The following is a 230,686-nucleotide window of genomic DNA, read 5'->3' as shown; positions in this document are numbered from 1 at the left end:
ACGTACACGACAGGGTTTGGAGAAGTTCCGAAAACAACTGAGATGTTTCTTGAAAAAAACGCCCATCTCTTACTCGGGGTTGCGGCGAGCGGAAACAGAAATTGGGGAGATAATTTTGCGAGGAGCGCAGAAAAAATATCGAGACAGTATCAAGTTCCGATTCTCCACAAATTTGAACTCAGCGGGACGGCCAAAGACGTTGAACTGTTTACTCAGGAGGTAGAAAGAGTTGTCAGAAAATCAAGTGCCAAAATGGATCCAGTTAAACAATGAGATCATGATTCAAAAAGACGGGAAATTCCAATTTGATAAAGATAAAGAAGCGGTACATAGCTATTTTGTTGATTATATCAACCAAAATACGGTGTTTTTCCATGATCTGAAAGAAAAAATCGACTACTTAATCAAAAATGATTATTATGAAGAAGAATTTTTAAGCCAGTACACATTTGAAGAAATCAAAGAAGTGTTCAAAGAGGCATACGCAAAAAAATTCAGATTCCCGTCATTTATGAGCGCTTTTAAGTTTTACAACGATTATGCGCTGAAAACGAACGATAAGAAAAAAATTCTGGAGCGCTATGAAGACCGGATTTCCATTGTCGCCTTATTCTTCGCAAACGGCGATAAGGAGAAAGCGAAAGAGTTCGTCAGAATGATGATCAATCAGGAATATCAGCCGAGCACGCCGACGTTCTTAAATGCCGGCCGCAAACGCCGCGGCGAGCTTGTCAGCTGTTTCCTCCTTGAAGTCAACGATTCGTTAAACGACATTTCCAGAGCCGTGGATATTTCGATGCAGCTTTCCAAGCTTGGCGGAGGCGTGTCCCTCAACCTTTCAAAATTGCGTGCGAAAGGCGAAGCCATCAAAGACGTCGAAAATGCGACAAAAGGGGTTGTCGGCGTGATGAAGCTGCTCGACAACGCGTTCCGCTATGCAGATCAAATGGGACAGAGACAAGGTTCAGGAGCGGCATACTTAAACATTTTCCACCGCGATATCAACGATTTCCTTGATACGAAGAAAATTTCGGCAGACGAGGATGTCAGGGTGAAAACATTATCCATCGGCGTCGTCATTCCCGATAAATTCATCGAGCTGGCGAGAGAGGATAAAGCAGCTTACGTCTTCTATCCGCACACCGTCTATAAAGCGTACGGCGAGCATTTGGACGAAATGGACATGAACGAGATGTACGACCGTTTAGTGGAAGACCCGAGGGTCAAAAAGGAAAAAATAAACCCGCGCAAAATGCTGGAAAAGCTGGCGATTTTAAGATCGGAATCCGGGTATCCGTACATCATGTTCCAGGATAACGTCAACAAAGTTCACGCGAATAACCATCTGTCAAAGGTTAAATTCTCCAACCTTTGTTCGGAAGTGCTTCAGGCTTCCCAAGTTTCGTCTTACACCGATTACGGCCAAGAAGACGAAATTGGTCTGGATATCTCCTGCAACCTGGGATCGTTAAACATCCTGAATGTCATGAAAAACAAATCGCTTGAACAAACGGTCAAGCTTGCGACCGATTCATTGACGCACGTCTCAGAAACGACGAATATCACGAATGCTCCGGCTGTCCGCAAAGCGAACAAAGCGATGAAATCCATCGGCCTCGGTGCGATGAACCTTCACGGATATTTGGCGCAGAACGGCATCGCCTATGAGAGCGAAGAAGCGAGAGATTTTGCGAACACCTTCTTTATGATGATGAACTTCTACTCTATTGAACGTTCGGCAGAGATCGCCAAGCAAAAAGGGGAGACGTTCCATCAATATGAAGGTTCCGCATACGCGACGGGAGAATACTTCGAGAAGTATATCACGCAGGACTTCACGCCTAGATTCGAGAAAATTGCCAAGCTGTTTGAAGGCATGCACATCCCGACGAAAGAAGACTGGAAACGGCTGAAGGAATTTGTTGCAGAGCACGGCTTGTACCACAGCTACAGACTGTGCATCGCGCCGACCGGCTCCATTTCATACGTGCAGTCAAGCACAGCGTCCGTGATGCCGATTATGGAGCGGATTGAAGAAAGGACGTACGGCAATTCGAAAACATACTATCCAATGCCTGGACTTGCGCCGAACAACTGGTTCTACTACAAAGAAGCGTACGATATGGATATGTTTAAGGTTGTGGACATGATTGCGACGATCCAGCAACACGTGGACCAAGGCATAAGCTTTACATTGTTCCTGAAAGATACCATGACGACACGCGATCTGAACCGGATCGATCTTTATGCCCATCACAAAGGCATCAAAACACTTTACTATGCAAGAACGAAGGATACAGGGCAAGAAAGCTGCCTTTCTTGTGTCGTTTGATTAAAGGAGAGTATGAGAAAGTGACGAAAATATATGACGCAGCAAACTGGTCGAAGCATGAAGACGATTTTACCCAGATGTTTTACAACCAAAATGTAAAACAGTTCTGGCTTCCGGAGGAAATCGCCCTAAACGGCGATCTCCTCACATGGAAGTACTTGGGCCAAAACGAGCAGGATACATACATGAAAGTGCTCGCGGGGCTGACGCTTCTGGATACGGAGCAGGGAAACACGGGAATGCCGCTTGTCGCAGAGCATGTCGAAGGACACCAGCGCAAAGCGGTGCTGAACTTCATGGCCATGATGGAAAACGCGGTTCACGCCAAATCCTATTCGAACATTTTCATGACCCTTGCACCGACGGAGACAATCAATGAAGTCTTTGAATGGGTCAAACAAAATAAATACTTGCAGAAAAAAGCGCAGATCATCGTCGGGCTGTACGAAAAAATCAGACAAGGCGACAAAATATCGCTGTTTAAAGCGATGGTTGCCTCCGTCTATCTGGAAAGCTTCCTGTTTTACAGCGGCTTTTACTACCCGCTTTATTTTTACGGACAAGGCAAGCTTATGCAAAGCGGCGAAATCATCAACCTGATCTTGCGCGATGAAGCGATCCACGGCGTCTATGTCGGTTTGCTCGCCCAGGAAATTTACAATCAGCAGACGCCTGAAAAGCAAAAAGAATTATATGAGTTTTCGATCGACCTATTAAACGAGCTTTATGAAAACGAGCTTGAGTATACCGAAGATTTGTACGATCAAGTCGGCCTTTCGCACGACGTGAAAAAATTCATCCGCTACAATGCAAACAAAGCGCTGATGAACCTCGGTTTTGATGCTTATTTTGAAGAGGAAGAGATCAACCCGATCGTATTGAACGGATTAAATACGAAAACAAAATCACACGACTTCTTCTCAATGAAAGGAAACGGGTACAAAAAAGCAACCGTTGAACCTTTGAAGGACGACGATTTTTATTTTGACGAATAGTAAACTTAGTCTGGGCTGCAAGCGCCTAAGACGCCGGCTCCCCGCAGGAAGGGCCGGCACGTAAATGAAGAGCAGAACTTGTTCTGCTCTTTTATCTTGATTGGAGGAACACGGTTACGATGGGAAAAATGGATGAAATGATTCTCGTGGCACCGCGGGAAGACGTATTTGCAAATGAAACGCTGACATTCCAAGGCGTGAATAGCGACAAGGAATCAATCCGGCAAATCATGGCGCATATCGAACGGAACTTCAGCGAAATGAGAAGGGGAGACGCGGAAGAAAACCCTTCTTATAAACAGCCGATTCCGTATGTCGTTATCAAAAGGGAAGATGAAATTTTCGTATATGATCGGCTTGAAGGAGGCGGCGAAGCCCGGCTTCACAACAGGCTTTCGCTCGGTTTCGGCGGCCATATGAACGCTGCGGAAGGCCTCGGCTTTGCGGATGTTTTAAAATTAAACACAGACAGGGTGCTTGATGAAGAACTGTTGATCGATGAATCCGATAAAGGGAACGTGATAACGCTCGGACTGATTAATGATGATGAAAACAGCGTCGGCAAAGTCCATATCGGCATTCTCTCCGCACTTGAGCTGAAACCCGGCGCCCGCGTTGAAGTAAAAGAAAAAGACCAGATTGCAGGACGGTGGATGAAAGCCGCCGATCTGAAAGAAAAAAGCGTGTACGATCGGCTTGAAACATGGTCACAGTTTGTCGTCGACATTTTAGTATAAATGAGAAAGAGGTTCGGCCTTATGAGCCGAATCTTTTTTTGTTTGATCATAAAACCAAAATGCGATATATTGGTTTTATGATGAAGCATAACATTAAACCGCTTAAACGAATGTCGTTTCGTGAAGAAGTATACCAAACGCTAAAGCGTGCAATCGTCCAACTTGAGCTGAAGCCGGGGGAACGCCTTCATGATCAAGAGCTTGCAGCGCAATTCGGAATCAGCCGCACGCCTGTCAGAGAAGCGCTTAAACGGCTTGAAGACGAAGGGCTTGTGGAAGCCGTTCCGGGATCGGCGACAAGAGTCGCGCCGCTAAAAGCCGAGGAAGCAAGGCATGCCTTTACCGTGACGGCCGCTCTGCACGCTTTGGCTGTCAAGCTTTCGGTCCCTTCCTTAACAGAGGCCGCTCTGCAGGAATTGGAGGATTGCAACAAAAGTCTGCAGCATGCGATCGAAAAAGAGGACATCGTTGCAGCCATTGAAGCAGACGACTCTTTTCACCGGGTGTTTTTACATGCGTCGGAAAACCCTGAAATTACCCGTGCACTCGAAAAAATCGTCTCAAAAATTTACCGGCTTGAAATGTCACAGTTTTCTTCAGTCAGCAGTATGAAATCGATAGAACAGCACAAGCGGATTATCGAGGCTTGCAGGCGGAAAGACACCGATGCAGCCGTCAGGCTTGCAGAAGAAAACTGGCTGAGCCTTGGAGAAAGACTGGCCGGACATCCGGAGGGAGAGTAGGAATTTGAAACCGATCGTGCTCGGCATTTTTGCCGCTTTCTTTTTTGCCTTTACGTTTGTTCTCAACAGGGCGATGGAAATGGAAGGAGGGAGCTGGGTATGGAGCGCTTCCCTCCGTTTCATCATGATGGCGCCGCTTCTTTTTGTCATTGTTTGGGCAAGGGGAAATATCAGTGGCGTTTTTCGAGAAATCAAAAAAGCGCCGTTCGTCTGGCTTATATGGAGCACTGTCGGATTTGGCTTATTTTATGCGCCGCTGTGCGTTGCCGCAGCTTACGGTCCGGGCTGGCTGATCGCCGGAACATGGCAGATCACGATCATTTCGGGGTCCTTGATGGCGCCGCTTTTTTACGAAATCGTACAGACGCAGTCAGGGCCTGTAAAGATCAGAGGAAAAATCCCCTATAAGGGGCTGTCGATGTCGCTTATTATTTTGGCCGGAGTTGCGCTCATGCAGCTGGAACATGCTGCACAGCTTTCGCTTCAAGAAATGCTTTTTTGCGTCGTTCCCGTCCTTTTGGCTTCCTTTGCATATCCGCTGGGAAACCGAAAAATGATGGAGGTTTGCGCCGGCCGTTTGGATGCCTATCAGCGTGTATTGGGCATGACGCTCGCAAGCCTTCCGTTTTGGCTCGTCCTTCTAATGTACGGCTTGGCAGCAGACGGACCGCCGGAGAGAGGTCAGGTCATTCAATCGGGCCTTGTGGCCGTTTTTTCCGGAATATGCGCGACCGTCCTTTTCTTCGCTGCAACCGATATGGTGAAGGGGGATATGAGAAAATTAGCGACTGTTGAAGCGACGCAGTCATTCGAAGTCGTCTTTGCCGCCGCAGGAGAAGTCTGGATTCTCTCAAGCCCGCTGCCGGGAGCCGTTTCAAGTGCAGGCATCGCTCTTGTCATTGTCGGAATGGTGCTGAACAGCTATGTTTCAAACAAAAAGAAGCGATCAAAAACGAAGCCGCAAACGCATGAAAAAGCCTGCCGTTTCCTGTGAAGGAAGGCAGGCTTTTTCTTTATTCCTGATAAAAAAAGGCCTCAAATCCGGCACTTTTCGCTTTCTGAACAAGCGCTTCAGCGTTTTCCTTTGACGAAAAAGCGCCGATTTGAACTTTATAAAGGCTTTCCCTGTAAATCACGATGGCGTCAAACCCATTCGCTTCTGCTTGAGAGGCTAGGGTATCCGCATTTGCTTTTTCCTTAAAGGCCCCAATTTGGACTTTATAAAGAGCTTCAGCCTTTTTGGTAAGGTTAAACGCTCTTGCCAGTCCATTCGCATGCCCTCTGACAATCGATTGAATAAAAGCTGATGATTTTAACTTATCGGCGTCATCGGCATTGTCGACAAACCCGTTTTCCGTCAACAATGCCGGCATCACCGTTTCTCTTAAAACGTGGAAATCGGCCGTCTTTTTTCCGCGATCCCTGAAATCGACGGCTTTTATTATCTCTTCATGAATCCTATCCCTGTAAGTGGTCGTAGGTGCGCCGACGCCCGGATAAATATACGATTCAAAACCAGTGCCCCCGCCGGCATTAATATGGATCGACAGATAAAAATCCGCGCCCCAATTGTTTGCGGCGTTCGTCCGCTGCGTCAGGCTGACAGTCTGGTCGCTTGTCCTGCTTAACTGAACAGAAACATTTTGATATTCATCAAGCAAAAGGTTTCTTAACGCAAGGGCGATTTGCAATGTTATATTTTTCTCGATCAAGCCATTTCCGCTCGCGCCTGCATCAGAACCGCCGTGTCCCGGGTCGATGAAAATTTTAACCATATGACATCACCTCATCCATAGTGTATGAAAAACTTGTACAGAAGGGTTGTACAGCCGTCATATATTAACTGAATTTTGGTAATATTCAGCTTATTTGCATCTTTTTCCTTCTCGAAGACAACGGTTGATTTTGATGTGCAAATATCATATAATACAAATACGCTGCATTGTACGTAATGATAATTAAGTTTTAACCTTTAAGCTGTAATAGGGAGTTTTATATCGAACCTGGAATGCCAAGCCTTCTTTGAAAGGACGGCAGGAAAGTTTCTGCAGACACCCACTTTGAGGAGTGTGGTTTAAAACTTTCTTACTTGCATACGGCAATTGCAGCACCCTAAGTCATTTTGAATAAAATGGCTTTTTTATTTGTCTTCAAACAATTTATTATAAAAATGTTATGTCAACTAAAATAGCGTCCGTCTAAATGACGGGGAGAAAAAGGGCAGATCCTTTTATTTTTTCAGCAAATTTTTTGGCCCTGAGACGAATTTGCGGTTTTAACCCAAATCGGCGGGCAGAGCGCGGAAGACCCTGTCTGAACAGTCGCCTGTCAGTATCCCTGTCTTTTCCTTTTATAAAAACCTTCTTGGCGCTGCTTCATCCATTTTCTTCGAAAAATCTTTTCACATCTACGGTTTTATTTAGTCTCCACTCCTTTTTAATTTTCCGGCTATACAAATTGGCATCAAAAATGCTGAATGATCATAATTCCCGCGATCATGAGTACAATTCCAAGAATGCGCTGTACATTCAAGCGGTGTTTAGCGATCCCGAACCATCCAAAATGATCGATGATAAGGGCGATGATCATTTGGCCGCTTAAAGCCAAAACAACAGTAAGGGATGCTCCGACAATCGGCAGAAGCAAAATATTGGACGTGATGAAGATGACCCCAAGTATTCCGCCTGTCCAAAGCCACCAAGGGTTGCCTGTGATAAAGTTTTTTGCTGTTTCTAAATGGTTTGAATGAAATAACCGGCGATGTTCGATGAGTGATGTAAGAAAAAGAAGAACGATCAATCCCACCAAAAAAGAAACAAGGGAGGCGATAAATGGCGAATGGAGTGCAATCCTCAGCTCTGAATTGATGGATGTTTGAATCGGCGATGCCATTCCGGCGAAGAGGCCAAGCAGCATGTAAAGAAATATGTATATGGATTTGTTTTTCATTGATGATGAACTCCCTTGTTATTTAATATTTTTTGATGATGAAAACCCCGAATATAATGAATAAAATGCCGATCATTCTAGGGAGGTTTAATTCATGAACGGGAACATGAAACCATCCGAAGTGATCGATGGCGATCGCCATTATCATCTGCCCGAGAAGGGTGACGACAACTGTCAGCGCTGATCCAAGGCGCGGAAGCAATAGAATATTTGATGTTAAATAAAATACACCTAAGCACCCGCCTCCGATGACTATCCACCATGGAAGGGAAGGGAGAAGCCCAAAAATAGATAAAAAACGGTGCTCTGTCAGCAAGGCAGCAATGAGCAGGATCAACGTCCCGACAAAAAAAGAAATAGCTGCTGCCCCGTAAGGAGACCCGATTTTCATGCCCAGTCGTGAATTAATGGAGGTTTGAACAGGAATGGCCATTCCAGACAAAATACCGGCCAGCATTAAAATCATCATCATTTTGTAAAACTCCTTTTTAGACGGTTATTGGAACGATTATTCGGGATAATGTTTCTTGCAGCATAAATACAAACGGCTGAAATCTTGCCGCCGGGCGGGGACACCTTATATTTTGGCGAAAAGGAACTGTTGATGCAAGTGCTGATTTATTAAAAGAAACGAACATTTGCGGCTTTGTGAGAACACTTTATTTAATGCTTTTTTTCTGTGCACATATCGAATCCCAGAACCAATATACAATCCCGGAAACCGTGCCATACCAATAAATTTCTGGTCTGGTATATAAAGGTGGATGGAATGGCTCACTCATTAAATAAAAAATCAAAAAGTTTGATGCTAATGACATGAGCAAATAGACAAGAAAATAAACCGGCGAGAATTTTTTTGGTTTTTTATTCAGAACGTACTGTAAAGGTATCGCAAATATCAAAAGAGGGACGAAAAAATAAACGGCAAATGCAATAATCAAAAATATCATTGAAAAAAGCCCGACACTATAATACTGAATAAAACCCAAGGTTAGACTTGAGAAAAAAATCGTCTTAGCTAAGTATGTTTTCTTCATGAACATCCTTTCCTTTTGGAGGATTTGCACTGAGAAAGATTATTTATTTTGATATAATTGAGATGGAAGAACATAAAGAGCAGGGTTGTCCCGAAAAAACGACAATAAAGAATAAGTGTTAAATGAGGACTCTGGTTGAGTCCTCTTTGTTTTTTCCGGATGTTTCGTATCACCAGTCCGGCTCCTCATGTTCAAAGCCGTAAAAACCTTTAATTTTTACATCTTTACAGCCATCAGACACCTTAGTGATGTCCAGGTAATGATTCCTGAACGGCGTTCCCGCCACTTTGTCCGCGGCGCTAAAATCAAAATGATTTCCAGTAAACTCTTTCTCGCTTAAGGTATAATAATCATTCCCTAATGTAATCCTTTGCAGCTTAATGTTGAGAGTACAACCTTCGGCATTAAATATTGTAAACCTGTAATAAAGCCAAGTTGGATAATAATTTGGATTAGTATCATCGGACATAAAAAAACCCGCATTATCCTCAGTCATTGCAAAACTTATTTTTCTTTGATCCTTTGTAATCTTTGCCATTGAATCCTGCACATTGAAATTCAAAACCAATAATAATGTTAACAACGTACAAGCCAATAATTTTTTCATGATCATCCCTCCCCATTTTCCCACATTATAAACAGATTTCAATAAAAAGGAAATACAGGATATAGAGATGATGAGGAAGCTTTGGATCATATCCGGTCGCCCCAATGGAATCGGCAAATAAAGCAGGGTGAAAGAGAGGTGCTTTCAATCAACGAGGCTGAAACAAAACGCATGCGGACTTCCCGGATTTCATAAATAAAAGCTGATCTAAAAGGGAGTTTGCCAGTGCTGTATTTCTTCTATTATATAAAGCTTAGCTTTTTACGGTATGGAAAAAAGAGGATAATCCAATTTAGGAGAGAATGTAAACATAACCGGTTTTTCTTTTTGACCGGCGGGTACATAGAAGATAAGTACGTGAAGGAGGGTAAACATGAAAAACAGAAAACAGTTTTGGGGGCCTTTCCTGTTCGGCGTCGGCATCATCGCCATGATCGACGGCATCATTTTTCATCAACTGCTTCAATGGCACAGCGTGTACCCGCCCTCACCAAATCATGAGCGACGGACTGTTCCACCTGTTTTCTTTGATCATCCTCTTCATCGGGGGGATTATGCTGTGGAACAGGGGAGAGCTGAACGGCCGCCGTCCGCAGCATATATTTTGGGGCGCGTTTCTGCTGGGGGCGGGCTGGTTTAATTTTGTGGAGGGCATCGTCAACCATCACCTTCTCCAGATTCACCACGTCAACCCGGCAAGCCCGAACCGTCTCTTCTTTGACTTGGCCTATGATGCCTCAGGGCTATTGATTATTGCAATCGGATGGCTGATCTACCGAAAAGGCAAAAAAATGTGAGGGGAAAATGGGTTTGTCCCCACGCCTTGCCTGAAGACAATAAGAAATAAAATATTTCTCGGGAAAGCGCAGATTTCAACAAAGCCGGATGTGAACGTGTCAAAATCCATCAGATTGTGTAAGTAAAAGCCTGGGCGGCTGTTACTAACAAAACAAATCCTGTTTACAGATGAAGCTATTCCCTTGCAAGAGGGGGAGAGAAGGATTTTGGCAAGGAAGCGATCGACACATTAGTAAAGAACATGGTTTTAGTTTCTATGTCACGTTTGAAGTAGATATTCCCAAGCCGAAACGCAGCCATAAATACGCATGGAAAGAGTATGAAGGCAGCTTTGACGAAATCAAAAAGATGCATTTTAAAGACTTGATGACTGTTGGACAATAAACATCTCAGATTGGATCATAAGCTAAAAAAGTGGACAAGCTTAACTACCCTGAATTGTGTCGGAGACGAAGAGCGCGTGATTTTGATAAGCTGTATGATATGACAAGATATATATGAAAATACGGCTACTTAACCCTTCAAAACGAAAGGGTTTTTTTATAAATTTCGATAAAATCCTCATTTTATTTAAACCTAAAAACAGCTTGAATACATCTTAAATATAAAGTATCATTGTGAATTTAATTTTTCTTTAATATTTTTGCATTTCAGTCAAAAACTTCTTGTGGTATGTTAAAATTTTACTGAATCCATAGTCAAAAGGGGAATGTGATGATGTTAGGAATTAAAGTTGAAAAATCAAATGAAAACTTAATTATCAGTTGGCAGTTATCCAAAATTGAAATTTCAATAAACGAAATAAATGATGTGTTTTTTACCCGAACTATGGGGGAGAGGAGAAAAGCGCAGTAAGGATTGGGTTTCCTTTTGGATCTACGGATAGAGTAGTGATAAAAACAGCAAATAACACTTATATTTTGTTACCACTAATGCTACTTCAATTATGAATAAGATCGTGTCTTAATAAAAAGCTGGCGCCCATTTAAAATTTCGCTATTAAATGTCTGTGTGGAAAAACTTAATGAGATCCTTTGCGAAGGAGGAGCTTTATGGAAGAAGGAAAGTTAGTTCACATGACTCTAAATGGTATTAAGAAAGCAGTTTCTAAATATGGTACATTCCCTATGTTCCATCATGGGGGGTATGTCATGGAAGATGCTACTTTTCATTTCGAAGATCCGGCAAGTCCTCAAGAAATTAGCGATTTAGAAAAGAAGTTAGGTGTTACTTTCCCTAATGATTATAAAGAGTTTTTGTTACAACACAATGGGATGGAAATGTTTGACGGCGTTGAAATACTTAGCTTAGAAGGAATCATTGAATATAATGAAGTTCAAGATTTCCCAGAGGGATACGTTTTAATTGGATATCATTATGATGGAAGATATGTTATAGACACAAACAAATCAAGAAACGGATTAGGCTATATGTTATATCTAGATTCAATTGATGATATTGAAGATGCTGTCGACTTAGATTCTAATTTTGAAATATGGTTTGATATGTTAGTGTCTTCTAACGGGACGAAATATTGGGAAGTGAGTCCGAATATTCAAGAGTATTATAAACTGGTTTCAGAATAAAAAGCCCGTTCTTTATCCATAGGCTAAGGATAGTCCACACTAAACAAGTAATGGGAGTCTGCAGACGCACAAATGAAAGTTGTTTCAAAAAATAAGAGGGAAGACAGAGATCCTAAGAAAAAATTCGAAAAGTTGTATAAATACGGAGAACCAAAATGGAACTGGGATAATTACGAAGTTCATCATGTTATTCCTCTATAATATGGGGGAGTAATGATATGATCAACTTGTTTCTGTAACACCTTGGTGGAGCGGCTATTAACCAACAATTGAGGTGATGCACTTGACTACTTTTATAGACAAAACTGTGAATGGGTTGAAGAGTCTTTTAGATCACAGGGGAACAATTAAACTATTTGGTTCGGAAGGGGATATTACCGAATCTCAAGTTACCTTTCCTATCTACGGAGCATCAGCCGATGAAATTCAAAGTTTTGAATCGAAATACAGCATATCCTTCCCTGAAGATTACAGAAAATTTTTAGAACAACATAATGGCGCCAGAATTTTTGACATTATTTCTGATGGCGAGAACATAGGTGGTGGGCTGCACTTATTCAGCCTTGAAGAAATTGAAGAAGAACTGGGATATGTGGAATTGTTTGAAGGCGTAAACGGCATTCCAATAGGGCACCTCTTGGAAGAATGTCATCTAATGATTGACAAGGATAGACTTGATCGGAGTGATCCCAACTATCTCTATTTATTTGAGGATGGTTTAGAATACACTCCGTTAAACTTAAATTTTGAGATATTTCTAGATCGCTATATTATATGTCAAGGAGAAGCATTTTGGGAATTGAACTATCGGACAGCGGAGAATTACTATAGATAAGATGTGAAGACAGTCAGTAAAGGCTGTTTTTCGCTTTTATATTGATTCATTTTCATGGATGGACAGGATTTACCCCAATCCATTTCCGTGAAATGTTAAAATAACAACTGATTATGGAGGTTTGATCAATGGAGCTCTATGATGTTTTTAATGAACATACAAGGTTTTTCATGTGAAACAGACTAATTTCAATATAAAGAAACACCGCTGCCAGGAGGACATAAAGTGTTTTTTTCAAAAACCATAGATCGTTTAGCCTTATATGATTTACACAGAAAAAGAAGCAAGGATAAACATTTTTCTGCTTTTTCATTGGATGCAATGGCTGAAAATGAATTCTACAAATCAAGTATAGCTGACGTCTCAATTATTCTGAAAGAATCCAGAAAAAAATATATGGTTGGAACTTTCAGCTATGAATCCTTAATTCCTTCCGGGGATCTTGTCAATGATACTTTAACAGGAGAGGTCTTTTTAAATGAAAATGATATAGATAAACCCAATGTTATCTTTGTACACGGCTGGCGAATGAATTCATACGATCGAATCAAAAAAATCTTTCATCATCGCATAATGAAAGATGTAGGATGGAACATGTACTACTATTCTCTTCCCTATCATTTAGAAAGAGAGCCGGAAAATTCACTTTATAGTGGGGAATTGATGATCAGTGCGGATATTGATCGTACAGTTGAATCAACGAGACAAGCCATTGTCGATTTACGAGCATTAATCCACTGGATAAAAGCAAATAAAAAAGGCCCTGTCATCATAGTGGGTGTAAGTTTAGGGGGATGGATTACCAATCTAATGGCTACCCTTGAACCTCAAATAGATGCAGTGGTCTCGATATTTTATGCCAATCGCCTTTCTTATTCGATATGGAATACGATTCCGGGTAAATTCATAAGAGAAGAACTGGAACAACATGGTGTGACTTACGAAGATTTAATAAAATATTGGGAAATCACAGATCCTAGCCAAGCCGTGCCGAAAGTCAACAAAGATAACATTCTCTTGATTTCTGCTAAACATGATCAGTATATTCACTTGGAAGATGCTGATTATTTGTGGGAAAGGTGGGGGAAACCCGAAAGATATCTGTACAATTGCGGCCATGCCGGGATTGTTCTTTGTCGCAAAAAACTAGCCTCAGATACACTTTCTTTCATCCGAAAAAAATTAAAAAGGTGAGATAAGAGAGTTGAAAACACTTCTGAAAAATTTTCGGAATCATTATCAAAAACCGATGCTGAAAAAGTCCAAAATCGGAATGTGCTTGAATCCACCGGAAAACGTTTTGCTGCAATTGAAAATGTGCCGGGAACTGTTGAGGTGAGCATCTGAACAAAAAGGGATTCAATTAAACGCAGAGTTTGAAATAAGCTGCAAACCGTAAATCTGAAAATAAAAGCTTTATCTGATGCGATGGATAAAAATCTTCATTTCGATTCTTGATGATGCTGACGCTATACGCGCCCTTTATGAGGAATCCCACACTCCGTTCCTCCAGTTTTACGAAGCATTTATCGATGATTATCAGTCAGCACTAAAAAAATCAATTCGTTGTTCGATCGGCCTAGTTTAACCCTTGTTTCAGCTCGCGTTCAAGGAATGACCGTAAAAGATTGTTTCGAAGGGAATCGGTGTATTATTTTGATTTTCCAGCTTTTATTGGGCCTTGCATATGGATGCATCAGACTTTTGATGATTGTGATCTGATAGCCGATCTATCGCAGATGCAAATAAAAAGGATGAAAAAAATTGGTTTGTCCCCACGCCTTGCCTGAATACAATAAGAAATAAAGTATTTCTCGGGAAAGCGCAGATTTCAACAAAGCAGGCCCTATACGTGTCAAAATCCACCGGATTGTGTAAACACCTGGGCGGCTGTCACGGTGCAGCGCTTCATGAATAGGATATAAAGAGAGAATGGGTGAGGTGAGTGTGTTGGAGAGGGCTGTTACTTACAAAAACAACGGACAGATCAATATCATACTGAACGGTCAGAAGCAGGTTTTGGCCAATTCAGAGGCAGAAGCCGAATATCAGGCCGCACTGCAGAAAAACGAAACGAAACACAGCATCTTGAAAGAGATTGAAAAGGAAATGAACACGCTTGTCGGCATGGAAGAAATGAAGCGCAATATAAAGGAAATCTACGCCTGGATCTTTGTTAACAAAAAACGGGAAGAACAAGGGCTCAAAGCCGGGAAACAAGCGCTCCACATGATGTTTAAAGGAAATCCCGGAACGGGGAAAACGACCGTTGCCAGGCTCATCGGCAGGCTTTTTCACGAAATGAACGTGCTCTCCAAAGGCCATTTAATCGAAGCGGAGCGGGCCGATCTCGTCGGGGAATACATCGGGCACACGGCGCAGAAGACGAGGGATTTAATCAAAAAAGCCATGGGCGGCATCCTGTTTATCGATGAAGCGTACTCCCTTGCAAGAGGCGGAGAGAAGGATTTTGGCAAGGAAGCGATCGACACATTAGTAAAACATATGGAGGATAAACGCAATGAATTTATATTAATCCTTGCCGGCTATTCGAGGGAAATGGATCATTTTCTCTCTTTGAACCCGGGCCTTCAGTCAAGATTTCCGATCAGCATCGACTTTCCCGATTATTCGGTATCCCAGCTGATGGATATCGCCAAACGCATGATGGCTGAAAGGGAATATCAGTTCAGCCCTGAAGCGGAATGGAAGCTGAAGGACCATTTGATGGCGGTCAAAAGCACGGTCAGTCCGGCGAAATTCAGCAACGGCCGCTATGTCCGCAACTTAATCGAAAAATCGATCCGTTCCCAGGCGATGCGGCTTTTGATGGGAGACTGCTATTTGAAGAACGAATTGATGACCATTAAAAGCCAGGATCTGGATGTGAAAGAAGACGCGGCGCACGCATGACCCGCGCTTCTTTTTTTATTTTCAAGGAGTTCTGGCAACCTCTCCCTACGTTTGTTATGATAGTACTGTTTATTGACTATGTTTTAGAAAGGAACATGATCATTTGAATGGACAGGATGTCATAAAAGAAAAGGCCATATTAGTCGGATGCCAGCTTCCGCACGTCTCTGACGAGCGCTTCGCCTATTCGATGGAAGAGCTCGCCGCGTTGACGAAAACGGCTGACGGGACGGTCGTCTCCACCGTTACGCAAAAGCGGAACCGAGCGGACGCTGCTACATATATCGGAAAAGGAAAAGTAGATGAACTGGAGGCGCTCTGTGAAGAACTGTCGCCAGACGTTGTGATTTTTAATGATGAATTGTCGCCGAGCCAGCTCAAAGCGCTTGCCACGAGTCTCGACGTGAAAATCATCGACCGGACGCAATTAATTCTCGACATTTTTGCGAAACGGGCCAGAACGAGGGAAGGGAAGCTGCAAATCGAGCTGGCCCAGCTTCAGTATGCGCTCCCGCGGTTAAGCGGACAGGGGATCAGCCTGTCAAGGCAGGGGGGCGGTATCGGCACGAGAGGCCCGGGGGAAACAAAGCTTGAAACCGATCGGCGCCACATCAGAAACCGTATTCACGAAATCGATGTTCAGCTCTCAACCGTTATCCGCCATAGAAGCAGATACAGAGAGAGAAGAAAGAAAAACGGCGTCTTGCAGATCGCCCTCGTCGGCTATACAAATGCGGGAAAATCGACGTGGTTCAACCTTTTGACGGACGCTGACAGCTACGAAGAAAACCTGCTGTTTGCGACGCTTGATCCGATGACGAGAAAAATGACGCTGCCGAGCGGCTACAGTGTGCTGTTATCGGATACGGTCGGATTTATTCAGGATCTGCCGACAACGTTAATCGCTGCATTCCGGTCAACATTGGAAGAAGTGAAAGAAGCCGATTTGATTCTTCATATGATCGATTCTTCACACGAAGATTATGAAGGACACGAAGCTACGGTCAAGCGTCTTCTCAAAGAGCTTGAAGCAGATGATATCCCTGTGCTCACGATCTACAACAAAAGGGATCAAAAACGGCCGGACTTCATCCCATCATCCGGAAAGGGCCATATCATGCTAAGCGCCAAGATCAGAGGGGACTTGCCGCTGTTTAAACAGGCGGTAGAGTCCTATATCAAAAAAGAGCTGCTCATTCCGTATACGGTGCACATTCCCGCCTCAGAAGGCAGGCTCCTATCAAAGGTGAAATCGGAAACATTGGTGCAAAACACCGCCTTTCAGGAAGAACGGGAAGTATACGATGTGGAAGGCTTTATCCTTCCCGAACAGAACATATTGGGAGAGCTTAAGAAGTTTATGTAAGAAAGGACACTTGCAAAACATGTTTGAGACATTAAAACACGGAGATTTATTGAAAAAAACAGCAATCGAAACCGAAAAAGACATCGCGGCCGTCCACAAAAAAATCGACGAAACAAGCGAACGGAACGAATGGAGGGTGCTGGAAAGCTACCGAAAGCATAGAGTGTCAGACACCCATTTTACGCCTTCGACAGGCTACGGCTATGACGATATCGGCCGCGATACGCTTGAAGCCGTCTACGCCGATGTATTCGGCGGTGAAGCGGGGCTTGTAAGGCCGCAGATCATCTCGGGGACCCATGCGATATCGATCGCTTTATTCGGCGTTCTCCGCCCTGGAGACGAACTCCTTTATATCACAGGAAAACCGTACGATACGCTCGAGGAAATCGTCGGCGTGAGAGGCGAAGAACATTCGGGTTCGCTGAAGGATTTCAACATCGGCTACAGCCACATCGAATTGACAGAGCAGGGAACCGTCGATTTTAACCGGGTTGCATCTGCGATTACGCCCCGGACAAAGGCAGTCGGGATACAGCGTTCAAAGGGCTATGCCAACCGGCCTTCTTTTACGATTGACGAGATTGAAGAAATGATTCGGTTTGTAAAAGGCATAAATGAAGACATCATCGTCTTTGTCGACAACTGCTACGGCGAGTTTGTCGAAGACCGAGAGCCTTGCCACGTCGGAGCCGATCTGATGGCCGGCTCGCTTATTAAAAATCCCGGAGGCGGACTGGCCAAAACGGGAGGGTATATCGTCGGAAAAGAACAATGGGTGAAAGCGTGCTCATACAGAATGACATCCCCGGGAATCGGCAGGGAAGCCGGAGCATCGCTTTATTCGCTGCAAGAGATGTACCAGGGCTTCTTCCTTGCGCCGCACGTTGTCTCCCAGGCGTTAAAAGGAGCAGTGTTTACCGCCCGCTTCCTTGAAAAGCTCGGCTTTCGTTCAAACCCTTCATGGGATGCGAAACGCACCGACTTGATCCAGTCCGTCGAATTTTCCGGATCTGAACAAATGATCGCCTTCTGTCAGGCGATTCAGTACGCTTCACCCGTCAATGCCCATGTGACGCCATATCCGAGCTATATGCCCGGATATGAAGACGACGTCATTATGGCTGCCGGCACGTTTATACAAGGGGCAAGCATTGAATTATCAGCTGATGGCCCTATACGGCCGCCATATATCGCCTACGTGCAAGGCGGCTTAACCTATGCCCACGTCAAAAATGCGATTTGCAGCGCCGTCGATGCCTTAATGGAAAAGCAATTAATCTGAAAAAAATGAGCAACAAAATTGATGTAAAGAATCCTAACATCGTGTTGACACATTTTATAACATCACATATAATGAATTTATATAAGAAAAGGAGGAAATTGAGATGAGTGATAAAATTCGCCGCTCAATGCCCTTATTTCCCATTGGAATCGTGATGCAGCTCACCGAATTATCGGCAAGACAAATTCGGTATTATGAGGAAAATGGACTGGTATCTCCCGCGAGAAGCGAAGGGAACAGACGCCTATTTTCATTTCAGGATGTAGATAAGCTGCTCGAGATTAAAGATTTGATCGATCAAGGTGTAAACATGGCGGGAATCAAGAAAATTTTCGCCAAAACGGAAAACGAACAAAAACATGAGAAACAAGACAAACCGAAAAAAGCCGAAAAGCACGATTTGTCAGATGAAGAATTGAGACAGCTGCTGAAAAACGAACTCATTCAAGCAGGCCGTTTCCAAAGAGGGACGACATTCCGCCAGGGAGACATGTCCAGGTTTTTTCATTAATTCGTTAGCAACTGCATTGCTATATACATTTACCTTTTAGAGGAGGAGTTTTACGAATGGCAAAGTATACAAGAGACGACATTGTTAAACTAGTAAACGAGGAGAACGTCAAATATATTCGCCTTCAGTTTACCGACATTCTTGGAACGATCAAAAACGTTGAAATTCCTGTGAGCCAGCTGGAAAAAGCACTTGATAATAAAGTCATGTTCGACGGCTCTTCAATCGAAGGATTCGTACGCATCGAAGAATCAGATATGTACTTATACCCTGACCTGGACACTTTTGTCATTTTCCCTTGGACAGCCGAAAAAGGTAAAGTAGCCCGCTTCATTTGCGACATCTACAATCCGGACGGCACACCGTTCGAAGGTGATCCGCGCAACAACCTGAAACGCATTTTGAAAGAAATGGAAGACATGGGCTTCTCAGATTTCAACCTTGGACCAGAACCGGAATTCTTCCTGTTCAAGCTTGACGAAAAAGGCGAGCCTACGCTCGAACTGAACGACAAAGGCGGATACTTTGACCTTGCTCCGACTGACCTCGGCGAAAACTGCCGCCGCGACATCGTCCTTGAGCTCGAAGAAATGGGCTTTGAAATCGAAGCGTCCCACCATGAAGTCGCTCCTGGGCAGCACGAAATCGACTTCAAATACGCCGGCGCCGTTCGCGCTTGTGACGACATCCAAACATTCAAGCTTGTCGTCAAAACGATCGCTCGCAAACACGGCCTGCATGCGACATTTATGCCAAAACCATTATTCGGCGTTAACGGATCAGGCATGCACTGCAATCTATCACTCTTCCGAAACGGCGTCAACGCCTTCTTTGACAAAGACGCTGACCTTCAGCTGAGTGAGACTGCAAGACAATTTATCGCCGGCATCGTGAAGCACGCAACAAGCTTTACAGCCGTAACAAACCCGACGGTCAACTCATACAAACGCCTTGTTCCAGGCTATGAAGCACCTTGCTATGTAGCATGGAGCGCCCAAAACAGAAGCCCGTTAATCCGCATCCCGGCTTCCCGCGGCATCAGCACCCGCGTAGAAGTAAGAAGCGTAGACCCTTCTGCAAACCCGTACCTTGCCTTGAGCGTACTGCTTGCAGCAGGCCTTGACGGCATCAAAAACAAACTGGAAGCACCGGCTCCGATCGACCGCAACATCTATGTCATGAGCAAAGAAGAGCGCCTCGAAAACGGAATCGTCGACCTTCCGGCAACTCTTGCAGACGCTCTGGAAGAATTCAAATCAAACGAAGTCATGGTCAAAGCCCTCGGCGACCATCTATTCGAACACTTCGTCGAAGCAAAAGAAATCGAATGGGATATGTTTAGAACTCAAGTCCATCCTTGGGAGCGCGAGCAGTATATGTCTCAGTATTAAGAAGAAAAACATTGATTTAATGGGGTTTTAGAAAAATAATTTGGTGGTCAAATGGAATGGGGAGACCTTGGTTAATAGGTTTGACCACTTTTTGACCACCAAAATTCATAAAAAAATTTAACTCATGATCGAGTTTATATAACTTTCATAACTGTCCACTGATGTGTTTTCAAGTTTCTCTGATATATGAGAATAAACATCAGATGTGATGGTTATATTTTTATGTCCAAGTCTTTCCTGAATAAACTTCATGCTTGCACCTGATTCTAATAAAAGAACAGCATGTGTATGTCTTAAACCGTGAATAGGTATTCTTTCCAAACCCGCCTTACTAAAATTCTATTCAAGGCATTGAATAGGGTTGATTTAGGCAAAGGCTCTCCCTTTTCTCTACAGAAAACCAAGTCAAGATCACGTTCGTAAATCTCATTAAAAATTATTTTATTATCATTAATCCATTTCATATGCGATGACAATTCTTTAGCAAAACTTTCGGTTATTTTGATTATTCGTTCTGAATGATAGGTTTTTGTATTTCCGAACAATTCCTCATCAGGTTCTCTTTGAAAATCAAGTGTCTTATTAATGTTTATTGTTCTATTTTTAAGATCAATGTCTTTTCTTTGTAGTGCTGCAGCTTCACCTCATAGACGGATTAAATGAGAACAAGGTTATGCAGGAACAGGGAAATTTCAAATGGTTGGCACTTGTGACAGGCAGGGCATTCCTAACCATGAAAAAGCCGACAGCCTATCGGTCGGGGTGGCATCGCCTCATCTTCAACTGCCGTTCTTCCGTATACGGACATGAACGCCTGGTGTTTCTATTGATTGGTTAGGGGAGCAAATTCAGAATGTTTTGCGGCTTGTTCATGACTGGTGGATTTTATTTGCACTGATCGGTCGTAAAAAGTCAAAAAAGGTGTGCAGTAGAAAGGGATGCACACCTTTTTTGACAACTTAAGGTTTATAAAATGTAACATGTTTATCATTTCTGTCAAACCAGCCTCTGAAAGCCCAGTTATCCCAACCACCGTCTCCTTTGTTGGTAAATTCTCCGCTTTCAAACACCCAGATGCCATACACCACTCCGTTAAGAACGGCGGATCCATAGAATTTGACTCCATTGAAGTGATCTTCGTAATCTTGGCTTAAATTAAATACCATGACATTATAGCGCTGTCCCGCAGAGTAAAAGGTAGATTCCATCATGTTTTTGACAAAACCCTTTCGATTTGCGTTCTGCACAACAGCATCTCGAATTGAATTTGCAATTCCGAGGACATCGAGATTCACGTTGAAATTAACACCAGGGGAAACGGCGCTAGTATTAAGCTGTTTGTGAATTATTGTTTCTTTAACTGCAGGTGCTGATGACACAGTGCTGTCAGCATTTTTTTCTTTAGCGTGAGCGAAAACTGGAAGGCAAGAAGAAGCAATCATCATTGCGGTAACAGGTGCAATTATCTTATTTTTCAATTCATTTCCTCCTCTAGATTTTTTGAAAGAGTGTTTGATCAATGGGCCAAACAACAGACAGCTTAGTTATCGTTTTCTGCTTCATCCCCCCTTTCCTTGAGCAAAGTATACAAAGTTTTCAATTTAAAATAATGATGCAAAACGAGTATTTTCTGATGAGATAGAAATCATCAAAATGAAATGTAGAGTAAATATGAGTTGAGACAAATCAGATAGATCATATATATCAAATGGGTCTTGTTTGATAGAATGAGTATTTTTTTTGGAAGGTGAGATCACAGTTGAGGATAATAACAAAAGATATAGTGTCGGCATAGTTGCCGCCAGTGTCGTGACTGATAAAATAAGACCTTTCCTGAGTCGCCAAACTACCTGATTGCACTGCTATCCACTTGTTAAATTTAAAAATAATTCATAGTTTTGGTTATTAGAGGTGAATGGCTTTTTAAGAATCCTGTTATTTTATTGAGAATATAAAACTATTGTTTGTAAATAAATGTTTAAAAATGAGGAAAAAGCGTTGTCGGGATTTGAGGATAATGATACTGTAATGGAAGCTTCTACAGATGCAAACATGAAAGTTGTTCCAAAAGATAAGAGGGAAGATAGAGATCCTAACTTAAGAAAAAAATTTAAAAAGTGGTATATTATAAAATACGGAGAACCAAAATGGAACTGGGATAATTACGAAGTTCATCATGTTACTCCTCTAAAATATGAGGGAGTAATGATGCGAGCAACTTGTTTCCTCTTGAAAAAAGTTTCATCAAAAGACTGTAACAACCTTGGTGGAGAGTGCATATTAATCTATATGTGAGGCGATGTATTTGACTAATTTTGTTCACAACACTGTGAATGGCCTAAAGAGTCTTTTAGACTTAAACGGGGTTATTAAACTATTTGGTTCCGAAGGAGAAGTTACTGAAACACTTGTTACTTTCCCTGACTATGGTGCTTCTTATGAGGAGATTCAAAACTTTGAATCCAAACATCAACTATCCCTCCCAAAAGATTACACAAAATTTCTGACGCAGCACAATGGCGCTAGAATTTTTGATATTATTTCTGATGGCGAGAACATAGGTGGTGGACTCCATTTATTCAGCCTTGAAGAAATTGAAGAAGAACTGGGATATGTGGAATTGTTTGAAGGCGTAAACGGCATTCCAATAGGGCACCTCTTGGAGGAATGTCATCTAATGATTGACAAGGATAGAATTGATCAGGGTGATCCAAATTATCTCTATTTATTTGAAGATGGTCTTGAGTACACACCGTTAAACTTAAATTTTGAGATATTTCTAGATCGCTATATCATGTGCCAAGGGCAGCCATTTTGGGATTGGCGTTATCGAACAGCAAAAAATTATTATAGATAATGAGCATAAGACAGTCAGACATGGCTGTCTTTTTGTGTCTAAAACAAACAGGAATGATGAACTAGTCTATTCGATTCATTTTCATGGATAAGCAGGATTTATTCGCCAATACCCTTCCATAAAGTGGTAAAATATATACTGATTGTAACTTTTGTATTAGAGGAGAATGTCATGAAAAATTTAGACGTTCAGGCGTTGCACAAAGCAATTGACCATACGCTGGAACAGTTAAAAAAGCAATCAGATGAAATGGCTAAAATCAAAAAAAGCGTTGAAGCCATCACATCCCTTGACGATGCTTTAAAAGGAAAAGGGGGAGACGCGATTCGTGCTTTCTACGAAGAATGCCACACTCCGTTTCTTCAGTTCTACGAAACTTTCATTGACGAATATGAATCAGCACTGAAAAAAATTAAAAATGCATTGAATTCCTTGGAGCCAAATCACAACGGATATATTTCGCAATCATTTCTCGATCATGAATTGGAACAAGGTTTGAACGCGGCTGATCGAACAACGAAACATTTGGTGTCCAAAGCCAATGCCGCGATTTCAAAAGTCAGCCATATTGTCGATCTGCCAGATTTAAATGACAACGAATTTCATGAGCAGAATAGAAAAGCATTGACTAACATCAATCAGACGGTTGAAAAGCTGTATACGTTTGACCGTGAACAGACAAGCACGCTCAAAACGGCCGAATCAGATCTTGAGACGATGCAACAATACATAAAAAGACTTGAAAAAATGTATACGGGGCCTAAAATTGAAATTGCCACCTATCAAAAAGGATCGATTTTAAAACCGGATGAGATGGATGCTTTGGGTGGGAATCAAGAGACAGCGATGGCAGTCATGTTGGATAAGCTTGATAAGAGATCAAAGCTTGAAAAAGAGGTTAGTGAAGTTACCGAACATGATGTTAAAATGTACAAGTTAAAGAAAAAGCTCGAAAATGCATCCAATTCAGAGGAATACATAAAGATTGCTAAAGAGATTGGGTATGAAAATCTAGATTCAGATCAGAAGCTATATTTATGGCTGCTGGAGAAAAAGAAGTACGTAGAGACCGATCCGATTGGATTTGTTGACGGAGTAAAAGATAATCTCGTCGATACGGGCGTTGGTTTATGGGACGCTGTAACCCACCCTATGGAAACACTTGAGGGCATCGGCAATGCGATTATTCACCCCGTAGATACCTTTAACATTATAAAAAAGGATATTGAAGAATCCTTTGAACGAGATGTGATCAATGGTGATTCCTACAGTAGAAGCCACTGGTTCGGCTATGCCCTTACAACGGTGGGAACATCGATAGTAGGCACAAAAGGAACAGACAAATTAAGCAAAGTATCGAAAGCCGGGAAAATCGGAAAAGCTGGATCTAAAGTAAAGGCAGCATCTAAAAAAGCAGTGAGCAGAACGATTAAAGCATCGAAAGAAGCTGTGGAAAAAAGCGTAGCGTCTTTCAAAAAATCGATGCAAAGGGTCGCTTCCAAAATAAAAGGGATTCAAATACATAATCCTTTTGTGCCTCAAGTTCAGTTGGCTGGTGGGGGGAAAGTACCTTATAATGCTATTGATGGTGAAAACTTTAAAAAGACGTTTATTCAACGTATAAAGGAAATCACTACAGTTAGTGGCACAAAGGGTATAGGTGATGCAAGGATAATTCCTGGTAAAACAGGAGTTGTAACAGGCGGAAACTCAAATAAATTAGGAAAAAATATGATGGAGAAAATGGGACTTAAACGTTCAACAAAATGGAGTGGCTATCAAGCTCAGCATATTATTCCATCTGAAATGAGAAATAATCCTGTTATTAAAAAAATAGGGATGAATTTAGATGATGCATCAAATGGAATTTTTCTAAGAGTACCTGATAATGATACAAGTGCTATGTCAAGACACAGAGGATATCATTCTGTTTATAATGAAGTAGTTGAAAGAGCATTAAACAAAATGGATATTAATCAAAGCATTTATAGTTTGCAAAAACAAGTATTAGAATTACAGAATAATCTAAGAAAATTACAAGAAAAAGGGTTGCCTTTATATCCAAGTCAAGGCGCTACAGTGGAACTTTGGGAAAGAAAGCTTAAACAATTGGTAGACTAATTTTTAGAGTATTTGCTAGGGGGGTAATAAAGTAATGGATAAGAAAAATATTAATTTCCTCGAAGAGTTGCTTTATAATACAGAAAAAGACAGCACAATAAGTCGGGTAAGAAACATAGATGATCCTTTGTTGCTCCATGTTTTTGCAGCTAATTATAATTGGAATAGCGGCTTTGATGTCCCAAAAGCAATTCTTGAAAATGAGAATTGTGATTTTGGAACGGGATTATTAATGTTCCATTATGCAGATGGTTATCGTATGCTGGAAAATCCAGATGATGTTTCAACATCTACTTTAGAAGAATGGAAGGATTTTTTAGTCCAAACTTATAATAAGCTTATAAATTTACAGTTTAAATCTGAGAACATTTCATTTGATCCCGAATTAACAAAGATTCAAAAGTTTAAGTTGAAAAAAAGCAACCCGAATATTCCAGATATTTTACTTGATAAGTCACCAGGACATGTGGTTGATGTTCCAAAAATTTAATTCATTTCAAAAAAAACCTTGAAAGGCAGTTGCTAATCAAGGTTTTTATTATTCAAACTAAAAAAGGTATTCAAATACACAATCCTTATTTCGGAGAAGACAGGAGAGCCAGTTAGAAAAAAAGGTGATAAGTATGATGCACATCATATAATTGAGAATAGCTTTCGCGGAGAACATGAGTGGTGGAATATACCCCCTGCTAAATTTCCAAATGAATATCAATCTGGTATCCATGGTACAGGATCACCTACGAATAAATTATTTAAAGGGGATAAATAAAATGAAATACGATTTTATTAAAAATTATCAAGAAAATCAATTTTATCCCGTAAGTGAGGATGAAATACAAGAGGTAGAAGAAACATTGGGGTTAAAGATGCCTTTTGAATTACGGAAGTTTCTATTGGAAGTAGGATATGGTTTTCTAAAAAGATCAGAATATAACATCAATCGGATTATGGGGCCATCCTCAATACGAGACGCTAGATTGAAAACTAATGATTTTGAATTTTATCCTGACATTGAAGTTTACGAGGATCTTGAAGAAGATAAATTAATATTTTTTGAGGCGAATGAAAGTGCGTTATTATTAATTGAATTAAGTGAAGAGCAAAATAATCCAATTTATTATGATGATATAAAGATAGCAGATTCATTGGAAGAATTTCTAATTAAAATTATGGATGACGACAAATATTATATTGATTTAGCCTAACGAAAAAAGGGAATGACACCGGGGATGAAATTTCCCCTAGCAGAGGATATGAAAAAATGGATTATTCTAAGGTGGAAAAGTTCATAAAAGAAAATGCTGATGCCGACGACTTTACAGGTGGTATAAGTGAAGGGATCATTTCTGAACTGGAAGAGAAACTTCAATTGAATTTTCCGACGAGTTATAAATGGTTCTTGAAAAATTATGGTTCAGGAGGGATGTATGGCATAGAAGTTCTTGGCTTCGTTAATGGCAAAGCAACTGTCGTTGATCAGACAAAAGATTATAGAAGATACTTTAATTTACCGAAGGGTCCAGCAATGCCAAGGCCGTTCGCCTGGTGGAAAACGGCCATTAACCATTACTAACGATATTAATAATCATTTACCATACGAGAGGGGTATATTGGAATTTCAACTGAAAGACCGTCGCCTCTTAGTAACTCACAATAACAATGATTATAAAATTTCTCAAGGAACGATCAGCAGACCGTTAGCTACCCCTGATTAATGACAATCTGTTACCACACTGTTACGTTAGAACTTCCACTACTTTGATATCCCTCTGTCGCTAAGACTTGGTAAGACCAAATACTCCCCAGGTTCATTCCATGACTCTTCCATGCTTTAACATGATTGCTGAAAGTGATTTTAGCGTTGCTTCCAGTTGGTCTCTTCGACTGGCGAACACTCCAGTACTGCGTAAAAGTAGTTTTTGGGCCCTCAATGGAAGGTGCGTTATAACGTGTAGTTGTATATATGTCATATGTACCCCCATCACTTTTTACAGTACCTTTATACGTTCCAGTAGGTCTATAAGTACCCCATGAATCCACTACATAGTATTCTATGAGAGGTGATCTCGTCCAACCATATAAAGTCAAATATCCATTGCCATTCGGCGCCCAAACTCCGGCATTATAGTTTATTGTCCTAGATGGCGAACCTGTAGTCCAACCTTTACCAACAACGAAATTTCCCGTATTAGACCAATTAACACTGTAATTCCCGCCAGACCCATTTACAGCGTTTACCATTCCGCCCCCATCAGTCCAATTTTGCCAGTAGTCTGTGCTAGCTGCAGAGGCGGTTGCCGAAAACAAGCTAATGCTCATTAAAGCTGCCGTTAATCCAACTAAGAAATTCTTTTTAAACTTAAACATATGTTACCTCCTATAATATTTTTTCTGACTTTGACATGAGGTAGGATCGTCCCCTGCAATATAATACCACGAATTCATGAGTGAATATTAAGAGTATCTGTAATTTAATTACAAATAACTAAAAAATTGCATTATAAGTTGTCTTGTTCCTACCATAGCCTTATCCTTCTTTCGTAGAATCACAATTCTTGTTTCTAAATCTGATGGAGTAATATCTGTAATTAATCCCCATTCGAACCATTTCATATAAAGGAGATATACATTAGAGATTGTGAAGTCATTGTAGCTGCCTCAGGTGGTGCTCCTGACTTTGAAGCTGTAATGGAACGTTTCATGTCCAAAAAGTCAGCTCATAAGATTGTCTACTGTGTCTTCGATGTATCTACAAAGACGGTCAGTCAATTGCCTCTAAGCCGCTCACTGTGGGTAAGACAGTAGAAGCTGCTTTTAATAAAAAAAGAGTTGAATGAATTTCTAAGAAGAGAAAACATAAAGATTCAAGAAGTTGTCATATTGATGACATGTTTGTGGACTATCCTTATTATAAGGACTGAAAAAGAGGGTAAAAGGAGGGGCTGCGTGGTATTGGGAAGCTGCACAGAGAAAACTAGAAAAGCTGTAAAGATGCACTGATTTATCACAATATATTTCTTTTGAAATTTTCTAACAAATCATTACCGTTAGATTCCTTTCTTGTGCTATAATCCATAATATCTGGAAAAAATGGTGGAAGGGGTTTGAAAGTTGTCGAATGAAAGTGTAATTCCTTATGATTGGGTAGCAACCAAAATGAATCATTGGTATGCTGCTATGAAAAATAATCGCCCTGATGTCGCTGAGGAAATGAAAGAGGAAGTTAAGCGTGAAATCGCAATGATGGAAGAGAATCAGGATGTGCTTGTTTATTTTTCTCTGTTGGAATTTCGACATGAACTTATGCTCGACTATCTCTATCCTGATGTTGAGAGGAATATAAATAAGCGATGCGAAGAATTGAAGGCAGCCTTAGGAAACAGTAATTTAAATGGGATGCTAGAATATTATTATCACTTTTTTATGGGGATGTTCTATTTTCGACAAAAAGAGTATACACACAGTTTAATGTTCTATAAAAGAGCCGAGCAAGAAATCGAATCGCTTGAAAGCGAAGAAACTGAAATTGAAAAGGCAGATTTTTATTTTAAAATGGCTGAACTTCACTACCACATGAAACAAACCTACATGTCGATGCACTATGCCAGCCTTGCTTATCGAATTTTCCGCAACTACCCTACATATGGTGTCCAAAGAGTCCATTGTCAATTTGTTATCTCAGGTAACTGGTTAGACAATATGCGAAGTGAAGATGCTTTGAAAAACGCCTTTCAGGCACTTGAGGAAGCTAAAGAATTAAATATCAACTATTTAATTGGATCGTCGCATTTCAATATTGGAATATGTTATAATCAACTTGAAGAACTTAACGAGGCAGATAAACATTTCCAAGAATCAGTTCGCTTTTATAAACAGGAAAGCCACAGCTATGAACCGAAAGCTCTGTTCAATTTATCTCTTATTAAAGCAAGAAAAAACGAATTAGAAACAGCCATCCATTTGTATAAAGAGGGGAAGAGCTTGGCAGAACACCATCAAAACTTAGAAATTATCAAAAAATTAAAAATGGTTAAAGGTCTCTATCTGTCTTATAATTTGAGCCTCGTGAAAGAAACATTTGAGTTCTTCGAGGAAAAGAAACTGTACCCTGACATGGAATGGTACGGTGTATTGGTGGCGGAATATCTTGCTGCCAGAAAAGCATATGCTGAAGCAAACGAGTTTTACCGCAATGCCATTCATGCGCGAAGACAAATCCAAAGAGGGGGGCTATTGAATGAAATCTAAATTGTTAATTTGTGCAGTTTTAGTTTTAAGTGTTTCAGGTCTAGCCAGTGCTCCTTATTTAACTCAGCAGAACACAAGTATTCAAATAGCTGAAAGAATGGCAACTTAAAATTGAAAAATTCATTAGTCGAAACCATCCCCTTTACATAAATAAAGGAGATGGTTTCTTTTCGTATTAATTAAATAAAATGTAAAATCCCAAATATAATATATTGTGGAAATACAGTTGTTTACAACCATTAACCTATAGGCTAAAATAATTATGTGTATTACAATAATAAAGGAGTGTGACAAAAGAATTTAAGATAATAAAAAAGTTCTGAAAAGGAAGTCTAATGAAGAGTCTGAAAATTGCATTTTTATTGGTTGCTTGTTTGATTTTGATTTATGTAGTTTGCATTTTTTTTATTGGCTCTGAGGAAGTTTCCACAGAAAACAGTACTCAACCTAAAATGTATGAAAAAAAAGATACAGTATGGGGATATGAATTTATTGGCCAAGAAAATCGTAATAATCATCAAAGGCCTGTTAAAATAGCTATTCTTGATAGTGGCATTAATAAGTCGCATAAAGAATTCGAAAATTTAACTTTCTATGAATTCAATGCTACTAATCCTGATAAGCCTGTCAAAGATGAGTACGGTCATGGTACAGCAATTGCTGGAATAATTGCTGCACGCGGTGAAGAAATAAAAGGTATTTCCCAGAATGCTATTATATATGATGTCAAAGTACTAGACGCTAATGGTAAAGGTAAGGTAGAGGATGTCGTTAAGGGGATCAAATGGTGTATCAAACAAAAAGTCAACATAATTAATATAAGCTTTGGCTTCGAAAAAGATTATGAAGCTTTGTATGAAGCAATTAACAAAGCTTTACATAATCACATTATTATTACTGCTGCTTCTGGGAACACCTTTGGGCTTGCTGTGGAATATCCGGCCAAATATAATGGAGTCTTATCGATTGCTTCTTTTGACAAAGAATTCGAAATTGATCCCATGTCTGCCAAAGGAAAAATTGATTTTTCTGCTCCAGGAGTGAATATAAAGTCAACAGATAAAGACGGGGGCTATAGTATAGTCAGAGGGACATCTTTTTCAACTGCGTTTACAACTGGAGCAATTGGATGTTTAATCTCAAATAATAAAATATCTAAAGGAGATTATTATCAGATGCTCCAAAAGAATGCTGTAGATTTTGGCAAGTCAAGATATGACAAAGAGTTTGGTCACGGAGTAATTATTTGTAACAAAAAAGGAGAGACATAGTGTGAAAAAGGCATTAATAAAAATTCTTGTGTTTACTTTAGTTTTGTCTGGAGTATTGCCTGGAATTGCAAGTGCTGAATCAAATGATATTAGAATTGGAAGCGATAACAAAATTACAGGCGTAGAAGAAAACACTAAGGCGTATAAAGTAGATATTGAGAAGGAATTGGAAATAGACTTAGAAAAAGATATTGAAATGGTAGTTGAAGAAAACCATGACCAAAATGAAGTGAATGTTACAACAAAACTAGAAACTGATAACGGCGATATTCAAACCGACATGAATGTTAACGAAGAATCTGGAGAAATCACTGTTACTGGTATTACAAATCAAAAAAATGGTGAAAAAGAAGTCGAAAATTACAATGTATTGATTGAGGAAATTGAAGGAACTGATTTTAAGGCAACGTTTATTGATCAGGAAACAGGGGAAAATTATAAAATTAGTACAATTGAAGCTCAAGCATCAATCGTCCCTGCAATAATAGTTGGTGTTGTTTCTAAATTTGGTATAAAGTGGGCTATCAAGAAATATGGAAAAAAACTTATAATAAAAACTTTTAAGAAAACAGCAATTAAACAAGCCATAAAAAAGGTTTCTAAATTTTCTGTGAGCAACAAGCACCTCAGTAATGCTGGAGGAAGATACAGAAAATTTAATACTACAAGTAAAAGCAAAGTGAATAAATGGATTAAGGAAGCTTTACAATCCAAGAATATTTCCTTTAGCTTAAATAATAACAAAAAATTATCCTTTGTCATCACAGCCAATCTAAAAAAGAAAATCGGAACAAAAGGTGAAACAAAAATAAAAATAGTAATAGGGTGGGACGGTAAGATATGGACGGCGTATCCAATCAAGTAGAATTTAATTATAAGTTCACATCCGAAGAGGCAGATATCCCAAAGAAAATGAAAAAAGACCCTTCAGTAGCGATGAGAGTTGAGGGAGAACTTGAAATCAGAATAAATGGAAACACATATTTCAAAGAGAATATAGCCCTATTAGAATTTTATGCTTCTTTGAATGAGTGGATTAAAAAAGTCAAGAAAAAAAACAAAGTTACAGAGTATAGATATTACACAATGGAGTATGAAGAGGATGAACCCATTATTTCATTGATACCATTTGATCATAAGGCTCGACTGATGACCATTTGGGAAACTCAACAATTATATAATGTATTCGACCTTCATTACATCATTAAACAAATGGAAATGTTGCATGAAAAACTTGGACGGGACATTGAACTCCATTATAAGATTTCATTGAAAAACTTTATTGGAAAAATCCCACTGAGAAAATATTGAGTATAGATAAGAATCTCTAGTTTTTTCTAGGGGTTCTTTTTAATTAATAGTTGAGAGGATCATTATACACTTTATTTAAATAAAAAAACGAATTTTTGTTTTTGAATATAGACGGAGAAACTGAAGAATTTGATATCTGTAACTTTGAGTATGAATCAAAAAAAGTCTTTCATAATCGCATAATGAAAGATTTAGGATGGAACATGTACTCCTATTCACTTTCCTTATCATTTAGAAGGAGAGCTGGAAAATTCAACGGATAGTGGGGAATTGATGGATCATTGCGAATATTATATCGTACAGTTGAATCGGTGAGACAAGCTATTGTCGATTTACGAGCATTCATTCACTGGATAAAAGCCAATAAAACAAGGTGTTGAACAGTTGCCATCTAGTGTTAAAAAACAAGGCCCAGAAAAAGTGGCTAGTTGGTTAACGGAAAAAAGGATAGAAGTTATTGCAGACGCTTTCCATACTCAATGACCTTGCTTGTTAAATGTTCCATTCGTTCATTGAAAATTTCTTTGTTAAATTTGTTGATTCGGATATCAATCTCTGTCCCAAAATGCAAGTCACTAAAAAAAGCAAGTCATGTTTTTCAGTTGCGACAGGTGATGGGGAATGAAAATTAAGAGGTCTCTTTGATTCCGGCTGATCGCGAATTCAACTATAACCTTATATAGAAATAACAAAAGACGCCTTTATAAGACGTCTTCAAGAACTCCTTCTACGTGGCAAGTGAGCTAAAAGTGAAGCAACAGAGAACAGAGGTAAAGTTACTTTATCAAAATATGATCACATTAAATGTCTAACGTCCGTCAAATTGTAAATCACGTAAATCGTAAGCTGTTAAACGTTATCCGTTTCCCATTTCCCATCTACAAATAAATGTTGTAATTTTATCGGTATTACAGTTCAGATACGCTCTAAACCAAAGCGGCTCTCTACTTCTCTGATGCTCCGTGCTGATGATTTTACATCAGCTATCAAGGTGAAATCAGTTTCACCCTCATAGCTAAGGCAAAAGCCCAGCATTTATAGATACTTGTCAGCGGCCTCAAACTCAATTTCATAGTTATGATTTGCTTTTTCAATTGCATTTGATAAGCGATTCGCCATTCTTTCAAGTTTTAATCCTTTAGATTGCATTTTCTCAGGATCAAACATTGCTTTACGATAGCTAATAACATCAGAGTAGGATGATAGTCGTTCAGTTTCTTTAGAACGGCCGTAGCTTTTAAGTCTATTAGCTTCACCTCTAAGTTGCTGAGCTAACTCAAGAGCTTCAGTAATAGACAATTCTTTTTCATCCCATACAACTTTAGCTTTAAGATTTAGCTTCGGACATTAATACTACCAGATCTCGATAATCTTTTCTAGCCTCTTCCAGCTCAGATGTGATTTGATCTACACTTTTTGCAGGTTTGATGTATTCTTCGCCTTTATCATACTCAACATATGCAACACTGTCACGTTCTTGCAAGAGTTCTTGAATACGTTTAGAAATAGTATTTCTTAAAGGAAGAGCCTCGAATAGTGCGATTCTTGACATTTACTATCGACTCCTTTATAGGATTATAGACTTGATTTTAATATAATTTTGATAAATTGCCAACTATTACACATTATTCTGGTAGATTATTTTTTAGAAGGGGACAAGACGGATCCAATTCCCTTAAGAGAAAACCGAAGTTGTACACCGCAGTTAGTAATTTATATTTCGATATACTGCAAAAACATAACAGGTGTCGAAAACCTTTATCTAAAGCCTTAAATTAAATGATGAACCTGTTTTTGTCGATTTTATTCTATTTTCTCGATGAGAAAGCTGATGGTTAGGATCCTTTCCAAGTCCAATTAGCCAGCTTTTTTAGATTCATTGCAGCGTAAACAAACATCATCTGCATGGGCCAAATTTGAGAAACCACGCGCTCACTATCTTTATAACTTATGAAATCAACTTATTCTTCCTTCAATCTGTACCATGGATGCCCAGACACAACTGTTTTAACATCAAATATTTAATGCCTCTGACGGGATTCGAACCCGCACTCCTTTCGTAAGCATAGGCTAGGGGAGAACACGCTTCCCTACGGAATTTCACCAACAGGAATTTCACCTGTCTCAGCTTATTTGCTTTTCGGTGCTTCTGAAACCCTTGCCTTGCGACCCGTTTCTACAATTGTTTTACGGCGCTCTTCCCTTCTAGAGCTACAGAGGCAGAATTTATTTATATTATACAGAGGTAATTGAATTATGGAAACTTAAGTCGCAGGACCTATCCTGAGCTGCAGAATAGACCGGGCTTGAGGGATCGGCACCCGCTTAGTAGAGGGGATAACGAAAAAATGCATATGTATTTTTATTTACATTAAATTCCATCATGTTATGCAATGGTAGAATGAAAGGAATGATTGAATGAAAAAACGAACAACGATTTTTTATTGTAATGTTGCTCTACTATTGCTCGTTCTGTCGATTACAGGGTGTAGAGGCGGGACGAGGGAATCTTCAAAAACAGCCTCTTCAGATCCCTTTATGGACACGGATTCATCTTCTTCCTCGCTTGTTTTTATGCTACGATAGTTCTGCTGATATAGATAAAAACTTAATGAAAGAATACACAGAAGGTATTATTAAAAATACAAAGGTAGTTCGCATTGACATCAGCGATAGTGAAAAAATAAAAGAGTTCATTGATATAATGAATATTCATTAATCAGAAATCGCTTTATTTTTATATAAAACACCAAGATCTCCCCGAAAATAAGGGGGTTCAAAAAAATATTGAACCGCCTATAGCCTCAACTGACTCGTATCACATAATCCTTCATATTATTTGAAAGCCCCGAAATTCCAGCACTAGTCCATGGAATAATTAGCAGCAACTCCATCAATACCTTGACTTATAACTTTGAAATCACCAATTGCTTTGGAAAATCGTGTGTAGTTATGATAACCTTCTCCGTTGAACTGTGGCCCATCTTCTGGTTGAGTATTGCCTAAATCTGTGCTTCCCTCGTATGCCGCATCAGATGCTGCTTTCTCCATCGACTCAGCTGCCCATTCATGACCAAATGACAAAGTCCAGATTTTATAAATTTTTCTTAAACTATTCCTGTCCTTCATTGCTCGAAAACCAAAAATAGGATATGCTTAAAAAACAGCAGATGTAAAAAAGAGGGATTTTGCAAGGGGGATTTAAGAAAAATGGATAGCGCCAATACCGTATGGCAAAAAAACTTCACCTTTCTTTTTTGTTCCAAAATGGTGAAAATAACTGCAGACAGTTTAGCATTCAATACGATTCTATGGTTTTTAATCTTGGATGGGAAAGGGGCTATAGGGACTGCGTTTTTAATCGCTGTAAGTTTTCTTCCCCAGGCAATTTTAGGGCCGATCATTACTCCACTAATGAAAACAAACACATTGAAGTTCTGGATGTTCTTTGCGGACTTAACCAGAGCGTCATTGATGTTCATTATTCCAATATGCTACTTCAATGGTTTTTCTCCTTTATGGTTTATCATATTGCTGATGCTGGTTCATTCTGCCACAGGAGCTTCGTATGATCCTGCTTCTGTTTCTTTAATTCCGAAAATTGTGAAAGAGGATCTCATTCAAAAGGCAAATGCGATAATACAATCTGCGGGGCAAGCAGTTAAGCTGGGAGCGGTTACACTTTGCGGTGTATTGATTGTATTGATTGGTGCAGCTCATACGATGCTCATTATATTGCCGCTCTATATAATATCAGCTATGTTGGTGCTGTTCATTAAATATAACGTTAGTAAGAATCGAGTGAATGCCCAGGCAGCACAATCACATGAGCCATATATAAACAAGCTTAAGAGAGGCTTTATGCTTGTACGGCGCCATCATATTTTATTTCCTTTGGCCATTTTTTGCGTATTTTTGAATTTAGGATCTGCACCGTGGGAAGCATTGGCAGCTGTCTACATAGCGGAAGATTTAAACCAAGGGGCAATTATTCACTCTATAGTGAGAGTTTTGACTACCAGTGGTGCGTTTGTGATGGGATTTATCTTAACTAGGGTCAGAGTGAATCGTTATGGTCTGCTTTTTGTTACGGCTGGTATTGTAGAGGGAACGGCGTTTTTTATAACTGGTATGAATTCTCTATTGTTATTAGTGTTCGTTGCGGCTTTTGTGTTAGGAGCGACGATTAGTGCAATAAATGTCCCTGAACATACGATTATTCAAATATCAGTAGACGATGAGGATCAACCTCAAGTCTATGCTGTTATACGTATGATTTCATATGTGATGATTCCTATAGGTGCTTTATTAGCTGGGTATGCTGCAACTGTTTTTGGAGCAGGCAAAGTAATCGCTTTTGGAGGATTGGTTGAAATCATAGCCGGGATCGGCATATTGATTTTCACAAAACTTTGCAAAACTCAACGATCAGACTTGTCGCAGGCTAAAGAAGACAGTTTGAAATTATAATTATATAAGTTTTGGATTCTTAATTTTCAGTCGATTGGATACAGTGGAACATATAGTGTCATTTGTGGGAAATATTTGTGTTCAAAAAGATCGATTAGTTTACCTTAAAGAAAGGGAAAGAGAAGCATTTAAGTATTTCGAAGAGAAAAAGCTGTATCCTGATATGGAGGGGTACGGAATTTGTATAGGTGATGTTTTATCTGAAAAACAAGGTGACATTTTAGGTGCAAATGAATTTTATCGTAAAGCTATTGCATCACGAAAAAAATTCGAAGGGGAGGTTTTCTAAATGAAATCTAAATTATTGATTTTTGCAGTTTTATATTGTGTTTCATAGGAGTAGAGTTAAAACTTGATTTTTAAACATCCTTGTTATTACAACAAAGCTTTCAATGAGCATATAATTAAACGATAGACCGACCTTTTAAATTGCACAAGGGGAGGTCTTTTTTTGCTGGAAATTGAATTTGCAAATTTGATTGCGACCATTTCAACAAATTTTGCGATCCTCATTTGCAACATCTAATATTGAGCTCAAATGATAAAAGGAGTACAACCAGGTTCTTTTTGCATGCAATTTAGTACATGTTCCTGAATCCTTCTGCAATTACTCACTAAATCAATATATTTTTATGAAATCCTGCGAATAATCGCGCATTCATGAGAATATCGCATTAAACGGAGGGAGTCAAAAGCTTTTTAAACAAGTGTCGGCTAATCACATAATATTTGGCATTTGAAATGTTATAAAACAATACTATAATGGTATTGGGTTACATGGATTAAGAAGGTTTATAAAACAATATATGGAATTTTGATCTGAGAAAATGATTCGGAATGATTTCATCATCTTTTTTTCATATATAAATATTATTTGGGAAGGGGCAATCGGGAACGAGTTACCGTTTCTTTCAAAAATAGTTTCATCGCTCGACCCTTCTCAGCCGCTCAAACGTCCTGAAATGTATAATGATGGAAGGGAAGCGGAATCGATATCAATCTTTAGAACATCCCTAATCAACTATTGTTTTCAGAGGAGGAAAATGAAATGAATATTCGAGAAAGCGAACTTCCGGGAATCGGATATAAGTTTGAGATCATTACAAAAAATCAGGATAAGTTGGTTATTGTAATCCATGATGACGGCCGGAGAGAAATTTATCATTTTGATGCTGACGATCATGAAGAGGTTCTGGTTAGTGCTACATTTAACGATTCTGAAGCCAGAAAAATTGCAAGTATATTAGGCGGCATGGCGTATAAACCCCAAGCTTTGGAAACCGTAGACTTTGCTTTTGACGATACAATCATTGAATGGTATCAAGTAGAACCCAATGCACCCGCTGTAAATAAAACCATTGGTGAAATTGATATCAGAAATAACTTTGGAGTTACTGTCATCGCGATTAAGAAAAAGAACATCAAAAAGTCGCTTAATCCGGGGTCGGATACAGTTATTGAAGCTGGTGATACATTAGTTGTTTCAGGGGAAAGACAGCAGATCAAAGAATTAATCAAAAAGCTGTTATCAACCTAAGGAGTGGAGATTATAGATGGATCACTTAGTATTTGAAGTTGGTACGGCACTTGTTATAGTTGCGATTGGCGCTGTTGTTGCAAACAGACTAAAGTTTTCAATCATCCCCTTTCTAATTGTTCTCGGGATGATTGTAGGCCCACACGCTCCAACGATTGGGATCATTGATTTAACATTTATCGAAAGCAATGAAATTATTCAATTTCTAGGCCGAATAGGTGTACTTTTTTTACTTTTCTACTTAGGGCTTGAATTCTCTGTCGGCAAGCTGGTCAAATCAGGGCAAAACATCGTAGTGGGCGGAAGTATCTATGTGGCCGTTAACTTCATCTTAGGCCTTCTGTATGGACTTGTCACAGGCATGCCTTGGATGGAGACGCTCATTATTGCCGGACTGCTTAGTGTATCTTCCAGTGCGATTGTAGCCAAAGTGCTTGTCGATTTAAAAAGAACTGCTAATCCCGAAACAGAGCTCATCCTGGGGATTATTTTATTTGACGATATCTTTCTCGCTTTATTTTTAACAACAGTGTCGGGCATCTTGCTTGCCGGTTCTACATCTTTCCTCGGTATTTTCACCTCTGTTCTTATTTCCGTTGGTTATATGTTACTGTTCTTTATTATCGCACGAAAAGGTGCTCTGTTATTAAATAAATGGTTAAACATAAAATCAGATGAAATTTTTATCATTGTGATATTTGCGATTTTATTTTTTGTTGCGGGATTTTCAGAAACGCTTCACGTGGCAGAAGCGATTGGTGCCTTATTGTTAGGCTTGGTTTTTTCTGAGACTGAGCACCGAGATCGCATCGAACATCTTGTCGTTCCGTTTAGGGACTTCTTTGGGGCGATTTTCTTTTTCAGCTTTGGATTAAGTATTGATCCATCAACATTAGCTGATGCAATTTGGCTGGCATTAGGCGCAGCTGTACTTACGATTATAAGCAACTTTGCAGCCGGAATGATCTCTGGAAGGAAAGCGGGTTTATCCCATAAAGCCTCTACCAATATCGGATTAACCATCATGGCCCGAGGAGAATTTTCTATCATCGTAGCTAATTTAGGGGTTACAGCAGGATTAAATCCTATTTTAACGCCTTTTACCGCGCTCTATGTTCTCATTTTGGCAGTTGCGGGATCACTTATGGCAAAAGAAAGCAAGAGCTTTTATAAGCATTTAAACAAAATTTTCAAGTGGAGCAAACCTGCGGAAAAGAGAAAAATGAAAGTACCCGATTAATCTATAAGCCTATCTTCCCTAATTGTCTACAGTTACTACACTATATATTTTTTTCTTGTGCGGCAGATTTCATCTGCATCCCGGTTTTTCCTTACTGGTTTGCCTTATACATTTTTGAATTGGACGTAAATCTTAATGAATCCAACAGTTGTGAAATTGTGAATAATTATGAAAAACGATTGTTAAACATAAAAAAGTCCTATACACTATAAGTAAATAATGGTTTTTAGGAGATGGCGAACGTGTTCAATGAAAGAGAGGCGCTCCGTTTAAGACTTGAGCAGCTTAACGATGCTGAGATCAATGTCATGCGCGAACTCCGGGAGGAACGGAATGAAATTTATTCTAAGCTGCGCGAATTAGACAATAGCGAGCCTAACATGATCCACAAAAAACCGCTTTTAGAGTTAGCCAATGCAACTGCAAAACCTTTTGAAAAAAATAAACCAGAGAAATCAGCACCCATTGATTCATCTTCAATCCCCAGAAGAAAACCCAAACCTGGAACGAAAGCTTACAAACATCGTGAGGCAGCTTTAAAGATTTTAAAGCGCCACAAAGGTGAAATAAAAAGCCGTGAGCTTCAAAAAGAAATTGAAAAAGAAACGGGGATGTCAATTCCTAATATGACGACATTTATGCAGGGATTAATAAAATTTCACCCTGAAGTCGAAAAGACATACCGGGGCCAATATGTTCTCAGAAAAGAAAAAGGAAATGCCGTTGATGAAAGTCCTTCTTAAATAAAGCTTTTGTTAGCATTGTTCCAAAAACAAAAGGGGAAGCAATGTGCCGAATGGCGGGGAGCAGATGAAACCTAATTGCAATCCAACAAGGTGAACATGTTCAAGTTATGAAAGTAAAGGTTAGGCCAATCCTTTGACTTTTCCACAATCTCAGACGATTGTAAATTAACTTGTGAATACGTATAAACTAAATTTATTAATGAAGAAAAATAGCTGTAAAGAGGCGGAAGGATGGATCGTACTTATGGATCTTTTATGGTTAGGAATCGGCTTAGCTTTGATGGGCTATTTCATAGGGGATGGATTAAAAAACTTTAAAAGTCCAAAAGCAAGCTCTCCCGGGTACACATCCTTAATAAAAGAAAAGGATCTGCACTTTTATTTAGGATTAAATAAGGAAGAGACTAAGGAATTACTAAGCAAATTTCCTAATGCACCTAAAGTTGAAATAAAGGGAACAACTTATTACCCGTATAAGCAATTTTTAGAATGGATGTCATCAAACGATATTTATAAAAATGAAGGTGAAAGCGTTAATCCGCTTTTATAAACCCTAGACGTAAGACTAAAACGCACTGTCTTTTATCAGTCAGTGCGTTATTTTATAGTAAGAGTGAAAGGGGGGGTAAATCGTGCGAGTTAGAAGGTATCTCTATACGCTGATTCTTTCATCTCTGGCAGCAACATGTGTATATATGATTAACTTAGGATACTTTCATTATATCCCATTGGTTGCTGTGACTATCATTCTTATAATCTGCTATGCAATATTTGCTATACCGGTTCAAGTGTTCTTAAATCGTAATCCGAAGAAATTTAATTTCAAATATTTATTAATCTACAGCTTTGCATCCTTTTTAGTCTGGTACATCTTTGCTATCACAAATAACGCGGACGATGTATTCAGCGTTTTTGAAAATGCTGCGATTTATTTTTACAGTATTACTTTTGCTGCGATCTTTTGGTTTTGGGATTCAGTTTTCCTGCAGATCAAGAGTAATAAAGAGAAAGTGTAAAGGATTCAATAGGAAACACTATACTGCAAGTTTTTCATTAGCAACAGCGCGCAATATTTATTTGGGAGGTTATAATATGTACTTTATATCAGGAGTTATTTCGTTTTTGCTTGGCTTATTCATGCTATTTTCGTTACAGTTGTTTTCTATTGCTTTTCCTAACACTGTGATTGATGGAAATGGCAATAGTGAAGCTTCAGCCTATTTTCAATCATCTGTATTGTTTTATCCTATATTATTCATTATATTGGGTTTGATATTGACTTTTGTCCACTTACGAACAAAAAAGTAAGAAAAGCAAATATAAAACTGACTGGAAGAGCCTAACCATTGCAGAGACAATGTTGAACGAGAGGACTGCATAGCATCAACATTTTGAACGGCTAGATCATAAACTGCACTTTTTTGTCTAACGCTTTAATGAAAAGTTTAATTTCATAGCTTACTCTCTATTCGATTTATCAAAGATCAGGTATTTGGATGAAAAAAGCCTGAAGAGTGAGGGGGCAGCATCCGACACATCCCGCTCAATAAAATGAAGCCCAGCATTGGTTTTATACGAGAGGCCTTAACTGCTATACTTATAATCAAAGTTGAAATAAAAAAGGAGTTAACACATATGCCATTGCAAATCAAAATCAAATATGCAGACGAAACACAAACGCGCATTTCAAAAATCGAACAGGGTGATTGGATTGATCTGAGAGCTGCGGAAGATGTATCTATTCCAAAGGATGAGTTTAAACTGATTCCTCTCGGAGTGGCGATGGAATTGCCTGAAGGGTATGAAGCCCATGTCGTTCCTCGTTCAAGTACATATAAAAATTTCGGTATCATTCAGACAAATTCAATGGGCGTGATTGATGAGTCATACAAAGGGGACAGTGATTTCTGGTTTTTCCCGGCTTATGCGCTGCGAGATACTGAAATTAAAAAAGGAGATCGGATTTGCCAATTCAGAATCATGAAGAAGATGACTGCAGTTGAATTGGTCGAGGTCGATCATTTAGGCAACGAAAACCGCGGAGGACATGGATCCACCGGAACAAAATAAATAGCCGAAGCTTGATGCCAGGTGATATCTCATGTGGGAAAGGAGAATCGGATCATGACTTCCTTCTGGAATACCCGTTTTCAAGATGAGAACTATATTTACGGAACCGAACCGAATGCATTTTTATCAGAATCCCAGAAAAAGCTCCAGTTATCAGGTGACGCTTTGGCCATTGCGGAAGGCGAAGGGCGGAACGCCGTTTTTTTGGCCGAGCAGGGAATGGATGTCACTGCATGGGATTATGCCGAATCAGGTTTGCGAAAAACTGAAAAGCTTGCCGCATCGCGGGATGTAACAGTTAAAACTGAGCTGGTTGATTTACATGAAGCGTCATGGAAAAAAGATCAATGGGACGAAATCGTATGTATTTTTGGGCACTTCCCAAAAGAATTGCGCCGAAAAACGCTTTTGGGTGTGAAAGAAGCAGTGAAGCCGGGGGGCTTTTTTGTTGCAGAGGTTTATTCCATTCACCAAATTCCGTATAAAAGCGGAGGGCCGCAAGACTTGGAACTTTTATATTCCCCTGAAGAGTTTTTGCAAATTTATGCAGATTGGCGCATTGTTCACTTTTTCATGGGGGAAGTGGTCCGTCATGAAGGGGATTTGCATAATGGCTTGTCTCATGTTATTCAATTTATAGGACAAAAAAGATAAGAGATAATGCTGTTTGATCATCAAATGCCGGTTAGTCTTATGGAAAACCGGCCATTTTTTTGTCCAGATACCTTTGAATTCCGGCGGCAAACACGTCAAATGTTTTTTTGATCGAACAGGATTATGATCACTTCTGCCGAAATGAAAACATACATATCAAAAGCAGGTGGAACGATTGAAAATTTATATCATATCCGGGCCGGCAGGGGCAGGTAAATCGACGATTGCAAAGAGGCTTTCCGAGCAGTTTGACCAGAGCGCTTATATAGAAGGAGACGTCATCAGTGATATGGTTATCGGTGGCTACCGCCCGCCCTGGGAAAGCGAAGAATCATTGGCCTTGACCTGGGAAAACATTGCTGATGTAAGCATTAATTTTATTCAGGCAAATAAGACGGTCGTGATTGATTATGTTGCTTTTCCAGAGGAAGTGGAAGCCTTTTCTCGAAAGGTTTATGCCGAGGTGAAGGCTGCTGTAATTTTTTATGTTGTATTATGGGTTGAAAAAGGTGAATTGTTACGAAGAGACGCCTTAAGGATAAAAAAACATCGGATGGGAACAAGATGTTTGGAATTAGCCGATGAATTCGAAAATAAGGGAATAGATGAGCGTTTTCTATACGATACAACGAACTTAGATATCCCCGCCATCCTCCTGAATATAAAAGAAAATCCTGGATTCAAATATTAAAACGCGTGTGTTACGCTCTTTTCAATCTTGGAAAGGAGACGGTGTATTGCAAAGGGTGTTCGTGCTTATTTCAGTTTTTGCTATTCTAGCTGGGTCCGGATGTCAAACGAATAAAGAAATTGAAGCTCCTGAAAAGGGGCAGAGCATTGTCGGCTATGTAATGTTAAAGGAAGGGGATAGAGCAATCCTTGTTGAGAGTCAGCACAGGCCAAAAAAAGAGGATTACAGGCTCACCGAAAGAGAGATCATTCAAAAATACCGGAACAAAGTGACTGTGTTAGGACTCAGTGACATAAATAACAAAGAAGCGCTTAAACAGAAGCAGAAAGTAAAAGTATGGCTTCACATGCTTAAAGAGTCAAACCCTCCTCAAGCAACGATTCATAGATTCGAAAAAATCAAGGAGTGACCTGCGCACATTACATTGAAATAAGAAGGCCGCATATCAAGGACAAAAAAGAGATGGAACCATTTTTTGGAACGATGGTTACGGATACATTGCCAAAGCAGGTCTATCAGAGCTCATTTAAGATATCGCAAGAAAATCGAAAATAAGAAGCGGCACTTGCAATGTGATTTTGATACAAGCGGGTAGTGCCGAAATTTTTTGATCGCTTAGATAAAATCTGCAATAAAGCGACCGGAACGATTAAATACGCTTCTGCCAGTGAATTGATTTATCAGCGCACAGATGGAGCATTAAAAGAATGGTATGAGATGGGAGCTGTCCATCCGAAACGCGGGACAGGGGGTTGCTTTTAAACGGGATGCTTCCTGAGCAGGGGCATCGAAAAATTTGCTTGGACAGAGGCTATTAGAATGCACAGGAGATATGGAAGAAGAAATTCGGCGAGCCTGATGATTTGCTGAAGGGCGCTGACCATATGATTTGAAGGTTATGGCCTTGTGATGCATCCACCCTATTCCGCAGATAATCGAACCCGGCAAAAAAGGCCCTTTATCAAAGGGCCCCTTCTATTTTAAAACAATAACATGGGGAGGGTAAATGAATTCCAACGGATTGATCTGACAGTTCGTTTTGGGAGGAGTGCAGAGGAGGGTAACACCCATAAGAACTGTTAGCCGGAGGGTGTTATTTCTGCACTTCTCAAATTAAATAAAGTTAAGTGCCCATTTGATTAATAAAATCCTCCGCCGACCCAGCTAGCACCGACGATGATCAAGAGAATGAACAGAACAACAATTAAAGCAAAACCTGTTCCGTAACCTCCGCTCATGTAGTTCACCTCCTTGAAGTACTAGTTTATCCTATGCCCGCAGCGAGCAATTGTATAGATCATTTATAAGGGTTTTGAAAAATGGTCGAGTTCATCAATAGAGGGAAGGAGATGACCGGCTGCACAGCCCTGTACGCGCACTTTCATCTTGGTGTTGCTCACACAATGGAAACAAAAGGATTGCTGCGTGAGGGGAAGGGCTTCGATTTCAGCTAACATCCATACAGATTTTTAAGAACAAAAAAGAAAGTCGATTTTTTTTCGCAGATCTGGAAATCGGCTTTCTTTTTATGTTAGACAGTTTGGAGGTTGTCTTTTATTTCTTGCTGGATATCAGAATTTCCTGCAATGATACCGGAAGCTCCCCAATCCAAAGTGATCGGAAATAGCTCTGCCGGCTTCTTTTTGGGGAAGCTTTTTGGATTACGAGTCCGCTATTTGTAAAACCTTCAATTCTTCCCTCACTACAGCGGGATGCTTTTATCCTTGTAATAGATCAATAGTTGGCTAAACGTTTAATTTGATAAGAAGGGCTATATATTTGGTTTAAACTCTCAATATTTAGAATTTAATAGAATGTTTGCTCTCGTTGAAAGATTACAAAAAAATTAGAGAAACAAATGATTTACATTTTGATTTCAGAAAATTGAAATTTATGTTGAAAAGAACGCTCTTTTTGTGTAACATTATATATGCAATAATTTACATTTGAGGGATTAAAATGGGTGTTGTGGCAAATGTTTGTAAAACACCGAAGGTACCATCATTAAAGTCAAAAGCTGAAGCGTTAGCGGTCAGAACACAAGAATCATTGGTAGAAGTTTATCTTGGTGTTATTGAGTTTGATAGAGCAGGCGAATATTATTTTGCAGGTGACAAAATAAAAGCTATTGATGCAGTCAGACAGGGTTTTAAAAAACTAAAGCATGCAAGAAACCTGCTAGTTGAAGTGCAGCATAGGGAGCTTGAAATGCATCCTCATAACACTAAAAAACTTGATACAAAATATGAAGAAATCATGTATGATGAGAAAGAAATGGAAGAAATCTTCAGGATAAGAGTTCGCGGGATTCAAAATGTAATACAATGCATTGATCATTTAACATACCTTAATGCGGAAGAAAAAGCTGTCGAAGCCTTAGAAAACAATGATTTTAACTCGCTATATCATTCGGTTTCTAATTCTGCAAGAGAGTTAATTACAGCTGCTCTTCATCATAATATGACTGTCATCCAACAATCTAAATATACACATGAAACATCAGATGTAATTAAAATACTTTTCCCTGAAGAGGTAAAAACAGCAGCTAATTAAAATACTTAATAAATAGAGGCTATCTTGTAGATAGTCTCTATTCTTAAAGCGAGGGAATAGTTTGAAGCATTCATGGATATTCAAAGGCGATTTTTTTAAACTGTGGTCTGGCACTTTTTTGTCGTTATTAAGCTCTACACTTTTTTATTATTCTTTAATATGGTGGTCTCTAAATGAAACAGATAGCGTCTTAAGTGGAAGTTTAGTAATCGGATTGGGGCTGGGAATATCAATAATACTTTCACCGTTTACCGGCTGGCTGGCAGACAGGTTCCATAGGGGAAGAATAATTGCCCTCTCTGATATCATCATTTCTCTTTTATTTTTCGTTATTGGTATTTTAGCCATTTTTAATTTCACATCCACATTACTATTAATCATTGCTAGAGCATTAATTTCTATCTGTTTGACGGCTATCGAACCAGCTTCACGATCTCTTATTTCTGCTACTCTTGAAAGGGATGTGATTGAAAAAGGGATAGCATTTCAAGAAATATTGAATCAAACTGCTCAGGTTACAGTTCCTATTATCACCGGTGTGTTATTCACTTTTTTTCCTTTCGGATATGTATGGATTTTATGCGGTTGCCTGACTTTTATATCAATTTTTTTGGAGTTTTTGATTAAAGATAAAAGAGGCAGCCAAAGCGAGGTCGCATTTAGCAGAAGGCAAATATTCACCGGATTCACCAACCTAATAAATAATAAACCTTTGAGAAATCTATTGTATGGTACAAGTATACAGCAGCTTTTGTTTAGTGGGTTCCCGATTTATATTGCTGTATGGACTTCTATATTAATTAAAGACAATGAATGGATTGGCGGTATTTTTCAATCAATTTGGGGAATAGGTACACTAGTAGCAGCAATTACTCTTTCTTTTTTGGCAAAGCAAGAACACCTTAAGGTTGTAGCTCCTACGTTGATGTTAATTTTTGGTCTGTTACTTTCTCCTTTAGGATGGGTTACAAATGTCTACATAGGTTTAATTTTACTTATTTTAACTGGCGCTATTAGCGGAGTCGTGAATATTTATCTTGAGGGCTATCTGCAAAGAGTGACCGAAGGAAGTGACAGAGCTAGGTCACTGGGAGCATTTTTTGCTGTGAACAGCTCTTTAATGCCATTGGGATATGCTTTAGCAGGGGTGGTATCAGAAGTTGTAGATAAAAATGTTCTATTCCTGATAATAGCTCTTCCAACACCTTTGGTTTCATTTTTCATTTTAAGATCAGTTCAAATTTGGGAAGGGAAAGTTAAAAAGATCCACGGATCCGAAAAAGCAACTCCATTATAGGCGACCAGAAGAGCCAGTTACTTGTGAAAGCGGTAAGGCTTGTAATTTTTTCACTAAAAATGGTCTCACTCGAAGAATTGAGGACACATTTGCTGAAAGATGGCTCTATGAACCTCTTGCCAATAGAATAGAAATTATAAATTAGCTCTATAATATTGAAAGAAAATTTCCGTTTGGAAAACGATTGTCAGGAGTGAAAAACCTGAAGGGATTCGGAAGTTAATTCAACAGCAAAAAAATTCATTAGATCGTGATAGGCACCCTTTTTGGTGAATATAATGCAATAAATCAAAAAAGAGGGTGCCTCGCAAAGTGAATGCTCGATTAAAGAACAAAGACATGATCGCGATTATTAGAAACGGTCTTCCGGCATCACATCGTCCGAAGCGCATTATTGTCGTTGGTGCCGGGTTGGCCGGGCTTGTGGCAGCGTCTTTGCTAAAGAATGCCGGACACAACGTGACGATTCTGGAAGCGAATGATAGAATCGGAGGACGTGTCTACACTTCGCGGTCCCCCTTTAGTGCCGGATTGTATTTCAATGTCGGGCCGATGCGCATTCCGGATATCCATTCTTTAACTTTGGAATATATTGAAAAATTCAAGCTGCCAACAAATGTATTTTTGAACAGAACTCCAATGGACATCATTTATGCCAACGGCGTTAAAACACGTCTCCGCATTTTTGAAGAAAATCCGGGCATTTTGAGATATCCTGTTGCACCGAATGAACAAGGAAAAACGGCTGAAGAACTGATGCTTTCCGTATTGCAGCCGATCCTCGATTTTATTAATCAAGACCCTGCGAGAAATTGGCGTATTGTCGAAAAACAATACAGGAACCATTCGTTAGGCTCTTTCCTGAATACTTATTTTTCAAGCGGTGCAATCGATATGATCGGCGTACTTTTGGATATGGAAGCGTACATGGGGATGTCCCTTGTTGAAGTATTGCGGGAGTCGATATTCTTCACATCGCCGACTCGCTTCTATGAGATAACAGGCGGCATGGACCTGCTTCCGCAGGCATTTCTTCCTCAGTTAAAAGAAAATATTCTCTTCCATCAAAAAATGGTGAAAATTTCTCAAGATCAAAATAGAGTAACGATCCATTGCATTCATCAGCAGTCGAGGGAACATACAGCGCTCTCAGGCGACCTTGCGATCATCACCATTCCTTTTTCAGCCTTGCGATTTGTAAAAGTTGAACCATTCGGCTCCTTTTCCTACTTTAAACGGAGAGCCATTCGCGAACTCAACTATATAGCCGCAACAAAAACCGGAATTGAGTTTAAGAGTCGATTTTGGGAGAAAGCAGGGCAGCGAGGCGGCAAATCCATAACTGATCTCCCGGTTAGATTTTCGTATTACCCAAGCTTTGGCATCGGATCGAATGGACATGCGGTCGTGTTAGCAAGCTATACATGGGCGGATGAAGCGCTGACATGGGACAGTATGCCAGAAGGAGAGCGCCTCTGGTATACTTTAATGAATTTATCGGAACTCTATGGAGATATCGTGTGGTCTGAGTTTGTGTCCGGCGCTTCATTCAGCTGGAGTCTGAACCCATTTTCCGTCGGGGGATTCACAGCGTTCGAACCAGGACAGGAAATAGAGCTGTATCCTTATATTCCTGTTCCTGAAGGGAGAATCCATTTCGCCGGAGAACACACCTCACGCGCTCACGGATGGATGCAGGGAGCGATTGAATCCGGAATTCGAGTGGCGAATGAAGTGAATCATTTAACTACATAATGCCTATTCGAGATTTCAGAAAATTAAGACGTTCATTCGTTTGAGAGGAACCACAACAGTATAGCCAGCAGAAGGCATTGAATCCGGCGGCTGGCATTTTTTAAATTTAAGAATTGCTCAATCGTAATCTTAAATATTACATAGTTGAGGTGTATGCGATCACGGTTCCAAGCGTTACACTGCTCCGCCGGAACCGGGGGCTTCCGGAGGCGATCTCCCAGCGCGTACAGCGAAACAATGGAATCCCTTAACATATCTCCGACAGCACGTTGAACAAAACAGTTGACACCAAACAACCAATCAACTAAAATGACTGAAAGTCATTCATTTATTAGGGGGGTCTTCAACTTGCCGAAACAAACGTCGGGGAAATACGATAAAATTTTGCAGGCTGCCATTGAAGTCATTTCTGAAAAAGGGCTTGATAAGGCCTCCATTTCGGATATCGTGAAAAGGGCGGGGACCGCACAGGGGACCTTTTATTTATATTTCTCATCGAAAAACGCCTTGATCCCGGCTATTGCAGAGAACCTTCTGACGCATACGCTGGATAAGATTAAAAGCAAAATTAACGGCACCGAGCATTTCTGGACGGTTTTGGAGATTCTGATCGATGAGACATTCAATATTACAAATGCTCATAAGGATATTATCGTTCTTTGCTATTCAGGTCTTGCCATCGACCATTCCATGGAGAAATGGGAAGCGATTTATCAGCCGTACTATAAGTGGCTTGAGGGAATTATCGGGAAAGCGGCCGAAAACGGCGAGATTATTCGCGATATCAACGTAAGGTGGACGGCGAGAACGATTATTAACTTTGTTGAGAATACGGCGGAACGGTATTACATTGGGGCTGAAAAAGATGAAGATATCGAAGTTTTCAAGAACGAGATCTTTGCATTTTTAAAAAGAAGCTTAGCTGAACATAAAAAATGATGGTTTTTTGCCGATCATTTTTTCTTGCCCTAAAAATGACTGACGTTCATTCACAAAACTGGGGGTGTTACAAATGAGTTGGCTGATCGTTATAATTGCAGGTTTTCTTGAGGTGGTCTGGGCTTCTGCACTTAAACATGCTGATAGTTTTTTAGATTGGCTGATCATTCTATTGTTGATTGCGGTCAGTTTTCTACTTTTGATTTATTCCTATAGAAAAATTCCGATGGCTTCCGCTTACACCGTATTCGTAGGAATTGGAACGGCCGGTACGTATTTGACGGGAATTTTTTTAGGAGAATCTTTTTCCGGAGGCCAAATGTTCTTTTTAGCTTTGCTGCTTGCGGGCATTGTCGGAATGAAGATTTTCACGAAAGAAAAAAACGCCAGGTCAGGAGGTGAACATTGATGGCATGGTTGTTGCTTTGCCTTGCCGGCGTTGAGGAAGTGATTGCGGCTGTAGCAATGAAATATATTGATGGTACAAGAAAGAAATGGCCGATCATCGTGATGACGCTGGGCTTTGCTTTGTCATTTTATTGCCTTTCAAAAGCGATGCAGGTTCTTCCTTCAGGCGTTGCGTATGCAGTCTGGACCGGGATTGGCAGCATCGGCGTGACTGCGGTCAGCTTTGTTTGGTTTAAGGAACGGTTTCGCTTATCACAATTGATTTCACTTTGTCTGATCATCGCCGGGGTCATCGGCCTCCGGCTCACGTCTTGATGATAAGATTTTAAAAAATTTGGAGGATATTTACATGGATAATCAGTTAAAATTGCGTGCGTTGGAAAGAGAAGATTTGCCGTTTGTGCACCGCCTCAATAATGATGCGAAGATCATGTCTTATTGGTTTGAAGAACCTTATGAAACGTTCGTCGAGCTGCAGGATTTATTTGATAAGCATATTCATGACCAAAGCGAACGACGTTTTATCGTGGAGAAAGATACAGAAATGATCGGTTTGGTGGAACTGGTCGAGATTGATTATATTCACAGGAGAGCAGAGTTTCAAATTATTATTGATCCTGAACATCAAGGCAAAGGCTATTCGGCCGGTGCAACCTTTTTGGCGATGAATTACGCGTTTTCCGTCTTAAATTTGCACAAACTTTATTTAATCGTCGATGAAGAAAACAAAAAGGCCATTCATCTTTATAAAAAATGCGGTTTCTCAATCGAAAGCGAGCTGCAGGATGAATTTTTCGTAGACGGCTTTTATCATAATGCGATCAGAATGTGCATTTTTCAGAAGGAATTTTTAGCGATCAAACAACGTAAATCGTGACGGCTGATGTCCGGCTGGACCGGCTTGTATCTTAATTGTGATTGACAGCATCTAAAAAGTTCTTCGTTTCTTGATATATAGCAATCGGATAGATGTTCGGAGCAAGCTGAGGGGATATTCCTGCCAGGCGTTCAGGGTTCAAATCCTGAGATAACGGAAATATCTTCTTTTGGCTGTTTTTGAATGCCTGGCCGATGATATCGATCTGCTCTGCCCACGCCGACCGGTCGTCTGAAGACATAAGACCGGAGGCGCCCCATTCCAAAAACGTTTTGATTGTGTTTGACAAATATGTATATCCTTCCGTAAGATCTTTCATTTCCCGTTCGTAAGCATTGAGTTTTTGCCTGTTTTTTTCGCCGGCAGGAATAAATTTTACGCTGTCTGATGCATGGCGCAAAGCTTTTTTGGTTTGGTGGAGCTCTTTTAATAATGCATCGGTTTCTTTTTGAAGGTTTTCTCCTTTTGCTTTTTGACATCCGGCTTTGATCCAGGACGATACGTCCATAAAAGCGGTATTGATTTTAATTGAAAACTGGCGCATTGATTCTGAAGCATACTTTGTCAAATTAGGCGGGTAAATTATATGAATCAATATGGCTACGGCCACTCCGATCACGGTATCGATGATCCGGTCGAATGCATAATGATTTGACTGCGCCAACGAAAAAACAAATAAAATGGTGATCGCCGCTTGGTGCAGCCCGACTTGATCTAATTTCAGCCATTTTGAGATCCATAACCCATACACTAATAAAGCGCCTAAAACCCAGCCGTTGTGGGGAACGAACGAGACAATATAAGCGGTCAAAAGGACTCCGATGACTGTACCGGCGATTCGTTTGAGTGAAAACTTGACGGTTTTGCCTACTGTTCCATGGAGACATAAAATGACGGAAAGCGGGGCCAAGTATGGATGATTCGATCCAAACGCTTTTGCGATTTCCCATGATAATGCCGAGGCAGCCGCCATCTTCCAAATGAGCATTGTTTTAAGTTCAGAATCCCACTTCTTTTTTCTATCCATGTTGTTTGATGTTCCCTTTTTGTGAAATATAGGTATATTTTTGTTCTATTTTTCGCTTTTTATGTGGGGTTTCTTTTTGGAATTGTCAATGCCCAGTCACCGGACTAGGCATCCCTTTCAAAGATTAACTCAAAATAAGCCGCAGATCCGTAACCGGCCGTGCTTGGGGCGAAAATTTGAACAAAACGCCATCCTTTGCCGGCGTAATCGCGAATGATTTGCTGGTAATCTTCCTTTGGTTTTCTGTTGAACGAGCTCAGCTCGACTCTTACAAATTCGTATTCTTTCATTTTTGAAACCTCCTTGACAGTTACATACGTATTTCAGGTGCGAAAGTTTCATCAAACAGACAAAACAGCTTTTTGCAGAAAATGAAGGGATTTACACATATTGCATCAAATTATTATGGTAGATTTTGATGATGTATAACGAAGGAGAAAATACAATGAAAACAAAGAAGCGGCTTTTGTTTAAGACCATGATTCTCGTCCTTTTCATTTCGGCAGCATGGTTCGCTCTTTACCAGCAGTTCGCTGTAAGCGATGACAGGAGGGAAAGCGCGGAGCTTTACCAGCCGGCTCCGAACTTTACATTACCTAAGGTGAACGGTGGAAAAGTAAACCTGAAAGAGCTGAAAGGCAAGGCGGTCGTCGTGAACTTTTGGGGTTCCTGGTGCGGACCGTGCAAAAGGGAAATGCCGGTTATTCAAAAAGCCTATTCCCGTTATAAAGGGGAAGATCTTGAAATCGTTGCCGTGAATGTTCAAGAATCAGAAGCTGTCGTAAAACGTTTTATAGACAGTTACAGCTTAACCTTTCCCGTCGCTCTTGATAAAAAGGCTGAAGTTTACCGGTCCTGGGAGATTTTTAGCCTGCCGACAACGTTTTTCATTGATTCAGAAGGCGACATCATGCGCGCTTATGAAGGAGAAATGTCATCCGGCAAGCTCCATCAATGGATAGACGAATTGCTGAAGAGAGGTTAAGGATCCGGCTGCGGCCTGTAGCGGGCGTCTTACAGTCATGCGCAGCAGCAAGGGCCTGTGCCTTGATCATAATTGAAGCATTCGCCGAATAGCCATAATGAAGAATGGTTATGAAAGGGAGGCGCGATGTTGAAAACATATCAGGAAACAGCGGTCTTTGAGCACAAATTCTGGCTTCAGGTGTTGGGGGATCACGCCCGTTTTATTCTTGATTCGTTGGCTGAGAGAGAGAGGGGGGACATTGAGCAGGCGAAGCGGTTCAAGCAAGCGTTTGATGTGCTGTTGAAGAAAGTCAACGCGTCGTCTGATTTGTATTCGCTGACGATGGAAGCGGAGGAATATGCGCTGAGTTTCAGAAAGTTCAAGCTTTCTATCATTAAAAGGCATTTAACCGGCGATATTAAAATTCATCTTTCTCCAACTTTTATTAATCATATGGTAAATGAGCTTGAAGAATATTTGCTTGTCATGAAATATTTGAAAAGAAAAGAAGTTCCGCCTACCTTTCACGAACTGCACCATCATATGCTGTGGCTGATGGATGCTGCCGGACACGCGGGAGCGATCAGCGATGATCTCGACGGAGTGGAAAAACGCTTGAAAAAAAAGAGCAGGGGATTTGAGAAGCATTTTGAACAGTTTTATTTGAAGTCTGTGGAGCTTACCGGTTATTTAAGAGCCAATGTTGAATCGTTTCCGGCTCTTAGAAAAATGAATGAGGACGTTAAGCTTGAAATCGATTTATTCCGCACTTTTCTCCACGAGATAGAGGAATTGGAGTTGTCCGATCAGGTGCTCGGTACATTTTCAGCGCTTATGGCAGACCATATGATGAGGGAAGAATGCTACTACTTAATGAAAATCGCGGAATCGACAAATACGCAAAAACCTGCATGTGATCCCGCAAAGCCGCGTCTGCAGGAAAATTAAAGCGTACGTCAGTATGCTTTTTTTATGACTGCATTTTGTTAAAGAAATCCATTTTGTTTCCGATGAACAAAATAGGACAGCAATTTGCGATATGAAAAGGAAAATATTAAGAGATGGAAAGGAGAGTATCCCATCATGCTGCGAAAACAAAAATGGCTGGCGCTTTTTCTGATTGTCTTTTTCGCTCTGGCGGGTGCTGATTCTGCATTAGCTGAAACGCCTTCGGGAAAAGACAAAGCCATGTATGTATGGGATGTCCGGCAGGAAATTAATACGCTGGACAACCGGAACAAGCTGATCAGCTTTGCCTTGCAAAAAGGGGTCAATTTGATGTATGTCATGACAGGAGATTACCTGAAAACTGATCCGTATAAATATGAAATGCTGAATGCTGCAGCTGCTCAAAACGGAATCAAGGTTTACGCATTAAACGGCGATAAATCGTGGGGGCAGCGTCAAAATGAAGCGCTAAACCAGATGCAACAGATTTATGATTTCAATCAAAAGGTCTCCTCAGCCGAGAAAAGGTTTTCCGGTATTCAGTTTGATATTGAACCGTATTTAAACTCCGAATGGAAGGATAAAGAGGCCCGGAAAACGCTGATCAAAGACTATTTGGATCTCCTGGCTAAGCTTAAGACTAAGGCTGCATCTGAGCCGGAGAAGATTCCGGTGTCCGCGGCAATCCCGTTTTGGTGGGACGGAGCGGAATACGATTATGTTTATCAAGGAACTGCTAAAAAATTGGCTTATCATGTGATCGATATGATGGACGGAGGCGTGACGATGATGGCCTACCGAAATACCGCAGCAGGAATCATTTCGATCTCAGAAGGGGAAGCCGATTATGCGGCCAAAACAGGAAAACCCTTTTCCGTCGCTGTAGAAACGAAGGATGTTCCAGAGGCCTATACAACTTTTTTTGGAAAAACGGAAACCGAAATGAATCAAGAGCTCGACATCGTCGACTCCCGTTATGCAAACCTTTCCGTTTACAGGGGATTAGCCATCCATTCGTATGAATATTACCGGTTGATGAAGCCGTAAGGACGTGATTCCGGAAAACGCGCTGCTTTACCTTTGCGTATGAAAAAAGATAACATGTAGACAAAGTCCGGGATATCGATTTCGTCTGTCCTAAAATACGGAGGTAATAAACGTGAGGGAAGAGCAGCATGTCATTTCCGCGATTTCTTATCATAAAACAGAAAAGATCATCGAATTCAATCAGCAAAAATATTTGAAAATAAAGCACCGTCTGAATTTATACAAAGATAAAATCCAAAGCGCAAACCGTCAATTTCGTTTGGAACATATCCATGACATATCATACAGGCCCTTCACTGACGCAGGTCTGCTTTATCTCCATACAAATCAGGGGGTCTTCGCATTTGAAATAAACGGAGATCCCGGGCATTTTATTCATTCCTATAAAAAACTGAAAAGTTCGATTAAATAAATTAGAATATATGTGATGTTTTTAGCAGTAAATGTTAGAATGAATGCTGGGAATTTTACAAAGTAATGGGCAAATTTGTATCCGGAAAGCGCCTCTGGGACGAATTTACATACCGTTTGACCTTAGTCGATTCATTGGAGATTACGGCCTTATGTCACTTGGCGGTCCCCGCCTGACACTGCTATGCTTGATATCAGAGCGTCCGTCTCAGGTTGTTGACTCCATTTTGAGCGAAAGAATGGAGCGCTTTTTACAAATATCATCCGGTGCTTAACGCTTCTAAATATTCTGCATACATACCCATTCACTTTCAATCAAAGAAGAGAGGACAGCTAATGAAAAAAAACACAATGAATACGGTTCAAAAAATCATAGATGCCGGCTGCCGGCTGTTTGCCCAAAAGGGCTATTCGGCAACCTCGGTAGATGAAATCATGAAGGAAGCAGGTTATTCAAAAGCTACGTTTTATCTATACTTTAAATCCAAAGAGTCATTATTTCTTCACATTATGAATGAACAGATGGAAGAGCGTTTTCTGATCAGCATGAAATGTTTTCAGAAAAAGACTTTGAGGGGTCTGTTGACAGGAATCGAATACCTGATTCAAAAAACAAATAAAGAGCACACGACAGCTTTATTTTTGGAATTTATGGCCAACAGCCACAGATATCCGGAAATCGAAAAGAAAATCGCATTATTGTATGAACGGTGGAGACAATTTTTCGTTTTGCTGATCGAGCAGCTGCAGGAGGAAGGAATTGTTCAGACCCAAATTCCCCCGAGGGTTTTGGCTTCGACGATGATCGCGATTTTTAGCGGCTATAATCATCAGCATCACGCAGATCCCTCAATCAACAAAAAGGAACAGCTTCAATCGATCATTTTTTTGCTCAATCCCAATATCCATTCTCAAATACGGGATAAAATATTCAATACATAACAAATGCCTTTACTACATCCGGCGAAAGAGACTGCAGGCGTTGTCTGCAGTCTTCTTTGATACAAGACGCGCTTCGGGTTCCGCCCGCTTTATAATTTCATTCAGCGCCTCTCTTCCGGCGTCAACTCAGATGAATCAATCCAAAGCCCTGTTTTCGGATTTGCTTTTTCCGATATGTGGTAAAGGCTTCAACCTCCCAGATGCGGCAGCCTGATTTATTGCGGTTTTTTCTCTGTCGATGATGGCTGGTAAACGGGGGATGCTTCAAATTTTTGAAGAAAAGCCTTTACTTCTTTTCCTAAATAAATATCCTGCTAAACAATCCCGCTTGATAGTACATTTCCGCAACCTTTGCCGCCATCCTGTAGCGAAGCCTCAACCGTTCTTCCGCGCCTTCCCTGCCGTCAGGACATATCGATGCGACCATGGACAATCATCTTCCGGAATATTCGCCCCGAACGTGAACACCCTGATCGAATTGCCCTGCAACATCTGGGAAATCGTTGCTTTTCCTGAAGCCATGATTCCGGCAATGATATAAATGCTTTTTTTAGGGTCAACTTCAATTCTCCAAATATATGCATATTCATGTTCTATCTTTTTTATTTTAAATCAAAAGGAGGTTTTCTTATTAAAAAATGAAACTTTAAGTTCATATGAACGTAAATATAGGCGAGAGGAAAAGTCATACTGTACGCCGACGAGGAGGGGAAAAAATGAAAGTCATGATCGGTTCTGTCATTTTGCTCATGATCATAGGGTTTGGAGTATGGCTGATGCTTAGCCCGCTTTTTAAAAAAATCGGGAGCGGAGCGGGCAAGATCAAGAAAACGCTGGAGGATGACGGGGATGAATGACATTCAAACGAAAAAGAATAAAGGCAAAGCATGGTTTGGCGGAATCATCGTAGCGGTCGCCTTAATCGCAGGGGGGTTTTTGGCATCGCTGTTTATCGAAAAGATTCCGAATGGCTACGTCGGAGTCGTGTACTCTCCAAACGGGGGCGTAAAATCGGAAACGCTTGATCAAGGCTGGCATTTCGTCGGACTGTTTGACAAGGTGACGGAGTATCCGGTCCGGATGCAGACCGTAAACAACCAGGACATTCAGGTGGCAACCTCGGACGGAAAAAACATATCAATGGATATCGCCTATAACTATGTCGTCCAGCCTGATAAAGTCGTAGAGCTGTTCAACAAATTCGGTGCCGTAGATATATCATCGATTGAAGACAGCTATCTGAAAACAAGGCTGTGGGACGCTGCAAGAAAGTCAATATCGAAATATTCAGTCATCGATACGTACGGCCAAAAGTCTTCTGAAGCTGCAGCGGAAATTCAAAAAACGTTTGCAGATGATATGAAAAGGCTCGGTTTTGTCATCGACGATTTAACCCTCGGGGTTCCCAAGCCTGATAAAGCGACGCAAGAAGCGATCGATGCGCGCGTCAAATCATCGCAGGAACTGGAAAGAACGCAGACTGAGCTCAAAATTGCCGAAGCTGAAGCGAAGAAGAAAAAGATCGAAGCCGAAGGGATCGCAGAGTATAATGAAATTATCAAAAAATCAATGTCAGACGAAATGATTCAATACCAATGGATACAAAAGTGGGATGGAAAAATGCCGAAGGCTACGGGTTCGAATGCTTTCATCCAGCTCCCGCAAGATGAAAACGATAAATAGGTGAACACATCTGTGAAAAATCCCTTACTTGTCTAAGGGTTTTTTCGCGTATTTGATCGAATAAGGAAGGAGGGCGGAAAATGCTTGCATCGAACGACATCCTTTTGACATGGAGAAAATTTGACCATTTTCCGATGGAAACGCTGACGAAAGCGTGGTATGATCAGCGGGCCGGCGAAAAGAAGCAGCGAGATGTGTCTTTAATGAAAGAGCATTACCGCCAATACGGGATTTCAGGCAATTGCTTTGACCTGGCGATTTGGCTGCTTGACGAATTTCAAAAAGACGGGATAGAAGCTTATACATCATTTCAAAACAGACGGCGTGCATGCCGCGGTGATCGCCCTTGATGAAAAAGGTAGGCGTTTTCTATGCGATTTGGGTGACCAATGGCTGCAGCCGATTTTAGTGGACGTTGACTCCGAAGACTTTACCGTTGAAAAATTGAGCGGCTTTTTTCCGGCTGCCCAGGTTCAAGTGAGGCCCGTCCCAGAGCGAATAGAAGTCGTTTATCACAGGCCTAACGGAAAAACGTCAACCCAAATCTATCATCCGGAGCCTGTCGACAAGAAGATGTTTTTAGAAGCCGCCGAATACTCTCAAAACGTACTAAAGAATGAGCCGTTATTGGAATGCAGAGTGCCGTATCAAGGTGAAACGGCGCATTGGGAGTTTTCCGGCTGGAACAGCTGGTTGAGCACAAGCAGGGGGATGGTCACAGAGCCCGCTTACGGCGATGTTAAGGGATGGGCCGAAAAAATTCATCACATGACCGGATATAACAAACATGTCCTGCGCGAAGCCTTGGAGATTTACAGCTTACGAACGTAAGATTTTGCTATTGAAAAAAACGGATTTTATTCATATCATTTTTGGTGAGGAGAGGATAACATGAGCCACTATGATCAACAATACAACGCAATCATCCAAAAAATCATTGAAACCGGCATTTCTGATGAAGAATATGACGTGCGGACAAGGTGGGATTCAGACGGCACTCCGGCCCATACATTGAGCATCGTCAGTCAGAAGATGCGTTTTGACAATTCAGAAGTTCCGATTTTGACGACAAAAAAAGTGGCTTGGAAGACGGCGATTAAAGAATTGCTGTGGATCTGGCAGCTTAAATCAAACGATGTCCGGACGCTTCAAGATATGGGCGTGCACATATGGGATCAGTGGAGGCTTGAAGACGGCACGATCGGTGCGGCTTACGGGCATCAATTAGGCAAGAAAAACAGAACGATAAACGGCGAAAAAGTAGATCAGGTCGATTATTTGCTTCATCAATTAAAGCATAACCCGTCATCGAGAAGGCACATCACGATGCTGTGGAACCCGGACGATTTGGATGATATGGCGCTGACGCCGTGCGTATACGAAACGCAATGGTATGTAAAGGAAGGAAAACTATCCTTGGAAGTAAGGGCGAGAAGCAATGATATGGCATTGGGAAATCCGTTTAATGTGTTCCAGTATAATGTATTGCAGCGGATGATAGCTCAAGTGCTGGGATATGAACTCGGCGAATATATTTTCAATATCGGGGACTGCCACATCTACACCCGTCATATCGACAATTTACATATTCAGCTCAAACGCGAGCAGTACGAGGCTCCAAAGCTGTGGATCAATCCGGACGTCCAAAATTTTTACGACTTTACGATTGATGATTTTAAATTGATCGATTATAGGCACGGCGACAAGCTGACGTTTGAAGTTGCAGTATAAAAACAGGCGGGAAACCGCCTCTTTTTTTTGCTTTCGGGAGGAATCAACGTGAAGAAAAAACTCGCCTGACTTTATGCACATCATTCAAACATTGTATTCTCAGCATACGATATCGAGATCGTTCATTTTCCAGATCCGATGTTTAAACCTGAACAAAAAGCAAGGGGCAAATGAATGGATGGCTGCGGGTAAGTCTGATGCGATTCTTTTGACTTGCACCTATTATATTGCCGTTTTGGAGGGGGCTTCGCTGCCTGTTTCAACGCCGGTTATAAACATTTTGATGAAATCTGCCGAACGAACGCATCCGGATACTGTGAAAGGAACGATGGATCGTCTGAACCGCCATGCAACTCACCGCCAGGCATCTGTGGATGTAGAGATTGCCGTAATTGATGATGCGTTTGACCTGATCATGAAAGGAAGAGCACGAACATATGGTGGCAAGTTTTTTTGAGTACGTTTGAAAGACGGCTGCAAGGCGGTGGCTGCCGCTCAGCTGGCGATGACAGATGCCGCAAAAACAGCAAGTCAGACAGGGGGAGGGTACGATCAGGACGCCGCTTGATGTACTCGAGGCTGATATCGTCAATCAACTTAAGCTAAAATGGCAAGGGTGGAAACCGGCAGCAGTTTTTCCATCTTTTTTTATAAATCAGTTTCAATTGGCAGAGGAGATTTCATCATCGACAGCCAATTTATAACATTGAAGCAAAGAGGGCGGTCATACCGGCTCTTTAGCGAAGATACAGCCAAGCTTTCCCGCCCATTTCAGCGCTTACATGATAAGAAAGAGGTGTCTTTAGAATGGTGCAATTCAGGAAACCTTTTGATGTGTCTCTACATGCAGGATGGCGGTCTCATTTTCGTGAGGATTCCATTACGCTACCAGAAATGGAGCAGCTCAAAGCAAGGATGCAAAATCTGATACAGCATGCAGGGGCTTCTCAAAGCGTTGAAGTGACAGATGCCAGGGTGACGGCCGAAGGAGAGATCACCTCACTGTTAAAGGAGCGGCTGGACAAGGAATATCATAAACTTCTCAGCAAAATCACCAGGGAAGTAAACGTCGAAGATTTTGGGGCTGTACCCGACGGCAGGGACAATACCGAAGCTTTTCAGAAAGCGATCGGCACAGGATGCGTTAAGGTAAACGTTCCGGCAGGCGTTTATCTTGTTCAGGGAATTAAGCTGCCGTCCTGGACGTATTTCGTCGGACAGGGAAAAGGCGTAACGGTCATTAAGCTTCACGAAAACGCCCCCGCCTATGAGTGGGTGATCACAAATGATGACTATGAAAATGGAAACCGCAATATTTTTGTCCAGGGCATGACATTAGACTGGAATCCGGACAGACAGGGCGGCGTGAGAAATCCGGGCGGGCAGTATTCAAGCTGTTTAACGTTTGCCAAAGTCGAATTCGGCTGGATCAAAGATATTGAAGCCGTCAATGCGGGGCTTCACGGCATTGATATTACATCGCCGACATATGACCACCTGCCTGATACCGACTGGACAAAAGACGGTTCCAAATATATTTGGGTCGATAATTGTGTGGCGTATGGCGCAGGGGATGACGGCATTACCACGCATTACAGCGAATACGTTTTTATTTCTAACTGCCATTCGGCAAATCCGCGCGGAACAGAGCATGCTGAAGGGATGTCCAACTCCAACGGGATAGAGATTGACGACGGATCCAAACACGTTTGGCTGTTAAACAACATAACAAGCGGGAATATCCGCGGGGTGGAAGTGAAGGCGCACGAGATGTGGCCGGCTTCGCAAAACGTTCATATCATCGGGCATATCTCCTACCGTGATGTCCGCGCGTTCGACCTTCGGCATATCGGCCATCACCAGGCTTCAGATCCGGAAAGCACCACAGCGTACGATGTCACGCTCACCGACTGTACGGCCGTCGAGCCTGTCTTCAACCCGCTTTACGACGGTGTGACGCCGAGGGCGCTCGTTGTTTCTGCATATAAGAATGTATATGTCAACGGATTTACGGCGATCGGCGATCCCGAGTATGACTATGGAGGCAATCCTGTGGTTGCTTTACAGTACCGCAGCCAAAACATCACGATCAACGGGATTAAAATCCGCGGGTTTAAAAAGGCCGGTGTTGATATTAATTTATCCGGCGGGGCCAATAAAACCGATTATGTCAAAATATCAAACTTCGATATTTATCATTCCGCTCCAAAAGGAATCTCGATCGGCGGCGGGCTTTATAACGTCAATATGATGAACGGAACGATGATAACAGACAGCGGAACGGTTGGAATCCAATCGCCAAACAGCCAAGCCGTGATCATCGGCGTGCAGGCGGCCGGATATGATGCGGCAGCTTCCATTAAAGGCCAAACGTATGAGCAGGTGCCTGTCAGCTTAAAGGGTGGGGCGCAAATTGCCACCACCTCAGGCTTTGCGTTTGGGGAATCGAGCGCCGTCATTGCCGGCACCGGCGATATTACGGCAAAAGGCGAAAGAAATGCTGTCATCGGTTCTTCAGGCGGTTCGATTACAGAGGGCTCCCGCGCTTTCGTCGCTGCTTCAAACAACTCCCATATTAAAGGAAACAGCGTATCGAGATCGATTTTGTCTTCAGAAAGCATTACGCTAGAAGAGCCGTACACCGTGGCAGGCGGATACCAGACCATCAACTGGCTTTTGGACTCTCTGCACGGGAACGGCACATTTGCCGGCTCTGTAAGATCATCATTGCCCTGCGGATACGGAGAGTATTTTGAAAGTGAAAACGGGCAGCTGATCGATACGGGGACCATCGTAGCATTAAGAGGGGAAAAAATCGCGCCAGCTCAAGAAAGGGATGATATGCTGGGTGTTGTGTCGGAAACGGCTGCATTTATATCGGGAGAATCGAGCTTCACCTGGCAGAACCGCTATTTGACAAACGAATTCGGCGGATTGATATATGAGGAAAAAATGGATGAAGAAACAGGGGAGCTGATTCGCGTACCGAAACAGAATCCACATTTTCAAGAGGTTTTGGAAGAAAGTTATCTTTCACGGGCTGCAAGGAATGAATGGCATGTTGTCGGACTGTTGGGCCGGCATTACGTCCGGATAGACAGTACGGTTCGCCAAGGAGATTACGTCAAGGCGCTTAACGGGATCGGGACGAGAGCATCTGAAGGCTCCTGGAAGGTGATGAAAATAACTGCCCCATACAATCCTCAAAATGGATACGGCATCGCGCTTGCTATGATCAAATAGTAAATTGAGACAGGTTTCTAACTTTCACCAAGGAAGTGATAGTGATTGAACAGGAAAAAGCCGATGCCAAGCTGCCAAACATTTTTCGTGTGAATGAGCTTTTTGACAAGCGCGACAGAACGTTTATTTTAAGAAACGTAAAGAACGGACAAACCTTTGTCTACATCAAGAAAAGAGCCCAATGAAAGGCTGACGTCCGATCCGCTTTTTAAGCGGAAAATGCGCTGTTCGGATTTCAGACCGGGACCGTCAGAGATGAATACGATGTCAAGCGCCTGGACGGCGTGAAAAGGGAGTTTGATTCCTGGAATCGCGGTCATTTGCCCGGGGCGGGTATGCATGATTCGGTTTTACCAGGCGATGGCCGGGGTATCGGTGAGCAGCGCATGGAAGAATGGATCCGGAAATTGTCATACGGAAATAAGCGGCTGAATCGGTCAGTTTTGGCGTGCAGCACACTGAAGATTTCCGCGATCGTACAAGCGGATTTCACGGAAAAGCTGTACAAAGAATCGCTGCCGTTTGATAAGCCCGTTATGAAAACAGTAAAACGGATGATGATTCAGGAAGAAACGGACAGCTGTACCCTTTATGGAAAATCCGGCGCGAGATTGTCCCGCTCCGGATTAAGATGGTTTGCAGGCTTTATCACATCAGGTGACAGCACTTATGTATTCACTCTAAACATGAACGGCTCAGTAAGGGAATAAACAAGAATCCCCCTGGTCTATCGGCAAAGAGATTTGAATACCTTTAAAGAGTTTCCTTTGTGCAACTTTTTTGTTGACAGCAAATATAGTTTTCGAGATAATGAATTTGTAAGCATATTATGAATTCCTCTTTTTCAGGTTCGTATCCCGCGGGACATGAACCTGATTTTTTTGTGAAGAAAAAGGCTGCCGGAAAACCGGCAGCCGAAACGAGATGCTTGCAGATTAATGAACGGTCCGAAACACGCCGATGACCTTTCCGAGAATGGTCACATTTTGGAGAATGATAGGCTCCATCGTCGGGTTTTCCGGCTGAAGGCGAATGTGGGTCGCTTCTTTAAAGAAACGCTTAACGGTCGCTTCATCGTCTTCGGTCATGGCAACGACGATATCCCCGTTGTTTGCCGTGTTTTGCTGCTTTACGATCACATAGTCTTTGTCCAATATTCCCGCGTCTATCATGCTTTCCCCCATAATCTCCAGCATGAAGACATGCTCGTCCGGCGGAGCCAGTCGATCCGGCAGCGGAAAGTACTCCTCGATGTTTTCGACGGCGGTAATCGGCGTTCCGGCCGTTACCTTTCCGATGACGGGAACGTTCACAACCTGGCTTTGCGGAATGTGTACCCCTTCTTCAGTGTCCAATATTTCGATGGCTCGCGGCTTTGTCGGGTCCCTTCTGATCAGCCCTTTTGACTCGAGCCGCGCCAAGTGGCCGTGTACGGTTGAACTTGATGCCAGGCCGACCGCTTCGCCGATTTCCCTGACGGAAGGCGGATAACCTTTGCGTTTCACTTCTTCTTTGATGAAACGCAAAATATCAAGTTGTCTTTTTGATAGCTTCGTCATGATTTGCACCTCAAAACGTCGATTTTAGCTAGATTATAGCATGTTTTTCCTTTGAGTACAAACATAGGTTCGAAAAAAGCGATTGACAGAAACATTTGTTCGTATGTATACTGAACAAAAAGCGAACAAACATTCTATCTTGAGGTGATCGTATTGAAAAGAGAATCATTGATTTTCGTCAGTCTATTTACCGCTGCGATTAGCACCTGTGTTCTGTTTTTGTCTTTTGCCGCTAAGCTCGAAGAAAGCAAGCAATATGTTAAAATAGAAGTTCAGCAAGGAGATTCGCTATGGAAGCTGGCCGACCGCATTGAAGGCGGAACAGCTGCTGACAAGCAGAAATTCGTCGAGTGGGTTGCGGATCGAAACGGTCTGCCGACGTCTGTCATCAAACCCGGCGATGTTTTAGTCGTGCCGGTAACGAAGCAGCATTCTGATCAGTATCAGCTGGCGGTTGTAGAATAGAAGGAACGGGGGGATTTCTGTGAATGCGATTATATACACCAGGGTGAGCACGGCGAAAGAAGAGCAGGAGACCTCCTTAAAGCGGCAGGAAGAAGAGCTTGCAAGGCTCGCCGCCGAACACGGCATGACCGTCGTAAAAGTCATTTCCGAACAAGCGAGCGGATACGAGCTGGATCGGGACGGCGTTTTTGAATTGCTCGAGGAGATTAAAACATCCGATGTCGACGCCGTTTTAATCCAGGACGACACGCGGCTGGGCAGAGGGCATGCAAAGATTGCGCTCCTTCACTTTTTGTATAAAGAAGGCGTTCAAGTATATACGCTTGCCCATAGAGGACAGCTTGAGCTTTCTGAAGCCGACTCAATGGTTTTGGAAATCGTCGGGATTGTGGAGGAATACCAGCGGAAAATACATAACCTGAAAATTAAAAGGGGCATGAAAAAAGCGGTCGAAAACGGCTACCGCCCGGAAAAGAACTTAAAAAACCGCGGCGGAGGAACCGGGAGGGAGCGGATTGAAGCGCCGCTTTCGGAAATCATCAGGCTGAGGGAAAACAAGCTGACATTTGCCGAAATAGCAGCCGTCCTGAGAGGTTTTGGATACAGCATTTCCAAAGCTACCGTCCACCGCCGCTATCAGGAATATATGGAGGACGGAGCAGCCGAATCTGTTGTCAAACGAGACTGAATTTAGTAGTATGAAGGTGAAACAAAACAAAGGAGTATATCATGATTTCTAAAGAGAAAATAGCCAGAATCAACGAGCTTGCCAAAAAATCAAAAACTGGCTCTTTAACAGACGAAGAAAAAGCCGAACAGCAAAAGCTGCGGCAAGAATATTTGAAGGGCGTCCGCGCATCTATGAAAAATACGTTGAAAAACGTGACGATTGTAGATCCTGAAGGCAACGATGTGACTCCCGAAAAGCTGAAAAAAGAAAAAGGGAACCGCAGGCTGCATTAATTTATGGGAATACGTCAATATCGTATTCCTTTTTTGTATATACTACAAATGACATTTGTTCACGATTTTTCATTCAGCTTTTGAGCTGAAATGGTTGTGAAAACCGATGTGTCGATTTATGATAAGAAAGTAGAGTACATACAGGAAGGGGATTAAAATGAAAACGATTGAATTAAAATCTGTGGCAACGATACGAACATTATCTATAGATGCCATTGAAAAAGCAAAATCCGGCCATCCGGGTATGCCGATGGGAGCTGCTCCGATGGCTTACACGCTTTGGACGAAAATGATGAATGTGAACCCTGAAAATCCAAACTGGTTCAACAGAGACCGCTTTGTGCTGTCTGCGGGACACGGTTCGATGCTTTTGTACAGCATGCTTCATTTAAGCGGCTATGACGTTTCAATGGAAGACTTGAAGAATTTCCGCCAATGGGACAGCAAAACGCCGGGGCATCCTGAATACGGACATACTCCCGGGGTTGATGCGACGACCGGTCCGCTCGGCCAAGGAATCGCAATGGCAGTCGGCATGGCGCTTGCAGAACGCCATCTTGCGGAAACTTACAATCGTGACAAATATCGTGTCGTTGACCATTATACATACAGTATTTGCGGTGACGGAGACTTAATGGAAGGAATCTCTTCAGAAGCAGCTTCCCTTGCAGGCCATCTGAACCTCGGCCGTTTAATCGTGCTGTACGATTCCAACGATATTTCCCTTGACGGAGATCTTGACCGCTCATTCTCCGAAAATGTGAAGCAGCGCTTTGAAGCGATGAACTGGGAAGTCCTTTATGTTGAGGATGGAAACAATATTGCCGAAATCACTGCAGCGGTTGAGAAAGCAAAGCAAAATGACAAACAGCCGACATTGATCGAAGTAAAAACGACGATCGGCTTCGGTTCTCCAAATCGGGCTGGAACGTCAGGCGTTCACGGTGCTCCGCTCGGCGCAGAAGAGGCTAAACTGACGAAAGAAGCATATGAGTGGACATATGAAGAAGATTTCCATGTTCCTTCCGAAGTGTACGAACACTTTAATGAAACGGTGAAAGAACCGGGCAAACGCAAAGAACAGGAATGGAACGAGCTGTTCGCCGAATATAAGAAAGCTTATCCTGAGCTTGCCGGGCAGCTTGAATTAGGTATTAACGGAGAACTTCCGGCAGATTGGGATCAAGATATTCCTGTCTATGAAAAAGGAAGCAGCCTTGCTTCCCGAGCTTCTTCAGGAGAAGTATTGAACGGAATCGCAAAAAGAGTGCCGTTTTTCTTCGGAGGATCTGCCGATTTGGCCGGTTCTAATAAAACAACGATCAAAAACGGCGGAGATTTTTCAGCGAAGGACTATGCCGGCAGAAACATTTGGTTCGGTGTCCGCGAATTTGCCATGGGCGCTGCTTTAAACGGAATGGCTCTCCATGGCGGTCTGCGGGTGTTTGCGGGTACATTCTTCGTCTTCTCAGACTACTTGAGACCGGCGATCCGTCTTGCCGCATTAATGGGGCTTCCGGTCACATACGTATTTACCCATGACAGCATCGCTGTGGGTGAAGACGGACCGACGCACGAACCGATTGAACAGCTTGCATCGCTTCGCGCCCTTCCTAACTTGTCTGTCATGAGACCTGCGGACGGTAACGAAACGGCCGCTGCATGGAAGCTTGCGCTGCAATCGAAAAGCCAGCCGACTGCGCTTGTCTTGACGCGTCAAAACCTGCCGACGATCGATCAGTCTGCTGAGGCGGCATATGAAGGCGTGGAAAAAGGAGCCTATGTCGTATCAAAATCTCAAAATGAAAAACCTGCGGCTATCCTGCTTGCGAGCGGATCAGAGGTCGGACTTGCGATCGACGCCCAAAGCGAACTTCGGAAAGAAGGCATTGATGTATCTGTCGTCAGCGTTCCGTCTTGGGACCGCTTTGACAAACAGTCAGACGAGTACAAAAACGCCGTTCTTCCTTCTGACGTGACGAAGCGCCTTGCCATTGAAATGGGCTCTCCGCTTGGATGGGAAAGATACACAGGCACTGAAGGGGACATTCTCGGAATCGACCGATTCGGCGCATCTGCCCCTGGCGAAACGATTATGAAGGAATACGGTTTTACGGCTGAAAACGTAGCAGACCGCGTGAAAAAACTGTTGCAGAAATAATGTAAGGTGATATAGAAAAGAGAATGATCAGTCCAATCATTCTCTTTTCTTTGTTTTCGACAAAATTAGTCCCTTCTCTTATCATCATCAGACAATTATTTCTCTCCCCCTTTTGTATAATAGAAGGCATATCATCAGAATCGTGATACAAGGGGGATGGGACAGGGATGGAACGCCATTATTACACGTATTTGATTGAAGAGGAGTTTGCGAGCCACTATTTCGGAAAGGAATCTGTCATGTTCAAACTTTTCTATGATTATCATTGGACAAGCCCTGAGGAAAAAAAGTCACAGCTTGCGGCTAAGCAAATCGAGTATATTACAAAGCCGATTCCGGTTTCCCATATTCACAAAAGGCTTAAAATGAACCTCAGCAGGGAGGACTATACACAGGTCGACTGCATATATCGGCTGCTCGTCCCTGAGGGAAGCGCTTCCTTTATCATGAAAGACCAATATATCGAAATTCTGGCAAACGGCAAATTCGATGCCGAAACCGTCTTTTTTGAAATATTGAGGAAAGTGAGCCCTTGCTTTCTCGCGATGGATTTTGGTATGGAACGATACGGGTGGCTCAACCCTGTAAAAGAAAGAAATTTTATTTAAAAGAAAGAATTTGGACTGTAAATGTTGTATAATAGCCTTTGGTTTAGTACACTTTATACGAGACAACATGAAGGAGGAAATTAAATGGATTTATGGGTTGTCATCCTGGTGGGCGTTTTGGCTTTGCTCGCAGGTGTTGCACTAGGATTTTTTATCGCTCGTAAATATATGATGAACTATTTGAAAAAAAATCCGCCAATTAATGAACAAATGTTACGCATGATGATGATGCAGATGGGCATGAAGCCGTCCCAAAAGAAAATTAATCAAATGATGAAAGCCATGGAAAATCAAACGAAATAATGCGAATGCGATTATGACATAGAAGAAACATGGTTATAAAATAAAAAACCCGCTTTTTTTGGGTTTTTTATTTTGATCTATAATTATTGTGTGCTGCCGCTCAGCGATAGTTTTTGGTATTCTAAAAGAAGGATATCAAGCTGCTGGCTGTGCTGAATGGTAATATTTGATGTCATGCCATTTGTCATGACAATTTGCAGCAACTCTTTTCTTTTTTCCTCAATTTCATAAAGCAGGTTTTCTTTCATCACAGGAATTTATCCTTTCTTCTGTATATCATCTTTTCTGATGCCTACTAAATGCTATTATATCCATATATAGGTTTCTTTTCAATTCAAAAGGCAGGAAGGGTAAATAGCCGAAAATCGATTATATAAAGAAATTCGGAAAGACTATATCTTTTTTGGTGATATGTTGGAAAATTGAAATGTAATTGTCATAGTAGATGTTTTTCTTGCATGATATTCCTGTAAATGGAAGGGAGAAAGAGAATGACAGATATTAATTATGTTCTGGCTTTCGGCGCAGGATTCCTATCTTTTATTTCGCCTTGCTGCCTGCCGCTGTATCCGGCATTTTTATCCTATATCACCGGCGTCAGCATGAGTGACATTCATTCGGACAGAATGATGCTGCAAAAAAGAAGCCTGCTGCACACGGTCTTTTTCCTGATCGGATTTTCGGTTATTTTTGTTGCCTTAGGCTACAGTACATCGCTTGTCGGCTCCTTTTTTAAGGATTACCACAATTTGATCAGGCAGCTTGGAGCCATATTGATCATTTTTTTCGGTTTTGTCACATTGGGCGTGTTTAAGCCTGAATTTTTAATGAAAGAGAGGCGGCTTCACTTTAAAAACAAGCCGGGCGGTTTGCTGGGCTCCGTCGGCATTGGGATGGCTTTTGCGGCCGGCTGGACGCCGTGTACGGGTCCGATATTAGCTGCCGTAATCGCGCTGGCCGGGACCAATCCGGTATCTGCGGTGCCGTATATGCTGCTGTATGCACTCGGATTCAGCCTGCCTTTTTTGCTTCTGTCCTTTTTTATCTCAAAAGTTAAATGGCTCAGGAAGCATCAGCTTCTGATCATGAAGATCGGAGGCGCTGCGATGATTTTGATCGGAATCCTCCTGTTTTTTGACTGGATGACGAAAATTATCATCGTATTATCGGAGCTGTTTGGCGATTTTAGAGGATTTTAGGATCTTTTTTAGAGGGTGGCCGTTTTTGTTATAATAAACTGGACTGTGATATTGGAGGGGAGTATGACAAGGGTTTTAATTGTTGATGATGCAAAATTCATGAGAGATAAAATAAGGGGAATTCTCGAGGCGGAAGATTTTCCTGTCGCAGGGGAAGCCGAAAATGGCGAGGAGGCTGTATTGCTGTATGAAGAGCTCAGACCGGACCTTGTCATCATGGATATTACGATGCCTGTGAAAAACGGAATCGAAGCGTTAAAGGAAATGATTCAAATCGAGCCGAAGGCAAAGGTGATTATGTGCACGGCCATGCGTCAGCAGCGGATCGTCGTAGAGGCGATTGAGGCCGGCGCAAAAGACTTTATCGTCAAGCCTTTTGAGGAAGCAAAAGTAATGGAAGCCATTCGGCTTGTGCTCGGGAAAGCGTAAACGAAGGTAACCCGCGGGAATGGTTTTTTTCTGCGTTTTGGAGTATAGTATACAGTAGAAAAATTTGCAAAAATATAAAGGGATGATACTTTATGATGATTGTAGTTTCATCTATGCTTGCCGTTGTGATGGCCGTCGTTGTCATGGCTGTCAGAATCAAGTCATCTGAAAAACCGGCTACGGCCAAAAAAATTATATTGCCGCCGATTTTTATGAGCACAGGCGCATTGATGTTTTTATTTCCGATGTTTCACGTTACAGGCGCAGAATTTTTGGAAGCCATTACTGTAGGGATGATTTTTTCGATTTTCTTGATTAAAACGTCAAAATTCGAAATCAGGGAAGATAAAATTTATTTGAAGCGTTCCAAAGCCTTTGTATTTATTTTGATCGGTCTTCTTTTGATCAGAATCGTCATGAAAAGCATTTTGAGCACATCAATCGACTACGGGGCTTTAAGCGGAATGTTTTGGATCCTTGCATTTGGGATGATCGTTCCGTGGCGGATCGCCATGTATTTATCCTTCAGAAAGCTTTCAAACCAACTGGAAGCGTCAAACAATATGCAGATCAATTAAAGCAAAACCTTTCCGTTTATCAGGAAAGGTTTTATTTTATTTAAAAAGCGCCTGGTACGGGGAGTGGTCAATATTTTTTTCCTTCAAGCGTTTGAGCAGAAACTTATGATCCCTTTTCGGGGTAGCCAGTATATAGCCTCTGACGATTAAGTCCTGGTCGATCGAACCGGCGTTTTCTTTTAAAGCCAGCTCGCCGATTTTTCCGGCGATTTTCGCTTTCGCTGTGTCGCGAAACAGCTCGGGAACCGGAGACACCAGCTCTTCAAGCAGCTCTTTTTCTTCCTGCTTCCACATGTGCCTCGTCTTCTCAATGTAGTAGTCCTGCCAGTCAAGCTCTGACTTTCCGTCCTCTTTTGGAAGACGTTTTAAAAATTTGCGAAACATAAAAAATCCGCCGATCGATAAAAGGACGATCATCGTGACGATCCACAGCAGCATCAGCCATAAAAACCAACCTTCAAGCATCTATCATCACTCCTTTATCTACAGACTATTGTACATGAACCTATTTTAGAAGAACATAGAAAAAATAATATAAATTGGCGGCATCCGTCTAATCAAAAGAGCCGCTAGAACATAGTCTATCGTATAGCAATTCTCTTTTTCGGCCATGGAGGATTGCTAGAGGATATTTGACGGGTGAACGGAAAAACCCCGGCACGGGCTAAGCGTCGCGAAGCCTGCCGGGGTCCTTTTTATTCATGAAAAGGAATATGAAAAGAAACGGATGTTTCATCTTTGTTTGCTTGTTTGCTGATTTTAACGGTAAGGATTTGATTTTTGCATTCGGTTTCAATCTGCTTGTCATTCAGAAAAAAAGGAAGCATCATCGTTTTTTCGTACTCCTGTTCGTCTGATATGACGGCAAGTTTGAAATCATAACCGGAAAACGTGATGCGCAGGCTGCGGGGGGTGACGTTTGACAATTCTGTTTCAATAATATATTCGGTACTTGTCTCATACAGATCAATGGGAAGGGTTTCATCGTACAGGACAAAGGGGTCATCAAAAAACTGCTTCATCCATTCCTCTTCAAAATCAGAGGAATCGAACTGTTTTGCATTTGTCATTGAAGCATTCCTCCATACCTAGCCTTCATGATAAGGTATGCTTCACTTTGAATACTTGTGAAAAGGGAAACGCCTGCGCCGGCATAAGCCTGTCCGCAGGCGTTTGCGATTACATATCGTGATGCGAGTTGTGTTTTTGCCTTGTGTGGTTACGGTTTTTCACCTTTTTGCTTCCGTCCAAAGGTTCCGGCTGCTGGCCTGCTTGAGCTCCCTTCGGCGCGTTTTTGCGCATATCTTTGCCGTCGTTTTTATTCGTCAATATTCCCGACCTCCTGTTTTGGGTTTTATTGATTCGTTTTGCGCTTTTTATTGTTTTGGCGTTCGGCTTCGGTCAGGATGTGCTGGTCATCCTCAATGTAGCCGGCGCCGTTTCCTTGCCTTTTCGCATTGTTCATTCCGGGAATGACATGATTTGCTTTTCGCTTTGACAATGCTATCACCTCAGGCTGTAGTATATCCGCGTTCCCGCCTTTGTATAAAAAAATGTATTTCCAGTAAAATAAACTTTTTCACAAGCATAAGGCATTCTTATTGAATTTAATAAAAACATTGATATTTACTTATGTTTAAAATTGTTTTAAGATTAAATTGTGAGAAAATTGTGGTGAAATATGCCGGTTTTTCTGGTATATGATCTTGATCTTTAAAGGGGGATTTTGGAGAAATGGCGAAACAGCAGCAAATCGCAAAAAAAGACGCTTTTCAGTCAAGAAAAACGTTTACTGTACACGGCAAAACGTACAGCTATTATTCTTTAAAAGCATTAGAGGATCAAGGAATTGGAAAAGTGTCGAAATTGCCTTATTCCATCAAGGTCCTGCTGGAATCTGTACTTCGTCAAGTCGACGGAAGAGTCATCACAAAGGAGCACGTTGAAAATTTAGCAAAATGGGGCACTGCTGAATTAAAAGACCTTGATGTTCCTTTTAAACCTTCCCGGGTTATTTTACAGGATTTCACCGGTGTTCCTGCCGTAGTAGACCTCGCTTCATTGCGCAAAGCAATGGCGCAAGTCGGCGGAGATCCGGACAAAATTAATCCGGAAATCCCGGTTGACCTTGTCATTGATCACTCCGTACAGGTTGACAAAGCGGGTACCGATGATGCGCTGACTGTCAACATGGATCTTGAATTTGAAAGAAACGCAGAACGTTATAAATTTTTAAGCTGGGCGAAAAAAGCGTTTAACAACTATCAAGCCGTTCCGCCTGCAACAGGTATCGTCCACCAGGTAAACCTTGAGTATTTGGCGAATGTCGTACATGCCGTCGAAGAAGACGGAGAAATCGTCACTTACCCTGATACGCTCGTCGGAACAGACTCTCATACGACGATGATCAACGGAATCGGCGTTCTCGGCTGGGGTGTCGGCGGAATTGAAGCCGAGGCAGGCATGCTTGGACAGCCTTCTTATTTCCCTGTGCCTGAAGTCATCGGAGCGAAACTCGTCGGCAAGCTTCCAAACGGCACGACGGCAACGGATCTTGCGTTGAAAGTGACGCAGGTTCTCCGCGAAAAAGGCGTTGTCGGCAAATTTGTCGAATTCTTCGGACCGGGTGTGGCTGAGCTGCCGCTTGCAGACCGAGCGACGATCGCCAACATGGCTCCAGAATACGGCGCAACATGCGGTTTCTTCCCGGTTGATGAAGAGGCGCTTGAATACATGAGATTAACCGGCCGCGATGAAGAGCATATTGCGGTAGTAAAAGAATATTGCCGACAAAACGGTCTGTTCTACACGCCTGATCAGGAAGATCCTGTATTTACAGATATCGTTGAAATCGACTTGTCAAAAGTTGAAGCAAACCTTTCAGGTCCGAAGCGTCCTCAGGATTTAATCCCGCTTTCCGACATGAAGGAAACGTTCCACAAGCATTTGGTCAGCCCTGCGGGCAACCAAGGTTTTGGTTTGGAAGCTTCTGAAGCGGACAAAGAAATCAAGTTTGCGCTTGGAAACGGCGAAGAAGCCGTTATGAAAACGGGTGCAATCGCGATTGCGGCAATCACGAGCTGTACAAATACGTCAAACCCGTACGTATTGATCGGAGCGGGACTCGTTGCCAAAAAAGCGGTGGAACTCGGCTTAACAGTACCTAACTATGTGAAGACATCCCTTGCACCGGGTTCTAAAGTCGTTACAGGCTATTTGGTCAATTCAGGACTTCTTCCTTATTTGCGCGAGCTTGGATTCAACATCGTCGGATACGGCTGTACAACATGTATCGGAAACTCCGGACCGCTTGCGCCGGAAATCGAAAAAGCGGTAGCAGAGAACGATCTCTTGATTACGTCCGTTCTTTCCGGAAACCGTAACTTTGAAGGACGGATTCACCCGCTTGTCAAAGGAAACTATCTCGCGTCTCCGCCGCTTGTCGTCGCATATGCGCTGGCTGGAACCGTTGACATCGATTTGAAAAATGAGCCGATCGGGGTCGGTAAAGACGGACAGAAGGTCTACTTCAACGACATTTGGCCGACGATGGACGAAATTAATACGGTCGTCAAACAAACCGTTACACCTGAGTTGTTCAGAAAAGAATATGAGCGCGTCTTCGATGACAATGAACGCTGGAATGCGATCGAAACAACGGATGAAGCCCTTTACAAATGGGACGAAGAATCGACTTACATTCAAAACCCGCCGTTCTTTGAAAATATGTCAGTTGAGCCGGGAATTGTTGAGCCGCTCAAAGGCTTGCGCGTTGTCGGCAAATTCGGAGACTCCGTCACAACAGACCATATTTCTCCTGCGGGAGCAATCGGAAAAGATACGCCGGCCGGCAAATATCTGCAGGAAAAAGGCGTTTCACCTAGAGATTTCAACTCATATGGTTCACGCCGGGGCAACCATGAAGTCATGATGAGAGGTACATTCGCCAACATCAGAATCAAAAACCAGATTGCTCCGGGAACAGAAGGCGGATATACAACATATTGGCCTACAGGTGAAGTCATGTCCATTTATGATGCATGCATGAAGTATAAAGAAAGCGGCACAGGTCTCGTCGTCATCGCCGGAAAAGATTACGGAATGGGATCTTCACGCGACTGGGCGGCAAAAGGAACGAACCTTCTCGGCATTAAAACGGTCATCGCCGAGAGCTTTGAAAGAATCCACAGAAGCAACCTCGTTCTCATGGGCGTTCTTCCGCTTCAATTCAAAGAGGGAGAAAACGCGGAGACACTCGGTTTGACAGGAAAAGAAACGATTGAAGTGGATGTGAATGAAACAGTGCGTCCGCGCGATCTTGTTCCGGTAAAAGCGACAAGCGAAGACGGAACGGTGAAATCGTTTGAAGCCGTCGTACGCTTTGACAGCGAAGTCGAAATTGACTATTACCGCCACGGCGGAATCCTGCAAATGGTTCTCCGTAATAAAATGAAACAGTAGTCTGTGTGTCAGGAAGAGAGAGCGATTGCTTTCTCTTCTTTTTTCAGGTGCACATGCCTTAATTCTTGGAGGATATCGATGATTAAAAAATCGCTGGCAATCACCTTCCTTCTTCTGTTGGCCGGTTTTGCGGTTTGGAATTTTGCAATGCACAAGGAAGCTGAAATCGGGATTGAAAAGGGAGAAAAAGCGCCGGATTTTACGCTTCCCTCTTTAAAAGGCGGAGAGGATGTCTCGTTATCCGACTTTAAAGGAAAAAAAGTGCTGCTCAATTTTTGGGCGACGTGGTGCAAGCCTTGCAGAACTGAGATGCCCGATATGCAGCAGCTTCAAAATGAGCATCGGGATATAACCGTACTGGCCGTTAATTTCACTTCATCGGAGAAAAACCGCAAGACGGTTGAAGCGTTTGCCGACAGCCTTGCGTTAACATACCCGATCGTTCTTGACCAAGAAGGAATCAATGCAAAATACGGGATTTTTTCCTATCCGATGACATTTATTATAAATGAAAGCGGTATCATAGAAGACATCGTCCTAGGAACGATAACAAAAAAAGAAATGGAAGAAAAGCTGGGATTATAAAAATCCCGGCTTTTTGCTTATATTGCAAAAAAAATGGCGAAAATGAAAATCATCTGGAGGTGATTCAAAATGAAAAAGACACATCGGCGCACATTTGAAGAACTTGTCTCAGAAAACAAAAAAGAGCTTTTGACCAACCAGGAGTTTCTCGACCGGCTTGAAGACAAGCTTGAAGAGAAGTTCAGGTTGAAGTAACTTTTTAAAATTTAGGTTCATGTTTGCGCCTCTTTTTGAGAATCCTAATGCTTAAAAGGAGGGATAGACATGCCGAGAGAGCATGACAAACAGGCGAAATTTGCCCCGAGCCACCTTGGGACAAAGCCGGTTGAATATAAGCGCAATAAAGGTAAGAAGATGCACGATAAATCAGGTGAAACGCCGATTATCATGCAGACAAAAGGCGAATAACTGCTAAAAAGGAGGCAATACGAATGATGGAAAACGGGCAGAAGCACAACCCCGATGACAGAAGCGACAACGTTGAAAAGCTTCAGGATATGGTTCAGAATACGATCGAAAACATCGAGGAATCAGAAGAGCAGCTGTCCTTTGCAAGCGGTGAAGAACAGCAGCAGATCCGCGAAAAAAATGAACGCCGAAATGAAAGCATTGAGGCGATGCGCAGCGAAATTCAAGATGAAGCCGATGCTAGGGAAAAAGGATATGATCAATAAACCAGGGCAACCTGGTTTTTTGCATGCGGCGGATCGGAAAAGCCGCCATTCGTGTTTTTACCGGCTGCTTATGCTAAAATGGGATTACATTTTTTGATAAGGGAGTAGAGAATTTTGTACGTCTCAAAAAAAGAAATCGAAGTTCGGTACGCCGAAACAGACCAAATGGGGGTCGTCTACCACGCGAATTATCTTGTTTGGATGGAGGTTGGGCGGACGGCATTGATTAAAGACCTCGGCTTTTCCTATGCTAAAATGGAAAAAGACAATGTCTTGTCGCCTGTCGTCGATGTCAACGTTCGATACATAAAGCCGCTTCGCTATGGAGAAACCGCGACCGTACATACATGGATTGAAGAATACAACGGTTTTAAAACGGTTTACGGCTATGAGATTTTAAACCCGGAAGGAGAAACGGCCGTAAAAGGGACAAGCTCGCACATTTGCGTTGACCGCGACAGTTTTAAGCCGCTTCAGTTCCGGAAGCTTTATCCGGAGTGGCATCAGGCATACGAAGAGGCCAAAAAGTAAATGGCCTTCGGAATCAAGAGACAGGAGCTGAATGAATGGAAGCGTGCGGTCCAAAACGGCGAGATAGCGTTTTTAACTCACTACTGGATCGATGACAGGTTTCCGGATTCCCGCACTGTGACAAAAGCTGGCTGCCAAAACATCGAAAAGCTTGCCGCATGGGGAGAGCAGTACGGTCTCAAAAAAGAATGGATCGATCAAAGAAGCGGATTTCCCCACTTTGATTTAATCGGCCAAAAGCAAATCGAGATTTTAACAAAAGAAAAGCAGTTCAGCCATATCAAACGTTTCCGGCTCGAAGAACGATGATGAACCTGAACAAAAAAAGAACGCTTCATAGAGCGTTCTTTTTTACTGATATTCAAACACCGGTTCTTCAGCGGACGCGTTATAGGTCACACGCAAATCATGGTTGTCAAAGTACCAAATATCGCTTTCCTCAATGAAAAACGTAATGCCGTCCGCTTCGGCGCTTGCTCCGATTTGCTGCGGCTCATCTTTCGATACCCCGAGGGAAAATCCTTTTTGAACGTTGCTGCATCCGCCGTAACGGACGAAGAAGCGGACTTGGTCTCCTTTTTTCAGGTCAAGCTCGTCCTTGTACCACTTAAGCGCCTCTTCATTAATGTGCAGTTTCACGAGAAAAGCACTCCTTTTTTATGGATTGTTATATCTAGTATATAATAATTTGGATTGTTCATAAACATATCATGTTCTGTCAGCGGTTTTTGCCTGACATCCATTTGATTTTCGGCTCGGTTTTGTTAAAAATTCTCTTGATGTTCGTTCTGTGTCTGTAAATGACAAATACCGTAAGAACGACGACGACCGCCACCAAAAAAAGATCCTTTGTGAACAGACTGTATATCGTCGTATACAGGCCGGTTAAAATAGAAGACAGCGATACGTACTTGGTAATGAACAAAAACAGAAAGAACACCGCGACCATTGTGAGAAACAGGATAGGCTCATAGCACAGCATCACGCCTCCTGAGGTAGCGACCGCTTTTCCCCCTTTAAATTTTGCGAAAACGGGGAACATGTGCCCGATGACGGCTGCTACGCCGGCCAGCAAAGGATGGACATCGACGTGCAGGACGGCGGGCAAAAAAGCGGCAAGCGTTCCTTTTAAGATATCGGCAGCGATGACGATCGAACCCGCTTTGACTCCAAGCGTACGAAAAGCGTTGGTGGCTCCGAGGTTTCCGCTGCCGTGTTCTCTGATATCGATTCCTTTGGCAGCTTTACCCACAATCAAGCCGGATGGAATGCTGCCGAGTAAATAGGCTAAAATCAATAATAAAGCAATTAACATTTCATTTCTCCTTTTTTGATGATCCCTACTCTTTATTTTAACACGAGAGGCACCCTTCATGGCGGCTTTTGTTAAATAGCACCGTATATATCATACAGGATAATGCGCTTTAATCCTATTAAAACTTTGTATATCCTGTATGTTTTCATGTAAACTGAATATAAAAGGAGCTGATGCGGAATGGAAAATCCAACGAAACAGGAGATCAAAAACATTCTTGAGAACAGCAGACGAATTGCGGTCGTCGGCCTTTCGGCCAATCCGGAGAGAACCTCCTATATGGTATCAAAAGCGATGCAGGATGCAGGGTATGAAATCATCCCGGTTAATCCGACCATCGACGAAGTGCTCGGGGTGAAAGCTGTTGCTTCGCTAAAGGATATCGAGGGGCACGTCGATATCGTGAATGTGTTCAGAAGATCCGAGCATCTTCCGGAAGTAGCCAAGGAGTTTTTGGAAATTGACGCTGACGTGTTTTGGGCGCAGCAGGGACTTGTCAATGAAGAAGCGTATCAGTTGCTCAATGAAAAGGGCTATACAGTTGTGATGGATTTGTGCATAAAAGTAGCCCATGCATTGACCAAATCGGCTTAAAAAAGACAAAAATCCTTGAAATGACAAGGATTTTTGTCTTTTTTATTCAAGAATATGTTTGCGATTTGTTGTGAAACAGATACAATAAGTCTTGGACAGTTTTTTTAAGAACGATTTTCCAATCGCACCTGCGCCGCCTTGTGCTGCATCAGGAGATTCGTGTAAAATAACGGTTGTGCCAACAGCCGCATTATTTTTGACATTTTTCTGACAACACTTGAAGCGATGCGGGGAAATCAGCCGGATATCGCTTTGATTTATATATTAGAGTGTGTATTATTCTTTATAAGCAATGTTTGATGTTTGAAAGGGGTTTATGCATTTGGTTAAAAAACAGCAGGTTGACTATAATGATGATTCCATTCAGGTGCTCGAAGGCCTTGAAGCGGTCAGAAAGCGCCCCGGCATGTACATCGGTTCAACGGACAGCCGCGGCCTGCACCACCTCGTATACGAAATCGTCGACAACTCCGTCGATGAAGTCCTTGCAGGGTACGGGGATCACATTATAGTAAAAATACATAAAGACAACAGCATTTCGGTGCAGGACAGAGGCCGGGGAATGCCGACAGGAATGCATAAGCTCGGCAAACCGACTCCTGAAGTCATTTTGACCGTGCTTCACGCCGGAGGAAAATTCGGCCAAGGCGGCTATAAAACGAGCGGCGGCCTTCACGGCGTCGGAGCATCTGTCGTAAACGCCCTGTCCGAATGGCTGACCGTAACGATCGAACGGGACGGCAATATATACAGGCAGCGCTTCGAAAACGGCGGGAAACCGGCGACATCCCTTGAAAAAATCGGAACGACGAAAAAAACCGGCACTCTGACTCATTTCAAGCCGGATCCGAAGATGTTCAGCACGACAACGTATAACTTTGAAACGCTTGCGGAACGGCTGAGAGAATCCGCCTTTTTATTAAAAGGCTTAAAAATTGAATTGATCGATGAACGCCACCAAGTACACGAAACGTTTCTTTACGAAAATGGGATTGAAGCTTTTGTCGCATATTTAAATGAAGAAAAAGACACATTGTCTGAAGTGGTGTCGTTTGAAGGAGAGCATAACGGAATCGAAGTCGATTTCGCATTTCAATTCAATGACGGCTATTCTGAAAACATTCTTTCGTTTGTCAACAATGTCCGGACGAAAGACGGGGGAACCCATGAATCCGGCGCCAAGACGGCGATGACGCGGGCGTTCAACGAATATGCGAGAAAGGTGGCCCTTTTAAAAGAAAAGGACAAAAACCTAGAAGGCGCAGATATCCGGGAAGGGCTTGCGGCAATTGTGTCTGTCCGCATACCTGAAGAGCTTCTGCAGTTTGAAGGCCAGACAAAAGGAAAGCTCGGGACAAGCGAGGCGAGGTCTGCGGTGGATGCCATCGTCTCTGAACAGCTCGCATATTTTCTGGAGGAAAACAGAGATACGGCGACTTTGCTCGTCAAAAAAGCCATCAAAGCGGCACAGGCGAGGGAAGCCGCACGCAAAGCAAGGGAAGAGGCCAGAAGCGGAAAAAAAAGAAAGAAATCCGAAGCGACGCTCTCAGGCAAATTGACGCCGGCTCAGTCGAGAAATCCGGCCAAAAACGAATTGTACCTTGTAGAGGGGGATTCTGCGGGCGGCTCCGCCAAGCAGGGAAGGGACCGGAAATTCCAGGCCGTCCTGCCGCTTCGCGGAAAAGTCATCAACACAGAAAAAGCAAAGCTTGCCGACATCTTTAAAAATGAAGAGATCAATACGATTATTCATGCGATCGGCGGAGGCGTCGGCGCCGATTTTGACATCGAGGATATCAACTATGATAAAGTCATCATCATGACGGACGCCGACACAGACGGCGCCCATATCCAAGTGTTGCTGCTGACCTTCTTCTACCGCTATATGAAGCCTCTGATCGAGCACGGAAAAGTGTTTATTGCGCTTCCTCCGCTTTATAAAGTCAGCAAAGGCTCAGGCAGAAAAGAGATCATTGAATACGCTTGGTCTGACGAAGAAATGGACGATGTCCTGAAAAAGGTCGGAAAAGGATATACGATCCAGCGCTATAAAGGTCTCGGCGAAATGAACGCTGATCAGCTGTGGGAAACGACGATGAACCCGGAATCGCGGACGCTCGTCAGGGTGAAAATCGATGACGCTGCCCGCGTAGAACGGCGCGTGACGACACTAATGGGCGACAAAGTTGAACCGAGAAGAAAATGGATTGAAAAAAATGTCGCTTTCGGACTTGATGAAGACAGCAACATTCTGGAAAATGAGAACTTATCGGTCGCTGAGGAGGTTTAAATAGATGGCACAGCCAGAAGTATTTCATGATTTACCATTGGAAGATGTGATCGGCGACCGTTTTGGCCGATACAGTAAATACATCATTCAAGACCGGGCCCTGCCCGATGCGCGTGACGGACTGAAACCGGTGCAGAGGCGGATTTTGTATGCCATGCATGCCGAAGGAAACACACACGATAAAAATTTCCGCAAAGCAGCCAAAACGGTCGGTAATGTCATCGGGAACTACCATCCGCACGGAGACAGCTCCGTCTATGAAGCGATGGTCAGGATGAGCCAGGACTGGAAGGTCCGCAATGTGTTGATTGAAATGCACGGTAACAACGGAAGCATCGACGGAGACCCTCCGGCTGCGATGCGGTATACGGAAGCACGGCTCGCGCCGATCGCGGCGGAGCTATTGCGCGATATCGACAAGGATACGGTCGAATTCGTCCCAAACTTTGATGATACGAGCAAGGAGCCTGTCGTCCTTCCGGCGATGTTCCCGAATCTTCTCGTGAACGGATCGACCGGTATTTCAGCCGGCTATGCGACAGACATTCCGCCGCATCACCTCGGAGAAGTCATTGATGCCGTTATTAAGCGGATCGATTCACCGAACTGCAGTGTTGACGACCTTATGGAGTTCGTAAAAGGCCCCGATTTTCCGACAGGCGGAATCATCCAGGGAAAAGGGGGCATCAAAAAAGCTTATGAAACCGGAAAAGGAAAAATCATTATCAGGGGAAAAGCCGAGATTGAAACGATCAGAGGCGGACGCCAGCAAATCGTGATTACCGAAATTCCGTTTGAAGTCAATAAAGCAAACTTAGTGAAAAAAATGGATGAATTCAGGATTGATCGGAAGGTAGAAGGGATTTCAGAAGTCCGCGACGAGACGGACCGAACAGGCCTCAGAATCGTCATCGAGCTGAAAAAAGAAGCGGATGCGAAGGGCATCTTAAATTTCTTATACAAAAACACCGATTTGCAAGTCCCGTATAACTTCAACATGGTGGCCATTCATAACAGAAGGCCGATGCTGATGAATCTGACCTCGATTCTTGATGCCTACATCGGGCATCAAAAAGAAGTCATCACCAATCGTTCGCAGTATGAGCTCAAAAAAGCGAAGGAAAGGCATCATATTGTCGAAGGACTGATGAAAGCTCTGTCCATCCTGGATGAAGTCATTTCAACGATCCGCTCATCAAACGATAAGCGGGATGCCAAAAACAACCTGATCGACAAATTCGCTTTTACGGAGCCGCAGGCTGAAGCCATCGTTTCATTGCAGCTCTACAGATTAACGAATACAGATATCACGGCTTTACAGGAAGAGGCAAAAGAGCTTGACCAAAAAATAAAAGAGCTTGAAGCGATTCTCTCCAATGACAAAAAGCTGATGAAGGTCATCAAGGACAATCTGAAAAAGCTGAAAAAAGCCTATGCGGGCGAAAGACGGTCAGTGATCGAAGAAAAAATCGAAGAAATTAAAATTAATCTTGAAGTCATGGTAGCGGCGGAAGATGTGTATGTGACGGTGACGAAGGACGGCTATATCAAACGAACAAGCCAGAGATCGTTCGCCGCTTCAAACGGCCAGGATTTCGGCATGAAGGATACGGACCGCCTGCTCTGTCTATTGGAAATGAACACGACAGACGTGCTGCTGCTGTTTACGAACAAAGGAAGCTATGTCTACTGTCCTGTCCACCAGCTACCGGACATCAGATGGAAGGACTTGGGCCAGCACATTACGAATATCATTTCAATTGACAATGATGAATCCATCGTAAAAGCGATACCTGTCAAGGAATTTACAGACTCGGAATACCTCCTGTTTTTCACGAAAAACGGGATGGTGAAAAAAACCCCGCTTCTTCAATATAAAGCGCAGCGCTATTCTAAGGCGCTGGTCGCCTTGAATCTAAAAGGCGATGACGAAGTGGTGGATGTCCATGTCACAGATGGCACGAAAGACGTGTTCATCGCTACCCGCACAGGCTACGGCCTATGGTTTACAGAGGAAGAAATCAGCGTGGTCGGCGCCAGGGCGGCCGGCGTGAAAGGCGTGAACTTAAAGGACGGCGATTTTGTCGCTTCAGGACAGATTTTAGAGGAAACAGATGTCCTTGTCCTTGTAACGCAGCGCGGCTCTGTCAAGCGAATGAATCGCACCGAATTTGAAAAAACCTCACGAGCCAAACGCGGCGTTCTCATGCTGAGAGAGCTGAAGAAAAAGCCTCACCGCATCGCCGGGCTGCTCACATGCTCATATCATGACCAGATCATGATTCAGACTGAAAAGGGTGCCACAGAGGAGAGGCTTGTCAAAGAAATCAAGCTGCATGACCGGTACAGCAACGGATCATTTATCATAGATGAAGATGAGGCCGGGGAAGTAACGGATGTATGGATTAGCAAACATGAACAGGAGTGAAATCGACCTGTACCCTAATTGTAATTCAATATCTAGGGGTATCACCTATCAAGCCAACACCAGTGAATACTTAGAATAGAGCCATTTCTGCAAGAACGTTATGCTTCTTGCCTGTGACACAAGTAGACAACACCCATTTTCTGATTCGAAATTAAATAGTGATGAGTACATTAAAGTTCTCTCTGCTTAATTGATAAAGAGTAAAAACAACCCAGTCCATGTTCACGCCTTTAGTGAACATGGACTGGGTTTTCCTTACTACGCCAAGAATTATTGTACTTCTAACTCTTTTACAGTTTCGCCTTCAATTAACACCGGTTGATAATAGGTTTCGTTTGGCAAATCCTTCTTTCCTTGTAATTTCTTAATGACCCAATCAGCTGCATCGCGTCCCATTTGTTCTTGAGGGTGTGTCAATGTCGTTAGTTTGATATTCGCATTTTTGGCAATATACGAATTGTCCTGACCAACAATTGACAATTTGTCCGGAACAGAAATATTAAGTTGTCTGCATACATTTGCTACTTCCAACCCTACTTCGTCGTTATAGCAAACAATTGCAGTCAACACGTCTCTATTTTCATTTAGGAACTTCTTGAGGTTTGTGTATAGGTCCAGCTTCGTCTCCGTATTGTATGAAAGCACATGCTCCGGTTGAAATCGTAATTTGGCTTCGCCAAGCGCTTTTATATATCCCTTCATTCGATACTTTCCTTGTAAATCATCCTCTTTTGAAATAAGGCCGATTTGTGTATGTCCTTTTGATATTAATTCTTTTGTTGCGAGATAGCTAGACTGCACGTCATCGAGGCAAAGAAAAGGAACATCTAATTCTTCATAATAAGCATTGATCATGATGAAAGGAATATCCTGTTCCTTGAACGACAGGTAGTAAGCAATATTGGGATTGTATAGATTGCTTTTCGTAGGTTCAACAATCAAACCGTCTACGCCAAATGACAACATCATTTCCAAAGCTTTTTTTTCTTGTTCGACATCATTATTTGTACTAGCTAATAGCAACGAATAATTAGCCTCATTCAATCTCCCTTCAATTCCACGAATAATGGAGGGGAAAATGTAGTCAGAAATGTAGGTCGTGATTACACCGATTGTTTTATTATTGGAATTCCCGCCAGATTTTGATTGATACTGGTTACTAACATAAGTGCCAGACCCTTTTTCACTTCTTAAGAATCCCTCGTTCGATAGTTCTAAAATGGCCTTTCGAACAGTGTGCCGGCTAACTTTGTACTCTTCTTGTATGGCGGATTCAGTAGGGATTTGTTCTCCTACGCTGTAAACTCCTGAAAGAATTTTGCTTTTTATATCATCGATGATGACTTTATACTTTGGTTTCATTTCACTCACTTCTTTCATAGTTGTTCGCATTCTAATTTTTAAAATTGAATTATTTGTGTGGACATATTTTATCATGGCTTTGAATGAATTAAAAGATTCCACCTTATTTTCGTGAAAATTAAAAGCAATTATAATTTTTTATGTTATACAAATACCTTTTATTATAAACATTAAAAGAAAAACAACAGAAATATCGTTGTGATATTTATATGAACATATATTATTTTGATTGACAAATGTACGTACAAAAAATATACTTAGGTTGTTCATAAAGTTAAGCGAAAAGGAAAATGCCTTCTTTCGATTAATTTTGAAATCGCTATCAGAGAGGGGATCAACGTGAAAACGAGCCGAGTAAACATCAAACAAGCGATAACTGAGGGAGAAACATCCCTTGGAATCGAATTCGGATCCACACGTATTAAAGCAGTGTTGATTGATAGTAGTTTTGAAACAATCGCATCTGGAAGCTATGAGTGGGAAAACCTCTTGGAAGATGGAATTTGGACGTACAACTTAGTAGATATTATCACTGGATTACAAACAGCTTACAGTGAAATGAAGAAAAAAGTTGAACGAAATTATGGTATCACCATTCGCAAAATTGGTTCTATTGGATTTTCTGCAATGATGCATGGGTATATGGCTTTTGACAACACAGGGGAGCTGCTTGTTCCGTTTCGAACTTGGCGTAACTCAACAACCAGTGCTGCAGCAAAAGAATTAACTGATAAATTTCAATTCAATATCCCTGAACGGTGGAGCATTGCTCACCTGTATCAAGCAATATTAAATGAAGAGAAGCATTTGCCTCGCATTGATTATATCACCACTTTAGCCGGGTACATTCACTGGTTGCTGACTGGCAATAAAGCAATCGGCATTGGAGATGCTTCTGGCATGTTCCCGATTGATGAATCAACGCAAAATTACAATGAATCGATGGTCAGGCAGTTTGATGAACTGATTTCGATCAAGGGCTATCCTTGGAAGCTGAAGGATATTCTTCCTAAAGTTTATATTTCAGGCGAGCAAGCAGGTGAATTAACCGAAATTGGTGCAAAAATTCTGGATCAATCAAAAAATTTACAACCAGGCATTCCAATTTGTCCACCGGAAGGCGATGCTGGAACAGGAATGGTTGCTACGAATAGTGTGAGGAAACGCACTGGAAACATCTCAGTAGGAACTTCAGTTTTTGCCATGATTGTATTAGATAAAGAACTGTCAAAAGTGTATCCGGAAATTGATTTGGTAACAACACCAAACGGCAGTCCAGTTGGAATGGTTCATGCGAATAACTGCTCAAGTGATATTAATGCTTGGTTGGGATTGTTCCGTGAATTTTTTGAGGCAATGGGACAAAAGGTTGAAACGAATAAATTATTCGAAGTGATGTTAAATAAAGCTTTGGAAGCTGACTCAGATGGCGGTGGTTTACTTAGCTACGGTTATTTCTCCGGTGAAAATATCACAGGATTAGAAAAAGGCCGGCCGTTATTTGTCCGCTCGCCAGAGAGTCATTTCAATTTAGCAAACTTCATGCGGACCCACCTTTTTACAGCTTTTGGTGCTTTGAAAGTCGGAATGGATATTTTGACAAAAGAAGAAAATGTTGCAATTGACAGCATTGTAGCTCACGGCGGTTTATTCAAAACCCCTCTTGTTGGGCAAAAAATTGTTGCAGCTGCAATGAATGCCCCAGTATCAGTTATGGCAACAGCCGGAGAAGGCGGTGCATGGGGAATGGCTATTCTTGCTTCTTACATGATGAACAAAGATCAAGAAGAAAGCTTAGAGGACTTCCTCGACAAAAAAGTCTTTAAAGAGGATGAGGGGCAAGAAATTTACCCTGATCAATTAGATGTGGAAGGATTTGAAGCATTTATCGAACGGTACAAAAAAGGTTTAATGATTGAGCAGGCTGCTGTAGATCATTTGATTTTATGAGTGGAAAGACGGAGGGATTGACGTGTTAGAACAACTGAAAGAAGAAGTATTTCAAGCAAATTTGGACTTGCCTAAATATGGACTCGTGAAATACACATGGGGAAATGCAAGTGCCATTGACCGTGAAACGGGTTTATTCGTTATCAAACCCAGCGGTGTTGATTATGAAACGATGAAAGCTAATGATATGGTGGTTGTTGATCTAGACGGCAATGTTGTTGAAGGAGAGTTAAGGCCTTCATCAGATACAGCGACTCATGCAGTACTTTATAAGCATTACCCCGAAATTGGAGGAATTGTACACACCCATTCAACTTGGGCGACAATCTGGGCACAAGCAGGCCTTGATGTTCCAGCGATGGGGACAACTCATGCAGACACATTCTATGGTTCCGTACCATGTGCCCGTTACTTGACACAAGAGGAGATTGATCGTGGTTATGAAGCAGAAACAGGTCATGTAATTATCGAAACATTTGAAGAGCGTGGGTTAGATATTTTAGCTGTTCCTGGTGTCTTGCTTCATGGTCATGGTCCATTTACTTGGGGCAAAGATGTAAAATCAGCAGTATTGAATAGTGTGGTGTTGGACGAAGTTGCGAAAATGAATTTATTTACACGAGAATTAAATCTTTTTGCAAAAGAATTACCACAACGTATTTTAGATAAACATTATTTACGAAAACACGGTAAAAATGCTTATTATGGTCAAAAGTAATATCAATTCTGTCAAACTATTAATTATCCCATTAATTTAAGAAAAGAGGGTTATTATGTTAACAACAGGGAAAAAAGAATTTTGGTTTGTCGTAGGTTCACAACATCTTTATGGGGAAAAAACGTTGGCAGAAGTCAGAGCACACGCACAAGCCATGACCGATGCATTAAATGAAAGCGCTGTTTTACCATATCCGCTTGTACTGCAGGATTTAGCTGTAAGTGCAGATAAAATTACAAGCATCATGAAAGAAGTAAACTATCGTGACGAAGTAGCCGGTGTCATCACTTGGATGCATACTTTCTCACCTGCAAAAATGTGGATTCGCGGAACGAAATTATTGCAAAAACCATTACTTCATTTAGCGACCCAATTTAATGAAAGTATTCCATGGACAACGATTGACATGGACTTTATGAACCTAAACCAATCTGCTCACGGTGACCGTGAATATGGTTTTATCAATGCCCGTTTGAAAAAACAAAATAAAGTTGTCGTAGGTTACTGGGAGCGCCCTGAAGTGCAACAGCAAATTGCAGAATGGATGGACGTAGCGGTTGCTTATAACGAAAGCTTCAACATCAAGGTCGCTCGATTTGGCGACAACATGCGTAACGTTGCTGTTACCGAAGGGGATAAGGTTGAAGCGCAAATTCAATTTGGCTGGACAGTTGATTACTTTGGTATTGGTGATCTTGTTCAATACGTGAATGCGGTTACTGATGAAGAAATTAATGATTTGTTTTCAGAATACGCAGACCTTTATGAATTTGATTATGGCACTTACAGTCAGGAAGATTGGGAGAACAGCGTAAAAGTACAAGCAAGTTATGAAATTGCGATTAAACGTTTCCTGGATGATGGCGGTTACAATGCCTTTACAACTAACTTTGAAGATTTATATGGGATGAAACAGCTTCCAGGTCTTGCCGTCCAACGTTTGATGGCGCAAGGATATGGCTTTGCTGGTGAAGGGGATTGGAAAACTGCAGCGCTCGATCGCTTACTCAAAGTGATGAGCCGTAACCAATCAACTGGCTTTATGGAAGATTACACATATGAATTAGGTGCTGGTCAAGAATCAATCCTTCAATCACATATGCTTGAAGTTGACCCATCTTTAGCAAGCAACAAACCAAAAATTATCGTATCTCCATTAGGTATTGGTGATCGTGAAGACCCGGCGCGCTTAGTGTTCGACGGAAAAGCAGGAGATGGTGTTGTTGTTTCAATGGCAGACTTTGGTACGCATTACAAACTGTTGATTAACGAAGTTTCTGCATTTGAACCAACTGTTCCAGCACCAAACCTTCCGGTGGCACGGGTGCTTTGGGAAGTGAAGCCTAACTTCCAAGATGGAGTGAAAGCATGGCTTGAGAATGGCGGCGGTCACCATACAGTGGTTTCATTGAATGTAACAACAGACCAAATGATCACTTATGCAAAGCTGGTTGACCTGGAATATGTAGTGATTAAGTAATGCCTTTAACCTCTGAGGAGGTTCTGCTTCCTTGGAGGTGAAAAATTAGTATATCAAATATCAACATATTCATGGTTTTGTAAGCGTTATCGTGACGTTCAGGAAAAATTGAAAGCGTTTAATAATATCCGAATAAAACTATGAGATTTAAAGAGAAATCCCAACAAGTAATATCCAAGCATGTATCTGCAGTTTGAAAACACTTTTATTATTTTTTAAAAAGTCATCAATATTTTTAGCTGCGGGATTTTTACACAATATAATGTCAACCTTGAGGAGGGAACTTTAATGGTTAATGAAAAGAAAATCTCAAGTGGCTTCATTTATTTTTTTGGGGCTTTTGCCGGCATTCTTTTCGGTTATGATATCGGCGTTATGACGGGTGCTTTGCCTTTTCTGCAGCATGATTGGAACCTTCAAGACAACGCTGGGGTTATTGGCTGGATTACCTCTTCGGTAATGTTAGGAGCTATTTTTGGAGGCGCCCTTGCCGGACAACTTTCTGATCGTTTGGGACGGCGCAAAATGATTTTAATTTCCGCTATCATTTTTGTTGTTGGATCCATTTTGTCAGGAATAGCACCTCATAATGGGATACTATTTTTGATTGTTTCCCGGGTTTTATTGGGCTTGACCGTTGGTGCTGCTTCTGCATTGGTCCCAGCCTATATGTCGGAAATGGCGCCTGCACGTTTACTTGGACGGCTGTCAGGAATTAATCAAACAATGATTTGTTCTGGAATGTTGCTTTCTTACATTGTTGATTTTCTGTTAAAAGATTTGCCGGAAACAATGGCATGGCGGTTGATGCTTGGTTTGGCTGCCGTACCTGCTTTGATCTTATATGTTGGAATGTTAAAGTTACCCGAATCACCACGTTTTTTAATAAAGAACAATAAACTTGATGAAGCTCGCAAGGTGTTGAGCTATATTCGCGCTAACAAAGAAGAGATTGATTCTGAAATAACACAAATTCAAGAAACTGCCAGAGAGGAAACAATGGCAAATCAAAAAGCATCATGGGCTACACTCTTAAGCAATAAATATCGTTTTTTATTAATTGCCGGTGTAGGTGTTGCTGCTTTTCAACAATTCCAGGGTGCAAACGCAATTTTTTATTACATTCCTTTGATTGTAGAAAAAGCAACAGGGAATGCGGCTAGTTCAGCGTTGATGTGGCCGATTATTCAAGGAGTAATTCTCGTACTAGGTTCATTAATATTCTTAATGATTGCTGATAAATTTAATCGCCGTACTTTATTAACAGTGGGCGGAACAATTATGGGGCTGTCCTTTATTTTGCCGGCAATACTGAATATATTAATTCCTAATGCAGATCCGATGATGATGGTTGTCTTTTTAAGCATCTATGTAGCACTTTATTCATTCACGTGGGCTCCATTAACTTGGGTCATCGTTGGAGAAATTTTCCCGCTGGCAATTCGCGGGCGTGCGTCTGGGTTAGCTTCATCATTTAACTGGATTGGTTCTTTCTTGGTTGGATTGCTATTTCCTATAATGACCGCTTCGATGTCTCAAGAAGCTGTGTTTGCAATCTTCGGTGTGATTTGTTTACTTGGAGTTGTATTTATCCGGACACGCGTCTCTGAAACTCGAGGTCGCAGTTTAGAGGAAATTGAAAAAAATGAAGAAAATAGACAAATTAACGGAAAAAGCGCGCAAATAAACCTATGAGCTTTGGGGTTGAATGGAAAGGAGCTATCTTGGGCACCGCTTTATCGCAGGGGAAATCTTCGCACCAGTGCATTTTGAACAAAAGTAAAGTACTATACAAACCGTGAACATGATATGGAGGCGGAAAATTTCCCCCTCCATATTTGAAAGAAATTCGTTCAGCTTATATGTTCAAGATGTGAAACAAACTGTGATCTTTGAATCATTTGAAACTTAATTAAATACCATTCCGCCATCAATGATAAGAGCTTGACCAGTCATATAATCTGAATCTGGTCCTGCAAGGTAGGAAACGCATGCTGCTACATCTTCCGGCTCGGATAGGCGTTTTAATGCAATATTTTTAGAGAATTGCTCCAGTCCCCATTCAAATGGCTTGCCTGCTTCATCAGCGGTTTGCTGTGCAATGTCCATCATCATAGGCGTTTTAACAATGCCCGGACAAAAGGCGTTTACAGTAATGCCTAATTCAGCCAGGTCTTTTGCTGCAGTTTGGGTAATACCGCGAACAGCGAACTTTGTTCCGCCGTAAACTGCTAAGCCCGGGTTGCCGACTTGACCGGCTTGAGAAGAAGCATTGATTATTTTTCCGCCGTGTCCAAGTTCTTTGAAGACTTTTACAGCTGCTTGTATTCCCCAATAAGTACCGCCGACATTAACATCATAGACTTTCCGATAATCTTCATAAGTAATGCTTTCGATAGGGGTGGTTGGTCCAAGCCCTGCATTATTTATCACCACATCAAGTCCGCCAAGACTTTTTACTGTTTCATCGACAGCTTTAAAAACATCATCACGATCAGCCACATTTACTTTAACTGCAATTGCTTTACCATTAGATTGGTTAATTTCCTCGGCAACTTTTTTTGCAGTTTCTTCATTGTAATCAGCAACTGCAACAGCGAATCCATCTTCTGCTAAGCGTTTGCAGATTGCTTCACCAATTCCTTGGCCGCCGCCGGTAACAAAGGCAATTTTTCCGGATACTTTACTCATATGAACATCATCTTCTTTCTATATGTAATTAGTATTATATGGTACAGAAATATTATATCTTATATTTGTCGATGTGAAATAAAACCGCGACGTTTGTAAGAAAAATGTGATATTTTACATAAAAGTTGCGATTTTTTGAAAAAAGTTCAACTTTTTAATAGGGGTACAGCCAATTGTCATTAAGACTATACACATTGATATAGAAGAAGCTGAAAACCTATCAAGGCTGACTATTTAGATAAAGTCGGTTTCATTATCTACGAAAATACCAAGTGCATTGCAGTTTCACTCAACAAAGTCTCCCTGAACCGTTGATAACATTTGAGAAAATTCCGGCAAACGAAAAGTCTTGAACAAGGTTGCCACGGCACTTAAAGAGATGGGACGAATAGAAAAGACGATCTTTATCCTGGACTTACATTCTCAAGCGCATCGATGCGCCGCTGTATTCAGCGTTGTTTTAACAAAGGAGAAGCAATGAATGCTCTGGCACGAGCCATTTTTTCGGGAAACATGGAGAACTAAGAGAACGGGCTTTACGGAACGATTAAAGCGTGCGAGCGTTTGAACATCCTGTGAAATAAGATCAAATGAAAAGGCATGAGTCCGGTACAATATCGGACTCATGCCAATCAAACTGCTTTATATTATTGTCTAACTTTTTAAGGGCGCTTTTTTTATTCAGCTGTCCTGGCGATTAAACAGATCGGTAATCGCATGCATAAATTCAATTCCTTGAAATACAAACAAGTTTAAAGCTGTCAATGAAAAGAGACCGATAATCACCATTCTTATGATAAATAACATGTTTAAAACCTCCTGTTTTTTCAAATGCGGTTATGGTTTTGAAACATGTGCATTGCCGAAATAAGAAGAGTGATAGAAAACAGCGAGCATAAATGCCTTCAGATGTTCTTTCAGCCGGTTTATGATGTAAACCCGGACGGAAACCGCAGCCAAGATCAAGAGCAGCAAGAATGCTTCTTTTAATCCGGGCGAATTCCATAACGATTTAGCCTTTTCTTCACCATGTTTGCCGACTGTCAGTTCGTGAAGCTCATCGCCTGTAACAGCCGCTTTTTGTGCATGATGACTTGCAGGCAGGTGGGGCATTGAGAACGAATGAAGGCTTGCAATGACTAGGAAAAACATAGACAATTGCAGAAACAACGACTTTTTCATCAGATCCCATCCCCCCTTTTATTCTCATAATCTTAGCATATTTAATTATATAAGAAAAGATGATTTTTTTGTGACATTTTAGTTAAATTTATTGACAAGTTATTGTTTTGTATTTACCCGTATTTTATATTTTTAGTCTATTCAATGCAGAAAAGGCGCCACTGCAAATGGCGCCTTTTTTCTTTTTAAAATTGACAGCTGAATGAAGTGATTTCATTCAAATCGATGCCGAAATAGACCCAGCGGAATTGACGCGGCCTCCACCTGTATCCCGCGATGGAGCGGCGGCCGACAAAAACAGGGTAGAACCAGAAGCGGCTTCCGTTTCTTAAGCGGATGACTGTATAACGGAACAAGCATCTTCTAATTCCGCCGGGATCAACGGCGAAAGCAGAGACCCCGGTTTCCGGGGGAAACTGGCTTGGGGGAGGGGGCAAAAACTGCTGCTGAGTCTGTCCTCCCGCACCCGGAGGCGGGCCTGGAGGAAATTGCTGGCGGTACGGATCATATATATCGAAATCATAATATGGGTACAATCAAAAACGCTCCTTTCTGTTTGTTTTTTTATCATATGATGCGACCGGAAAATGGGAGCTTGCCTATCAAGGATTTTAAGAAGAGAAAAAAATCCCTAAAGCCGAAACGGCTTTAGGGAGAATGTCAAATGCTTTTGCGCGGGGCGCGTTTTCGATAGACGACATAGCTTCTTGTCAAATATTTGAGCGGCATGCTGAACACGTGGACAAGCCGGGTGAACGGCCAGACGATGAAAACGGCGTAGCCCACGACGATGTGAATTTTAAACCAGAGCGGCACGCTTTCCATGAGCGAGGCATCCGGTTTGAACAAGAAGATACTCCGGAACCAAGGTCCGATCGTTGTACGGTAGTCAAAGCCTTTTGAATCGATGTTTAAAAACGTTGACGCAAGTCCCGTCGCCATCATAAACAATAAAGTGACAAGGGTGATCAGGTCGCCGGCAGAGCTCGTTTTCCGGATCCGTTTATCAGCCGTTCTCCGGTAAGCAAGAATGATGAGTCCCGACAGTGCGGCAATGCCGGCAGGCAGGCCAAAGCCGATGGCGATTTTATGGTACATATGCTCTGATACGCCGATCGCCTCGTAAAGGCTTTCCGGTATTAAAATCCCCATCACGTGTCCGCCGATGACAAAAAAGATTCCCCAATGAAACAAACTGCTTCCTACCGCCAGTTTTTTCTTTTCGAGCATTTCGCTCGATTTGGCTGTCCAGCCAAACTGGTCATGTTGATAGCGGTATATATGCCCCCCGATAAAAATCGTCAGAACGATGTAGGGGAGAATGACCCAAAGTATTTGTTCGATCATGACTCTACAGTCCTTTCAACGCCGATTTCCGCCAATGCGATCAATAAACCGTCCAAAAGCGGAGCATAGATGCTCTCGTTTTCGAGAAGCTGCAATTTCAGCTCTTCCAGGTTTGATACATATTTTTGAAAGACGTCCTTGGCCTTATGAAGCTCGGCAACGGCAGCAAATTCAAGCATGAGCGGGAGGTAGTCCGGAAGTTCCTTGTCCGTCGGCTGAAACCCGGATTGCTGATACAGATCTTTCAGCTGCAATAGCTCGATTCCGCGCTCACGCTGTTCACCGGAGTTGAAATAGGTGACATAAAGGTTCGTTTTTTTGCCGAAATCAAATGTGTATACATACGTTTCAATCAATTCCTCCGGAGAATAAGCTTCCGCTTCTTTTAAAAATGCGAGCAGCCGCTCCCGCAGGTGCTCAGGCTGAATGTCGCTGATGAGGCTTTGCCAATCAGAGCGTTCCAGTCTCCATTCTTCATCAGGATAAGAGAGAAGATAGGAGAGGGCGGCGAAAACGGCCTGTTTATCTGTTGCATCCATTTTTGCTTCACTCCCGTTTTATATGTTTTGGCAGGAGCCGGGGCCTCCGGCAAATGACAATCCGCAGCTTCCTTGTTCCATATATAGGTCTGCCACTTCTTCGCGATGTGAGGTCGGAATGACGAAGCGGTCGTCGTACTTCGCGATCGCTAGCAGACGGTACATTTCTTCAATCTGCTGTTCTGTCAAGCCGGTAGATGCAATCAGGTCAGAATTCATCGGTTTATTTGTCTGGGTTGACCTCATGTACATGCGCATGACCGACATTTTCTTTAATGTAGTTCTGATATGGGACGTATCTCCGGCCGTCAGCAAATTCGCCAAGTATTCAATCGGAATTCTCATTTGATCGATCGCAGGGAAAATATCTTCCGCCGATTGGGCCGTTCCTTTTCCTTCAAACATGTTCATGATCGGGCTGAGCGGCGGAATGTACCATACCATTGGCAATGTCCGGTATTCCGGATGCAAAGGCAGCGCGATCTTCCAATCGATAATCATTTTGTAGATCGGCGATTTTTGTGCTGCTTCAATCCATTCCGCCGGAATGCCTTGGGCTTTCGCTTCTTCTGCGACAGCGGGATCATTCGGATCAAGGAAAACGTCCAGCTGTGAATGATACAAGTCTTTTTCATTTTCGGCTGATGCGGCTTCCTGGACTTTGTCGGCGTCATAGAGCATAACGCCGAGGTAGCGGATTCTGCCGACACAAGTCTCGGAACAGATCGTCGGCAGTCCGGCTTCTAAGCGGGGGAAGCATAGTGTGCATTTTTCCGCCTTGTTCGTCTGCCAATTAAAATACACTTTTTTATAAGGACATGATGATACACAATGTCTCCATGAACGGCATGCATTCTGATCGACGAGGACGATCCCGTCTTCTTCGCGTTTGTACATCGCGCCTGAAGGGCAGGAAGAGACGCATGCCGGATTGATGCAGTGTTCGCAGATTCTCGGAAGATACATCATAAAGACATCTTCAAATTCAGTTTTAATCGATTGTTCCATGTTTTGAACATTCGGGTCTTCAAGTCCTGTGATATGTCCGCCGGCGAGGTCATCTTCCCAGTTCGGGCCCCATTCGAGGTTCATGAAGTCTCCCGTAATGGAAGACTTCGGCCTTGCGACAGGCTGATGCTTTTTCTCCGGACTGTTTGTCAGCGTTTCATAATCATAGTTCCAAGGCTCATAGTAATCGTCGATCGTCGGCTGATACGGGTTGTAAAATAAATTCATCAGCCTTGTTGCTTTTGCGCCCGATTTCAGCTGGAGCTTTCCTTTTTTAAGCTCCCAGCCGCCTTTATATTTATCTTGATTCTCCCATTGTTTCGGGTAGCCGATGCCCGGCTTTGTTTCGACATTGTTGAAATACATATATTCTGCACCGGAACGGTTTGTCCATGTGTTTTTGCACGTAACGCTGCATGTGTGGCAGCCGATGCATTTATCCAGGTTCATGACCATTCCGATTTGCGCTTTAATCTTCAAGCCAATCGACCTCCTTCAATTTTCTGATCACGACATTGAGGTCGCGCTGGTTTCCTGTTGGCCCGTAGTAGTTGAAGCCGTAGCTGAGCTGTCCGTAGCCGCCGATCATTTGCGTCGGTTTGACGTGGATGCGGGTCGGGCTGTTATGGGTGCCGCCGCGGTTGTTCGTCAGCTTTGTACCAGGTACGTTGATATGTCTGTCCTGGGCATGGTGCATAAACGCCATTCCTTTCGGGATGCGGTGCGAGACGACAGCGCGGGCGACGACGACTCCGTTTCTGTTGAAGCATTCGATCCAATCGTTATCTTGAATATCGGTTTCAGCTGCATCGTCCTTATTCATCCAAACCGTCGGACCGCCCCTGAAAAGGGTGAGCATCGGCAGGGAGTCAAAATACATGCTGTGAACCGACCATTTATTGTGCGGCGTTAAATAGTTCAAAACGATTTCTTTGCCTTCTTGCGCCGGGCGCTTGTTCAAGAACGGGCGATGGATGAGGATCGGTTTAAACGTCGCCATGTTTTCGCCGAATTCTGTAATCATTTCGTGATCGAGATAAAAAGACTGTCTGCCGGTCACTGTTCTCCACGGGATCAGCTTTTCAACATTTGTCGTAAATGGAGAATAGCGGCGTCCGCCTTTTTCAGACCCGCTGAAAGCAGGGGAGGTGATAACGGTTTTCGGCTGAGCCGTTATTTGCTCAAAAGTAAAATGTTCTTCTTCCCGCTCCTCAGCTAAATCTTTCAATTCGAGATTCGTAATTTTTTCAAGCGATTCCCACGCTTTTACCGCTACCTTTCCGTTTGAAGTAGACGAAAGGGTCAAAACGGCTTCAGCGGCCTGTTTCGCATCATTGATAATCGGACAGCCTTTTGCCACGGTGTCTTCGGTTACTACTCCGAGTATTTTTTTCAGGGAGTTGTATTCCTCTTCGACCGACCAGTTCATTCCTTTTGTACCGAAAGGCTGTTTGACGACATTTGGCCCGAGCGCCGTCATTTTATTGAATATCTGTTTGTAATCGCGTTCGACGACATGAATTTGCGGCATCGTTTTTCCTGGAACAGCCGCGCATTCCCCTTTGCTCCAGTCTTTGATTTTCCCCAATGGCTGAGCCATTTCCTGAGGAGTGTCGTGAAGGAGGGGAGAAGCGACTGCTTCTTTCACCGGCTTCATGTCGACTTCCTCGGCTAATTCGGAGACCGCTTTGGCCAATGCTTTAAAGATATCCCAGTCGGATTTTGCTTCCCAAGGAGCCGAAATCGCCGGATTAAACGGATGAATGAACGGATGCATATCCGTGCTGCTGAGATCGTGCTTTTCATACCATGTGGCCGCAGGCAGCACGATGTCAGAGTACAGGGCGGTGCCGGCCATTCTGAAGTCGAGATTGATCAACAGGTCGAGCTTGCCTTCAGGCGCTTCGTCCCGCCAGGTGATTTCATCCGGCCGGATGCTGTCATGATCCTCATTCATTAACCCGTTCGTCGTGCCGAGCAAATGCTTCAGAAAATACTCGTGGCCTTTGCCGGAGCTTGAAATTAAGTTCGCTCTCCAAACGAAAAGGTTTCTCGGAAAATTCTTTTCATTGTCAGGGTCTTCAATCGCAAATTTGAGCTTTTTATCCTCAAGCTGTTTGGCGATATAGGCTCCGACTTCTTTAGCGTTTTCGGCGCCTGATTGCGCCGCTTCCTCGTATAAATCAATGCCGTTTTTTTCGAATGTCGGATACGACGGGAGCCATCCGAGCCTTGCCGCCAGCACGTTATAATCGGCATGGTGCTTATAGCGTGACGATTCGACGATCGGAGAGGCGAGGCCTGTGACCGGCTCATCTTCGTAGCGCCACTGGTCAGTGGCAAAATAGAAGAATGAAGTGCCGTTTTGCAGCTTTGCAGGGCCGCCCCAGTCTTTTGCCATGGCAATCGTCTGCCATCCTTCGGCCGGGCGGAGCTTTTCCTGGCCGACATAGTGGGCCCATCCGCCGCCGTTGACGCCTTGCGCGCCCACAAGGAGCACGAGATTCAATACCGCTCTGTAAATGGTGTCAGAGTTGAACCAGTGGTTAATACCGGCGCCGACGATAATCATTGAGCGGCCGTCTGTATCGATGGCGTTTTGCGCGAATTCTCTTGCGATTTTGACCACCTGGCTGCGATCGACGCCTGTGATCTGTTCCTGCCAGGCCGGTGTGAACGGTTCTGGATCATCAAACGATTCGGCAGCCTGCCCGCCGATCCCGCGGTTGACGCCGTAGTTTGCGAGCGTCAGGTCAAACACGGTGGAGACAAAGACTTCCTCGCCGTTCACATTCATTTTTTTGATCGGAAGGGGTCTTTCAAGCACTCGGTTCCCATCATGGGAGAAATAAGGAATTTTGACCGTGCCGATCATATCTTCTTTTCCGAGCATGGAAAGCCGCGGAGAAATCTGCTTTTCCGTATCTTCATCAATCATGCGCAAATTCCATTTTCCTTTGCCGTCCCAGCGTGAGCCCATCGTTCCTTGAGGTATGGCGAAATCGTCTGTTTCTTCATCCCAGACGGCCGGTTTCCACTCGTCATGTTCAGTTATGCGGCCAATGTCTTTCGCATGGAGAAAACGGCTAGCCGTAAATTGTCCGCCTTCTTTTTTCAACGTCACCAAAAACGGAAAATCCGTATATTGTTTCGCATAGTCAATAAAGCGCTTCGTCTCATTGTTGACGTAAAACTCCTGCAGGATGACGTGTCCCATTGCCATTGCAAGCGCTCCGTCGGTTCCTTGTCTAACGCTCAGCCAGTCGTCGGCAAACTTTGTCGATTCCGCATAATCGGGGCTGATGGAAATCACCTTCGCACCTTTGTATCGGGCTTCGGCCAAAAAGTGTGCATCAGGGGTTCTCGTAAGCGGGACATTTGACCCCCAAGTCATAATGTAGCCGGAATTGTACCAATCGCTGCTTTCCGGCACATCCGTCTGATCTCCCCAAATTTGCGGGGAGGCGGGAGGGAGGTCGGCATACCAGTCATAGAAACTGAGCATCGGACCGCCGATCAGCGACATAAAACGGGAGCCGGCTGCATGGCTGAGCATAGACATAGCTGGAATCGGCGAGAAGCCGACATTGCGGTCAGGTCCGTATTTCATGACGGTATAAAGGAGGGAAGCCGAGATCAATTTGAGCACTTCGCCCCATTCAGCCCGGACAAATCCGCCTTTTCCCCGCGCCTGTTTATAGGCTTTTGCTTTTTCGGGATTTTCGACGATCGATTTCCATGCGTCTAAAGGATTGTTGTGCTTGCTTAGAGCTTCCCGCCACATGTTGATAAGCACGCCTCTGACATACGGGTATTTCACGCGGAGCGGGCTGTAAATGTACCAGGAAAAGCTGGCTCCCCGCGGACAGCCGCGCGGTTCAAAGTCAGGCATATCAGGACCTGTTGAAGGATAGTCAAGGCGCTGGCCCTCCCAGGTGACGATCCCGTTTTTTACGTAAATATTCCAGCTGCACGACCCTGTACAATTGACCCCGTGGGTCGAACGTACTACTTTGTCGTGCTGCCATCTTCTTCTGTATACATCTTCCCAGTCCCGGTCTTCATAAGAAGTCTGGCTGTGTTTATTGGAATGATGCTCGATCGGAGAGAAAAAGTTTAATCTCCTGAGAATTGGGCTCGTTTTCTTTTTCTTCATTGCGGTTTCACTCCTCTTGAGTCAGTGGTGCTACTTCCACTATATACGGAGGGAGAACGGCACCTTGTTAACTTTGTCACAAGGTTGATGCATTTCACAAAGTTGTCACAAAAAATAAGAGAAAGGAAGAGGGGAGGAGGGAACCCGAAAAAAAGCCCGCTTTCTTTTAATATAGAAAGCGGACCGATCTTACTCTTCAGAGCTTAATATTCTTTTTTCCCCTGAAATGTCTTGAATCGGGGCGATGTTTTGGGTGAATTCCAGTGTGCCGACGTACTTGCCGTTTTCGTCACGGACGGCAAAGTAGCGGATGTAAACGTATTTGTCTTTGAATTTGATCCAAAAATCTTCTGCATCTTTTTTGCCCGATTTAAAATCGTCGAGAAGTTTGTTGACGATGTGGACGCTTGCCGGCGGATGGCAGTTTTGCACGGTTCGGCCGATCACGGCTTTTGTCCTGGCGAAAATCCGTTCTTTGCCGTGGGAAAAATAACGGACAACATCATGTTCGTCGATAAACGTCAAATCAACGGGGAGATGGTTCAGCATTTGTTCAAGCTGTTTAACGGATAAGATGCCGGTGGGGAGGCGGACGTATCCGTCACCGGCTTTTTCATTTGCTGTATTGAGCTGATGGCGTTCAGGTTTCCACTCGGCTTCAGGCTCTGTCAGACAGTAGCCGATGTCGCCGCTTTCGGCCGCTATTTTCAGCCATTCGTCTTCAGTCAATGTCCGAAGCGCCATCGGCAGCAGAATGTTCTCTTCCTTATAGATCATCTCTGTGCCTTCCTTTATGATAAAGCCGAGCTCGCGGATGATGTCGTCTTTTTTGTCAGACGTGTAGTTTTCCAATAGCGCTTTCGTCTCTTTAATGCTTTTGCGGATGAAGTCATCAATCGCCCACATCACTTTGCTTGGGCCTGTGATGCCGTACCTTTCAAGGTAGGGGAAGAGCAGATTTTCCTTTCTGCTGTAATGCTTGTCAACGTCGGCCAGCAGATTTAAATCGCTGATCAGCTTCAAAATGTTTTCTCCGCTGTCTTCTTTTTCGAATCGTTCCAAATGAAGCTGGATTTTAAAATTCAGCAGGAGGTCGATTTCTTTGTTTTCCTTTATAAATGTATGAACCGGGTGGCCCGGCATCTTGTCAGCCTCCGGCTTATGAATGTGTTCGATCGATCCTTTAAAAACGTCCGCATGAACGGAACACAGCTTTTGGATCTCTTCAGGCGTGATGCCTTCTTCTTTCATTAACGCCTGTTCCAGATGGGCGATCTCCTCCGGATCGACCGAGCCGAAAGCTTGCTGAAATCGTTTTTTTACTTCATCATAGGGTGTTCCTTTATGAAGGGCGATGATGATGTCTTTCAGCTGCTGCATTCTTTCATTTGATAAGTCTTGCTGAATTTCTCTGTTGTTAATGATTTCGCTCATTGTTCGTCTCCTCTCCAAAAACAGGTTCAAAACCGTGTTCCCTTAATGCATCCAAGACGTGCGCCAAGTCGATTTGTTTCAGCCGGGCACCCTTTGGGATCGTCATGATGCGGCCGGCAGTTTCAAGCATTCCAGGCTTTGAGATGTGATCAAAACCGATGTCTTTCATCAAGTTTTTCAGCTCAGGATGCAATGTGCAAAGGTCGTAGACCGAAGCGTTTAAATTCAATGTCTTGTTCAGCAGGAATCACATCCTTTGAAATTGATGATCATTCTCATATATAACGATAATACAAGTGCACCAAAGTCTTTGTGATCCAGGTCACATTTTCTAGCGCAATGCCTTCGGAATATAGATGCAGCTCGGGTCGCTTTCCAAATAATCGCCGGTCAATGCATAGGCGCGTGAACGTGATCCGCCGCAGACATGCCGGAATTCGCAGATTCCGCATTTGCCTTTATATCCGTCGGGGTTTCGCAACTCTTTGAAAACGGGCGACTCCCGGTAAATCTCTGACAGCGGCTGTTTTCGGACGTTTCCGGCTTTTACGGGCAATAGGCCGCTTGGATATACATCGCCTATATGGGAGATAAACAAAAAGCCGTTTCCGTCATTGACGCCTTTAGGCGCACGCCCTAATCCGCCGATCGCGTCAATTTTGCCTTTTTCAAGCGCATCCTCATAGCGGATCTGAAGATCGGGGTCTTTGGCCTCCCGCATTTTTTGCTGGATGACAACCCGTCTGTAGGGCTGGGCTGCCGTTGTTTTAATATCAAACGGTGCTTCCTTTGCCAAACGGCTGAGCCAAAGAAACACTTTTTCATGTTGTACGGCTGAAATCATGTCATCCCGATGGGCACGTCCGGTCGGAACGAGGAAAAACACGCTCCACAGCACACAATTCAGTTGTTCAATCAGCTTTGCCATTTCCTCCAAATAATCGATGTTATACGTTGAAATGACGGTATTGATCTGCAGCGGAAGATTGAATTCATGAATGTATCGAATCGCTTTCATCGTTAAATCAAAAGAACCGTCTGTTCCTCTAAAATGATCATGGATCTTGCGGTTGGGTCCGTCTAAGCTGAACGCCCAGCGGGATAAGCCGATATCTTTGGCGGTTTTGATGGCTTCCTTCGTCACATTTGGCGTCGCGCTCGGCGTCATGGAAATGCGGACGCCTTTTTGGACGGCGTATTGAATGATGTCAAAGACGTCCTCCCGCATGAGCGGATCACCGCCGGTCAGCACTAAAATAGGATTGTTCATCAAGTAGATTTCATCGATTAACGCTTTTCCTTCTTCAAGCGAGAGCTCCCTCGGGTCGCGATAGTGTTGCGCCGAAGCCCGGCAATGGAGGCATTTCAGCTCACAGGCTCTTGTCAGCTCCCAAATTACGATAAACGGAGCCTCATGAAAATTGCACTGTATCATCTGTCATCTGTCCTTTCCTTCACATTCGAGTCCATCGTATCGGAAAAAGAGAAGCAGAAATGTTAAGTAGATCACATCTAAAAGGGGAGAGAAGGGGAGAAGCCCTTCTCAATCGGCATCTTCCGGGGCGGAACGGAGGTAGCGCAAAAATAATTGATAGGAAAAGTATAAATTTTGCTGGAGAAGTTTGAGAAAGTTCATTTGCAGTTGGTGATTGTACGTCATCATTTTTTTGAATATCGTAAAAGGAATTTCAAGCACAGCGGTGTCAGCGGCAGTTTTAACAGAAATAAACGGAGACAAAAAAGGTTCTCCCTTTTGATCAATGGGAAATACATCGCCTTTTTCCCACTCGGCGATGATGCGTGATTCCTCGGGAAGCCTTTTGTCCGCAAAATAAACTTCACCTTTCAAAACAAAATAGACGGATTGAGAATGCAGAAACGATCGGCAAGGACGGGACGATCCGATATCGATCACTCTTCCGTTTTTCAGAAGCCTTTTAATGATGGGAAGAGGAACTCCCAGAAACATAGGAAGATTTTTCAGAAATAACAAGTGGTCAAACCGGTCCATTGATTGTCCTCCTTCTATGTAGGTAGCTACAGTATAGAGCGGCATCCAGAAAAAGGCAGTGATATAATTCACACTTGTATGAAAAATGTCACTCTCTGGCAGGCATAAAGTTTTTATAATGGAAGAGAAGGAAGGGAGGACTTTTTATGAAAATGTTGATACCAAAACAGCATGGCGCCTGGGCAATGCTTGTGATTCCTTTTCTCCTCGGAGTGATCGGCGGGGGAATGCATATGCGGCATATCCCGCTGTTTGCCGGCTGGCTGTTTCTGTACCTTGCCGCTTTTCCCGTCACGATGATGGTGAAAAAGAAAAAGACCGCTTTCTATCAAAAATGGGCGGCTGTCTACAGCATACCGGCCTTGCTTTTCCTGCTGGCCGCAGTATGGACGCTTCCTGAGCTTGCCTGGGTCGGATTGTCTCTGTTTCCGCTTTTTCTCGTCAACCTTTACTATGCGAAAGGAAACAATGACAGGGCGCTCCTGAATGATGTCGCAGCGATCATCGTTTTTGCATCCGGGGGGCTTCTCGGATATTGGGCAGGGGCGGAACATCTCGACGGCTGCGCATGGTTCGTTTTCTTCCAGTCGATTTTGTTTTTTGTCGGTAGCGCCTTTTACGTAAAATCGATGATCCGCGAGAAGAAAAACAAGCGGTTTCAATATTATTCATGGGGCTATCATGCTGCACTGCCTTTTTTATCTTTGGCTTTTGGAGCGGGCTGGGCGGTTATTGCTTTTATTCCGAGCAGCTTGAGGGCATGGTATTTATACGGCAAAAAGCTTACAGTTAAGAAAATCGGCATCCTTGAGTTGCTGAATGCCTGTTTTTTTATGTTCGCGATAGGCGCCTTTTTGCTGAACACATAAATAAAAACAAGGACGGTTCTTGTCCTTGTTTCCGTTTGCCGCAAAGGAAGCAGTCAACCGGGCCGTTTCCAAGCCGGGGCCCTGTTTTCCCTTTTAGTCGATGTTGCATATTTCAATCGGGCAGTTTTCGCAGTCAATTTCGCGTTTTAAGTAGTTCAGCTTGTGGATGACGATTTTTCCGGATTCTTCAATCGAGATGACGCCGCTTTTCCGCAGGTCACTCAGCATCCGGTTGATGCTTTCTCTTGCAGCCGCGCAAAATTTCGCCAAATCCTGGTTTGTCAGCACGATGTTAATGAGAATGCCGTCACTCCTCGTAATGCCGTAGCTGTTCGCGAGGCGGATCAGCGTTGAATACAGCGCGCCTTTTTTCCCATTGAGCAGGAGATCGCGGATTTTCGATTGAATCTTGCGCAAATGAGTACTCATCCATTTCATAAATTCAAAAGTCATCGCACCGTTTTGAATCAGTTCTTTTTCGAGTTTATCTTTTTTAATGACCATTACTTCGCCGTCTGAGAGGATCTTTGCGCTCAGCATATATTTTGCTTCATCAGTGAAAAGCGTCAGCTCTCCTACAATATCATTCTTTTTGCACATTCTTAGTGTCAGTTCTTTTCCGTCGGACGTCAATTTGCCAATTTGGACGAGCCCTGACTGAATGAGATACAGCTCTTCTGCATCCATACCTTCTTGAAAAAGATAAGTATTTTGTCGGATTTTTCTTTTGGTGCTGATCGATTCCAATAACCGGTACAAGTCAGCGGAAAGCAGATCTGTATCAGATTTTCGAACAGTCACATTCATCGAGCGTCACCCCTTTTAAAGAAAATCATATGAAAACAGTTTTATTGTACCGTTAAATAAGCCTGAACGGTCTCGAAAGTAATAACAATCTTGTGAACATAATCCGATTGTCACAGAAAAAGAACCTGAGAGCAATAGTCTCAGGTCTTTCGTATGAAGTGCGCTTATTGGACATCGCGTGTGTCTGTCCTTGACGATGTTTTCCCCGATTCCTGAAAATACATCCATGCCACGATGACAAAGCTGGCAAGGGCCGCTTCAGACAAAGCCATGAATCCGATCGCATAATGGCCTGTCGCCTGAAAGACGCTTGACAGGATGAGCGGCGGGAAGAATCCGCCTAAACCGCCCATTGCCGAAACGATGCCATTGACGATTCCGGCTTGTTTCGAAAAATAAAGCGGCACTAATTTGAAGACGACTCCGTTTCCGATTCCGGCGCATACGGCGACTGTCAGTACCCCGAATCCGTAGAGTCCTAGATTCGGCGAGAAGGCCAGTAAAATTCCGGACAGCGTACAGCCTGCGAAAACATACATTAAGAGCTTCAGCGGGTTGAACTTATCTCCAAGCCATCCCCCGACAGGTCTGAGAAAAGTCGCGACGGCGATAAAGCCGGCGGTTCTGAGGCCTGAATCAACCGGATCAAGTCCGAAGTGGTTCACAAGAAAGTTCGGAAGGTAGACTGTGAACGCCACAAAAGAACCGAATGTGATAAAGTAAAACAGACTTAAAAACCATAGTTTTTGATTTTGATAGACGGCTTTCATTTGCTCTTTTACCGAAACTGTAACCCTCGGTTCTTTCTTGTCTCCAAATAAAAAGTTCAGCAAAGCAAATGCAGCGACCAGGATCAGATACATTCGAACCGTATTCGGCCACCCCGCGGTTTTGGCGATAACGGGAGCGGCAAACGTGGTAATTGCCGTTCCAATGTTTCCGGCTCCATAAATCCCATTGATAAAACCGTGTTTTTCTTTCGGATAATACTTTGGCAAAGATGTTACTCCGATCGAGAAGACCGCTCCGCTGATCCCCAGGAAAAATCCGCCGATGACTAAATCGGACAATGAATCAGCTGCACTGATCCAAAAAATCGGGAACAGGAGCAGCAAAAAACTGATCATGAACGTTAATCGCGCCCCAAATTTGTTTGTATAGTACCCAAGCGGTATCCGAAGCAGCGACCCAAGTATGACCGGGATAGCGGTAACCAGGGAAATCTCGCCTTCAGTCAGGGGAATATCCTTTTTAATATGAGGCATTAAAGATGAAATCAACACCCAAGCCATAAATCCTGCCACCAAACTAAATGACTGCAGCGGCAACTGCAATTTTTGACGATTTACCATGACGGCTTTGCTCCTTTCAAAAGGGAAAAATGTAATATTTCATTAGCATGTTTATCTTACAAAAAGTCTTCAACAAACATTGTGAACAACATCACACGGCAATCGGATTGATTGATGTTTAAGAGGCGGGGGCAAAAGAATGAATTGGTTCTACAAAAAATATTCGTTCATTGATTTAACATTTTCGTTTATCATGAAAATAAAAGGAGTGCGATTTATGCTTTTACAGCTGACACAAGAAGAAAAACAAGCAGTCATGAGTGAGATCAAGCGTTTTTATTATGAAGAAAGAGGGGAGGAAATCGGCGATATTGCGGCGATTCAGACGTTTGAATTCATAAAGGAAAAGCTGGGCCCCTACTTTTATAATCAGGCGCTTAAAGACAGCCGCAGGGTTGTTGAAGAAAAAGCGGCAGCGATGGAAGAGGAGCTTTTTGCGCTTGAAAGGCGCATTTAAAGGAAGACCTGGCAAAATGCCTGAAGGGATTGAAGGTTTAAATGGAGTTTCTGAAACAGTTTCTGATTTTCAGCGGTTTGAATGGCGAAGAATTCAGCCAAATCGAACAGATTGCGATAAAGCGGAAATATCAGCCGCGAGTGTTTGTGTTTATGGAAGGGGAAGAGCGGGAAGCCGTTTTTTTCGTCAAATCAGGACTTGTGAAAACCTATAAGATTGATGAAGAAGGCAATGAACAAGTGATTTCGCTTTTACAAAGCGGAGATATGTTTCCGCACGTCGGTTTTTTTGACCGCTCCCCATATCCGGCAACGACTGAAGCAGTCCAAGAAACCGAATTGATCGTCATCCGCATTGACGATTTTAATGAACTGCTCATGAAATACCCGGAGATGACAATGAAAGTCATGCAAATCATGGGAAAAAAAATCCTTGATCTGCAGGAACGCATTCAAGGATTTATTTCAAAAGACGTCCAGCACCGCCTGACTCACGCTTTAAAGAAGCTGGCAGATGAACACGGGGTCAAAAAAGGAGAAGGCATTTATATTAATCTGCCGATTACCAATCAGGACTTTGCGAATATGGTCGGAACATCAAGGGAAACAATTAACAGGACCCTTAATGAAATGAAAAAGAAAAAACTGCTTTCCTCCGACAGAAGCGGCATTATGATACATGATCAGGAATGGCTGAACGGCTGTGAATAAATAAAAAACAGGCTCTCCTTTTTCAATGGAAAGCCTGTTTTTTTAATTCACAAATCTGCCATCATTTAAGTGATCTGGTTCACAACCGGTGTGATGCATATCCAGTATCTTAGGACATGCAAATAAGAAAGGAGTGAATCAGATGGAAGTTCAAAGGGAGACGGTGCCAAACAAGAAGCCGGCAAAAAACGGATTTTTGAAATCGGTTCTCGTTTTTACGCTGATTGCAAGTTTTTCGGTGTTGTTATTGGGAGGATATTGGATCTTCAAGGGGCTTGCGCCAAGACCGCTTGAAGTGTCCGCTCCAAACGGCGAGGTGCTGATGACAAAATCGTCGATCAAGGGTGGACAGGCCGTCTTTCAAAAATATGCGCTCATGGATTACGGGACCATTTTGGGCCACGGATCTTACATGGGGCCCGATTATACGGCAGAAGCCCTGAACATTTATACAAAAGGGATGCAGGACTTTAAAGCGCAGGAGCAATATGGAAAACGCTTTGAAAAGCTTTCCGATGAAAAGCAGTCTGTGATCCGCAGTAAAGTGATCAGTGAAATGAGAAAAAACCGCTATAACAAAGATTCCGACACATTACAGCTGACTCAGGCCCAAGTCTACGGACTCGAAAAAGTGCGCACTCATTACCGCAAAGTATTTACAAAAGGCGATGGCTGGGGGCTTGAGTCTGGTTTGATCAAGGAAAGCCATATGCCTGACCGCAACAGAGCTTGGATTTCGGGCGGGGATCAGATCAAACAGGTTTCTGATTTTATCTTTTGGACGGCCTGGCTGTCCAGCACATTGAGGCCCGGGGATGACATCACCTATACAAACAACTGGCCGTATGATGAAGAAGCCGGCAATACGATGTCATTTGCCGCGGTGTGGTGGAGCGGCGCCAGCGTTACGATTCTTATTTTATTTGTCGGCATCATCTTATTTGTGTTTTACCGCTACAAGCTTGGAATGAAGGAGGCTTATCAAGAAGGGAAATTCCCGGCCTTTGATTTGGAGAAGCAGCCGCTCACTTTATCGCAAGTCAAAACAGGGAAGTATTTTGCCGTTGTTTCCCTGCTGTTCTTTGTTCAGGCCATGCTGGGGGCATTGCTTGCCCACTATTATATCGAGCCTGACAGCTTCTTTGGCATCGATTGGATCAGAAATCTGCTTCCATTTAGCATCGCCAAAGGGTACCACTTGCAGCTTGCAATCTTTTGGATTGCGACCTCATGGCTTGGCATGGGAATTTTTGCGGCTCCGCTTGTCGGCGGCAGGGAGCCGAAAAGACAAGGTTTACTCGTCGATATTTTGTTCTGGGCGCTGATCTTTCTTGTCGGCGGCTCGATCGTCGGAGAATGGCTCGGTGCGAAAGGCTATTTGGGGAACAATTGGTTTTTATTCGGCCATCAAGGAATGGAATATATTGAACTGGGCCGATTCTGGCAGATCATACTCGCACTGGGCATGCTGATTTGGCTGTTTATCGTCTTCAGGGGCATTAAGCGCGGCCTTAAAAAAGAGACGGATAAAGGCGGTTTGATTCATTTGCTGTTTTATTCATCAATCGCCATACCTCTGTTTTACGGCGCCGCCTTTATGTTCAACCCCGGTACAAGCATCACGATGTCCGATTTTTGGCGTTGGTGGATCATCCACTTATGGGTGGAAGGGATCTTTGAAGTGTTTGCCGTCGTTGTCATCGGCTTTTTGCTGGTACAGATGAATTTGGTGACGAAAAAGTCAACCGTCAGAGCGCTTTACTTTCAGCTGATATTGCTGTTGGGAAGCGGTGTAATCGGAATCGGACACCATTATTATTACAACGGCTCATCAGAAATATGGATCGGGCTCGGTTCGGTTTTCTCCTGCTTAGAGGTTATTCCGCTTACACTGCTCGTCCTGGAAGCTTATGAACAATACAAGATGATGAGGGATGGGGGGCATCATTTCCCTTATAAAGCAACATTCTGGTTTTTAATTTCTACGGCCATATGGAATCTGGTCGGTGCAGGCGTATTGGGCTTTTTAATCAACCTTCCTGCCGTAAGCTATTTTGAACACGGCCAGTTTTTAACGCCTGCCCACGGACACGGGGCGATGATGGGAGTATACGGTATGTTCGCTATTGCCGTTTGGCTGTACACATTGCGCAATATCGTCAAACCTCGTGCATGGAATGATAAATGGCTGAAAATCGCATGCTGGACACTGAACATCGGCTTGTTCGGAATGGTCTTTATCAGCTTGCTTCCGGTCGGCTTTCTTCAATTGAAAAAAGCATTTGAAGAAGGATATTGGAGCTCAAGGGCGCCCGAGTTTTTGCAGCAGGACGCAGTTCAGACGCTGCTTACATGGCGTGCTGTTCCAGATACCGTCTTTTTGATCGGTATTGTGCTGCTTCTGATTTTCAGCATCAAGGCATTGTTCCATCTCCGCAAGCCGACGCATCGGGAAGGAGAAGCATTGCCTGTAAAAGACATTGCGTCAGAGGATTAAAAAACCTTGATCAAGCTGTCGAGATTTTCTCGGCAGCTTTTGTTTTTTCTAAATGATCCAAAGTGTAAGTTTCAATACGATGATCAAAAAGAATTTGTCTCAAGAGGAACATAAGGAGAAGATTAAAAAAAAGCCAGACAAAATAATAGAGCGAAGCTTTGCAGATGTAAAACAGCTGCATGGGCTTCGCTACTACAAGATTTAGGGGAAAACAGAATGTGACAGAGCAAGTGCTTCCCCCATAATAGACTTTTCTTTTCTATTGCTTTGCTTCGGCCTCTAAACGAGGGAACAAAATATTATTTTCTAAATGAATGTGCTGAAAAATGTCTGTTTCCAATTCATCGAGTTTTAAGTAAGTCAGTGTATATGTCGTGCAGGCCCCTTCAGGAAGGGAATAGTCATTGGTTGCTTTTCTGAGCTCTTTCAAAATATTTCCGCAGGCCTCATGCTCTTGTTCAAGCACATCGATCGCCTTTACTGCTTCAGCTAAGTGCGCTTCTGACTTTGTTTCTTCGTAAGATTTGATTTTCGGAAAGATCTGTTCTTCCTCCTGAATCAAATGGTGCTCCAATTCAGCCTTGAGCTGATGAAACAATTGGTGAACTTTGGCCAGCTCCGGATGATGGGTGCCGTGGACGCGGTATACCTTTGTGACAAAGCCTGACAGTTCAGGAAGCACTTCAAACAAATAAGCATGGTGGGTCTGAACCACATAATCAATCAACCGGGAATAGGAGGCTTCGTTCCAATTTGTTTCTTTTTCATTTAACTCTTTCGTCTCCTGGTATAGTGCATTGATTTTTGATAATACTTCTTCAGCGTTTAAATTTTGTTCTTTAATGGCTTCTGCGATCGGACGGTTCCCGCCGCAGCAAAAATCAATTCGATATTCCTTTAACAGCCGGCTGGCTCTTGGAAAACGCGCAACAATATCACCGGTTTTCGTTGTTTGATCAAAGATTGTATCCATTATAAAACCTCCTGATGCTTATAATGATGTTCCAGGTTAAATGTATCGCGATTACAAAGAGAAATTCGTGATCTACATCACATTCCGAAAAAATCGCATAAAGCGCAATAAGTCAAGAAGAATCGGGAATACCTAAACATAGACACTTTCGTATAATTGGAGGCTCAGGATGGAGGATATATCGTGGCTTACGTATGTGATGCTGATTCTCGCCAGCTATCGGTTAACCCATTTGATTGTCTTTGACAAAATCACAGAGTTTATCCGAAAGCCGTTTATGAAGAACAAGAAAATCATCGATGAAAAAGGCCATGTCGACGTGAAAAAAGTACCCAAATCAAACGTCGGCTATTTGCTGAATTGCTATTGGTGCGCAGGGATTTGGTGCGCCATTATCATCGGTCTCGGCTATCTGCTCATTCCGAAAGCGAGCACCCCGGTCATTTTTATTTTGTCGATAGCGGGCGCACAGGCGATCCTTGAAACATTTGTCGGAATCGGAACGAAGCTCATCGGATTTTTAGCTGACGTAAAGAAATAACGTTGTAGCAGGTTGATTTTATTTTTTGTCTTTAAAGCGTCACAAAATATAGGTGAAAAACATGGCGATTTTTTGGAGCTTTATTCCTAAAAATCGTTTTTTCATTCAATGAAGTATCCTGAACTGTATTCATAAAATTAAGAATATATAGAAAATAAATGTGGGAAGTCCTGTTCGTTTCGTGTTGAACGTTACATTAAAATAGCATTCTGCCCTCCTCATCAATACGAAAAGAGGAAATTGATAGATTTTCAAGACCTTAAAAACAAGCAATATGGTTGATGGACGATTAACGAAAAGATTTTTAGAATCAGGATCGTGCCATAAACGTGAAAAGGAGGGAGAAGCACCCGTAAAACGGCATACTTTTAAAATTTTCATTTTGGAGGGAAAAGAATGCAACATGTCAAACGTTCAATTATTGCATGTTTTGCGATAATAGCGCTCGTTTTCAGCGGAGCAATGGCGCCAGCGGCAGCAGCCGCTTCCAAAACGCCGGTTGCCGCAAACGGCCAGCTTAAGATTAAAGGTACTCAGCTCGTCAATCAAAGCGGAAAAGCGGTCCAATTGAAAGGGATCAGCTCGCACGGTTTGCAGTGGTACGGTGATTATGTCAATAAATCGAGCTTAAAATGGCTAAGAGATGACTGGGGCATCAATGTCTTCCGTGCAGCCATGTACACGGGTGAGGGCGGCTACATCGATAATCCGTCCGTTAAAAACAAAGTCAAAGAAGCTGTTGAAGCGGCAAAAGAACTCGGCATCTATGTCATCATCGACTGGCATATTTTAAGCGACGGCAACCCGAATCAAAATAAAGCAAAGGCTAAAGAGTTTTTCAAAGAAATGTCGAGCCTTTACGGAAATACGCCGAACGTCATTTATGAAATCGCCAACGAACCGAACGGTGATGTAAACTGGAACCGCGATATCAAGCCGTATGCGGAAGAAGTGATTTCAGTGATCCGCAAAAACGATCCGGATAACATCATCATCGTCGGAACAGGAACGTGGAGCCAGGATGTCAACGATGCAGCAGATAATCAATTGAAAGACGCCAATGTCATGTATTCGCTTCACTTTTACGCAGGAACACACGGCCAATCTTTAAGAGATAAAGCGAATTATGCACTGAGCAAAGGCGCTCCGATTTTCGTTACCGAATGGGGGACAAGCGACGCTTCCGGAAACGGAGGAGTATACCTTGACCAGTCTCGGGAATGGCTGACATATCTAAACAGCAAGAAAATCAGCTGGGTCAACTGGAGCCTTTCCGACAAACAGGAATCATCCGCCGCTTTAAATCCTGGAGCGTCTAAAACAGGAGGGTGGAAGCTGTCTGACTTATCTGCCTCAGGAAAATTCGTAAGGGAGAATATCCGGAGCTCTCAAGATAACTCCGGCTCACAAGACAGCCCTGATTCCGGCTCAAAGGACAAAGATAACTCTGATTCAAAAGACAAAGGAAACTCTGATCAAAACAGCGGCAAACAGGGAAACAGCGTCGCTGTACAATACAGAGCGGGGGACGGGAATGTGAACGGCAACCAAATCCGCCCGCAGCTCAACATTAAAAACAACAGCAAAAAAACGGTTGATTTAAAGAAAGTGACGGTCCGCTACTGGTATAAAGCGAACGGCAAAGGACAAAATTTCGACTGCGACTACGCTCAAATCGGCTGCAGCAACATTTCTCACAAATTCGTGAAATTAGCGAAATCCGTAAAGGGCGCAGATACGTATCTTGAACTCGGTTTTAAAAACGGAACGCTCTCACCGGGAGCAAGTACCGGGGAAATCCAGATCCGCCTTCACAATGACGGCTGGAGCAATTACGCACAAAACGGCGATTATTCCTTTACAAACTCAACAACCACTTTTAAAAATACTAAAAAAATCACATTGTATGAAAACGGCAAGCTGATTTGGGGAACAGAGCCTAAATAAGTCTAACGGACACCGATATGGTGTCCGTTTTTTCAGTCCGGCATGTGGTATGATAGAGGAAGATTTTTGTAAAAGGGGATACGGGCGGAGCAAAACAGGAACATTAGAATAGAAAGGACGGGTGACCAGGAAAATGAATGAAACGTTAAAACAGTACATGCTGCTGGTCAAAGAAAACAGCAGCTTGATCAACGGACCGGATTATCCGGGTAAGGAAAAAGACGTTCGAAAACAAAAGGAACAAATCGACGCTTACGCGAAAAAGCTGCAGCAAGGCTTTTCTACAGATGACGACTACGACGAATTCGCCGATGCGGTGATCAAGTGCACATACGGGGATATTTCATTAGAAGAATTGGAAACGGTTTATAATGAACTGATTTCTCCGTCATAAGCAACTTCTAAGGAGAGGAAAACCGATGAAAGACATCGTTTTAACGACTGAGAGGCTCACATTGCGAAACATGACAAAAAAAGACGTTTGCAATTTGCTGGAGATTTTTTCTGATCCAATCGCAATGGAATACTATCCGTCGACAAAAGATGAAAAGCAAACGATCGAATGGATCGCTAAGATGCTAAACAATTACGCAAAACACGGCACAGGGCTTTGGATCGTCGAGCATAAAGAAACGGGCGAATTTTTGGGACAATGCGGCATCGTTCCGCAGGAAGTCGAAGGCGTCCGCGAAATGGAACTCGGCTATTCGTTTGCAAGGCGCGTCTGGGGAAACGGCTACGCAACTGAAGCCGCCGCAGCATGTAAACGGTACGGATTTAAAAACATGAACGTTCAAAAACTCGTGTCTTTAATCGACGTTAACAATCTGGCTTCCAGAAAAGTTGCCGAACGGATCGGCATGACGCCGGAAAAACATATACGTAAATGGGGGAAAGAAATTGTTGTGTATGCGGCGGGAAAATAAAATATCAAATTGGCTTTTCACCGATTGCAAGATGAAGAACTCATAAACAGATCGTTTATTAATTAAATGTAAAAATATGTTTAATTTTTGAATTTTTTCTCAATCCTACACAATATGACAAATTTTTCATCCTCGCAGTGGTAATATCAAGGTGTCTATTAAATGGACAAGCATTTAATAGGTAAAAAACGAAAAGGGGATGTGTGTTATGTTTAAAAGCAAATTCAAAAAAGCAGTGGGAGCTTTGGCAGTTGCCGGGGCTTTGTTAGTATCCGGATTACCTGCAAGTGCAGCACCGGATTTAACTCCGATTCGGGACAAATATCCAGATGCATATCAATTCCAGTGGAACGGCAACGGCACTGTAACTGTTTTCTTTAGAGACAGTAACGGCAAATCTTATTCTAGAACATATACATGTGTAACAGTTATTGATGGAACTTGCTACGTATATAAGTAATTAAATCGTAATTCATTCTAAATTTTGAAATTCCGTCTCAATTTTCTAGTATACTTAATATTTCGAGACGGAATTTCTCTTACAAGTTTAACTTCCGAGAATATATATTATGTAAACTAGAATGAGATTTGAAAAGAGAGGTCAAATTGATCTTACTGTTCTGTTTTGTTGACAATTGCGCCGTTTTCTCATGTGTTACCCATCTTACTAATCGTTTTGGTGTTCTCGTTTTCTTCTCCAGCCGCTGTAATACCAGTGCAGCTGACACCACGCGCAAACATGCGGATAAAAATGTAAGAACTCTCCGAATCCGGAGAGTTCTTTTTATGAGTGATATTTGTTGATTTTGTTAATAAGGCTTTTATGTGCAATAGACAGCCATTATAATATTTCGATATAGCCTTCGGTTCCATGCACGCGAATTCGTTGTCCATCTTTTATCAGTTTGGTAGCATTCTCTACTCCGACAACGGCTGGCAAGCCGTATTCACGTGCGATAACTGCTCCATGGGTCATCAGGCCGCCGACTTCGGTGACCAGGCCTTTGATGGATACAAACAATGGTGTCCAGCTGGGATCCGTAAAGGCGGTGACCAAAATATCCCCATCTTCCAGGTCAGCATCTTCCATGTTTAAGATGACACGCGCTCGTCCCTCTATCACTCCGGAAGAAACAGGAAGACCTGCAATAGCTTCGTCCGGGAGATTCTCTCGTTTGTACTCACCTGCAATGATTTCGCCATCAGACGTGATAACGCGCGGTGGAGTTAGTTTTTCGTATAATTTGTACTCGTCTTTACGTTTGCTGATGATCTGGTAATCTACTGTATTTGTGCGTACGGCTTCGTGAAGTTCTTCAAAAGTGAGATAGTATATATCTTCTTTTTCGAGAATAACGTCCGCTTGTTCGAGTTTTTCGGCTTCTTTCAGTAAAGCCTGCTTATAAACGAAGTAGCGATGAATCATGCCGTATTTTGGATATTCCCGATAGCCTATGAAATTCCTGATGAGGCCGATCATTCGTTTAGTTTCTTTGGCTTTTTGCTCACCATCCGGCAATTGCTTCAATCGCTCTACTATTTCTTGTTCTTTTTGCAAAGCCGCACGCCGCCCTTGTTCAAATTTCCGATGGCTTTCATTAGGTTCAAAGTTTTTGATGTTACCCAGAATCAGCGGGACAAGTGTAATTGGTTTTTCGCTCCATATTGAGAAAGCGCATCTGCTGCGTTTTTTTCACCTAACCACTCGTTCATTTTTTCGTTGATCCATGATGAAGCATTCATGGCTGTCATAATTACACCAAAGCTTTGTGGATCAGATAAACTCTTCTTTAATTGCTGGATATCTTCCAGAATAAAATCAAACAGATCCGTTCCTGATTTTGTTTGGATTTTTTGTTTTAACTCTTCTATCGATGTTTGACTGCGTTTAATCAAATCAGAAACGATTGTCGGATCGTAGTCTTTTAATGTTTGATAATCCGCAGGCGGCATACTTTTTGTGTTTTTACCGGGGCCCATTTCTTTTTCATCATTTGGTAACTTTTTTATAAAATCTCCTCGCTCTAGCACGGTCACGAGTGCGTCTTTTATGAGCGGATCGGATTGTCCAAGTTTTAATATAGTTTCTCTGCTGGCAGGTGAAGCCAGCAGAGGTGCAACATCAACAAACAACCTTCCGCCAGCTATGCGCATGTTTGCTGAAGTCGTTAATAGCCAAAAAGACAATCCCAATGGTTTCATGGGGGCTGTCATCATTTGTTGGTGACCAACAGATACATAAACGTGATTTTCCTGATCATCCGCTTCAGGGATCGGGTATAAAGTTGTGATCGGCCGGCTCTGGACAATATAAAATGTATCATCGGCCAAACACCATTCGATATCTTGCGGCTGGCCGAAATAAGATTCGATTTGTCTTCCGATGCGTGCCAGTTGTAAAATTTGCCGGTCAGTAAGTGTTTGCGTCTTTTGCTGATCGGGATCGATCTGCTTTGTCTCCGTTCCGCCTTCTTTTCGTCCATAGACCGCCAATTTTTTGGTTGCGATCCTCTTCTCGACGATTTCCCCTTTCTGTACTTTATAACAATCGGCAGATACCAAGCCGGAGACCAGCGCTTCTCCAAGTCCAAAACCGGCATCGATGGATAGCAGCTTTCGGTTGGAAGTAACGGGATCAGCGGTAAATAAAATCCCTGAAGCCTGCGGGAAAATCATCTTTTGGATGATAACGGATATATAAACTTGACTGTGGTCAAATCCATTTTGCATACGGTAGATGACCGCGCGGTCCGTAAATAGGGATGCCCAACATTTGCTGATGTGCTGCAAAATTGCTTTTTTGCCGATGACATTTAAATAGGTGTCTTGTTGACCGGCAAAAGAGGCATGCGGCAAATCTTCAGCAGTCGCACTAGAACGCACGGCATAAGCATGTTCATCGCCAAACTGGGAGAGATAGTGAACAACTGTTTTCACAACATCGGAAGGAATTTCTACTTCCATAATGGTTTTTCGAATCTTCCTGCTGATTTCACCAATTTGATCCCGATCTTCCACTTTTAGCTTGGTCAGTTGATCCAACAACGTTTGGAACGTTTCATTTTGTTTGATTGCTTTTTGATATCCTGCTGTTGTGACACAAAATCCTTCTGGCACTTGTATTCCTTGAATTTTTGATAATTCCCCTAAATGTAACCCCTTTCCCCCAACGAGCAAAAGCTGTGTTTTTTCCATTTCGTGAAAACCGAGAACCAAAGAACTCATTCTCCATCTCTCCTTCGAAAAAAAATTTGACAAGAGCTTTCCGGCATGGTACAATTAAAATGTAAGATAGGATACTTATGCTATTTTACGGAAAACAAACGTAATCTTATTATATCATCGTGTCTGTTTTCGTGCAATATAAAAAGAACCTGGTAAAAACGTCCAGGTTCTTTTTTAATTTCGCGCTATCATTAGTCACAGCAAAACCTGGTTCGAGCCGACAAGCGGAAAAAAGACTGCTTCAATATTACTTTCGAAATGGACAGAATGTTGATGTGATGGCAATGGAAAAGTTGTTGTAAAACCAAATGAAAGGCCCTTCAAAACAGAAGGGCCTTCATTTTTTTATTTTCCCGCGATCGCAAACCGCTTGATTCTTTCTTCAATTTGATCCCGAACCCGCTGGAATACAGCCCATTTCTCTTTTTCAGTTCCTGCTGCTTTGGCTGGATCATCGAATCCCCAATGATCACGTTTGACGTGCGGGGGCGTCATTGGGCATTTATCGTTGGCATCGCCACATAATGTAACGACAAAATCAGCCTTGTTTAAAATTTGAGGATCAATCATATCTGAAGTTTGGTTTGAAATATCTATTCCTGCTTCCTTCATTGCTTTTACGGCATTCGGATTTAAACCATGGGCTTCAATTCCAGCCGAATATACATTGTATTCATCGCCTAAATATTTTTTGCCAAACCCTTCTGCCATTTGACTTCGACAAGAATTCCCTGTACACAAGAAAAGTAAATCGTCTTTTTTTCTTTGCTCATTTTTTTCATCCAACCTTTCGCTCATTGTGCTTTGACATTTGAACCATAGTATTTCTTGCGCAGCCAAAGAGCAACGTTCACCAATCCGATCATAACCGGCACTTCAACTAAAGGGCCGATAACCGCTGCAAACGCAGCACCCGAGTGAATGCCGAATACACCGACAGCCACCGCAATTGCTAATTCAAAGTTATTACTGCCTGCTGTAAAGGCTAATGTTGCGGCAACCCCATAGTTTGACCCGAATTTCTTTCCTAAGTAGAACGAAACAAAAAACATCACGACAAAGTAAATGAGTAACGGAATCGCAACCCGGACTACATCTAGCGGCAAGCTTATCACCATATCTCCCTTTAATGAGAACATTACGACAATGGTAAACAGCAAAGCGATAAGCGTAACCGGGCTGATTTTCGGAATGAATACTTTTTCATACCATTGTCTGCCCTTTGCTTTAACAAGTATTAAGCGTGTTAACATTCCAGCAATAAACGGAATACCTAAGTAAATAAATACAGATTTTGCGACTTCGCCCATTGTAATATCAACGATTGCGCCTTCAATACCAAGCCGTTCTGGAATGACAGTTACAAAGATATAAGCATAAACTGAAAAAAACAGTACCTGGAAAACAGAGTTAAAAGCAACCAACCCTGCCGCGTATTGAGCGTCGCCTTTTGCTAGATCATTCCACACAATAACCATGGCAATACAACGGGCTAAACCAATCATAATGAGTCCAACCATATACTCTGGTTTATCAGGCAAAAATACAATGGCTAATAAGAACATGAGAATCGGGCCGATAATCCAGTTTTGTACAAGCGATAACAAAAGGATTTTGATATCTGTAAAAACTCTTCCCATCTCTTCATAGCGCACTTTGGCAAGAGGAGGATACATCATCAAAATTAAGCCGATCGCAAGTGGTATAGATGTTGTTCCTATTTGCCAACGGTTTAGTCCGTCTGCGAAGCTGGGAAAAACAAACCCTGTGCCTATTCCGATCGCCATGGCAAGGAAAATCCAAAGTGTTAAATAGCGGTCAAGAAAAGACAATCGCTTTTTTTCTGTATGACTCATTTTCTCAAGCCCCCTTCTCCACTGTTATTAGCAGTCACAACGAGCTGTAACCTTGCTTGCATTTATTTTTTTGATTTGTTCTGTTTGGTCTGGTAAATGTTTTAACAGCTCATCAATTAATTCGAAAAATTCGCTTTTCGGATTTAAAGAATAGTAAACCCACTGCCCTCTTTTCTCTTCATTCAATAATCCTGCATTCCTGAGTTTGCGAAGATGTTGGCTAATGGACGGCTGACTCATGGTAAACACTTCGAGAAATTCACAAACACAACATTCACGCTGTTTTAGAATAGCCGCCATCGTTAAGCGTGTTTTATCCCCGAGCAATTTTAATACTTCTGCCGCCTTATCCGTCTCTACAATTGTTCTATTCACTTGATGCTCCTCCAGTTTGGATATTGTTATATAATTATATACTTATATATTGAGCGGAAGCAATTGATGTTATGTAAAGTCATAGGCGATCAACTGCTTCTTTAACAAAAAAGCTTATCGACGAAGCCGTTTATCTGGACTTTATCGACAAGCTTTTTTTCTTCGGCAAACGTTGATCAAAAAATTACTAGTAAACCTTATCCTCTATCAAATTTTTTGTCTCTCTCAGAGGTTGCCAATGACAGTTGTTCATGAAATGCAAGTTCATCTTGGTGTCGCTCTTTAATGCTTTTCACAATAGACCAAATCGTATTTACGTTCTCCTCAATATATTGAGGATCAAAGATCGTAACATGGTCTCCCTTTAATTCATATTCCAGATAATTGTGAGCGGTAGAGCGCGTCCACCCTCTTTCGGTCATATCGCCGCATAACAAGTGATGAATGTTGGCGTTGATGGCACCGGAATTGATCAGTTGATTATGGTATGCCAGGTAGCCTCTAATTTTATCTTTTATCGAAGGAATGGTTAATATTTCTCTATGCCGGCGATCGCCATTTCGCAATCACCTGTAAGCAAAGATTTACACGCCATATGAACAGCAACGAGGGATGAAGAGCAAGCCGTATCAATGGTGATCGCCGGTCCTTTCATAAAAACAACATGGCCCCAAAACCTAAAAAAAGGATTTTTTATTTTGTGAAATTTCTGGATAATTTAGGTGGAAATCAAAAAAGACTGCCGAGAACATCGGCAGCCTGCTTTGACATCGTCTAAAGCTTGGTCATTATGTTGATTTTTTAGCTCATCCATTTATTGAATTCATTAGCTGAAAAAAGTATTCAGGTTGATGAGTTTTATTCAGGTTATACCATGAATCTAATGTATCTGGTGCAAACACATCTAATATTTTCAGTACTTCTTTCGCAAATTCCAGAGGAGCTACTCCTGATGCTGTAACCAAATTCTCGTCAGATACTGCAGGCCCCATCTCATAAAATTTTTCTCCTTTATAATGAGGACAGACCATTTTAATATATTCTAAGCTATTGCTGGTATGTTTTCTGGAATCTAGGTATCCAATATTCGCGAGGCCCTCAGTTGCACCGCAAATTGCAGCAACAATAGTGCCAAGCTTTAAAGCTTCGCCGATTTTTTTCAAGATAGGTTGATGAATACCTTCTCCCCAAGTATTCCCTCCAGGCAAAATGAAAAGATCTTTACTCTCAAGAGTACACTCATCAAGGGAAATATCTGGCGTTATGTTCAGTCCTCCCATCGTAGTAATCATTTCTTTATTAGCTCCTACTGTAACTACTTTTAAAGGGGCTAAACTTTTTTTGAAATATCTTCCTGATTTCAGTTCAGCAATTAAATATCCATATTCCCAGTCTGACATTGTATGAAATACATAAAGGTACACTTTTTTTGTTTGCATCCAATCACTCTCCGATCACAATTGATATAGCCCATCATAATATAACTTCCCTGACAGTTAACGTCAGGGAAGTTATCATGCTTGATGAAATTTTATTAATTCCGACAGAACTTCGATAAGTCTTTTCTTAAGACTTATTGGCTCAATAACTCGAATTGATTTACCGTACGGTAAAAGTAAATGAGGTACATATGTATGTATCATATTTTTTTCAAGAAGAAATACAGCTTGGTTTGAAGACCTTTCTTGCAAATAATGTCCTAAAAACCAATGTTGGCAAATATCATCCAACGCTCTTGTATTCCCGTTAATAACCAAAGGGATAATCCCTTCCTTATCTTCTATTGTCGGAAGGAGGTTTTTCATAAAAAAGTCACGTGCTGAAAATTTCTCTGGCCGGTTAAACTTATTTTCGGTTAGCTTTAGACTTTCAATTCGATCTACTCTAAAACTGCGGATATCCTTTCTAAGATGACAAAATCCAATCACATACCACTTATGATTCCAATAAATCATTCTGTACGGATCAACCAATCTATTACTTGATTGCTCTTCGCCACTTTTATGGTATAGAATTTTTACAGAGTATCCGCCAGCTACGGCCAGCTCCAACTCCTTTAAGAAAGGTTCCATCGAGAAGGAACTTAATCGACTTATTACTTCAAGACTGATTAAATGTTGGTTTATCTTTGTTTTCTGCTCTTGATTTGAATATTTACTCAGCTTTGAAACAGCCCTATTTAGTGCTTCTCCTCCATAATATCCGGCTTCTTCTGCAAAAACAGCAGCGTGAAATAGTGAGATTTGCTCCTCAACATCAAAAAAAAGAGGAGCTTTAATAAAATTATGCAATAAAGTGTACCCGCCGTTATGTCCCGGGTCTGAAATGATAGGTACACCACTTGTTGAAAGTGTATCAATATAACGATATACAGTCCTTATATTTATTTCTAACTTTTCTGAAATTTGTTTTGCAGTAATTTTTTCACCTGAACTAAGCATCCATAGGATTGCTAGCATATTGTCCATTTTAGGCATATAAATTTACCTCTTGTTTAAATGTTTAATTCCAGATTTAAACGAACTTCCTCAATTTTTAGAATGCAATTCTTCTTTCACCTGAAGCTTCAGGAACGAGTGAAACTTGGTACATCAACAAGAATATCTTCCTGTCATGCTTGTTACGGACTCCACAATATCTGCAGTTGTGTCACTAAAAGCATTGAGAGCCAGTTCATTCTAATGCTTTTTTTTATTCTTCCTTAGTTAATTTGATCTCCTGTATTGACGAATACTTCAAAGCATGCCATCAGTAAGACAAGTCGCTCCCCCCTTACCCGTTGATCCCATTAAAAAAGCAGGGTCATTTACTTGATATAAAGGAACGACTTCGACGCTAAAAAGACTATTATAGAATTGAAAGTTTTAATATTTAGGAGGTTTTATGATCTTGGTTTAAGCCCTCTATCTTGCAAGTTATATATAGAATCGACGATGTCATGGTTCTTGAGTTGAGGGATTTGGGCGGCTCCGGGTACTAAGAAACCTGCATTGACTATCCCTAAGACAAGTTAATCAGTTTCATCAAGTTCAATAAAATAATGATTCTTGCGATAAGACACTGCCTCCATGGTTGCGATCAGATTTTCGCCGTGTAAGATGTCGATTCGATAAAAACCTGTGCGGAAGTTTCGCTTGATTTCTGTCGCGCGGGCAACGATCTTGTCCCCTGGTTTAGCTGATTCAATAAACTGGATGGTTGTCGAGAGTCCTAATGATGTTTTTCCGTATGCATTGCACGCTGCCGAAAAAGCATGATCTGCTAATGCGTATAGCACTGCCCCGTGAACAGTCCCATATGCATTTACCATATGGCTTCTTACTTCAAGCATTGCTTCCGCAAAGCCTGCTTCAAATGTTGTCAGCTGAATTCCCAGCGATTGTGCATACGGATCGTTCTTTACATGTTTATAAATTTGTTGATAGTGTTTTTCGTAAATGTTGACCTCGTCAATTTTCTTCTTCATTGCCGGCTCCTCCTTCGAATAAAAGCGGAATTAAAAAACCCATTGCACTAACATCATGTAGATGATCGTTCCCCCTGCTATGGAAAGGAGCATATTTTTCTTCCAAAAGTGAAGCAGCGCAACTGCCGCTACTGCAATAAATTCAGGGATGCCGCGGCTGCCGGAAAGTAAACTCACATCCTTAAAACAATAAATGACCAAAAGCCCGATGACCGCCGATGGCAGCGCTTTGCCGAGATATTGTATATACTTCGGCGTCGGTTTGCCCGATGGGAAAATCATAAATGGAAGAAACCTTGTCAGCATTGTGCCTAGCACAACCATAGCAATCGTGATCATTTGCTGCGTTACACTCATTGTCATGCGGCAACCTCAACTTTCTCCAATGGTTTTCTAAAAGCGGTAAGCACTCCCAGAATCGCAAGCATGGCAGGAATCATGAAGTTGTTTCCGCCAAAAATCATAAGGCTTGCTGCCGAAAGTCCAAGTCCTGCGAGGGCACTAAAGTGCCGTTTCTCTTTCATCCACTGTTCAATAAAAATCACAACAAAAAGAGCGGTCATCACAAAATCGAGCCCTTCTGTGTTGCTTGACGAGAGATCCGAAAATGCCGCCGATCGCCGCTCCTATGACCCAATAAGAATGATTAAGCAGTGTCACGAAGAACATAAACCAGCCCTTGTCTACATTCTTCGGAATATGGGCGGTACAATTGATAGAAAAAGACTCGTCGCACATCCCGTAAATCAGATAAAACTTTTTCTTACCGGTTCCCCTATACTTATCCAGCATAGAAATGCCATAAAACAAATGGCGTGCGTTCACCATTAAAGTTAAGAAAAGAGCGTTCAGCGGGTTGAACGCCCCAAGCAAAAAATTGGCTGCGACAAATTCCATTGAGCCTGCAAAAATGGCAAAGCTCATGATGATTGGATAAATGGCGCTGAACCCTAATGAATTCATATAGATTCCGTAGGCAATCCCCAAAAATACAAAGCCCGCCAAAATCGGAAGCGTATGTGGAAAAGCCGCGCGGCAAGCAATCCATATTTGATTTCTTTTTTTCATATGATCCACATCCTTAGCTGAAACTTTATTCCATACAAATTTAACACACAAAATCCATACAATGAACAAAAGAATTGTATGGATTACAATTCTTTTGTTCAAAATCAATCTTTGAAATGGGAGCTGATCAATTATAAAATTCCATACAATAAATGATATGATTGTATGGAATACGATCTAAGAGGTGCAATATGCCGGTAAATTCATTTGATCATTATCCAATGTCTTGGAAACCTGATAAAAAAGCGTTAAAGCGTCCTTATTATTATTCGATTGCGGAGCTGCTTGAACAGGATATTGTAAACGGCTTCTTGGCGCCCGGGACAAAGCTGCCACCACAGCGGGAATTGGCGGATTTTCTCGACTTAAACTTTACCACGGTTACCCGTGCCTACAAATTGTGCGGGTTCAAGGGTTTGATTTATGCAATCACCGGAAGCGGAACCTTTGTATCTCCCAATGCAGCCCGTTCTATTACCATCTCCGCGGATAACATCACAAATCTTATTGATCTTGGATTTGTAGCCTCTTTTGAACAAACCAACGGAATCGTATCGGAGCTTATGCAAAAGGTTGCGGAGAAAAGCTATTTGGATAAGCTTTTAAATTACAATGATCCGACAGGAATTCCGCATCAAAAAACGGCAGGGTTAAATTGGATGGAGTCTTTCGGTATTCAGGCAGACCAAGAGCATATGGCGATTGTTTCCGGGGCTCAAAATGCGCTGGCCATTGCATTGACGGCACTGTTTGAGCCTGGTAATCGGATTGCAACCGATTTATACACCTATTCAAACTTTATTGAGTTGGCAAAAATGCTCCATGTACAGTTGGTCCCCATTCCCGGAGACCAGTTTGGGATGCTGCCGGATGAACTTGAAAAACAGTGCTGCCAAACAAAAATACACGGGGTTTTTCTGATGCCTTCTTGCTGTAATCCCACAACAATCATGATTTCAGATTTTCGAAAACATGAATTAGCGGCGGTTATCCGCAAGCATCATTTGATTTTGATCGAGGATGATATCCATGCATTTCTGACGGCAGGTATTATCTCCGATTATCAGCAGCCGATGTTCAATTTGCTTCCGGACCAGAGCGTATATATTTGCAGCACTTCCAAGTCCATATGCTCCGGATTAAGAGTCGCCTATATGGTGTATGGGGATGCCTTCCGCCAGAATATTTTACAGAGCATTTTCAACGTCAATGTCAAAACGTCCTCGTTAGATGCGGAGGTCGTCACGGAGCTGATTCTATCAGGCAAGGCTCATGAAATTGTGTCGCAAAAGAAACGGCTTGTACAGTCTGCAAATGAGATTTACGCAGAGTATTTTTCTCCGAATAAGCCTGGTGAACATCCCCTTAGTTTTTACCGCTGGCTTTCTATTGAAAAGAATGCTGATTCATCTCAGTTGGAAGAGGATTTGAAAATGCGCGGCATTCGGGTTTTTCATTCTGACCGTTTTCTCAGCGGGCAGACTTCACGCGAAAAGTATTTGCGCATTGGGCTTTCTTCTACAAACTCATTAGATGAGTTGAAAATGGGGCTGGACATACTGAAACAGTATCTCGGCTGATACGAGAAATAAACTCAGAAAGCGGCGAAATTAGATGATCCAATACTAGAACATCAAGAGGTATAGACAAAAAGTGACCGGACACGGCCAAATTGAGATTTTGGTTGTGTTTTTTATGTTGCCGGAGAAAGAGAAATGAGGAAATTGATTCTTTTTCCCAGCTGTTTTTGGTATAATTGGATTGGTTCTTCCAGTCCGAATATAAGCAAAGAAATGCAGATCCACGATACACAATATTTACAGATATACATAGTGAATCAGGAGGAAGACAGTATGGGGATATCGAGTCAAAAGAAACGGTTTGAAAGGCGATTTAAGAACGAAGTGGTTGAGGTGGCCGCAGTCACCGGTCCATCCGGTATTGGAGCATTGAGAGCGAACGACGATGTAATGTGGAATGCCTCCATGCCGTTGATTGCTTGGAAAGAGCTCAGCGGCAGCAAGTCTGCTGTTCAGGAAGAGCTGCAGTTAAAATGGCTTGCCGATGATGACGAATGGAACAAAACGAAAGATATATTGGAAGCGAATGCCGTTGTCAGACTGTATGTTCGTATGGGAGATCAGGCCATGATGCTGGTAAAGGTTTTAGATTCGGCCTATCAGGACGACGAATTACAAAGTATTTTGAAGGAATCGCTGAAGCCGGTATATTACGAAGACGAGAAATTGGGCACCTTTGAGCTGTTCAAGCCGGTCAATGTGTTTGAGAAGGACATCACCTGGGCCGGACAAAATGGAAAGCTCTCCTTTGATTGGGATGAAGACGATCGGCAGATGAAGGCTTCGCTGGAAACCGCACATATTCTATTTCAAGACCAGGCGCATTGGAATGCCAAAATCCGGGCTTACGCTGCCGAAGAATTGGTCGAACTGGCCAATGAATGGCTGCAAGATAACGACGAAGCGGAGTTTGAGGAAATCACCAAGAAGATGTTCATGGAGCTCATGGAATTGAGCAGTATCAGCGTGTATCCTGATGGAGATTTTGAAGTATTCTTTGATGACGGCGATATGTTTTGGGGTCACTCGATCATCGTCAGCGGCAACCGAAACGGTACGTTTGAATCAGCGGAAATTGCCGGATAAAGCTGGGCGGCGCATTCCGTTTGTTTCAGGTTTTCAATACTGAAGCCTGCCCCCTCTTCTTCTCCTGTCCCGTTTTCGATGCAGAAAACCGAAAAAACCTTGAAAGGCCCGGCCGTTCAAGGTTTTTACCCTACTCTAAAAAACTGCAGCCATTATTTTATTTGCACCAATAAAAATGTGTATTTGGTGCCCTCCGGCTTGTTTTTCCAATAAATCGTTACCTCAGCATCCCCTTTTTTGAGGCCTTTATAGTCCACCGATTTCAAGCCTGGATTAGCATATGCATGAAGAATAAAGGGATCATCAACCGAAACCGTTAAATCGTCTTCCGAAAATTCAATTTGAGGACCGCCGTTGATACTGCCGCAATAAAAATGCGCACGCCCGGAACCGCCAATGCCAACTGTTTCGTCGTACACGGTGAAGATGTGGGTTGAGCATTCGTTTGGCTTAATAGTGCCGCTTGATGCAGCATTTGCAGATGCTGCATTAAAGGACAGGACCGCCGCGAAGGCAATAGCTAGTGACAAGAAATACTTGCTTAGTTTTCCGATGCTCATGTTGTCAACCTCCAACCAAATATTGTTAGTATACATATTCTCTGCATAGAAAAATATACCAAAAACATCTCGGATATGTGAGGGATCTTTTTTCGCAAAAAAGAGCTGACGTCTTAAGGCCAGCTCCCAAATTATAATTGGGCAGATTCAGGAGGTTTAAAGAACTTACCTACCGCCTCATCGCTTACATCTGAAACGTTCCTGTACTCATAGTTCGGCGATTGATCGCGATCGATCAGGACGGACCGCACGCCTTCATAAAAATCACTGTGTCTCAAAAAGTTCTTTGCAAGCAGCAGATCCGTGGCAAAGCATTCTTCCAGCGTTTTTTGTTTGCCGCCCGCCAGTTGCTTTAATGCGATCTTCAATGAAAATGGGGACTTGGAAAGAAGCAGTTTCTTTATATTCGCGCCAAAGTCGCTTTCCTCGCTGTCGAGCGACTGAAGGATCTCTTCCAACGTATCGAACCTAAAATGATGGTCAATCGTTTTTTGATGAGAAGAGAGCCCGCTCTTTTGAGAAGGCTCCGTTCGAAATTCTCCGATCATCTCATCAAGCTTTTCCTCAACTTTTACAAGGTTCCAGTTCGTATGTTCCACTTTTTTAATCAATTGCTCTAAAGCGCCGCTTTCCATGTAAATGTCTGCACCATTCATATACAGCACATCAGCGGCATGGATGACAGACGCCGTTAATGCGAGGTAGCGCCCAATGTGACCGGGTGCTTTGTTAAAAAAATAGGCTGCGCCGACATCCGGAAAGAAACCGATATTCATTTCCGGCATCGCCCATTTCGTTCTTTCCGTCACAATCCGGTGGCTGGCTCCATACGTCAGGCCTACCCCTCCACCCATGACGATGCCGTCTAAACAGGCGATGATCGGCTTCGGAAATCGATAGACGGCCATATCGGTCTCATATTCTTTTTCAAAAAAACGCTCAGCAGCCTGCATTGCTTGTTTGGACGAACGAGCCTGGTAGAGCGCTTTAATATCACCGCCGGCACAAAGCCCTTTTGGACCTGCGCCTTTGATGATCACGACAGAAACGTTATGATCTGTCTTCCATTCTGTTAACTTTTCGCCAATCACGCGAACCATGTCATAAGTGAGTGAGTTGAGCGCTTTCGGACGGTTCAAAACAATAGTTGCGACGCCATTTTGATTGACGGAACACAAAACGTCATCAGACATCTTGATCCCCTCCTTTTATGAATGATGAAAATCTGGTTTTCGTTTCTCGACGAATGCGTGAATGCCTTCTTTGGCATCTGACGTCAGAAACAGTTCGGCAAATCTTTTTCGTTCCCTTTCCAGCCCTTGTTCCATGCTCTCATTGCTGCCTTGTATGATACATTCGACTGCACGCATGACACTTGTCATGCTTTTTCCTTCTACAAACGACATTGCGACAGCAGTTGCCGTCTTCATGAGTTCCTCTTCCTTCTCGGCAAGCTGCGCGATCTTTAGCTCTACCGCTTCATGAGCTGAAAGCGGCCGGCTTGTAAGGATGAGGTCAAGTGCTGCGGCTGTACCCGCTATCTTGCGGAGCCGCTGTGTACCCCCAAACGCAGGAATCAGCCCGAGCTTTAATTCCGGCAGACCGACTGTCGCCTGATCTGATATGATTCTGAAGTGGCAGCTCATCGCCAGTTCAAAACCTCCGCCAAGAGCCGGTCCGTTTATCGCGGCGATGACGGGTTTTTTTAGAGCTTCGATTTCATTGCAGAGCGCCTGGCCTCCTTCGGCCAGCGCCAATCCTTGCCTTTCATCTCCTAATTTTGAAACGAATTCTTTTATGTCTGCCCCTGCCGCAAAGAATCGGCCCTCCCCTGTGATGATAATCGCTCTTGTGTCATCATCTGCGGCGAGTTCTCTAAAAAGTGACCTGAGCTCGGCGATACAGGAAGAAGATAGGGTATTTACCGGCGGATTGTTCAATGTGACAGTCGTGATAAAATGTTCTTTTTCAAGCGCTACGTATTTGCAGTTCAAGATTTATCCCTCCAGTATAAAAAAGACCCCTCTAAAGGGCATTATTGAGCTGTTAGAGGGGGTTAAAGGCTAGAACCATCGTTCGGTAACGACTTTTTTACGTGTGTAAAATTGGACGCCGTCTTTTCCGTTTGTTCCAAGATCGCCGTAGAAAGAGGCCTTGTTCCCCGCGAAGGAGAAGAACGCCATTGGAGCCGGTACATTGACATTCACGCCGATCATGCCGGCATCAATTTTATCTCGGAATTGTTGAACGCTTTTGCCGTTCGACGTGTAAATCACGGCGCCGTTGGCAAATTTCGATTGATTGGCGAGTTCGATCCCTTCATCAAGGTCTTTCACCCGCACGACGCTCAAGACAGGCGCGAAGATTTCGTCCTGCCATATTTTCATGTCCGGTGTCACGCGATCAAAAATAGTCGCTCCTACAAAATATCCTTCTTTAACATCCGGATCGCGTCCGTCAACGGCTAAAACGGCTCCTTCCTTTACGCCGCTGTCAATATAATCAAGGACGCGGTTTTTGTGGACTTCTCGGATCAGCGGGCCGACAAAGTGATCCTCAGATCTGCCGTCTCCCGTTTTCAGTTTTCTTGTTTCAGAAACGAGCAATTCCATGAATTCGTCGGCGATTTCATCAACGACTGCCGCCACTGAGCATGCCATGCAGCGTTCCCCGCTGCTTCCGAACGCCGCGCCGATGATGCCTTGAACCGATTTTTCAAGGTGGCAATCCGCCAGGACAATCGCATGATTTTTAGCACCGGCAAGTGCCTGAACACGTTTTCCGTTAGCTGTACCCTTTTGGTACACATACCTTGCTACCGGCTCCGAACCAACGAAGGAAATGGCTTTGATATCTTCGTTCTCCAATAAACCGTTTACGACTTCTTTCCCCCCCTGGACGAGGTTCAGGACACCTTTCGGAAAACCTGATTCATAGAACAGCTCTACAAGTTTCTCCGCAAGAATAGGCGTCCGTTCCGAGGCTTTCAGGACAAACGTGTTTCCGCAAGCGATAGCCAGCGGAAACATCCACAGGGGAACCATCATGGGAAAGTTAAATGGCGTAATGCCGGCAACGACTCCTAAAGGATAGCGCCAGATGGATCCGTCGATGCCGTCTGCAATCGCGGGCAAGGATTCCCCCATCATTAAAGTAGGCGTGGCGGTCGCGAGTTCAACGACTTCGATCCCCCGCTGCACTTCCCCGCGGGCATCCTTTAACGTTTTGCCGTTTTCCATCGTAATGATGTCGGCCAATTGTTCCTTATGCTCTTGAAGAAGCTGCAAATATTTGTATAAACGTCTTGTTCTGTTGGGGACAGGCACCAATGACCAGGTCTGATAAGCATGCTGGGCAGCCTGTACGGCGCGGTCTACATCTGCTCTTGCAGACAGAGGCACATAGGCGATTATATTTCCGTCTGCAGGATTGATCACCTCTTCGACTTCGGCACCTGCAGAATCCACCCACTCTCCGTTAATGTTGTTCTTCATTTTTTTAACATTCGTTGTAAGCATCTGTTTTCACACCTCTCTTTACAATAAAGCAGTTGTCTGCTCGCTTATTTTTTTGTATAAGACAGACATATCCTTTTCGCCATACCCGTTCTTTTCGGCTTCTTCATACAGGTCAAAGAGAATTTTGCTCACCGGCAGTTCCACCTTGTTCTTTTTTGCTAAATCCAATGCAAAGCCGAGATCTTTCAGCAGGAGCTTTAAAGAAAAGCCGGGTTCATAGCGATGATCCGCTATGAAGCTTTTATAATTGCGTTCATAGATACGGCTCTGCCCATAACTGACGTTCAGCATCTCAAACAATTGATCAAGATCTAAATTGCTGTTTTTGGCAAGATGCAGAGCCTCGCTGACTCCTGCTGTATAAAATCCGATTAAGAGGTTGTTGATCAACTTCGTCTTCGTACCGCTGTCGACATTCTCGTTCACATGAAAAATATTCTCGCCCATTGCTTTAAAAACAGGCAGTGCTTTATCGAAAGCGGATTTCGAACCTCCTGCCATAAAGGTGAGCGTCCGGTTTACCGCCCCTATTACGCCGCCGCTGACAGGGGCCGCCAGAAAATCGACGCCTTTATTCTTCGCCGCCTCTTCAATGCGGATATTCAGTTCAGGAGCGACCGTACTCGTATCAACCAGCAGGATGCCGGGTTCAGCAAGATTGACGAGTCCTTTTTCCCCAAGAAAAACCTCTTCTACTGCGGTTGATGAAGGAAGGCTTGTAAGGATGACATCACTTAATTCAACCATCTTATCAAGCGGAATGCCGATCGTTCCCCCTGCTTGATGAAAAGACATCTCAGCGTCTTTGTTGAGATCCATTCCATACACAGTAAAGTTTGACAGAAGCAAATTTTTTGACATGGGAAGACCCATGTTGCCCAAACCGATAAACCCGATTTTTTTCACAACGCTTCACTCCGTTCACACCATATATTTTTCATGAGCGGCTATTCTTTTTGCAATTTCGCGTTTTTGAGCAAACAGGTTGCTGTAAAGAGGGACAGGAAGGCTGCGAATCTCTTCCAATACGAGCTTTCTTTCGGCTTCATTTGATTCTATCCCTGCTAAGACGGACACCGCCATCTCTTCAATTCTCCTAAACCCGTCTTCACAAATGACATTGGTCATCAACTCTTTTAACTGTTCTTTTTCCCTCCCGCTCTTTTGCACCGCTTTTTCCGCACGTATGACTGCGGATTCCATCACATAGATTTCTTTTTTCATGTCGGCGATGAGCCGGGAGTATTCCTGTTCCTGCTGAATGTCAATGGTAGAGTGTGTTAGTGCGTTCAAAGATTTGTTGAGGAGACGATTGGAAAGGTCGATGAATTGCCGGTTGCGGTTTTCTTGCTTGCTTAATTGAGTTTCAAACCTAGTGCCGATGCTTTGCTGCGCTTGTTTCATCAAAAGCTTGGCGATCGTCAGGCGGTTTATTTCGTTTGTGCCTTCGAATATTCGGCTTATCCTTGCATCCCGGTACAATCGTTCGACTTCATACTCCTGCATGTACCCGTAGCCGCCGTGAATCTGCACCGCTTCGTCTACGATCCGGCCGAGTATTTCAGAACAGTTTACTTTATTGATCGCACATTCAGATGCATAGTTTGCCAGTTCTTTCAATCTTTCGTCCAGCGGAACAGCAGGCTCAAACACATTGTCCAGGCTTTCCGCCGTCCTGTAGGCGGCGCTTTCCGCTCCGTAAATAGATATCGCCATATCCGCAACCTTTTCTTGAATCATTGAAAAGCTGATGATCGGCCTATTAAACTGTTTACGCTGTTTGGCGTAGTTCACGGAAAGGTTCAATGCTTGCTTCGATGTTCCAATGTTGGAAAACGCCAGCTTTAATCGCGCCATGTTCAAAATGTTCAATGCTACGTGATGCCCTTTTCCGACAGTTCCCAGAACATTCTTTGCCGGTATGCTGACTTCTTCCAAGATTAAAGTTGCTGTCGAAGAACCTTTTATCCCCATCTTTTTCTCTTCAGGTCCAATCGAAACGCCTTTAAACGACCGCTCTACGATAAATGCGGTCATGCCTTCATTCGTTTTTGCAAAGACAACATATACATCAGCCACTTGCGCGTTCGTAATCCACTGTTTTTCGCCATTTAAAATCCAGGCCGTTCCCTCCTCGTTCAGGACGGCCGTCGTTTTTGCGTTTAAAGCGTCTGATCCTGCGTTGGGTTCTGTGAGCGCATACGCTCCGATCCATTCTCCCGATGCCAGTTTCGGAAGGTATTTTTGCTTTTGTTCTTCTGTTCCATAATAAATGTACGGCAATGTCCCGACACCTGCATGAATATTAAAGGAGACGCTGAACGATCCGCCGGCTCCCATCTTCTCGGCTACGAGCCCTGAAAGCTTCTTGTTGAGAGACAGGCCGCCATACTCTTCCGGAACTTCGATACCAAGCAAGCCGAGCTCTCCCGCTTTCTGAAACAACTTTTTTGCGTTTTCGTGATGATGCTTATCAATCGATTCAAGAAGAGGGATTACATCATTTCTGACAAATAATTCAGTCGTTTTTGCAATGAGCTGCTCCTCCTCATTGAAATCTTCTGGAGTAAATACATCAGCTGCCGATACATCATAAGAAATGAAGGGGTCATTCCATCGAAGTTCTGCTTTACCCATCGCTTTCCTCCTCGCTTCCGCTCATGAATAATGATTGAAGAAAAAAGAAAACGCTTACATTAATTTCTTGATGCGAATTATCGCCTTCTTTTCTTCCGGTGTGTTTTGATGAGTTCTATTCTTCGGCAATGATCGTTTTTGCAATTTCTGTGTCCGGATCTTCAAAGCCAAAATCATTTTGCATATCCTGACGACCATCTGAAAACCCAAATTCTTCAGGTTCGAGTGCCTCAAGGGAAGATCGTGTCTGCCCCGGTTCCAGATATGAAATTGCAGATTACGGTCTTAAGTATGTCCAGCCACGTTTGGATCGGGGATTAAATCCGCGGCACACGCAAGGTATTTGGCGCTGCCTGGAAAAAATCGAATACCTTTCGGAAAAAACGGATCCCAACAGCGGTTTGTAAGCCTTTTCGATATTGCTCTCTCATTCTTACCTGAATCTCCCGCTTGCTGCGCGTAATATAAAGACAGAGCACGTGATTTTCACCGCTTATGCTTTGGCATGCAGAAATCGGCAAAATTCTCAGGCTGCGCCGAATACGAAGTCCTCATCAAATCTTCCCTTCTACATGCTGCTGCAGACGTTCAAACAGCTGCAGGACATCACAGGACGCTCACCGATCTTTCCTTTTAAGCAGAAGCATACAATATAAACCTTACTCTGTATATATTGGGTTTAAAACCAATGATAGCGAATATTTGGGAATTTTACAAATGTTTTTTCGGTTATCATTTTCCTGTACACGAACATATACACCAGCATGACTGTGAACCGTCTCCTTCGAGGCAAAGGAAAGAAAATGTTGGCTTAAAAGCTTTGCCTGTTTACGAATATTGTCATTTTACATATTTCCTCCTGATCAAGATTCTTGGGTGATCTTCCGCACGATTTGCCTTCAAGTCTACTTTAAGGTCTATAATAATGTTGAAATCCAAAGCAAATAGCCGGTTGCTGCAATTTTGCCGGGGGCTTTTTATTTTTTTGAAAATGATGATAGTGAAAGATATGGAGGTTGCAATGGGATATTCTATTAAAGAAGTTTCTGAAAAGGTCGGTTTGCCTGCACATACGCTCCGGTATTACGAGCAAGAGGGTCTCCTTCCCTTTATTAAAAGAGATGCCAATGGAAACCGAATTTTTAATGAAAATGATTTGACATGGCTGGAGCTCGTGATCTGCCTTCGGAAGACCGACATTGCTCTTTCTGAATTACGCGAGATTGTCGAGTTGACAAAAAAAGGAGATTGGACAATCCCGAACCGCAAACAGATACTTGAAAAACATAAAGAGAAAATGATGGAGAAACAAAGAGATCTGGATCGGGCTTTTCAAAAAATTGATGTGAAAATAGAATACTACAATCAATTAGAAAAGCAGTACGAGTCAAAAAAGGAAACGGACAAAGCTGATTAAGATAAATTAATCAGCTTTTTTCTCGTCGAAAGAATTTTTTCCAAGATCTTTGCAGCATCTTGCTCATCGATACCATCGGTGATTAAGGTGATATCGTCCCCCTCTTGAACTGCCAAATTCATAATTTCCATGATATCCTTTCCATTCGCGGATCGCCCGTTTTTTGTTAAAACGATTTCACTTTTAAAAGTGAATGCCTTTCGTACAAATACAGCCGAATGTCTTGCTTGCAGTCCCCGCGGAAGCTGAACGATAAGCTTTTTTACGATCATCATGTTTCTCCTTATTTTTTAAAATTTCATTTTGTCCCCAGATTACTTGCTGATCGGCATTGTGGGAAAACCTCTCCTCCACACCAGATTTATATCGTTTAGATTAATCTTTAAAGCCGACTTTAAGGCAAGGGGTTTTTTGCCGTTTTACAAGGTGTATTGGAAAGCACGTTTTTTGTATTAAACATCGGCAGGTACGTCTGCCTCATTTGATTCTGGCCACTTTTCTGCAAAAAACGCAAAAAGATGGTTCAACCAGTTGAATCGGCTGATCCCATCTTTTGTCAAACATAAAAGGCATTTTTCTTGAATTACAAGGTAGAGATGTCAATAACGAATCGATAACGTACATCACTGCGAAGAACGCGCTCATACGCTTCGTCTACTTGGTCGGCACGGATAACCTCAATTTTAGGAGCGACACCGTGCTCTGCGGCAAAGTCCAGCATTTCTTGTGTTTCGCGAATTCCGCCGACAAGCGAACCTGCAATGCTGCGGCGGCCCATGATTAAGGAAAACACGCTGTACTGATCCTGTTCGGCTGGCGCACCTACGTTGACAAGCGTTCCGTCTACGCGAAGCATTGATAAATACGCATTAATGTCAAGGTTTGCAGACACCGTATTTAGGATCAAGTCAAAACGGCCGGCCAGCCCGGTGAATGTAGCCGGATCACTCGTTGCAAAGTAGTGATCTGCGCCAAAGCTCAAGGCCTCCTCTTTCTTATTCAAAGACCGGCTCAAAACCGTTACTTCAGCACCCATCGCATGCGCGAATTGGATGGCTACATGGCCGAGACCGCCCATTCCCACAATGGCGACCTTCTTGCCGGGTCCGGCGTTCCAATGTTTCAAAGGAGAGTACGTAGTGATGCCTGCACACAGCAGCGGGCTTGCCGCATCCAAGTCCAAATTGTCTGGAATGCGGACGACGAAATCTTCTTTTACAACGATTTTTTGGCTGTAGCCGCCGTACGTCGGATTTCCATCATAGTCTAATGAATTATACGTTTGGACTACGCCTTTTGTACAAAATTGCTCCTCGCCATTCAGGCAGTATTCGCATTCTCCGCAGGAATCAACAAAGCAGCCGACGCCGACGCGGTCGCCGACGGCAAATTTGGTCACGTCCCCTCCTACTGCTGTCACGACTCCGGCAATTTCATGTCCCGGAACCATCGGGAAGATTCCGCCGCCCCATTCATCATAAGCACTATGGATATCAGAATGGCAAATACCGCTAAACTTAATATCTATTAAAACATCATTTGGCCGTAAATCTCTCCGCTCAATCGTCGTCAGTTCGAATTTTGCTTTTGCGCTTGGAGCGCTTAGCACGCGGCTTGGTATGCTTTTATGGTTACACATGATATAAACCCACCCTTTCTTCATCAAAAGATACAAGAATATGTTAAACCTTAAAGGGAACTTTAACACAAGGGTTTTTGGCTGAATTAGCTAAAAAGTAATAGAAAGCCGCCCATACTGCAGAATTGAATGTCTGAATCTCCTTAATGGATTACTGTAAAATTTAATTTTGTCTGAAAGTCTACTTATTTTTCAACATTTCTGTCAGTTTATATAAGGAATCGTACTGTTTAATGCGAAAATTCCGCCCTTCCTTTTGCAAATAACCTTTATCGCAAAATTGTGTCATCACATGCAGTAAGTGACGGTAGGATACGCCTAAATAATCACAAACGGTTACATGTTTCTCCTTATAAACTCCTTCATCAGCTGTTTGCAAAATAAAATCCGCAAGCCGATGTTCAAGCGGGAATGCAAGGCTTTGGGAATACTTTGCAGCCATAAGTGTTGCCTTTATACTTAAAAACTTGGTTAATTCACGCAGAAATTTTGCATCTTCCATTAATTGTTTGCGACAGCGATGAACAGGAAGCGCAAAACAAACGGTCTTCGTTGATGCCTGAACTCCTTTTGTATAGTACGCCTCATGTAATAATTCCATTTCTCCGATATAATCATTTGCATTGATAAAATTAATTAAGGAAACCTTCCCATTTTGATGTGTGACATATATTTTGGCTTTTCCTTCAATAACGTAAAAAAGGAACTCCGTTCTCGTACCTTCTCGAATCATCCATTCATCGCGCTGATACTCGTGCACTTCCATAAACTCTTCAACTGGAAAAGAAAACAGATGCGAAATAGAGTGCCTCTCCAACTGCTGCCGCTTTTTCTCACCCTTGTAGATTTCCATCATCCACCCCGATAATATGAGATATCTCATATTTTTTTATCTGTTTACATGATAACATGCAAACGATGGGGGGATGCAGAATGAACACACATCGCTGGATGAGCATACAGTTTTTTAGTTTTTTTATGACATGGGGCATTTTTCTGCCTTATTGGACGGGATGGATCATTCATACAAAAGGGATTACGGTTCCTCAAGCCAGTTTGATTATGAGCCTGGGTTTGGTTGCAAGAGGCCTTTCCACATTGGCTGCTTTTCCTTATTTGTCAGGGAAATTTAGCAGCAAGTCCTTATTGAATGGGGCGGGAATCGGTACGCTGGTTGCTATTCTGTTTTATATTCCGGCGGGTTCCTTTACCAGCTTGCTTATCGTTACAGTAGTATTCCATTTTTTTTACCCTGCATTCATGCCCGCTCTTGATAGCGCCGCCGGAGCTCTCGTGCAAAGCGGCCAATTAAGGCATTACGGGAGAAGCCGGCAGTGGGGATCTATTGGATTCATCTCGGCCGGCATGTTTCTATCCATCTTTACTGGGATAATTGGAGATGAAGTTATTTTATGGGCGCTGTTACTTGGTATAGCCGTATTGGTATGTCTCGGTTGCATGCCTGCGCCTACGATTCTGTCTAAAAAGCCGCCGGCAGACCAAACACAAAAAGGGAGTATGTTAAAATTACTCCGGATCAAGCGCTTTCGTTTGGTACTGGTTATAGTCATCTTACTCCAGGCGGCACATGCTTCTTATTACAATTATGGTTATCTCTTTTTACAAGAAATTCATGCACCGCAATATTTAATAGGTGTAATAATTAACATTGCCGTGATTGCAGAAATTATCTTTTTCTCAATCGCAGACCGGAGATTTCACAATTTTTCAGTAGGCTCCTTGCTTGCAATGGCGGCATTTGGTTCTTCCGTACGTTGGATATTAGTATTTGCTTTTCCTAATGTAATTGTTTTCTGTATAGCGCAAACCTTGCATGCCTGCTCATTTGCTATGGGGCACTATGCTTTTATGAAATACCTGATAAAGAACATTTCACATGTGCAGATTCCGAAAGCACAAGGTATTTATTCAGCATTGGCTCTTAGCTGGAGCACTGCAGTGTTTACAATTTTCGGCGGCTATTTATACGAAATTGAGCCAAGATATGCCTTTATCGGAATGATTGTTTGTACGATTCCATCGATGATGCTTGCGCTTTTATATCGAAAACTGGAACTTAGAAAAGAAATCTCACTTTCGATTTAGTTCTTTTGCAGCTTTTCACTTATTCCTCGCTGGAACATAACACGATGCTCATCCGGGAAGGCCGGCTCCTGAAGGATTGCAGGAAATGGTTAATTCAGCGAGTTTCGTTCTTTTGAATTTGATCTGTTAGCCCCTCTTTCTTTTTTTACATACAAATGACATGTTTATGTTTAGAATCAGTACATGTTTTTCATCGTTCTTTGTGCCGGCTGCAAATGCACAATAAAAAAGAGCTTACTCAGGCGAATAAGCTCTTTTGGCTCATTTAATCAGCAGGCGAAAGCTCGCTTTCGGTCAGCCACATATGATTTTTCACTTCTTTCCCGCCGGTTGTCGGCTTATAATCCACCATATAAACCGTCGTTTTTTCCGCCGAATCGATTGTGGCGGTTGCCCCCTTCATCTCTTTCATATGGCCGGCCTCCAAGGTTACTTTTGCCCCCGGTTTGAACGGCTTATCGCCGGCATCTTTGATATCTTCTTGAACGACCCATTTGTGGTTTTCGACTCGTTTTCCGCCGGTTGTCGGTGTATATGAAACGGCATAGACGACAGTATCATAAGCGCCGGTGATCGTCGCTTCAGCGCCATTCATGCCTTTCATGTGATTTGCGTTCATGATCGCTTTCGTTCCCACTTTATATGTTGGATTTTTTGCTTCTTTTAAACCTTCAGGGACTTCCATGTTGCTGTGATCCATCTCATGCGTGTCTTCATTGTTTCCTTTCGTTGCATGATCCTTATCCGTGTTTGTGTTTCCGCAAGCGCCAAGTACGATAAGAAGAACAGCAAACAATGATGGAACAAATCGTTTTTTTCGCATGCACATACTCTCCTTCTAATGGTATTTGCCAATATCATAAAACGAAAATGTGCAGAACTTATGGAGATCGCTTATCAAATTCAAAAAAAGAGGGCGTCATAGAGAACACCGGATCAGTATCTCACTTTTTTTCATCAGAAACGATGTGAATATCGATTCCGTCGGTATGGCGCATGATCGTATTTACAATCGATCCTTTTCTGATTTCTTCCCATCTCGACCGCGCAGATTGTCCAAGAACGATTTGCGTGATGCTTTTTTCCGTTGCCACATTGGCAATCGTCTCTGAAATATGGCGCTGGTTTGCGATTTTAAAAATAAACTCGGCGCCGAATTGTGCAGAAAACCGTTTCCATTGTTTAATTTGAGCTCTTTTGCCGGCCGATATGTTTTCTATCGTGCTGCGGGAAACATTCAGAACAAATAAATCGGCTTTTAAGCGGCTCGCGATTCGCCAACCGCGGCGGATCAGCCTTTCAGCATTTTTGCCGTGCTGTATACAAACTAGTATTTTTTCATTTGTTCCTCTTGGCCGATGATTCCCATTCAGCCCATTTGTACGTTCCATTCGGCCGTCTACATCGTCGGCGACTTCACGTAAAGCAAGCTCTCTCAGTGCGGCTAAATTATGCTTTGTAAAAAAATGGGTTAAAGCTTGCTGAATCTTATGCTTTTCGTAAATCTTTCCTTCTTTCAGGCGCTTCTGCAGGGTTTCCGGCGTGACATCGATAAGGATGACTTCGCTCGCCAGATCTAAAATCCGGTCGGGAATCCGTTCCCTTACCTTAACGCCGGTCACATGCTGTACGATGTCATGAACGCTTTCAAAATGCTGAATGTTAACCGCAGACATAACATTGATGCCTTCTTTCAAAATATCTTCAACATCCATGTGTCGTTTTTCATTCTTGGAACCGGGTACATTCGTATGAGCCAGTTCATCGACGATGACAAGGTCGGGTTTTCGCTCAATGATCGCTTCAACATCCATTTCCTTGAGGACTTTTCCTTTATATTCAATTTTCCGTTTAGGAATAACCTCTAAATCCTTTATTAATGCGGCCGTTTCCGTCCGGTTATGCGTTTCGATCAAACCGATGACAACGTCTATGCCTTCGCGTTTTACATCATGGGCTTCCTGCAGCATTCGATACGTTTTCCCTACGCCCGGAGCTGATCCGATATAAATGGTCCAATGTCCTCTTTTCAGCTGTTCGATTTCAGCCAGCAGTTCTTCCGGTGTTTTCCTTCGATAAACTCGGATATGTTTTCTTCGCATCATATGCATCTCCGTCTTTCGTTAAAGATTCCCCCTGTGTCTCCCGGGGCAGGCACAGGGGGAGAAGCCGTTACTTCAGCTCTTCTTTCAGATCGATATTAAGCAGCAGAACATTGACGCGGGCTTCGCTGAAAAGGGAAGCCTTCTTGACATGCTGTTCAACTAATTGTTCGAGTTCTGCCTTTGAAATCCCTGTCAGACGGCTGATTCTTGGGATTTGTGCATATGCGGCGGCCGGGCTGATGTCAGGATCAAGCCCCGAGGCAGAGTTCGTGATTAGGTCAATCGGCAGTTTGCTGACGGGAACATCCGGATTTTCCTTTTTCCATTCGGAGATTGATGTTTTGACCCGTTTTAATAACTCGGAATTTGAGGGTGCCTCATTTGGCGATCCGGAACTTGAGGCATCATAGCCGATGCTGGATACTCTGCTGTTAAAAAAGCGCGGATCAGTAAACTGCTGCCCGATTAATTCAGAGCCGATGACCTCTCCTTTTCGGTTGTAAATAAGGCTTCCATTCGCCTTTTTCGGCATCACGGCCTGTGAGATTCCCGTAACGGCCAGTGGATACATAAGCCCGCACACAATCAACAGCAATAAACTGATTCTTATCATTGCACCTATTTCTTTCATTGTAATCTCCCACCTTATACAAATATCTGAAGCATAAGATCAATCAGCTTGATTCCGATAAACGGGACAAGCACTCCGCCAAGTCCATATATCAACAGGTTGCGGGCGAGCAAAGCATTTGAGCTCATCGCCTTGTATGCGACCCCTTTCATTGCTAAAGGGACAAGCAGGGGAATAATTACCGCATTAAAAATGAGCGCCGACAAAATGGCTGACATTGGTGAAGCAAGTCCCATGATATTCAGCACTTTCATTTCAGGAATCGCCAGCATAAACATCGCCGGGATAATCGCAAAATATTTGGCGATATCATTTGCGATGCTGAACGTTGTAAGAGCACCGCGAGTCATAAGCAACTGTTTTCCGATCGACACCACTTCAATGATTTTCGTCGGGTTGGAATCCAAATCGACCATGTTCGCCGCTTCTTTGGCCGCCGTTGTCCCGCTGTTCATGGCCAGCCCCACATCAGCTTGAGCCAGCGCCGGGGCATCGTTCGTGCCGTCTCCTGTCATGGCGACCAGCTTACCTTCCTCTTGTTCGCGTTTGATCACGTTGATTTTGTCTTCCGGTTTGCTTTCCGCGATAAAATCATCCACGCCGGCCTCTTTGGCAATCGTAGCCGCCGTTAATGGATTATCACCCGTACACATCACCGTTTTGATGCCCATTCTCCGAAGTTCTTCAAAGCGTTCTCTCATCCCCGGTTTTACGGTGTCTTTCAAATAAATTAAACCGTAGATTTTATTGTCTGCCGCAACGGCCAGAGGTGTTCCGCCTTCTTTTGCAATTCGCCCGCTTTCCCTGTCAAGGTCCGGCGGGATGTTTCCTCCGTTTGTTTCAACCCACTTTTTCACGGCATCGACGGCGCCTTTACGGACCTTTCTGCCATTCGTCAAATCAACGCCGCTCATTCTTGTTTCCGCCTTAAATTCGATCCATTCTCCTTCAGCCGCCGAGTCGTATTCGATGGCCCGTTTTTTGGCGAGGTCGATGACGGACCGGCCTTCAGGCGTTTCATCGTGAATAGAGCTGATCGCCGCATATTCCCCGACGGATTGGAGCGTTTCATCACCGACTGGCACAAATTCGCTTGCCATCCGGTTTCCAAATGTGATCGTTCCGGTTTTATCAAGAATAATCGTATTAATATCGCCTGCCGCCTCGACGGCTTTTCCCGACATGGCAAGTACGTTAAAGCGGGTCACTCGATCCATGCCTGCAATGCCGATCGCCGACAAGAGACCTCCGATTGTCGTAGGAATCAGGCAGACCAGCAAAGCGATCAGGACCGCCGGATCGATTTGAAACCCAAGATAGCCGGTAAAAAACGGGAGTGTAACGACGACGATGAGAAAGATGATCGTTAAGCTTGTCAAAACCGTATTCAAGGCGATTTCATTCGGTGTTTTTTGCCTTTCCGCTCCTTCAACAAGGGCAATCATCTGATCCAAAAACGTTTCTCCTGGTTCGCTTGTAATTTTTACTTTAATCGAATCGCTGACAACACGGGTTCCTCCCGTAACAGAGCTGAAATCGCCCCCCGCCTCTTTTATGACCGGCGCTGATTCGCCGGTAATCGCCGATTCGTCGACTGAAGCGAGACCCGCGATCACTTCGCCGTCGCTCGGGATCATTTCTCCCTGGGAGACGATGACGATGTCGCCCTTGCGAAGATCGGAAGATGAAACTTTTTCTATATTCCCGTTAACTACTTGATTGGCCCATATTCCCTTCTTCGTCTGTTTTAAAGAATCGGCCTGCGCCTTTCCTCTCCCTTCAGCCAGAGCTTCGGCGAAGTTGGCGAACAAAACCGTGAACAGTAAAATGACGGAGACCGCCGCATTAAACCAGACGGGCGCCATGCTCCCGAAAAATTGCGGGAATACGGAAATTAAAACCGAGATAAAAAAGCCTATCTCAACGACAAACATAATCGGATTTCGAATCATGATGCGCGGATCCAATTTCAAAACAGCGTCTTTAAGCGCCTCTTTTACAATCGTTTTATTAAGGGTTTTATTCGTTTTCCGAACCGAATCCGCTCCGTGCTGCCGTTCGGCATTGCTGAAATTGTTCACTGTAAGCCCTCCTATAAAGTTAAAAATTCTGCGGCAGGTCCCAAAACCAGCACAGGGAAAAAGGTTAATGCCCCGACAATCAGAATCACCGTGACGAAAATACCGCCAAATATACCCGAATCGGTCCGGAACGTACCGATGGTGTCAGGGACCGTTCTTTTTTCAAGCAAAGATCCGGCGACTGCCAAAAGCGTAACAATTGAAATATAGCGGCCGATGAACATCACAATCCCTGTTGACATATTCCAGAACGCTGTTCCATCTTTCAGCCCTTCGAAACCCGATCCGCTGTTTGCCGCTGAGGACGTAAATTCGTACAAAATTTGGCTGATCCCGTGAAAACCGGGATTCGAGATGGCTTCCCGTCCCATTGGGGTATAGAGGGCAAGTGCAGACGCCCCTAAAATCAACAGCGGCTGAATCAGCAACGTGACAGCCAATAGCTTCATTTCTTTGCCTTCAATTTTTTTGCCTAAAAATTCAGGTGTTCTTCCAACCATTAAACCAGACAAGAACACGGCGATCATCGCATACAGCAGCATGTTCATAAATCCGGCTCCGAATCCGCCGAAGACGGTGTTCAGCATCATATTGGCCATGGCCAGCAATCCTGTCAGAGGCATCAGGCTGTCGTGCATGGCATTGACCGCACCCGTTTCACTTGCCGTTGTCACCATGGCATACAAGGATGAATACCAGGTTCCGAAGCGGACCTCTTTTCCTTCCAGACTGCCGGCTTCATGCTGAATTCCCATTTCATTGATTGCCGGGTTCCCGTTGGATTCCGCCATAAAAGCTGCACCCATTATGAATAAAAAGAGAAGTCCCGCCGAGATAAAGAGAATGCGCCCCTGTTTTGGGTTTCCGACCATTTTCCCATACGTAAACGGCAGTGAAACGGTGATAAGCAGCATTAATAACATTTGCAGCGCATTGCTCCACCCATTTGGATTTTCAAATGGGTGTGCAGAGTTTGCTCCGAAATATCCCCCGCCGTTGTTTCCCAGCTCTTTTATGGATAAAAAGGATGCAACGGGTCCGCGTAAAATCGTTTGGTCCCCTCCTTCCAGCGTTTTTGCCACTACAGATGCATCAACTGTTTGCGGAACGCCGAGACCGACAAAAACAAGGGACATGACCGCTGCAACCGGAAGCAGAATCCGGGTAATACAGCGGACCAGATCAACATAAAAGTTTCCGAGCGGTTTTCCGGCGAGGCCCCGAATCATGGCAATTGCCGCGGCCAACGCAGTGGCAGGCGCCGTAAACATTAAAAAGATAATCGCAAACATTTGCGAAAACAGGGAAAGACCGATTTCGCCGCTGTAGTGCTGCAAATTCGTATTGGTCATAAAACTGATTGCCGTATTAAACGCAAGCGAAGGACTCATTCCGCTGACATTCGTCGGGTTTAACGGCAATATTCCTTGCAGCCGAAAGACCGCATAAACAATCAAGATCATGACCGCGTTTGTTAATACTAAGGAAACCGCGTATTTCTTCCAAGATTGATTTTCCGTTTTCACACCGCCAATTCGGTAAAATAACCGTTCAGCCGGGAGAAACAGCCTGTCGATTTTGGATGGGCCGTAATCAAATGCTTTAGCAATGTAAAGACCCATTGGTTTAGCTGACAAAAGTGCAATCAATACGATGACGCATATTGAAATAAACAAAATCATTTCTTCAACCCCCACTTGTGTTTTACTAAAACTTTTCCGGATGAAGCAAGGCGTATGTCAAATAGGTAAACAGCGCGATAACTGCAGCTATCAATAGAATCATTGCGCTTCTCCTTTCACGGTTATTTTTTTGGTTGGTGACCGATTGTATGTTCAGCCCATTTGGCCAATAAAAGAATCATTGATACCAAAGCGGCAAAGATGACCAGCATCAAAAAATCCAACACGTACATCACCCCCTTTGTTTTCTGTAAAACGGCATGAAAAAAAGCCGCAAGAGAACAAACCTCTTACGGCTTTTTTTAGGGCACAGTTAAGAAACCGTGCTTTCCGCACGTATTTGGGTTCTCTTTAAACGCTTGCGAGGTTAGCTGTCGGATTCAGGTGCAAAGAGTCACCTTACCTTTAAAAAAGGATTCACCCCAAGTGGCAGTACCACAAAAATGGTTCCCCCGCTTCCAAACTGGAATTCAGCGGTTACGATAATTGGAAATTTTATTCAGATTTTTGATGAGATTTATATTACTCTCGTTAAATTGAACTGTAAAGTTTGATAAAACATTAAAAATGACGAAACGAGATGATTTTGAGTGATTTTTAACTTCATATATCCTATTTACTTTCTGTATCTCTGTTTTTCTTTCTGTTTCACAAAAATCATTTGACATCTCTTCCAGCATTTTAATTTATTAAAAAAATAAAAATTAAACGAGCAATGCTCAATCGTCTTGTCATGAAGTGAATCTTGCAAAAATTCCCATCGTTAAACAGTCAGGATCGGAAGTGATCAAGAAACTGTAGCAGTCTGAAATCCAGGAATGAGCCGGCCGGCGATCGGGATGTCTCTCGGCGGCACAGCTCATTTTTCTGATGTTTGAAAGATTTACTGAAATAACTTTTCGTCAATACGTCTACCAAGCATATACCTCAGGTGTTTCCCCTCCAGGTCCGGGAAAGATGTCATTCAGCTCGCTGAGCACGTCTTCTTCCAGACTGATTTCGACCGCTCTGATCGCATCCCGCAGCTGTTCTACGGTTCTTGGCCCGATAATCGGTGCGGTGAGCGCCGGATTTGTAAGCACCCATGCCAACGCAACATTGGCTTCTTTCTCCCCCAGCTCCTTGCATAAAGCCGAAAATCTCTCAAGCTGTGTTCGATGCTTTTCGATTAAATCCGCCCTTTGGGACGTTCGGGTTCCGGCGTGCTTTTTTAGCGCACGGCCTCCGAGAAGCCCTCCTGCAAGCGGGCTCCATGCCACTACGCCAAGGCCGAGATCCCGGGCAGCCGGCAGCACTTCCATTTCCGCCGTCCGCTCTAATAAACTATACTTATGCTGCTCTGTGACAAGCCCCATGAAATTGCGTCTCACGGCTGCTGCCTGTGCTTTGACCAAATGCCAGCCTGCAAAGTTGCTTGAGCCGATGTAGTCGACCTTGCCTGATCGAACCTGGCCCTCGAATGCTTCCCATATTTCATCCCACGGGGTCCGCCGGTCGATATGATGCATTTGATACAGTTCGATATGGTCGGTCTGCAGCCGCTTCAGAGATCCTTCCAGGTGGCGTCTGATTTTGTAAAGAGACAGGCCTCTTGTATCGTTCGGTCCGTCGTTTGAATCAGATATCGGTTCATACACTTTCGTCGCCAGGACGACTTTTTCGCGGCGCTGCCCCCCTTGGGCAAACCATTTTCCGATGAGGCTTTCAGTCAATCCGGCATTTTTACCCCAGCCGTAGATATTGGCGGTATCAAAAAACTGTATGCCGCTATCGAGCGCTTCGTCCATGATGCGGAATGCTGTCTTTTCATCTGTATCCACTCCAAAGTTCATCGTCCCCAGGCACAAACGGCTGACGCGCAATCCCGTTCTTCCTAAAAAAGTATATTTCATGACAATCCTCTCCTTATACAATGTTTTGTAAGCAGTGAAGCAAATGATTCAACAACTTCCCGGCTTCCTGTTACGATAAAGAAGACGAAGCAAATGTAAAACGGACGCAAAATGCAGCAGGAGGTTATTGAAGTGAATGTAGAAGATCTATGGAATAGATATCATGAGCCGTTAAAAACATTTATCGCGCTTAGAGTCAAAGACCAATCGGCAGTTGATGATTTAGTGCAAATCGTATTTATGAAAGTTCAAATTCATCTCTCGAATGTAAAGAATGTACAAAACATCCGCGCTTGGATCTACAAGGTTGCCCGAAATACGATCATCGATTTTTACCGTACGGATAAATCGATTGAACAGCTTCCAGAGCAAATTGAATTAAGCGGTGACACCGAAGAGGAAAACTATACAAAAGAAGCGGCTGCTTGTATTCGCTCCTCGATCAAAAGGCTGCCGGAAAAGTATCGGGAGGCGCTCGAACTGACAGAAATCCAGGGGCTGTCGCAAAAGGAATTGTGCGAAAAGACGGGGATGTCTTATTCAGGGGCGAAATCAAGGGTGCAGCGCGGGCGCGAAAAATTAAAGCAGCTGATGACGGGATGCTGCCATATTGAATCAGATCGATACGGAAATATTATCGATTTTCGGATGTTGAAAGAATAGCTTGCGTACAAAACCGGTTCCTCGCACGAAGGAACCGGTTTCATTTTACAGGCTTGATACAATGCATTCGGCATGCCCGCTAATCTCGAACTCGCCGAAGCCGTCGGGCAGCAAGATGTGATCTCCTTTTTTCAATGAATATTCATGTCCGCTTGAGGTGATGCCCCCTTCCCCTTTGATGACGCTGACAAGCAGGAACGGTTTTTCCTGTTTTAAGCGGGCTGCTCCTTTTACCTCCCACTTTTTCACTGAAAAATAGGGACACTCGATAAATGAGGTGACGCAGAGGTCATCCGTTTGTTCTTGGCGGATTTCCGGCTGATGTTCCGTAAATGGAACGTCTATCACTTCTATGCTTTTTTCAAGATGCAGCTCGCGCAGATTTCCCTCCGCATCTTTTCTGTCATAATCGTATAATCTGTACGTTGTATCAGAATTTTGCTGCGTCTCTAAAATCTGTATGCCTTCACCGATCGCATGAACCGTTCCGCTTGGTACATGGAAGAAATCTCCCGGCTTTACCTTCACGCGCCGCAAAAGCCGGTTCCATTCTTTAAGCTCGATCATGGAGATCAGTTCTTCTTTTGATGTTGCATGGTGTCCGTAAACGATTTCGGCATCTTCTTTGCAATCGATGACATACCAGCATTCCGTTTTGCCGAGTTCGCCGTTTTCTCTTTTTCGTGCAAACTCATCATTTGGGTGTACTTGAACGGATAAGTCTTGGTTGGCGTCTAATATTTTGGTTAGGAGAGGAAAGCGGTCCCCCTCTGCATGGCCGAATAAATGCCGGTGTTTTTCCCACAATTCCGTAAGTGTAAGCCCTTTATACATTCCGTTTTGAACAACGCTTTGCCCGTTTTGATGTGCGGCAAAAGCCCAGCACTCCCCTGTCCGATCCGATGGAATGTCATAGCCGAAAGAAGCCAATGCCGTACCTCCCCAGATTCTTTCCTTGAAAACGGGTGCAAAAAATAATGGTTCAGTCTTCATTTCGTTTCACCTGACCTTATATGATTTCCTCAAGCAGCTTGTATGCTTCCTCTTTTGTCCGGACGGATAATAATGTTTCCCTGTACCTGTCATCCATCAGTTTGCGGGACAGCATTTGCAGGAGTTTTAAATGATCATTTCCTTCGCTTTCTTTCGGAACGGCGATCATAAAAATCAGTTTCGCCTTTGTGCCGTCGAGGCTTTTCCAATCGACTCCCGCCCGTTTGATTCCAAATGCGACGCTTGGTTTTAACACTGCATCGGATTTCCCGTGCGGAATCGCAATATTCATTCCGATTGCCGTTGTGCTCTCCTGTTCACGGCTCAGGATTGCTTGTTTGAATTCGCTTTCTGACTTGAGCGCACCTGCCCGGGACAATTGCTGAATCATTTCATCAATAATGTCGTCGCGCGTTATGCCGGATAGCTGAGGTTCGATCAGGTCAAAACTGGTGATGTCCGTCAGCTTGTTGATGCGCGTTTTCTCCGGCTGCCTGTTTTCCGCCGGCACGTCTTGCTGCAAATCTTCTTTTGCCGCTGCGGCTTCCTCCAGCTCCTGCTGCTGCGCTTGGGTGACGTCTTTTTTCAGGATGTTGACTAAAATCGCAGTGACAAACGATCCGGCAATTACAGCAACAAAGAACATCGGAACATGATCGACAGCCCCCAGCACAGCAACGATCGGGCCGCCGTGTGCGACTCTGTCTCCGACGTTTCCGATCATGGCGATGACCGATCCTGTCATGGCGCCCACCATAATGCTCGGGATCACGCGCAACGGATCTTGCGCCGCAAATGGGATGGCGCCTTCTGTAATGCCGAAGAGCCCCATCGTGAATGATGCTTTCCCCATTTCTCTTTCAGCTGTTTGAAATTTTCTTTTTCCTATAAATGTGGCGATTCCGAGCCCGATCGGCGGTATACAAATTGCTGCGGCAATCGGTCCCATAATTTCGTAGTTTCCTTCTGCAATCATGGCTGAACCGAACATGAATGCCACTTTGTTGACAGGTCCGCCCATATCGAATGAAATCATCGCGCCTAAAATCAATGCCAGAATAATCGAGCTCGATCCTTGCATACCAGAAAGCCAAACCGTCAATGATTCAAACACGTGCGCGACAGGAGCGCCGATCAAAAATACAAACGCTAATCCGACAATAAGCGAGGCCAGTACCGGGATAATAATGATCGGCATGATCGGCTGTATTGCTTTTGGAACCTTTAATCTTTTGATTCCCAGCGCCGCATACCCTGCCAAAAATCCGGCGATAATCCCGCCGAGGAAACCGGCGCCGCTCGCGCTGCCGTAAAAGCTTCCCTTCGCCGCAATGTATCCGCCGATCATGCCGGGAACAAGGCCGGGCTTATCGGCGATGCTGTACGCGATATATCCGGCTAAGACCGGGATCATGAACGTGAATGAAGCGCTTCCAATCTGCTCAATCGTCTTCCAGAATGAAGCGTCCGGAATCACCAAGCCTTTAGGCGTTTTTTCGCCCCCGAGCGTGAGCGCAAGTGCGATTAATAATCCGCCGACGACAATGAACGGAACCATGAACGAAACGCCGTTCATTAAATGACGGTAAATCGGGTTTTGTTTTTTCGCCTGATGGCCGGCTTTTGCCGATTGTGAACTGGATTGATAGACGGGGATATCTCCGTGCAAAGCTTTTTGAATTAATTCTTCCGGTTTGCGGATTCCGTCCTGTACCCCGACAGACAGCACCTTTTTTCCCGTAAACCGGTCTTTGTTTACCGAGCGGTCGGCAGCGATAATGATAGCGTCTGCTTCCTGAATGTCCTGTTCGGTCAGTTCATTTTCGACGCCGATCCCGCCCTGGGTTTCCACTTTCATTTTTACGCCCAATCTGTCGGCTGCTTTTTGCAAATTTTCTGCCGCCATATACGTATGAGCGATCCCGTTCGGGCATGATGTAACCGCTAACAGTTTCATGTTGAATCCTCCTATTCGCAAGTCTTGTGTCTACTATATATCAAAATCTTAAAATCAAAAGTCTGGTTTTTTACCGCAACTTCCGGAAAAATCGGCTTTTTTCTATAAAAAAGCAAGGAACTGATCCTTGCTTTTAATAGTCCAAATATGATAAAAATTTCATAACATTTGTTTCCTTCGTCAATTTTTGAACAAACGCCGGCTGCTCGCTTAAAAAAGACAGTTCGTGAAACAATTGCCTCGTCATGTCGCGGTCCTCTTGTTTTACCGCGAGCATGAAAACGAGCGATACCTTTTCGTTTCCCCAATCAAGCGGTTCTTTTAAAGTTGCAATGGCAATTGCCGATTTCTTAATGAATTTGGAATTGGCGTGGGGAATGGCAATGCCTCCCCCGATGGACGTGGCCGACATTTTTTCCCTTACCACGGCGTGGAGAGCATAATCCTTTTCGACATAGCCTTTCTGATACAACGCCATCGCCAATGTTTCGATTAATTTGTAGCGGTGTTCTGCATCCTGTTGTAAAAACACTAAAAAAGGAGTCGTATTATTCAGCATCGTAAACGTTTTTTGCTTGTTGCGGGACGGCTGATCAAGCTGATCCATAAAAATGCCCAGCTTTTTCTCATCCGCCGGCTCCAACAGCGGCGATACAACGACGTGCGGAACCTTTACCGCTTCTAGTGATACAGTTGAAATGACAAGCTCTACATCCTCGTGATTTGCCAGGTAGTCCGCCACATCCGCTTTTGCAATGCAATCCAGCACAGCGATTTGATGGAATGCCAGTTCAATCTTCGTCCGCAGCAATTGTGACATTCCGATTCCCATATGACAGACGATGATCGCCTTCTTTTGCGTCCGGCTGCCGCAGTTCATCCGTTCGCTCGCCGCTTGAAAATGCAGGGTGAGGTACGCCGCTTCCTCTTCGGGTATCGAAAGCTGAAATGATTGATTAATATCTTCCAAGACGTCCACCACGGTATGAAACATATAAGGGTACATCTTTTTAATGTCGTGAAGCATTGGATTTGATACAGAAAGGTCATAATTCAGCCGGTTCAACACGGTATTTAAATGGATGCTGAGCCCCTCGATCAATCCCGCATCTTTGCGGAAATCAATCATCTTCAGCTTGGAGACGCGGTCAACCAAATGATCGAGAACATCGCTCAGCAAAGGATTTTTTACGCTTTCCTCCTCATCTTGCCATAACGGATAGCGCACTTTTCCGCCTAATATATGCAATGTTAAATATACGACTTCTTCTTCGGGAAATTGGACGGCGAAAACGCGCTCAAGCTTTTTCAAAAATGCGGATGCCCATTGATATTCTTTTTTCTTTTGAACTAGCGCCATCTCTTCCCGGGAAATCGATATCGGCTGTTTCATTTTCATGCGGCGGATCATCAGCAGCGTGTGCAACAATAAGCTTTCGAACGTTTCGTCTGTGAAACGCAAAGAATGACGCTTTTGCAGTGCTGAGATTTCATTTGTCACAAATTTCACTTCATGGCTTAAAAATTGTTTTTTCATGAATTCGCTGGCAAACTCTTGATTTTCTATCAAATCTGATATTCTGGCCAGCGCTTTTCGTTTGTTTTTTTCGTTTCCTTCGATCATCAGGCCGATCCGCTGCTTTGAAATGAGCGTTAAGTGAAAGTCCTTCAGCCATTCTTTTATCATATCCAAATCCCGTTTGATGACGGACTTGTTTAAAAAATGCTGCGCTGCGATTTCTTTCACTGTTACCGGCTTTGCATTCATGAGCAAGCGATAGGCAATCTCAAGTACCCTTTCTTCATCGGTTTGTACCTTCGGCCGCTGCTTTAGGCACAGCTTACGGCTTAACCGCATCTTTTCGTGTTCTTCTATCTTTAAAGAAACGCCTGCTCCCGGTTTCCGGATGAGCTCTGCATCGGAATGTTCGGTTAAAAACTCTTCAATCGCTTTTAAATCATTGCGGATCGTTTTTTCAGAACACTTTGCCCGGTCTGCAATATCCCGCACTAATAAATAGTCCTCAGGTTCAGATATCAACAGATATAAAATGTCTTTTTGCCTTGTATTCATTGGTTTCACCTGTTTCTTCTATCCTTCCTGTGAGGTTCGCTTTATAGTATAAGTATACTACAAGAGAAACCGTTTACATTATACAGCGGAAGAAAAGAAATAAAAATCTAGTTTTTTACCGAAGCTTCCGGAAAAACTGATTTTATTAGGAATCTAGGACTAGAAATTTCTATACGACCAAAAAAAGCGGTGTGCAGCCACACCCCCTTTAGAAATCCGGCTCCAAGCCGCCGGATTTTGGTTGTTTAATAGCTTTTATCCCTGCCCCGCATAGCGGAATGCCGATTTTTTCGTCATAATCAAAAAAGAACCGTCAATGTGATGGCCCTCCTTTTGTTCCCGGATGTTTTGAAGTATTTCATAGTACAACTCCCCCTACAATGAGTATGATTGCACATCACATGAGCGTGTTGGGCGGATCATTCCAAAAAAAGTTACTGTACCGTTAGGATGGCTTTGTGTCAATTCCAATACAATATGTACAGAAAATTCATTCGCTTCTAATAAGCTCCTCCCTTTTTCTTTTGTATATTATTGTAGACGACCCACTATTTGGAATGTTATCATTACTGTAGTTTACTGCGGTTTTAAGGAGATGATCAAATGCAAAGCGTAACGATATGGCTCGCGTTCGGCGCAGGGTTCTTATCGTTCATTTCCCCGTGCTGTCTGCCGTTGTACCCCTCTTTTATTTCTTACATTACGGGCTTTTCTGTAAGCGATTTAAAAAGCAGGCAGACAAAAGGCGTCAATCAAACGGTGCTGCTTCATGCGGCTTCTTTTTTGATCGGTTTTTCGTTGATTTTTTATATTATCGGCTTTTCGGCCAGCTCTGTCGGATTGATTTTTTCTGAATATAAAAACCTGATCAGGATGCTTGGCGGGATTTTTATTTGTTTAATGGGCTTGTTTTTATTGGGGGTTTTTCAGCCGGCATTCATGTTGAAGGAGAGAAGGTTTTCGTTTAGAAAAGGAAAAATCGGCGTGTTGAACTCCATACTTGTCGGAATTATTTTTGCGGCCGGCTGGACGCCGTGTATCGGTCCCATTTTCGGAACGATTGCGTACGCCAACTTCACGAATCCCGATCCGGCCCGGACGCTTATGCTTGTGACGGCCTATTCGTTGGGATTTGCGATTCCGTTTTTAGTGATGGCGTTTTTCATCGGAAAGGTAAAATTCTTTACAAAATACTCGCATGTGTTGATGAAAATCGGCGGAGGAATGCTCGTTTTTATCGGAATCCTCTTGTATACGAATCAAATCGTATGGATTAATATATGGTTTTCCGATCTTACGAATCTATTTTAAAACAAAAAAGGATCTCCTCAGGAGATCCTTTTTTGCAGGACGTTCACTGCTTTTTCCGCAAACGGGCATCGAGAACAAACGTACCGAACGGCAAGAGCGATGCCATGAAAGCCCCGAGAACGCTGAGAAACGCCCAGCGGTGACGGAACCAGACAATAACGAGCATCAGCACAAACAGGAGAAACAATACGCCGTGTATCATGCCGAAGCTCTGAACAAGGCCTGAATAACCGGCAAAGTATTTAAACGGCATCGCGATAAAGAGCAATGCCAAATAGGATATTCCTTCAATAATACCGATGATCCGCAGGAGCTTGATGGATGTTGTCATGAATGGAAACCTGCTTTCGACTGTGAATTTTATTAAAAATTAACGGCCGCAGCTTCTGCTTTTTTCAATCCATCTTCGATGATTTGTTCGGCCCGGTCTGGGAATTGGTTGTGTCCTTCGATAATGACGGTTGTCAAGTCTTCTACGCCCCAGAAATGCATAATGTTATTCACGTAGTTAACGGCCATTTCCGTTGATTGGGCAGGCCCTTCTGAGTAGACGCCCCCTCTGGCATTAAGAAGCGCCACTTTTTTGTCGCGAATCAGCCCGACAGGTCCTTCCGGCGTATACTTGAAGGTCTTGCCGGCTTGTGAAAGGTAATCAAGGTATGTGTGAAGCACGGACGGAACGCTGAAATTCCAAAGCGGAAATGCGAAAACGGCTTTATCGGCTGCAAGAAATTGATCTAAATACTTCTGTACCAGCCCGGCTGCTTCTTTTTCGGCATCTGTCATGTCGATGCCCTTTGCCAGTTTAAACATACCGTTAATCTTATCCATATCATAATAAGGCAGATTTTCTTTGAATAAATCGAGTTCCGTGATTTGATCTTCGGGATGTGTCGCCTTGTATCTGTTTAAAAACGCCTCATACAGTTTTACGCTGACCGCCTGTTCGGCCGGACGCGGGTTTGCTTTAATAAATAAAACATTTGCCATTTTAAAAATACCTCCGCTGTAACTAAAAACTTTGATTTTAGGGAATTGCCTTATCCGCGGGCAGCTTGATAATATTTGTTGACTGCTTCCCAGTTCACGACATTGAAGAAAGCGGAAATGTAGTCAGGCCGCTTATTTTGATATTTTAGATAGTATGCATGTTCCCACACATCAAGTCCGAGAACCGGTTTTTGGCCTTCCATGAGCGGGCTGTCCTGATTAGGCGTAGAGGTAATCGCCAAGCGATCTTTATCGACAACGAGCCAAGCCCATCCGGAGCCGAAGCGTCCGGCCGCTGCTTTCGCAAATTCTTCTTTAAATTGATCAAAGCTTCCAAACGTTTGATTGATCGCTACTGCAATCTCTCCGGCAGGCGCGCCGCCTCCGTTTGGAGAAAGGATATTCCAAAACAGGCTGTGGTTTGCATGCCCTCCCCCGTTGTTGCGGACGGCGGTACGGATCTCAGCCGGTACTGCATCAAGGTTTGCAATCAGCTCTTCAACCGATTTACCTGCCAGTTCATCGCGTCCTTCCAAAGCAGCGTTTAAATTGTTTACATATGTTGCATGGTGACGCCCGTGGTGAATCTTCATCGTTTCTTCATCAATATTAGGCTCAAGAGCGCTGTGAGAATAAGGTAATGCCGGAAGTTCATATTTTGACATGTTATGTCCTCCTCATATGTATAATATGTTATGAACCTATTATAAAATCATTTTCTAAACTTTTTCAACTATAAAGTTTAGAAAGTTTTTTTCCGTCCCTCCCCTTTTATTAAAGAAGCCGTTTTCAGCAGACGGCATGGTTTCTTTTTCTAAAATATGATAAACTTAATTGTTCAAAAAACTTTCAAAAAGGCGGGTGATCAAATGGATTCCAGGCTCTCAACAAAAGATAAAATACTTGAACTGTTAAAAAAAGAGAAAAGCATGACCGTCAGTCAGCTTTCAAAACGTTTAGGAATAACCGAAATGGCCGTCAGAAAACATCTGAATATGTTAGAGCGGGATTCACTTCTCACCGTCAGCGAAGTGAAGCAGCCGATGGGACGCCCGCTTCAGGTCTTTGCGCTGTCTTCTAAAGCTGATGAGCTTTTTCCGAAAAACTACGAAAATATGACGGTTGAATTTCTTCACGATCTAAAAGAATTGCACGGTGAAGACATCATCGATTATCTGTTGGAAAAAAGAAGCGAGCGGCAAAAAAACAGCTACTTGCCTAATATGCATGGCAAAACCGCGGCAGAAAAGGTTGAAAAGCTTACAGAGATCCAAAACGGAAAAGGCTATATGGCCGACGTTACAAAAATAGATGATGACACGTACGAAATCGTTGAACATAACTGCCCTATCTTCGCCGTGGCCAAAAAGTTTAAAAAGGCCTGCGCCTGCGAAACAGAGATGTTTAAGAAAGTGCTTGGCGCCGATCAGGTGGAAAGGATGACTTGCAGGGCCGACAACGGCGACCATTGCCGGTTTTTTGTGAAGTTTAACAAGAAGAAATCGCTTAACGTGTAACAACCGCCGGCTGGCAAACCGGCGGTTGATTACGTTTTTTAAAATTCTCTTTTATTGTAAAAGTGCAAGGAGACGGCGTATGAAAGAAACAGGATCGCAAGCAGGCAAACGGCCAGCAGCAAGATCGCTACGGGTTCGGATGCATTGCCTAAAAAATCTGTGATACTTTGATTCCAGGACACTTGCCCGCTGTTTGCAAATTTGGATAATCCCGATCCTCCGAATATGAAAACGAAAAAGATCACCATATTCGCCATTTTTGATTTTAGATAGCCGTATTTGAAAATCAGCGGAAACGAGATGGAACAAAATAAGGTAACGGCAGTGACAGCACCCATGATTCCGATAAAAGTAAACGAAATGTTAAGCGGAGCTTGTACAAGCTTGACGATCAAATAGATGACGCCGTAGATCAGGATGGCAAACGCCGCATACACATAGATTGATGCGTATTTTGACAAAACGATCGTGCTTTTTTTGATCGGAAGGCTGATGAGGATTTTGTCGCTGTTATTTTTATCCTCCAGGGCGCTTGCCCCCAATGCCAATTGGTAAGTGATCGCCAACACGCTGACCAAAAAACCGACGTGCCCGATATTAGAGAGGGTAATAGAAAAAAAGGCCATCAACAAGATCGATAATTTTAACGATTTTTTTTGCATCAAAAGGTCTTTTTTAATAAGATGATACACTTTGATCACTCCTGCCGGTGGAAAACACCATAATATCTTCCAATGTCGGTTTTTCAATGATGACTGAATCCCCGAATCGCTGAACGACTTCCCGCTTATCTTTGGCAAGGGCTTCAAATCCGAAGCTGTTTTTCTTTAAGCCGATCAATACGTCTTCATGGCCCGCATCAAGCTTGTCGTGATGGCCTTTGACGATGCAGTACTCCTCTAAAAGCTCATCCTTCGCCTTGCTTAACACGATCTCGCCGTTTTGGATGAATGTAATAAAATCGGCAACTTTCTCCAGGTCAGATGTAATGTGGGTCGAAAAGAAAATCGACTTGTTTTCGTCCTGCAGCAATGTTTGCAACACATCCAGCAGCTCAGATCTGACGAGAGGATCAAGTCCTGAAGTCGGTTCGTCCATGATCAATAGATCGGCATGATGCGAAAGTGCGATAGCCAACGAAAACTTCATCTTCATCCCCTTTGACAAATCTTTGATCCGCCTTTTTAAAGGAAGGCGAAAGTCTTTAGCGTATTGCTGAAAAACGGCTTCATCCCACCTCGCGTAAAACGGGCTGACGATCCCTTTCATTTCCTCAATGGTCAGTTCTTCATAAAAATGATTTTCGTCATAGACAAAGCCGATTCTCTGTTTGATGTCAAGTTGGTGCCGCTCATGATCAAGGCCGAAAATGCTGATGTCGCCGCTGTCTTTTTTGATGATGTTCATGATCAGTTTGATCGTCGTACTTTTACCCGCTCCATTCGGTCCGATAAAGCCCATGATGTAGCCTTTTTGCAGGGTAATGCTTACATTTTTCAAAGAGAAATCTTGATAGCTTTTCGACACATTTTTTATTTCCAGTATGTTGCTCATTGTTACCACCCTTCATATATCAGCTTGAGCATGTCTTGCAGTTCCTTCAAAGACAAGCCGACAAGCTTGGCTTCATTGATTGCTTCGGTCATTTTTTCTTCGATCAGTTTCACTTTCGTCTCCCGCAGCATCTCCGTGTTGATGGCTGCGACATACGATCCTTTTCCGGCCACGGTGACGATGAATCCTTCTTTCTCCAGCTCGTCATAGGCCCGTTTTGTTGTAATCACGCTGATTTTCAGCTCTTTGGCCAGGCTTCTGATCGATGGGAGCGGCTGTGATTCCGCGAGCTCCCCCTTGACGATATGCTCCTTTAATTGGTTTACGATCTGCAAATAAATCGGTTCATCTGATGTGTTTGAAATCAAAATATTCAAGCATAACATCCCTCAATTCGTTATAACTGTATATATACAATATAAACAGTTATAACAGATCTGTCAATTGTTGATTTTCAGGCAAAACAAAAACCCACCGTTCATCGATGGGTTTGTACTTTGCTATTCGATTTCCCACTGAGGGTTCCAGACGACTTCCCACAAATGGCCGTCAGGGTCCTGGAAATACCCCGAATAGCCGCCCCAAAACGTATCATACGGCGGGACTGTTATGACGGCGCCTGCTTGTCTTTGCCTGTTGCATGACTTCGTCGACTTCTGCTTTGCTTCCAACATTATGTCCGATCGTGAATTCGGTCGGGCTTGGCATTGTCTTGTTAAGGTTCGTATCATATGCAATATCCTTCCGGTTCCAAACGGCGAGCTTAAGGCCCGGCTGTAAGTCGAAAAAAGCAACGGCACCGTGTTCAAACTCCTCGCCGACGATGCCGTCTGACGGAAGCCCCAATCCATCCCGGTAGAAATGAAGCGCCTTTTCTACATCATCTACTCCTAGTGTAATGACCGTGATTCGCGGTTTCAAAATATAACCTCCCCAGCATGTAACATTCTTTATATTTTTAACACATAGTACTTCATAACCTTCAACGCTGCTCATAAAGATTATAGAACATTCGTTCTTGTTATTCAACTGTCATGATATAAAAAGGACAACCGCCTTAATCTCTTGAAATCGTGCAAAAGCGGAATTTATGGAGAATTCATGTTATCAACTGCGGAATCCGAAGAACGGTTTGCTATTTTACATGAGCGGGTCAGGAAAACGGCATGAAGTCAGTCCCGTTTAACCTTGCTCGGACCGATTTTAAAGCAGCTAGGTTGAAAAATAAAATAAAAATTACCATAGAGCAATAAAAAAGCCGATGGTTAAAATCGGCTTTTTTCAGATCACGGATTCCCCTGTTTCCGCAAAACGTTTCACCCGTTCTCCGATTTCTTCCTCACACGCTGGAAGAATGCCCATTTCTTCTCATCTGTTCCTTCAGCTCTTGTCGGATCATCAAAGCCCCAATGTTCGCGCCTGACATGCGGCGAAGTCATCTTAGTGAATGATCAACAGCCAAATATAAAGCCCGACAAGGGTGATAAAAAGCGTCGGGATCGTCAGGATGATGCCTGTTTTGAAGTAGGTTCCCCAAGAGATTTTCACGCCTTTCATAGAAAGGACATGAAGCCATAAAAGCGTCGCTAATGAGCCGATCGGCGTTATTTTCGGCCCGAGATCGGAGCCGATGACATTGGCGTAGATCAGTGCTTCCCTCATGATTCCGTGGGTTTCGGTATGCTGAATGGAAAGCGCGTCAATCATCACGGTCGGCATATTATTCATAACTGATGACAGAAAAGCGGCGATAAATCCCATTCCGATCGTTCCGGCAAACAGCCCTTGACCGGCTGCAGCTTGAATAATACGTGCAAGAATTTCCGTTAAGCCTGCATTTTTTAATCCGTATACGACGACATACATCCCGACCGAGAAAAAAACGATCGCCCAGGGGGCTCCTTTCAGAACTTGCTTTGTGCGGACAGCTGGGCTCTTTTTCGCAGCGATTAAGAAAAAGATGGCTGTCGCACCGGTGATAATTGATACATGAACGGAAAACAGCTCGCTGATGAAATAGCCGAATAAAAGGATGGCTAATATGAACCATGACAAACGGAATATGCTTTGATCTTTGATTGCCTCCCCTGGTTGTTTCAGATGCGTTGCGTCATAGTGCCGCGGTATGCTCTTTCTGAAAAATATATAAAGTACGGTGATGCTTGCAAGCAGTGAAAACACATTTGGAATCACCATTCTTGCCGCATATTCGATAAAGCCGATGTGAAAGAAATCGGACGACACGATGTTGACAAGGTTGCTGACAACGAGCGGAAGCGATGTGGTATCGGCAATAAACCCGCCCGCGATAATAAACGGAAACATATACAAACATGCGAATCCCGTTTCCTTCCGCCGCCTTCGCCATATGTAATGCCCCCCACTCGAAAAATCCGATTTCATCGAGAATAAGTGAAATTATGATGATTGCCACAAAGGTTAATGTCGCATTCCAGACGATCGCGGTTACGTTCAGTACATCCTGAAAATCAACGACCCCGGCGATGATCGCCAGTACTGCCCCGCCGCACGCCGACCAGCCGATTGATAAATTGTTCGGCTGCCATATGACGAATGTAAGCGTCAGCAGAAATATGATAACAGCTAAAAACATGGTCACTTTTATCCCCCGCCTTCTTTACAGCGTATATATAAGCATATGTCCAAATGCGGCAAAACGGGTGCTCCGCAGCCCAAAAATGGCGGAGCTTTCCCCCGCCTATCTGCATGATACCGTTTTGCTTTTCTTTTTAGTGGCTGTATGTCGTCATCATCTAATTGGCCGAGAACGGCCGCCGCTGATTCACGCTCTGGAAAATCGTCGCGGAGAGAATAAAAAGCCGCTGCTCTCGGCGTTTGCGAGAATCGAGCTTTATCCGTCCGGCCATGGCATCTCCTCCTCATTTAAAATAACCAAGGAATCATTCTTTGTTTTATGGCATAGAATTTGCCGCAAAGTCGATGACGAATGATGCCAAGTATAAGACGATTACCATGACCGTTGAGGAAAGAACGAGCTTTTTTAAGATAGAGGAAAATGCCCCCTTTTTCAGCAATGTGAAGTACACGATGCAGATGACCGTCCCCGCTAAGATCGACCCGTTCCAGCAGAGAAGTCCCAGTTCCGTATACAGATCCTTCCAATCGAACAGCCAAAAATACAGCACCCCGATCTGAATGATCATCAAAAGTGTCGTGAAAAGCGTCATAATAATTTTGTACAACATAATCCCTCCGCCTAAGATTATACGATGCTTTCGAACTGTCCGAAAATAATTTGCCGGGTTCAGAGGCAAAATATTTGTAATCTATCGAACAGGCGGGATATGAATGGATATCAGCATCATGACGTTTAATATTCACCATGGCAAGGGCACCGATCAGCGCCTTGATTTGCAAAGGATTGCCGAGTTGATCGCTAAGAGCGGCGCTGATATTATCGGCCTTAATGAAGTCGATCGGCACTTTTCGAAAAGAAGCCGGTATGAAGATCAAATCAGCCGGCTCGCAAAAGAGCTGGGGATGGAGCATGCCTACAGCCCGTCCGTTTCATTACGTTCAAAAGGTTCCCAGTTAAAAAGGCAATATGGAAATGCCCTTTTGTCGCGATTTCCGATTGTGTACGAACAGCATCATTTGTTCAATTTTGTCCCGGGGCTGATTGAAGGAAGATCATTGCTCGAAACAGCCATTGACATCGACGGGCGGCTCCTTTATGCGTTTGTGACGCATTTGAGCTTGCACCCCTCTCTCCATCGAAAGCAGACCGGCTATATCACAGGCAGGCTTCAGAAGCTTGAAAAGCCGGCGATTGTATTGGGGGACTGGAATATGAAGCCCCGTTCAAGAGGCTGGAAAAGAGTCACGGGAGTGCTTCGCGATGTGTGGGAAGATGCCGGGGAAGGTGCGGGTTTCACTTACCCGTCGCGCCGTCCGAAAAAACGGCTCGATTACATTTTTGCAAGTCCCTCTCTTCATGTGACCGCTGCCGAAGTTGTCACCAAGAGCCCCGAAGCCTCTGATCATCTGCCGCTTACGGCTATGGTTACGATATAAAAAAAGGACGGCCGATGCGCCGTCCTTTTTATGCCTTTGCGATTCCTAACATTACGCCGGCAATGACGATCAGGATGATCCCGATGACGATCCCGACCATCTGGCGCTTTGTCTTTTTTTCACCAAGTATCATAATTCCGCCGAGTGTCGAAATGATGATCCCCATTTGCGATAATGAAAAGCTTGTCGCCACGCCGACCCGCGGCTGAGAAATGAATAAAAACAAATTTCCCGCCGCCCAGACTAAACCTGGAATAATGTTTTTGATTACGTAGAAATTAAAGGGATGGTGCCTGAATGTGAAAAGCAATCCTCCTGCCACCATCCCGATGGCTTGAGGAAAAAGAGCGGCCCAGCCGCTGACCTGAAAGAACCGAGCCACGACGACATACACAAGGTAACCTAATGTCGAAATGAGCAAGATCACAATCCCTTTTTTCATGTCTCCGTTTTTTTCCTCATGGTTGTCCTGGCCCCAGCGGTCTTCCAATGACGTCAACACGACGCCGACGATGATGAAAATCAGCGCCAGCACGCCGAGAACGATCGAGACCGTCGTCGCCCATTCGTGGAACACGAGAACGCCGAACAAGGAGGTGGATACGAGTTGAAGCCCGGTTGAGATCGGCATCGTTTTTGAAACGCCGATCAGCTTAATGCTTTTCAGCTGGTTCACCTGGCCAAGCGCCCAAAATACGCCTGAAATGATACCGACTGCAAAAATGCGCGGCGATAAGTCGGGTTGGACGAAAAAATAGACACCGATGGAAAAAACCAATGCGCCGATCGTCGTTCCGAGCACTTGGCTGTACGGTCCTCCGCCTAATTTGACGTTAAACAATACGATGCTGCCCCAAAAGATTGCGGGTAAAATGGCTAAGAAAATATCCATGTCAAGTAAACCTTTCTTTTTTTGTCTTTATCTATTAAGGTTTACTGCAAACACGATTTTTAATCCAAAAAAATCCCGAATTTTAGAATTCGGGAATGCTTATTTGACTTGTTCGTTTATTGTTACCGGATGCACGTTTTTGAAGAATAATATCCCGTCATATTGCCGCGCCGGGACAAACGATGTGCGCAGACCGCCTCCTTCAAACGCTCTATACTTTTTCTGTCCCCATTCATGGCTGCAGCGCACAAACGAATTTTGATAAGGCGAATGGCTGAGCAGCCATTCCATATGCTTATGACTCATTTTTTTTATCAGATAATCGCGGCCGCTGTAATCTCCCATCCTTCCTTCTTTTGCATACAACCCGATCACAAAACTCTTTTCTTTCATCAATGGCGGGAGATTCTCGGCAAATGAGCGGTACCGGGACAAACGGCTGGCACTGCTCTGTTTTTTGATATGAAGGTTGTGCGCCCAAATGACGAACTTATCAGCGGGATAGATGTGTGTTGATAAAAATTCCAGGTTTTTTGCCATTAATTCGTCCCGGTATTCAAACAATTTGGAGAAGCTTTTTTGAAAGTTGGCCTTGACGTAATTCAGCCTGTTCTCAATCGTCTGCATCACGACCTTATGCAGCATTGCCGAAGGAAACGTTTGTTTTTCAAGTCCTTCGATTAATTCTTTTCCCATTTTGGCGGTTTCTTCGGCCGTTTTTCGAAAGCGCCATTTGAATATTCCATTCTTGTCAAGCAGCTCATGTGCAAGGCGGTCAAAGTCGATGTACTGCTGTCGGATCCGTCCTGTCAAATACTTCTCCAAAAAGGAGGAAAAGTGCTTTTTCCTGCTCTGTTGGACGTCAATACCTGTTAAGTGAAGCCCCTCTGATTCCTTCAGCTCACGGAACAATTCGAGGACAAACTGGTTGTGCCAGATCTTCCCGATGGAGCCGCGCATAAACTCTTCGGCGCTGTATTCAGAGGAAAAAAAGTCACCGATTGTGCAATCTCCCAATTCGCTTTCAAACGCAACAACATTGAACCCCATCTCCCGATGCAGAAAGCGGATGAGGCTGATTTTAGCCGTGATGTATTCTTTGACGCAATGTCCGCTTTCACCGAGAAATACAAATCTTTTGTCTTTCAAAATCGGTTTTAAGGAGTCAAAATGATATTTATCTTCACCACCTATATCGATGCTGCGATCCCTGATTTCAGCAGTTATGCGATCCATATTTCTATCAGCTCCGGCCTTTTTTGTTCCTTTCTTTAATTCGCCGGACGGGGTCTTGATTCCTCTCCGTTTCCGTTCAGTTTTTGGAAGTCTCAAGCCACGGCATGCCGGGAATCAGCGCGGGAGCGTGATACAGGTCGCCCGTCAGCCTGTCTTTGACGCCGAGCGGGTTGCGGTTTAGATCCTTCAGGCTGAAATGAATGCTTCCTAAAACATTCGAGGCGCGGTTTAAGGCGATCTGTCTCTGGTATTCTTCAGGGTCTGACCAGGCCGGATCAGAATTGTTGTTGATTTTATAGGCCGCTTGTCCAATGTATAAATGCACGGGGCGATTGGCCACTTCATTCTTCCACCAGGCAACCAGAATATCGTAGGACGCGGGGGCAAAACCGATGCTCCAATAGATTTGCGGAGCGATATAATCGATATATCCTTTTTGAATCCATTCTCTCGTATCCGCATAAAGGTCGTCATAGTTGGTCATTCCGGCGGTTGTGTCCGAGCCTGAAGGATCCTTCGCCTTGTTCCGCCAGACGCCGAACGGACTGATGCCGAATTTGACGGCCGGTTTTTCTTTTTTGATGGCGGCGTTGATTTGTTTGACGAGCTGGTTGACATTGTCCCGCCGCCAATCCTCAATGTCGGTGAAACGGTCTTTGCCGTATTTCTCATACGTTTCAGAATCAGGGAACTCCTCTCCGGCTATTTTATACGGATAGAAATAGTCGTCCATGTGAACGGCGTCAATCTCATAGTTTTTGACGACTTCTTCGATTCCTTCGACGATAAAGTCCTGCGCTTCGGGAATGCCGGGATTGTAAAACAGCTGGCTGCCGTAACGGACGACCCATTCCGGGTGCTTTCTCGCCGGATGATCTGCCGCGAGCCTGTTCAAATCGGTATGATTCATCGTGATTCGATAAGGGTTAAACCATGCATGGAATTCAAGGTTCTTTCGGTGGGCTTCTTCAAGCAAAAAGGCGAGCGGGTCGTATCCGGGATCTTTTCCTTGGACGCCTGTTAAATACTCTGACCAAGGTCCGTATGCAGAAGGATAAAAAGCGTCGGCCGTCGGTTTGATTTGAACGACGACTGCGTTCATGCCCATCTCTGTCACATCATTCAAGAGCTTCAGGTACTCTTCTTTTTGCTGTTCCGCGGCAAGGCCCTTTCGCGAAGGCCAGTCGATGTTTGTGACTGTGGCGATCCATACCGCCCTGAATTCCTTTGCTTGGCAGTTTTCAGAACTCATGTTCATGAGCATCCTCCCTTTTTGAAAAATCAGAACTTTCTGTTATTATATGTCAAAAAGACGGTTTTGTATATGATGACGATGACAGGCTAAGACATGTTAATGTCTTAGCCTGTCGTATTGAGATGCTCTTTGACACGCTGCATCAGAAATCGGACAAATGTCTCATCCCGAACCAGCCATGCCGCATAATTTCTTTTGATAAACCGTTCCGCCTCTTCAAACGAAGCGAATGTTTCGTTTTGTGTGACCCTGTTTAATTGAATGCTCCAGCCGTCTTCAGCCGAAAAGAGGTAAAATTGGTCTTCTTCCCTGTTTTCATAAAGGGAGCCGTATTCAGATTCTTTCAAGTTATATATGTTTTTGAAAGCATCGGCTTTGATCGGTTCCACCGGAAACGGCTCTTGCACGAACAGCCTGAACGCTTCGTCTGTCAACGGGCAGCCGGCTGCTTTAGCATGGCCTCCGCCGCCGAAAGCGCCGGCGATTTCAGAGACGTCTGTTTCATCATGAATGGTCCGGAGGCTCACTTTTTTGCCGCCCATATTTAAAATGGCGATGTAATCAAGATGGGGAAATTCTTTTCCGAGTTCGTTGCCGACCTCTGAATGGTAGCTTTCGGCATGGACGATTCCGACACAATGCCCATGGATGAAAGTTTGTACGATTTCCCGCCTTTTCCTGCGAATGTACCGTTCAATCTTTTCTTCTTCCATATCGAGGATCTTTTCCTCGAATTCGTCAAAGGAAAATTCGTCATTTTCTTTCAGGCGACGGATCATTTTTTCTTCAAATTCGTCAATGGACACCATGAAAAACAAGTCGTTCAGCCGTTTCGCCTCAAGAACGCCCGCTTCCTCCCATTCCCATGTATCATATAGCCGGACGAGCTCGACAAATTGGTCCATTGCTTTCGTTTTCTCGATCAGGCCGTTCTCTGCTAAATATTCATAAAAAAGAGAAGTGGCCGATGCGAGCCTTCCGTCTTCATATTCGACTTTCACAAGGCCCCACGGGTATTCGTTCAAATGCAGCGCTGTTTTATGATGGTCGATGAGTTTGACCTTTCCGCCCGCTTCGGCGTATTCATTCAGTTTGTTTTCATTTTCCTGATGGACGGATAAATCCGTGATGAACAAGCCGCCCTGTTTTCGCTTGTCTTTCGCCCGATCTAAAAATCTTTCGACTTGGATGTCCAGTCCTGTGACCGAATTGTAGCGAACCTCCACCTGTTCGCCGAAGGCCGTCTTTGCGACGATTCCGCATCCGACTCCGTCTAAGTCGTTATGAGAATACAAATGATACATCATGCTATCCACCCTGCTTTATGAATTTGTGCCGTTTAAATTATGCTTTCGCCCGGCTTCTCACATCTGTTTTACTATTATTAAAAACGAATGCTTTTATGCAAGCGTTTCAGTAAACGGGTGTCTGTGATTCAAGTGAGCGGTTAAGCATTTGTATGCATGTTTAACCCGTTCTTCGGCAGGGGGTTCGATTCCTTTTAAAGGATACTCAAGGCCGAGCGCTTCCCACTTATAGACGCCGAGTTCATGATATGGGAGAACCTCCACCTTTTCGACATTCGAAAGTCCGCCGATAAACGTTCCGAGATCGTTTAAATCTTCGTCAATATCTGTGATCCCCGGAACGAGAACGTGGCGAATCCAGACAGGGATGCGGCGTTCGCTGAGAAATGTCGCGAAATCGAGGATGTGGTCATTCGGCATTCCGGTCAGTTCCAGATGCTTTTTGCGGTTGATTTGTTTAAGATCGAGCAAAACAAGATCGGTATATTGCATCAATTCGCTGATCTGTTCCTGAAACGCCGGTGCTTTTGAATAACATCCCCCTGAAGAATCGAGCGCCGTATGAATGCCTTGTTGTTTGCACGCCTTGAACAATTCTGTCAAAAAGGGAAGCTGTAAAAGCGGTTCTCCTCCGCTGACCGTGATTCCGCCGCCGGAAGACGCCATATACGGGAGGTATGAGAGAACGTCATCGACGATTTCGGAAACGGATATTTCCCGTCCCGCTCCGATTTCCCATGTATCTGCATTATGACAAAATTGGCAGCGCAATAAACATCCTTGCATAAAAACGACATATCGAATCCCAGGGCCATCGACGGTACCGAATGTTTCAATCGAATGGATGCGTCCGTTCATCATGAAGATCCCCCCTTGTGATGGGAGCGCAGCGAAAAGGGCGCTCCGCCTAATTTTAAGTTACATTGATTCGTGGAACGTACGGCTGATCACGTCCAATTGCTGTTCTTTTGTCAGCTTAATGAAGTTGACCGCATAGCCTGATACGCGAATGGTTAACTGCGGATACTCTTCCGGATGCTCCATCGCATCAAGCAAGGTTTCCCTGTTGAATACGTTGACATTTAAGTGATGCCCCGCTTTTTTGGCATACCCGTCAAGTATGCTCGCTAAATGGACGGCCCGGCTTGCATCGTCCTTGCCGAGAGCCTTCGGAACGATCGAGAATGTATTCGAAATTCCGTCCATCGCATAGCTGTAAGGCAGTTTTGCGACCGATGAAAGGGAAGCAAGCGTACCTTTTGTGTCGCGTCCGTGCATCGGATTTGCTCCAGGGGCAAACGGCTCTCCTGCCCGGCGGCCGTCAGGCGTATTTCCCGTTTTCTTCCCGTAGACGACGTTTGATGTAATCGTTAAGATGGACATCGTCGGAAGCGACTGGCGGTATGTTTGATGTTTGCGCAGCTTCTTCATAAATGTTTCAACAATCTCGACAGCAATCTTGTCCACGCGGTCATCGTTGTTTCCGTATTTAGGGAAATCGCCTTCTGTTTCAAAATCAACGGCGATGCCGTTTTCATCCCGGATCACTTTTACTTTTGCATGTTTGATAGCGCTTAACGAATCGGCCACAACGCTCAACCCTGCAATGCCTGTTGCCATTGTACGGAGAATATCGGTGTCATGAAGCGCCATTTCGATTCGTTCATAAGAGTATTTGTCGTGCATGTAATGGATGACATTCAGCGTGTTAATATACAGCCCTGCAAGCCACTCCATCGTTTGGTCAAACTTATGCATCACTTCTTCGTAGTCCAGAACGTCTGATGTGACAGGCGGCATTTCCGGTCCGACTTGAATCTTATGCCTTTCGTCTTTTCCGCCGTTAATTGCGTATAGAAGCGCTTTCGCCAAGTTGGCGCGTGCTCCGAAAAACTGCATTTGTTTGCCGATTTCCATCGCCGATACGCAGCATGCGATACCGTAATCATCACCGTATTCGGGACGCATAATGTCATCGTTTTCATACTGGATCGAGCTCGTTTTAATGGACATGCTTGCACAATATTGTTTAAACCGTTCAGGCAGTCTGACAGACCAAAGCACGGTTAGGTTAGGTTCGGGTGCAGGTCCCAGATTATCAAGCGTGTGAAGAAAACGGAAAGAGTTCTTCGTAACAAGAGGACGTCCGTCATGAGCCATTCCGCCGATCGATTCGGTTACCCACGTCGGGTCGCCGCTGAACAATTCGTTGTAATCCGGGGTCCGGGCGAATTTGACTAAGCGCAGCTTCATGACGAAATGGTCGACAAGTTCTTGAGCTTCCTGCTCTGTCAGTACCCCGTTCTGCAAATCCCTGTCAATGTATATATCCAGGAAAGTCGAGACGCGGCCAAGGCTCATCGCCGCTCCGTTTTGTTCTTTGATGGCAGCTAAATATGCAAAGTACAGCCATTGAAACGCTTCCTTTGCGTTTGAAGCCGGCTCTGAAATATCGAAGCCGTAGCGGGCTGCCATATCTTTTAATTCGTGCAGGGCCCGAATCTGCTCGGTCAGCTCTTCACGCAGCCTGATGTTTTCTTCAGTCATCAGCTTGGAAGTGGCGGCTGCATCTTTTTTCTTTTCATTGATTAAGAAATCGACGCCGTAAAGTGCGACCCGCCGGTAGTCTCCGATGATCCGGCCGCGCCCGTATGCATCCGGAAGCCCGGTAATGATGCCGACTTTACGGGCAAGCTTCATTTCATCTGTGTACGCGTCAAATACACCCTGGTTGTGAGTTTTCCGGTAATCCGTAAAAATTCGTTCTACTTCCTGATCTAATTCAAAACCGTAAGACTCACATGCCTGCTTTGCCATGCGGATTCCGCCGAAAGGCTGAAGAGAACGCTTAAACGGCGCATCTGTCTGAACGCCGACGACTTTCTCCAGATCTTGATTCAGATACCCCGGTCCGTGCGAGGTAATCGTTGATACGATTTCCGTATCCATATCGAGAACCCCGCCGTTTTCGCGCTCTTTTTTCGACAATTCCATCACTTGATCCCACAATGCGGTTGTTGCTTCGGTTGGAGGCTGCAGAAACGATTCGTCACCTTCATAAGGCTGAAAGTTGTTCAAAATGAAATCCCGCACGTTTACTTCTTTTTGCCATACATTTGTGGTGAAGCCTTTCCATTGTTCCATGTTATCCACCTCTTTTATCATTCGATTTGTATAACAGATGCTACATTTTTATCTTATGTTGGGTAGAACAGTTTTGAATGTGAAAAAAGTCACACATTATGTGAAGTTATGAACAAAGTTCTTAGAACATACACAAATTGAAGATGGCAAGCTGAGGGCAAGAAATTCAACATTTCATCTGTATTATAATAATAGTTAGATAACGACTATCTGTTATACAAGAGAATTCTTCCGGTGGAAAACAAAAAACCCTCCGACTCTAAAGCGGCGGGCTTATCTCACATTATTCATAAAACGTCACATTCACATATTTTCCAGAGTGGTCTACTACATGACATTCATCGGGAGAAAAGTAGTCACCGACGTATTCGTCTTCATTGCTCCCCGGATCATCTTCATGAAAAAGCCGGCGCTTGACCATAGGCAGACTAAAATCTCCCCCCGGGGGAATAGACCGGCTTGCTGCAGTAAATATACGTATACGTGCCAAACTTTTCGCATTCGCCGGCTCCTTCCTCCTTTTAAATCTATTGGTGTTAAATCATATGAATGTTAATGGTATCTGCCCGGGGACGAAGAAAAATAATGATATCTTTCACTTTTCGTTTTGCGATTCAAAAGGAGGCACGGAATCTTATAAAATGCGAAGATGTTGGCTTTTGAAAAAAATCGGGCCGTCCCGGAACAGCCCGGGAGCAAGGGAAGGTGATGTCATTGGCCGGCCAACCGTTCGGCGATCTTGTCTTCGATCTCTTTTCCTTTTTCTTCGTCCAACAGCTGGTTTAAGATAATTGAGAAAATCAACGTTTTCCCGCTTTTCGTTTCAACATAGCCGGATAAAGAACTGACGGTCGAAAGAGAGCCCGTTTTCGCTTTGACTTTGCCTTTGAGCTCTGGGTTTTTCATCCGGTTGCGCAATGTTCCGCCAACCATTCTGTCGCTTTCGCCGGAAACCGGCAGTGAACGAAGATAAGAGGAAAACCATGGTTCATCCTGTACGGAATACAGCAGGTTTGTAATCTGATGTGCGGTGATGAGATTGATATGGGAGATGCCTGAACCGTCTCTCAGAAGGACGTTGTCCGGATCAATTGAAAAACCGGGAAGCTTTTCATGTAAAACCTCAAGCCCTTTCTCCCAGCTTCCTTCTTTTTTGACCGCCCTCCCCATTTCCTTGACCAGCGTTTCGGCATGGCCGTTGTTGCTGAGCTTCATAAAAGGCACGATCAGTTCCGAAAGCGGCATCGATCGGCGGACTGCGATGCGCCGCGCATTTTTCGGGGTGGTTGCGGTTTTTGCTTTTCCAAGCACTTGAATGCCTTTCCGGTCGAGCGCCTGTTTAAACAAATCAAGCGCATAGCCCGCAGGCTCCCAAACCGAAACCCATTCCCTTGCTCTTGATGCTTCCTTTGGAATCGTTCCTTTGATTTGGATCGTATTTGTGCCGTGTTCCCGTTCGATTGTGATGTCTTTTTCCCCGTTTGTCGGTACGGTTTTTGCATGATTGACGATCTTCACATACCCCGTTTTCGGGGAGACCGTCACCGCCGGTTTGTCGCCGCTTTTTCGGCCGGGTGTGACATCGACGATGACCGTGCCGGCATCATAGTCTTCATTCGGTGACGCGGTAAGAGCGGAAACCTGTGCGCCGTAATATGTATGTTCATCGCTCCAGGATACATCCGTCGAATAGCGGACATCGTCATACCAGGAATCATCCCCGATCAGATTTCCCCGAATCCGCTTAATGCCTTTTTGGCTGAGAGCTTCGGCCATCTGATCAAAATCGGTCGGGAGCAGCGTAGGGTCGCCTTTCCCTTTTAAATAAAGGTTTCCTTTTAAGGTTCTCCCTTTCACCGCACCGTCAGCCAGCACCTCTGTTGCAAACGTATGATCCCCGCCTAGCACAGACAGCGCAGCTGCAGCTGTCAGAAGCTTGAGACTCGATGCGGGTCTCAGCCGGACGTCCCCCATATGGCTGTAGACGACTTCTCCGGTTTCGGCGGATCTGACGCTGATTCCGGCAAGCGCCCCCTGCAAGGCGGGCTCTTCTTTTAAAAGCCGGTCAAGCTCAGCGGACAGCCCGTCTTTATTTTCTGCAGCAACGGCGGCGGGCTCTTCCGGATTGAGGCGGGAGAAGAGCGCCAATACGGCAATCATCATGATGCACAAGCTGATCTTAATGGTCTTGTTCATGTATTTTCTCCCCTTTAGGCATGTTTTAATACTTTATTTCAAAAAGGGGCCGGATATACCCTTTTCAAGGGCCTAATTTCAAAATATTTCATTTTCCCGTCAAATTTAGGGCATAAAAAAACGCTACTTATAGTTTACACTATAAGTAGCGCTGGAATTTTATCAGTATGCCAGGCTGAACAGACCTTTAATGTGGCTTAGGTAGCGGACATTGCTCGCTTCTTTCATCAGGGAAGCAGGCAGACCTTTCAAGGCTGTTGAGTTGGCGCCGATGATGGCAACCGCGTCTTTGCGGCCAAGGCTTGCAAGCGTGCCTGAGTTAACAGGGCTGAACGTTTCCAATGATTTGTTTTCTAAGTATGCATACAGGTTGTATCCGATCAGTTCGCCCATTTGCCATGCAATTTGCGCTGTCGGCGGGTATGGACGGCCGTCTGGACCAAAGACAACGGCGCTGTCTCCGGCAACGAACACGTCTTCATGTGATGTAGACTGAAGGAATTCGTTTACAGTCGCGCGTCCGCGGTTGACTTCAAGACCTGATTCGCCGACAAGCGGGTTTCCTTGTACGCCGCCGGTCCAAACAAATGTGTTGGCAACCACTTTTGATCCGTCTTTCAGATCAATGACATTACCTTCTACATTTGTAACAGGTAGACCTGTTAAGAATTCAACGCCGCGTTTTTCAAGGCTTGCAGTAGCGCGTTCGATAAGATCGTCCGGAAGAACAGGAAGGATTTTCGGACCTGCTTCAACCAGTTTCAATTTGATTTCTTTAGGGTCTACGCCGTATTTTCTCGCAAGGTTCGGCATGATGTCAGCAAGCTCGCCTACAAGCTCAACGCCTGTTAAACCGCCGCCGCCGATCAGGATCGTTGCATCAGCTTCATTTTTTGTTTTGGAGTACTCACGCACGCGTTCTTCAACATGCTTAAAGATTTTGTTCGCGTCGTTTGCCGATTTCAGTACCATGCTGTTTTCTTCAAGGCCAGGAATGCCGAAGTAAGCCGTTACAGAACCAAGGCCGACAACGAGTGCATCGTATGTTAACGTTGTGCCGTCTGATAGAGCCACTTCTTTTTTATCAACGGAAAAAGAGTTTACTTTTGCAATTTTAAGGTCGATGTCTTTTCCTTTGAAAAGCTTTGCAAGCGGCATTGCGATCGCTTGTTCTGATACGTTTCCTGCCGCAAGACGATGCAGTTCCGTAATGATTTGGTGAGTCGGGTATTGGTTGACCACCGTAACTTTTGCTTCTTCTTTAGTGTAATGTTTGCGCACTGTTAAAGCAGAAAGTAAACCGCCGTAACCAGCGCCTAGAATGACAATATGTTTTGACATCATGAATCCTCCGTCCTTATTCTAAATATATTCTGAAGGTGGTTATTTTTGTTTTTCGCGTTCTGACATGATTTGCAGGTAGCTTTGGACAAAGCGGAACAGTTTTTGAGCCTGCGGATCTTTCAGCATTCTCAAGAGGCCGAACAGTCCGATCACTTCGTTGCTTTCGTCGGCGCGGTCTTTAGCTTCAATCGCTGTCGCCGCTACTTCTTTCACCGTATCTTTTACCGGCTCAAGAATTTCTGTAATGGCTCCTACAGTATCGCTTTTTAATACTTCATCAGTTGCTACGGATTGTGCGAAATCATAAGACTTCGTCAAAATGTTCACCAGTTCAGTCAGCTTTGGAAGCTGGTCGACTAGGACAGTCAAAGACTCCTGCACTTCAGGCTTTAACAGCTGATCAATAAGATCACGTTGGCTTTGACTAACAGATTCGTTTGTTTGATCGATTGTTTCCGGCATAACCAATTCTCCTTTACAATAAGCAATGTGCTATTTTTTGAAGGCAGTTTTTTGGTTTCAGTTTGTGAATTTATGCACAAACAAATCCGCAAAGAAGAACTGCCAAGTGTGTTTGTCTTGCTTTTTCAGCAATGGAACTGAAAAACTTGCAATCTCAAAACACGATGTATATTTTACTATTAAATAATAACATTTTTTGAACAAAAAATGAACGCGATTGTTTAGGAAATGAGATAAAATCGTCTAAAACTTGTTTTAAGTGACTTTTTTCATCCCTTTCATTTCCTGAATTGTGACTTATTCATCAGTTTTAGTTTACATAATGTTTTTATGGTATGCTAATCCTCGTCCTTTACATCGGGATCTTCCGGGATCGGTTCATTGAGAATCGCTTCGACGAGTTCTTTATATTTTTCCATCTGTTCCAAATGTGTGCTGAATTGTTCTTTGTTGATTAAAAATTGCCGTCCGTCGTGAACGGCTCTGATCTTCTTTTCCCTGATGAGCTGTTCAATATACGCCTCTGACAGCGACAAGTATTCTGCTGTTTCTTTTATCGTTACATACATCTTCCTCTGCTCCTTTTCCGTCCAAATTAGGCGAACAATGAGATTTCTGCCTTCATAAAATAAGGTACATAAGTTTAGATGATGGAGGCACATTTACTATGTATTCAAAATGGAATTCTGAAACGCCTTACCCGCCCGCTGCCTCACAGCTGCCGCCGGGTCAAAGCCCGCAGCAGATGACTGAAAGACTGAAAAACCTGGAGGATCAAATGGCATTGCTGATCAAGCTGATGGAAAGCAACAATCAGCTGCTGCGTTCCATTGAGGAACAGCAAAACCGCGTCTGTACATCGGGCGGCGGCGGATCGGTCATTGTCCGTATGTAGACCTTATCTGTGATCAAAATAAAAGAGGAAGGAATTGATCCTTCTTCTTTTTGTCCTTTTGAAGTATACTACATTTTAAAGACCGGAAAGCCGGGCGATTTCATGGTAGGCTTCAGGGTTTTCAAGCGTCGATAAATCGCCTGAAGGTTCGTTTAAATAAGCCGCCCGAATGAGCCTTCTCATCACTTTTGCATTTCTTGTCTTCGGCAGGTCGCTGACGAAATACACCGCTTTTGGCTTAACCGCCTTACCCAGCGTTTTTCCTGCAAATGTCAATAAATCGGCTTTCAATTTTTCCGAAGGGCGCACATCTCCTCTTAAAACGGCGAAGCAGACGACAGCCTGGCCTTTCAGATTATCAGGAACACCGATCACCCCGGCTTCGGCCACAGCCGGATGGCTGACGAAAACAGTTTCGATTTCCGCCGGTCCGATCCTTTTGCCGGCAACATTGATGACATCATCCGAACGGCCGCTGATCGTCCAGTACCCTTCCCCATCCTTCATTGCCCAGTCGCCGTGCACCCACACATCAGGCCAGCGGCTCCAGTAAGCTTTTTCATATCGGTCAGGCTCCTTCCAAAAGCCGTTTGTCATTCCGACCCAAGGCTTTGTCAGGACAAGCTCCCCGACTTCTCCGACGGTTTCGGCCCCATGTTCATTGTAGACGTTGGCGGCCATCCCCGGAAGAGGCGAGTTAAAGGTCATCGGCGTGATCGGCAAAATCGGTACATTGCCCAAGATCCCGCCGGCGATTTCCGTTCCGCCCGAATAATTAAAAATCGGCAGCTTCCCTTTTCCGGCATGGCGGAAAAGCCACATCCACGGTTCATAGTTCCACGGCTCGCCCGTTGAACCGATGGCTTTCAGGCTGTCCAGATTATACGCTTTCCGAAAATCTTCGCCATATAGCATCATGGTGCGGATCAGGGTCGGGGAGATGCCGAGGTGCGTGACGCGGTGCCGGCTGACGAGCTCCCACAGTCTGTCAGGCTCAGGGAAATCCGGGGCTCCGTCGTATAATAAAACGGCAGCTCCGTTGATGAGACCGCCGAATATTAAAAACGGCCCCATCATCCACCCCATATCCGTATACCAGAAAAAGCGGTCACCATGCTTGACATCCATGCCGAATCCGGCATCAAACGCTGCTTTAATCGGAAAACCGGAATGGGTATGAACGGCGCCTTTCGGCTGCCCTGTCGTACCTGATGTGTAAAGGACCATCAGCGTTTCAGAACTCTCCATCTGTTCTGTCTTTTCATAAGGTTCCTGTTTCATTAATTCGTCCCAATCCACGTCCCTTGTTTCGTTCCAAGGCGAAGCAGTATCGTGGAGACGGCAGACGACGACTTTTTCGACGGAAGGAGAACGGTCTGCGGCCTCATCCGCTTCTTTTTTCATATCGATCACGTTTCCCCTTCTTTTAAACGAGTTGGCGGTGACGAGCATTTTTGCTTCTGCGGCGCGCAATCTCGCAGCTGCGGCATGGGCTCCGTAGCCTGAAAAAATCGGCGAAAATATCGCTCCGATTTTAGCGGCAGCCATCATGGCGATGACAGCCTCGGGGGTCATCGGCATGTAAATTGCGATCACATCCCCTTTCGAGATGCCCTGATGTTTAAAGCCTTGGGCCGCACGCGCGATTTTTTCATGTAATGAGGAAAATGAGAGACGCCCCGTTCTCCCGTCTTCTCTTTCCCAAATGATGGCCGTTTTTTCGGCTGTTTCCTTTTGGCCGGCCCATTTTTCGACTGCATTGTATACGGCATTTAAGCGGCCGCCGGAAAACCATTTCGGCCACTTGATGCCTCCTTCCGTGTTTAATGCCTGATCGTACCTGTGAAACCAGGAGATGCCGAGGGCTTTTTCGGCTTCCTCCCAAAACCAGGCGATATCGTCTGTGCTCGCTTTCAAAAAATCGGCATAGTCTGAAAAACCGAGCGACTTCATCCATTGAAACAGCCGGGTTGATTTGATATATTCCGGATCAGGATGCCAAACCGCTTTTTCAGTCATCATCGTTCTCCTTTCTTCTCCTCAATCAGACAGGATAGACCGGGTGCTTCCGTTGGGTAAACGTCATATATTTTGACATGTAGGCGCTGAGCCGTTTGCCGAGTTCTTCCCGTAAAGATCCGGCAGGCACAATTCCGTCAACGATCATTTCTGAAGCCAAACGGTAAATATCGATGTCTTTTTGATACTCTTCGCGCTTTTTGGCAATGAATGCGGCCCGCTCCTCTTCAGGAAGCGCTGCTATTTTATTGGCATATACTGCATTTACCGCGGCTTCCGGACCCATGACGGCAATTTGCGCCGTCGGCATCGCAAGGCAGCAGTCAGGCTCAAAGGCCGGGCCGGCCATCGCGTATAATCCTGCACCATACGCCTTTCTGACGATGACAGATAACTTCGGAACGGTTGCTTCTGACATCGCCGAAATCATTTTCGCTCCATGCCGGATAATCCCCGCCCGCTCGACTTTTGTTCCGATCATAAATCCCGGTATGTCGGCCAGAAACAGCAGCGGGATGTTAAAGGCGTCGCATAAATTGATAAACTTTGCCGCTTTGTCTGCCGAATCGTGGAAAAGAACGCCGCCTTTCATGCGTGGCTGGTTGGCAATGATGCCGACGGGAAGTCCGTCAAGCCTTGCCAGTCCGGTGATCAGCTCGGATGCAAACCGTTTTTTTATTTCAAAAAACGAATCCTCGTCAACCACCCGGAGAATGAGATCCATCATGTCAAACGGGGAGTTTTGGTTTTGCGGAATGATGTCTTCTAAAGGTTTCTCAAATCGTTTGGCAGGCCTTGCATCGGTAACTGGCGCTTTTTCTGCGTAGTTCGCCGGAAAGTAGGACAGGTAGCGGCGCGCTGAGAGAATCGCTTCTTCTTCCGATTCGGCCAGAATATCACCGCATCCCGATACAGTGCAATGCATTCTCGCTCCGCCCATTTCTTCAAGCGTCACGTTTTCGCCGATCACCATTTCCGCCATTCGGGGCGATCCTAAATACATCGAGGCGTTTCCGTCGACCATGATGACGATATCGCAGAAGGCCGGAATGTAGGCGCCTCCTGCAGCAGAAGGCCCGAACAACAGACAGATTTGCGGAACGCGGCCGGATAATTTGACCTGGTTGTAAAAAATCCGCCCCGCTCCCCTTCTGCCGGGAAACATGTCGACTTGGTCGGTGATCCTCGCTCCGGCGGAGTCGACCAAATAAAAGAGCGGACAATGCAATTTTTCGGCCGTTTCCTGAATGCGGATGATTTTTTCGACGGTTCGGGCTCCCCACGATCCGGCTTTGACGGTCGAATCGTTAGCCATGACGCAAACGGTTTGTCCGCCGATTTTGCCGATTCCTGTGACAACTCCATCCGCAGGAAGCCCTTCAGACAGACAATTGGCGAAAAAAGCGTCCTCGACATCAAGCCCTTCGTCAAGAAGCAGCTTCAGGCGGTCCCTGACAAACATTTTGCCTTTTTTAACGTTTGCGTCATGGTATTTTTGCGCTCCGCCTTCCATGATCTTTTCGATTCGGTCATTCAGTTTTTCATTCGCCATCGGCTTTAATCCCCCGTTTCGTTTATTCTCCCGTGTATTCCGGTCTCCGTTTTTCTGCAAATGCTTTGAGCCCTTCCGTCCGGTCGTTCGTCGGAATCGTCACATCGTACGCCTGTTGCTCGATGGCAAGCCCTGTCTCGATGTCCGTCTCAAGCCCTTTATTAATGGCCAGCTTTGCCTGCCTGACGGCGACGGGACCGTTTGCCGCGATCGTTTGCGCGATGTCTTCGGTTCTTTCTTTCAGCTCTGACAATGGAACGACGTGTTCGACAAGGCCGATGTCACGGGCGGTCTGAGCGCTGATGCGGCGTCCCGTGTAGATCAGTTCTTTCGCTTTTCCCCGGCCGATTAAACGGGGAAGCCGCTGGGTCCCGCCCGCTCCGGGGATAATCGCCAGCGTCGTTTCGGGCAAGCCGGCTTCGATGTGGTCTGCGGCGACTCTAATGTCGCACGCTAAGGCGAGTTCAAGCCCGCCGCCTAAGGCGCTGCCGTTTAGAGAGGCGATGACCGGCTGAGGCAAGGCTTCTATTTCATGGATCACGCTTTGGATCAGGGATACAGCCTGTTTCGCTTCAGTGCGGTTCATTCGCGCCCGTTCCTTTAAATCAGCGCCCGCGCAAAACGTCCTGCCCCCTTTTCCCGTGATGATGACGCAGCGGATGGCCGGATCGGATTTGATATCTTTAAGAAGGCCGCGCAGCTCGCCGAGCAGTGCAAGCGACAGTGAATTTGCGGCATGCGGCCTGTTCAGCGTTAAAACGGCGATCTTGCCTTGCTGAACGGAGGATAAAATATTAGGCTCCACGATCGTCTCCCTCTTTCCTTTATGAAATAACGCCGGTTGATTTGGCAGCCTGCAAATTCCGGCTCGGCAGCTTCGTTTCCGTTTTTTCTTCGATCCATCTCGCTGCCGCAAGGAGCTTACCCAAATCAACCCCGGTCTCGATCCCCATTTGGGCGCACATATAAATGAGGTCGTCTGTTGCCGCATTTCCGGAGGAACCCGGGGCATAGGGACAGCCGCCCAATCCGCCGCACGCCCCGTCAAAGGCTGTAATCCCCATGTTCATGGCAGTCAGCATGTTGGCGAGCGCCATCCCGCGTGTATCATGAAAGTGGAGGGCGATTTTTTCTTTCGGAAAGCGTTTCAGCAGCGCTTCCAGCATGAGCTCCACCTGGACGGGATTGGCGGCGCCGATCGTGTCCCCGAGAGAAAGCTCGCAAATCTCCATGTCGAACAGCGTATCAACGATGCGGATGATTCGGTCGAGCGGAACCGTTTTCTCATAAGGACAGCCAAAGGCAACGGACAGGTAGGCCCTTGCAGTACGCTTGGCTTTGGCGGCTTCCGTTGTGACCTCTTTCAGGACGGGAAGCGTCTCATCGATTGATTTGTTGATATTTTTCATGTTGTGGGTTTCGCTTGCCGACATGAATACGGCCGCTTCGTCGATGTCCCCTTCCAGCGCCCGTTCAAGCCCTTTCGCATTCGGAACGAGCGCCGCATACGTGACGCCCGCCTTCCGTTTAATTCCTTTTGCAACCTCCAGCGCGTCGGCAAGTGAGGGAATCCATTTGGGGTGAACGAACGATGTAATTTCAATATAGGAAAGTCCTGTCTCGGAGAGCATGTCGATCCAGGCGATTTTATCTCCGGCTGAAAGCATGACCTGTTCATTTTGCAGACCGTCCCGCGGTCCGACTTCTTTGATGCGGATGTTTTGCGGAATGTTCATGTCTTTTCCCCCAAACGCTATTGAAGTTCCAATAATACTTCACCTTCATCAGCAAAATCGCCTTCGCTCATTTTGATCTCTTTTACGGTGCCGTCCGTTTCTGCAACAATCGGGATTTCCATTTTCATCGACTCTAAAATGGCGACTTCCTGTCCTTTTTCGACTGCATCGCCCGGCTTGACTAAAATCTTCCATATATTACCCGCCATATTGATGACAACTGTGTTCATAAAAGCGCCTCCTTTTTATTTCAATAGATGCTGCTGGATAAAATCGGTGTGCACCCCGCCTTTTTGAAACGCGGAAGAGCGTACGATGTCCTCAAGCAGCGGAATGTTTGTTTTGATTCCTTTTACTTTGTATTGCGAGAGCGCCCCGGTTAAGATGCGGATGGCTTCGTCCCGGTTTTTTCCTTTCACAATCATCTTCGCGATCATCGGATCGTAATACGGGGTAACCGCAGTGCCTGATGAAACAGCACACTCGTGGCGTACGTTCGGATGCTCCGGCAGTTGAAGGTCTGTAATGCGGCCCGGCGACGGAAAAAACGTTTGCGGGTCTTCCGCGTAAATTCTGACTTCGATGGCGTGGCCGTTCCGTTTAACATCTTCCTGTGAAAACGAAAGAGGGTTGCCTCTCGCGATATGAAGCTGCTCCCTGACAAGGTCGAGCCCGGTAATTTCTTCTGTAACCGGATGTTCAACCTGGAGGCGCGTATTCATTTCCAGAAAATAAAAATCATTCTTTTCATCTACTAAAAACTCGATTGTTCCAGCATTTGCATAGCCGATCGAAAGCGCTGCCTTGACGGCGGCTTCACCGAGCTTCGCCCTCATGCTTTCATCCAATAGCGGGGCCGGGGCTTCTTCGATGATCTTTTGCTGCCGCCTTTGAATCGAACAGTCCCTCTCCCAGAGGTACACGGCATTTCCGTATTCGTCTGTTAAGACTTGAATTTCGATATGGCGGGCGCGTTCGATAAACCTTTCGATATACAAGGTGCCGTCCCCGAAAAAATCGGCTGCCCTCTTTTTGTTTCCTTCATATGCTTTTTTCAAATCGTCTTCATTTCGGATGAGCTGCATTCCGATGCCGCCTCCGCCGAATGAGGCTTTCAGCATGACGGGATAGCCGATCTCCTCCGCTGTGCAGATGGCTTCTTTAAGGCCTGACAGGCTGTTTGTTGTTCCGGGCACGACCGGAACGCGAGCTTTTTCCATCGCTTTCCGCGCCTCGATTTTGTCTCCCATTTTGGCGATGACTTCCGGGGAAGGGCCGATAAACGTGATGTTCTCTTCCCTGCACCTTTCGGCAAACCGGCTGTTTTCCGAAAGCAGGCCGTATCCCGGATGGATGGCGTCCGCTCCTGCCTTCTTTGCCGTTTCGATGATTTTGTCGATATTTAAATAGCTTTCGCTGACCCGCGGTTTGCCGATCAGCCACGCTTCATCGGCGGCTTTCACATGCAAAGACTCCCTATCGGCTTCAGAGTACACGGCAGCCGTTTGGATGCCGAGCCGTTTGCATGTGCGGATGATCCTAAGTGCAATTTCCCCGCGGTTGGCGATCAGCAGTTTTTTAAACAAAAAACCTCCCCCTTTCACGACAATTTAAAAGCTTTCAGCGCCTGTTCTCTCAATCTGAATTTTTGCACCTTCCCCGACGCCGTCATCGGAAATTCATCTACGAACGCAATATAGCGGGGAATTTTATAGCGGGCGATTTTTCCTTTGCAATATTCCCGCAGCTCTTCAGCTGTTGCATGTTCTCCGCTTTTTAGCCTGACCCATGCTGACACTTCTTCACCGAACGTTTCGTCAGGCACCCCGACAACCTGGACGTCGAGAATCTTCGGGTGCCTGTATAAAAACTCTTCGATTTCTCTCGGATAAATGTTTTCGCCGCCTCTGATGATCATATCTTTTAACCGGCCCGTAATCCTGCAGTAGCCGTCATCATCCATGACAGCCAAATCGCCGGTATGGAGAAATCCGTCATCATCGATGACTGCAGCAGTTGCCTGCGGATTTTTATAATAGCCTTTCATGACATGATACCCGCGCGTGCACAGCTCTCCCTGTCTCCCCCTTTCCACCTCTTGCAATGTGTCAGGATCGATGATTTTCACTTCGATGTCCGGAAGGGCTCTGCCTACTGTTTCCACCCTGCGTTGAAGCGAATCATTGACCCTCGTCTGGGTAATGACGGGTGACGATTCTGTCTGACCATAAGCGATCGTGATCTCCGTAATCCCCATGTTATCCATGACCACTTTCATGACTTCAGTCGGACAGTTTGATCCCGCCATGATCCCCGTTCTTAAGGAAGATAGATCATACGATGCAAAATCCTCATCGTTTATCTCGGCTATAAACATCGTCGGAACGCCGTGAAGCGCGGTGCATTTCTCGGCTTGAACAGCCTGAAGCACTTCTTTCGGGCGGAATTCCTGAACGGGAACCATCGTGGCACCGGCGGCAACGCAGGCCAAATTCCCGAGCACACAGCCAAAGCAGTGAAAAAAAGGAACGGGGATGCACATCCGGTCTTGAGCCGTTAAATTCATGCATTCCGCAATATTGGCCGCATTGTTTACCAGGTTGTAATGGGTCAGCATGACTCCTTTCGGAAAACCGGTCGTGCCTGATGTGTACTGCATGTTGATTACATCGTGTTCATCAAGGCTATCCATTCTTTCTTCAAGCTCTTTTTCGCCGACCGATTCCGCTTTTTCTAACATGTCATCCCAAAGGTGCATGCCTGGATGCCTCGCGTTCCCGAGAACGATAATATGTTTTAAAAAAGGCAGTCTGCCAGATGCGAGTCTTCCGGGCTCTGAATCTTTTAATTCAGGAAGCAGTTCGTAAAGAATATCAATATAAGAGGTGTCCCGGTAAGACTCCATTAAAATAAGCGTCGTCGCATCCGATTGTTTGAGCACATATTCGATCTCTGCTGATTGATAATTCGTATTGACTGTGACAAGCACGGCCCCGATTTTTGCGGCGGCAAATTGTGCGGTCAGCCATTCCGGTGTATTCGAAGCCCAGATCGCAATGTGTTCGCCTTTTTGAATGCCGAGAGCCATCAGTCCTTTTGCAGTATGCCGGCACAACCTGTCAAATTCCAGATACGTATAGCGGAGGCCGCGGTCGGGATAGACGACGGCTTCGTGTTCAGGCGCATTTTCCGCCGTTTTCTCCAACAGCTTACCGATCGTCAAATGAATCCGCTCTGCCAATCGATTCCCTCCCCTCCAGTAAGCGTTTTCACTTTAGGCGTTTTTTTGCATGCCGAGCTGTCTGGCGATGACCAGCCGCTGAATCTCTGATGTTCCTTCACCGATTTCCATCAGTTTTGCATCCCGCAGCATGCGCTCCACACCGTACTCTCTCATATAGCCGTATCCGCCGTGGATTTGAATCGCCTGATTGCACACCCTCATCGCCATTTCTGAAGCAAACAGCTTGGCGAAAGCGGCCTCTTTCGTAAACGGACGGCCTTGATCTTTCAGCCACGCAGCCTTCAGCACCATGTTGCGGGCGAGCTCGATTTCCAGCGCCATATCTGCAAGCTTGAACTGAATCGCCTGAAAGGAAGAAAGCGGCCGCCCGAATTGCTTTCGATCGTTGACATATCCCATTGAGGCGTCAAATGCGCCTTGGGCGATTCCGACTGCAAGAGCGCCGATCGAAATCCTTCCTCCGTCAAGCGTTGTGAGGAATTGTTTAAAACCTTTCTCAGGACTGCCCAGCAGGTTTTCCTTCGGAACGCGGACATTTTCTAATATAAGCTGTGACGTATTGGAGCCGCGCACGCCCATTTTGTCGTATTCGCTTTTAATGGTGAGCCCTTCTGTGTCCGTCGGGACAATAATGGCTGAAATGATATTCTTCCCGTTTTTATCTTTGCCTGTCACCGCTGTGACGATGACTGTGCGGGCATATCCCGCATTTGTAATCCAGCATTTTTCGCCGTTGATCACATAGTCGCTGCCGTCCTCGCGCGCTCTTGTCTGTGTGCCTCCGGCATCAGAGCCGGCATTTGGCTCTGTCAGCCCGAACGCTCCAAGCGCTTTGCCTGAGGCAAGCGGTACAAGATATGTTTTCTTTTGTTTCTCCGTGCCGAAGTAATAGATCGGCGAAGCGCCGAGCGACACGGCCGCCGCATAGCTGAGCCCAGTGCTGCCGCAAGCCCTGCCGATTTCTTCGACAGCGAGTGCGTATGAAATCGTATCCCCTCCCGATCCGCCGTATTGTTCCGGAAACGGAATCCCGAAAAGGCCGAGCTCCCCCATTTTCTTGAAGGTTTTAAGCGGGAATTCCCCCGTTTTGTCAACGTGTTCAGCATTCGGCGCAATTTCCTGTTTTGCAAAGTCTCTGACAAGTTCGCGAACCATTTTCTGTTCTCTGGTCAATTCAAAATCCATCAGATGCCCCCCTTTTTTGGATCGTCAAAATCCTTGAACAGCAAAACTTTGTTAACATTATATTAAAAAAGTGCGTCCTTCATGCCAGCTGTTTTCGGACAAGCAAGATTGTCCCTTGAACATTGAGCTTAAAGCCCATTGTACAGGCAATGACTGCTCCTTGATATAAAAGATTCGCGTGGGAACAGGTGCAGCTGGAACCGCTTGATACTTACCTCTATGAAAGTACCTGTACTAAAAGTGCATACTTACACAGTTTCAGTTTGCATTTTATACTCAGGATGAAATCATCCTTTTAGGAGGGAAAGTCTTTGAAAACTCTTATTATCGTTACACACGCAAACATAGAAACATCAGTCATTAATAAGCGCTGGGTAAACGAACTCCAAAAATATCCGGAAAAGTATACAGTCCGAATTGTACAAGGTTTACCCGGATGGAAACATAGACGTGGAAACAGAACAAAAATTGGTTGAATCTCATGGCAACCTTGTTCTGCAGTTCCCTATACATTGGTTTAATTGTCCGCCTCTTCTTAAAAAATGGCTTGATGATGTTTTGGCTTATGGATGGGCTTACGGTTCAAATGGAGGGGATAAATTCAAGAATCGAAAAGTTGCTCTAGGGGTAACTGCCGGAATCAAAAAAGAAGATTATCGTGAAACCGGGAGGTACCGGTATACACTTGGACAAATATTGGTTCCGTTTGAAACGACATTCCTGTATTGCAATGCAGATTATCGTTCGTTCTTTGCATTTTACGGCAAAGAAAATAGTCCAGGCGGAAACGAAGAAGAAGAAAATGAACCGGGTGCAAGCGAATTGGACAAAAGCGCGCAAGATTATTTAGCTTTTATTGACAATCTATAAAAAGTAAACAAGAGGTGTTTCCTTGTTCAGGAAATGCTTCTTTTGGTTTACATAAAAGAAGCACTAAAGATCCGGCTGCCTGTTTTTCTCTCCCCAATCGCACATCATATTCAACAAAGGAACAAGAGAAAGACCGCGTTCAGATAATGAATACTCAACCCTCGGAGGTATTTGGGGAAATTCCTTCCGTATGATAAGGCCGTCTGCCTCCAGCTCTTTTAACATGATGCTCAGCGTTTTGAAGGAAATGGTGCCTATGCTTCGCTTCAGCTCATTATGGCGCATCATCTTATTTTCAGACAGCCAATAAAGAATGATCATTTTATATTTGCCGCTTATTAAGGACAACGTATACCCAAAGCCGGTGCCCTTGAGGTTCACGCCGGTCGGAACACACGTTTTTCCGGTTTCGATTCTCATAACATACACTCTCCTTCGAAAAAACTTCATACATCATTATCTAATCTGAATGAAAGGGTGTAAAGAAAGACCGCTTTTCATCGCGGCTGCTTCCGTAAAAATGAAGTTTGAAGTGCACCTGGCGCTTCCCGCAATCGTTTAATTTGGGAATTTAGCCAGAAGAAAACTGCACCGCCGATTGTTAGATCGGGATGCAGTTCAAATACGCGGGGGCTTCTTCGTTTATGTTCTGATATGGCCGTTGCCTGTCATGATATATTTGAATGTCGTCAGGTCTTTCAGCCCCATCGGGCCGCGGGCATGGAGCTTTTGCGTCGAAATTCCGATTTCAGCGCCGAAGCCGAGGGCTCCGCCGTCAGTGAAGCGGGTCGATGCATTGTGGTACAGCGCCGCGGCATCCACGGCGCCGAAAAAGGCTTTTGCCGTTTCCGGGTTTTCCGTCACGATCGCTTCTGAATGCTTTGTCCCGTATGTCTCAATATGATCGCAGGCTTCATCAAATGTACTTACGACTTTGACAGCGAGATCAAGACTTAAATATTCGTCTCGCCAATCGGCTTCACCGGCGGGTTTGGCGTCCGGTATGAACCGGACGGCTTTTTCGTCCCCGTGAACCCGGATGCCGTGTTCGCTGAAGGCTGTGATCAGCGCATTGCTGTTTTCCTTAAGCCATTTTTCATGAACGATCAATGTTTCGAGTGCATTGCATACAGCCGGCCGGTCTGTTTTCGCATTGATAAGAATGCTGACGGCTTTTGCCGTGTCGGCTTCCCGATCGATATAAAGGTGGCAGTTGCCGACGCCTGTTTCAAGAACCGGAACCGTTGCGTGTTCCAGCGTATCCCGAATTAAAGCGCCGCCTCCCCGGGGAATGAGCACATCGATATGTTCTTTCATCTTAAAAAGCTCTTTTGCGGCGCTCCGGTCCGTGCTTGAACGGCATCCTGAGGAATGGCTGTAGAAGCGAGGGTTTCATGCATAACAGAGACGATCGCTTTATTCGAATGGATCGCAGATGAGCCGCCTTTTAAAATGACAGCATTTCCAGATTTGAGAGCAAGGCCCGCCGCATCGACGGTAACGTTGGGCCTTGCCTCGTAGATCATGCCGATGACGCCTAAAGGAACGCGGATTTTCTCCGCTTTTAATCCGTTCTCAAGCAGCCGGCTGGACAGCGTTTCGCCTACGGGATCTTCCAGTTCCGCCACCTCTCTTAGACTTTTCGCAAAGTCCGCCACTCTGTCTTCATCGAGTGACAGCCGGTCGATGTATGCCGCATCATAGCCTTTCTTTTGTCCGGCATCCGTATCCTTCTTATTCTCAACAAGGATCAGATCCATGTTTTTCTCGAGATTCCCGGCTAATGCGTACAGCGCGTCATTTTTTTCTGTTTCCGTGATCACTCTCATGCGTTTTGCCGCTTTCTTTGCTTTGATCGCTTGTTTTTCGATGCGTGATGCAGCGCCTTCATTAATTGCAGCCATGGTCGGGTTCCTCCTTTTCTCATCCTTAAAGCGGAACGGATAGTTCCAAATGGCAGACAAATGCTTCTCTGTCTACGACAGCCTGTGAGGCAGCGGCTGATTCCTCATTTTTCTCCTTCTTCCATTTACGAAGCTGGGATGAAGAAAAGTTGACGACGCCGAGGCCGATTTCTTCCCTTTCCTGGTCAAGGATGCGGACGACGGAGCCGTTATTGAAACGGCCGTTTATTTCGTAAATACTAGAAGGATACAGGCTTTTCTTTCGGTCGATGATCGATTCTTTGCTTTCATTGCTGACGATGATGTCTCCTTCTGGGCCCGAGTTAAAAGCGATCCATTGCTTTTTATGATTGAGGATGCGCGAATCTGCGTTCGGCTTAAAATATGTCCCCCGTGCGGTTCCTTTGAGGGCTTCATGCAGAATATCAGGGCAACCGGCGCTCCCCAAAAACCCTTTTATACCTGAAGCCATTGTGATCTTAAATGCGTCCAGCTTTGACTTCATACCGCCCGTTCCGACATCGCTTCCGGCATCACCGGCCGACGCTTCGATCCCCGGAGTGATTTCATGCACTTCTTTTATGAGGCCGGCATCCGGCGTGTTGCGAGGATTTGCATCATACAGTCCATCAATATCTGACAAAATCGTCAGCAAATCTGCGTCTATCAGTCCGGCGACTTTCGCTGAGAGCGTATCGTTGTCACCGAATTTGAGCCGGTTTACGGTGACTGTGTCATTTTCGTTGATGATCGGGATGATTCCCCGCTTCAATAGGACGTTCATTGTGTTTCTTACATTGTTGTAGCGATGTTCATCAGAGAAATCGCCTCTTGTGATTAAAATTTGCGAGGCGATGTAGCCGTGCGATAAAAAGAGCTTGGAATAGGCTTCTATTAACAATCCTTGGCCGACAGATGCAGACGCCTGCTTTTCGGAGAGAGACACCGGCCTGTTCATCAATCCGAGCTTCCGGTATCCGGCTGCGACTGCTCCCGATGAGACGAGAAGCACTTCATGTCCTTCATCTTTCAGGCGGACGATCTGTTCAACGAGCTTTTCAAGTTTTTTGCTGCTGATTTCGCCGTGAAGGCTTGTTAATGAACTGCTCCCCACTTTGACAACTACCCTCATTTGCTGAGAGGTCATTTTATCACTCCTATAATGGATCCCTATTTTGCTGCGGCGAACTGTTTCAATTCCTGACTGATCGTTTTCGAGCGTTTGGCTGCATGCCTGATCGCCTGCTCGATCGCTTCGCCGCCTCCGTTTTCCTCCAAAGCCTTCAATCCGGCGGCGGTCGTTCCGTTAGGAGAGGTGATGTTGTCTTTGAGAACAGCGGTATCCAGTGGGCTTTCCAACAGCATTTTTGCTGCGCCCAAAAGCGTCTGCGCCCCGATCTCTCTCGTTAATTTGCCGCTTAAACCGGCCTCTGCACCTGCTTTTTCGATATGTTCCATTAAATAATAAAAGTAGGCGGGCCCGCTTCCGGCGATTCCTGTGAAAATGTCCATTTTGCTTTCCTCAATGCAATAGACTTCTCCCATGCATTGCAGCAATTGTTTTGCGGTTTTTGAATGATCGGCAGTCGCTGCCCTTCCTACGGACATCGCGGTTGCCGAGGCGCCGACCGCACTTGACGTATTCGGCATCATTCTGATGACAGGCTGCTTGTCGTACAGCGCTTCTTCAATAAATGAAATCGGAATGCCAGCTAAAACTGACAATATGAGCTGATGGGGTTGAATATGCGGTTTTATGGAATGAAGAGCAGCTTCGGCATCCTTCGGCTTCATCGCCAAAATGAAGCAGTCAATTTTTCCGTAATCGAGCTCTTCTTTTTTGATGCCTTTTATTCCATATTTGTTCTGGAGTTCTTTTAAACGGCGGTGATTCGTATGATTGGTCACATAGATTTGGCCGGCGGGCAGCTTTTTTGACTGGATGATGCCTGAAATCATCCCTTCTGCCATGGAACCGGCACCGATAAAAGCTACGTTTTTTTGCTCAATATTGATCTTTAACATCTCCCTTTGTTCGCATTTTGTTCGTATTTTCCGAACACGGTTAGTATATTAACACGTTAGATATTTATGTCAAGTTTACGCGTTTTGACTGGACGGCAAGCAAATATGCGGAACACGCAAAAATCGTTCTTTCGCTAGTCGCCGATTTTGTCCGTTTGAAGGCCTTTCATCTCAGACAGCGGAAAACCGCGAGTCTTTCTGCACGGTGCAAAAGAATCAATTTATTAAGAAAAAACCGCGGATCTGATCGCTTCTTAGGTCCGCGGTTTTCCTTGCTCAATATTCGGTAATGTAGAGCTTTTCCTCATCGCCCCGCCATTCTGCGTATAACACGTCGCTGTAATTTTGAATGTTGCGGCTCGATAATTGCTGCTTGAGCCAGCTTTTATCAAACCCGGCCTCTTTCAGGTTTTCCTCTTTCAGCTGGCCGTCAAGGATGAACGCAATCGGAAGCAGAACGGATTGGTGCGGGATGTTTAAATCCGATTTTGTCGGCGTCTCATATTTATGTTTCCGAAGAACGCTGATCGAGCCGTCTGTTTCCAATATCGCATATTCGATTTCATGAAGGGAAAAACAGCCTTTTTCACGCGCTAATGTTTGCAGCTGGTTTAAATCGAGTTTGTTTTTTTTCAAGGCGCTGTAATTGATTTTTCCCTTATCGATAATGATATTCGGCTGTCCTTCGAGGAAGCCTCTCATGCTTTGTGCTTTTTGCGATAGAATCTCGATCGAATAGATGAGGATCCCCCACACCATGATGGCAAAGAGAACTTTCGAAATGGTGACGTCATCGTCAAAAATCGCGTTCCCCACCATCTCACCGAGTATAAGAGCGGAAATGAAATCGAACGGGGTGATTTGGGCGAATTGGGTTTTCCCCAGTATTTTCGTCATGATAAATAAAGCGGCAAATCCGATGATCAGTTCAACCGCCAAGTGTAAATAATCCATCAAGGTTCCCTCCCGATTCTCTCTTCATTGTTAACAATCGGGTTGGGGTTTAAACCCGGCGCGCCTAATCATCAGGTATAAAGCATGTAAAAAAAGCTTATCCGCCTTTTAAGCGGTAAGCCTTTATGCCGATTCTTCTTTTAAAAATCTGCTGCAGAGCGCACAGATTATCAGCCTGGGCTTTCGGAGCAGCGTTTTGCATGTTTCTATACTTTCCCTTCGGGCGACAGCGTCCAGAATTATCCGGCCAGACAAAAAAGTTTCCGCATGCACGCGCCCCGACGTCTTGCGAGGTTCGCCATTTGCTCGTCTCAATGTCCTATCGGGACTGGTGCAGCCCGCATTCTGTTTTATCGAGATTGGCCCATCTTCCCGCTCTTATATCATCTCCCTCTGTCACAGGAAGTGTGCATACTTCGCATCCGATGCTCGGATAATGCTCGTCATGCAGCTTGTGGTATGTCAGATGATTGAGTTTGATGTAGCTCCACACATCGTCCCAGGTCCAGTGAATAAGGGGACAAATTTTAATCAGTTTGAACTTGTCATCCTTGTTGATGTAGCGGACGTGCCGCCTCGTTTCCGACTGTTCCCGCCTCAGTCCGGTAATCCAGGCATCCGCGCCTGAGAGGTGCTTTTTTAACGGCTCGATTTTGCGGAGGGCGCAGCACATATCGGGCTGACGCTTCCAAAGCTCGCCGCCGTACCTGTCCTCCTGCTCCTCAAGCGTGATATCCGGCTTCAAGAAGCTGATCACAAGGCCCGGATACTTGTCTTTAATCCTCTTGATCAGATCATAGGTTTCCTGAAAATGAAGGCCTGTATCTAAAAAAACGATATTTGCGTCTTTTTTTATTTTCGATATCAAATCGATTAAAACGACTCCCTCGGCTCCAAAGCTGCACGCATAAACGATGTTGTCATACGTGCGGTACGCCCATTTCAAAACATCCATATCACCGCAAAAGCGATCCATGACCTCTTTTGCGGCGTCTTCATTCCATGTGTGATATGTTAAAACGCCGTTCATCTATTCTCCCCCACTTTTCCAGCTTAAGACACATAGGCAGATTATTCAGTTCCTAAAGCAAATGTGCCAGGAAGAAAAACTTCGGCCCATTCCTGTCCATCTTGACGTCTTCATGAAGTATGGAACCTTATAAAAGGAGGGCGAATATAATGCTTTGACTTCGCAAATGGGGAAATACCCATCCTAAAACATACGACCAGTCCTGATTTTTTAACACGCTGCCTACAAGGGGGTGGAAAACGAGATCGCTCCTTGCCGGATAAGCAAAACATCTCCGCTTGAAAAGATGCAAAACCTGTATCCGCACCTTTTTTCGAGTCGCTTTAAACATACAGCGGCAAATCCATGAAAGTCAAAGATTGTGAGGGGTAATAGCATGATTTCATCTGAATTGAAACTGCCCGAGAGGCAGCTTAAACCGAGAACAAACGGGATCACCATCCTGATTGATAACGGAGTTCCCGAAAACTTGTTTAAAGACACCATCAGCGGGGCGGCCGACTATATAGATTTTGTGAAATTCGGCTGGGGGACGTCACTGATCACGAAACGCCTTGAAGAGAAGATCGATTGCCTAAAGCAGCATGACGTGCAATATTTTTTCGGGGGAACCTTATTTGAAAAGTTTTTAAGTCAGGATAAGATTGAAGATTATTACCGCTATTGCAAACGGTACGGCTGTAAGTATGTCGAAATATCCAACGGGACGATTCGCCTGTCCAATAGAGAAAAAGCGAGCTTTATCTCCGATTTTTCAAAGGAATTCCGCGTTTTCAGCGAGGTAGGCTCGAAGAACTGCGCGATCAGCAATGAACAGCAGTCATCAGAATGGATCGATTATATTCTTGAAGATCTTGAAGCGGGGGCCGGGAAGGTCATCACAGAAACAAGAGAAGGCGGAACGAGCGGTTTATGCAAAAGCGACGGAGAAATGCGCTCCCAGCTGATTGAAGAAATCCTTGCGTCCGGAGTGCACCCGGACAATCTGATTTTTGAGGCGCCGACAAAAACATTACAGACGTGTTTTATCGGAAAAATCGGTCCAAATGTGAATTTGGCAAACATTTCGTTTCAAGATGCGATTCCGTTGGAAACGCTGAGGCTTGGACTTCGTTCAGATACATTTTATTTATTCGAATAGGTTCGCCCCTGGGGCGGGTCTATTTTTTGTTGCGATAGCCTGCAATGGGCATAAAAAGCGGGCGCAGGCGAATCTGATAGATCGCATCGATGATCTTTGTTGAAATCCATTGGCAGACGAGCGCTTGAATGACGATCCCCCAGGCGATAACCGATGCTGTCAGCAGAAAGATGAAGGCGTTCATCAAAAACAAAGCGGTTCCCGGCTTTCCCCCGCGGTATATAGAAATCATCAAAGCCAGGGCGCCGAATCCCCCGTTTGAAATGTTGTATTTATATAAAATGCCGACGCCGGTTCCTAACAGAACAGCACCGTAAAATAAATCCAGCCAAATGTTATGGGTCGTCATCGCAGGAAAAAGAGATTCAAAGATCTGCACCGACACGGACGTCATCGTAATCGATGCCATCGTTCCGACGACCGTTACCGGTTCAAGCCATTTGACGGCTGTCAGGAGCAGAGAAAAGTTGACGGCCCAAACCGTTAAACCGTGCGGGACCTGAAACCAAAAATTGAGCAAAACGGCTATTCCCGCCGCCCCTCCCGACGGAATGTGGTTTGGAAACAAAAACATTGCCATGCCCAGCCCCTGCAGAACGCTGCCCAAAAAAATAGCTTGTGCGATTTTAAATTTTCTTCCCATACGGATGTAATCCCCTTTACCTGAACTTGTCCTCTATTCACTATATGAAAGGGGAAAACAAAAATATAACAGATTTTAAGGCTAGCCGTAAGCAGTCCCGTCCCAGAGGTATGCTTTGACTAACTCTGTATCTACCTCAATTCGGTCAGGCACATGAACATAACCGTTCACTGTTCCGTAATGGACGAGCTGTGAAAATGGGTTTTCCATCATGTCCCACTCAACCGGTTCGATGTCTGCTCCGGCCATTTTCGTCCACGGCGATAAACAGGCCTGAGCGAAAACCGCAAATAATCTCGAAAGCGCTCCGTCATAACAGTGCGGGGATATACGTCTGCCAAACGTGCGGGCAATCTGCAAGGTGCACCGAAAATCGTCTATTCCCTCACAGTGCATAACATCGGGTTGGATGATATCGACGGCATGTTCCAGCAGCAGCGGCAAAAACTGCCCGGCTCCTTTCATATTCTCCCCTCCGGCAACCGGTACGGAAAGAGCTGAGCGCAGCAGTTTGTACTCCTTTATATCAGCGAACGGCAACGGCTCTTCAAACCATAGAAGATTTGGCCATATCGAAAAGTAACGCTCCCATTTGCGAGCGGCGGCCAAATCGTAGCTTTGGTTGGCATCCATAATAAAGCGGATCTTTTGCTCTGTCATGACTTGGAAATCCTGAATATGTTTCAGGTCCTCGGCAAATGTCCTGCCTCCCGTTTTGATTTTGACTTGTTGAAACCCCTGGCTGACGGCTTGTTCGATCAGACGAAGGGAATGTTCGCGCCAGTCGGTTCTGTCAGAATAGGATTGAAAGGAGGCGTAAACCGGAACCTGTTCTCTCAGCTTTCCTCCCCATACATCACATATCGAAAGGCCGGCTTTTTTTGCCGCAATGTCTGTCAAAGCCATGCTGACGGCCGCTGCCGCCCGCTGATGCCATTTCTTGATGACGCTGACAATCTGCATGCGGTCAGTGGCTTGTTTTCCGATTAAAAAAGGGATGATCCGTTTTTGAAATCCGGTTTCCAATAAGGGCAGCCAGTCTGCGCACTCCCCCCAGCCGGTGAGCCCTGACGCCGTTGTGATTCGGATTAAATAGAGTGTTCTGTAATGTTTATAACCGTTCGCGTCCCCATAAGGAGAGGAAAGCTTGTGAAATAGCGGGTACGTTTCAACTTTTTCAATGCGCATATCTTCTCCCATCCTTCGCGTCAAGCCGGCTGCAGTCCTTCAGGCCCCTTTTTTTTCGAGTCTTCTTTTTTGACGTGGATCATTGTGAGAACGAGAATGCCGATGACAAGGGTCAGCCCTGCGATGGACATGAACATTCCGATTTTTGACCATTCCATCAGCCGTCCGAAAATCGGCGGTCCGATGGCCACCCCCAAAAATCGGACCGAACTGTAAAGCGATGTCACAAATCCCCGTCTTTCTTTGCCGACAGCGCCCGTTATGAAGCTGTTGACGCAAGGCAGGACAAAGCCTGTGCCGATACTGCTGACGACGAGAATCGAGATAAACGGAACGAGAGCGGAGAAAAATGACAGCGCCCCGTAGGAAGCCGTTATAAATGCGAGTCCGATCAACATCAACCTTTTCATCAGCCGCTGATTTTGTCCGATTTTACTTCCGGTAATGTATGAAGTCGTACACATGACGAGAAGCGGAATCGCCAAAATCAGCCCTTTTTTCACGCCATCTGTTTGGAATTCTTTCTCAAGCACATCAGATAAATAAAACAAAATGCCAAACAGAGTAAACAGGCAGACCGCACCTGCCAAATAGGCTGTAAAAAGCCATCTGCCCTCATGTTTAAACACGCTCACAAGTCCCTTCACATATTTCCCAAAGGCCGGCGGCTCTTTCTTTTTGTCGTTTTCTTTAATAAAAATCCAGGTGAGCAAGATTGGAGCAATACAAAAAGCCGGAAAGGCAAAAAACACCCAATACCAGGCGATCAATGCGATGAGCGAGCCCAATATCGGCGACAGCACCTTTCCGAAGCCGTTGGAAGCCTCGACAATGCCAAGCACCCTGCTTTCTTCAGAGCCTTTGAACAGGTCTCCCGTCAGCGCCATGGCGAGCGATGCTGTACCTGCTGCTCCGAGTCCCTGCAGCCCCCGGCCGATCAGCACCCATGAATAAGCATTCTCAAATGTCGTAGAGGCGAATCCCGCGAGAATCCCTCCTATACCATAAAGAAACAAACACGGTATAATAATGACTTTTCGCGAAAATCTGTCAGCCAGGTAGCCGAGCAATGGAATAAAAACGGCTGCCGTTATCGAAAAGACAGTAATGATTAGACTGACCTGGAACTGAGACAGATGGAGCTCGGATTTCATTTTGGGCAGAATCGGAATCAGCATTGAATTTCCCAATGTCATAATGACGGGGATCGATCCGATGGCAACAATGGTCAGCCCAGAGGTTTGTTTTTCTTCCATAAGCTTGTACATCCTTCCTTCTGCAAAATAAACTTGACATCCCAATTAGATTTCCCGCAAGCGTCAGTTGCTATTCTCTGCCAACCGCTGTCGTCCCTTGAATGTTCTCGCGGCTGCGCTGTGTTAATCGCTCTGTATACAAATCGATGTCAACCGTATACTTCGGCCGGTTTTTCACCTCGGTAAAAATCGTTCCGATATATTCGCCGATGATGCCGATTCCCATTAATTGCAGGCCTCCCAAAAGCCATATCGAAATGATCAGGGATGTCCAGCCCGCATTCGTATAGCCGAGCATCTTTTGAATGACCGCATAGATGCCGGCAATGCCGCTCAGAAAAAATAAGAAAAAGCCGATAAGCGTAAAAAAGCGGATGGGGGCCACACTGAATGAGGTAATCCCGTGAAAAGCAAAGGACAGCATCTTTTTAAGCGGATATTTCGTCTCTCCTGCAAGCCTTTCCTTTCTGTCATAGAACACCTTTGCCGAACGCAGTCCGATAAGCGGCACGATCCCGCGCAGAAAAACGTTGGCTTCATGGTAGCGCGAAAGCTCTTCAAGCGCTCTTTTGCCGAGCAGGCGGAAATCAGCGTGGTTGTCGACGAGACGGATGCCGAGTTGGTTCATTAGCCTGTAGAACCACTCCGCGGTCGTGCGCTTAAAAAAGGTGTCGGTTTTCCGGCTGCGGCGGACGCCGTAAACAATTTCATATCCTTCATGATACTTTTTTATAAACTCGCGAATCGCGGAGACGTCGTCCTGAAGGTCGGCATCGATCGAAATTACGCAGTCAGATTTTTGCTTCGCTTTATCAAGCCCTGCCAAAAGCGCCTTTTGATGTCCCGTATTCCGGGCCAATTTCAAGCCTGTTACATAATGGTTTTTGGTACTTTCCATGGCGATCAATGACCATGTCCGGTCTTTTGATCCGTCATCAACGAAGAGCAGCTTGCTGTCGGCTGAAATCAATTTTTCCTCCGCCAAATCGCATAACACGGCGGTCAGCCGCCTCGCTGTTTCTGAAAACACTTCCTCTTCGTTATAACACGGAATGACGATCGTTAGTAAAGGCTGCGGTACATTCAATGTGCTTCCTCCTCACTTGGCTTCATATAAATAAATGTTCCAGGCCGATTCGGGATGGCTGAACCGTTTTAAAAACGTCAGTTTGTTTTGCTCGGCATTCATAATCGGTACCGATGAAAAGATATAGCGCCCTCCCATTTCTTTAAAGGCTTCTGCGTTTAACTCCAGGTTGGTGATTTTCTTTTTGGAGTTCTTTTTAAAAGCATAGTGTTTCCCGAGCTCCGCGACGAACAGGTAGCAGCGGCTCCCCCATTCATCAAAGTAGCGCTTTAAGGCGGCGTTTTTATCAAGCTCCTTAGCGATGATTTTCCGGAATTGATATTTGTATTTCAGCGGATAAATATTGGCATACGTATCAAGCGTGTAAAAACCGTTGTACTGGGCAATCGCCGGATGGAGGCCGATGCTTGCCACCCGGTATGAACGCTCTGGCTTCCCGATATATTGTTTGATCTGTTTAAATTGTTCGGATGCGTAAAACTCCCGGAATGACGGGGCATGCCGGTATGCCCCGTACGTCAGCTCCTCATGAAAAGGAACGAGAACGATAAGCTGTGCGGCAAGCGCCGCATACACAAACCGCCGCCACCTTTTTCCGAGCCGCCACAAAATATAGCATGCCGCCGCAAAGCTTACATAGATGATGAGCGGCCGCAAAAAATGAAAGCGGGCGAAGTTAAACGCCGCCAAAAGGCTGAACTTTTCTTTAGGCAATGCCCATAGCTTGTTAAACCATAACGCATACCATAATGAAAGCGCGTAATTGAAGAAGAACAGAAATATAAAGAGTTTTTCTTCGCGGCTGCGCCGTCCCTGTTTTCCGATGGTGATCACCAGAGTAAGCAGGATGACCGGAAGAATGACTGCCGTATGAACCGTCATTACGTGATTGTGGCCAAGGACGAAATTTTTAACCGACAGGCGGAAAGAGTGCCAAAGATCGTGCCTTGATGAGATAAATTCAACGCGGTGCATCGTCTCGCCTGAAGAAAACATCGAATACACAAGGCGGTATTCCACGGCAAGGAAAATCCCCGTCATAAAAGCGATGCTTCCTAAAAACGGAAGGTTCACATCGCGTTTGATGAAGAGGTCATACAGCCAAAGCAGCGATACGGCTGCAAGGAAAAAGAAAAAGCCGAGGACAAAGCTTGAGTAGAGCGGCAAGAGTGCTAGTGTCAGCCACTCTTTCACAGAATAATCGCGCCCCCGAATATTTAAAAAGGCCCAGAGTGCCAGCGGGTGCCCCAGCGTGCTCAGCATTCCGGAGGGCCAAAACGGCGTAAGTGCAAAAGCGAGGGAGACGCCGATTCTGATCAAATAGGCTTTGTCAGCCCGAATGATATGTTTTTTCAAAAGCAGGTACATGCCGATGAAGGCAAACACGCGCGTTATCGTTTGACTAAGCGCATACGCGGTCATCGACGGAAACAAGGCGTGCAGCCAGACAATCCCGCTCCATTCCGTACCGTAGGCGTCGCGGGGCAGCCCGTTGATGATCTGCGGAATGACGGCTTTTACACCCCCGAGCAACTGCCCGCTTTCCGCCAGCACTTTATACCAGGCGATATTCGAGTCCAGGTTGTCGTGAACGCGGATATGGGCGTCTTCGTTAAGTATGTAAAGCGGCAATACATAAAGCAAAATTGCGGTAAAGGCAAGCATGAGACACTTGTTCTCACGGCTGATCTTTTTTGCAAATGACGACATAAAAACAACACATCCATACAGAAATTTGTGGGGCGGCTGTCACTTCTTTGTTATTATTTCTGCAGGCGTTCTGAAAAATTCATCAAAATAAAAAAGGGGCTTTCCGGCAATACGGAAAGCCCCTTTCTTACCGCGGATAGTATGGGTATGGCGGGTAGTATGGGTAATATGGAAAAGGATACGGGTAATAGAAGTACGGGTAAGGATAAAACGGACGAGGCCTTGGGCGCGGACGAGGCCGCGGGTAAGGATACGGATAATATGAATAGGGCTGCTGCCTTTCATCAGTCATATCTTCCAAGTCATCCATGAAATAACCGTTTGCTTCCAACTCAGGTAGCCCTCCTTGTATAGTTTGAATACTTTAGGCTATGATGCTGACTAGAAAATGGAGTACGTACAAATTATTATGTTCTGTAATCCCCCGCGGCAAGCAAAAAGCCCGGCTCACCGACCCGAAAAAACAGGTCATGCTGCCAGGCTGTCATCTATTCATAATCCCCTTTGCTTTACGGTAAAACAGAACTCCCCATTAAATACCGGTCTACTTCGCGGGCTACCTCGCGTCCTTCATGAATGGCCCAAACGATTAAGCTTTGGCCTCTTCTCGCATCCCCGGCTGCGAAGACTCCTTCGACATTTGTTTTAAACTCCCCGTATGGTGCGTCGATTTTATTTCTGACCGCTTTGACCCCGAATTGCTCGAGAAGCGGCTGTTCAGTGCCTTCAAAGCCGATGGCGATGAAAACGAACTGGGCCGGCCAGACTTTTTCCGTTCCCGGAATTTCGTGAAATTCAAACTTCCCTTGCTCGTTTCTCACTTTTTTCATTTGAATCGTGTGCAATTCCTTTAGATTCCCGTTTTTATCTGCGACAAGTTTTTTTGTTTGAATGCAGTACTCTCTCGGGTCTTTTCCGAATTTCGCCTGCGCTTCTTCATAGGCATAATCGAGTGTATAAACGTGCGGCAGTTCCGGCCACATGTTTTCGGCGGTTCTTGTGTCAGGAAGCTTTGGATGTTTGCCGAACTGGACGACGCTCCGCGCCTTTTGGCGCAAAGCCGTGGCAACGCAGTCAGCTCCCGTGTCACCGCCGCCGATGACGATAACGTCTTTGTTTTTCGTATTAATACATTTTTTGTCTTTGAAATTTGAATCGAGCATGCTTTTGATTGTGCCTGTTAAATAGTCCATCGCAAAGTGAACGCCTTTTGCTTCACGTCCTTCAATCTGCAGGTCGCGCTGCTTTTGCGCCCCTGTGCAAAGAATGACCGCATCGTATCGGCTTTTCAGCTCATCTGCCGTAATGTCTTTGCCAATTTCTGTATTGGTGATGAAATCAATGCCTTCCTGTGTCAATAATTTGATGCGGCGCTCTACGACGCTTTTTTCCAGCTTCATATTCGGAATCCCGTATGTCAATAGACCGCCCGGGCGATCGGCACGCTCATAAACGGTGACGGAGTGCCCCGCCTGATTGAGTTGATCGGCGCTTGCAAGGCCTGCCGGACCGGAGCCGACAATCGCAATTTTCTTGCCGGTCCGTTTTTTCGGTATCCGCGGCTTGATCCATCCGTTTTCAAACCCTTTATCAATGATCGTCCGTTCGATGCCTTTGATCGAAACGGCAGGATCGGAAATCGCCACTGTGCAAGAACCTTCACAAGGCGCAGGACAGACTCGCCCCGTAAATTCCGGGAAGTTGTTCGTTTTCAGCAGGCGCTCGAGCGCTTCTTTCCACCTTCCGCGGTAGACAAGATCATTCCATTCCGGAATCAGGTTATGAATCGGACATCCTGACGTATAGCCGCCGATGTCCATGCCGATTTGGCAGAAAGGCGTGCCGCAGTCCATGCAGCGCGCTCCCTGTCTTTTTGAAGCTTCCTCAGAAAATGGAGACGAATATTCGTTCCAGTCGTTTATCCGCGTGAGAGGATCGCGTTCAGCAGGCTTTTCCCGCTTGAACTCCATAAATCCTGTTGCTTTGCCCATTTTCCCCTCCCCTTTCTTACTGTGCCACCGCTTCTTTTGCTGAGGCAGAAGTTTGAATCTTTTGCTTTGTACCGGCTTCAAACGCGTACATCATCGCTTCTTCGTCAGATAAGCCGGCAGCTTTTTGCTCTTTTATCCGCTCTATCATTTGTTTGAAGTCTTTCGGAATCACTTTAATAAACCGGGTGACGGCTGATTCCCAATCTTCAAGAATCGAAGCCGCTTTAGAGCTGCCTGTATAGCGGTAATGGTTATCAATCATCGCTCTCAGCTCCGACATTTCCTCAGGCGCTTCAAGCGTCTCGAATTCGATCATTTCCATGTTGCATTTCCGTTTGAACGCCTTTTTGTCTTCGGCGTACACATAGGCGATTCCGCCTGACATCCCGGCTGCGAAGTTTTTGCCGACATCCCCTAATACAACGACGCGTCCTCCGGTCATATACTCGCAGCCATGGTCTCCGATTCCTTCGACCACAACATTTACCCCGCTGTTTCTGACGGCAAACCGTTCACCGGCGAGCCCGTTAATATAAGCTTCACCGCTTGTTGCCCCGTAAAATGCGACGTTTCCAACGATGACATTGTCGCGGAAAGCCGGATTGAAATCGTCCGGCGCCTTGACGGCGATTTTTCCGCCTGACAAGCCTTTTCCGATATAATCATTGGCATCCCCCGTCAAATAAAGCGACATGCCCTTCGGCACAAATGCCCCGAAGCTTTGCCCGGCAGAGCCCGTAAAGCGCAGCGTGATCGTGTCATCAGGCAGGCCTTCTTCCCCGTACCGTTTTGAGATTTCGCTTCCGGTGACCGCTCCTGTCACACGGTTGATGTTGCGGATCGCAAACGACGCTTCCGCCGGAAGCCCGTTTTCGATCGCAGTGCCTACCGCAGGCAGTATCTCGGTCATGTCAAGCGACTCATCGATTTTATGATTCTGCGGCGTACGGAATGTACGTGCGCCTTCGGGCTGGTGCAGCAGATTTGATAAATCGAGCTGACCGGCTTTCCAATGCGCTTTTGCGCGTTCGCTGACGCGAAGGACATCTGTGCGGCCCACCATTTCGTCAACGGTTCTGAAGCCGAGCTGCGCCATCAGTTCGCGCACTTCCTCTGCGACAAAGCGCATGTAATTTATGATGTGATCCGGGTCACCCATGAACTTTTTGCGAAGCTCAGGGTTTTGCGTCGCGACCCCGACAGGACATGTATCCAAATGGCAGGCTCTCATCATCACACAGCCGAGCACGACGAGCGGGGCTGTGGCGAAGCCGAATTCTTCCGCACCTAAAAGCGCGGCCATCACGACGTCTCTGCCTGTCATTAATTTTCCGTCCGTTTCTAATACAACCCGTTCGCGCAGGCCGTTGAGCATCAATGTTTGGTGCGCTTCTGCAAGGCCAAGTTCCCACGGCAGGCCGGTATGCTTAATGCTCGTTTTCGGAGATGCGCCTGTACCGCCGTCATAGCCGCTGATGACGATGACGTCTGCCGTAGCCTTTGCGACACCGGCCGCAATCGTGCCGACACCGGCTTTTGCGACGAGCTTCACGCTGATCCGCGCATCGCGGTTGGCGTTTTTCAAATCGTGGATCAATTGCGCCAAGTCTTCGATTGAGTAGATGTCATGGTGCGGCGGCGGTGAAATCAAGCCGACCCCCGGCGTTGATCCCCTGACATTGGCAACCCACGGATAGACTTTATTTCCCGGAAGCTGTCCGCCCTCTCCGGGTTTTGCGCCTTGGGCCATTTTGATCTGCAGTTCGTCAGCGTTGACGAGATAGTGGCTTTTAACGCCAAAGCGGCCTGATGCGATCTGCTTGATGGCGCTGCGGCGGTTGTCGCCGCTTTCGTCCGGAATAAAGCGCGCCGGATCTTCCCCGCCTTCCCCGCTGTTGCTTTTTCCGCCTAAACGGTTCATCGCAATCGCCAGTGCTTCATGAGCTTCCTTGCTCAACGAACCGAATGACATAGCCCCGGTTTTAAAGCGGCGCACGATCGATTCAACAGATTCGACCTCTTCGAGAGGCAGCGGATTCCGCGTGTTGTCAAAGGTAAAGAGATTGCGCAAAAAGCCGATTCTTTCTTCGTCCGCAGCCTTGGAATACTGCTTAAAGAGACTGTAATCTCCTTTGCGGCAGGCCCATTGCAGCGTATGGATCGTTTTTGGGTTAAAGGCGTGATGTTCGCCGCCTTTTCTCCATTGAAAATCGCTGCCTGCATCAAGCGTCTCATTTAACGTATCTGCATATGCTTCCCTGTGGCGGCGCTTCGCTTCTTCAGCGATCGTATCAAGCCCGATGCCGCCGAGCTGTGACGCCGTACCTGTAAAGTAACAGTCGATAACATCCTTGCCGATGCCGACCGCTTCGAAAATTTGCGCCCCCCGATAGCTTTGAACAGTGGAGATTCCCATTTTCGACATTACTTTGACGACGCCTTCGGTTACGCTTTTGCTGTATTTTGTGACAGCTTCCTCGTAGCTGATTGAAAGGGCACCTTCTTCAATCGCTTTTTTATACGTAGCGTACGTGAGATACGGATGGATGGCATCCGCTCCGTAGCCGATCAATGCGGCAAAGTGGTGAACTTCCCTTGCTTCACCCGATTGGGCGATGATGCTGACCTTCGTGCGTTTCCCGGCGCGGACCAAATATTGATGCAGAGCGCTGACGGCAAGAAGTGCAGGAATCGGTGTTTTTTGTCCGTCCATTTTGCGGTCGGATAAGATGAGCAGCGTAACCCCTTCTGCAATTGCTTTGTCCGCTTCCTTGCACATGTCTTCAAGTCCGCTTTTCAAATCGCCGGTAAACAGCGTGTCGATCGTCTTGCTTTTAAAATCCTGATGCACAAGCCCTTTCAGCGAGTTGAACTGTGCGTTCGTTAAAACAGGCGTATACAGTTTGATCCTGCGGCAGCTGTTTTCGTTCGGATGAAGAACGTCACCTTCGGCTCCGAGCCATGTCAAAGTCGATGTGACGATCTGTTCGCGGATCGCATCAATCGGCGGATTGGTGACTTGGGCAAACAGCTGTTTAAAGTAATTGAACAGCGATTGCGGCCGGTCTGATAAAACGGCAAGCGGAACGTCATTTCCCATCGACCCGAGCGGATCTTTTCCTTCCGTAATAATCGGAATCAAATATTTTTGAATATCCTCATACGTATAGCCGAACGCTTTTTGGCGGGTCAAAAGGTCAGGCGCAGGTTTTTCCTCTGTTTCCTCGATGTCATTGCTGACATGAACCAAGCCTTTCTTCAGCCATTCCTGGTATGGAAACTCGCCGGCGATTTCTGATTTCACCTCTTCGTCCGAGATGATCCGCCCTTCTTCGAGATCAACCAGCAGCATTTTTCCAGGATCAAGCCGGTCTTTGTACAAAACATTTTCCTGTTCAACGTCAATGACGCCGACCTCAGAGGAAAAAATAATGTAGTCGTCTTTTGTGACATAATAGCGTGCCGGTCTGAGTCCGTTACGGTCGAGAATCGCACCGATCTGCTTTCCGTTTGTAAACGAAATCGCCGTCGGGCCGTCCCACGGCTCCATTAATGAGCTGTGGTATTCATAAAAGGCTTTCTTTTCCTTTGACATGTATGGATTCTCGTTCCACGGTTCAGGAATCAGCATCATTGCCGCATGCGCCGGCGTTCTTCCTGCGAGCACGAAGAATTCAAAAGCGTTGTCCAGTATGGAGGAATCGCTTCCGTTTTCATCCAGGACCGGAAGGACTTTCTTCAGGTCGTCCCCGAACGCTTCGGAAACAAACTGCTGCTCTCTTGCTTTCATCCAGTTCATATTGCCGCGAAGCGTGTTGATCTCCCCGTTATGGATGAGATAGCGGTTCGGGTGCGCCCTTTCCCAGCTCGGAAACGTGTTTGTGCTGAAGCGTGAATGAACAAGCGCAAAAGCCGAAACAAAATCTTCATCCTGCAGGTCTTCATAAAAAGCATCAACCTGCTCAGGCGTAAGCAGCCCTTTGTAGACAATCGTGTTGCTCGAGAGGCTGACGACATAAAACGATTTTTCACGTTCGCGCGCCCAGTTTTCCGCCTGCTTGCGGATGATGTATAATTTGCGTTCAAACGCCAAGTTGTCTTTAAGCTGTCCGTTCGCCCCGATAAATACCTGCCGGACGACAGGGGCGCTTTTTTGTGCCACTGTTCCGATTTTTCCGACATTAGTCGGTACAGTTCTCCATCCGAGCACAGACTGACCTTCTTCTTCGATCAGATGATTAATGTGCGCTTCAATTTGCTCGCGTTCGCTGTCATCTTTTGAAAAGAAAATCATGCCGACCCCATATCGCCCTTTTTCAGGCAATTGAAAGCCGGAACAGACTTTTCTGAAAAAAGCATCAGGAATCTGCATCATAATGCCCGCTCCGTCTCCGGTATGCGGGTCACTGCCCTGACCGCCCCGGTGGTCCAATTGACAAAGCATTTGCAATCCTTTTTTGACGATATCATGGGTAGGAATGCCTTTTAAGTGAGCGTAAAGACCGATTCCGCATGCATCATGTTCAAATTCAGGACGGTAGAGACCTTGCGCTTTCGGTAATTGGTTATAAGTCATAGTTCCTCTCCCCCGTTCATTTTTCCCGTTAATCCCCGGTCATAAAATCTTACAAATTCTAATCCTATTGTAGGTTTTCAAATCTATACAAACAATATATAATTTAGATTAAAACAATCTCATTTTGAGATGAGCAGGTGAAACACGATGGAATTACGCCAGTTGCACTACTTTATGGAAGTAGCAGAAAGGGAACACGTATCAGAGGCCGCCATGCATCTCCACGTCGCCCAGTCGGCGATCAGCAGGCAGATTGCCAACCTCGAAGAAGAGCTCGGCGTTGACCTTTTCGAACGCGAAGGCCGAAATGTTAAACTCACACCGATCGGAAGGCAGTTTTTGGATCACATTAAAACCGCGATGAAAGCGATCGATTTTGCGAAAGAACAAATCGATGAGTATTTGGACCCTCACAGAGGAACCGTCAAAATCGGCTTTCCGACAAGCCTTGCGAGCCAGTTTCTTCCGACCGTCATTTCCGCGTTTAAAGAGGAGTATCCGAACGTCGCTTTTCATTTGAGACAGGGTTCATATAAATTTTTAATTGAAGCGGTGAAAAACAGGGACATCGATTTGGCTTTTCTCGGTCCTGTTCCGACGAACAATGCCGATATTAAAGGAGACATTTTATTTACGGAAAGCATTTTTGCCCTCGTTCCGGTCAACCATCCGCTCGCTGAACAGAAAAGCCTTCATTTAGGCGATCTCAGAAACGACAATTACGTGCTGTTTCCGGACGGGTTCATCTTTCGGAAAATGGCGGTAGACGCTTGTAAACAGGTGGGATATACCCCGAAAATATCGTCGGAGGGCGAAGATTTGGATGCGGTAAAAGGGCTCGTTTCCGCCGGGATAGGAGTAACGCTTTTGCCGGAAAGCGCCTTTAATGAAACAACCCCCCGTTTTACGAAGAGAATCCCGATTGATTATCCTCAGGTCAAACGGACCGTGGGGATTATCACGCCGAAAAACAGGGAGCTTTCCCCATCTGCAAAAGACTTTTACCAGTTTGTGAAGAAGTTTTTCTCGCGCCTTCAGCAATATCAATAAAACCGATCAGTCAGCCGGGTGCTTTCGCCCGGCTGGTTTAATTATTTTATCATAAAAAGAAAATTAATGTCTGAATTTTTAGTCTTTTGTTCTCCGGATGAGTTTTTTCTTTATTAAAATGGCCGCCTTCAAAAAAGGCGGCCGTTCCCTCATTCCTTCGGCATTTGAAGGCTCATTAAATAGTCGATGACTGCTTTTTGTTCCTTTTTAGAAAAACCGCTTTTCGGGTCGATCCAAAATTCGTGTCCCTTCCCCGTGATTCTGACGGCTTTTACATCTGGCGAAGCCGCATTGCTCTTGATCACGCGAGTCCTGAGATCCCTGTCGATCAAAGCGAGCAGGCTGTTATAAGGGTCGGCCGGTTTGCCTTTTGCCAATGTTTCCGTGATGCCTGTTTCCTTGAGTGAGCTTCCGACCGCGGCGCCGCCGTCGTGCAAGTATGGGGCGCTCCAATAAAGACCGATAAGGCTTGGGACTTTATAGCCGCCCGGCGAGCCGTTTTTCGCCCATGCCAGTTCGACTTGCTTTGGATCAAAATGGTTTGTCGGCACCTTGAGCACCTTTGCGCCGCTTTTAACCGGAACCGTCGTACTCGGCGCGTACATCGTGCTTTCGCCAAAGATCTTTTCCGTTTTTTTGAAAGACTGGGCCCTTGTCGGCTCAGTGCCGATTTCTTTCGCTGATATGACCTTGTTATTCGTGAAATAACGGCCGGAATGGCAGGATATGCACCCCGCTTTTGCGAAAACGGCTTTTCCTTGTTCGATTGACTCCCTGGCCGCTTTTTGCGGCGGCTTCGGAGGTTCAAGCGTGTTTTGCCAAGCGGATACGGCGTTGTTTTCTTCGTTTACCTTTTTGTCCGGAGAACCGACGTGAACACCGTCCGGCGCAGCCAGCGTAATCTTCGGAAAGCTTGGCGGCCTGACCATCTGATTGACGCCCGGAACACCCGGGGTCGGATCAGCTTTTGCAAAAAACGCTGAAGGGCTCTCCCCTTTTTCAGGATGATAGCGGTACGACCGATCTGCCGCACGCTGGAGAATCGTTCCGATGTACACGTCAGGACTTATTCCGAAAAGAGCCCTGCTCCCGGGGGCTTGTGAGAGGCTGTCAGAGTTTTGTGCATGAACGTTGTTGCTGAACACGCTTAAGCCTTTAAACGGACCGGCCATGGCGGCTCCGCTCCAGCTGTATGGATGGTCGCCCAATGTATAAGCATCCGGAATTTGCGTCGGATTGCTTTTCATATCGATCGTCGAGTCGAAAAAGCCCCTCGGCCATTTTAGAAAAACTTGATCGACTGCGGTTTCAAGCTTATCCGGATCGGGAAGGCGCTCTTTCTTGCCGTTTGCCGCAGTAATCACAGGGCTGTTGTCGTTGATGAACCGTTTGATGCTTTTGATTTCTGAATGTGTAAAATAAGCGGCCGAATTTGTCGCAAGGGCCAGCAACAATCCGGTGTTCAAATCCGGATTTGTCACCCCTTCCATCACCTGCATCGTCTTCGGATGTGTCGTCGCGTGGCAGGCCGCGCAGCTGATGCCGGCTTTGATTTTACCGTCCGAATATTTAAACGGCATTCCGAGGGGAGCGAAGGCTCCTTTCGGCACATCGATTCCGGTATCGATCACCTCCCCTTTTTTAAACGTCTTTCCGCCAATGTTCGCCGTTTTGGCGAGCTCGACCCGTAAATTTGTCGTTCCTTTCCCTTTGAGCGCGGCAATCGCTTTTGTCATATTCGTAACCGTGATCGGTCCGTCAAGGAGTCCCAGGATATCGGTCAAAAAAACTTCGTTGCCGAATGTCTCCTTATAAAATACGTCCCTTCCCAACTGATGGAGCCGATCATCGACTTTTACCGCACCCTTTTGGCTTGAAACCCGCAGGCGGTCAGCATCTTTGTTTGAAACGAATGTTCCCCACATGTCATATCCGTTCGTCCTGTTTTCTTTTGAGATGACTTTTTCTTTGGGCGGCATATAAGCATATTCGGGTTCAAGACATCTCAGCGTCAAAAAGACGGCGGCGATTAAAACCGCGGCAATTGCAAGGATCGCCGTGAATTTATGTTTTCTCACGTCGTTTTACACTCCTTTCTAAATGATTAGATTTCCCCGTTTTACCAGCTATATATGTCAGACATCCATGGCAAAATATGCTTATCATCCGCCCGATTTGTAAAGGAATGAAGCCATATGAAAAAACTGACCATCATTGCAATCATCCTCTTATGCGCGCTGTTCTCATTTATCATATGGATCAATGCCGGGGAGGAAAGACAGACGCCGGCGGCTGAAAACATTGAAGCGGTCAAAACGGCAGATAAACCCGTCATCGTGCTGATCGTGGATTCTTTAATGGACCGGCCTTTGAAAAAGGCCATCAACGAAGGACGCGCTCCGGCCCCTCGATTCTTTTTGGAAAAGGGCAGCTATCATCCGGGAGTCGTCAACGCGTATCCGACCATGTCTGTTTCGATTGACAGCACCATCATGACGGGAGCTTATCCTGACCGTCACCGCGTAGCAGGACTTGTCTGGTATAACCAGGACGAACATCGGATCGTCAACTACGGGAGCGGCAAAAGCGACATTGCCGCACTCGGGGTGAAACAGCCGATTAAAGACGCCATGTATGCTTTAAATCAAAAACATTTAAGCCCGCAAGTGAAAACGGTTCACGAAGAACTGGAAAAACGGGGAAAGCATTCCGCTTCCATCAACGGCCTCGTGTACCGCGGCGGATATGATCATGACCTGAACATTCCGCCTCCTGTCAAACGCCTTGGCCTGATGCCTGAAAAGATGGCCGTAAAAGGCCCGGCTATCTTTTCATTCGGCCGTTTTGCCCAAGCAGATCCTCATAACCGCTATCAGCGGATTTGGAACGGGTACGGGCTGAATAACAAATTCACTGCACAGGAACTGTCTTATTTGATTAAGAAACACAAGCTTCCTTCCCTGACCGTAGCCTATTTTCCCGATAATGATCACAGCACTCATCATAAAGGACCGGCGGATACAAGCGGATTGGAAAAAACGGATCAGCAGCTTCAGCGCATTCTAAACGCCTACGATTCCTGGGATGCCGCCGCCGAACAAGCGGTATGGATCGTTATGGGAGACAGCGGCCAGACGTCCATCGGCCGCGACAGGCAAAAATCGGTGATTCGGCTCCGCTCTCTTTTTGGCGATTACCGGATTCCGAAAATTGATAAAAGACCCAGTGAGAAAGATCAACTGATGTTTGGCGTAAACGACAGGATGGCATTTATATACATGCTTGATCAAAGCATATCTGTAAATGACGCCGTAAAGCCGCTCAAGCGCGATGAAAGGGTCGGCTTTGCAGCCTGGAAAGACGGCGGCTGGGTATATGCTACCTCAAAACAAGCGGTAAAACCGCTTCGCTTCCGCCCCGGCGGAGGATTTGCCGATCAGTACGGACAAACCTGGACGCTCGACGGGGATTTTTCCGTATTGGATTTGTCGGCTGACGGAACGTCTCTTTTCTACGGCGATTATCCCGATGCCCTCGCCCGGCTTTTCAGCGCCTTTCACTCCCATCCCGGCCGGTATATCATCGCTGATGCGAAGCCCGGTTTCCAATTTGCCGATCACACATCGCCGATACACCCCGGTGGAGGCGGACACGGCTCTCTTTATAAAACGGACAGCCTCGCTCCGATGATCATCACAGGCTCCGAAGAAACGCCCGAACATTTCCGCCATGTCGATTTAAAAGATTTTTTCCTCAAACTCGCCGAGTAGCCTGACACAGTCAGGCTTTTTTATTCAAAGGTTTTTCGTTGACACGATTTTGCTGTTGTATGTAATATAATGATAGCTATTTAGTTTACTTACTTAATTAAATTTGAAGCAGGTGCCATTATGAAACAAAACCAAATCAACCGTGATGCGGCGGTTGAGCAATTAATCTGCGCTTTTAAGCGGCTCCGACGCTCGGAAATGAGCCGGTCGTTCCCTGAGATGGAGTGGAAAAAAAGCGAAGCCAAAGCGTTGATGTTCTTAAATGAAACAACGGGGCGAGAAGGCAAAAAGGTATCGGAGATCAGCCACTTCCTGAATGTCACGTCCCCTTTTGTGACACAGCTTTTAAACAGGCTCGAGCAAAAAGGGCTGATTTTCCGCCGCATGGATCAAGCAGACCGGCGGATCGTCCGCATTTTTTTAACAGAAGTGGGAAGAAGCGCGGCGGACGAAGTGCACAAAAAGCTGAATCAGTGGTTCGGCCAGCTCGTCTCGTATCTTGGCGAGACAGAGAGCAGGCAGTTTGCCGATCTGATTCATAAAATGTCCGACTTTATTGAATGCAAAAAAACTGAAAAGAAGGTTGAAACATGATTTCTCTTTTAAAATACTTAAAACCTTACAGATTGCAAGTTGTCTTTGTAGCGCTTTTTACGCTGCTCGGCAGCATGCTGGAGCTTTATTTGCCGACGTTAATGGCGGATGTCGTCGATATCGGCATTGTGAACTCGGATATTACATATATCCTCAAAATCGGCGTGTGGATGGTGGTTTGCTCGCTCCTCGCGATTTTGTTGACGATGGGAAAAGCATTCTTCGCCTCGAGAACGTCTCTTGCTTTCGGCAGAGACATCCGCAGAGAGCTGTTTGTCAAAGTTGAACATTATTCGCTTGAGGAGTTTGGAAAAGTCGGCGCCTCTTCCCTCATCACCCGGACGACGAACGATGTCAAGCAAGTTCAGGATGTTCTGAATATGATGCTGTCATTGATGACGAGAGCGCCGCTCATGCTGATCGGCGGCATCGTTTTGGCCGTATACAGGGATGCGAAGCTGTCCTTGATCTTTGTGGCGTCACTGCCGATTTTGGCTGGACTGATTTTTCTGATCACAAGAAAAGCCGTTCCCCTTTTCGGCGTCCTGCAAAAAAAGACGGACGGCCTCAATCTTGTCCTCCGTGAAGGGCTGACAGGCGTCCGCGTCATCCGCGCGTTTAACCGCGCAGATCAAGAAAAGGAAAAATTCCGGAAGGCCAATCAGGAATTCCGCGATACCGGCATCGCTGTCAACAGAATTATGGCGTTTTTATTTCCTGTGATGATGATCATGATGAACTTTACCAATATCGCGATCATCTGGTTTGGCGGAATCCGCATTGATCAAGGCGATATGCAGGTCGGAAACTTAATGGCCTTCCTCCAGTATGCATCGATGATTTTGTTCGCTTTGATCATGCTTGCGATGACGTTCGTAATGATCCCGAGGGCTCAGGCTTCCGCCGACCGGATTAACGAAGTGCTGTTGATCAAGCCGAATATCACAGATCCTAAGCAGCCTTCAGAACATACCGGCCTCCGCGGTCATGTTGAATTTAAAGGCGTCACATTCCGCTATGCCGGAGCCGAAAAACCCGTCCTCGAAGATATTTCATTTCATGCAAAACCTGGTGAAATGACCGCGATCATCGGAAGCACGGGTGCGGGGAAAACGACGATTCTGCAACTGATTCCAAGATTTTTCGACGTTGAAAAAGGTTCGGTTCTCGTAGACGGAACGGACGTCAGAAAGATCCCGCAGAAAGAGCTTCGCGAAAAGATCGGTTACGTTCCGCAAAAGGCTTCTTTATTCAGCGGAACAATCAAAGAAAATGTCCTATTCGGCAAAGAAGATGCAACAGACGAGGAAGTGACAGAAGCGCTCGAAACCGCTCAGGCTTCAGAGTTCGTCAAGGAAAAGGAAAACGGCATCGACTCGTATATCGAGCAAGCGGGCGCCAACCTCTCAGGCGGACAGAAGCAGCGCCTTTCGATCGCCCGCGCCCTCGTCAGGAAACCGGAAATCTACCTTTTTGACGACAGCTTTTCAGCGCTTGATTACAAAACAGACCAAAAGCTGAGAAAGGCGCTGAAAGAAACAACTGCTGATGCGGCCGTCATTATCGTCGCCCAAAGGGTAAGCACGATCACTGAAGCAGACCAAATCATCGTGTTAAATGAAGGAAAAATAGCCGGAATCGGCACACACCAACAACTGCTGGAAGAAAACAGCATCTATCAGGAGATCGTCGCATCCCAGCAGACTGAGGAGGAGAGCGCATGAGTAAAAAAGAACATCGGCATCCAGGCTCTATGACTCCTGTTATGCAGCAGCAAAGACCGAAAGAATTTAAGAAAACGATTTTAAGGCTTGCCGGCTATTTGAAGCCGCGGACGTTTCAGCTTGTGCTGGTCATCATTGCGGCGATTTTATCGACATTGTTCAATGTCATCAGTCCAAAGCTTCTTGGAGACGCCACCTCTTCCCTATTCGAAAGCTTTACGAAGGGAACGGGCGTACAGTTTGGATTTCTCGGCCGGATTACGCTGATCCTTGCAGGGCTGTATTTACTTTCTGCTCTATTTACATTTTTGCAGCAGTACTTGATGGCCGGAGTCGCCCAAAAAACCATTTTTGAAATGCGCCAGGAAGTCAATGAAAAACTCTCGCGGCTTCCTTTAAAATATTTTGACAAACATTCGCACGGTGATACGCTGAGCCGCGCGGTCAACGATATTGACAACATCAATACATCGCTTCAGCAGGCGCTCACGCAAATGATCACATCGGTGATCACCATCTTGGGAATCATCATCATGATGCTGTTGATCAGTCCGGTGCTGACGCTTGTCGTGTGCATCACGATTCCGCTCAGCATGCTTGCCGTGAGACTGATTGCCTCTTTCTCGCAAAAGCACTTTGCCGCACAGCAGAAGGAAATCGGCTCCATTAACGGGCATGTTGAGGAAATGTTCACTGGCCATCAGGAAGTGAAAGCGTTCGGCCATGAAGACAAAGCGATTCAGCAGTTTGACGAAATAAATGAGCGTCTGTACCAATCCGGCTGGAAATCGCAGTTTATTTCCGGATTAATGATGCCGATGATGACATTCATCGGAAACCTCGGCTATGTTTTCGTCAGCATTACAGGAGGCATTTTTGTTTTAAACGGAACGATTCTTGTCGGAGGCGTTCAAGCTTTTATTCAATATACCCAGCAGTTTTCCCAGCCGCTTGTCCAAGTCGCCGGCATCGCCAACACGATCCAATCGGCGATCGCTTCCGCGGAACGGGTGTTCAGCATTTTGGATGAGGAAGAGGAAATGAGGGAAACGCCTGCCGATCTCGATCTTGCGACATTAAAAGGCGATGTATCATTTGAACACGTCGCGTTCGGCTATGATGAAAGCGTTCCGGTGATCCGCGATTTAAACATTGATGTCAAAGAAGGCCGGACGATCGCGATTGTCGGACCGACCGGCGCCGGCAAAACGACGATTATCAACCTGCTGATGAGGTTTTATGAAGTAAACAGCGGCAAAATCAAAGTCGGCGGCACGGATCTCACCGATCTGTCGCGCGAACAGGCAAGAAGCATGTTTGCGATGGTTCTTCAGGACACATGGCTGTTTAACGGAACGATCCGCGACAATATCGCATACGGACGCGAAGGCGCGACAGAAGAGGAAATCATTCAGGCGGCCAAAAGCGCCTATGCCGACGATTTTATCCGCACCCTCCCCGACGGCTATGACACGGTATTGACGGAAGATGCGCAAAACATCTCCCAGGGGCAGCGGCAATTGCTGACGATTGCAAGAGCGATTTTGGCAGATCCAAAGATTTTGATTTTGGATGAAGCGACAAGCAGCGTCGACACCCGGACGGAAATGAACATCCAAAAAGCGATGAACAGGCTGATGGAAAACCGCACGAGTTTTGTCATTGCCCATCGTCTTTCTACAATTAAAGATGCGGATCTCATTCTCGTAATGAAAAACGGAGATATTATCGAAAAAGGAAGCCATGAAGAGCTTCTGCGCCTAAAAGGCTTTTATGCAGATTTGTACAACAGCCAGTTTTCACAGGAGGAAGCTGTCAGCTAAAAAGAAAAGACTGTGCCCAAAAGCGCCGACACGCTTTTTAAGGCACAGCCTTTTTTATTTACATATTTTCATAGACGCGGCGGACACCGGGCCGTCCATTCTCGCAAATGAATGAAGCAACCGTTTCGATCGGTGCACCAGGTCTTGATACATACTCGAGAAGCCGGTAATCGGTTCGCCACTGCTGCGGCGTCACCGTGCAGCGTACATAGCCGCGCTGATCGTTAAAAAATTTCAAATGGGGATTTTCTGCATAAAGGATGTCAGGATTTTTGATTGTATTCGCACGATCTCCCCCAGACGTCACGGAGGTTCCGGCAAATTCAGCGCCGACCGTTGTCGAATTTGGGTTATCAAAATCGCTTTTGATGTCAAAAACCCAGTTCGTATGAACGTCCCCTGTCAAAACGATAGGGTTTGAAATATGCTGCTTTTGCAAAAATTCGACAACCTCGTTTCGTTCGGCCGAGTATCCGTCCCACCCATCCATCGGCAATACTTTAACATCACCGTCCTGGTGATCGACCTGCGAAAAAAAGACTTGCTGGGCGAGGACGTTCCAGATCGATTGTGAACGGCGAAGTCCGTCATACAGCCATTTTTTCTGTTCATGTCCTAAGATCGTCCTTGAGGGGTCGGTCGATTCAAAGCTCGGAGGCTTATTGCCGTCTTGATTGGCCTGATCGTCCCGATATTGCCGGGTATCAAGGATATGAAACTCCGCCAAGTCGCCGTATGTGACTTTCCGGTACATCTGCATATCCTCGGCCCTTGGCAGCGACGACCGTCTGAGCGGCATATGTTCATAAAAGGCCTGATATGCGCTTGCCCGCCTGAGGATAAAAGGTTCAGGAGGCTGATTTTTTTCTGGAGTCAGCCCGGCGTAGTTGTTTTCCACGTCATGGTCGTCCCATGTCACGATCCACGGAAAAAGCGAGCGGGCAAGCTTATAGTCGCGATCATACAAGTACTGGGCGTGACGCGTTCTGTAGTCGTCGATGGTCAAGGTTTCCGCACCTTTATGAAGGCGGACATTTTTAGCGTTTGTGCCTGGGCCGTACTCATAAATCGCATCTCCTAAATGCAAAACAAAGTCGAGTTCTTCTTCGGCAATCCGGCGGTATGCGGTGTAATATCCTTCTTCAAAATGCTGGCAAGAGACAAAAGCGAATACAAGCTGATCAACAGAGGCGGTTTGGAGGGGAAGCGTTTTCGTGCGGCCTGTCTGGCTGGTTTCATACCCCGCATGGAAGCGATAATAATAAACGGTGTCAGGTTCAAGCCCCTCGACTTCGGCATGAACAGAATGGGCATACTCCCGTTTGGCTGTCTCTTCTCCTTGCTTGACGATCTCCCGGAATTCAGGATCGCGGGCGACTTCCCATTTCACGGTCACGTCTTCTGGAGGCATCCCTCCCCCATTAAGCGGCTCTGGAGCGAGCCGGGTCCACAGCACTACTCCGCCGGGAAGAGGTTCTCCTGAGGAAACTCCTAACGTAAACGGGTATGCGGTAAACTTCGGCACTTTTTCCGCCGATGTCCTCCCATCTGATTCTGCTGTCAGCAAACGACCGTCTGCGGTTTTCTCGTGAAAAGACTCTGAAACGTTTGTTTTCATATCAAGTCTCCTTTACGATTAAATTGAAAACAGCCAAGAGCTTTCCGGCAGGTTCACTTTTTTGTAAGCGCAATCATTCCTTTCATCTATTAAAATATACTGCTATTTAAAATGTAACAGACAAGCCCTGATATGTAAATGAATCCCATCTGAGAACCGCATATTTTGTCCCTTTTCAAAGCGCAACTTTTGTCCGGTTGACAAATTTTTCAAAATATGTCCGTTGAAACAAATGCAAAAAGGGTGCTAACGTAATGGTATGAACCGGTTCATGGAAATCTATTTCGACTGATTCAAAAAAGGAGAGTTACCATGACAAATTCGATTCAAACCAGCAACCGTTACGCGAATTGGATTCCGATGAAAGAAATCAGCTCAAGCAAAGACCGGCTCTTCCCGTTTCCTATTTATAACCGGCTTCGGCAGACAAGCCCTGTGCGCTTCGATGACGATCGAAAGTGCTGGGATATTTTCGCTTATGAAGATGTTCAATATGTATTGAAATCGCCAAAGCTCTTTTCTTCAAAACGCGGCGGGGACATGCAGGGAAAAACCATGCTGACGATGGATCCGCCGCGGCATACAAGCATGAGGGCGATCGTCAATAAGGCTTTTACACCGAAGGCGGTGAAGCAGCTTGAATCGCACATCGGCGAAGTGACAGCCTTTCTGCTTGATGAAACAAGAGACAGGCGGTCGTTTGATTTGGTAGACGATTTGGCAGCTCCCCTCCCTGTGATTATCATTGCTGAGCTGCTCGGTGTTCCGCCTGAAGACCGCAGCATGTTCAAGCACTACTCTGATATATTGGTTTCGGGTGCTTCAGACAGCTCGGATGAAGCCGTCAAACTGATGAGCAAACGGCGCAAAGAAGGCAATGACTATTTAAAAGACTACTTTAAAAGGATTATCAAGGAACGCAAGAAGTCGCCCAAAGAAGATTTGATTTCGCTTTTGATTCAGGCTGAGGTAGAAGGAGAGAAATTAACTGAAGAGGAACTGCTCGGTTTTTGTACGCTTCTTTTGGTGGCCGGCAATGAAACGACAACCAATTTGATCGCGAATGCCGTCCGCTATCTAACAGAGGACGCACACACACAGGAGGCCGTCAGACATGATTTGTCCCTCGTGCCTCATCTCGTTGAAGAAACGCTGCGCTACTATCCGCCCGTGCAGGCGATTGGCCGCGTCGCAGCCCAAGATACCGAGATCAGGGGCGTTTCGATTCCAAAGGGCTCTTCCGTCATCAGCTGGGTGGCATCGGCCAATCGGGATGAAACCAAGTTTGACGATCCTGAATCCTTTAGGCTTGACCGCAAGTCAAATCCACATATGAGTTTCGGCTTTGGCATCCATTTTTGCCTTGGGGCTCCCCTCGCCCGCCTTGAAGCGAACATTGCCCTGTCGCATTTGCTTCGGCATGCATCGGTGGAAAGGGATGACCGGGTGAAGCTTGAAGCGATTCAAAGTCCGTTTGTTTTCGGCGTCCGCCGGCTTCCGGTGCGGCTTTTATATTAAATGACAGAAAAAGGACAAGCCCCCATGGGCGCTCGTCCTTTTTTCTTTTATGGATTTGTTGACCACATACCTGCAGATTTAATGAAAATGCGCGGGTGCAGTTTAAGCTGCGCCACCATGAATTCCGCAAGGTCTTCCGGCTGCATGACGCGCTCAGGGTTTCCGTCGGTCAATTTTGATTCGATTGCCAAATCTGTGGCGACTGTGCTTGGCGTAAGTGCGCTCACCCGGATGTTGTGCTTTCTGACTTCCTGCATTAACGATTCTGTCAGGCCGAGGACCGCAAATTTAGATGCGCTGTAAGCGCTCGTGCCTGCTGCGCCTCTTTGACCCGCTGTTGAAGAAATATTAATAATATCTCCTGCTTTTCTTTCGATCATATCAGGCAGAACAGCGCGGGTTACGTTGTATACGCCCATCAGGTTGACTTGGATGATATTCTCCCATTCCTCCGGAGTCTGTTCAAGAAAACCTGCAAAACCGCCGATTCCGGCATTATTAATGAGAATATCGATGCTGCCGAGCTCTTTTTTTACAGATTCAACTGCGTTTTCCACGGCTTTTAAATCCTTCACATCCGCTTCTGCAATCGACACGTTCACGCCGAAAGCCTTCAGCTCTGCCGCCGTTTTTTCAAGGTTGGCCATCGTACGGCCGACAAGGCCGATATGAACGCCCTCTTTCGCCAGGGCGAATGCGGCTGCACGGCCGATTCCTCTGGCTCCGCCTGTAATCAGGGCCGTTTTGTTTTGTAGAGATTGCATAGCAAAACTTCCTTTCAATATGTATGTACATGAAAAGTATAAAGAAATCCTAAATCGTTAACAAATAAAATGCTCGGGCCGGCGTTTCATCAAAATATCCGACAAGTGTCTTACAACGCAGGCTTTTAAGAAACAACCTAACAAATTTATTGTAAAAATGGCAAAGACCAAGTATACTCATATAGTTGCCAATCGTAAGAAAAAAGTCTATAAAATGGCGGTGGAGACACGTAAACAGATAAAACGAAAATACAGATGATACACGAGAGGATTTGACTCCGGGTCAAGTCTTCATTTTATATGACAGCTAGCTGTCTGAAGCGGAACATGCCCCGGCTTCGGCAAGATGGTTTTTACAGGAGGAATGGTATGGAACAAAAACTAAATTCCAAAGCAATACTGATTACATTTATGATTGGCGCTTTCTTCGCAATATTAAACGAAACATTGCTCAATATTGCCTTAACCGAATTAATGGATGCCTTCAGCATAGATGCTGCGACCGTTCAATGGCTGGCGACCGGCTTCATGCTAGTAATGGGCGTTTTAATGCCCGTTTCGGCCCTTTTCATTCAGTGGTTTACAACAAGGCAGATGTTTATCGGCGTGATGACCGTATTTTTGGTTGGAACGGTTATTGCAGCCTGTTCGGTGAATTTTCCGATGCTGCTGGCCGGACGGATGATTCAGGCTGTCGGCACCGGATTGTTAATTCCCATTATCATGAACGCTTTGCTTTTAATGTACCGCCCGGAAGTCCGCGGAAAGATTATGGGGACGTTCGGCCTGGTCATTATGTTTGCTCCAGCAATCGGTCCTACATTATCGGGGGTTATCGTTGATTTATTAGGCTGGCGCTGGCTGTTTATCATCGTGATTCCGTTTGCTGTTTTTTCGATTCTATTCGCCGCGAAGTATTTGCAGAACGTCGGTGAAGTAACACGCCCCCGTGCAGATGTTTTATCGATCATTTTGTCAACGATCGGTATCGGAGGCATGGTTTACGGCTTCAGCAGCGCCGGTGAGGCTTCGCATGGATTTGCGTCTGCGACAGTCATTACAGTGATCGCTGTCAGCCTGATCAGCCTTGTGCTGTTCGTGCTCCGTCAATTGAAGCTGGAAGAGCCGTTATTGGATATGCGGGTGTTTGCCTATCAAAATTATTCGCGCGGTCTGATTCTTTTTGTGATCGTCATTATGGCGATGTTTGCATCGGAAATTGTGATGCCGATGTATTTGCAGGGCCCTCTCGGCTTATCTGCAAAGACCGCCGGGCTGTTGCTGCTTCCCGGTGCGCTGCTGAACGGCCTTATGTCCCCTGCGATGGGCGGCTTATTCGATAAGCTCGGACCGAGAAAGCTCATCATACCGGGCACCGTCGTATTGGTCGGCGTCATGGTTTTCTTCAGCAACATCGGTCCTTCCATTCCGATATGGTCGTTTATCTTGGTATATATCGTCTTAATGCTGTCGATCTCCGCGATCATGATGCCTGCGCAGACGAATGCGCTCAATGAGCTGCCGAAGAAGCTGTATCCGCATGGAACAGCCGTTGCCAACACTCTCCAGCCTGTAGCAGGGGCTCTTGGTGTTTCGGTTTTTGTAAGCATTATGAGCCAGGGGAAACAAAGCTTCCTGGAAAAACAACAGGCGCCGGCCAGCGAGCAAATCATGAATGAAGCGATGACGCACGGCATCCATCATGCCTACTGGTTTGCGCTGGCATTGACCTGCATCGCTTTTCTGATCTCATTATTCATTAAAAAGGCGGTTGCGCCGGATTTTGACGAAAACTAGGATCCTTCAGGGCCCCCGGCTTTTCCATCAGGAGAATGCCGGGGGTTTTTTATGAAACGTGAAATGCCGGCAAATTCTTAGCCGCTCTTTCCTTCGCCGGTGATTTTGTACAGACAACAGGCAAAATGTCCTGTTGGCGGATTTTTCAGAATTGACGGGATGTTGTGACATGATATAATGCTAGAATCATATTCATTTTTTCATCGGAAAGGAACGGAGTCCATGGAATCTTATGTTCATCAAAAGAACGGCATTTTCAAATCCGTATGTTCACTTGACTGTCCTGATCAATGCGGTCTTCTCGTTCATAAAAAAGACGGCAAGATCGTTAAAATTCAGGGCGACCCGGATCATCCGGTCACACAGGGCAACATATGCAATAAAGTCCGCAACATGACGGAGCGGATTTACGATCCGAAACGGCTGAAAACGCCGCTGAAACGGACGGGCCCGAAAGGATCCGGGACATTCGAACCGATCAGCTGGGATGAAGCGATCGACACCATTCGCACCCGCTGGACGGAGCTGATCGAAAAAGAAGGCCCGGAAAGCATTTTGCCCTATAGTTTTTACGGAAATATGGGGAATTTGACAGCCGAAGGAATGGACAGGCGCTTCTTCCACCGTCTCGGATCAAGCCAGCTTGAACGGGCCATCTGCACCCCTGCAGGCTCAGTTGGATATCAATATACGATGGGCGGAAGCATCGGAACAGATCCCGAAGATACAACAGAGACGAAGCTGTTTATATTCTGGGGAATCAACGCGGTCTCAACGAACATGCACCAAATAACAATCGCCCAAAAGGCGAGAAAAAACGGCGCAAAAATCGTTGTCATCGACGTTCATAAAAATCAGACCGGCAGAATGGCTGACTGGTTTATCCCGATCCTGCCGGGTACAGACAGCGCCCTTGCTCTCGGCATCATGCACGTTTTATTTGCCGAAGGCATGGCCGATGAAGCGTTTCTTAAAAAATATACGGTCGGCCATGAAGAGCTGCGCCGGCATGTTTTGCAGTACGATCCTGATACGGTTGCGGAGATTACCGGCGTTCCCCGTGAGGATATCGTCGAGCTTGCCCGTCTGTACGGAAAGACCTCCCCTTCCCTCATCCGCATCGGGAACGGGCTTCAGCATCATGACAACGGAGGCATGATCGTCCGGACGATCGCCTGTCTGCCTGCCATTACAGGACAATGGACGGTAAAAGGAGGCGGCGCGATTAAAGGCAATACCGCTTTTTTGGCCTATAATACAAAAGCGCTGCAGCGCCCTGACTTGCTGAACGGCAGAACGCCGAGGGTCATCAACATGAATCAGCTCGGCAAGGCCCTCCTGGAAATCGATCCGCCGATCCGCTCTTTATTTGTATACAGCAGCAATCCGGCCGTTGTCGCTCCTGAAGCGAACAAGGTCAGAAAAGGACTCGAGCGCGAAGACCTGTTTACGGTCGTCCACGATTTATTTTTAACGGAAACCGCCCGGTATGCCGATATCGTGCTGCCCGCCTCTTCCGCTTTTGAAAATATGGATTTTTACACATCGTACTGGCACCACTACACGCAATTGCAAAGACCCGTCATCGAAAAGTACGGCATGAGCAAATCCAATACAGAAGTGTTTCGCCTTCTCGCAGAGGCGATGGGCTTTGATGATGAGCCGCTGAAAGATTCGGATGAAGAGATGATCAGGCAGGCCCTTGATTATCCTGCCAATCCGTGGCTTGACGGAATCGATTTTGACAGCCTGTCTGAAAAGCATTTTGTCAAAGCGAAAAGAGAGACCATTTTTCCCGAGCGGCTCCCGACGCCAAGCGGAAAAATCGAATTGTATTCGAAAAAGATGGAACAGGACGGCTATCCCGCCCTGCCGACTCATACTCCCCTTTTGGAGACTGGAGAATACCCGTTTTTATTCGTGCCCGGGCCGAACCATAATTTCTTGAATACGACGTTTTCAAATAACGAAAAACATATCAAATTGGAAAAGGAACCAAAGCTCCATATCAACATAAAAGATGCGGAAGAAAAAGGCATCGAAAACGGCGACTCCGTAAAAATCCGAAATGACCGAGGAGAGTGCATCCTGACCGCCGCAGTCGGAGAAAACGTCCTTCCCGGCGTCGTCGTCAGCCAAGGACTGTGGGCCGACAAAGACGGAAAGAATTATCTCGTCAATGCGCTAACCCCGGACCGCTTATCCGACATGGGAGGAGGAGCAACCTTTTTTTCAGGAAGAGTGCAAATTGAAAAAATGGATTGAAAAGACTGGTGAATATTCACCAGTCTTTTTCGTGTTTGCGATCCCCTCTTAAATATGTCCTTTTTTTGAAATATAAGGTTATTTTATAAAATATAGTAACTGGATGCCGATGCAAAATATGTCAGGGCCCGACGGAGATCTTTTTTAGAAGGTCTCAATCTACTTACACGGAGGTAAAGGAACATGAGAATTAACCACAACATTGCAGCGCTTAACACGCTGAACCGGTTGTCTGCAAACAGCAATGCAAGCTAAAAGAACATGGAAAAGCTTTCTTCAGGACTCCGCATCAACCGCGCCGGAGACGATGCAGCAGGACTTGCGATTTCGGAAAAAATGAGAGGACAGATCAGAGGTCTTGAAATGGCTTCTAAAAACGCTCAAGACGGGATATCTCTTATTCAAACGGCTGAAGGGGCGTTAACCGAAACCCACTCCATTCTTCAGCGCATCCGCGAGCTGACCGTTCAGGCCAACAACACCGGCACGCAAGATACGACCGATCTCAGCGCGATCCAGGACGAAATCAGCTCTTTGCTTGAAGAGATCGGCGGGACAGAAGGCGAAAATGCGAGCAAAGGGATTTCCGACCGGACGCAATTCAACGGAAAGAACCTCCTGGACGGCACGTTCAAATCTGACGGAGGAGAAAAACTGCAATTCCAAATCGGAGCGAACAGCGGGCAAACGATCAGCGTCAACATCGAGAACATGTCCGTCACTGCTTTAGGACTTGCAGACGGCACATCAAAGGATGAAGACGGGAAAACGGTGACGACTGCCGGGTTTAAAATCGCCGAAATCGATGTCACGAAATTAACCGGAAAAAATAAGGACGGTACGGATTTAAGCGAAGATGACAAGAAGAAGTACTCTTTTGAAAACCAGCTTGCAGCCATTGACGCTGCGACGAAACAAGTATCTGCACAGCGTTCGAAGCTCGGAGCCGTTCAAAACCGCCTCGAACACACGATTAACAATCTCAGTGCTTCATCTGAGAACTTAACGGCTGCCGAATCCCGGATCCGCGACGTAGACATGGCGAAAGAAATGAGCGAGTTTACAAAAAACAACATTCTTTCTCAAGCATCCCAAGCGATGCTTGCCCAAGCCAATCAGCAGCCGCAAAACGTGCTTCAGCTTCTTCGCTGAATATGAAATAAAGGCTCCGGCTCAGACGCCGGGGCCTTTTTCATTTGTTATGTCCCGATTCCCTCAGCCGTTTTGCATAGTTCGCAGCAAATTCGGCGCTGTTTTTCACAAAATCGGTGATAATGCTCAGCTCTTCATCTGTATATCGCTTGAAGAACTTGACGGAAGCTTCAGTCAGGTTTTCAAATAAATTGTAAATGTCTGTCATGTTTTCCGGGATGAGCTCGATCAAAAGCCGCCTTCTGTCTGCTGAATCTCTCATCCTTTTGACATAGCCCGCCCTTTCAAGACGATCGATGACTCCCGTGATCGCCCCGGTCGTCAAGTTGCTTTTTTCCGCCAGCTCACCGGCTGTTAACTTCCCGCTCCGTGCGATGATTTCCAAGCATTTGTGATCCGTTTCGTTCAGTTCGAATTTTTCGGCGATCGCCTGATGCATGAAAACGGTTGCCGTACTGTTGAATCTCAGCTGCCGGATCAGCTCTTTGATCAGTTCCTCTCTTTTCGTTTGATTTTTTCTTGACATCTGAAACACCCTTCATTAAAATCATAATATCTTAGCAGCTAAGATATTTACCTCCTAATATAAATTAATTATAACAGGATTGATTTTCTTATGCCAAACCTATGCTAAGGCCGAATATTTATTAAAGGAGAAAGATGATTTTGTCACATACACAGCATCAGCGATTAGGGTTCATTATAGCAGGATTGCTGCTGGCCATTCTCATGGCATCGATGGATAACACGATTGTCGTTACCGCAATGGGTACGATTGTCGGCGACCTCGGCGGACTCGACAGCTTTGTCTGGGTCGTATCTGCTTTTATGGTCGCCGAAATGGCAGGTATGCCGATTTTCGGGAAATTGTCGGATATGTACGGCCGAAAACGCTTTTTTCTCTTCGGCAGCCTCTTATTCATGGCCGGCTCTGCGCTCTGCGGTACGGCTGCGAGCATTGAACAGCTCAGCATCTACCGCGCCATTCAGGGAATAGGCGGCGGGGCTCTCATACCGATTGCCTTTACGATTATTTTTGATATCTTTCCGCCTGAAAAACGCGGCAAGATATCGGGCCTGTTCGGTGCCGTCTTCGGGCTGTCAAGCATTTTCGGGCCGCTGATCGGCGCTTATATGACAGATTACATCAGCTGGCATTGGGTGTTTTACATTAACTTGCCGCTCGGCTTTATTTCTTTCATTTTGATACTCTTATTTTATCAAGAAGCAAAGCAGCGCAAAAAGCAAAAGATCGACTGGTTCGGTGCTATTACGCTTGTGGGTGCAGTTGTATGCCTCATGTTCGCGCTTGAGCTCGGCGGTGAAACATACGATTGGAATTCAAACGTCATTCTTCTGCTCTTTGGAGGTTCAGCTTGTTTTTTCATTTGTTTCTTCCTGATTGAACGAAAGGCGGCTGAACCGATCATTTCTCTTGACATGTTTAAAAATCGTTTGTTTGCGGCGAGCACCCTTGTCGCATTATTTTACGGCGCGACCTTCATTTCGGCGACCGTCCAGATTCCGATATTTGTTCAGGGCGTATACGGAGATTCGGCCACAAATTCTGGGCTCATCCTTCTGCCGATGATGCTCGGCTCAGTCATTTCCGCGCAGATCGGCGGTTTTTTAACGACGAAAATGAGCTACAGGAACATCATGCTCATTTCAGGCTTGTTTTTAGTTGCAGGTTTTTCTTTGCTGAGTACGATGAATACCGATACTCCCCGCCTCTTGTTGACGGGGTATATGATCGTCGTCGGCCTGGGGGTTGGTTTTTCCTTCTCCGTCTTAAGCATGGCGGCCATTCATCATTTCGGTCCAAATCAGCGCGGTTCTGCGACTTCAACAAGCAACTTTCTGCGCTCGCTCGGGATGACGGTCGGCGCCAGCATTTTCGGCATGCTGCAGAAAAACAGCTTTTCAGAACAAATGTCAGATCTTTCTCAAGGTGGAGAAGTGCCGGGGGCTGCTGCCCAGCATGACGCAAATCAAATTTTATCAAGCGCGAGAGCTTCGATTCCGCCTGATGTTCTAAAGCAGATAACAGAAGCGCTGTCAAACTCTATTGTCCATACGTTTTCATGGGCGATTTTATCAGCGGCCATCGCCTTGTTTCTGGTGCTCCTTATGCCGAAGGATCGGATGAACATAAGCGCGAAAAGCAAGTAAACGAAGCCGGAGAGTATTTTCTCCGGCTTTTCTATGTCTTCCATTAAGGTGTGGCAGAGGATTTAGCTCTTTTTTTTCTTATTTTTGAGATCATAAGGAGCGGAATCGGCACCAAGACAAATAAGATAACGGCCAGCCGGCTGATGAAGTCTCCAAATTGAAATATGCCATTCAAATTCTTGGGTGTCATCGCTATTACATACATGACCGGAAGCAAGGCATACATCACCGTGTGGATATTTTTATGAAACAGCTGGGACAGGCCCAGCGATGCCGCGTAATATGAAATAGCAAACGTTGCGAACAGCTGCATAATCCAGATGGTGAGCAGCAAAGATTCAAATCTTTCAAATACCAAACCGGGAATTTCAAAGCTTCGCATCAGATCAAGCGTCGGCCAGGTCCTTGTAACGACACCGTCAACAGAAAGCGCACCGATAACAAATATGACGGTAACCAAGTAAAAAATCAGGGAAATGCTTATCCCCACCACAACGACCTTTACGCCTTTCTGAGGCTTTTTCATAAACGCCAAAAGGAACAGCATCACTTCCGCACTGGTTAAAGAAAGAACGGTTGCTTTGGTTCCTTGCAGCACCGGCATCACTCCTTTTCCCAGCACAGGCCGCAAATTATCCAGTTCAAATATTCCGCTGCTCATCAAAACAACCGTCAAAAAAATAATCACCGTTATAGGAAATATGATTTCAAACAGACGCGCAATCGCTCCCATGCCGGCTTTCACTGAATAAAGGCCGACCCACATCATCGTGATCGTGATCGCCCAGAGCGGGGTTCCTTCAAGCAAAAAAAAGCTGGTAATTTCGGCCATTATCCTTGCTTCAAATGCCGCAATCGTAATGAAATGCTCGATAAAAAACAAGCCGATCAGAATGCCCATCCATTTTCCAACAATATCGCCGCCGTATTCAAAAAATGTTTTTCCAGGGTAGCCCTGGCTTAATTTCGTCATGACTACCCCGGCTGCCATCGTAATCATCCCGCCGAATATGACAGCCAGCCAGACGTCCGGTGTTCCCATCTCTTGCACGGCTGTCCGAGGCAGACTAAGTATACCCGCCGCCAAAATATAATTCACAAAAACAACGATAGCCTGAGAAGTCGTAATTTTGTCAAATGCACTGCTCATTGAGATCAACCGCCTTGTTATCTCTTTTTTTGCGACTAATGCTATCCAAGGGTGCCGTAGTCCTTTATCGTAAACTGAACATGGATTGTAATCGGAATCTCTGTAAATGTCTCATCCCAGTTATTCTTCAGCTTATCCCAAAGCCGGGGATGTTTGATTCTCAGTTCATTTCCGAATCCTGCAAGGTCTGCTTTGTATACTGTCTGCATTTTTCGAGTCGCTTTCTCCACCAGCTTTTCAACGGTTTGGGCTGACTTTCTTTCTGTTCGCTCCAAAAATTTGTTGTCAAAAGCTTTATCAGCTGCGCTCCATTTTTCGGCAAGGTGCCCTTCAGATGTAATATGAACTTGAAATGAAATACGATTTCCTTTCACAATCGGCTTGATCTCGCTTTTGATCGATTCCACCGAAAAAGCCAGCAGCTTTTTTGTTTTTGGATCATAGCTTTTGACAGTGCCGCCTCTTCCCTGTCCGATAATCCACATCACCCCGTCTAAATCCTGTTCATTCAAAAAACCGATCAGTTTATTCGTTTTTCCGTTGATCGCAGCGGCTCCCGCGTATTTAACTTCTCCTTCTGCACTCGCCACATTTTGGATCAAATAGCTTGTTCCCGCCCTCATTTTCCCCATCATTTTGGCAAGTGTCACAGGAGGCAGAATTTTTTTCGCCCGATAGGCATTTTCAACGACTTTGCGCAGATGAAACGCCGGCATTTCGCCTGTCTCCTTTAGTTCAAGCGTATCTCTCGCCCTTCCTCTTGTAACGAGGACAATGCTGCTTGGTCTTATTTCATCATCACGGAGAGGCTGATCAAGCAGTTCATCGAAGGAATAAGTGCGCAGGAGATCAGCGGCGATGACAATTACCTTTAAATGCGAGCCGTATACGGGCCCCTTTCTTAAGGCTATTTCAGTCGTGATTTGCTGGACCGAGTCTCCTGTTTCGTATACATTAATGTAAGATTTTTGTCCCGTACCTCCGCTTCCTCCAGCTGCCTGCTCGTTTACATACTGGTAGGTTATCGTAATCCGGTCTTTTTTCGGATAGTATCCCCCTACTTTATCAAACTTCTTTTCCAGGGAGGTTTCCTTGCCTTTATCAAACCCCATTCCAAATGTTAAACCGCGCTCTTCAATTTCATGGTTGCTCCAGCATCCGGTTAAAAATAGAAGCAAAATAGCGGATAGGAAACGGATTTTTTTAATGATTTGTTTCAACTTTCCTCCTCCTCGCTTTCGAAATCAAAAGAAGCAGCAACGGGACTGTGCCGCATAAATAAATGGCGCTGTTGCCGATCACGTCTCCGATTTGAAAGACTTGGTTGACGTTTTTCGGCGCCATCGCGATCAAATAGACAATTGGGAGCAAACCGAACATAAATGGTTTAATGTCTTTTTTAAAGAGCTGTGACAGTCCTAAGGCAGCAGCATAGTAGCTGATAACCAAATTAGAGTAGATCTGCATGATCCAGATGACAAGCAGCAGAGACTCAAACCGTTCAAATATAAGGCCGGGAATTTCAAAGCTTCTCATCAGGTCGATTGTCGGCCATGTCCTTGTCACAACACCGTCGATGGAAAGCGCTCCGACCACCATGATGACCGTGATCATGTAAAACATAATCGGGAAAACCGTCTCGATGAGGACTGCTTTAAACGCCTTTTCGGGCTGTGACATAAAAGGGACGATGATCAGCATGATTTCAATACCCGTGTAAGCGAAAGTCGTGGTTTTTATCCCCTGCATAGCAGGGATAATTCCCTTCCCCAGCACAGGGCGGAGATTGTCAATTTCAAATAGCCCTATGCTCATAAAGCGACAAGCAAAAAAATAATAACCGTAATCGGAAGTATGATTTCAAACAGACGGGCAATCGGGTTGATGCCGCCCAGCAGCAAATAGAAGCCGCACCATAAAAACACCATCGCAGACGCCCAGATCGGGGTGCCTTCAAGCAAAAAGTACTGACTCACCTCTGTTACTGAGCGAATCTGAAATCCCGATATAGTAAGAAAGTAGCAAATCAGCAGCAGACTGATCAACCCGCCCGCCCATTTGCCGACGATTTCCCGGTTGTATTCATAAAACGTCTTATCCGGGTATTCCCTGCTCAATTTCACCATAATATATGACACGAGGATTGCGACCAATCCACCAAACAATACAGTGATCCAAACATCAGGCGTTTTCACTTTTTCCACCGATGTTCGCGGCAATGTCAGAATTCCTGTCCCGAGAAGAAAATTGGTGACAATAATGGCGGTTTGAGCAACGGTAATTCGGTCTTTCGCGTCGACCTTCATAATTGAACACTTCCTTCCAGCCATCTTCCTCTTTCTTTAACCCGTCCGTCTTTTCATTTTCCTCCTGATCTTTGAAATCGCGAGAAGCAGAAGCGGCAGCAAGCCGCCGAAAAAAAATCCGCTATTCCCGATAAAATCTCCGAACTCAAACAGGCCGTTGATATTGTGGGGGGCAGCCGAAATCAAATAGATCACCGGCAGCAAACCGAACATGACAGGCTGAATATTTTTCTGAAAGAGCTGTGATAACCCTAATGCAGCGCCATAATAAGAAATCACAAACGTCGTAAAAAGCTGCATGATCCAGATGACAAGCATCATGGATTCAAAGCGTTCAAAAATCAGCCCCGGCATTTCAAAGCTTCGCATCAGATCGATCGTCGGCCAAGTACGGGCTACCACTCCGTCAATCGATAATCCGCCGATGACCATGACGACGGTTATCATATAGAAGAACAAAGGAATCACGGTTCCCATTGCGACAGCTTTTATCGCCCGATCAGGATGTTTCATAAAGGGCAGCAGGAAGAGCATCACTTCAATTCCCGAAAAAGAAAGAGCCGTTACTTTCACTCCTTTCAATACCGGTAAAATCCCTTTTCCTAAAACAGGCCGCAAATTGTCCGCATCAAATATCCCGATGCTCATAAAAGTCACCAGCAAAAACAGCAACACCGTTATGGGAAGAATGATTTCGAACAAGCGCGCAATCGGATTTAAACCGCCGATGATCAAATACAGTCCCACCCACAAAAAAATCATGGTGATCGCCCAGTCCGGCGTCCCTTGCAGCAAAAAAAACTGCGTAATTTCAAGCATCGAACGAACCTGAAAGCCCGCATGCGCCAAGAAATATAAACTGAAAAACAGGCT

217 protein-coding genes, 1 other RNA gene, 22 pseudogenes and 1 riboswitch (2 of these 241 only partly in view) are annotated in these 230,686 nt (G+C 44.6%); of the genes and pseudogenes, 120 read left to right on the top strand and 120 right to left on the bottom strand.

The window, feature by feature from the left end:
* The 6 genes from nrdI to NSQ39_RS10190 all read left to right on the top strand — a co-directional run.
* Window positions 1-273, top strand: partial view of a class Ib ribonucleoside-diphosphate reductase assembly flavoprotein NrdI gene (nrdI, locus tag NSQ39_RS10215; RefSeq protein WP_046132493.1) — the 3' portion only. It extends 123 nt beyond the left edge of the window; the window shows 273 of its 396 coding nt (coding positions 124-396); its start codon lies beyond the left edge, outside the window; it ends in the stop codon at window positions 271-273.
* Window positions 230-2,332: a class 1b ribonucleoside-diphosphate reductase subunit alpha gene (gene nrdE / locus NSQ39_RS10210; RefSeq protein WP_216898656.1), complete on the top strand. Its 2,103-nt coding sequence runs from the start codon at window positions 230-232 to the stop codon at window positions 2,330-2,332. Before nrdI ends, nrdE begins: the two co-directional genes overlap by 44 nt.
* A gap of 20 nt (window positions 2,333-2,352) precedes the next feature.
* On the top strand, window positions 2,353-3,327 hold the full coding sequence (nrdF, locus tag NSQ39_RS10205; RefSeq protein ID WP_046132495.1) for a class 1b ribonucleoside-diphosphate reductase subunit beta: 975 nt from the start codon (window positions 2,353-2,355) through the stop codon (window positions 3,325-3,327).
* A 119-nt stretch (window positions 3,328-3,446) separates the two neighbouring features.
* Window positions 3,447-4,064, top strand: coding sequence for a hypothetical protein (locus NSQ39_RS10200; RefSeq protein ID WP_216898654.1), 618 nt, complete (start codon window positions 3,447-3,449; stop codon window positions 4,062-4,064).
* A 77-nt stretch (window positions 4,065-4,141) separates the two neighbouring features.
* Window positions 4,142-4,807 (top strand): GntR family transcriptional regulator, encoded by a 666-nt coding sequence (locus NSQ39_RS10195; RefSeq protein ID WP_046132503.1) that lies wholly within the window; start codon window positions 4,142-4,144, stop codon window positions 4,805-4,807.
* A 4-nt stretch (window positions 4,808-4,811) separates the two neighbouring features.
* A complete protein-coding gene (locus tag NSQ39_RS10190; protein WP_341014696.1) occupies window positions 4,812-5,801 on the top strand; it encodes a DMT family transporter in 990 nt (329 codons plus the stop codon).
* Between the two features lie 19 nt (window positions 5,802-5,820).
* On the opposite strand, the gene NSQ39_RS10185 is transcribed toward NSQ39_RS10190, so the two are convergent.
* Window positions 5,821-6,582, bottom strand: a complete 762-nt coding sequence (locus NSQ39_RS10185; protein ID WP_175076109.1) for an N-acetylmuramoyl-L-alanine amidase — start codon at window positions 6,580-6,582, stop codon at window positions 5,821-5,823.
* 156 nt (window positions 6,583-6,738) lie between these two features.
* On the opposite strand from NSQ39_RS10185, the gene ssrS reads away from it, so the two are divergent.
* Window positions 6,739-6,922: non-coding RNA, 6S RNA (gene ssrS, locus NSQ39_RS10180), on the top strand.
* Window positions 6,923-7,270: 348 nt separating this feature from the next.
* Here the strand turns inward: ssrS and NSQ39_RS10175 are convergent.
* The 4 genes from NSQ39_RS10175 to NSQ39_RS10160 form a co-directional block, all read right to left on the bottom strand.
* A complete protein-coding gene (locus tag NSQ39_RS10175; RefSeq protein WP_046132760.1) occupies window positions 7,271-7,756 on the bottom strand; it encodes a DMT family transporter in 486 nt (161 codons plus the stop codon).
* A 22-nt stretch (window positions 7,757-7,778) separates the two neighbouring features.
* The gene (locus NSQ39_RS10170) at window positions 7,779-8,228 is read right to left on the bottom strand and encodes a DMT family transporter (protein WP_175076108.1); all 450 of its coding nucleotides are present in this window, start codon (window positions 8,226-8,228) and stop codon (window positions 7,779-7,781) included.
* A 187-nt stretch (window positions 8,229-8,415) separates the two neighbouring features.
* Window positions 8,416-8,793, bottom strand: a complete 378-nt coding sequence (locus tag NSQ39_RS10165) for a UPF0715 family protein (RefSeq protein WP_175076107.1) — start codon at window positions 8,791-8,793, stop codon at window positions 8,416-8,418.
* A gap of 169 nt (window positions 8,794-8,962) precedes the next feature.
* Window positions 8,963-9,400, bottom strand: a complete 438-nt coding sequence (locus NSQ39_RS10160; RefSeq protein ID WP_175076106.1) for a hypothetical protein — start codon at window positions 9,398-9,400, stop codon at window positions 8,963-8,965.
* A 373-nt stretch (window positions 9,401-9,773) separates the two neighbouring features.
* On the opposite strand from NSQ39_RS10160, the pseudogene NSQ39_RS10155 reads away from it, so the two are divergent.
* From NSQ39_RS10155 to glnA, 12 genes and pseudogenes are all read left to right on the top strand, one after another.
* Window positions 9,774-10,197, top strand: a pseudogene (locus NSQ39_RS10155) (DUF2243 domain-containing protein).
* A gap of 94 nt (window positions 10,198-10,291) precedes the next feature.
* Window positions 10,292-10,442, top strand: a pseudogene (locus tag NSQ39_RS23095) (hypothetical protein); the annotation flags it as partial.
* Window positions 10,443-10,912: 470 nt separating this feature from the next.
* Window positions 10,913-11,148, top strand: a pseudogene (locus NSQ39_RS10145) (SunI/YnzG family protein).
* Between the two features lie 201 nt (window positions 11,149-11,349).
* Window positions 11,350-11,784, top strand: a complete 435-nt coding sequence (locus NSQ39_RS10140; protein ID WP_099047106.1) for an SMI1/KNR4 family protein — start codon at window positions 11,350-11,352, stop codon at window positions 11,782-11,784.
* A gap of 283 nt (window positions 11,785-12,067) precedes the next feature.
* The gene (locus NSQ39_RS10135) at window positions 12,068-12,619 is read left to right on the top strand and encodes an SMI1/KNR4 family protein (RefSeq protein ID WP_046132768.1); all 552 of its coding nucleotides are present in this window, start codon (window positions 12,068-12,070) and stop codon (window positions 12,617-12,619) included.
* 225 nt (window positions 12,620-12,844) lie between these two features.
* A complete protein-coding gene (locus tag NSQ39_RS10130; RefSeq protein ID WP_175076105.1) occupies window positions 12,845-13,813 on the top strand; it encodes an alpha/beta hydrolase family protein in 969 nt (322 codons plus the stop codon).
* 229 nt (window positions 13,814-14,042) lie between these two features.
* Window positions 14,043-14,207, top strand: coding sequence for a T7SS effector LXG polymorphic toxin (locus NSQ39_RS10125; protein ID WP_373687981.1), 165 nt, complete (start codon window positions 14,043-14,045; stop codon window positions 14,205-14,207).
* A gap of 359 nt (window positions 14,208-14,566) precedes the next feature.
* On the top strand, window positions 14,567-15,532 hold the full coding sequence (gene spoVK / locus NSQ39_RS10120; RefSeq protein WP_216898670.1) for a stage V sporulation protein K: 966 nt from the start codon (window positions 14,567-14,569) through the stop codon (window positions 15,530-15,532).
* A 103-nt stretch (window positions 15,533-15,635) separates the two neighbouring features.
* Window positions 15,636-16,898, top strand: coding sequence for a GTPase HflX (gene hflX, locus NSQ39_RS10115; RefSeq protein WP_175077516.1), 1,263 nt, complete (start codon window positions 15,636-15,638; stop codon window positions 16,896-16,898).
* A gap of 19 nt (window positions 16,899-16,917) precedes the next feature.
* The gene (locus NSQ39_RS10110; RefSeq protein WP_175077517.1) at window positions 16,918-18,183 is read left to right on the top strand and encodes a methionine gamma-lyase family protein; all 1,266 of its coding nucleotides are present in this window, start codon (window positions 16,918-16,920) and stop codon (window positions 18,181-18,183) included.
* A 103-nt stretch (window positions 18,184-18,286) separates the two neighbouring features.
* Window positions 18,287-18,694 (top strand): MerR family transcriptional regulator, encoded by a 408-nt coding sequence (locus NSQ39_RS10105; RefSeq protein ID WP_046132771.1) that lies wholly within the window; start codon window positions 18,287-18,289, stop codon window positions 18,692-18,694.
* A gap of 56 nt (window positions 18,695-18,750) precedes the next feature.
* The gene (gene glnA / locus NSQ39_RS10100) at window positions 18,751-20,085 is read left to right on the top strand and encodes a type I glutamate--ammonia ligase (RefSeq protein ID WP_046132772.1); all 1,335 of its coding nucleotides are present in this window, start codon (window positions 18,751-18,753) and stop codon (window positions 20,083-20,085) included.
* Between the two features lie 117 nt (window positions 20,086-20,202).
* On the opposite strand, the gene NSQ39_RS10095 is transcribed toward glnA, so the two are convergent.
* On the bottom strand, window positions 20,203-20,406 hold the full coding sequence (locus NSQ39_RS10095; RefSeq protein WP_236809892.1) for a tyrosine-type recombinase/integrase: 204 nt from the start codon (window positions 20,404-20,406) through the stop codon (window positions 20,203-20,205).
* A gap of 638 nt (window positions 20,407-21,044) precedes the next feature.
* Complete coding sequence (locus tag NSQ39_RS10090) at window positions 21,045-21,530, bottom strand: stress response protein YvgO (protein ID WP_175077519.1); 486 nt, start codon at window positions 21,528-21,530, stop codon at window positions 21,045-21,047.
* 553 nt (window positions 21,531-22,083) lie between these two features.
* Between NSQ39_RS10090 and NSQ39_RS10085 the strand changes: the two genes are divergently transcribed.
* From NSQ39_RS10085 to NSQ39_RS10055, 7 genes and pseudogenes are all read left to right on the top strand, one after another.
* Complete coding sequence (locus NSQ39_RS10085) at window positions 22,084-22,380, top strand: hypothetical protein (protein ID WP_216898650.1); 297 nt, start codon at window positions 22,084-22,086, stop codon at window positions 22,378-22,380.
* Window positions 22,381-22,390: 10 nt separating this feature from the next.
* Window positions 22,391-22,942: an SMI1/KNR4 family protein gene (locus NSQ39_RS10080; protein WP_216898648.1), complete on the top strand. Its 552-nt coding sequence runs from the start codon at window positions 22,391-22,393 to the stop codon at window positions 22,940-22,942.
* Between the two features lie 171 nt (window positions 22,943-23,113).
* Complete coding sequence (locus tag NSQ39_RS10075; protein WP_216898646.1) at window positions 23,114-25,063, top strand: T7SS effector LXG polymorphic toxin; 1,950 nt, start codon at window positions 23,114-23,116, stop codon at window positions 25,061-25,063.
* 34 nt (window positions 25,064-25,097) lie between these two features.
* Entirely contained in the window at window positions 25,098-25,553 is a 456-nt protein-coding gene (locus NSQ39_RS10070; protein WP_175075189.1) for a DUF4274 domain-containing protein, read from the top strand.
* A gap of 84 nt (window positions 25,554-25,637) precedes the next feature.
* Window positions 25,638-25,832, top strand: a pseudogene (locus tag NSQ39_RS10065) (T7SS effector LXG polymorphic toxin); the annotation flags it as partial.
* Window position 25,833: 1 nt separating this feature from the next.
* Window positions 25,834-26,268: an SMI1/KNR4 family protein gene (locus NSQ39_RS10060; protein ID WP_175075188.1), complete on the top strand. Its 435-nt coding sequence runs from the start codon at window positions 25,834-25,836 to the stop codon at window positions 26,266-26,268.
* A 56-nt stretch (window positions 26,269-26,324) separates the two neighbouring features.
* The gene (locus tag NSQ39_RS10055) at window positions 26,325-26,636 is read left to right on the top strand and encodes an SMI1/KNR4 family protein (protein WP_175075187.1); all 312 of its coding nucleotides are present in this window, start codon (window positions 26,325-26,327) and stop codon (window positions 26,634-26,636) included.
* A 152-nt stretch (window positions 26,637-26,788) separates the two neighbouring features.
* Here NSQ39_RS10055 and xynA read toward each other — a convergent pair whose 3' ends face one another.
* On the bottom strand, window positions 26,789-27,430 hold the full coding sequence (gene xynA, locus NSQ39_RS10050; protein WP_175075186.1) for an endo-1,4-beta-xylanase XynA: 642 nt from the start codon (window positions 27,428-27,430) through the stop codon (window positions 26,789-26,791).
* Between the two features lie 156 nt (window positions 27,431-27,586).
* Window positions 27,587-27,667, bottom strand: a pseudogene (locus tag NSQ39_RS10045) (hypothetical protein); the annotation flags it as partial.
* A gap of 24 nt (window positions 27,668-27,691) precedes the next feature.
* On the opposite strand from NSQ39_RS10045, the pseudogene NSQ39_RS10040 reads away from it, so the two are divergent.
* The 6 genes and pseudogenes from NSQ39_RS10040 to NSQ39_RS10015 all read left to right on the top strand — a co-directional run.
* A pseudogene (locus tag NSQ39_RS10040) lies at window positions 27,692-27,867 on the top strand (ATP-dependent DNA ligase); the annotation flags it as partial.
* Between the two features lie 307 nt (window positions 27,868-28,174).
* A complete protein-coding gene (locus NSQ39_RS10035) occupies window positions 28,175-29,311 on the top strand; it encodes a RapH N-terminal domain-containing protein (RefSeq protein WP_175075185.1) in 1,137 nt (378 codons plus the stop codon).
* A 335-nt stretch (window positions 29,312-29,646) separates the two neighbouring features.
* Window positions 29,647-30,582: a S8 family peptidase gene (locus NSQ39_RS10030; RefSeq protein ID WP_175075184.1), complete on the top strand. Its 936-nt coding sequence runs from the start codon at window positions 29,647-29,649 to the stop codon at window positions 30,580-30,582.
* Between the two features lies 1 nt (window position 30,583).
* A complete protein-coding gene (locus NSQ39_RS10025; RefSeq protein ID WP_175075183.1) occupies window positions 30,584-31,447 on the top strand; it encodes an SAR2788 family putative toxin in 864 nt (287 codons plus the stop codon).
* Complete coding sequence (locus NSQ39_RS10020) at window positions 31,423-31,893, top strand: DUF7878 domain-containing protein (protein WP_175075182.1); 471 nt, start codon at window positions 31,423-31,425, stop codon at window positions 31,891-31,893. Before NSQ39_RS10025 ends, NSQ39_RS10020 begins: the two co-directional genes overlap by 25 nt.
* Window positions 31,894-32,051: 158 nt before the next feature.
* Window positions 32,052-32,261, top strand: a pseudogene (locus tag NSQ39_RS10015) (abhydrolase domain-containing 18); the annotation flags it as partial.
* A 667-nt stretch (window positions 32,262-32,928) separates the two neighbouring features.
* Here the strand turns inward: NSQ39_RS10015 and NSQ39_RS10010 are convergent.
* The 3 genes from NSQ39_RS10010 to NSQ39_RS10000 all read right to left on the bottom strand — a co-directional run bounded on the left by NSQ39_RS10010 (window position 32,929) and on the right by NSQ39_RS10000 (window position 35,022).
* The gene (locus NSQ39_RS10010) at window positions 32,929-33,192 is read right to left on the bottom strand and encodes a hypothetical protein (RefSeq protein WP_236809488.1); all 264 of its coding nucleotides are present in this window, start codon (window positions 33,190-33,192) and stop codon (window positions 32,929-32,931) included.
* A 28-nt stretch (window positions 33,193-33,220) separates the two neighbouring features.
* Entirely contained in the window at window positions 33,221-33,445 is a 225-nt protein-coding gene (locus NSQ39_RS10005; protein ID WP_236809487.1) for a hypothetical protein, read from the bottom strand.
* Window positions 33,446-34,755: 1,310 nt separating this feature from the next.
* Complete coding sequence (locus NSQ39_RS10000; RefSeq protein ID WP_175075181.1) at window positions 34,756-35,022, bottom strand: hypothetical protein; 267 nt, start codon at window positions 35,020-35,022, stop codon at window positions 34,756-34,758.
* An 81-nt stretch (window positions 35,023-35,103) separates the two neighbouring features.
* Here NSQ39_RS10000 and NSQ39_RS09995 point away from each other — a divergent pair, with 81 nt between their 5' ends.
* The 11 genes from NSQ39_RS09995 (at window position 35,104) to NSQ39_RS09945 (ending at window position 43,710) form a co-directional block, all read left to right on the top strand.
* Complete coding sequence (locus NSQ39_RS09995) at window positions 35,104-36,363, top strand: MFS transporter (protein ID WP_175075180.1); 1,260 nt, start codon at window positions 35,104-35,106, stop codon at window positions 36,361-36,363.
* Between the two features lie 55 nt (window positions 36,364-36,418).
* Window positions 36,419-36,652 (top strand): hypothetical protein, encoded by a 234-nt coding sequence (locus NSQ39_RS09990; protein WP_175075179.1) that lies wholly within the window; start codon window positions 36,419-36,421, stop codon window positions 36,650-36,652.
* Window positions 36,653-37,411: 759 nt separating this feature from the next.
* Window positions 37,412-37,900, top strand: a complete 489-nt coding sequence (locus NSQ39_RS09985; RefSeq protein WP_046132783.1) for a cation:proton antiporter regulatory subunit — start codon at window positions 37,412-37,414, stop codon at window positions 37,898-37,900.
* Window positions 37,901-37,916: 16 nt separating this feature from the next.
* Window positions 37,917-39,140, top strand: coding sequence for a cation:proton antiporter (locus NSQ39_RS09980; RefSeq protein ID WP_175075178.1), 1,224 nt, complete (start codon window positions 37,917-37,919; stop codon window positions 39,138-39,140).
* A 242-nt stretch (window positions 39,141-39,382) separates the two neighbouring features.
* Window positions 39,383-39,883 (top strand): Rok-like winged helix domain-containing protein, encoded by a 501-nt coding sequence (locus NSQ39_RS09975; RefSeq protein WP_175075177.1) that lies wholly within the window; start codon window positions 39,383-39,385, stop codon window positions 39,881-39,883.
* Window positions 39,884-40,130: 247 nt separating this feature from the next.
* Window positions 40,131-40,436 (top strand): hypothetical protein, encoded by a 306-nt coding sequence (locus tag NSQ39_RS09970; protein WP_046132785.1) that lies wholly within the window; start codon window positions 40,131-40,133, stop codon window positions 40,434-40,436.
* An 82-nt stretch (window positions 40,437-40,518) separates the two neighbouring features.
* Window positions 40,519-40,902, top strand: coding sequence for a UPF0715 family protein (locus NSQ39_RS09965; RefSeq protein WP_046132786.1), 384 nt, complete (start codon window positions 40,519-40,521; stop codon window positions 40,900-40,902).
* Between the two features lie 619 nt (window positions 40,903-41,521).
* Complete coding sequence (locus NSQ39_RS09960) at window positions 41,522-41,956, top strand: dUTP diphosphatase (protein ID WP_065894529.1); 435 nt, start codon at window positions 41,522-41,524, stop codon at window positions 41,954-41,956.
* A 54-nt stretch (window positions 41,957-42,010) separates the two neighbouring features.
* Window positions 42,011-42,610 carry a class I SAM-dependent methyltransferase gene (locus NSQ39_RS09955; protein WP_046132789.1) on the top strand — a complete coding sequence of 200 codons (600 nt, stop codon included), beginning with the start codon at window positions 42,011-42,013 and terminating at the stop codon, window positions 42,608-42,610.
* A 175-nt stretch (window positions 42,611-42,785) separates the two neighbouring features.
* Complete coding sequence (locus NSQ39_RS09950; protein ID WP_052948578.1) at window positions 42,786-43,301, top strand: AAA family ATPase; 516 nt, start codon at window positions 42,786-42,788, stop codon at window positions 43,299-43,301.
* A gap of 55 nt (window positions 43,302-43,356) precedes the next feature.
* Window positions 43,357-43,710, top strand: coding sequence for a DUF3221 domain-containing protein (locus tag NSQ39_RS09945; RefSeq protein ID WP_157759335.1), 354 nt, complete (start codon window positions 43,357-43,359; stop codon window positions 43,708-43,710).
* Between the two features lie 730 nt (window positions 43,711-44,440).
* On the opposite strand, the gene NSQ39_RS09940 is transcribed toward NSQ39_RS09945, so the two are convergent.
* Complete coding sequence (locus tag NSQ39_RS09940; RefSeq protein WP_081605354.1) at window positions 44,441-44,539, bottom strand: YjcZ family sporulation protein; 99 nt, start codon at window positions 44,537-44,539, stop codon at window positions 44,441-44,443.
* A 721-nt stretch (window positions 44,540-45,260) separates the two neighbouring features.
* On the opposite strand from NSQ39_RS09940, the gene NSQ39_RS09935 reads away from it, so the two are divergent.
* The 7 genes from NSQ39_RS09935 to speG all read left to right on the top strand — a co-directional run bounded on the left by NSQ39_RS09935 (window position 45,261) and on the right by speG (window position 51,130).
* The gene (locus NSQ39_RS09935) at window positions 45,261-45,854 is read left to right on the top strand and encodes a hypothetical protein (RefSeq protein WP_231947463.1); all 594 of its coding nucleotides are present in this window, start codon (window positions 45,261-45,263) and stop codon (window positions 45,852-45,854) included.
* 61 nt (window positions 45,855-45,915) lie between these two features.
* Window positions 45,916-47,151, top strand: a complete 1,236-nt coding sequence (locus NSQ39_RS09930) for an MFS transporter (RefSeq protein ID WP_175075176.1) — start codon at window positions 45,916-45,918, stop codon at window positions 47,149-47,151.
* A 339-nt stretch (window positions 47,152-47,490) separates the two neighbouring features.
* Complete coding sequence (locus tag NSQ39_RS09925; RefSeq protein WP_202049153.1) at window positions 47,491-48,906, top strand: flavin monoamine oxidase family protein; 1,416 nt, start codon at window positions 47,491-47,493, stop codon at window positions 48,904-48,906.
* A gap of 348 nt (window positions 48,907-49,254) precedes the next feature.
* Window positions 49,255-49,845: a TetR family transcriptional regulator gene (locus NSQ39_RS09920; protein WP_046132792.1), complete on the top strand. Its 591-nt coding sequence runs from the start codon at window positions 49,255-49,257 to the stop codon at window positions 49,843-49,845.
* A 73-nt stretch (window positions 49,846-49,918) separates the two neighbouring features.
* Entirely contained in the window at window positions 49,919-50,254 is a 336-nt protein-coding gene (locus NSQ39_RS09915) for a DMT family transporter (RefSeq protein WP_046132793.1), read from the top strand.
* On the top strand, window positions 50,254-50,568 hold the full coding sequence (locus tag NSQ39_RS09910; RefSeq protein ID WP_046132794.1) for a DMT family transporter: 315 nt from the start codon (window positions 50,254-50,256) through the stop codon (window positions 50,566-50,568). The genes NSQ39_RS09915 and NSQ39_RS09910 overlap by 1 nt, the downstream gene beginning before the upstream one ends.
* A 34-nt stretch (window positions 50,569-50,602) precedes the next feature.
* Window positions 50,603-51,130, top strand: a complete 528-nt coding sequence (speG, locus tag NSQ39_RS09905; RefSeq protein ID WP_046132795.1) for a spermidine N1-acetyltransferase — start codon at window positions 50,603-50,605, stop codon at window positions 51,128-51,130.
* Window positions 51,131-51,161: 31 nt separating this feature from the next.
* On the opposite strand, the gene NSQ39_RS09900 is transcribed toward speG, so the two are convergent.
* Together NSQ39_RS09900 and NSQ39_RS09895 are read right to left on the bottom strand one after the other, a co-directional pair.
* The gene (locus NSQ39_RS09900) at window positions 51,162-52,157 is read right to left on the bottom strand and encodes an FUSC family protein (RefSeq protein ID WP_175075174.1); all 996 of its coding nucleotides are present in this window, start codon (window positions 52,155-52,157) and stop codon (window positions 51,162-51,164) included.
* Window positions 52,158-52,261: 104 nt separating this feature from the next.
* Window positions 52,262-52,447, bottom strand: coding sequence for a DUF4177 domain-containing protein (locus NSQ39_RS09895; protein ID WP_046132796.1), 186 nt, complete (start codon window positions 52,445-52,447; stop codon window positions 52,262-52,264).
* 155 nt (window positions 52,448-52,602) lie between these two features.
* Here NSQ39_RS09895 and resA point away from each other — a divergent pair, with 155 nt between their 5' ends.
* From resA to NSQ39_RS09820, 15 genes and pseudogenes are all read left to right on the top strand, one after another.
* Window positions 52,603-53,142 carry a thiol-disulfide oxidoreductase ResA gene (gene resA / locus NSQ39_RS09890; RefSeq protein ID WP_046132797.1) on the top strand — a complete coding sequence of 180 codons (540 nt, stop codon included), beginning with the start codon at window positions 52,603-52,605 and terminating at the stop codon, window positions 53,140-53,142.
* Between the two features lie 129 nt (window positions 53,143-53,271).
* Window positions 53,272-54,072, top strand: a complete 801-nt coding sequence (locus NSQ39_RS09885) for a DUF2935 domain-containing protein (protein ID WP_046132798.1) — start codon at window positions 53,272-53,274, stop codon at window positions 54,070-54,072.
* A gap of 135 nt (window positions 54,073-54,207) precedes the next feature.
* The gene (locus NSQ39_RS09880; RefSeq protein ID WP_052948580.1) at window positions 54,208-55,119 is read left to right on the top strand and encodes a hypothetical protein; all 912 of its coding nucleotides are present in this window, start codon (window positions 54,208-54,210) and stop codon (window positions 55,117-55,119) included.
* A 112-nt stretch (window positions 55,120-55,231) separates the two neighbouring features.
* On the top strand, window positions 55,232-55,531 hold the full coding sequence (locus NSQ39_RS09875) for a hypothetical protein (RefSeq protein WP_046132799.1): 300 nt from the start codon (window positions 55,232-55,234) through the stop codon (window positions 55,529-55,531).
* A 335-nt stretch (window positions 55,532-55,866) separates the two neighbouring features.
* On the top strand, window positions 55,867-56,472 hold the full coding sequence (locus tag NSQ39_RS09870) for a TetR/AcrR family transcriptional regulator (RefSeq protein WP_175075173.1): 606 nt from the start codon (window positions 55,867-55,869) through the stop codon (window positions 56,470-56,472).
* 259 nt (window positions 56,473-56,731) lie between these two features.
* The gene (locus NSQ39_RS09865) at window positions 56,732-57,013 is read left to right on the top strand and encodes a hypothetical protein (RefSeq protein ID WP_175075172.1); all 282 of its coding nucleotides are present in this window, start codon (window positions 56,732-56,734) and stop codon (window positions 57,011-57,013) included.
* 175 nt (window positions 57,014-57,188) lie between these two features.
* Complete coding sequence (locus NSQ39_RS09860; protein WP_164918159.1) at window positions 57,189-57,329, top strand: hypothetical protein; 141 nt, start codon at window positions 57,189-57,191, stop codon at window positions 57,327-57,329.
* Complete coding sequence (locus NSQ39_RS09855; protein WP_175075171.1) at window positions 57,322-58,155, top strand: prohibitin family protein; 834 nt, start codon at window positions 57,322-57,324, stop codon at window positions 58,153-58,155. Before NSQ39_RS09860 ends, NSQ39_RS09855 begins: the two co-directional genes overlap by 8 nt.
* A gap of 80 nt (window positions 58,156-58,235) precedes the next feature.
* Window positions 58,236-58,986: pseudogene (locus tag NSQ39_RS09850) on the top strand (hypothetical protein).
* 60 nt (window positions 58,987-59,046) lie between these two features.
* Complete coding sequence (locus tag NSQ39_RS09845; RefSeq protein WP_046132802.1) at window positions 59,047-59,886, top strand: thymidylate synthase; 840 nt, start codon at window positions 59,047-59,049, stop codon at window positions 59,884-59,886.
* 178 nt (window positions 59,887-60,064) lie between these two features.
* Window positions 60,065-60,343, top strand: a complete 279-nt coding sequence (locus NSQ39_RS09840; RefSeq protein ID WP_046132803.1) for a hypothetical protein — start codon at window positions 60,065-60,067, stop codon at window positions 60,341-60,343.
* Between the two features lie 55 nt (window positions 60,344-60,398).
* A complete protein-coding gene (locus NSQ39_RS09835; RefSeq protein WP_046132804.1) occupies window positions 60,399-60,590 on the top strand; it encodes a hypothetical protein in 192 nt (63 codons plus the stop codon).
* Window positions 60,591-60,693: 103 nt separating this feature from the next.
* Window positions 60,694-63,129, top strand: a complete 2,436-nt coding sequence (locus NSQ39_RS09830) for a peptidase G2 autoproteolytic cleavage domain-containing protein (RefSeq protein WP_175075170.1) — start codon at window positions 60,694-60,696, stop codon at window positions 63,127-63,129.
* Between the two features lie 41 nt (window positions 63,130-63,170).
* Window positions 63,171-63,314: a hypothetical protein gene (locus NSQ39_RS09825; protein WP_157759336.1), complete on the top strand. Its 144-nt coding sequence runs from the start codon at window positions 63,171-63,173 to the stop codon at window positions 63,312-63,314.
* A gap of 39 nt (window positions 63,315-63,353) precedes the next feature.
* Complete coding sequence (locus NSQ39_RS09820) at window positions 63,354-63,839, top strand: penicillin-binding transpeptidase domain-containing protein (protein ID WP_330217801.1); 486 nt, start codon at window positions 63,354-63,356, stop codon at window positions 63,837-63,839.
* A 225-nt stretch (window positions 63,840-64,064) separates the two neighbouring features.
* Here the strand turns inward: NSQ39_RS09820 and lexA are convergent, their stop codons facing one another.
* On the bottom strand, window positions 64,065-64,688 hold the full coding sequence (lexA, locus tag NSQ39_RS09815; protein WP_046132806.1) for a transcriptional repressor LexA: 624 nt from the start codon (window positions 64,686-64,688) through the stop codon (window positions 64,065-64,067).
* Between the two features lie 153 nt (window positions 64,689-64,841).
* Between lexA and yneA the strand changes: the two genes are divergently transcribed.
* The 6 genes from yneA to NSQ39_RS09785 all read left to right on the top strand — a co-directional run bounded on the left by yneA (window position 64,842) and on the right by NSQ39_RS09785 (window position 69,188).
* Complete coding sequence (gene yneA, locus NSQ39_RS09810; RefSeq protein WP_046132807.1) at window positions 64,842-65,153, top strand: cell division suppressor protein YneA; 312 nt, start codon at window positions 64,842-64,844, stop codon at window positions 65,151-65,153.
* A gap of 19 nt (window positions 65,154-65,172) precedes the next feature.
* Window positions 65,173-65,841 carry a YneB family resolvase-like protein gene (locus tag NSQ39_RS09805; protein ID WP_175075169.1) on the top strand — a complete coding sequence of 223 codons (669 nt, stop codon included), beginning with the start codon at window positions 65,173-65,175 and terminating at the stop codon, window positions 65,839-65,841.
* A 41-nt stretch (window positions 65,842-65,882) separates the two neighbouring features.
* Entirely contained in the window at window positions 65,883-66,116 is a 234-nt protein-coding gene (locus tag NSQ39_RS09800; RefSeq protein WP_046132809.1) for a DUF896 domain-containing protein, read from the top strand.
* A gap of 157 nt (window positions 66,117-66,273) precedes the next feature.
* Window positions 66,274-68,277, top strand: coding sequence for a transketolase (tkt, locus tag NSQ39_RS09795; protein ID WP_046132810.1), 2,004 nt, complete (start codon window positions 66,274-66,276; stop codon window positions 68,275-68,277).
* 167 nt (window positions 68,278-68,444) lie between these two features.
* Entirely contained in the window at window positions 68,445-68,885 is a 441-nt protein-coding gene (gene sirA / locus NSQ39_RS09790; RefSeq protein ID WP_046132811.1) for a sporulation inhibitor of replication protein SirA, read from the top strand.
* Between the two features lie 84 nt (window positions 68,886-68,969).
* Entirely contained in the window at window positions 68,970-69,188 is a 219-nt protein-coding gene (locus NSQ39_RS09785; RefSeq protein ID WP_003182236.1) for a YneF family protein, read from the top strand.
* A gap of 83 nt (window positions 69,189-69,271) precedes the next feature.
* On the opposite strand, the gene NSQ39_RS09780 is transcribed toward NSQ39_RS09785, so the two are convergent.
* Window positions 69,272-69,436 carry an aspartyl-phosphate phosphatase Spo0E family protein gene (locus tag NSQ39_RS09780; protein WP_046132812.1) on the bottom strand — a complete coding sequence of 55 codons (165 nt, stop codon included), beginning with the start codon at window positions 69,434-69,436 and terminating at the stop codon, window positions 69,272-69,274.
* 243 nt (window positions 69,437-69,679) lie between these two features.
* Here NSQ39_RS09780 and NSQ39_RS09775 point away from each other — a divergent pair, with 243 nt between their 5' ends.
* The 3 genes from NSQ39_RS09775 to NSQ39_RS09765 all read left to right on the top strand — a co-directional run bounded on the left by NSQ39_RS09775 (window position 69,680) and on the right by NSQ39_RS09765 (window position 71,394).
* On the top strand, window positions 69,680-70,387 hold the full coding sequence (locus tag NSQ39_RS09775; RefSeq protein ID WP_046132813.1) for a cytochrome c biogenesis protein CcdA: 708 nt from the start codon (window positions 69,680-69,682) through the stop codon (window positions 70,385-70,387).
* Between the two features lie 63 nt (window positions 70,388-70,450).
* Window positions 70,451-70,816 carry a response regulator gene (locus NSQ39_RS09770; protein WP_046132814.1) on the top strand — a complete coding sequence of 122 codons (366 nt, stop codon included), beginning with the start codon at window positions 70,451-70,453 and terminating at the stop codon, window positions 70,814-70,816.
* Window positions 70,817-70,908: 92 nt separating this feature from the next.
* Window positions 70,909-71,394, top strand: coding sequence for a CcdC family protein (locus NSQ39_RS09765; protein WP_046132815.1), 486 nt, complete (start codon window positions 70,909-70,911; stop codon window positions 71,392-71,394).
* A gap of 36 nt (window positions 71,395-71,430) precedes the next feature.
* Here the strand turns inward: NSQ39_RS09765 and NSQ39_RS09760 are convergent, their stop codons facing one another.
* The 4 genes from NSQ39_RS09760 to sspO all read right to left on the bottom strand — a co-directional run bounded on the left by NSQ39_RS09760 (window position 71,431) and on the right by sspO (window position 72,895).
* Window positions 71,431-71,859: a DUF2621 family protein gene (locus tag NSQ39_RS09760; protein WP_046132816.1), complete on the bottom strand. Its 429-nt coding sequence runs from the start codon at window positions 71,857-71,859 to the stop codon at window positions 71,431-71,433.
* Window positions 71,860-72,089: 230 nt separating this feature from the next.
* Window positions 72,090-72,464: an Hsp20/alpha crystallin family protein gene (locus tag NSQ39_RS09755; protein ID WP_046132817.1), complete on the bottom strand. Its 375-nt coding sequence runs from the start codon at window positions 72,462-72,464 to the stop codon at window positions 72,090-72,092.
* Between the two features lie 109 nt (window positions 72,465-72,573).
* Window positions 72,574-72,723 carry a small acid-soluble spore protein P gene (locus NSQ39_RS09750; protein ID WP_065894538.1) on the bottom strand — a complete coding sequence of 50 codons (150 nt, stop codon included), beginning with the start codon at window positions 72,721-72,723 and terminating at the stop codon, window positions 72,574-72,576.
* A gap of 25 nt (window positions 72,724-72,748) precedes the next feature.
* The gene (gene sspO / locus NSQ39_RS09745) at window positions 72,749-72,895 is read right to left on the bottom strand and encodes a small acid-soluble spore protein O (protein WP_046132818.1); all 147 of its coding nucleotides are present in this window, start codon (window positions 72,893-72,895) and stop codon (window positions 72,749-72,751) included.
* A gap of 233 nt (window positions 72,896-73,128) precedes the next feature.
* Between sspO and acnA the strand changes: the two genes are divergently transcribed.
* The 7 genes from acnA (at window position 73,129) to NSQ39_RS09710 (ending at window position 77,954) form a co-directional block, all read left to right on the top strand.
* The gene (gene acnA, locus NSQ39_RS09740; RefSeq protein WP_216898637.1) at window positions 73,129-75,855 is read left to right on the top strand and encodes an aconitate hydratase AcnA; all 2,727 of its coding nucleotides are present in this window, start codon (window positions 73,129-73,131) and stop codon (window positions 75,853-75,855) included.
* 78 nt (window positions 75,856-75,933) lie between these two features.
* The gene (locus NSQ39_RS09735; RefSeq protein ID WP_175075167.1) at window positions 75,934-76,440 is read left to right on the top strand and encodes a peroxiredoxin family protein; all 507 of its coding nucleotides are present in this window, start codon (window positions 75,934-75,936) and stop codon (window positions 76,438-76,440) included.
* 69 nt (window positions 76,441-76,509) lie between these two features.
* Window positions 76,510-76,635 carry an FbpB family small basic protein gene (locus NSQ39_RS09730; protein WP_065894540.1) on the top strand — a complete coding sequence of 42 codons (126 nt, stop codon included), beginning with the start codon at window positions 76,510-76,512 and terminating at the stop codon, window positions 76,633-76,635.
* A gap of 69 nt (window positions 76,636-76,704) precedes the next feature.
* Window positions 76,705-76,848, top strand: coding sequence for an acid-soluble spore protein N (locus tag NSQ39_RS09725; protein WP_006637039.1), 144 nt, complete (start codon window positions 76,705-76,707; stop codon window positions 76,846-76,848).
* Between the two features lie 23 nt (window positions 76,849-76,871).
* Entirely contained in the window at window positions 76,872-77,114 is a 243-nt protein-coding gene (tlp, locus tag NSQ39_RS09720) for a small acid-soluble spore protein Tlp (protein ID WP_046132822.1), read from the top strand.
* Between the two features lie 114 nt (window positions 77,115-77,228).
* Window positions 77,229-77,645 (top strand): YbgC/FadM family acyl-CoA thioesterase, encoded by a 417-nt coding sequence (locus NSQ39_RS09715; protein ID WP_335499709.1) that lies wholly within the window; start codon window positions 77,229-77,231, stop codon window positions 77,643-77,645.
* Entirely contained in the window at window positions 77,646-77,954 is a 309-nt protein-coding gene (locus NSQ39_RS09710; protein ID WP_175075166.1) for a hypothetical protein, read from the top strand. It begins immediately after the preceding gene.
* Between the two features lie 42 nt (window positions 77,955-77,996).
* On the opposite strand, the gene NSQ39_RS09705 is transcribed toward NSQ39_RS09710, so the two are convergent.
* Window positions 77,997-78,284: a HesB/YadR/YfhF family protein gene (locus tag NSQ39_RS09705; RefSeq protein ID WP_046132348.1), complete on the bottom strand. Its 288-nt coding sequence runs from the start codon at window positions 78,282-78,284 to the stop codon at window positions 77,997-77,999.
* Window positions 78,285-78,363: 79 nt separating this feature from the next.
* Window positions 78,364-78,960 (bottom strand): glycerol-3-phosphate 1-O-acyltransferase PlsY, encoded by a 597-nt coding sequence (plsY, locus tag NSQ39_RS09700; RefSeq protein ID WP_046132349.1) that lies wholly within the window; start codon window positions 78,958-78,960, stop codon window positions 78,364-78,366.
* A 180-nt stretch (window positions 78,961-79,140) separates the two neighbouring features.
* On the opposite strand from plsY, the gene NSQ39_RS09695 reads away from it, so the two are divergent.
* The 3 genes from NSQ39_RS09695 to parC all read left to right on the top strand — a co-directional run bounded on the left by NSQ39_RS09695 (window position 79,141) and on the right by parC (window position 84,272).
* A complete protein-coding gene (locus tag NSQ39_RS09695) occupies window positions 79,141-79,554 on the top strand; it encodes a CoA-binding protein (protein WP_046132350.1) in 414 nt (137 codons plus the stop codon).
* A 322-nt stretch (window positions 79,555-79,876) separates the two neighbouring features.
* Complete coding sequence (parE, locus tag NSQ39_RS09690) at window positions 79,877-81,844, top strand: DNA topoisomerase IV subunit B (protein ID WP_175075165.1); 1,968 nt, start codon at window positions 79,877-79,879, stop codon at window positions 81,842-81,844.
* 4 nt (window positions 81,845-81,848) lie between these two features.
* Entirely contained in the window at window positions 81,849-84,272 is a 2,424-nt protein-coding gene (parC, locus tag NSQ39_RS09685) for a DNA topoisomerase IV subunit A (protein WP_175075164.1), read from the top strand.
* Between the two features lie 270 nt (window positions 84,273-84,542).
* On the opposite strand, the gene NSQ39_RS09680 is transcribed toward parC, so the two are convergent.
* Window positions 84,543-85,634 carry a GntR family transcriptional regulator gene (locus NSQ39_RS09680; protein ID WP_046132359.1) on the bottom strand — a complete coding sequence of 364 codons (1,092 nt, stop codon included), beginning with the start codon at window positions 85,632-85,634 and terminating at the stop codon, window positions 84,543-84,545.
* A 339-nt stretch (window positions 85,635-85,973) separates the two neighbouring features.
* On the opposite strand from NSQ39_RS09680, the gene NSQ39_RS09675 reads away from it, so the two are divergent.
* The 4 genes from NSQ39_RS09675 (at window position 85,974) to NSQ39_RS09660 (ending at window position 91,477) form a co-directional block, all read left to right on the top strand.
* The gene (locus NSQ39_RS09675) at window positions 85,974-87,584 is read left to right on the top strand and encodes a xylulokinase (protein ID WP_175075163.1); all 1,611 of its coding nucleotides are present in this window, start codon (window positions 85,974-85,976) and stop codon (window positions 87,582-87,584) included.
* Between the two features lie 22 nt (window positions 87,585-87,606).
* Window positions 87,607-88,302 (top strand): L-ribulose-5-phosphate 4-epimerase, encoded by a 696-nt coding sequence (locus NSQ39_RS09670; RefSeq protein WP_175075162.1) that lies wholly within the window; start codon window positions 87,607-87,609, stop codon window positions 88,300-88,302.
* Window positions 88,303-88,357: 55 nt separating this feature from the next.
* The gene (gene araA / locus NSQ39_RS09665; protein ID WP_175075161.1) at window positions 88,358-89,782 is read left to right on the top strand and encodes an L-arabinose isomerase; all 1,425 of its coding nucleotides are present in this window, start codon (window positions 88,358-88,360) and stop codon (window positions 89,780-89,782) included.
* Window positions 89,783-90,070: 288 nt separating this feature from the next.
* A complete protein-coding gene (locus NSQ39_RS09660; RefSeq protein ID WP_175075160.1) occupies window positions 90,071-91,477 on the top strand; it encodes a sugar porter family MFS transporter in 1,407 nt (468 codons plus the stop codon).
* A 213-nt stretch (window positions 91,478-91,690) separates the two neighbouring features.
* Here NSQ39_RS09660 and NSQ39_RS09655 read toward each other — a convergent pair whose 3' ends face one another.
* On the bottom strand, window positions 91,691-92,473 hold the full coding sequence (locus tag NSQ39_RS09655; protein WP_175075159.1) for a (S)-acetoin forming diacetyl reductase: 783 nt from the start codon (window positions 92,471-92,473) through the stop codon (window positions 91,691-91,693).
* A gap of 352 nt (window positions 92,474-92,825) precedes the next feature.
* On the opposite strand from NSQ39_RS09655, the pseudogene NSQ39_RS09650 reads away from it, so the two are divergent.
* Window positions 92,826-93,018 (top strand): annotated as a pseudogene (locus NSQ39_RS09650) (Tn3 family transposase); the annotation flags it as partial.
* 136 nt (window positions 93,019-93,154) lie between these two features.
* Here the strand turns inward: NSQ39_RS09650 and NSQ39_RS09645 are convergent.
* From NSQ39_RS09645 to NSQ39_RS09595, 11 genes are all read right to left on the bottom strand, one after another.
* Window positions 93,155-93,280, bottom strand: a complete 126-nt coding sequence (locus NSQ39_RS09645; RefSeq protein ID WP_256860391.1) for a hypothetical protein — start codon at window positions 93,278-93,280, stop codon at window positions 93,155-93,157.
* A gap of 30 nt (window positions 93,281-93,310) precedes the next feature.
* Window positions 93,311-93,655, bottom strand: coding sequence for a hypothetical protein (locus NSQ39_RS09640; RefSeq protein ID WP_175075158.1), 345 nt, complete (start codon window positions 93,653-93,655; stop codon window positions 93,311-93,313).
* Between the two features lie 185 nt (window positions 93,656-93,840).
* Complete coding sequence (locus NSQ39_RS09635) at window positions 93,841-94,191, bottom strand: transporter (RefSeq protein ID WP_175075157.1); 351 nt, start codon at window positions 94,189-94,191, stop codon at window positions 93,841-93,843.
* A 124-nt stretch (window positions 94,192-94,315) separates the two neighbouring features.
* A complete protein-coding gene (gene narI / locus NSQ39_RS09630) occupies window positions 94,316-95,002 on the bottom strand; it encodes a respiratory nitrate reductase subunit gamma (RefSeq protein ID WP_175075156.1) in 687 nt (228 codons plus the stop codon).
* Entirely contained in the window at window positions 94,999-95,541 is a 543-nt protein-coding gene (gene narJ / locus NSQ39_RS09625; RefSeq protein WP_175075155.1) for a nitrate reductase molybdenum cofactor assembly chaperone, read from the bottom strand. The genes narI and narJ overlap by 4 nt, the downstream gene beginning before the upstream one ends.
* An 18-nt stretch (window positions 95,542-95,559) precedes the next feature.
* Window positions 95,560-97,029, bottom strand: coding sequence for a nitrate reductase subunit beta (gene narH / locus NSQ39_RS09620; RefSeq protein ID WP_046131386.1), 1,470 nt, complete (start codon window positions 97,027-97,029; stop codon window positions 95,560-95,562).
* On the bottom strand, window positions 97,019-100,705 hold the full coding sequence (locus NSQ39_RS09615) for a nitrate reductase subunit alpha (protein ID WP_175075154.1): 3,687 nt from the start codon (window positions 100,703-100,705) through the stop codon (window positions 97,019-97,021). Before NSQ39_RS09615 ends, narH begins: the two co-directional genes overlap by 11 nt.
* Before the next feature lie 189 nt (window positions 100,706-100,894).
* Window positions 100,895-102,139, bottom strand: coding sequence for a DUF438 domain-containing protein (locus NSQ39_RS09610; RefSeq protein ID WP_175075153.1), 1,245 nt, complete (start codon window positions 102,137-102,139; stop codon window positions 100,895-100,897).
* Window positions 102,123-102,368: a DUF1858 domain-containing protein gene (locus NSQ39_RS09605; RefSeq protein ID WP_373687980.1), complete on the bottom strand. Its 246-nt coding sequence runs from the start codon at window positions 102,366-102,368 to the stop codon at window positions 102,123-102,125. Before NSQ39_RS09605 ends, NSQ39_RS09610 begins: the two co-directional genes overlap by 17 nt.
* Window positions 102,369-102,470: 102 nt before the next feature.
* Window positions 102,471-103,574, bottom strand: a complete 1,104-nt coding sequence (locus NSQ39_RS09600; RefSeq protein ID WP_046131390.1) for a TIGR04053 family radical SAM/SPASM domain-containing protein — start codon at window positions 103,572-103,574, stop codon at window positions 102,471-102,473.
* A gap of 108 nt (window positions 103,575-103,682) precedes the next feature.
* A complete protein-coding gene (locus NSQ39_RS09595; RefSeq protein WP_175075152.1) occupies window positions 103,683-104,150 on the bottom strand; it encodes a Crp/Fnr family transcriptional regulator in 468 nt (155 codons plus the stop codon).
* Window positions 104,151-104,296: 146 nt separating this feature from the next.
* Between NSQ39_RS09595 and NSQ39_RS09590 the strand changes: the two genes are divergently transcribed.
* Window positions 104,297-105,019 carry a YwiC-like family protein gene (locus NSQ39_RS09590; protein ID WP_046131392.1) on the top strand — a complete coding sequence of 241 codons (723 nt, stop codon included), beginning with the start codon at window positions 104,297-104,299 and terminating at the stop codon, window positions 105,017-105,019.
* A gap of 93 nt (window positions 105,020-105,112) precedes the next feature.
* Here the strand turns inward: NSQ39_RS09590 and NSQ39_RS09585 are convergent, their stop codons facing one another.
* Window positions 105,113-105,826 carry a Crp/Fnr family transcriptional regulator gene (locus tag NSQ39_RS09585; protein ID WP_046131393.1) on the bottom strand — a complete coding sequence of 238 codons (714 nt, stop codon included), beginning with the start codon at window positions 105,824-105,826 and terminating at the stop codon, window positions 105,113-105,115.
* Window positions 105,827-105,990: 164 nt separating this feature from the next.
* Entirely contained in the window at window positions 105,991-107,178 is a 1,188-nt protein-coding gene (locus tag NSQ39_RS09580; RefSeq protein ID WP_046131394.1) for a nitrate/nitrite transporter, read from the bottom strand.
* Window positions 107,179-107,317: 139 nt separating this feature from the next.
* Between NSQ39_RS09580 and NSQ39_RS09575 the strand changes: the two genes are divergently transcribed.
* The 3 genes from NSQ39_RS09575 to NSQ39_RS09565 all read left to right on the top strand — a co-directional run bounded on the left by NSQ39_RS09575 (window position 107,318) and on the right by NSQ39_RS09565 (window position 110,842).
* Entirely contained in the window at window positions 107,318-107,635 is a 318-nt protein-coding gene (locus NSQ39_RS09575; RefSeq protein WP_231947465.1) for a DUF2164 domain-containing protein, read from the top strand.
* A 41-nt stretch (window positions 107,636-107,676) separates the two neighbouring features.
* Window positions 107,677-108,345 carry a Crp/Fnr family transcriptional regulator gene (locus NSQ39_RS09570; RefSeq protein ID WP_341014663.1) on the top strand — a complete coding sequence of 223 codons (669 nt, stop codon included), beginning with the start codon at window positions 107,677-107,679 and terminating at the stop codon, window positions 108,343-108,345.
* Window positions 108,346-108,487: 142 nt separating this feature from the next.
* Window positions 108,488-110,842: a nitric-oxide reductase large subunit gene (locus NSQ39_RS09565; RefSeq protein WP_175075150.1), complete on the top strand. Its 2,355-nt coding sequence runs from the start codon at window positions 108,488-108,490 to the stop codon at window positions 110,840-110,842.
* Window positions 110,843-111,101: 259 nt separating this feature from the next.
* Here NSQ39_RS09565 and ric read toward each other — a convergent pair whose 3' ends face one another.
* On the bottom strand, window positions 111,102-111,815 hold the full coding sequence (gene ric / locus NSQ39_RS09560; protein WP_046131397.1) for an iron-sulfur cluster repair di-iron protein: 714 nt from the start codon (window positions 111,813-111,815) through the stop codon (window positions 111,102-111,104).
* Between the two features lie 169 nt (window positions 111,816-111,984).
* Between ric and NSQ39_RS09555 the strand changes: the two genes are divergently transcribed.
* From NSQ39_RS09555 to NSQ39_RS09535, 5 genes are all read left to right on the top strand, one after another.
* On the top strand, window positions 111,985-112,356 hold the full coding sequence (locus NSQ39_RS09555) for a DUF1360 domain-containing protein (RefSeq protein ID WP_046131398.1): 372 nt from the start codon (window positions 111,985-111,987) through the stop codon (window positions 112,354-112,356).
* Between the two features lie 396 nt (window positions 112,357-112,752).
* Window positions 112,753-114,303: a cellulase family glycosylhydrolase gene (locus NSQ39_RS09550; RefSeq protein ID WP_175075149.1), complete on the top strand. Its 1,551-nt coding sequence runs from the start codon at window positions 112,753-112,755 to the stop codon at window positions 114,301-114,303.
* A gap of 133 nt (window positions 114,304-114,436) precedes the next feature.
* Window positions 114,437-114,697 carry a YnfE family protein gene (locus tag NSQ39_RS09545; protein ID WP_046131400.1) on the top strand — a complete coding sequence of 87 codons (261 nt, stop codon included), beginning with the start codon at window positions 114,437-114,439 and terminating at the stop codon, window positions 114,695-114,697.
* A gap of 25 nt (window positions 114,698-114,722) precedes the next feature.
* Entirely contained in the window at window positions 114,723-115,229 is a 507-nt protein-coding gene (locus NSQ39_RS09540; protein ID WP_046131401.1) for a GNAT family N-acetyltransferase, read from the top strand.
* A 208-nt stretch (window positions 115,230-115,437) separates the two neighbouring features.
* On the top strand, window positions 115,438-115,689 hold the full coding sequence (locus NSQ39_RS09535; protein WP_046131402.1) for a hypothetical protein: 252 nt from the start codon (window positions 115,438-115,440) through the stop codon (window positions 115,687-115,689).
* Window positions 115,690-116,070: 381 nt separating this feature from the next.
* On the opposite strand, the pseudogene NSQ39_RS09530 reads toward NSQ39_RS09535, so the two are convergent.
* The 11 genes and pseudogenes from NSQ39_RS09530 to azlC form a co-directional block, all read right to left on the bottom strand.
* Window positions 116,071-118,454: pseudogene (locus tag NSQ39_RS09530) on the bottom strand (phosphoenolpyruvate synthase).
* Window positions 118,455-118,799: 345 nt separating this feature from the next.
* Window positions 118,800-119,240 (bottom strand): arsenate reductase (thioredoxin), encoded by a 441-nt coding sequence (gene arsC / locus NSQ39_RS09525; RefSeq protein ID WP_272901819.1) that lies wholly within the window; start codon window positions 119,238-119,240, stop codon window positions 118,800-118,802.
* Window positions 119,241-119,248: 8 nt separating this feature from the next.
* Window positions 119,249-120,310: an ACR3 family arsenite efflux transporter gene (arsB, locus tag NSQ39_RS09520; RefSeq protein WP_046131404.1), complete on the bottom strand. Its 1,062-nt coding sequence runs from the start codon at window positions 120,308-120,310 to the stop codon at window positions 119,249-119,251.
* A 27-nt stretch (window positions 120,311-120,337) separates the two neighbouring features.
* Window positions 120,338-120,685, bottom strand: coding sequence for an ArsR/SmtB family transcription factor (locus NSQ39_RS09515; protein ID WP_175075147.1), 348 nt, complete (start codon window positions 120,683-120,685; stop codon window positions 120,338-120,340).
* A gap of 197 nt (window positions 120,686-120,882) precedes the next feature.
* A pseudogene (locus tag NSQ39_RS23090) lies at window positions 120,883-121,230 on the bottom strand (hypothetical protein); the annotation flags it as partial.
* Window positions 121,215-121,340, bottom strand: coding sequence for a beta-ketoacyl synthase N-terminal-like domain-containing protein (locus NSQ39_RS23085; protein ID WP_082094117.1), 126 nt, complete (start codon window positions 121,338-121,340; stop codon window positions 121,215-121,217). The gene NSQ39_RS23085 and the pseudogene NSQ39_RS23090, both read right to left, overlap by 16 nt.
* A gap of 151 nt (window positions 121,341-121,491) precedes the next feature.
* Window positions 121,492-122,124 carry a type 1 glutamine amidotransferase family protein gene (locus tag NSQ39_RS09510; RefSeq protein ID WP_175075146.1) on the bottom strand — a complete coding sequence of 211 codons (633 nt, stop codon included), beginning with the start codon at window positions 122,122-122,124 and terminating at the stop codon, window positions 121,492-121,494.
* Window positions 122,125-122,199: 75 nt separating this feature from the next.
* A complete protein-coding gene (locus NSQ39_RS09505) occupies window positions 122,200-123,162 on the bottom strand; it encodes a helix-turn-helix transcriptional regulator (RefSeq protein WP_175075145.1) in 963 nt (320 codons plus the stop codon).
* Window positions 123,163-123,695: 533 nt separating this feature from the next.
* Window positions 123,696-124,151: a PaaI family thioesterase gene (locus NSQ39_RS09500; protein WP_175075144.1), complete on the bottom strand. Its 456-nt coding sequence runs from the start codon at window positions 124,149-124,151 to the stop codon at window positions 123,696-123,698.
* Between the two features lie 30 nt (window positions 124,152-124,181).
* Window positions 124,182-124,514: a branched-chain amino acid transporter permease gene (locus tag NSQ39_RS09495; protein WP_046131409.1), complete on the bottom strand. Its 333-nt coding sequence runs from the start codon at window positions 124,512-124,514 to the stop codon at window positions 124,182-124,184.
* Window positions 124,511-125,219, bottom strand: a pseudogene (gene azlC / locus NSQ39_RS09490) (azaleucine resistance protein AzlC). The gene NSQ39_RS09495 and the pseudogene azlC overlap by 4 nt, the downstream one beginning before the upstream one ends.
* Window positions 125,220-125,410: 191 nt before the next feature.
* On the opposite strand from azlC, the gene NSQ39_RS09485 reads away from it, so the two are divergent.
* Together NSQ39_RS09485 and NSQ39_RS09480 are read left to right on the top strand one after the other, a co-directional pair.
* Complete coding sequence (locus NSQ39_RS09485; RefSeq protein WP_175075143.1) at window positions 125,411-126,799, top strand: aminotransferase-like domain-containing protein; 1,389 nt, start codon at window positions 125,411-125,413, stop codon at window positions 126,797-126,799.
* Window positions 126,800-127,072: 273 nt separating this feature from the next.
* Window positions 127,073-127,885 (top strand): DUF2262 domain-containing protein, encoded by an 813-nt coding sequence (locus NSQ39_RS09480; protein WP_175075142.1) that lies wholly within the window; start codon window positions 127,073-127,075, stop codon window positions 127,883-127,885.
* Window positions 127,886-128,037: 152 nt separating this feature from the next.
* Here the strand turns inward: NSQ39_RS09480 and NSQ39_RS09475 are convergent, their stop codons facing one another.
* From NSQ39_RS09475 to NSQ39_RS09450, 6 genes and pseudogenes are all read right to left on the bottom strand, one after another.
* Window positions 128,038-128,445 (bottom strand): hypothetical protein, encoded by a 408-nt coding sequence (locus NSQ39_RS09475; protein WP_175075141.1) that lies wholly within the window; start codon window positions 128,443-128,445, stop codon window positions 128,038-128,040.
* 142 nt (window positions 128,446-128,587) lie between these two features.
* Window positions 128,588-129,638: pseudogene (locus NSQ39_RS09470) on the bottom strand (enoyl-CoA hydratase/isomerase family protein); the annotation flags it as partial.
* Between the two features lie 15 nt (window positions 129,639-129,653).
* A complete protein-coding gene (locus tag NSQ39_RS09465; RefSeq protein WP_175075139.1) occupies window positions 129,654-130,439 on the bottom strand; it encodes an enoyl-CoA hydratase-related protein in 786 nt (261 codons plus the stop codon).
* A 69-nt stretch (window positions 130,440-130,508) separates the two neighbouring features.
* Window positions 130,509-131,963 carry a CoA-acylating methylmalonate-semialdehyde dehydrogenase gene (locus NSQ39_RS09460; RefSeq protein WP_175075138.1) on the bottom strand — a complete coding sequence of 485 codons (1,455 nt, stop codon included), beginning with the start codon at window positions 131,961-131,963 and terminating at the stop codon, window positions 130,509-130,511.
* Window positions 131,964-131,981: 18 nt separating this feature from the next.
* Window positions 131,982-132,869 carry an NAD(P)-dependent oxidoreductase gene (locus tag NSQ39_RS09455; protein ID WP_175075137.1) on the bottom strand — a complete coding sequence of 296 codons (888 nt, stop codon included), beginning with the start codon at window positions 132,867-132,869 and terminating at the stop codon, window positions 131,982-131,984.
* A gap of 15 nt (window positions 132,870-132,884) precedes the next feature.
* Complete coding sequence (locus tag NSQ39_RS09450; RefSeq protein ID WP_175075136.1) at window positions 132,885-134,600, bottom strand: acyl-CoA dehydrogenase family protein; 1,716 nt, start codon at window positions 134,598-134,600, stop codon at window positions 132,885-132,887.
* Window positions 134,601-135,621: 1,021 nt separating this feature from the next.
* Between NSQ39_RS09450 and NSQ39_RS09445 the strand changes: the two genes are divergently transcribed.
* Window positions 135,622-136,017 (top strand): MerR family transcriptional regulator, encoded by a 396-nt coding sequence (locus NSQ39_RS09445; protein WP_175075198.1) that lies wholly within the window; start codon window positions 135,622-135,624, stop codon window positions 136,015-136,017.
* Here the strand turns inward: NSQ39_RS09445 and NSQ39_RS09440 are convergent.
* The 3 genes from NSQ39_RS09440 to yeiL form a co-directional block, all read right to left on the bottom strand.
* Window positions 136,014-136,292: an HPr family phosphocarrier protein gene (locus tag NSQ39_RS09440; RefSeq protein WP_373687979.1), complete on the bottom strand. Its 279-nt coding sequence runs from the start codon at window positions 136,290-136,292 to the stop codon at window positions 136,014-136,016. The two genes, NSQ39_RS09445 and NSQ39_RS09440, sit on opposite strands and share 4 nt — an antisense overlap.
* 308 nt (window positions 136,293-136,600) lie before the next feature.
* Window positions 136,601-137,656 (bottom strand): NAD(P)-dependent alcohol dehydrogenase, encoded by a 1,056-nt coding sequence (locus tag NSQ39_RS09435; RefSeq protein WP_046131421.1) that lies wholly within the window; start codon window positions 137,654-137,656, stop codon window positions 136,601-136,603.
* A gap of 181 nt (window positions 137,657-137,837) precedes the next feature.
* Window positions 137,838-138,509, bottom strand: a complete 672-nt coding sequence (gene yeiL / locus NSQ39_RS09430) for a transcriptional regulator YeiL (protein ID WP_046131422.1) — start codon at window positions 138,507-138,509, stop codon at window positions 137,838-137,840.
* Between the two features lie 80 nt (window positions 138,510-138,589).
* Here yeiL and NSQ39_RS09425 point away from each other — a divergent pair, with 80 nt between their 5' ends.
* On the top strand, window positions 138,590-139,762 hold the full coding sequence (locus NSQ39_RS09425) for an MFS transporter (RefSeq protein WP_175075134.1): 1,173 nt from the start codon (window positions 138,590-138,592) through the stop codon (window positions 139,760-139,762).
* A 265-nt stretch (window positions 139,763-140,027) separates the two neighbouring features.
* Here NSQ39_RS09425 and NSQ39_RS09420 read toward each other — a convergent pair whose 3' ends face one another.
* The 7 genes from NSQ39_RS09420 to NSQ39_RS09395 form a co-directional block, all read right to left on the bottom strand.
* Window positions 140,028-140,585, bottom strand: a complete 558-nt coding sequence (locus NSQ39_RS09420) for a DUF1541 domain-containing protein (RefSeq protein WP_175075133.1) — start codon at window positions 140,583-140,585, stop codon at window positions 140,028-140,030.
* Window positions 140,586-140,706: 121 nt separating this feature from the next.
* The gene (gene kdpDN, locus NSQ39_RS09415; protein ID WP_175075132.1) at window positions 140,707-141,864 is read right to left on the bottom strand and encodes a KdpD-like non-kinase potassium sensor; all 1,158 of its coding nucleotides are present in this window, start codon (window positions 141,862-141,864) and stop codon (window positions 140,707-140,709) included.
* Between the two features lie 70 nt (window positions 141,865-141,934).
* Complete coding sequence (gene kdpC / locus NSQ39_RS09410) at window positions 141,935-142,498, bottom strand: potassium-transporting ATPase subunit KdpC (RefSeq protein WP_175075131.1); 564 nt, start codon at window positions 142,496-142,498, stop codon at window positions 141,935-141,937.
* A gap of 14 nt (window positions 142,499-142,512) precedes the next feature.
* Window positions 142,513-144,579: a potassium-transporting ATPase subunit KdpB gene (kdpB, locus tag NSQ39_RS09405; RefSeq protein ID WP_341014646.1), complete on the bottom strand. Its 2,067-nt coding sequence runs from the start codon at window positions 144,577-144,579 to the stop codon at window positions 142,513-142,515.
* 11 nt (window positions 144,580-144,590) lie between these two features.
* On the bottom strand, window positions 144,591-146,261 hold the full coding sequence (kdpA, locus tag NSQ39_RS09400) for a potassium-transporting ATPase subunit KdpA (RefSeq protein ID WP_202049111.1): 1,671 nt from the start codon (window positions 146,259-146,261) through the stop codon (window positions 144,591-144,593).
* A gap of 25 nt (window positions 146,262-146,286) precedes the next feature.
* Window positions 146,287-146,364, bottom strand: coding sequence for a K(+)-transporting ATPase subunit F (kdpF, locus tag NSQ39_RS23080; RefSeq protein WP_082094120.1), 78 nt, complete (start codon window positions 146,362-146,364; stop codon window positions 146,287-146,289).
* A 237-nt stretch (window positions 146,365-146,601) separates the two neighbouring features.
* A riboswitch (cyclic di-AMP (ydaO/yuaA leader) is annotated at window positions 146,602-146,747 on the bottom strand.
* A gap of 425 nt (window positions 146,748-147,172) precedes the next feature.
* Window positions 147,173-148,153, bottom strand: a complete 981-nt coding sequence (locus NSQ39_RS09395) for an aldo/keto reductase (RefSeq protein ID WP_175075130.1) — start codon at window positions 148,151-148,153, stop codon at window positions 147,173-147,175.
* A 132-nt stretch (window positions 148,154-148,285) separates the two neighbouring features.
* On the opposite strand from NSQ39_RS09395, the gene sigZ reads away from it, so the two are divergent.
* Complete coding sequence (gene sigZ / locus NSQ39_RS09390; RefSeq protein WP_175075129.1) at window positions 148,286-148,816, top strand: RNA polymerase sigma factor SigZ; 531 nt, start codon at window positions 148,286-148,288, stop codon at window positions 148,814-148,816.
* A gap of 45 nt (window positions 148,817-148,861) precedes the next feature.
* On the opposite strand, the gene manA is transcribed toward sigZ, so the two are convergent.
* The 3 genes from manA to NSQ39_RS09375 all read right to left on the bottom strand — a co-directional run bounded on the left by manA (window position 148,862) and on the right by NSQ39_RS09375 (window position 153,849).
* The gene (gene manA, locus NSQ39_RS09385) at window positions 148,862-149,809 is read right to left on the bottom strand and encodes a mannose-6-phosphate isomerase, class I (RefSeq protein WP_046131428.1); all 948 of its coding nucleotides are present in this window, start codon (window positions 149,807-149,809) and stop codon (window positions 148,862-148,864) included.
* Window positions 149,810-149,825: 16 nt separating this feature from the next.
* Complete coding sequence (locus tag NSQ39_RS09380; RefSeq protein WP_175075128.1) at window positions 149,826-151,766, bottom strand: fructose-specific PTS transporter subunit EIIC; 1,941 nt, start codon at window positions 151,764-151,766, stop codon at window positions 149,826-149,828.
* A 133-nt stretch (window positions 151,767-151,899) separates the two neighbouring features.
* Entirely contained in the window at window positions 151,900-153,849 is a 1,950-nt protein-coding gene (locus tag NSQ39_RS09375) for a BglG family transcription antiterminator (protein WP_175075127.1), read from the bottom strand.
* Window positions 153,850-154,443: 594 nt separating this feature from the next.
* Between NSQ39_RS09375 and NSQ39_RS09370 the strand changes: the two genes are divergently transcribed.
* Window positions 154,444-155,151, top strand: coding sequence for a cytochrome c biogenesis CcdA family protein (locus tag NSQ39_RS09370; protein ID WP_046131431.1), 708 nt, complete (start codon window positions 154,444-154,446; stop codon window positions 155,149-155,151).
* A 43-nt stretch (window positions 155,152-155,194) separates the two neighbouring features.
* Here NSQ39_RS09370 and NSQ39_RS09365 read toward each other — a convergent pair whose 3' ends face one another.
* From NSQ39_RS09365 to NSQ39_RS09355, 3 genes are read right to left on the bottom strand one after another with little or no spacing between them, the layout of a single operon-like run.
* Window positions 155,195-155,482 (bottom strand): DUF3817 domain-containing protein, encoded by a 288-nt coding sequence (locus NSQ39_RS09365; RefSeq protein ID WP_046131432.1) that lies wholly within the window; start codon window positions 155,480-155,482, stop codon window positions 155,195-155,197.
* A 32-nt stretch (window positions 155,483-155,514) separates the two neighbouring features.
* Window positions 155,515-156,141 (bottom strand): FMN-dependent NADH-azoreductase, encoded by a 627-nt coding sequence (locus NSQ39_RS09360; RefSeq protein WP_175075126.1) that lies wholly within the window; start codon window positions 156,139-156,141, stop codon window positions 155,515-155,517.
* A gap of 50 nt (window positions 156,142-156,191) precedes the next feature.
* On the bottom strand, window positions 156,192-156,806 hold the full coding sequence (locus NSQ39_RS09355; protein WP_175075125.1) for a superoxide dismutase: 615 nt from the start codon (window positions 156,804-156,806) through the stop codon (window positions 156,192-156,194).
* Between the two features lie 204 nt (window positions 156,807-157,010).
* On the opposite strand from NSQ39_RS09355, the gene NSQ39_RS09350 reads away from it, so the two are divergent.
* Complete coding sequence (locus NSQ39_RS09350) at window positions 157,011-157,658, top strand: helix-turn-helix transcriptional regulator (protein ID WP_175075124.1); 648 nt, start codon at window positions 157,011-157,013, stop codon at window positions 157,656-157,658.
* A gap of 38 nt (window positions 157,659-157,696) precedes the next feature.
* On the opposite strand, the gene NSQ39_RS09345 is transcribed toward NSQ39_RS09350, so the two are convergent.
* From NSQ39_RS09345 to NSQ39_RS09320, 6 genes and pseudogenes are all read right to left on the bottom strand, one after another.
* On the bottom strand, window positions 157,697-158,350 hold the full coding sequence (locus NSQ39_RS09345) for an ABC-2 transporter permease (protein ID WP_046131436.1): 654 nt from the start codon (window positions 158,348-158,350) through the stop codon (window positions 157,697-157,699).
* Window positions 158,334-159,212 (bottom strand): ABC transporter ATP-binding protein, encoded by an 879-nt coding sequence (locus NSQ39_RS09340; RefSeq protein WP_046131437.1) that lies wholly within the window; start codon window positions 159,210-159,212, stop codon window positions 158,334-158,336. Before NSQ39_RS09340 ends, NSQ39_RS09345 begins: the two co-directional genes overlap by 17 nt.
* Before the next feature lie 2 nt (window positions 159,213-159,214).
* Window positions 159,215-159,589 carry a GntR family transcriptional regulator gene (locus tag NSQ39_RS09335; protein WP_046131438.1) on the bottom strand — a complete coding sequence of 125 codons (375 nt, stop codon included), beginning with the start codon at window positions 159,587-159,589 and terminating at the stop codon, window positions 159,215-159,217.
* A 123-nt stretch (window positions 159,590-159,712) separates the two neighbouring features.
* A pseudogene (locus tag NSQ39_RS09330) lies at window positions 159,713-160,133 on the bottom strand (VOC family protein).
* A 360-nt stretch (window positions 160,134-160,493) separates the two neighbouring features.
* Window positions 160,494-160,651, bottom strand: a pseudogene (locus NSQ39_RS09325) (arsenate reductase); the annotation flags it as partial.
* A gap of 1 nt (window position 160,652) precedes the next feature.
* Window positions 160,653-161,826: pseudogene (locus NSQ39_RS09320) on the bottom strand (arsenic transporter).
* Here NSQ39_RS09320 and NSQ39_RS09315 point away from each other — a divergent pair.
* Window positions 161,717-162,184 carry a hypothetical protein gene (locus NSQ39_RS09315; RefSeq protein ID WP_175075030.1) on the top strand — a complete coding sequence of 156 codons (468 nt, stop codon included), beginning with the start codon at window positions 161,717-161,719 and terminating at the stop codon, window positions 162,182-162,184. The pseudogene NSQ39_RS09320 and the gene NSQ39_RS09315 overlap by 110 nt on opposite strands.
* Here the strand turns inward: NSQ39_RS09315 and NSQ39_RS09310 are convergent.
* On the bottom strand, window positions 162,146-162,436 hold the full coding sequence (locus tag NSQ39_RS09310; protein ID WP_175075123.1) for a hypothetical protein: 291 nt from the start codon (window positions 162,434-162,436) through the stop codon (window positions 162,146-162,148). The two genes, NSQ39_RS09315 and NSQ39_RS09310, sit on opposite strands and share 39 nt — an antisense overlap.
* Window positions 162,437-162,542: 106 nt before the next feature.
* On the opposite strand from NSQ39_RS09310, the gene NSQ39_RS09305 reads away from it, so the two are divergent.
* On the top strand, window positions 162,543-163,268 hold the full coding sequence (locus NSQ39_RS09305; RefSeq protein WP_175075122.1) for an endonuclease/exonuclease/phosphatase family protein: 726 nt from the start codon (window positions 162,543-162,545) through the stop codon (window positions 163,266-163,268).
* Between the two features lie 28 nt (window positions 163,269-163,296).
* Here NSQ39_RS09305 and NSQ39_RS09300 read toward each other — a convergent pair whose 3' ends face one another.
* The 11 genes and pseudogenes from NSQ39_RS09300 to NSQ39_RS09250 all read right to left on the bottom strand — a co-directional run bounded on the left by NSQ39_RS09300 (window position 163,297) and on the right by NSQ39_RS09250 (window position 175,673).
* On the bottom strand, window positions 163,297-164,160 hold the full coding sequence (locus tag NSQ39_RS09300; RefSeq protein WP_175075121.1) for a RhaT/GlcU family sugar-proton symporter: 864 nt from the start codon (window positions 164,158-164,160) through the stop codon (window positions 163,297-163,299).
* Between the two features lie 99 nt (window positions 164,161-164,259).
* Window positions 164,260-165,396: an erythromycin esterase family protein gene (locus NSQ39_RS09295; RefSeq protein WP_175075120.1), complete on the bottom strand. Its 1,137-nt coding sequence runs from the start codon at window positions 165,394-165,396 to the stop codon at window positions 164,260-164,262.
* 85 nt (window positions 165,397-165,481) lie between these two features.
* Window positions 165,482-166,624: pseudogene (locus NSQ39_RS09290) on the bottom strand (glycoside hydrolase family 10 protein); the annotation flags it as partial.
* Between the two features lie 131 nt (window positions 166,625-166,755).
* On the bottom strand, window positions 166,756-167,955 hold the full coding sequence (locus tag NSQ39_RS09285) for a DHH family phosphoesterase (RefSeq protein WP_175075196.1): 1,200 nt from the start codon (window positions 167,953-167,955) through the stop codon (window positions 166,756-166,758).
* 96 nt (window positions 167,956-168,051) lie between these two features.
* A complete protein-coding gene (gene pflA, locus NSQ39_RS09280) occupies window positions 168,052-168,819 on the bottom strand; it encodes a pyruvate formate-lyase-activating protein (protein WP_046131447.1) in 768 nt (255 codons plus the stop codon).
* Between the two features lie 57 nt (window positions 168,820-168,876).
* Window positions 168,877-171,102 (bottom strand): formate C-acetyltransferase, encoded by a 2,226-nt coding sequence (pflB, locus tag NSQ39_RS09275; protein ID WP_175075118.1) that lies wholly within the window; start codon window positions 171,100-171,102, stop codon window positions 168,877-168,879.
* Window positions 171,103-171,385: 283 nt separating this feature from the next.
* On the bottom strand, window positions 171,386-171,523 hold the full coding sequence (locus NSQ39_RS09270; RefSeq protein WP_164918160.1) for a hypothetical protein: 138 nt from the start codon (window positions 171,521-171,523) through the stop codon (window positions 171,386-171,388).
* A gap of 290 nt (window positions 171,524-171,813) precedes the next feature.
* Window positions 171,814-173,298, bottom strand: a complete 1,485-nt coding sequence (gene dacB, locus NSQ39_RS09265; RefSeq protein WP_175075117.1) for a D-alanyl-D-alanine carboxypeptidase/D-alanyl-D-alanine endopeptidase — start codon at window positions 173,296-173,298, stop codon at window positions 171,814-171,816.
* 162 nt (window positions 173,299-173,460) lie between these two features.
* Window positions 173,461-174,639: an NAD(P)/FAD-dependent oxidoreductase gene (locus NSQ39_RS09260; RefSeq protein ID WP_046131451.1), complete on the bottom strand. Its 1,179-nt coding sequence runs from the start codon at window positions 174,637-174,639 to the stop codon at window positions 173,461-173,463.
* A 42-nt stretch (window positions 174,640-174,681) separates the two neighbouring features.
* Window positions 174,682-175,104, bottom strand: a complete 423-nt coding sequence (locus tag NSQ39_RS09255) for a DUF1641 domain-containing protein (RefSeq protein WP_046131452.1) — start codon at window positions 175,102-175,104, stop codon at window positions 174,682-174,684.
* A gap of 338 nt (window positions 175,105-175,442) precedes the next feature.
* Window positions 175,443-175,673: an excisionase family DNA-binding protein gene (locus NSQ39_RS09250; RefSeq protein WP_046131453.1), complete on the bottom strand. Its 231-nt coding sequence runs from the start codon at window positions 175,671-175,673 to the stop codon at window positions 175,443-175,445.
* A 98-nt stretch (window positions 175,674-175,771) separates the two neighbouring features.
* Here NSQ39_RS09250 and NSQ39_RS09245 point away from each other — a divergent pair, with 98 nt between their 5' ends.
* Complete coding sequence (locus tag NSQ39_RS09245; protein WP_046131454.1) at window positions 175,772-175,999, top strand: hypothetical protein; 228 nt, start codon at window positions 175,772-175,774, stop codon at window positions 175,997-175,999.
* 75 nt (window positions 176,000-176,074) lie between these two features.
* Here NSQ39_RS09245 and NSQ39_RS09240 read toward each other — a convergent pair whose 3' ends face one another.
* The 8 genes from NSQ39_RS09240 to NSQ39_RS09205 are packed head-to-tail and all read right to left on the bottom strand — an operon-like array spanning window position 176,075 to window position 185,735.
* Complete coding sequence (locus tag NSQ39_RS09240; protein WP_335497532.1) at window positions 176,075-178,018, bottom strand: AMP-binding protein; 1,944 nt, start codon at window positions 178,016-178,018, stop codon at window positions 176,075-176,077.
* 25 nt (window positions 178,019-178,043) lie between these two features.
* Complete coding sequence (locus tag NSQ39_RS09235) at window positions 178,044-179,570, bottom strand: acyl-CoA carboxylase subunit beta (protein WP_046131456.1); 1,527 nt, start codon at window positions 179,568-179,570, stop codon at window positions 178,044-178,046.
* Between the two features lie 22 nt (window positions 179,571-179,592).
* Window positions 179,593-180,375, bottom strand: coding sequence for an enoyl-CoA hydratase (locus tag NSQ39_RS09230; protein WP_046131457.1), 783 nt, complete (start codon window positions 180,373-180,375; stop codon window positions 179,593-179,595).
* Between the two features lie 19 nt (window positions 180,376-180,394).
* The gene (locus NSQ39_RS09225) at window positions 180,395-181,306 is read right to left on the bottom strand and encodes a hydroxymethylglutaryl-CoA lyase (RefSeq protein ID WP_046131458.1); all 912 of its coding nucleotides are present in this window, start codon (window positions 181,304-181,306) and stop codon (window positions 180,395-180,397) included.
* A gap of 17 nt (window positions 181,307-181,323) precedes the next feature.
* Window positions 181,324-181,536 (bottom strand): acetyl-CoA carboxylase biotin carboxyl carrier protein subunit, encoded by a 213-nt coding sequence (locus tag NSQ39_RS09220; protein WP_046131459.1) that lies wholly within the window; start codon window positions 181,534-181,536, stop codon window positions 181,324-181,326.
* A 15-nt stretch (window positions 181,537-181,551) separates the two neighbouring features.
* Window positions 181,552-182,892 (bottom strand): acetyl-CoA carboxylase biotin carboxylase subunit, encoded by a 1,341-nt coding sequence (locus tag NSQ39_RS09215; protein WP_046131460.1) that lies wholly within the window; start codon window positions 182,890-182,892, stop codon window positions 181,552-181,554.
* Between the two features lie 14 nt (window positions 182,893-182,906).
* Complete coding sequence (locus tag NSQ39_RS09210) at window positions 182,907-184,547, bottom strand: AMP-binding protein (protein WP_046131461.1); 1,641 nt, start codon at window positions 184,545-184,547, stop codon at window positions 182,907-182,909.
* A 33-nt stretch (window positions 184,548-184,580) separates the two neighbouring features.
* Window positions 184,581-185,735, bottom strand: a complete 1,155-nt coding sequence (locus NSQ39_RS09205; RefSeq protein ID WP_046131462.1) for an acyl-CoA dehydrogenase — start codon at window positions 185,733-185,735, stop codon at window positions 184,581-184,583.
* Between the two features lie 311 nt (window positions 185,736-186,046).
* On the opposite strand from NSQ39_RS09205, the pseudogene NSQ39_RS09200 reads away from it, so the two are divergent.
* Window positions 186,047-186,605 (top strand): annotated as a pseudogene (locus NSQ39_RS09200) (NAD(P)H-dependent oxidoreductase).
* 63 nt (window positions 186,606-186,668) lie between these two features.
* On the opposite strand, the gene NSQ39_RS09195 reads toward NSQ39_RS09200, so the two are convergent.
* From NSQ39_RS09195 to NSQ39_RS09170, 6 genes and pseudogenes are all read right to left on the bottom strand, one after another.
* Entirely contained in the window at window positions 186,669-187,025 is a 357-nt protein-coding gene (locus NSQ39_RS09195) for a winged helix-turn-helix transcriptional regulator (RefSeq protein ID WP_046131464.1), read from the bottom strand.
* A gap of 222 nt (window positions 187,026-187,247) precedes the next feature.
* Window positions 187,248-188,509: pseudogene (locus NSQ39_RS09190) on the bottom strand (glutamate-5-semialdehyde dehydrogenase).
* A gap of 25 nt (window positions 188,510-188,534) precedes the next feature.
* Window positions 188,535-189,656, bottom strand: coding sequence for a glutamate 5-kinase (proB, locus tag NSQ39_RS09185; RefSeq protein WP_046131466.1), 1,122 nt, complete (start codon window positions 189,654-189,656; stop codon window positions 188,535-188,537).
* Window positions 189,657-189,679: 23 nt separating this feature from the next.
* Window positions 189,680-190,534 carry a pyrroline-5-carboxylate reductase gene (gene proC / locus NSQ39_RS09180; protein WP_046131467.1) on the bottom strand — a complete coding sequence of 285 codons (855 nt, stop codon included), beginning with the start codon at window positions 190,532-190,534 and terminating at the stop codon, window positions 189,680-189,682.
* A 276-nt stretch (window positions 190,535-190,810) separates the two neighbouring features.
* Window positions 190,811-191,488, bottom strand: coding sequence for a DUF421 domain-containing protein (locus tag NSQ39_RS09175; protein ID WP_046131468.1), 678 nt, complete (start codon window positions 191,486-191,488; stop codon window positions 190,811-190,813).
* Window positions 191,489-191,807: 319 nt separating this feature from the next.
* Window positions 191,808-192,518 (bottom strand): phosphoadenylyl-sulfate reductase, encoded by a 711-nt coding sequence (locus NSQ39_RS09170; protein WP_341014629.1) that lies wholly within the window; start codon window positions 192,516-192,518, stop codon window positions 191,808-191,810.
* A gap of 376 nt (window positions 192,519-192,894) precedes the next feature.
* On the opposite strand from NSQ39_RS09170, the gene NSQ39_RS09165 reads away from it, so the two are divergent.
* Entirely contained in the window at window positions 192,895-193,659 is a 765-nt protein-coding gene (locus NSQ39_RS09165) for a phosphosulfolactate synthase (protein ID WP_216898617.1), read from the top strand.
* 19 nt (window positions 193,660-193,678) lie between these two features.
* Here NSQ39_RS09165 and NSQ39_RS09160 read toward each other — a convergent pair whose 3' ends face one another.
* From NSQ39_RS09160 to gltB, 8 genes and pseudogenes are all read right to left on the bottom strand, one after another.
* The gene (locus tag NSQ39_RS09160) at window positions 193,679-194,302 is read right to left on the bottom strand and encodes a YitT family protein (protein ID WP_341014626.1); all 624 of its coding nucleotides are present in this window, start codon (window positions 194,300-194,302) and stop codon (window positions 193,679-193,681) included.
* A gap of 81 nt (window positions 194,303-194,383) precedes the next feature.
* Window positions 194,384-195,490: a mandelate racemase/muconate lactonizing enzyme family protein gene (locus tag NSQ39_RS09155; RefSeq protein ID WP_341014624.1), complete on the bottom strand. Its 1,107-nt coding sequence runs from the start codon at window positions 195,488-195,490 to the stop codon at window positions 194,384-194,386.
* A gap of 20 nt (window positions 195,491-195,510) precedes the next feature.
* Window positions 195,511-196,746, bottom strand: a complete 1,236-nt coding sequence (locus NSQ39_RS09150; protein ID WP_046131473.1) for an MFS transporter — start codon at window positions 196,744-196,746, stop codon at window positions 195,511-195,513.
* Window positions 196,747-196,816: 70 nt separating this feature from the next.
* The gene (locus tag NSQ39_RS09145) at window positions 196,817-197,833 is read right to left on the bottom strand and encodes a glycosyltransferase family 2 protein (RefSeq protein WP_046131474.1); all 1,017 of its coding nucleotides are present in this window, start codon (window positions 197,831-197,833) and stop codon (window positions 196,817-196,819) included.
* 12 nt (window positions 197,834-197,845) lie between these two features.
* On the bottom strand, window positions 197,846-199,543 hold the full coding sequence (locus tag NSQ39_RS09140; RefSeq protein WP_175075111.1) for a DUF6044 family protein: 1,698 nt from the start codon (window positions 199,541-199,543) through the stop codon (window positions 197,846-197,848).
* Between the two features lie 130 nt (window positions 199,544-199,673).
* Window positions 199,674-199,853: pseudogene (locus NSQ39_RS23075) on the bottom strand (hypothetical protein); the annotation flags it as partial.
* A gap of 199 nt (window positions 199,854-200,052) precedes the next feature.
* The gene (gene gltD, locus NSQ39_RS09130) at window positions 200,053-201,534 is read right to left on the bottom strand and encodes a glutamate synthase small subunit (RefSeq protein WP_046131476.1); all 1,482 of its coding nucleotides are present in this window, start codon (window positions 201,532-201,534) and stop codon (window positions 200,053-200,055) included.
* Between the two features lie 16 nt (window positions 201,535-201,550).
* Entirely contained in the window at window positions 201,551-206,110 is a 4,560-nt protein-coding gene (gene gltB, locus NSQ39_RS09125; protein WP_341014621.1) for a glutamate synthase large subunit, read from the bottom strand.
* 147 nt (window positions 206,111-206,257) lie between these two features.
* Between gltB and NSQ39_RS09120 the strand changes: the two genes are divergently transcribed.
* A complete protein-coding gene (locus NSQ39_RS09120; RefSeq protein ID WP_046131478.1) occupies window positions 206,258-207,160 on the top strand; it encodes a LysR family transcriptional regulator in 903 nt (300 codons plus the stop codon).
* Window positions 207,161-207,309: 149 nt separating this feature from the next.
* Here the strand turns inward: NSQ39_RS09120 and NSQ39_RS09115 are convergent, their stop codons facing one another.
* Window positions 207,310-209,238, bottom strand: a complete 1,929-nt coding sequence (locus tag NSQ39_RS09115) for a hypothetical protein (RefSeq protein WP_052948524.1) — start codon at window positions 209,236-209,238, stop codon at window positions 207,310-207,312.
* A 117-nt stretch (window positions 209,239-209,355) separates the two neighbouring features.
* On the opposite strand from NSQ39_RS09115, the gene NSQ39_RS09110 reads away from it, so the two are divergent.
* The 4 genes from NSQ39_RS09110 to NSQ39_RS09095 all read left to right on the top strand — a co-directional run bounded on the left by NSQ39_RS09110 (window position 209,356) and on the right by NSQ39_RS09095 (window position 215,071).
* Window positions 209,356-210,930 (top strand): alkaline phosphatase family protein, encoded by a 1,575-nt coding sequence (locus NSQ39_RS09110; RefSeq protein WP_335497529.1) that lies wholly within the window; start codon window positions 209,356-209,358, stop codon window positions 210,928-210,930.
* A gap of 120 nt (window positions 210,931-211,050) precedes the next feature.
* On the top strand, window positions 211,051-211,524 hold the full coding sequence (locus NSQ39_RS09105; RefSeq protein WP_046130929.1) for a MarR family winged helix-turn-helix transcriptional regulator: 474 nt from the start codon (window positions 211,051-211,053) through the stop codon (window positions 211,522-211,524).
* A complete protein-coding gene (locus tag NSQ39_RS09100) occupies window positions 211,521-213,248 on the top strand; it encodes an ABC transporter ATP-binding protein (protein WP_046130928.1) in 1,728 nt (575 codons plus the stop codon). Before NSQ39_RS09105 ends, NSQ39_RS09100 begins: the two co-directional genes overlap by 4 nt.
* A complete protein-coding gene (locus NSQ39_RS09095; protein WP_046130927.1) occupies window positions 213,245-215,071 on the top strand; it encodes an ABC transporter ATP-binding protein in 1,827 nt (608 codons plus the stop codon). The genes NSQ39_RS09100 and NSQ39_RS09095 overlap by 4 nt, the downstream gene beginning before the upstream one ends.
* Window positions 215,072-215,129: 58 nt before the next feature.
* Here NSQ39_RS09095 and NSQ39_RS09090 read toward each other — a convergent pair whose 3' ends face one another.
* Complete coding sequence (locus NSQ39_RS09090; RefSeq protein WP_175075106.1) at window positions 215,130-216,689, bottom strand: alkaline phosphatase D family protein; 1,560 nt, start codon at window positions 216,687-216,689, stop codon at window positions 215,130-215,132.
* 312 nt (window positions 216,690-217,001) lie between these two features.
* Between NSQ39_RS09090 and NSQ39_RS09085 the strand changes: the two genes are divergently transcribed.
* A complete protein-coding gene (locus NSQ39_RS09085; RefSeq protein WP_046130925.1) occupies window positions 217,002-218,207 on the top strand; it encodes a cytochrome P450 in 1,206 nt (401 codons plus the stop codon).
* A 47-nt stretch (window positions 218,208-218,254) separates the two neighbouring features.
* Here NSQ39_RS09085 and NSQ39_RS09080 read toward each other — a convergent pair whose 3' ends face one another.
* Window positions 218,255-218,971, bottom strand: coding sequence for a 3-ketoacyl-ACP reductase (locus NSQ39_RS09080; RefSeq protein WP_046130924.1), 717 nt, complete (start codon window positions 218,969-218,971; stop codon window positions 218,255-218,257).
* Between the two features lie 369 nt (window positions 218,972-219,340).
* Here NSQ39_RS09080 and NSQ39_RS09075 point away from each other — a divergent pair, with 369 nt between their 5' ends.
* From NSQ39_RS09075 to hag, 3 genes and pseudogenes are all read left to right on the top strand, one after another.
* Window positions 219,341-220,768, top strand: coding sequence for an MDR family MFS transporter (locus tag NSQ39_RS09075; RefSeq protein WP_046130923.1), 1,428 nt, complete (start codon window positions 219,341-219,343; stop codon window positions 220,766-220,768).
* Between the two features lie 222 nt (window positions 220,769-220,990).
* On the top strand, window positions 220,991-223,033 hold the full coding sequence (locus NSQ39_RS09070) for a molybdopterin-containing oxidoreductase family protein (RefSeq protein WP_046130922.1): 2,043 nt from the start codon (window positions 220,991-220,993) through the stop codon (window positions 223,031-223,033).
* 183 nt (window positions 223,034-223,216) lie between these two features.
* Window positions 223,217-224,185: pseudogene (gene hag, locus NSQ39_RS09065) on the top strand (flagellin Hag).
* A 40-nt stretch (window positions 224,186-224,225) separates the two neighbouring features.
* Here the strand turns inward: hag and NSQ39_RS09060 are convergent.
* Window positions 224,226-224,711 carry a MarR family winged helix-turn-helix transcriptional regulator gene (locus tag NSQ39_RS09060; protein WP_046132756.1) on the bottom strand — a complete coding sequence of 162 codons (486 nt, stop codon included), beginning with the start codon at window positions 224,709-224,711 and terminating at the stop codon, window positions 224,226-224,228.
* 203 nt (window positions 224,712-224,914) lie between these two features.
* On the opposite strand from NSQ39_RS09060, the gene NSQ39_RS09055 reads away from it, so the two are divergent.
* Window positions 224,915-226,357 carry an MDR family MFS transporter gene (locus NSQ39_RS09055; protein ID WP_445662411.1) on the top strand — a complete coding sequence of 481 codons (1,443 nt, stop codon included), beginning with the start codon at window positions 224,915-224,917 and terminating at the stop codon, window positions 226,355-226,357.
* A gap of 43 nt (window positions 226,358-226,400) precedes the next feature.
* Here NSQ39_RS09055 and NSQ39_RS09050 read toward each other — a convergent pair whose 3' ends face one another.
* The 4 genes and pseudogenes from NSQ39_RS09050 to NSQ39_RS09035 all read right to left on the bottom strand — a co-directional run.
* Complete coding sequence (locus NSQ39_RS09050) at window positions 226,401-227,507, bottom strand: spore germination protein (protein WP_216898605.1); 1,107 nt, start codon at window positions 227,505-227,507, stop codon at window positions 226,401-226,403.
* A gap of 41 nt (window positions 227,508-227,548) precedes the next feature.
* Entirely contained in the window at window positions 227,549-228,715 is a 1,167-nt protein-coding gene (locus NSQ39_RS09045; RefSeq protein ID WP_175075195.1) for a Ger(x)C family spore germination protein, read from the bottom strand.
* Window positions 228,711-229,813, bottom strand: a pseudogene (locus NSQ39_RS09040) (spore germination protein). The gene NSQ39_RS09045 and the pseudogene NSQ39_RS09040 overlap by 5 nt, the downstream one beginning before the upstream one ends.
* Before the next feature lie 36 nt (window positions 229,814-229,849).
* On the bottom strand, window positions 229,850-230,686 hold the 3' portion of the coding sequence (locus NSQ39_RS09035) for a spore germination protein (RefSeq protein WP_175075101.1). Its footprint extends 264 nt past the window's final position; 837 of the gene's 1,101 nt are visible here — the last part of the coding sequence; its start codon lies beyond the right edge, outside the window — the gene reads right to left on this strand; its stop codon occupies window positions 229,850-229,852.

This window comes from Bacillus sp. FSL W8-0848 (genome assembly GCF_038007805.1).
Classification (GTDB): domain Bacteria; phylum Bacillota; class Bacilli; order Bacillales; family Bacillaceae; genus Bacillus; species Bacillus glycinifermentans.
Note: the sequence above shows the minus strand (reverse complement) of the source record. Positions and strands in the feature narration are given on the sequence as shown.

Coding starts and splice junctions, on each gene's coding strand:
- NSQ39_RS10200 (WP_216898654.1), top strand. CDS start 3,447: ATGGGAAAAATGGATGAAATGATTCTCGTGGCACCGCGGGAAGACGTA.
- NSQ39_RS10195 (WP_046132503.1), top strand. CDS start 4,142: ATGATGAAGCATAACATTAAACCGCTTAAACGAATGTCGTTTCGTGAA.
- NSQ39_RS10185 (WP_175076109.1), bottom strand. CDS start 6,582: ATGGTTAAAATTTTCATCGACCCGGGACACGGCGGTTCTGATGCAGGC.
- NSQ39_RS10175 (WP_046132760.1), bottom strand. CDS start 7,756: ATGAAAAACAAATCCATATACATATTTCTTTACATGCTGCTTGGCCTC.
- NSQ39_RS10170 (WP_175076108.1), bottom strand. CDS start 8,228: ATGATGATGATTTTAATGCTGGCCGGTATTTTGTCTGGAATGGCCATT.
- NSQ39_RS10165 (WP_175076107.1), bottom strand. CDS start 8,793: ATGAAGAAAACATACTTAGCTAAGACGATTTTTTTCTCAAGTCTAACC.
- NSQ39_RS10160 (WP_175076106.1), bottom strand. CDS start 9,400: ATGAAAAAATTATTGGCTTGTACGTTGTTAACATTATTATTGGTTTTG.
- NSQ39_RS10140 (WP_099047106.1), top strand. CDS start 11,350: ATGGAAGATGCTACTTTTCATTTCGAAGATCCGGCAAGTCCTCAAGAA.
- NSQ39_RS10125 (WP_373687981.1), top strand. CDS start 14,043: ATGCGATGGATAAAAATCTTCATTTCGATTCTTGATGATGCTGACGCT.
- NSQ39_RS10110 (WP_175077517.1), top strand. CDS start 16,918: ATGTTTGAGACATTAAAACACGGAGATTTATTGAAAAAAACAGCAATC.
- NSQ39_RS10105 (WP_046132771.1), top strand. CDS start 18,287: ATGAGTGATAAAATTCGCCGCTCAATGCCCTTATTTCCCATTGGAATC.
- glnA (WP_046132772.1), top strand. CDS start 18,751: ATGGCAAAGTATACAAGAGACGACATTGTTAAACTAGTAAACGAGGAG.
- NSQ39_RS10090 (WP_175077519.1), bottom strand. CDS start 21,530: ATGATGATTGCTTCTTCTTGCCTTCCAGTTTTCGCTCACGCTAAAGAA.
- NSQ39_RS10075 (WP_216898646.1), top strand. CDS start 23,114: ATGAAAAATTTAGACGTTCAGGCGTTGCACAAAGCAATTGACCATACG.
- NSQ39_RS10070 (WP_175075189.1), top strand. CDS start 25,098: ATGGATAAGAAAAATATTAATTTCCTCGAAGAGTTGCTTTATAATACA.
- NSQ39_RS10060 (WP_175075188.1), top strand. CDS start 25,834: ATGAAATACGATTTTATTAAAAATTATCAAGAAAATCAATTTTATCCC.
- NSQ39_RS10055 (WP_175075187.1), top strand. CDS start 26,325: ATGGATTATTCTAAGGTGGAAAAGTTCATAAAAGAAAATGCTGATGCC.
- xynA (WP_175075186.1), bottom strand. CDS start 27,430: ATGTTTAAGTTTAAAAAGAATTTCTTAGTTGGATTAACGGCAGCTTTA.
- NSQ39_RS10030 (WP_175075184.1), top strand. CDS start 29,647: ATGAAGAGTCTGAAAATTGCATTTTTATTGGTTGCTTGTTTGATTTTG.
- NSQ39_RS10020 (WP_175075182.1), top strand. CDS start 31,423: ATGGACGGCGTATCCAATCAAGTAGAATTTAATTATAAGTTCACATCC.
- NSQ39_RS10005 (WP_236809487.1), bottom strand. CDS start 33,445: ATGTCAAGAATCGCACTATTCGAGGCTCTTCCTTTAAGAAATACTATT.
- NSQ39_RS10000 (WP_175075181.1), bottom strand. CDS start 35,022: ATGAAGGACAGGAATAGTTTAAGAAAAATTTATAAAATCTGGACTTTG.
- NSQ39_RS09995 (WP_175075180.1), top strand. CDS start 35,104: ATGGATAGCGCCAATACCGTATGGCAAAAAAACTTCACCTTTCTTTTT.
- NSQ39_RS09985 (WP_046132783.1), top strand. CDS start 37,412: ATGAATATTCGAGAAAGCGAACTTCCGGGAATCGGATATAAGTTTGAG.
- NSQ39_RS09980 (WP_175075178.1), top strand. CDS start 37,917: ATGGATCACTTAGTATTTGAAGTTGGTACGGCACTTGTTATAGTTGCG.
- NSQ39_RS09970 (WP_046132785.1), top strand. CDS start 40,131: ATGGATCTTTTATGGTTAGGAATCGGCTTAGCTTTGATGGGCTATTTC.
- NSQ39_RS09960 (WP_065894529.1), top strand. CDS start 41,522: ATGCCATTGCAAATCAAAATCAAATATGCAGACGAAACACAAACGCGC.
- NSQ39_RS09955 (WP_046132789.1), top strand. CDS start 42,011: ATGACTTCCTTCTGGAATACCCGTTTTCAAGATGAGAACTATATTTAC.
- NSQ39_RS09940 (WP_081605354.1), bottom strand. CDS start 44,539: ATGAGCGGAGGTTACGGAACAGGTTTTGCTTTAATTGTTGTTCTGTTC.
- NSQ39_RS09935 (WP_231947463.1), top strand. CDS start 45,261: ATGGGTGTTGTGGCAAATGTTTGTAAAACACCGAAGGTACCATCATTA.
- NSQ39_RS09925 (WP_202049153.1), top strand. CDS start 47,491: ATGATCGCGATTATTAGAAACGGTCTTCCGGCATCACATCGTCCGAAG.
- NSQ39_RS09915 (WP_046132793.1), top strand. CDS start 49,919: ATGAGTTGGCTGATCGTTATAATTGCAGGTTTTCTTGAGGTGGTCTGG.
- NSQ39_RS09910 (WP_046132794.1), top strand. CDS start 50,254: ATGGCATGGTTGTTGCTTTGCCTTGCCGGCGTTGAGGAAGTGATTGCG.
- speG (WP_046132795.1), top strand. CDS start 50,603: ATGGATAATCAGTTAAAATTGCGTGCGTTGGAAAGAGAAGATTTGCCG.
- NSQ39_RS09900 (WP_175075174.1), bottom strand. CDS start 52,157: ATGGATAGAAAAAAGAAGTGGGATTCTGAACTTAAAACAATGCTCATT.
- NSQ39_RS09895 (WP_046132796.1), bottom strand. CDS start 52,447: ATGAAAGAATACGAATTTGTAAGAGTCGAGCTGAGCTCGTTCAACAGA.
- resA (WP_046132797.1), top strand. CDS start 52,603: ATGAAAACAAAGAAGCGGCTTTTGTTTAAGACCATGATTCTCGTCCTT.
- NSQ39_RS09880 (WP_052948580.1), top strand. CDS start 54,208: ATGCTGCGAAAACAAAAATGGCTGGCGCTTTTTCTGATTGTCTTTTTC.
- NSQ39_RS09870 (WP_175075173.1), top strand. CDS start 55,867: ATGAAAAAAAACACAATGAATACGGTTCAAAAAATCATAGATGCCGGC.
- NSQ39_RS09865 (WP_175075172.1), top strand. CDS start 56,732: ATGCTTCAAATTTTTGAAGAAAAGCCTTTACTTCTTTTCCTAAATAAA.
- NSQ39_RS09860 (WP_164918159.1), top strand. CDS start 57,189: ATGAAAGTCATGATCGGTTCTGTCATTTTGCTCATGATCATAGGGTTT.
- NSQ39_RS09855 (WP_175075171.1), top strand. CDS start 57,322: ATGAATGACATTCAAACGAAAAAGAATAAAGGCAAAGCATGGTTTGGC.
- NSQ39_RS09845 (WP_046132802.1), top strand. CDS start 59,047: ATGAGCCACTATGATCAACAATACAACGCAATCATCCAAAAAATCATT.
- NSQ39_RS09840 (WP_046132803.1), top strand. CDS start 60,065: ATGGCTGCGGGTAAGTCTGATGCGATTCTTTTGACTTGCACCTATTAT.
- NSQ39_RS09835 (WP_046132804.1), top strand. CDS start 60,399: ATGCCGCAAAAACAGCAAGTCAGACAGGGGGAGGGTACGATCAGGACG.
- NSQ39_RS09830 (WP_175075170.1), top strand. CDS start 60,694: ATGGTGCAATTCAGGAAACCTTTTGATGTGTCTCTACATGCAGGATGG.
- lexA (WP_046132806.1), bottom strand. CDS start 64,688: ATGACGAAGCTATCAAAAAGACAACTTGATATTTTGCGTTTCATCAAA.
- NSQ39_RS09800 (WP_046132809.1), top strand. CDS start 65,883: ATGATTTCTAAAGAGAAAATAGCCAGAATCAACGAGCTTGCCAAAAAA.
- tkt (WP_046132810.1), top strand. CDS start 66,274: ATGAAAACGATTGAATTAAAATCTGTGGCAACGATACGAACATTATCT.
- sirA (WP_046132811.1), top strand. CDS start 68,445: ATGGAACGCCATTATTACACGTATTTGATTGAAGAGGAGTTTGCGAGC.
- NSQ39_RS09785 (WP_003182236.1), top strand. CDS start 68,970: ATGGATTTATGGGTTGTCATCCTGGTGGGCGTTTTGGCTTTGCTCGCA.
- NSQ39_RS09780 (WP_046132812.1), bottom strand. CDS start 69,436: ATGAAAGAAAACCTGCTTTATGAAATTGAGGAAAAAAGAAAAGAGTTG.
- NSQ39_RS09775 (WP_046132813.1), top strand. CDS start 69,680: ATGACAGATATTAATTATGTTCTGGCTTTCGGCGCAGGATTCCTATCT.
- NSQ39_RS09770 (WP_046132814.1), top strand. CDS start 70,451: ATGACAAGGGTTTTAATTGTTGATGATGCAAAATTCATGAGAGATAAA.
- NSQ39_RS09765 (WP_046132815.1), top strand. CDS start 70,909: ATGATGATTGTAGTTTCATCTATGCTTGCCGTTGTGATGGCCGTCGTT.
- NSQ39_RS09760 (WP_046132816.1), bottom strand. CDS start 71,859: ATGCTTGAAGGTTGGTTTTTATGGCTGATGCTGCTGTGGATCGTCACG.
- NSQ39_RS09755 (WP_046132817.1), bottom strand. CDS start 72,464: ATGACAAATGCAAAACAGTTCGATTCCTCTGATTTTGAAGAGGAATGG.
- acnA (WP_216898637.1), top strand. CDS start 73,129: ATGGCGAAACAGCAGCAAATCGCAAAAAAAGACGCTTTTCAGTCAAGA.
- NSQ39_RS09735 (WP_175075167.1), top strand. CDS start 75,934: ATGATTAAAAAATCGCTGGCAATCACCTTCCTTCTTCTGTTGGCCGGT.
- NSQ39_RS09730 (WP_065894540.1), top strand. CDS start 76,510: ATGAAAAAGACACATCGGCGCACATTTGAAGAACTTGTCTCAGAAAAC.
- NSQ39_RS09725 (WP_006637039.1), top strand. CDS start 76,705: ATGCCGAGAGAGCATGACAAACAGGCGAAATTTGCCCCGAGCCACCTT.
- tlp (WP_046132822.1), top strand. CDS start 76,872: ATGATGGAAAACGGGCAGAAGCACAACCCCGATGACAGAAGCGACAAC.
- NSQ39_RS09710 (WP_175075166.1), top strand. CDS start 77,646: ATGGCCTTCGGAATCAAGAGACAGGAGCTGAATGAATGGAAGCGTGCG.
- plsY (WP_046132349.1), bottom strand. CDS start 78,960: ATGTTAATTGCTTTATTATTGATTTTAGCCTATTTACTCGGCAGCATT.
- NSQ39_RS09695 (WP_046132350.1), top strand. CDS start 79,141: ATGGAAAATCCAACGAAACAGGAGATCAAAAACATTCTTGAGAACAGC.
- parC (WP_175075164.1), top strand. CDS start 81,849: ATGGCACAGCCAGAAGTATTTCATGATTTACCATTGGAAGATGTGATC.
- NSQ39_RS09680 (WP_046132359.1), bottom strand. CDS start 85,634: ATGAAACCAAAGTATAAAGTCATCATCGATGATATAAAAAGCAAAATT.
- araA (WP_175075161.1), top strand. CDS start 88,358: ATGTTAACAACAGGGAAAAAAGAATTTTGGTTTGTCGTAGGTTCACAA.
- NSQ39_RS09660 (WP_175075160.1), top strand. CDS start 90,071: ATGGTTAATGAAAAGAAAATCTCAAGTGGCTTCATTTATTTTTTTGGG.
- NSQ39_RS09655 (WP_175075159.1), bottom strand. CDS start 92,473: ATGAGTAAAGTATCCGGAAAAATTGCCTTTGTTACCGGCGGCGGCCAA.
- NSQ39_RS09645 (WP_256860391.1), bottom strand. CDS start 93,280: ATGTTATTTATCATAAGAATGGTGATTATCGGTCTCTTTTCATTGACA.
- NSQ39_RS09640 (WP_175075158.1), bottom strand. CDS start 93,655: ATGAAAAAGTCGTTGTTTCTGCAATTGTCTATGTTTTTCCTAGTCATT.
- narI (WP_175075156.1), bottom strand. CDS start 95,002: ATGATCGAACAAATACTTTGGGTCATTCTCCCCTACATCGTTCTGACG.
- narJ (WP_175075155.1), bottom strand. CDS start 95,541: ATGGATGCAACAGATAAACAGGCCGTTTTCGCCGCCCTCTCCTATCTT.
- NSQ39_RS09615 (WP_175075154.1), bottom strand. CDS start 100,705: ATGAAGAAAAAGAAAACGAGCCCAATTCTCAGGAGATTAAACTTTTTC.
- NSQ39_RS09610 (WP_175075153.1), bottom strand. CDS start 102,139: ATGAGCGAAATCATTAACAACAGAGAAATTCAGCAAGACTTATCAAAT.
- NSQ39_RS09600 (WP_046131390.1), bottom strand. CDS start 103,574: ATGATACAGTGCAATTTTCATGAGGCTCCGTTTATCGTAATTTGGGAG.
- NSQ39_RS09595 (WP_175075152.1), bottom strand. CDS start 104,150: ATGGACCGGTTTGACCACTTGTTATTTCTGAAAAATCTTCCTATGTTT.
- NSQ39_RS09590 (WP_046131392.1), top strand. CDS start 104,297: ATGAAAATGTTGATACCAAAACAGCATGGCGCCTGGGCAATGCTTGTG.
- NSQ39_RS09585 (WP_046131393.1), bottom strand. CDS start 105,826: ATGAATGTGACTGTTCGAAAATCTGATACAGATCTGCTTTCCGCTGAC.
- NSQ39_RS09580 (WP_046131394.1), bottom strand. CDS start 107,178: ATGGTAAATCGTCAAAAATTGCAGTTGCCGCTGCAGTCATTTAGTTTG.
- NSQ39_RS09575 (WP_231947465.1), top strand. CDS start 107,318: ATGAATTGGTTCTACAAAAAATATTCGTTCATTGATTTAACATTTTCG.
- NSQ39_RS09570 (WP_341014663.1), top strand. CDS start 107,677: ATGGAGTTTCTGAAACAGTTTCTGATTTTCAGCGGTTTGAATGGCGAA.
- NSQ39_RS09565 (WP_175075150.1), top strand. CDS start 108,488: ATGGAAGTTCAAAGGGAGACGGTGCCAAACAAGAAGCCGGCAAAAAAC.
- ric (WP_046131397.1), bottom strand. CDS start 111,815: ATGGATACAATCTTTGATCAAACAACGAAAACCGGTGATATTGTTGCG.
- NSQ39_RS09555 (WP_046131398.1), top strand. CDS start 111,985: ATGGAGGATATATCGTGGCTTACGTATGTGATGCTGATTCTCGCCAGC.
- NSQ39_RS09550 (WP_175075149.1), top strand. CDS start 112,753: ATGCAACATGTCAAACGTTCAATTATTGCATGTTTTGCGATAATAGCG.
- NSQ39_RS09545 (WP_046131400.1), top strand. CDS start 114,437: ATGAATGAAACGTTAAAACAGTACATGCTGCTGGTCAAAGAAAACAGC.
- NSQ39_RS09540 (WP_046131401.1), top strand. CDS start 114,723: ATGAAAGACATCGTTTTAACGACTGAGAGGCTCACATTGCGAAACATG.
- NSQ39_RS09535 (WP_046131402.1), top strand. CDS start 115,438: ATGTTTAAAAGCAAATTCAAAAAAGCAGTGGGAGCTTTGGCAGTTGCC.
- arsB (WP_046131404.1), bottom strand. CDS start 120,310: ATGAGTCATACAGAAAAAAAGCGATTGTCTTTTCTTGACCGCTATTTA.
- NSQ39_RS23085 (WP_082094117.1), bottom strand. CDS start 121,340: ATGAAAGGACCGGCGATCACCATTGATACGGCTTGCTCTTCATCCCTC.
- NSQ39_RS09510 (WP_175075146.1), bottom strand. CDS start 122,124: ATGCAAACAAAAAAAGTGTACCTTTATGTATTTCATACAATGTCAGAC.
- NSQ39_RS09505 (WP_175075145.1), bottom strand. CDS start 123,162: ATGCCTAAAATGGACAATATGCTAGCAATCCTATGGATGCTTAGTTCA.
- NSQ39_RS09500 (WP_175075144.1), bottom strand. CDS start 124,151: ATGAAGAAGAAAATTGACGAGGTCAACATTTACGAAAAACACTATCAA.
- NSQ39_RS09495 (WP_046131409.1), bottom strand. CDS start 124,514: ATGACAATGAGTGTAACGCAGCAAATGATCACGATTGCTATGGTTGTG.
- NSQ39_RS09485 (WP_175075143.1), top strand. CDS start 125,411: ATGCCGGTAAATTCATTTGATCATTATCCAATGTCTTGGAAACCTGAT.
- NSQ39_RS09480 (WP_175075142.1), top strand. CDS start 127,073: ATGGGGATATCGAGTCAAAAGAAACGGTTTGAAAGGCGATTTAAGAAC.
- NSQ39_RS09475 (WP_175075141.1), bottom strand. CDS start 128,445: ATGAGCATCGGAAAACTAAGCAAGTATTTCTTGTCACTAGCTATTGCC.
- NSQ39_RS09460 (WP_175075138.1), bottom strand. CDS start 131,963: ATGCTTACAACGAATGTTAAAAAAATGAAGAACAACATTAACGGAGAG.
- NSQ39_RS09450 (WP_175075136.1), bottom strand. CDS start 134,600: ATGGGTAAAGCAGAACTTCGATGGAATGACCCCTTCATTTCTTATGAT.
- NSQ39_RS09445 (WP_175075198.1), top strand. CDS start 135,622: ATGGGATATTCTATTAAAGAAGTTTCTGAAAAGGTCGGTTTGCCTGCA.
- NSQ39_RS09440 (WP_373687979.1), bottom strand. CDS start 136,292: ATGATGATCGTAAAAAAGCTTATCGTTCAGCTTCCGCGGGGACTGCAA.
- NSQ39_RS09435 (WP_046131421.1), bottom strand. CDS start 137,656: ATGTGTAACCATAAAAGCATACCAAGCCGCGTGCTAAGCGCTCCAAGC.
- yeiL (WP_046131422.1), bottom strand. CDS start 138,509: ATGGAAATCTACAAGGGTGAGAAAAAGCGGCAGCAGTTGGAGAGGCAC.
- NSQ39_RS09425 (WP_175075134.1), top strand. CDS start 138,590: ATGAACACACATCGCTGGATGAGCATACAGTTTTTTAGTTTTTTTATG.
- NSQ39_RS09420 (WP_175075133.1), bottom strand. CDS start 140,585: ATGCGAAAAAAACGATTTGTTCCATCATTGTTTGCTGTTCTTCTTATC.
- kdpDN (WP_175075132.1), bottom strand. CDS start 141,864: ATGCGAAGAAAACATATCCGAGTTTATCGAAGGAAAACACCGGAAGAA.
- kdpC (WP_175075131.1), bottom strand. CDS start 142,498: ATGAAAGAAATAGGTGCAATGATAAGAATCAGTTTATTGCTGTTGATT.
- kdpA (WP_202049111.1), bottom strand. CDS start 146,261: ATGATTTTGTTTATTTCAATATGCGTCATCGTATTGATTGCACTTTTG.
- kdpF (WP_082094120.1), bottom strand. CDS start 146,364: ATGATTCTATTGATAGCTGCAGTTATCGCGCTGTTTACCTATTTGACA.
- NSQ39_RS09395 (WP_175075130.1), bottom strand. CDS start 148,153: ATGAAATATACTTTTTTAGGAAGAACGGGATTGCGCGTCAGCCGTTTG.
- manA (WP_046131428.1), bottom strand. CDS start 149,809: ATGAAGACTGAACCATTATTTTTTGCACCCGTTTTCAAGGAAAGAATC.
- NSQ39_RS09380 (WP_175075128.1), bottom strand. CDS start 151,766: ATGAAACTGTTAGCGGTTACATCATGCCCGAACGGGATCGCTCATACG.
- NSQ39_RS09370 (WP_046131431.1), top strand. CDS start 154,444: ATGCAAAGCGTAACGATATGGCTCGCGTTCGGCGCAGGGTTCTTATCG.
- NSQ39_RS09365 (WP_046131432.1), bottom strand. CDS start 155,482: ATGACAACATCCATCAAGCTCCTGCGGATCATCGGTATTATTGAAGGA.
- NSQ39_RS09360 (WP_175075126.1), bottom strand. CDS start 156,141: ATGGCAAATGTTTTATTTATTAAAGCAAACCCGCGTCCGGCCGAACAG.
- NSQ39_RS09355 (WP_175075125.1), bottom strand. CDS start 156,806: ATGTCAAAATATGAACTTCCGGCATTACCTTATTCTCACAGCGCTCTT.
- NSQ39_RS09350 (WP_175075124.1), top strand. CDS start 157,011: ATGGATTCCAGGCTCTCAACAAAAGATAAAATACTTGAACTGTTAAAA.
- NSQ39_RS09340 (WP_046131437.1), bottom strand. CDS start 159,212: ATGAGCAACATACTGGAAATAAAAAATGTGTCGAAAAGCTATCAAGAT.
- NSQ39_RS09315 (WP_175075030.1), top strand. CDS start 161,717: ATGATCGCCAGTACTGCCCCGCCGCACGCCGACCAGCCGATTGATAAA.
- NSQ39_RS09305 (WP_175075122.1), top strand. CDS start 162,543: ATGGATATCAGCATCATGACGTTTAATATTCACCATGGCAAGGGCACC.
- NSQ39_RS09300 (WP_175075121.1), bottom strand. CDS start 164,160: ATGGATATTTTCTTAGCCATTTTACCCGCAATCTTTTGGGGCAGCATC.
- NSQ39_RS09295 (WP_175075120.1), bottom strand. CDS start 165,396: ATGGATCGCATAACTGCTGAAATCAGGGATCGCAGCATCGATATAGGT.
- NSQ39_RS09285 (WP_175075196.1), bottom strand. CDS start 167,955: ATGTATCATTTGTATTCTCATAACGACTTAGACGGAGTCGGATGCGGA.
- pflA (WP_046131447.1), bottom strand. CDS start 168,819: ATGATGAACGGACGCATCCATTCGATTGAAACATTCGGTACCGTCGAT.
- pflB (WP_175075118.1), bottom strand. CDS start 171,102: ATGGAACAATGGAAAGGCTTCACCACAAATGTATGGCAAAAAGAAGTA.
- NSQ39_RS09270 (WP_164918160.1), bottom strand. CDS start 171,523: ATGGTCAAGCGCCGGCTTTTTCATGAAGATGATCCGGGGAGCAATGAA.
- dacB (WP_175075117.1), bottom strand. CDS start 173,298: ATGAACAAGACCATTAAGATCAGCTTGTGCATCATGATGATTGCCGTA.
- NSQ39_RS09260 (WP_046131451.1), bottom strand. CDS start 174,639: ATGTCAAAACATATTGTCATTCTAGGCGCTGGTTACGGCGGTTTACTT.
- NSQ39_RS09255 (WP_046131452.1), bottom strand. CDS start 175,104: ATGCCGGAAACAATCGATCAAACAAACGAATCTGTTAGTCAAAGCCAA.
- NSQ39_RS09250 (WP_046131453.1), bottom strand. CDS start 175,673: ATGTATGTAACGATAAAAGAAACAGCAGAATACTTGTCGCTGTCAGAG.
- NSQ39_RS09245 (WP_046131454.1), top strand. CDS start 175,772: ATGTATTCAAAATGGAATTCTGAAACGCCTTACCCGCCCGCTGCCTCA.
- NSQ39_RS09240 (WP_335497532.1), bottom strand. CDS start 178,018: ATGACTGAAAAAGCGGTTTGGCATCCTGATCCGGAATATATCAAATCA.
- NSQ39_RS09235 (WP_046131456.1), bottom strand. CDS start 179,570: ATGGCGAATGAAAAACTGAATGACCGAATCGAAAAGATCATGGAAGGC.
- NSQ39_RS09225 (WP_046131458.1), bottom strand. CDS start 181,306: ATGAACATTCCGCAAAACATCCGCATCAAAGAAGTCGGACCGCGGGAC.
- NSQ39_RS09220 (WP_046131459.1), bottom strand. CDS start 181,536: ATGAACACAGTTGTCATCAATATGGCGGGTAATATATGGAAGATTTTA.
- NSQ39_RS09205 (WP_046131462.1), bottom strand. CDS start 185,735: ATGGATTTTGAATTGACCAGAGAACAGAAAATGGTTCGCGAACTTGTC.
- NSQ39_RS09195 (WP_046131464.1), bottom strand. CDS start 187,025: ATGAGAATCGAAACCGGAAAAACGTGTGTTCCGACCGGCGTGAACCTC.
- proB (WP_046131466.1), bottom strand. CDS start 189,656: ATGACCTCTCAGCAAATGAGGGTAGTTGTCAAAGTGGGGAGCAGTTCA.
- proC (WP_046131467.1), bottom strand. CDS start 190,534: ATGTTAAAGATCAATATTGAGCAAAAAAACGTAGCTTTTATCGGTGCC.
- NSQ39_RS09175 (WP_046131468.1), bottom strand. CDS start 191,488: ATGGATTATTTACACTTGGCGGTTGAACTGATCATCGGATTTGCCGCT.
- NSQ39_RS09170 (WP_341014629.1), bottom strand. CDS start 192,518: ATGAACGGCGTTTTAACATATCACACATGGAATGAAGACGCCGCAAAA.
- NSQ39_RS09165 (WP_216898617.1), top strand. CDS start 192,895: ATGATTTCATCTGAATTGAAACTGCCCGAGAGGCAGCTTAAACCGAGA.
- NSQ39_RS09160 (WP_341014626.1), bottom strand. CDS start 194,302: ATGGGAAGAAAATTTAAAATCGCACAAGCTATTTTTTTGGGCAGCGTT.
- NSQ39_RS09155 (WP_341014624.1), bottom strand. CDS start 195,490: ATGCGCATTGAAAAAGTTGAAACGTACCCGCTATTTCACAAGCTTTCC.
- NSQ39_RS09150 (WP_046131473.1), bottom strand. CDS start 196,746: ATGGAAGAAAAACAAACCTCTGGGCTGACCATTGTTGCCATCGGATCG.
- NSQ39_RS09140 (WP_175075111.1), bottom strand. CDS start 199,543: ATGTCGTCATTTGCAAAAAAGATCAGCCGTGAGAACAAGTGTCTCATG.
- gltD (WP_046131476.1), bottom strand. CDS start 201,534: ATGGGCAAAGCAACAGGATTTATGGAGTTCAAGCGGGAAAAGCCTGCT.
- gltB (WP_341014621.1), bottom strand. CDS start 206,110: ATGACTTATAACCAATTACCGAAAGCGCAAGGTCTCTACCGTCCTGAA.
- NSQ39_RS09120 (WP_046131478.1), top strand. CDS start 206,258: ATGGAATTACGCCAGTTGCACTACTTTATGGAAGTAGCAGAAAGGGAA.
- NSQ39_RS09110 (WP_335497529.1), top strand. CDS start 209,356: ATGAAAAAACTGACCATCATTGCAATCATCCTCTTATGCGCGCTGTTC.
- NSQ39_RS09105 (WP_046130929.1), top strand. CDS start 211,051: ATGAAACAAAACCAAATCAACCGTGATGCGGCGGTTGAGCAATTAATC.
- NSQ39_RS09100 (WP_046130928.1), top strand. CDS start 211,521: ATGATTTCTCTTTTAAAATACTTAAAACCTTACAGATTGCAAGTTGTC.
- NSQ39_RS09095 (WP_046130927.1), top strand. CDS start 213,245: ATGAGTAAAAAAGAACATCGGCATCCAGGCTCTATGACTCCTGTTATG.
- NSQ39_RS09090 (WP_175075106.1), bottom strand. CDS start 216,689: ATGAAAACAAACGTTTCAGAGTCTTTTCACGAGAAAACCGCAGACGGT.
- NSQ39_RS09085 (WP_046130925.1), top strand. CDS start 217,002: ATGACAAATTCGATTCAAACCAGCAACCGTTACGCGAATTGGATTCCG.
- NSQ39_RS09080 (WP_046130924.1), bottom strand. CDS start 218,971: ATGCAATCTCTACAAAACAAAACGGCCCTGATTACAGGCGGAGCCAGA.
- NSQ39_RS09075 (WP_046130923.1), top strand. CDS start 219,341: ATGGAACAAAAACTAAATTCCAAAGCAATACTGATTACATTTATGATT.
- NSQ39_RS09070 (WP_046130922.1), top strand. CDS start 220,991: ATGGAATCTTATGTTCATCAAAAGAACGGCATTTTCAAATCCGTATGT.
- NSQ39_RS09060 (WP_046132756.1), bottom strand. CDS start 224,711: ATGTCAAGAAAAAATCAAACGAAAAGAGAGGAACTGATCAAAGAGCTG.
- NSQ39_RS09055 (WP_445662411.1), top strand. CDS start 224,915: ATGGCATCGATGGATAACACGATTGTCGTTACCGCAATGGGTACGATT.
- NSQ39_RS09050 (WP_216898605.1), bottom strand. CDS start 227,507: ATGAGCAGTGCATTTGACAAAATTACGACTTCTCAGGCTATCGTTGTT.